This window comes from Sinorhizobium numidicum (assembly GCF_029892045.1).
GTDB lineage: Bacteria > Pseudomonadota > Alphaproteobacteria > Rhizobiales > Rhizobiaceae > Sinorhizobium > Sinorhizobium numidicum.
Genome location: NZ_CP120367.1, coordinates 1,942,090 through 2,168,525, shown reverse-complemented (window position 1 = coordinate 2,168,525; position 226,436 = coordinate 1,942,090). Strand labels below are relative to the sequence as shown.

General features: G+C 60.9%; 213 protein-coding genes and 9 pseudogenes (2 of these 222 only partly in view). 108 read left to right on the top strand and 114 right to left on the bottom strand.

All coding sequences use genetic code 11. From position 1 onward, the window contains the following. On the bottom strand, nt 1-629 hold the 5' portion of the coding sequence (locus PYH37_RS10280) for a LysR family transcriptional regulator (protein ID WP_280731320.1). 247 nt of this gene lie to the left of the window's left edge; 629 of the gene's 876 nt are visible here — the first part of the coding sequence; its start codon is at nt 627-629; the stop codon falls past the left edge of the window. A gap of 246 nt (nt 630-875) precedes the next feature. Between PYH37_RS10280 and PYH37_RS10275 the strand changes: the two genes are divergently transcribed. The 12 genes from PYH37_RS10275 to PYH37_RS10220 all read left to right on the top strand — a co-directional run bounded on the left by PYH37_RS10275 (nt 876) and on the right by PYH37_RS10220 (nt 15,233). After that, nucleotides 876-2,228 carry a C4-dicarboxylate transporter DctA gene (locus PYH37_RS10275; protein WP_280731318.1) on the top strand — a complete coding sequence of 451 codons (1,353 nt, stop codon included), beginning with the start codon at nt 876-878 and terminating at the stop codon, nt 2,226-2,228. Between the two features lie 46 nt (nt 2,229-2,274). Beyond that, a complete protein-coding gene (locus PYH37_RS10270; protein ID WP_280731317.1) occupies nt 2,275-3,111 on the top strand; it encodes a bifunctional allantoicase/(S)-ureidoglycine aminohydrolase in 837 nt (278 codons plus the stop codon). Nucleotides 3,112-3,208: 97 nt separating this feature from the next. Beyond that, the gene (ligD, locus tag PYH37_RS10265; protein WP_280731316.1) at nt 3,209-5,668 is read left to right on the top strand and encodes a DNA ligase D; all 2,460 of its coding nucleotides are present in this window, start codon (nt 3,209-3,211) and stop codon (nt 5,666-5,668) included. A 138-nt stretch (nt 5,669-5,806) separates the two neighbouring features. Next, nucleotides 5,807-6,688, top strand: a complete 882-nt coding sequence (gene ku / locus PYH37_RS10260; protein WP_280731315.1) for a non-homologous end joining protein Ku — start codon at nt 5,807-5,809, stop codon at nt 6,686-6,688. After that, complete coding sequence (locus PYH37_RS10255; protein ID WP_280731314.1) at nt 6,688-7,773, top strand: tetratricopeptide repeat protein; 1,086 nt, start codon at nt 6,688-6,690, stop codon at nt 7,771-7,773. The genes ku and PYH37_RS10255 overlap by 1 nt, the downstream gene beginning before the upstream one ends. 1 nt (nt 7,774) lies before the next feature. Next, nucleotides 7,775-8,416, top strand: a complete 642-nt coding sequence (locus PYH37_RS10250; protein ID WP_280731312.1) for an alpha/beta hydrolase family protein — start codon at nt 7,775-7,777, stop codon at nt 8,414-8,416. 13 nt (nt 8,417-8,429) lie between these two features. Further along, on the top strand, nt 8,430-9,203 hold the full coding sequence (xth, locus tag PYH37_RS10245) for an exodeoxyribonuclease III (protein ID WP_280731311.1): 774 nt from the start codon (nt 8,430-8,432) through the stop codon (nt 9,201-9,203). A 107-nt stretch (nt 9,204-9,310) separates the two neighbouring features. Then, nucleotides 9,311-10,231, top strand: coding sequence for an NAD(P)-dependent oxidoreductase (locus PYH37_RS10240; RefSeq protein ID WP_280731310.1), 921 nt, complete (start codon nt 9,311-9,313; stop codon nt 10,229-10,231). A gap of 280 nt (nt 10,232-10,511) precedes the next feature. Next, nucleotides 10,512-11,321, top strand: coding sequence for a TIM barrel protein (locus tag PYH37_RS10235; protein WP_280731309.1), 810 nt, complete (start codon nt 10,512-10,514; stop codon nt 11,319-11,321). A gap of 237 nt (nt 11,322-11,558) precedes the next feature. Then, a complete protein-coding gene (locus tag PYH37_RS10230) occupies nt 11,559-12,488 on the top strand; it encodes a sugar ABC transporter substrate-binding protein (RefSeq protein ID WP_280731307.1) in 930 nt (309 codons plus the stop codon). A gap of 145 nt (nt 12,489-12,633) precedes the next feature. Next, complete coding sequence (locus PYH37_RS10225) at nt 12,634-14,175, top strand: sugar ABC transporter ATP-binding protein (protein ID WP_280731306.1); 1,542 nt, start codon at nt 12,634-12,636, stop codon at nt 14,173-14,175. A gap of 32 nt (nt 14,176-14,207) precedes the next feature. Next, a complete protein-coding gene (locus PYH37_RS10220) occupies nt 14,208-15,233 on the top strand; it encodes an ABC transporter permease (protein ID WP_280731305.1) in 1,026 nt (341 codons plus the stop codon). A 135-nt stretch (nt 15,234-15,368) separates the two neighbouring features. Here the strand turns inward: PYH37_RS10220 and PYH37_RS10215 are convergent, their stop codons facing one another. Both PYH37_RS10215 and PYH37_RS10210 read right to left on the bottom strand, forming a co-directional pair. Beyond that, nucleotides 15,369-16,748: a sensor histidine kinase gene (locus tag PYH37_RS10215; RefSeq protein WP_280731304.1), complete on the bottom strand. Its 1,380-nt coding sequence runs from the start codon at nt 16,746-16,748 to the stop codon at nt 15,369-15,371. After that, a complete protein-coding gene (locus PYH37_RS10210; RefSeq protein WP_280731303.1) occupies nt 16,745-17,422 on the bottom strand; it encodes a response regulator in 678 nt (225 codons plus the stop codon). The genes PYH37_RS10215 and PYH37_RS10210 overlap by 4 nt, the downstream gene beginning before the upstream one ends. A gap of 77 nt (nt 17,423-17,499) precedes the next feature. Here PYH37_RS10210 and PYH37_RS10205 point away from each other — a divergent pair, with 77 nt between their 5' ends. Next, on the top strand, nt 17,500-18,567 hold the full coding sequence (locus PYH37_RS10205; RefSeq protein WP_280731302.1) for an ABC transporter substrate-binding protein: 1,068 nt from the start codon (nt 17,500-17,502) through the stop codon (nt 18,565-18,567). Between the two features lie 45 nt (nt 18,568-18,612). Here the strand turns inward: PYH37_RS10205 and PYH37_RS10200 are convergent, their stop codons facing one another. Beyond that, nucleotides 18,613-19,125 (bottom strand): hypothetical protein, encoded by a 513-nt coding sequence (locus PYH37_RS10200; protein ID WP_280731301.1) that lies wholly within the window; start codon nt 19,123-19,125, stop codon nt 18,613-18,615. A 339-nt stretch (nt 19,126-19,464) separates the two neighbouring features. Between PYH37_RS10200 and crcB the strand changes: the two genes are divergently transcribed. From crcB to PYH37_RS10175, 5 genes are all read left to right on the top strand, one after another. Next, complete coding sequence (gene crcB, locus PYH37_RS10195; protein ID WP_280731300.1) at nt 19,465-19,854, top strand: fluoride efflux transporter CrcB; 390 nt, start codon at nt 19,465-19,467, stop codon at nt 19,852-19,854. 286 nt (nt 19,855-20,140) lie between these two features. Continuing rightward, nucleotides 20,141-21,085, top strand: a complete 945-nt coding sequence (locus PYH37_RS10190; RefSeq protein ID WP_280731299.1) for a Bug family tripartite tricarboxylate transporter substrate binding protein — start codon at nt 20,141-20,143, stop codon at nt 21,083-21,085. Then, a complete protein-coding gene (locus tag PYH37_RS10185; RefSeq protein ID WP_280731298.1) occupies nt 21,082-21,573 on the top strand; it encodes a tripartite tricarboxylate transporter TctB family protein in 492 nt (163 codons plus the stop codon). The genes PYH37_RS10190 and PYH37_RS10185 overlap by 4 nt, the downstream gene beginning before the upstream one ends. Nucleotides 21,574-21,588: 15 nt before the next feature. Then, nucleotides 21,589-23,106: a tripartite tricarboxylate transporter permease gene (locus PYH37_RS10180; protein ID WP_280731297.1), complete on the top strand. Its 1,518-nt coding sequence runs from the start codon at nt 21,589-21,591 to the stop codon at nt 23,104-23,106. A 148-nt stretch (nt 23,107-23,254) separates the two neighbouring features. Beyond that, the gene (locus tag PYH37_RS10175; RefSeq protein ID WP_280731296.1) at nt 23,255-23,419 is read left to right on the top strand and encodes a hypothetical protein; all 165 of its coding nucleotides are present in this window, start codon (nt 23,255-23,257) and stop codon (nt 23,417-23,419) included. Between the two features lie 82 nt (nt 23,420-23,501). On the opposite strand, the gene PYH37_RS10170 is transcribed toward PYH37_RS10175, so the two are convergent. Both PYH37_RS10170 and PYH37_RS10165 read right to left on the bottom strand, forming a co-directional pair. Then, on the bottom strand, nt 23,502-27,086 hold the full coding sequence (locus tag PYH37_RS10170; protein ID WP_280731295.1) for a FecR domain-containing protein: 3,585 nt from the start codon (nt 27,084-27,086) through the stop codon (nt 23,502-23,504). Between the two features lie 670 nt (nt 27,087-27,756). Beyond that, on the bottom strand, nt 27,757-28,077 hold the full coding sequence (locus PYH37_RS10165) for a DUF1476 domain-containing protein (RefSeq protein WP_280731294.1): 321 nt from the start codon (nt 28,075-28,077) through the stop codon (nt 27,757-27,759). 641 nt (nt 28,078-28,718) lie between these two features. Here PYH37_RS10165 and PYH37_RS10160 point away from each other — a divergent pair. Next, entirely contained in the window at nt 28,719-29,003 is a 285-nt protein-coding gene (locus tag PYH37_RS10160) for a hypothetical protein (RefSeq protein ID WP_280731293.1), read from the top strand. A 1,078-nt stretch (nt 29,004-30,081) separates the two neighbouring features. Here the strand turns inward: PYH37_RS10160 and PYH37_RS10155 are convergent. From PYH37_RS10155 to PYH37_RS10145, 3 genes are read right to left on the bottom strand one after another with little or no spacing between them, the layout of a single operon-like run. Further along, on the bottom strand, nt 30,082-30,342 hold the full coding sequence (locus PYH37_RS10155; protein WP_280731292.1) for a hypothetical protein: 261 nt from the start codon (nt 30,340-30,342) through the stop codon (nt 30,082-30,084). A 48-nt stretch (nt 30,343-30,390) separates the two neighbouring features. Continuing rightward, a complete protein-coding gene (locus PYH37_RS10150; protein ID WP_280731291.1) occupies nt 30,391-30,609 on the bottom strand; it encodes a hypothetical protein in 219 nt (72 codons plus the stop codon). A gap of 18 nt (nt 30,610-30,627) precedes the next feature. After that, nucleotides 30,628-30,909, bottom strand: a complete 282-nt coding sequence (locus tag PYH37_RS10145; protein WP_280731290.1) for a hypothetical protein — start codon at nt 30,907-30,909, stop codon at nt 30,628-30,630. A 518-nt stretch (nt 30,910-31,427) separates the two neighbouring features. On the opposite strand from PYH37_RS10145, the gene PYH37_RS10140 reads away from it, so the two are divergent. The 3 genes from PYH37_RS10140 to PYH37_RS10130 all read left to right on the top strand — a co-directional run bounded on the left by PYH37_RS10140 (nt 31,428) and on the right by PYH37_RS10130 (nt 33,892). Then, nucleotides 31,428-31,769, top strand: a complete 342-nt coding sequence (locus tag PYH37_RS10140; protein ID WP_280731289.1) for a hypothetical protein — start codon at nt 31,428-31,430, stop codon at nt 31,767-31,769. 57 nt (nt 31,770-31,826) lie between these two features. Next, nucleotides 31,827-31,949, top strand: coding sequence for a hypothetical protein (locus tag PYH37_RS10135; RefSeq protein WP_280731288.1), 123 nt, complete (start codon nt 31,827-31,829; stop codon nt 31,947-31,949). A gap of 164 nt (nt 31,950-32,113) precedes the next feature. Further along, a complete protein-coding gene (locus PYH37_RS10130; protein WP_280731287.1) occupies nt 32,114-33,892 on the top strand; it encodes an SLC13 family permease in 1,779 nt (592 codons plus the stop codon). A gap of 170 nt (nt 33,893-34,062) precedes the next feature. Here PYH37_RS10130 and nhaA read toward each other — a convergent pair whose 3' ends face one another. The 3 genes and pseudogenes from nhaA to PYH37_RS10115 form a co-directional block, all read right to left on the bottom strand. After that, complete coding sequence (nhaA, locus tag PYH37_RS10125) at nt 34,063-35,379, bottom strand: Na+/H+ antiporter NhaA (protein ID WP_280731286.1); 1,317 nt, start codon at nt 35,377-35,379, stop codon at nt 34,063-34,065. Nucleotides 35,380-35,425: 46 nt separating this feature from the next. After that, nucleotides 35,426-36,210: pseudogene (locus PYH37_RS10120) on the bottom strand (transglutaminase-like domain-containing protein). Between the two features lie 11 nt (nt 36,211-36,221). Further along, nucleotides 36,222-36,493, bottom strand: a pseudogene (locus tag PYH37_RS10115) (DUF1488 family protein). A 319-nt stretch (nt 36,494-36,812) separates the two neighbouring features. On the opposite strand from PYH37_RS10115, the gene PYH37_RS32220 reads away from it, so the two are divergent. Beyond that, nucleotides 36,813-36,983: a hypothetical protein gene (locus PYH37_RS32220; protein WP_342394625.1), complete on the top strand. Its 171-nt coding sequence runs from the start codon at nt 36,813-36,815 to the stop codon at nt 36,981-36,983. 54 nt (nt 36,984-37,037) lie between these two features. Here PYH37_RS32220 and PYH37_RS10105 read toward each other — a convergent pair whose 3' ends face one another. The 4 genes and pseudogenes from PYH37_RS10105 to PYH37_RS32405 all read right to left on the bottom strand — a co-directional run. Continuing rightward, complete coding sequence (locus PYH37_RS10105; RefSeq protein WP_280731285.1) at nt 37,038-37,388, bottom strand: hypothetical protein; 351 nt, start codon at nt 37,386-37,388, stop codon at nt 37,038-37,040. A gap of 432 nt (nt 37,389-37,820) precedes the next feature. Next, on the bottom strand, nt 37,821-39,455 hold the full coding sequence (groL, locus tag PYH37_RS10100) for a chaperonin GroEL (protein ID WP_280731284.1): 1,635 nt from the start codon (nt 39,453-39,455) through the stop codon (nt 37,821-37,823). 48 nt (nt 39,456-39,503) lie between these two features. After that, nucleotides 39,504-39,815, bottom strand: a pseudogene (locus tag PYH37_RS10095) (co-chaperone GroES). Between the two features lie 1,570 nt (nt 39,816-41,385). Continuing rightward, a pseudogene (locus tag PYH37_RS32405) lies at nt 41,386-41,496 on the bottom strand (phage holin family protein); the annotation flags it as partial. A 448-nt stretch (nt 41,497-41,944) separates the two neighbouring features. Here PYH37_RS32405 and PYH37_RS10090 point away from each other — a divergent pair. From PYH37_RS10090 to PYH37_RS10080, 3 genes and pseudogenes are all read left to right on the top strand, one after another. After that, nucleotides 41,945-42,944 (top strand): annotated as a pseudogene (locus PYH37_RS10090) (sensor histidine kinase). A 16-nt stretch (nt 42,945-42,960) separates the two neighbouring features. Continuing rightward, nucleotides 42,961-43,317, top strand: coding sequence for a response regulator (locus PYH37_RS10085; RefSeq protein WP_280731283.1), 357 nt, complete (start codon nt 42,961-42,963; stop codon nt 43,315-43,317). 642 nt (nt 43,318-43,959) lie between these two features. Continuing rightward, entirely contained in the window at nt 43,960-45,801 is a 1,842-nt protein-coding gene (locus PYH37_RS10080; RefSeq protein WP_280731282.1) for a patatin-like phospholipase family protein, read from the top strand. Between the two features lie 144 nt (nt 45,802-45,945). Here PYH37_RS10080 and PYH37_RS10075 read toward each other — a convergent pair whose 3' ends face one another. The 3 genes from PYH37_RS10075 to PYH37_RS10065 are packed head-to-tail and all read right to left on the bottom strand — an operon-like array spanning nt 45,946 to nt 50,504. Beyond that, a complete protein-coding gene (locus PYH37_RS10075; protein ID WP_280731281.1) occupies nt 45,946-47,097 on the bottom strand; it encodes an efflux RND transporter periplasmic adaptor subunit in 1,152 nt (383 codons plus the stop codon). 15 nt (nt 47,098-47,112) lie between these two features. Beyond that, the gene (locus tag PYH37_RS10070; RefSeq protein WP_280731280.1) at nt 47,113-50,256 is read right to left on the bottom strand and encodes an efflux RND transporter permease subunit; all 3,144 of its coding nucleotides are present in this window, start codon (nt 50,254-50,256) and stop codon (nt 47,113-47,115) included. Next, on the bottom strand, nt 50,253-50,504 hold the full coding sequence (locus PYH37_RS10065; protein ID WP_280731279.1) for a hypothetical protein: 252 nt from the start codon (nt 50,502-50,504) through the stop codon (nt 50,253-50,255). Before PYH37_RS10065 ends, PYH37_RS10070 begins: the two co-directional genes overlap by 4 nt. A gap of 247 nt (nt 50,505-50,751) precedes the next feature. Here PYH37_RS10065 and PYH37_RS10060 point away from each other — a divergent pair, with 247 nt between their 5' ends. The 3 genes from PYH37_RS10060 to PYH37_RS10050 all read left to right on the top strand — a co-directional run bounded on the left by PYH37_RS10060 (nt 50,752) and on the right by PYH37_RS10050 (nt 53,923). After that, the gene (locus PYH37_RS10060; RefSeq protein ID WP_280731278.1) at nt 50,752-51,354 is read left to right on the top strand and encodes a TetR/AcrR family transcriptional regulator; all 603 of its coding nucleotides are present in this window, start codon (nt 50,752-50,754) and stop codon (nt 51,352-51,354) included. A gap of 393 nt (nt 51,355-51,747) precedes the next feature. Beyond that, a complete protein-coding gene (locus tag PYH37_RS10055; RefSeq protein WP_280731277.1) occupies nt 51,748-52,962 on the top strand; it encodes an ATP-grasp domain-containing protein in 1,215 nt (404 codons plus the stop codon). A 259-nt stretch (nt 52,963-53,221) separates the two neighbouring features. Beyond that, a complete protein-coding gene (locus PYH37_RS10050; RefSeq protein WP_280731276.1) occupies nt 53,222-53,923 on the top strand; it encodes a class I SAM-dependent methyltransferase in 702 nt (233 codons plus the stop codon). Here the strand turns inward: PYH37_RS10050 and PYH37_RS10045 are convergent. The 8 genes from PYH37_RS10045 to PYH37_RS10010 form a co-directional block, all read right to left on the bottom strand. Beyond that, on the bottom strand, nt 53,895-54,692 hold the full coding sequence (locus PYH37_RS10045) for an ABC transporter ATP-binding protein (protein WP_280731275.1): 798 nt from the start codon (nt 54,690-54,692) through the stop codon (nt 53,895-53,897). The genes PYH37_RS10050 and PYH37_RS10045 overlap by 29 nt on opposite strands. An 8-nt stretch (nt 54,693-54,700) precedes the next feature. After that, entirely contained in the window at nt 54,701-55,735 is a 1,035-nt protein-coding gene (locus tag PYH37_RS10040; RefSeq protein WP_153408708.1) for a FecCD family ABC transporter permease, read from the bottom strand. After that, nucleotides 55,732-56,736 (bottom strand): FecCD family ABC transporter permease, encoded by a 1,005-nt coding sequence (locus PYH37_RS10035; protein WP_280732468.1) that lies wholly within the window; start codon nt 56,734-56,736, stop codon nt 55,732-55,734. Before PYH37_RS10035 ends, PYH37_RS10040 begins: the two co-directional genes overlap by 4 nt. 22 nt (nt 56,737-56,758) lie before the next feature. Further along, on the bottom strand, nt 56,759-57,766 hold the full coding sequence (locus PYH37_RS10030; protein ID WP_280731274.1) for an ABC transporter substrate-binding protein: 1,008 nt from the start codon (nt 57,764-57,766) through the stop codon (nt 56,759-56,761). 275 nt (nt 57,767-58,041) lie between these two features. Next, on the bottom strand, nt 58,042-58,725 hold the full coding sequence (locus PYH37_RS10025; protein ID WP_280731273.1) for a peroxiredoxin-like family protein: 684 nt from the start codon (nt 58,723-58,725) through the stop codon (nt 58,042-58,044). 549 nt (nt 58,726-59,274) lie between these two features. After that, a complete protein-coding gene (locus PYH37_RS10020) occupies nt 59,275-60,537 on the bottom strand; it encodes an ATP-binding protein (RefSeq protein WP_280732467.1) in 1,263 nt (420 codons plus the stop codon). Between the two features lie 4 nt (nt 60,538-60,541). Further along, entirely contained in the window at nt 60,542-61,240 is a 699-nt protein-coding gene (locus tag PYH37_RS10015) for a response regulator (RefSeq protein WP_280731272.1), read from the bottom strand. Nucleotides 61,241-61,382: 142 nt separating this feature from the next. Beyond that, nucleotides 61,383-61,931, bottom strand: a complete 549-nt coding sequence (locus PYH37_RS10010; RefSeq protein WP_280731271.1) for a Spy/CpxP family protein refolding chaperone — start codon at nt 61,929-61,931, stop codon at nt 61,383-61,385. 359 nt (nt 61,932-62,290) lie between these two features. Between PYH37_RS10010 and PYH37_RS10005 the strand changes: the two genes are divergently transcribed. Beyond that, nucleotides 62,291-63,244, top strand: a complete 954-nt coding sequence (locus PYH37_RS10005) for an IS481 family transposase (protein ID WP_280731270.1) — start codon at nt 62,291-62,293, stop codon at nt 63,242-63,244. 85 nt (nt 63,245-63,329) lie between these two features. Here PYH37_RS10005 and PYH37_RS10000 read toward each other — a convergent pair whose 3' ends face one another. From PYH37_RS10000 to PYH37_RS09965, 8 genes are all read right to left on the bottom strand, one after another. Beyond that, nucleotides 63,330-65,063 carry an adenylate/guanylate cyclase domain-containing protein gene (locus tag PYH37_RS10000; protein ID WP_280731269.1) on the bottom strand — a complete coding sequence of 578 codons (1,734 nt, stop codon included), beginning with the start codon at nt 65,061-65,063 and terminating at the stop codon, nt 63,330-63,332. Between the two features lie 99 nt (nt 65,064-65,162). Further along, nucleotides 65,163-65,900 (bottom strand): NUDIX hydrolase, encoded by a 738-nt coding sequence (locus PYH37_RS09995; protein ID WP_280731268.1) that lies wholly within the window; start codon nt 65,898-65,900, stop codon nt 65,163-65,165. A gap of 2 nt (nt 65,901-65,902) precedes the next feature. After that, on the bottom strand, nt 65,903-67,009 hold the full coding sequence (locus PYH37_RS09990) for an endonuclease/exonuclease/phosphatase family protein (protein ID WP_280731267.1): 1,107 nt from the start codon (nt 67,007-67,009) through the stop codon (nt 65,903-65,905). A 369-nt stretch (nt 67,010-67,378) separates the two neighbouring features. Then, nucleotides 67,379-67,897 (bottom strand): hypothetical protein, encoded by a 519-nt coding sequence (locus tag PYH37_RS09985; RefSeq protein WP_280731266.1) that lies wholly within the window; start codon nt 67,895-67,897, stop codon nt 67,379-67,381. Between the two features lie 287 nt (nt 67,898-68,184). Next, a complete protein-coding gene (locus tag PYH37_RS09980) occupies nt 68,185-68,628 on the bottom strand; it encodes an NlpC/P60 family protein (RefSeq protein ID WP_280731265.1) in 444 nt (147 codons plus the stop codon). A gap of 967 nt (nt 68,629-69,595) precedes the next feature. Then, on the bottom strand, nt 69,596-70,171 hold the full coding sequence (gene gfa / locus PYH37_RS09975; protein ID WP_280731264.1) for an S-(hydroxymethyl)glutathione synthase: 576 nt from the start codon (nt 70,169-70,171) through the stop codon (nt 69,596-69,598). A 121-nt stretch (nt 70,172-70,292) separates the two neighbouring features. After that, nucleotides 70,293-71,630, bottom strand: a complete 1,338-nt coding sequence (locus tag PYH37_RS09970) for a pilus assembly protein TadG-related protein (protein WP_280731263.1) — start codon at nt 71,628-71,630, stop codon at nt 70,293-70,295. Nucleotides 71,631-71,890: 260 nt separating this feature from the next. Continuing rightward, nucleotides 71,891-72,346, bottom strand: coding sequence for a carboxymuconolactone decarboxylase family protein (locus PYH37_RS09965; RefSeq protein WP_280731262.1), 456 nt, complete (start codon nt 72,344-72,346; stop codon nt 71,891-71,893). A 131-nt stretch (nt 72,347-72,477) separates the two neighbouring features. On the opposite strand from PYH37_RS09965, the gene PYH37_RS09960 reads away from it, so the two are divergent. Continuing rightward, nucleotides 72,478-73,365, top strand: coding sequence for a sigma-70 family RNA polymerase sigma factor (locus PYH37_RS09960; protein WP_280731261.1), 888 nt, complete (start codon nt 72,478-72,480; stop codon nt 73,363-73,365). 51 nt (nt 73,366-73,416) lie between these two features. Here PYH37_RS09960 and PYH37_RS09955 read toward each other — a convergent pair whose 3' ends face one another. Further along, nucleotides 73,417-73,626 (bottom strand): hypothetical protein, encoded by a 210-nt coding sequence (locus PYH37_RS09955; RefSeq protein WP_280731260.1) that lies wholly within the window; start codon nt 73,624-73,626, stop codon nt 73,417-73,419. A 505-nt stretch (nt 73,627-74,131) separates the two neighbouring features. Here PYH37_RS09955 and PYH37_RS09950 point away from each other — a divergent pair. Further along, the gene (locus tag PYH37_RS09950; protein WP_280731259.1) at nt 74,132-76,342 is read left to right on the top strand and encodes an adenylate/guanylate cyclase domain-containing protein; all 2,211 of its coding nucleotides are present in this window, start codon (nt 74,132-74,134) and stop codon (nt 76,340-76,342) included. Between the two features lie 81 nt (nt 76,343-76,423). Here PYH37_RS09950 and PYH37_RS09945 read toward each other — a convergent pair whose 3' ends face one another. The 5 genes from PYH37_RS09945 to PYH37_RS09925 form a co-directional block, all read right to left on the bottom strand. Further along, nucleotides 76,424-76,951: a YHS domain-containing (seleno)protein gene (locus PYH37_RS09945; protein ID WP_280732466.1), complete on the bottom strand. Its 528-nt coding sequence runs from the start codon at nt 76,949-76,951 to the stop codon at nt 76,424-76,426. Between the two features lie 32 nt (nt 76,952-76,983). Next, complete coding sequence (locus tag PYH37_RS09940) at nt 76,984-77,577, bottom strand: ankyrin repeat domain-containing protein (protein WP_280731258.1); 594 nt, start codon at nt 77,575-77,577, stop codon at nt 76,984-76,986. A gap of 154 nt (nt 77,578-77,731) precedes the next feature. Next, a complete protein-coding gene (locus PYH37_RS09935; protein WP_280731257.1) occupies nt 77,732-79,474 on the bottom strand; it encodes a TRAP transporter large permease in 1,743 nt (580 codons plus the stop codon). After that, nucleotides 79,471-80,172: a TRAP transporter small permease subunit gene (locus PYH37_RS09930; RefSeq protein ID WP_280731256.1), complete on the bottom strand. Its 702-nt coding sequence runs from the start codon at nt 80,170-80,172 to the stop codon at nt 79,471-79,473. Before PYH37_RS09930 ends, PYH37_RS09935 begins: the two co-directional genes overlap by 4 nt. Nucleotides 80,173-80,316: 144 nt before the next feature. Further along, nucleotides 80,317-81,459 carry a TRAP transporter substrate-binding protein gene (locus PYH37_RS09925; protein ID WP_280731255.1) on the bottom strand — a complete coding sequence of 381 codons (1,143 nt, stop codon included), beginning with the start codon at nt 81,457-81,459 and terminating at the stop codon, nt 80,317-80,319. A gap of 303 nt (nt 81,460-81,762) precedes the next feature. Here PYH37_RS09925 and PYH37_RS09920 point away from each other — a divergent pair, with 303 nt between their 5' ends. Then, complete coding sequence (locus PYH37_RS09920; protein ID WP_280731254.1) at nt 81,763-83,106, top strand: PQQ-dependent sugar dehydrogenase; 1,344 nt, start codon at nt 81,763-81,765, stop codon at nt 83,104-83,106. 75 nt (nt 83,107-83,181) lie between these two features. Here PYH37_RS09920 and PYH37_RS09915 read toward each other — a convergent pair whose 3' ends face one another. Then, complete coding sequence (locus PYH37_RS09915) at nt 83,182-83,883, bottom strand: SDR family NAD(P)-dependent oxidoreductase (RefSeq protein ID WP_280731253.1); 702 nt, start codon at nt 83,881-83,883, stop codon at nt 83,182-83,184. 419 nt (nt 83,884-84,302) lie between these two features. Between PYH37_RS09915 and PYH37_RS09910 the strand changes: the two genes are divergently transcribed. Continuing rightward, the gene (locus PYH37_RS09910) at nt 84,303-84,695 is read left to right on the top strand and encodes a VOC family protein (protein ID WP_280731252.1); all 393 of its coding nucleotides are present in this window, start codon (nt 84,303-84,305) and stop codon (nt 84,693-84,695) included. 366 nt (nt 84,696-85,061) lie between these two features. On the opposite strand, the gene PYH37_RS09905 is transcribed toward PYH37_RS09910, so the two are convergent. Both PYH37_RS09905 and PYH37_RS09900 read right to left on the bottom strand, forming a co-directional pair. Beyond that, nucleotides 85,062-85,214 carry a hypothetical protein gene (locus tag PYH37_RS09905; RefSeq protein WP_280736679.1) on the bottom strand — a complete coding sequence of 51 codons (153 nt, stop codon included), beginning with the start codon at nt 85,212-85,214 and terminating at the stop codon, nt 85,062-85,064. A 99-nt stretch (nt 85,215-85,313) separates the two neighbouring features. Continuing rightward, nucleotides 85,314-86,381 (bottom strand): alkene reductase, encoded by a 1,068-nt coding sequence (locus PYH37_RS09900; RefSeq protein ID WP_280731250.1) that lies wholly within the window; start codon nt 86,379-86,381, stop codon nt 85,314-85,316. A gap of 105 nt (nt 86,382-86,486) precedes the next feature. Here PYH37_RS09900 and PYH37_RS09895 point away from each other — a divergent pair, with 105 nt between their 5' ends. After that, nucleotides 86,487-87,362 (top strand): LysR family transcriptional regulator, encoded by an 876-nt coding sequence (locus PYH37_RS09895; protein WP_280731249.1) that lies wholly within the window; start codon nt 86,487-86,489, stop codon nt 87,360-87,362. Nucleotides 87,363-87,680: 318 nt separating this feature from the next. Here the strand turns inward: PYH37_RS09895 and PYH37_RS09890 are convergent, their stop codons facing one another. Together PYH37_RS09890 and PYH37_RS09885 are read right to left on the bottom strand one after the other, a co-directional pair. Beyond that, entirely contained in the window at nt 87,681-88,694 is a 1,014-nt protein-coding gene (locus tag PYH37_RS09890) for a PQQ-dependent sugar dehydrogenase (protein WP_280731247.1), read from the bottom strand. Nucleotides 88,695-89,305: 611 nt separating this feature from the next. Next, nucleotides 89,306-90,247, bottom strand: a complete 942-nt coding sequence (locus PYH37_RS09885; protein WP_280731246.1) for a Kelch repeat-containing protein — start codon at nt 90,245-90,247, stop codon at nt 89,306-89,308. Between the two features lie 581 nt (nt 90,248-90,828). Between PYH37_RS09885 and PYH37_RS09880 the strand changes: the two genes are divergently transcribed. The 6 genes from PYH37_RS09880 (at nt 90,829) to PYH37_RS09855 (ending at nt 95,178) form a co-directional block, all read left to right on the top strand. Further along, nucleotides 90,829-91,266 carry a VOC family protein gene (locus PYH37_RS09880; protein ID WP_280731245.1) on the top strand — a complete coding sequence of 146 codons (438 nt, stop codon included), beginning with the start codon at nt 90,829-90,831 and terminating at the stop codon, nt 91,264-91,266. A gap of 233 nt (nt 91,267-91,499) precedes the next feature. Further along, nucleotides 91,500-92,108, top strand: coding sequence for a DUF1801 domain-containing protein (locus PYH37_RS09875; protein WP_280731244.1), 609 nt, complete (start codon nt 91,500-91,502; stop codon nt 92,106-92,108). A gap of 491 nt (nt 92,109-92,599) precedes the next feature. Continuing rightward, nucleotides 92,600-93,067 (top strand): DUF1801 domain-containing protein, encoded by a 468-nt coding sequence (locus tag PYH37_RS09870; RefSeq protein WP_280731243.1) that lies wholly within the window; start codon nt 92,600-92,602, stop codon nt 93,065-93,067. Nucleotides 93,068-93,370: 303 nt separating this feature from the next. Beyond that, entirely contained in the window at nt 93,371-93,853 is a 483-nt protein-coding gene (locus PYH37_RS09865; protein WP_280731242.1) for a methyltransferase family protein, read from the top strand. A 278-nt stretch (nt 93,854-94,131) separates the two neighbouring features. Next, the gene (locus PYH37_RS09860) at nt 94,132-94,548 is read left to right on the top strand and encodes a hypothetical protein (protein ID WP_280731241.1); all 417 of its coding nucleotides are present in this window, start codon (nt 94,132-94,134) and stop codon (nt 94,546-94,548) included. A gap of 78 nt (nt 94,549-94,626) precedes the next feature. Then, a complete protein-coding gene (locus PYH37_RS09855) occupies nt 94,627-95,178 on the top strand; it encodes a hypothetical protein (protein ID WP_280731240.1) in 552 nt (183 codons plus the stop codon). Between the two features lie 101 nt (nt 95,179-95,279). Here PYH37_RS09855 and PYH37_RS09850 read toward each other — a convergent pair whose 3' ends face one another. After that, a complete protein-coding gene (locus PYH37_RS09850; protein ID WP_280731239.1) occupies nt 95,280-96,224 on the bottom strand; it encodes a threonine/serine dehydratase in 945 nt (314 codons plus the stop codon). 51 nt (nt 96,225-96,275) lie between these two features. Here PYH37_RS09850 and PYH37_RS09845 point away from each other — a divergent pair, with 51 nt between their 5' ends. Beyond that, on the top strand, nt 96,276-96,578 hold the full coding sequence (locus PYH37_RS09845; RefSeq protein ID WP_280731238.1) for an ArsR/SmtB family transcription factor: 303 nt from the start codon (nt 96,276-96,278) through the stop codon (nt 96,576-96,578). Between the two features lie 850 nt (nt 96,579-97,428). Here the strand turns inward: PYH37_RS09845 and PYH37_RS09840 are convergent. Both PYH37_RS09840 and PYH37_RS09835 read right to left on the bottom strand, forming a co-directional pair. Further along, the gene (locus tag PYH37_RS09840; RefSeq protein ID WP_280731237.1) at nt 97,429-97,743 is read right to left on the bottom strand and encodes a zinc-binding metallopeptidase family protein; all 315 of its coding nucleotides are present in this window, start codon (nt 97,741-97,743) and stop codon (nt 97,429-97,431) included. A 188-nt stretch (nt 97,744-97,931) separates the two neighbouring features. Then, nucleotides 97,932-99,269, bottom strand: a complete 1,338-nt coding sequence (locus tag PYH37_RS09835; protein WP_280731236.1) for a tetratricopeptide repeat protein — start codon at nt 99,267-99,269, stop codon at nt 97,932-97,934. Between the two features lie 199 nt (nt 99,270-99,468). On the opposite strand from PYH37_RS09835, the gene PYH37_RS09830 reads away from it, so the two are divergent. Next, nucleotides 99,469-100,455: an AraC family transcriptional regulator gene (locus PYH37_RS09830; RefSeq protein ID WP_425336211.1), complete on the top strand. Its 987-nt coding sequence runs from the start codon at nt 99,469-99,471 to the stop codon at nt 100,453-100,455. 209 nt (nt 100,456-100,664) lie between these two features. On the opposite strand, the gene PYH37_RS09825 is transcribed toward PYH37_RS09830, so the two are convergent. Together PYH37_RS09825 and PYH37_RS09820 are read right to left on the bottom strand one after the other, a co-directional pair. Continuing rightward, complete coding sequence (locus PYH37_RS09825; protein WP_280731234.1) at nt 100,665-101,093, bottom strand: GFA family protein; 429 nt, start codon at nt 101,091-101,093, stop codon at nt 100,665-100,667. Nucleotides 101,094-101,168: 75 nt separating this feature from the next. Further along, on the bottom strand, nt 101,169-102,032 hold the full coding sequence (locus tag PYH37_RS09820) for a GNAT family N-acetyltransferase (RefSeq protein ID WP_280731233.1): 864 nt from the start codon (nt 102,030-102,032) through the stop codon (nt 101,169-101,171). A 230-nt stretch (nt 102,033-102,262) separates the two neighbouring features. On the opposite strand from PYH37_RS09820, the gene PYH37_RS09815 reads away from it, so the two are divergent. Then, nucleotides 102,263-103,177: a LysR family transcriptional regulator gene (locus tag PYH37_RS09815; RefSeq protein WP_280731232.1), complete on the top strand. Its 915-nt coding sequence runs from the start codon at nt 102,263-102,265 to the stop codon at nt 103,175-103,177. 96 nt (nt 103,178-103,273) lie between these two features. Here PYH37_RS09815 and PYH37_RS09810 read toward each other — a convergent pair whose 3' ends face one another. From PYH37_RS09810 to PYH37_RS09800, 3 genes are all read right to left on the bottom strand, one after another. Beyond that, entirely contained in the window at nt 103,274-103,663 is a 390-nt protein-coding gene (locus tag PYH37_RS09810) for a cupin domain-containing protein (protein ID WP_280731231.1), read from the bottom strand. A gap of 417 nt (nt 103,664-104,080) precedes the next feature. Beyond that, complete coding sequence (locus tag PYH37_RS09805; protein WP_425336054.1) at nt 104,081-105,043, bottom strand: DUF2950 domain-containing protein; 963 nt, start codon at nt 105,041-105,043, stop codon at nt 104,081-104,083. A 20-nt stretch (nt 105,044-105,063) separates the two neighbouring features. Beyond that, a complete protein-coding gene (locus PYH37_RS09800; RefSeq protein WP_280731230.1) occupies nt 105,064-106,437 on the bottom strand; it encodes a DUF3300 domain-containing protein in 1,374 nt (457 codons plus the stop codon). A 345-nt stretch (nt 106,438-106,782) separates the two neighbouring features. On the opposite strand from PYH37_RS09800, the gene PYH37_RS09795 reads away from it, so the two are divergent. The 5 genes from PYH37_RS09795 (at nt 106,783) to PYH37_RS09775 (ending at nt 112,402) form a co-directional block, all read left to right on the top strand. Next, a complete protein-coding gene (locus PYH37_RS09795; protein WP_280731229.1) occupies nt 106,783-107,658 on the top strand; it encodes a peptidyl-prolyl cis-trans isomerase in 876 nt (291 codons plus the stop codon). Next, nucleotides 107,655-108,701: a HupE/UreJ family protein gene (locus tag PYH37_RS09790; RefSeq protein WP_280731228.1), complete on the top strand. Its 1,047-nt coding sequence runs from the start codon at nt 107,655-107,657 to the stop codon at nt 108,699-108,701. Before PYH37_RS09795 ends, PYH37_RS09790 begins: the two co-directional genes overlap by 4 nt. 13 nt (nt 108,702-108,714) lie before the next feature. Then, nucleotides 108,715-109,443, top strand: a complete 729-nt coding sequence (locus tag PYH37_RS09785; RefSeq protein ID WP_280731227.1) for a hypothetical protein — start codon at nt 108,715-108,717, stop codon at nt 109,441-109,443. A gap of 31 nt (nt 109,444-109,474) precedes the next feature. Continuing rightward, nucleotides 109,475-111,406 carry a DUF3604 domain-containing protein gene (locus tag PYH37_RS09780; RefSeq protein ID WP_425336082.1) on the top strand — a complete coding sequence of 644 codons (1,932 nt, stop codon included), beginning with the start codon at nt 109,475-109,477 and terminating at the stop codon, nt 111,404-111,406. Nucleotides 111,407-111,610: 204 nt separating this feature from the next. Continuing rightward, nucleotides 111,611-112,402, top strand: a complete 792-nt coding sequence (locus PYH37_RS09775; protein WP_280732464.1) for a hypothetical protein — start codon at nt 111,611-111,613, stop codon at nt 112,400-112,402. 267 nt (nt 112,403-112,669) lie between these two features. Here PYH37_RS09775 and PYH37_RS09770 read toward each other — a convergent pair whose 3' ends face one another. Beyond that, complete coding sequence (locus PYH37_RS09770; protein ID WP_280731225.1) at nt 112,670-112,930, bottom strand: hypothetical protein; 261 nt, start codon at nt 112,928-112,930, stop codon at nt 112,670-112,672. Nucleotides 112,931-113,165: 235 nt separating this feature from the next. Here PYH37_RS09770 and PYH37_RS09765 point away from each other — a divergent pair, with 235 nt between their 5' ends. From PYH37_RS09765 to PYH37_RS09725, 9 genes are all read left to right on the top strand, one after another. Continuing rightward, on the top strand, nt 113,166-113,297 hold the full coding sequence (locus PYH37_RS09765) for a hypothetical protein (RefSeq protein ID WP_280731224.1): 132 nt from the start codon (nt 113,166-113,168) through the stop codon (nt 113,295-113,297). 30 nt (nt 113,298-113,327) lie between these two features. Next, nucleotides 113,328-113,930: an Hsp20/alpha crystallin family protein gene (locus PYH37_RS09760; RefSeq protein ID WP_280731223.1), complete on the top strand. Its 603-nt coding sequence runs from the start codon at nt 113,328-113,330 to the stop codon at nt 113,928-113,930. Nucleotides 113,931-114,255: 325 nt separating this feature from the next. After that, nucleotides 114,256-114,645, top strand: a complete 390-nt coding sequence (locus PYH37_RS32215; RefSeq protein WP_342394624.1) for an NADH dehydrogenase ubiquinone Fe-S protein 4 — start codon at nt 114,256-114,258, stop codon at nt 114,643-114,645. Nucleotides 114,646-114,783: 138 nt separating this feature from the next. After that, entirely contained in the window at nt 114,784-114,999 is a 216-nt protein-coding gene (locus PYH37_RS09750) for a hypothetical protein (RefSeq protein WP_280731221.1), read from the top strand. Between the two features lie 42 nt (nt 115,000-115,041). Beyond that, nucleotides 115,042-115,326, top strand: a complete 285-nt coding sequence (locus PYH37_RS09745) for a DNA-directed RNA polymerase subunit omega (protein WP_280731220.1) — start codon at nt 115,042-115,044, stop codon at nt 115,324-115,326. A gap of 148 nt (nt 115,327-115,474) precedes the next feature. Continuing rightward, nucleotides 115,475-117,337 carry an ATP-dependent zinc metalloprotease FtsH gene (ftsH, locus tag PYH37_RS09740; protein WP_280731219.1) on the top strand — a complete coding sequence of 621 codons (1,863 nt, stop codon included), beginning with the start codon at nt 115,475-115,477 and terminating at the stop codon, nt 117,335-117,337. A gap of 182 nt (nt 117,338-117,519) precedes the next feature. After that, nucleotides 117,520-117,735 (top strand): hypothetical protein, encoded by a 216-nt coding sequence (locus PYH37_RS09735; protein WP_280731218.1) that lies wholly within the window; start codon nt 117,520-117,522, stop codon nt 117,733-117,735. 214 nt (nt 117,736-117,949) lie between these two features. After that, nucleotides 117,950-118,984, top strand: coding sequence for a glycoside hydrolase family 25 protein (locus PYH37_RS09730; protein ID WP_280731217.1), 1,035 nt, complete (start codon nt 117,950-117,952; stop codon nt 118,982-118,984). Nucleotides 118,985-119,448: 464 nt separating this feature from the next. Beyond that, nucleotides 119,449-120,339 (top strand): PhnA-like protein, encoded by an 891-nt coding sequence (locus tag PYH37_RS09725; RefSeq protein ID WP_280731216.1) that lies wholly within the window; start codon nt 119,449-119,451, stop codon nt 120,337-120,339. A 33-nt stretch (nt 120,340-120,372) separates the two neighbouring features. Here the strand turns inward: PYH37_RS09725 and PYH37_RS09720 are convergent, their stop codons facing one another. Both PYH37_RS09720 and PYH37_RS09715 read right to left on the bottom strand, forming a co-directional pair. Further along, nucleotides 120,373-120,852: a YbhB/YbcL family Raf kinase inhibitor-like protein gene (locus PYH37_RS09720; RefSeq protein WP_280731215.1), complete on the bottom strand. Its 480-nt coding sequence runs from the start codon at nt 120,850-120,852 to the stop codon at nt 120,373-120,375. 124 nt (nt 120,853-120,976) lie between these two features. After that, nucleotides 120,977-121,417, bottom strand: coding sequence for a DUF2267 domain-containing protein (locus PYH37_RS09715; protein ID WP_280731214.1), 441 nt, complete (start codon nt 121,415-121,417; stop codon nt 120,977-120,979). Nucleotides 121,418-121,875: 458 nt separating this feature from the next. Here PYH37_RS09715 and PYH37_RS09710 point away from each other — a divergent pair, with 458 nt between their 5' ends. From PYH37_RS09710 to PYH37_RS09695, 4 genes are all read left to right on the top strand, one after another. Next, a complete protein-coding gene (locus PYH37_RS09710) occupies nt 121,876-122,085 on the top strand; it encodes a cold-shock protein (protein WP_280731213.1) in 210 nt (69 codons plus the stop codon). A gap of 132 nt (nt 122,086-122,217) precedes the next feature. Then, on the top strand, nt 122,218-122,499 hold the full coding sequence (locus PYH37_RS09705) for a cold-shock protein (RefSeq protein ID WP_280731212.1): 282 nt from the start codon (nt 122,218-122,220) through the stop codon (nt 122,497-122,499). A gap of 58 nt (nt 122,500-122,557) precedes the next feature. Further along, nucleotides 122,558-122,794 (top strand): 30S ribosomal protein S21, encoded by a 237-nt coding sequence (rpsU, locus tag PYH37_RS09700; protein WP_280731211.1) that lies wholly within the window; start codon nt 122,558-122,560, stop codon nt 122,792-122,794. Nucleotides 122,795-122,945: 151 nt separating this feature from the next. Continuing rightward, complete coding sequence (locus PYH37_RS09695; protein WP_280731210.1) at nt 122,946-123,152, top strand: hypothetical protein; 207 nt, start codon at nt 122,946-122,948, stop codon at nt 123,150-123,152. A 119-nt stretch (nt 123,153-123,271) separates the two neighbouring features. Here the strand turns inward: PYH37_RS09695 and PYH37_RS09690 are convergent, their stop codons facing one another. Beyond that, a complete protein-coding gene (locus PYH37_RS09690; RefSeq protein ID WP_280731209.1) occupies nt 123,272-123,520 on the bottom strand; it encodes a hypothetical protein in 249 nt (82 codons plus the stop codon). A gap of 179 nt (nt 123,521-123,699) precedes the next feature. Here PYH37_RS09690 and PYH37_RS09685 point away from each other — a divergent pair, with 179 nt between their 5' ends. Further along, nucleotides 123,700-123,906, top strand: a complete 207-nt coding sequence (locus PYH37_RS09685) for a hypothetical protein (RefSeq protein ID WP_280731208.1) — start codon at nt 123,700-123,702, stop codon at nt 123,904-123,906. A gap of 77 nt (nt 123,907-123,983) precedes the next feature. On the opposite strand, the gene PYH37_RS09680 is transcribed toward PYH37_RS09685, so the two are convergent. Beyond that, complete coding sequence (locus PYH37_RS09680; RefSeq protein WP_280731207.1) at nt 123,984-124,190, bottom strand: CsbD family protein; 207 nt, start codon at nt 124,188-124,190, stop codon at nt 123,984-123,986. 97 nt (nt 124,191-124,287) lie between these two features. Beyond that, complete coding sequence (locus tag PYH37_RS09675) at nt 124,288-124,512, bottom strand: hypothetical protein (RefSeq protein WP_280731206.1); 225 nt, start codon at nt 124,510-124,512, stop codon at nt 124,288-124,290. Nucleotides 124,513-124,816: 304 nt separating this feature from the next. On the opposite strand from PYH37_RS09675, the gene PYH37_RS09670 reads away from it, so the two are divergent. Continuing rightward, complete coding sequence (locus tag PYH37_RS09670) at nt 124,817-125,512, top strand: GntR family transcriptional regulator (RefSeq protein WP_280731204.1); 696 nt, start codon at nt 124,817-124,819, stop codon at nt 125,510-125,512. Between the two features lie 95 nt (nt 125,513-125,607). Here PYH37_RS09670 and PYH37_RS09665 read toward each other — a convergent pair whose 3' ends face one another. The 17 genes and pseudogenes from PYH37_RS09665 to PYH37_RS09585 all read right to left on the bottom strand — a co-directional run bounded on the left by PYH37_RS09665 (nt 125,608) and on the right by PYH37_RS09585 (nt 142,182). Further along, nucleotides 125,608-126,690, bottom strand: a complete 1,083-nt coding sequence (locus PYH37_RS09665) for an ABC transporter ATP-binding protein (protein ID WP_280731203.1) — start codon at nt 126,688-126,690, stop codon at nt 125,608-125,610. Continuing rightward, complete coding sequence (locus PYH37_RS09660) at nt 126,687-127,487, bottom strand: ABC transporter permease (protein WP_280731201.1); 801 nt, start codon at nt 127,485-127,487, stop codon at nt 126,687-126,689. Before PYH37_RS09660 ends, PYH37_RS09665 begins: the two co-directional genes overlap by 4 nt. Nucleotide 127,488: 1 nt before the next feature. Continuing rightward, the gene (locus PYH37_RS09655) at nt 127,489-128,364 is read right to left on the bottom strand and encodes an ABC transporter permease (protein WP_280731200.1); all 876 of its coding nucleotides are present in this window, start codon (nt 128,362-128,364) and stop codon (nt 127,489-127,491) included. A 125-nt stretch (nt 128,365-128,489) separates the two neighbouring features. After that, nucleotides 128,490-129,500, bottom strand: a complete 1,011-nt coding sequence (locus PYH37_RS09650) for an ABC transporter substrate-binding protein (protein ID WP_280731198.1) — start codon at nt 129,498-129,500, stop codon at nt 128,490-128,492. A gap of 33 nt (nt 129,501-129,533) precedes the next feature. Further along, nucleotides 129,534-129,874 (bottom strand): annotated as a pseudogene (locus PYH37_RS09645) (NIPSNAP family protein). A gap of 4 nt (nt 129,875-129,878) precedes the next feature. After that, entirely contained in the window at nt 129,879-131,342 is a 1,464-nt protein-coding gene (locus PYH37_RS09640) for an aldehyde dehydrogenase (RefSeq protein WP_280731197.1), read from the bottom strand. A gap of 4 nt (nt 131,343-131,346) precedes the next feature. Next, the gene (locus tag PYH37_RS09635; protein WP_280731196.1) at nt 131,347-132,387 is read right to left on the bottom strand and encodes an LLM class flavin-dependent oxidoreductase; all 1,041 of its coding nucleotides are present in this window, start codon (nt 132,385-132,387) and stop codon (nt 131,347-131,349) included. Nucleotides 132,388-132,390: 3 nt separating this feature from the next. Further along, nucleotides 132,391-133,323 carry a flavin reductase gene (locus PYH37_RS09630; RefSeq protein ID WP_280731195.1) on the bottom strand — a complete coding sequence of 311 codons (933 nt, stop codon included), beginning with the start codon at nt 133,321-133,323 and terminating at the stop codon, nt 132,391-132,393. Further along, the gene (locus tag PYH37_RS09625) at nt 133,320-134,147 is read right to left on the bottom strand and encodes an alpha/beta fold hydrolase (protein WP_280731194.1); all 828 of its coding nucleotides are present in this window, start codon (nt 134,145-134,147) and stop codon (nt 133,320-133,322) included. Before PYH37_RS09625 ends, PYH37_RS09630 begins: the two co-directional genes overlap by 4 nt. 26 nt (nt 134,148-134,173) lie before the next feature. Next, a complete protein-coding gene (locus PYH37_RS09620; protein ID WP_280731193.1) occupies nt 134,174-134,776 on the bottom strand; it encodes an amino acid synthesis family protein in 603 nt (200 codons plus the stop codon). A 249-nt stretch (nt 134,777-135,025) separates the two neighbouring features. After that, a complete protein-coding gene (gene purU / locus PYH37_RS09615; protein ID WP_280731192.1) occupies nt 135,026-135,910 on the bottom strand; it encodes a formyltetrahydrofolate deformylase in 885 nt (294 codons plus the stop codon). A gap of 98 nt (nt 135,911-136,008) precedes the next feature. Further along, nucleotides 136,009-137,316 carry a type III glutamate--ammonia ligase gene (gene glnT / locus PYH37_RS09610; RefSeq protein WP_280731191.1) on the bottom strand — a complete coding sequence of 436 codons (1,308 nt, stop codon included), beginning with the start codon at nt 137,314-137,316 and terminating at the stop codon, nt 136,009-136,011. An 85-nt stretch (nt 137,317-137,401) separates the two neighbouring features. Beyond that, nucleotides 137,402-138,730 carry an FMN-binding glutamate synthase family protein gene (locus PYH37_RS09605; RefSeq protein ID WP_280731190.1) on the bottom strand — a complete coding sequence of 443 codons (1,329 nt, stop codon included), beginning with the start codon at nt 138,728-138,730 and terminating at the stop codon, nt 137,402-137,404. Nucleotides 138,731-138,749: 19 nt separating this feature from the next. Continuing rightward, entirely contained in the window at nt 138,750-139,436 is a 687-nt protein-coding gene (locus tag PYH37_RS09600; RefSeq protein WP_280731189.1) for a GltB/FmdC/FwdC-like GXGXG domain-containing protein, read from the bottom strand. 34 nt (nt 139,437-139,470) lie between these two features. Next, nucleotides 139,471-140,376, bottom strand: a complete 906-nt coding sequence (locus tag PYH37_RS09595; RefSeq protein WP_280731188.1) for a class II glutamine amidotransferase — start codon at nt 140,374-140,376, stop codon at nt 139,471-139,473. 99 nt (nt 140,377-140,475) lie between these two features. Then, nucleotides 140,476-141,144 carry a helix-turn-helix domain-containing protein gene (locus PYH37_RS09590; protein ID WP_280731186.1) on the bottom strand — a complete coding sequence of 223 codons (669 nt, stop codon included), beginning with the start codon at nt 141,142-141,144 and terminating at the stop codon, nt 140,476-140,478. Nucleotides 141,145-141,195: 51 nt separating this feature from the next. Continuing rightward, nucleotides 141,196-142,182: a GlxA family transcriptional regulator gene (locus PYH37_RS09585; RefSeq protein ID WP_280731185.1), complete on the bottom strand. Its 987-nt coding sequence runs from the start codon at nt 142,180-142,182 to the stop codon at nt 141,196-141,198. An 80-nt stretch (nt 142,183-142,262) separates the two neighbouring features. Between PYH37_RS09585 and PYH37_RS09580 the strand changes: the two genes are divergently transcribed. The 6 genes from PYH37_RS09580 (at nt 142,263) to PYH37_RS09555 (ending at nt 149,918) form a co-directional block, all read left to right on the top strand. Further along, nucleotides 142,263-143,513 (top strand): sarcosine oxidase subunit beta family protein, encoded by a 1,251-nt coding sequence (locus tag PYH37_RS09580; RefSeq protein ID WP_280731184.1) that lies wholly within the window; start codon nt 142,263-142,265, stop codon nt 143,511-143,513. Nucleotides 143,514-143,539: 26 nt separating this feature from the next. After that, on the top strand, nt 143,540-143,818 hold the full coding sequence (locus PYH37_RS09575) for a sarcosine oxidase subunit delta (RefSeq protein ID WP_280731183.1): 279 nt from the start codon (nt 143,540-143,542) through the stop codon (nt 143,816-143,818). Beyond that, complete coding sequence (locus PYH37_RS09570) at nt 143,815-146,778, top strand: sarcosine oxidase subunit alpha (protein WP_280731182.1); 2,964 nt, start codon at nt 143,815-143,817, stop codon at nt 146,776-146,778. Before PYH37_RS09575 ends, PYH37_RS09570 begins: the two co-directional genes overlap by 4 nt. Continuing rightward, nucleotides 146,771-147,307, top strand: a complete 537-nt coding sequence (locus PYH37_RS09565) for a sarcosine oxidase subunit gamma family protein (RefSeq protein WP_280731181.1) — start codon at nt 146,771-146,773, stop codon at nt 147,305-147,307. Before PYH37_RS09570 ends, PYH37_RS09565 begins: the two co-directional genes overlap by 8 nt. A gap of 471 nt (nt 147,308-147,778) precedes the next feature. Further along, nucleotides 147,779-148,789, top strand: a complete 1,011-nt coding sequence (locus tag PYH37_RS09560) for an MBL fold metallo-hydrolase (RefSeq protein WP_280731180.1) — start codon at nt 147,779-147,781, stop codon at nt 148,787-148,789. A gap of 190 nt (nt 148,790-148,979) precedes the next feature. Then, entirely contained in the window at nt 148,980-149,918 is a 939-nt protein-coding gene (locus PYH37_RS09555) for a ribokinase (RefSeq protein ID WP_280731179.1), read from the top strand. Nucleotides 149,919-150,072: 154 nt separating this feature from the next. On the opposite strand, the gene PYH37_RS09550 is transcribed toward PYH37_RS09555, so the two are convergent. Next, nucleotides 150,073-150,765 carry a BON domain-containing protein gene (locus PYH37_RS09550; protein WP_280731178.1) on the bottom strand — a complete coding sequence of 231 codons (693 nt, stop codon included), beginning with the start codon at nt 150,763-150,765 and terminating at the stop codon, nt 150,073-150,075. A gap of 233 nt (nt 150,766-150,998) precedes the next feature. Here PYH37_RS09550 and PYH37_RS09545 point away from each other — a divergent pair, with 233 nt between their 5' ends. Then, nucleotides 150,999-151,199 (top strand): DUF2905 domain-containing protein, encoded by a 201-nt coding sequence (locus tag PYH37_RS09545; protein WP_280731177.1) that lies wholly within the window; start codon nt 150,999-151,001, stop codon nt 151,197-151,199. 76 nt (nt 151,200-151,275) lie between these two features. Here the strand turns inward: PYH37_RS09545 and PYH37_RS32210 are convergent, their stop codons facing one another. Continuing rightward, nucleotides 151,276-151,500, bottom strand: a complete 225-nt coding sequence (locus tag PYH37_RS32210) for a TOBE domain-containing protein (RefSeq protein ID WP_342394623.1) — start codon at nt 151,498-151,500, stop codon at nt 151,276-151,278. Between PYH37_RS32210 and PYH37_RS09540 the strand changes: the two are divergent. The 4 genes and pseudogenes from PYH37_RS09540 to PYH37_RS09525 form a co-directional block, all read left to right on the top strand. Next, a pseudogene (locus PYH37_RS09540) lies at nt 151,489-152,061 on the top strand (SDR family oxidoreductase); the annotation flags it as partial. The gene PYH37_RS32210 and the pseudogene PYH37_RS09540 sit on opposite strands and share 12 nt — an antisense overlap. A 134-nt stretch (nt 152,062-152,195) precedes the next feature. Continuing rightward, the gene (locus tag PYH37_RS09535; protein ID WP_280731176.1) at nt 152,196-153,587 is read left to right on the top strand and encodes a cytochrome c; all 1,392 of its coding nucleotides are present in this window, start codon (nt 152,196-152,198) and stop codon (nt 153,585-153,587) included. After that, nucleotides 153,584-154,084, top strand: coding sequence for a (2Fe-2S)-binding protein (locus tag PYH37_RS09530; RefSeq protein ID WP_280731175.1), 501 nt, complete (start codon nt 153,584-153,586; stop codon nt 154,082-154,084). Before PYH37_RS09535 ends, PYH37_RS09530 begins: the two co-directional genes overlap by 4 nt. Further along, nucleotides 154,084-156,327 carry a xanthine dehydrogenase family protein molybdopterin-binding subunit gene (locus PYH37_RS09525; protein ID WP_280731174.1) on the top strand — a complete coding sequence of 748 codons (2,244 nt, stop codon included), beginning with the start codon at nt 154,084-154,086 and terminating at the stop codon, nt 156,325-156,327. The genes PYH37_RS09530 and PYH37_RS09525 overlap by 1 nt, the downstream gene beginning before the upstream one ends. Nucleotides 156,328-156,572: 245 nt before the next feature. Here the strand turns inward: PYH37_RS09525 and minE are convergent, their stop codons facing one another. From minE to PYH37_RS09490, 6 genes and pseudogenes are all read right to left on the bottom strand, one after another. Further along, nucleotides 156,573-156,836, bottom strand: a complete 264-nt coding sequence (gene minE, locus PYH37_RS09520) for a cell division topological specificity factor MinE (RefSeq protein WP_280731173.1) — start codon at nt 156,834-156,836, stop codon at nt 156,573-156,575. Then, nucleotides 156,833-157,648: a septum site-determining protein MinD gene (gene minD, locus PYH37_RS09515; protein ID WP_280731172.1), complete on the bottom strand. Its 816-nt coding sequence runs from the start codon at nt 157,646-157,648 to the stop codon at nt 156,833-156,835. The genes minE and minD overlap by 4 nt, the downstream gene beginning before the upstream one ends. 32 nt (nt 157,649-157,680) lie before the next feature. Continuing rightward, nucleotides 157,681-158,433 carry a septum site-determining protein MinC gene (gene minC / locus PYH37_RS09510; RefSeq protein ID WP_280731171.1) on the bottom strand — a complete coding sequence of 251 codons (753 nt, stop codon included), beginning with the start codon at nt 158,431-158,433 and terminating at the stop codon, nt 157,681-157,683. Between the two features lie 517 nt (nt 158,434-158,950). Beyond that, complete coding sequence (locus PYH37_RS09505; RefSeq protein ID WP_280731170.1) at nt 158,951-159,991, bottom strand: fatty acid desaturase; 1,041 nt, start codon at nt 159,989-159,991, stop codon at nt 158,951-158,953. A gap of 26 nt (nt 159,992-160,017) precedes the next feature. After that, a pseudogene (locus PYH37_RS09500) lies at nt 160,018-160,125 on the bottom strand (DUF4167 domain-containing protein); the annotation flags it as partial. A 968-nt stretch (nt 160,126-161,093) separates the two neighbouring features. Beyond that, nucleotides 161,094-161,366 carry a hypothetical protein gene (locus tag PYH37_RS09490; protein WP_280731169.1) on the bottom strand — a complete coding sequence of 91 codons (273 nt, stop codon included), beginning with the start codon at nt 161,364-161,366 and terminating at the stop codon, nt 161,094-161,096. A 374-nt stretch (nt 161,367-161,740) separates the two neighbouring features. Between PYH37_RS09490 and PYH37_RS09485 the strand changes: the two genes are divergently transcribed. From PYH37_RS09485 to PYH37_RS09475, 3 genes are all read left to right on the top strand, one after another. After that, entirely contained in the window at nt 161,741-162,460 is a 720-nt protein-coding gene (locus tag PYH37_RS09485) for a response regulator (protein ID WP_280731168.1), read from the top strand. Next, the gene (locus PYH37_RS09480) at nt 162,460-163,896 is read left to right on the top strand and encodes a sensor histidine kinase (protein WP_280731167.1); all 1,437 of its coding nucleotides are present in this window, start codon (nt 162,460-162,462) and stop codon (nt 163,894-163,896) included. Before PYH37_RS09485 ends, PYH37_RS09480 begins: the two co-directional genes overlap by 1 nt. Before the next feature lie 72 nt (nt 163,897-163,968). Then, nucleotides 163,969-164,553 carry a dioxygenase family protein gene (locus PYH37_RS09475; protein WP_280731166.1) on the top strand — a complete coding sequence of 195 codons (585 nt, stop codon included), beginning with the start codon at nt 163,969-163,971 and terminating at the stop codon, nt 164,551-164,553. A 123-nt stretch (nt 164,554-164,676) separates the two neighbouring features. Here the strand turns inward: PYH37_RS09475 and PYH37_RS09470 are convergent, their stop codons facing one another. Further along, entirely contained in the window at nt 164,677-164,955 is a 279-nt protein-coding gene (locus PYH37_RS09470) for a hypothetical protein (RefSeq protein WP_280731165.1), read from the bottom strand. A 548-nt stretch (nt 164,956-165,503) separates the two neighbouring features. On the opposite strand from PYH37_RS09470, the gene PYH37_RS09465 reads away from it, so the two are divergent. The 6 genes from PYH37_RS09465 (at nt 165,504) to PYH37_RS09440 (ending at nt 172,795) form a co-directional block, all read left to right on the top strand. Next, nucleotides 165,504-165,902, top strand: a complete 399-nt coding sequence (locus PYH37_RS09465; RefSeq protein WP_280731164.1) for a c-type cytochrome — start codon at nt 165,504-165,506, stop codon at nt 165,900-165,902. 39 nt (nt 165,903-165,941) lie between these two features. Then, a complete protein-coding gene (locus PYH37_RS09460) occupies nt 165,942-166,412 on the top strand; it encodes a (2Fe-2S)-binding protein (RefSeq protein ID WP_280731163.1) in 471 nt (156 codons plus the stop codon). Nucleotides 166,413-166,422: 10 nt separating this feature from the next. Further along, nucleotides 166,423-168,594, top strand: coding sequence for a xanthine dehydrogenase family protein molybdopterin-binding subunit (locus PYH37_RS09455; RefSeq protein ID WP_280731162.1), 2,172 nt, complete (start codon nt 166,423-166,425; stop codon nt 168,592-168,594). 292 nt (nt 168,595-168,886) lie between these two features. Further along, nucleotides 168,887-170,197: a sensor histidine kinase gene (locus PYH37_RS09450; protein WP_280732462.1), complete on the top strand. Its 1,311-nt coding sequence runs from the start codon at nt 168,887-168,889 to the stop codon at nt 170,195-170,197. Then, nucleotides 170,194-170,844 carry a response regulator gene (locus tag PYH37_RS09445; protein ID WP_280732461.1) on the top strand — a complete coding sequence of 217 codons (651 nt, stop codon included), beginning with the start codon at nt 170,194-170,196 and terminating at the stop codon, nt 170,842-170,844. Before PYH37_RS09450 ends, PYH37_RS09445 begins: the two co-directional genes overlap by 4 nt. A gap of 1,603 nt (nt 170,845-172,447) precedes the next feature. After that, nucleotides 172,448-172,795 (top strand): DUF3088 domain-containing protein, encoded by a 348-nt coding sequence (locus PYH37_RS09440; protein WP_280731160.1) that lies wholly within the window; start codon nt 172,448-172,450, stop codon nt 172,793-172,795. Between the two features lie 108 nt (nt 172,796-172,903). Here the strand turns inward: PYH37_RS09440 and PYH37_RS09435 are convergent, their stop codons facing one another. The 5 genes from PYH37_RS09435 to PYH37_RS09415 all read right to left on the bottom strand — a co-directional run bounded on the left by PYH37_RS09435 (nt 172,904) and on the right by PYH37_RS09415 (nt 177,868). Further along, nucleotides 172,904-173,947, bottom strand: a complete 1,044-nt coding sequence (locus PYH37_RS09435; protein ID WP_280731159.1) for an L-idonate 5-dehydrogenase — start codon at nt 173,945-173,947, stop codon at nt 172,904-172,906. 14 nt (nt 173,948-173,961) lie between these two features. Beyond that, nucleotides 173,962-175,368, bottom strand: a complete 1,407-nt coding sequence (locus tag PYH37_RS09430; RefSeq protein WP_280731158.1) for a TRAP transporter large permease — start codon at nt 175,366-175,368, stop codon at nt 173,962-173,964. A gap of 3 nt (nt 175,369-175,371) precedes the next feature. After that, on the bottom strand, nt 175,372-175,944 hold the full coding sequence (locus PYH37_RS09425) for a TRAP transporter small permease (protein WP_280731157.1): 573 nt from the start codon (nt 175,942-175,944) through the stop codon (nt 175,372-175,374). Nucleotides 175,945-176,009: 65 nt separating this feature from the next. After that, nucleotides 176,010-176,984 (bottom strand): sialic acid TRAP transporter substrate-binding protein SiaP, encoded by a 975-nt coding sequence (locus tag PYH37_RS09420; RefSeq protein WP_280731156.1) that lies wholly within the window; start codon nt 176,982-176,984, stop codon nt 176,010-176,012. Between the two features lie 140 nt (nt 176,985-177,124). Then, entirely contained in the window at nt 177,125-177,868 is a 744-nt protein-coding gene (locus PYH37_RS09415; RefSeq protein ID WP_280732460.1) for a FadR/GntR family transcriptional regulator, read from the bottom strand. 394 nt (nt 177,869-178,262) lie between these two features. Between PYH37_RS09415 and PYH37_RS09410 the strand changes: the two genes are divergently transcribed. The 8 genes from PYH37_RS09410 (at nt 178,263) to PYH37_RS09375 (ending at nt 187,309) form a co-directional block, all read left to right on the top strand. Next, nucleotides 178,263-179,015 (top strand): FadR/GntR family transcriptional regulator, encoded by a 753-nt coding sequence (locus PYH37_RS09410; protein ID WP_280731155.1) that lies wholly within the window; start codon nt 178,263-178,265, stop codon nt 179,013-179,015. A gap of 64 nt (nt 179,016-179,079) precedes the next feature. Next, nucleotides 179,080-179,985 carry a 5-dehydro-4-deoxyglucarate dehydratase gene (gene kdgD / locus PYH37_RS09405; protein WP_280731154.1) on the top strand — a complete coding sequence of 302 codons (906 nt, stop codon included), beginning with the start codon at nt 179,080-179,082 and terminating at the stop codon, nt 179,983-179,985. Between the two features lie 125 nt (nt 179,986-180,110). Next, nucleotides 180,111-181,577 (top strand): ABC transporter substrate-binding protein, encoded by a 1,467-nt coding sequence (locus PYH37_RS09400; protein ID WP_342394642.1) that lies wholly within the window; start codon nt 180,111-180,113, stop codon nt 181,575-181,577. A gap of 82 nt (nt 181,578-181,659) precedes the next feature. After that, nucleotides 181,660-182,574 (top strand): ABC transporter permease, encoded by a 915-nt coding sequence (locus tag PYH37_RS09395; RefSeq protein ID WP_280731151.1) that lies wholly within the window; start codon nt 181,660-181,662, stop codon nt 182,572-182,574. 3 nt (nt 182,575-182,577) lie between these two features. Next, entirely contained in the window at nt 182,578-183,501 is a 924-nt protein-coding gene (locus PYH37_RS09390) for an ABC transporter permease (RefSeq protein WP_280731149.1), read from the top strand. Continuing rightward, on the top strand, nt 183,498-185,219 hold the full coding sequence (locus PYH37_RS09385) for an ABC transporter ATP-binding protein (protein WP_280731148.1): 1,722 nt from the start codon (nt 183,498-183,500) through the stop codon (nt 185,217-185,219). The genes PYH37_RS09390 and PYH37_RS09385 overlap by 4 nt, the downstream gene beginning before the upstream one ends. Continuing rightward, the gene (locus tag PYH37_RS09380) at nt 185,216-186,649 is read left to right on the top strand and encodes an aldehyde dehydrogenase family protein (RefSeq protein ID WP_280731147.1); all 1,434 of its coding nucleotides are present in this window, start codon (nt 185,216-185,218) and stop codon (nt 186,647-186,649) included. Before PYH37_RS09385 ends, PYH37_RS09380 begins: the two co-directional genes overlap by 4 nt. A gap of 390 nt (nt 186,650-187,039) precedes the next feature. Beyond that, nucleotides 187,040-187,309: a hypothetical protein gene (locus tag PYH37_RS09375; RefSeq protein ID WP_280731146.1), complete on the top strand. Its 270-nt coding sequence runs from the start codon at nt 187,040-187,042 to the stop codon at nt 187,307-187,309. Between the two features lie 43 nt (nt 187,310-187,352). Here PYH37_RS09375 and PYH37_RS09370 read toward each other — a convergent pair. The 6 genes and pseudogenes from PYH37_RS09370 to pcaD all read right to left on the bottom strand — a co-directional run. Further along, nucleotides 187,353-187,751: pseudogene (locus PYH37_RS09370) on the bottom strand (sodium/glutamate symporter); the annotation flags it as partial. Nucleotides 187,752-187,769: 18 nt separating this feature from the next. Then, nucleotides 187,770-188,825, bottom strand: a complete 1,056-nt coding sequence (locus PYH37_RS09365) for a 3-carboxy-cis,cis-muconate cycloisomerase (protein WP_280731145.1) — start codon at nt 188,823-188,825, stop codon at nt 187,770-187,772. A 299-nt stretch (nt 188,826-189,124) separates the two neighbouring features. Then, on the bottom strand, nt 189,125-189,739 hold the full coding sequence (gene pcaG / locus PYH37_RS09360) for a protocatechuate 3,4-dioxygenase subunit alpha (protein WP_280731144.1): 615 nt from the start codon (nt 189,737-189,739) through the stop codon (nt 189,125-189,127). 13 nt (nt 189,740-189,752) lie between these two features. Then, nucleotides 189,753-190,502 carry a protocatechuate 3,4-dioxygenase subunit beta gene (gene pcaH / locus PYH37_RS09355; RefSeq protein ID WP_280731143.1) on the bottom strand — a complete coding sequence of 250 codons (750 nt, stop codon included), beginning with the start codon at nt 190,500-190,502 and terminating at the stop codon, nt 189,753-189,755. A gap of 13 nt (nt 190,503-190,515) precedes the next feature. Further along, nucleotides 190,516-190,920 (bottom strand): 4-carboxymuconolactone decarboxylase, encoded by a 405-nt coding sequence (pcaC, locus tag PYH37_RS09350; protein ID WP_280731142.1) that lies wholly within the window; start codon nt 190,918-190,920, stop codon nt 190,516-190,518. Further along, on the bottom strand, nt 190,913-191,725 hold the full coding sequence (gene pcaD, locus PYH37_RS09345) for a 3-oxoadipate enol-lactonase (protein WP_280731141.1): 813 nt from the start codon (nt 191,723-191,725) through the stop codon (nt 190,913-190,915). The genes pcaC and pcaD overlap by 8 nt, the downstream gene beginning before the upstream one ends. A gap of 93 nt (nt 191,726-191,818) precedes the next feature. Between pcaD and pcaQ the strand changes: the two genes are divergently transcribed. Then, entirely contained in the window at nt 191,819-192,745 is a 927-nt protein-coding gene (pcaQ, locus tag PYH37_RS09340; protein WP_280731140.1) for a pca operon transcription factor PcaQ, read from the top strand. Between the two features lie 233 nt (nt 192,746-192,978). Here pcaQ and ggt read toward each other — a convergent pair whose 3' ends face one another. Together ggt and PYH37_RS09325 are read right to left on the bottom strand one after the other, a co-directional pair. Continuing rightward, on the bottom strand, nt 192,979-194,721 hold the full coding sequence (gene ggt / locus PYH37_RS09330; RefSeq protein WP_280731139.1) for a gamma-glutamyltransferase: 1,743 nt from the start codon (nt 194,719-194,721) through the stop codon (nt 192,979-192,981). Between the two features lie 190 nt (nt 194,722-194,911). Then, the gene (locus tag PYH37_RS09325) at nt 194,912-195,574 is read right to left on the bottom strand and encodes a sulfite oxidase-like oxidoreductase (RefSeq protein ID WP_280731138.1); all 663 of its coding nucleotides are present in this window, start codon (nt 195,572-195,574) and stop codon (nt 194,912-194,914) included. A gap of 430 nt (nt 195,575-196,004) precedes the next feature. Between PYH37_RS09325 and PYH37_RS09320 the strand changes: the two genes are divergently transcribed. From PYH37_RS09320 to PYH37_RS09310, 3 genes are read left to right on the top strand one after another with little or no spacing between them, the layout of a single operon-like run. Further along, complete coding sequence (locus PYH37_RS09320; protein ID WP_280731137.1) at nt 196,005-197,090, top strand: glycosyltransferase; 1,086 nt, start codon at nt 196,005-196,007, stop codon at nt 197,088-197,090. A gap of 12 nt (nt 197,091-197,102) precedes the next feature. Beyond that, the gene (locus tag PYH37_RS09315) at nt 197,103-198,284 is read left to right on the top strand and encodes a glycosyltransferase (protein WP_280731136.1); all 1,182 of its coding nucleotides are present in this window, start codon (nt 197,103-197,105) and stop codon (nt 198,282-198,284) included. Further along, nucleotides 198,281-199,744, top strand: a complete 1,464-nt coding sequence (locus PYH37_RS09310; RefSeq protein ID WP_280731134.1) for a lipopolysaccharide biosynthesis protein — start codon at nt 198,281-198,283, stop codon at nt 199,742-199,744. The genes PYH37_RS09315 and PYH37_RS09310 overlap by 4 nt, the downstream gene beginning before the upstream one ends. Here the strand turns inward: PYH37_RS09310 and PYH37_RS09305 are convergent. Both PYH37_RS09305 and PYH37_RS09300 read right to left on the bottom strand, forming a co-directional pair. Then, nucleotides 199,679-201,022 carry a polysaccharide pyruvyl transferase family protein gene (locus PYH37_RS09305; RefSeq protein ID WP_280731133.1) on the bottom strand — a complete coding sequence of 448 codons (1,344 nt, stop codon included), beginning with the start codon at nt 201,020-201,022 and terminating at the stop codon, nt 199,679-199,681. The two genes, PYH37_RS09310 and PYH37_RS09305, sit on opposite strands and share 66 nt — an antisense overlap. Nucleotides 201,023-201,304: 282 nt before the next feature. Continuing rightward, nucleotides 201,305-202,060 carry an IclR family transcriptional regulator gene (locus PYH37_RS09300; RefSeq protein WP_280731132.1) on the bottom strand — a complete coding sequence of 252 codons (756 nt, stop codon included), beginning with the start codon at nt 202,058-202,060 and terminating at the stop codon, nt 201,305-201,307. A gap of 168 nt (nt 202,061-202,228) precedes the next feature. Here PYH37_RS09300 and PYH37_RS09295 point away from each other — a divergent pair, with 168 nt between their 5' ends. The 3 genes from PYH37_RS09295 to pcaF are packed head-to-tail and all read left to right on the top strand — an operon-like array spanning nt 202,229 to nt 205,093. Beyond that, complete coding sequence (locus PYH37_RS09295; RefSeq protein ID WP_280731131.1) at nt 202,229-203,089, top strand: CoA transferase subunit A; 861 nt, start codon at nt 202,229-202,231, stop codon at nt 203,087-203,089. Nucleotides 203,090-203,099: 10 nt separating this feature from the next. Continuing rightward, on the top strand, nt 203,100-203,891 hold the full coding sequence (locus tag PYH37_RS09290; protein WP_280731130.1) for a CoA-transferase subunit beta: 792 nt from the start codon (nt 203,100-203,102) through the stop codon (nt 203,889-203,891). Continuing rightward, the gene (gene pcaF, locus PYH37_RS09285; protein ID WP_280731129.1) at nt 203,891-205,093 is read left to right on the top strand and encodes a 3-oxoadipyl-CoA thiolase; all 1,203 of its coding nucleotides are present in this window, start codon (nt 203,891-203,893) and stop codon (nt 205,091-205,093) included. The genes PYH37_RS09290 and pcaF overlap by 1 nt, the downstream gene beginning before the upstream one ends. A 45-nt stretch (nt 205,094-205,138) precedes the next feature. On the opposite strand, the gene PYH37_RS09280 is transcribed toward pcaF, so the two are convergent. Together PYH37_RS09280 and PYH37_RS09275 are read right to left on the bottom strand one after the other, a co-directional pair. Then, nucleotides 205,139-205,423 (bottom strand): acylphosphatase, encoded by a 285-nt coding sequence (locus PYH37_RS09280; protein WP_280731128.1) that lies wholly within the window; start codon nt 205,421-205,423, stop codon nt 205,139-205,141. A 64-nt stretch (nt 205,424-205,487) separates the two neighbouring features. After that, nucleotides 205,488-206,069, bottom strand: a complete 582-nt coding sequence (locus PYH37_RS09275; protein ID WP_280731127.1) for a TetR/AcrR family transcriptional regulator — start codon at nt 206,067-206,069, stop codon at nt 205,488-205,490. Between the two features lie 73 nt (nt 206,070-206,142). Between PYH37_RS09275 and bdcA the strand changes: the two genes are divergently transcribed. The 4 genes from bdcA to PYH37_RS09255 all read left to right on the top strand — a co-directional run bounded on the left by bdcA (nt 206,143) and on the right by PYH37_RS09255 (nt 208,625). Beyond that, entirely contained in the window at nt 206,143-206,856 is a 714-nt protein-coding gene (gene bdcA / locus PYH37_RS09270) for an SDR family oxidoreductase (protein WP_280731126.1), read from the top strand. Between the two features lie 130 nt (nt 206,857-206,986). Next, on the top strand, nt 206,987-207,694 hold the full coding sequence (locus PYH37_RS09265) for an RNA polymerase sigma factor (RefSeq protein ID WP_280736688.1): 708 nt from the start codon (nt 206,987-206,989) through the stop codon (nt 207,692-207,694). Nucleotides 207,695-207,774: 80 nt separating this feature from the next. Beyond that, nucleotides 207,775-208,299, top strand: a complete 525-nt coding sequence (locus PYH37_RS09260) for a DUF4142 domain-containing protein (protein ID WP_280731124.1) — start codon at nt 207,775-207,777, stop codon at nt 208,297-208,299. Nucleotides 208,300-208,307: 8 nt separating this feature from the next. Continuing rightward, a complete protein-coding gene (locus PYH37_RS09255; RefSeq protein ID WP_280731122.1) occupies nt 208,308-208,625 on the top strand; it encodes a cupredoxin domain-containing protein in 318 nt (105 codons plus the stop codon). Nucleotides 208,626-208,691: 66 nt separating this feature from the next. Here the strand turns inward: PYH37_RS09255 and PYH37_RS09250 are convergent, their stop codons facing one another. The 9 genes from PYH37_RS09250 to PYH37_RS09210 form a co-directional block, all read right to left on the bottom strand. Then, the gene (locus PYH37_RS09250; protein WP_280731121.1) at nt 208,692-209,417 is read right to left on the bottom strand and encodes an amino acid ABC transporter ATP-binding protein; all 726 of its coding nucleotides are present in this window, start codon (nt 209,415-209,417) and stop codon (nt 208,692-208,694) included. After that, nucleotides 209,395-210,054 carry an amino acid ABC transporter permease gene (locus PYH37_RS09245; protein WP_280731120.1) on the bottom strand — a complete coding sequence of 220 codons (660 nt, stop codon included), beginning with the start codon at nt 210,052-210,054 and terminating at the stop codon, nt 209,395-209,397. The genes PYH37_RS09250 and PYH37_RS09245 overlap by 23 nt, the downstream gene beginning before the upstream one ends. Beyond that, entirely contained in the window at nt 210,051-210,722 is a 672-nt protein-coding gene (locus PYH37_RS09240) for an amino acid ABC transporter permease (RefSeq protein WP_280731119.1), read from the bottom strand. Before PYH37_RS09240 ends, PYH37_RS09245 begins: the two co-directional genes overlap by 4 nt. Before the next feature lie 69 nt (nt 210,723-210,791). Beyond that, the gene (locus PYH37_RS09235; protein ID WP_280731117.1) at nt 210,792-211,577 is read right to left on the bottom strand and encodes a transporter substrate-binding domain-containing protein; all 786 of its coding nucleotides are present in this window, start codon (nt 211,575-211,577) and stop codon (nt 210,792-210,794) included. A 4-nt stretch (nt 211,578-211,581) separates the two neighbouring features. After that, complete coding sequence (locus tag PYH37_RS09230; RefSeq protein ID WP_280731115.1) at nt 211,582-212,334, bottom strand: GntR family transcriptional regulator; 753 nt, start codon at nt 212,332-212,334, stop codon at nt 211,582-211,584. 226 nt (nt 212,335-212,560) lie between these two features. Then, nucleotides 212,561-215,386 (bottom strand): DNA translocase FtsK, encoded by a 2,826-nt coding sequence (locus PYH37_RS09225; protein WP_280731114.1) that lies wholly within the window; start codon nt 215,384-215,386, stop codon nt 212,561-212,563. 382 nt (nt 215,387-215,768) lie between these two features. Continuing rightward, on the bottom strand, nt 215,769-216,839 hold the full coding sequence (gene repB / locus PYH37_RS09220; protein WP_280731113.1) for a plasmid partitioning protein RepB: 1,071 nt from the start codon (nt 216,837-216,839) through the stop codon (nt 215,769-215,771). A 3-nt stretch (nt 216,840-216,842) separates the two neighbouring features. After that, nucleotides 216,843-218,117 carry a plasmid partitioning protein RepA gene (repA, locus tag PYH37_RS09215; protein ID WP_280731112.1) on the bottom strand — a complete coding sequence of 425 codons (1,275 nt, stop codon included), beginning with the start codon at nt 218,115-218,117 and terminating at the stop codon, nt 216,843-216,845. Between the two features lie 268 nt (nt 218,118-218,385). Next, nucleotides 218,386-219,663, bottom strand: a complete 1,278-nt coding sequence (locus PYH37_RS09210; protein WP_280731110.1) for an L-fuconate dehydratase — start codon at nt 219,661-219,663, stop codon at nt 218,386-218,388. 245 nt (nt 219,664-219,908) lie between these two features. On the opposite strand from PYH37_RS09210, the gene PYH37_RS09205 reads away from it, so the two are divergent. The 5 genes from PYH37_RS09205 to PYH37_RS09185 are packed head-to-tail and all read left to right on the top strand — an operon-like array spanning nt 219,909 to nt 224,927. Then, on the top strand, nt 219,909-220,745 hold the full coding sequence (locus PYH37_RS09205) for a metallophosphoesterase family protein (protein ID WP_280731109.1): 837 nt from the start codon (nt 219,909-219,911) through the stop codon (nt 220,743-220,745). After that, complete coding sequence (locus PYH37_RS09200; RefSeq protein ID WP_280731108.1) at nt 220,742-221,908, top strand: ABC transporter ATP-binding protein; 1,167 nt, start codon at nt 220,742-220,744, stop codon at nt 221,906-221,908. Before PYH37_RS09205 ends, PYH37_RS09200 begins: the two co-directional genes overlap by 4 nt. Continuing rightward, nucleotides 221,901-222,812 carry a carbohydrate ABC transporter permease gene (locus tag PYH37_RS09195; protein ID WP_280731107.1) on the top strand — a complete coding sequence of 304 codons (912 nt, stop codon included), beginning with the start codon at nt 221,901-221,903 and terminating at the stop codon, nt 222,810-222,812. The genes PYH37_RS09200 and PYH37_RS09195 overlap by 8 nt, the downstream gene beginning before the upstream one ends. After that, complete coding sequence (locus PYH37_RS09190) at nt 222,809-223,639, top strand: carbohydrate ABC transporter permease (protein WP_280731106.1); 831 nt, start codon at nt 222,809-222,811, stop codon at nt 223,637-223,639. Before PYH37_RS09195 ends, PYH37_RS09190 begins: the two co-directional genes overlap by 4 nt. A gap of 22 nt (nt 223,640-223,661) precedes the next feature. After that, nucleotides 223,662-224,927 (top strand): ABC transporter substrate-binding protein, encoded by a 1,266-nt coding sequence (locus tag PYH37_RS09185; protein ID WP_280731105.1) that lies wholly within the window; start codon nt 223,662-223,664, stop codon nt 224,925-224,927. Nucleotides 224,928-225,127: 200 nt separating this feature from the next. Here the strand turns inward: PYH37_RS09185 and PYH37_RS09180 are convergent, their stop codons facing one another. After that, complete coding sequence (locus PYH37_RS09180) at nt 225,128-226,114, bottom strand: substrate-binding domain-containing protein (protein ID WP_280731104.1); 987 nt, start codon at nt 226,112-226,114, stop codon at nt 225,128-225,130. 100 nt (nt 226,115-226,214) lie between these two features. Beyond that, nucleotides 226,215-226,436, bottom strand: partial view of an ABC transporter permease gene (locus tag PYH37_RS09175; RefSeq protein ID WP_280731103.1) — the end only. Its footprint extends 771 nt past the window's final position; only the last 222 of its 993 coding nucleotides appear in the window; the start codon falls outside the window, past its right edge — the gene reads right to left on this strand; its stop codon occupies nt 226,215-226,217.

The window sequence follows — 226,436 nt, the reverse complement described above, 5'->3', positions numbered from 1 at the left end:
ACGCAGCAATCGTGCAGATAGCGCGCAAACCGGGAGTCGGCCAATCTGAGAAAGACGAAGCTTTCTTGTCGCAGAGCACCGAGCTCAACTGTTTCCAAGCGTGCCATTGGATGATGCTCGGGCAAAGCGACGCCGACTTTTTCATGCCAGGCAATCCTGCCGACAAGCTCGGCATTGTGGCGGGGCTTGCGCACGAAGCTTAGGTCGGTGCGGTGCGTGAGCAGCGCCATCTCCTGTGCCTGCGGGTCCATTTCGTGGATGCGGACGAAAACCGCCGGCCAACGATCTCTGAACCGCGCGATCAGCGTCGACAATTGCCCGAGGAGAACCGATCCGGTCGTCCCGATGTTGAGCATGCCGACCTGGCCGGACCCGATGGCGCGGGCCTGATTGGTGGCGTGATCCACCTGCCCGAGGATCATCCGGGCCTGGTCGAGAAAATTGGCGCCGGCCTCGGTGAGCTCGACATGCCGGCTCGAGCGCTCAAACAGACGCGTGCCAACCTCTTCCTCCAGATCCTTGATCTGCTGGCTCAAAGGCGGTTGCGAAATGTTCAAGCTTCTTGCCGCAGCCGTAAAACTCGCCGCCTCAGCGACAGCGATAAAATATCGCAGATGCCGTAGCTCCATTGCGACCTCTCCAGGAACAAGGATCGATATGACATACGTCTTGATCAAGTCAAACAATATATTGGACATATGGCGCGCCTTTTGTTCCCATCGCGTATGGCTGGGCCAGGCGGCGCACGAGGAGGTGCACCGGGTTGGACGGCCCAATCCATGAGCGGGAGGCGGCGCAAGCCGCACACGAGCTTCAGCGCTAGCCGTTGCTAAGTCGCGGCGCCGGGGGCTAACAGCGTTTCTGGGAGGAAGCACATGTCGAAGTTTAGCAGATCCTTGTTCGGACAAGTCATCATCGCGCTCGTCCTCGGTATCCTCGTCGGAGTTTTCTGGCCCCAGTTTGCAGCACAGTTGAAACCGCTCGGCGACGGCTTCATCAAATTGATCAAAATGGTGATTGCGCCTCTCGTCTTCGGCGTGGTCGTCCACGGCATAGTCGGCGCCGGAGACTTGAAAAAGGTCGGGCGGGTCGGCCTGAAATCGCTCATCTACTTCGAGGCCGTAACGACCCTGGCGCTCCTGCTCGGGCTCGTTGCCGCCTACATGTTCGGCCCCGGACACGGGATGAACGTCGATCCGGCGACGCTCGATGCAAACGCGTTGAGTTCCTACACGGAAAAGGTTCCCCAGGTTACGAGCACGGTCGACTTCCTGATGCGCATCATTCCGACGACGATCGTAGATGCTTTCGCCAAGGGCGATGTTTTGCAAGTGCTGCTGTTCGCGGTCCTGTTCGGATCGGGCCTTGCCCTCATCGGTGAGCGCGGCAGGCAGGTCGCCGGTGTGATCGATGAGACGACGCAGGTGCTGTTCAAGGTGATCGGCTTCATCGTCCGGCTGGCACCGATCGGCGTCTTCGGCGCGATTGCCTACACCGTCGGAAAATACGGCATCGGCTCGCTGCAGCAGCTCGGCTATCTGGTCGTTCTGCTCTACGCGACGATCATCGTTTTCGTGTTCGGCGTCCTTGGCCTTATCATGAGGATCGCCGGGTTCAGCATCTTCAAGTTTCTTGGCTACTTGCGCGAAGAATTGATGATCGTGCTCGCGACGGCCTCCTCGGACAGCGTCCTTCCGCAAGTCATGCGCAAGCTCGAACGCCTCGGCATCAAGGATTCGACGGTCGGCCTCGTCATCCCCACCGGCTATTCGTTCAATCTCGACGCCTTCTCCATCTACCTGACCCTCGCTGCCGTATTTATTGCCCAGGCAACCAATACGCCGCTCGCATCGGGCGACCTGTTGTTGATCCTCGGTGTGGCATTGCTCACCTCGAAAGGCGCGCATGGTATTCCGGGTTCGGCGATCGTCGTGCTTGCGGCAACGCTCTCGGCCATTCCGGTCATTCCGGCAATCGGACTTGTGCTGGTGCTGTCGGTCGACTGGTTCATCGGCATTGCCCGCGCACTCGGGAACCTGATAGGCAATTGTGTGGCCGCAGTGGTCATCGCAGTGTGGGAGGACGATATCGATCGAGAGCAGGCGCACCGTGTGCTTAACGGCGACGCACGCGGCGAGCCCTCGCCGGTGTTCCACGCACCTGCAACGGACATCGGCGATGTCGCCGTGCCGGCTTCCGCCGTCGCGCATCCCATCAGCACGCCGTAAGAACGGAAAACCGGCTTCGAACAGACACTTCACTAGGTAACGAGAGATGCAGAGCAACTACTATTTTCCGAAAGGCGGCCATCCGCCACAATCGAACCTCTTGACGGACCGGGCGATCTTCACCGAGGCCTATGCGATCCTTCCCAAAGGCGTGATGCGCGATATCGTCACGAGTTACCTGCCGCATTGGACGAACACGCGGCTCTGGGTCCTGTCGCGGCCGCTGTCGGGCTTCGCCGAAACATTCTCGCAGTACATCATGGAGGTGGGACCTTCAGGAGGAAGCGAGCGGCCAGAGACCGATCCGGGCGCCGAGGCCGTGCTGTTCGTGGTCGACGGCGAGTTTCACCTGACGATCGGCGGGAAATCGCATCTGATGCAGCCCGGAGGATACGCCTTCATTCCGCCCGGCGCCGAATGGAGCCTCCGCAACGATGCATCGATGCCGACGCGGTTTCACTGGTTCCGCAAGGCCTATGAGAAGGTCGACGGGATTCCCGTCCCCGAGCCGATCATCACGAACGAACGAGAGATAGCGCCTACGCCAATGCCGGAAACGGATGGGCGGTGGCTGACGACCCGTTTCGTCGACCCTCTCGATATGCGCCACGACATGCATGTAACGATCGTCACATTCGAACCGGGCGCCGTTATTCCTTTCATGGAAACCCACGTGATGGAGCATGGCCTTTACGTCCTCGAAGGTAAGGCGGTGTATCGCCTCAACGCGGATTGGGTTGAGGTCGAAGCCGGCGACTATATGTGGCTGCGCGCCTTCTGTCCGCAGGCCTGCTATGCCGGCGGTCCGGGCAAGTTCCGCTATCTTCTCTACAAGGACGTCAACCGCCACATGGCCCTCGGCGGATCGGGCCGGTTCGCGTGAGGCGGCTCGCGCGATATCCTTTCCAGCCGGGCAGTATCAGCCCGGCTTGCACAACGCCGTATTGCGGGTTGCGTGGATAGGCCATAGCTTTGAATGCATGGCGACATCGAAGCTGCAGGACTATCGCAAGAAACGCGACTTTTCGAAGACGCCCGAGCCGGCCGGAAACCTTGCCGGTGACGGCAATCGCTTTGTCGTGCACAAGCATCATGCGACGGCGGACCATTATGATCTGAGATTGCAGGTCGGCGGCGTCTTGAAAAGCTGGGCCGTGCCAAGAGGGCCGTCTCTCAACCCCGCTGACAAACGACTGGCGGTGCAGACCGAGGACCATCCGCTCGAATATATCGACTTCGAAGGCGTCATTCCCGAGGGCGAATATGGCGGCGGGCCGATGATCGTCTGGGACACCGGCGTCTGGGCGCCGATGGACGATGTCGAAGAGAGCCTCAGGAAAGGCGCCTTCAAGTTTCGCCTGGCCGGCGAGAAGCTCAACGGCGGTTGGATGCTGGCACGGCTGAAGGCCAGGCCCGGCGAGGAGGATCAGCGCAACTGGCTGCTGTTCAAGGAACGCGATCTTGCCGCCGACGCGACCATCGACATCCTCGCCGAGCGTCCGGAAAGTGTCAAATCCGGTCGACGGATCGAGGAGCTTGTCGAAAAGCCGAAACCGCCTGCCAAGCCGGTCAAGCTCAATCCCGGTGCGCTGCCGGGCGCCGTGAGAGCGCCGGCGCCGGCCCGCATCGAGCCGCAGCTCGCATCCCAGACGGATATTCCGCCCGGCGGCACCGCAACAGGCGAGGTCTGGCTGCACGAAATCAAGTTCGACGGCTACCGCACCATGGCGCATATATCTGGCGATGAGGTGCGCCTCATCACCCGCGGCGGCTTGGACTGGACGAAGCGTTACGGCGACCTGCCTGCGGCCTTCCGGCGGCTGACGAGCCGCGATGCCATCATCGATGGCGAGATCGTCGTTCCAGACGACAGGGGAATCAGCCGGTTTTCCCTGCTGCAGGACGCGCTTGCCGAGGGTGCTGGCAACAAGCTGGTGTTCTATGCCTTCGATCTCCTGCATCTCGACGGCTGGAGCCTTATGGACGTCCCGCTCGAAAAGCGTAAGTCGCTGCTCGCGCAACTGCTGGCAGGATACACATCCGCGCGCTCCGCCATCCAGTTCAGTGATCATGTCCCTGGCGACGGACGCGGACTCTACGAACGCGCTTCGGAAATGGGGCTTGAGGGGATCGTCTCGAAGCGCGCTTCGGCCCCGTACCGCAGCGGCCGTTCGAAGACCTGGACCAAGACCAAGGCGTTGCTGCCGGGTGATTTCGTGATCGCCGGTTATACCACGTCCGAGGCAGCGGGAGGACTTGCGGCACTTGCGCTCGGCGAATGGGTTGACGGCGAACTGCATTATCGCGGCAAAGTCGGAACGGGCTTCGATGCCGCAATGCTCAAGGAATTGCTCGCCCGGCTGGAGCCTCTGCGCGCCGGGGCAGCCAAGCTCGAAGGTGCTCCGAAGGAGATCATCTGGGTCCGGCCGGTGCTGACGGCGCATATTCACTACGCCAACCGCACCGCCGACAATATGTTGCGCCACGCCGTATTCAAGGGGCTTCGCGATGTCGAACTCTCCACGCCGGTCTCAAGCCAGCGGAAGCGATTGATCTCGGACGCGGACCTTGCCGGAATCTCGATCACCAATCCGACGCGCCGGCTATTCGGCAAGTCCGGACCGACCAAGCTCGACATCGCAGTCTACTATGCCCTCGTCGGCGACTTCATGCTGCCGCATATTCTCGGCCGCCCGGTCTCGCTGGTGCGTTGCCCGACGGGAAGGCCTCAGGATTGCTTCTTCCAGCGTCACCCCTTTACTGGCATGCCCTCTTCGGTGGAAACCTTCCAATCTACCAACTCAGAAGGAGAGACGAAGTCCTATCTCTCCGTAGAAGGCGCAAAGGGATATCTGGCACTGGCACAGTTCGGAGTTGTCGAATTTCATACCTGGGGGACGACGCGAAAGCAGCTTGAAAAACCCGATCGCATCGTCTTCGATCTCGATCCCGGCGAGCGGGTCGGCTGGCGGGAGGTGGTCGAGGCAGCGGTTCACATCAGGGCCGAGCTCGAAGCGCTGGGCCTCGTTCCCTTCGTCAAGACGTCGGGCGGCAAGGGCATTCATGTCGTCGTGCCGATCAAGCCGAAGCTCGACTGGAAGAAGCTGCATCGGGCGACAAGCGATATTGCCACCCGCCTGGCGGCGAGCGCCCCTGACAGCTTCACGACGACGATGGGCAAGGAGAACCGCATAGGCCGGATTTTCATCGATTTCCACCGCAACGCCCGCGGACACACGTCGGCGGCACCCTATTCGCTTCGTGCGCGCACCAATCTACCGGCCTCCACCCCTGTGAGCTGGGCCGATCTCGAAACTATCGACGCTCCGGAGGATTTGAACTATTCTTCGCTGCCAGGCCTCCTGGCCACGTCCGGCGATCCCTGGTCCGATATGGGCGAATTCGCCAGGGATTTGCCGCTGTTGTCTAGAGCGGGATGAGAAAAAGTGTACGGTTTTCTGCCCGCATGCCGCTCTAACTTGTTGGAATCGATCACGTTTATGATTTTGGGTCGACTAACCTGAAATCATCGTGATCTAGGGCGGGAAAGTAATCGTGTTGCCGCGTAGGAGACGATCATGGCACCCAGGGCAAGTTGGAAGGGTTATCTGAGACTCAGCCTCGTGAGCTGTCCGGTAAGGCTCTACCCCGCCACCAGTTCAAGCGAGCGGATCACCTTCAATCAGCTCCACAAGGATACCCATAACCGGATCAACATGAAGCCGGTCGATCCGGAGCTCGGCCTTGTCGAGCGCTCTGATCTCGTGAAGGGCTATGAATACGAAGACAAGAAGTACATCATCATCGAAGATGCCGATCTTGAGAGCGTCAAGATCGAATCCAACCACACGATGAACATCGAAGCTTTCGTCGACGAGGGATCGGTGGACGTCATCTACCAGGATGCCCCCTATTATCTTGCGCCCGACGGGGCGATGGCCGAGGAAACCTTCGTCGTACTGCGCGAAGCTTTGCGCAGAACCGGCAAGCTGGCGATCGCACGATTGGTGCTGTCCAGTCGGGAACGGGTGGTGACAATAGGACCGCGCGAGACCGGCATGTTCGTCTGCACCTTGAGGAACCCCAACGAAGTGCGCGGCACGGCGGAGTATTTCGGCAACATTCCGGTTGGAAATCTCGACCCCGAGATGCTCCAGCTCGCCGAAGCGCTCATCGAGCAGAAGCTTACGACCTTCGATCCCAGGAACTACGAGGACCGTTACGAGATCGCGTTGATGCAGATGATCCGCGAGAAGCTCAAGGGTCACAAGCCAATCATCGCAGCGGCTCCCGAACGCGGCAACGTCATCAACCTTATGGACGCGCTGAAAGCAAGCCTCTCCCAGTCGAAGCCACCGGCCAAGAGCAAGAGCAAGTCGGAGCCGGCTGCAACACCGGCTGCAAAAGCTGCGACAGCCAAGCAGACTACCGCCAAATCCGCCACCAAGAAAAAAGTCTGATGGCGGTAGCGGGCGAGATATTTGGCATCATCGGCGCGCTCGCCGCGTTTCCGTTGCGTCTTGCGGCACGCGAGGTCGAACGCCAACACGGGCATTTAAGGCGCGGCGTCACGCGTCAGAGCTCGTACGTGGTGTTCGGCCGCGGGCTGCTTGCAAAGGCCAGCGAGGCAGAGATCGAAGCGCGATATGACGCGGAGACCGACCGAAATAGGCGCGCCCTCAGCGAAAACGGTTTTCTTAGACTGCTGGGTTTAGCGGCATCGCCCGCGACATCGGCGCTCACACGCCAGTCGGTGATCGACCAATCTCAGCTTCCTCCCCGCGTCTTCGACCTTCTTTCGCTGTTCGACGCCTTCGAGCACGCGAGCGAACCCTATTCCTTTCGCGACCTGATCCTTGCCCGCAAATATGCCGGGCTGATCGCCAGCGGCGCCAGTTGGAGCGCCATTGCGCGTTCCGTTCATCGCTCCGGACACGTGGCCTCGCTGACGGCGCTGTCGCTCCATCACGGCGGCACCGATACGATCTATGCGCGCCGCCCCGAGGGCTTGAGTGAGCTCGACGGGCAGCTGTTGTTCGATCTCGGCACTACCGATGATGCCGAGCTTGACGATCTTTTCGCACAGGCCGAGGCAGCCGAGGAGGCGGGCGATTACGACGAGGCGGCGGCATTTTATCAGCGTTACCTCGGCATTGACCGCACCGACTCAGTCGCCGCGTTCAACCGTGCCAATTGCCTCAGGGCCGCAGGCCGCGACATGGAAGCGGCGCATGACTACGCACGCGCAATCAAGCTTGACCCGTCCTTCCTCGAGGCCTGGTTCAATCTCGCCGGACTGATGAGCGAATGCGGACGGGTCGACGCCGCCCGCAGACACCTCAAGAAGGCAATCGAACTCGACGGTGATTACGCGGACGCCATCTTCAATCTGGCGAAGCTCGAATTCGATATCGGCAATCTCGGCGAGGCGCGCCGTTGGTGGATCCGCTATCTCGAGCTTGACAAAAATTCCGAATGGGCGCGGGCGGCCGAGCGCGGTGTGCAGTTCGCCGATATTCACCTCCTCCCGAGAACAGCGGACTAAGATGGGCGAAAAATTCTTGTTCGACGGACCGGAAGATGCGTCCGTCACCATTCTTCTTGCGCATGGCGCCGGGGCGCCGATGGATTCGGCCTCGATGGCGGCGACCGCCAAGGCTCTCGCTGCTGGAAAATTCCGTGTCGCCCGTTTCGAGTTCGCTTACATGGCGGCCCGGCGCGGCACAGACGGCCGCAAGCCGCCTCCCCGCGCCGAAACCCTCAATCCGGAATACGAGGAGGCCGTCACCGCGCTCGCCGCAAGAGGCCCACTTGTCATCGGCGGAAAATCCATGGGCGGCCGCGTCGCGAGCATGATTGCCGACGACCTCTATACGGCCGGCAAAATCATCGGGCTTCTTTGTCTCGGCTATCCGTTTCATCCGCCGGGCAAACCGGAACAGCTTCGCACCAAACATTTAGCCGGCCTGAAGACGCCGACTCTCATCTGCCAGGGCACTCGCGACGAATTTGGCACCCGCGAGGAAGTTTCGAGCTATGCGCTGTCGGACAAGATCGAAATTCTCTGGCTCGAGGACGGCGACCATGACCTTAAACCCCGCAAGAGCATATCCGGCTTTTCGACCGCCGATCACCTGAAGACGGTGGCCGAGAAGGTGACGAGATGGGCGGACGGCCTGATACGGTGATCGGGCGGTCCTTATGAAGATCGCCACCTTCAACATCAACGGCGTGAATCGGCGGCTCGGCAACCTGATTGCCTGGCTCACGATGTCCAAACCGGATGTCGTCTGCCTTCAGGAACTCAAGGCAACCGACGGGCAATTTCCAAAGGCGGCAATCGAGACGGCAGGCTACGGCGCCGTCTGGCGCGGACAGGCGGCCTGGAACGGAGTGGCCATCCTGGCCCGCGACAGCGAACCGGTCGTCACTCGCACCGAACTGCCCGGCGATCCGTCCGACACGCAGAGCCGATACATCGAGGCCGCGGTAAACGGCATCCTGGTCAGCTCGCTTTATGCCCCCAACGGGAATCCTCAGCCCGGCCCGAAATTCGCCTATAAGCTTGCCTGGCACGCGCGTCTCAGCCTCCATGCCGCGGCGCTATTTGAGACTGGCCTGCCCGTGGTGCTTGCCGGCGATTACAACGTGGTTCCGGAACCGCGGGACATCTATCCGACCCGCTCCTATGACGATAACGCCCTAGTCCAGCCCGAAAGCCGAGCCGCTTTCCGGCAACTCCTCGATCAGGGCTGGATCGACGCCCTGCGGAAGGTCTATCCGAAAGAAGAGCTCTTTACGTTCTGGGACTACCGCCGCAACCGGTGGCAGCGAAATGCCGGCCTGCGCCTCGATCATATTCTCATGAGCCGGAAGCTGGCGCGCCGGCTGAAAGACGCGGGTATTGACAGGGACGTTCGCGGCCGGGAGGGGGCGAGCGACCATGCGCCGGTGTGGATCGTGCTCCGGGATTAGACGAGGCCCAGATCGCTTGCAGCCTAGCGACGCTTGGAATTCTGGTGGTGATCCACCATCATTCGTGCAGGATACGAGAGACACCGGTCAACTTCAGGGAGGCATTCATGACAAAATCGAATGTAGGTTTCATCGGGCTTGGGCTGATGGGCCAGGGCATGGCGGCGAACATCCTGAAGAAGGGCTGGCCACTTTCGGTCATGGCACACCGCAACCGCGCGCCGGTCGAGGCTCTTGTCGCCGACGGCGCGACGGAAGCGAAAACGCCGCGTGCGATGGCAGAGCAATGCGACATCATTGTCCTTTGCGTGACCGGCTCGCCGGAAGTCCTCTCGGTCATCGAGGGCGCAGACGGCATCGCGTCCGCCGGCAAGCCGGTCACGATCGTCGATTGTTCGACCTCTGATCCGTCCGTCACAACGAAACTTGCCGAGAGCCTCGCCAAAAAGGGCATCACGCTCATCGATGCGCCGCTCAGCCGCACGCCGGCCGATGCAGCCGCCGGCACACTCGATGTCATGGTCGGCGGTTCCGAAACCGATGTCCGCCGCGTCTGGCCGGTGCTCGAATGTTTCGCAGGCCGTATCGTCCATACCGGGCCAACCGGGGCCGGGCACACGATGAAGCTGCTCAATAACTTCCTGTCGATGGGCTACGCCGCGCTCTATTCAGAGGCGCTCATGCTCGGGCGCAAGGCAGGGCTCACGCCGGAAGTCTTCGACAGTGTCATTCGCGGCGGACGAATGGATTGCCCGTTCTACCAGACCTTCTTCCGCTGGGTGCTGGAGCGCGATCCGAACGCGCACAAATTTGCCATCCGCAATGGCTTCAAGGACATGAGCTATCTGGCAGGCTTCGCCAACGCCTCGGGCGCCGCCAATCCAATCGGGGCGGCGGTCCGAAATTCCTTCGCTCAAGCGGTCGGCGCTGGACGCGGCGAGGACTATGTGCCGATGTTGTCGGATTTCATTGCCGAGGCGAACGGGATCCCGCCATTACCGCGCCGTGCGTCTTTTCAGACGCACTAAGGTCGCGGTAACTCTTTGAATTGCTGCATGGTTTTATCCTTAAATCGGTTCCGATTTAAGGAACCATGCAGTAGGCTGACGGAACACTTCCGGTACGAAGATCCCGGCGTTCATGACAGAATTCCCTCATTGCCGGCACGCAATCTTGCAGGAATGCAAGGCCGCCCGGCGCCTACGGTTTTGACTGAACCTTCATGACCGGTGAATATGTCTGTGGAATGGAACAAACGTTCCGATGCCACGACAGACATTCCAAACGTTCCTGGAGGACACATCCGTCATGACCGCCCTTCCTTTCGCGCTCAACCACATGGCCACGCCCGGCCTATCGCTTGAGGCGTTCTTCGCGCTCGCCAAATCGCTCGGCATTTCCGCCGTGGAAATTCGCAACGACCTTTCCGGCAACGCGATCATTGACGGGACGAGGCCGGAGGATGTTAAGGCGCTGGCTCAAAGGCACGCTGTGACGATCATTTCCATCAACGCCTTACAGCGTTTCAACGAATGGAATGCGGCACGTGAAGCGGAAGCACGCGAACTTATTTCTTATGCGCGTGATTGCGGCGCGAAAGCTCTGGTTTTAGTGCCGGTCAACGACGGCAGCGGCCAGAAGGAAGGCGAGCGCCAGGCGAATCTCAGGACGGCGCTAAAGGCGCTGAAGCCGATGCTCGAGTCAGCGGGTATCCTCGGCCTCGTAGAGCCACTCGGCTTTGAAATCTGCTCTCTGCGTTCGAAAACGGAAGCCGCCGAGGCGATCCGCGAGATCGGCGGAACGACCTTCCGTCTGGTGCACGATACGTTCCACCACCACCTCGCCGGCGAGGATGCGATCTTCCCCGACCTCACCGGTCTCGTGCACATTTCCGGCGTCAGCGACAAGGCCGTGACCGTTGCCGACATGCGCGATCCGCACCGCGTCCTGGTCGATGCCGAAGACAGGCTGGACAATGCTGGTCAGATCCGTCGCCTTCGCGCAGAAGGCTACAAAGGCCCCTTTTCCTTCGAACCGTTCGCGCCTTCCGTGCATGGTCTCGGCGATCCAGCGAAGGCACTCCGCGAGAGCATGGAATATCTTCAGTCCCGCACTTGATCGTTTCCGCGCACGAAAGAGCGGAAATCCGCCTGGGCGCCGCAAGACAACACTTGACGGCACAGGGATAAAATGGAATACATATTCCGTAATAACAAACTGCTGGTTTGTTTATTCCGTTTTGACCGAAGGTGTAGCGGGAGTGTCGCCTTCGGTCTGGAACGACGCGGCCCCCGAAAGGCCGCGTCCCCGGCTGGAGAAGGTGTCGCCGGGCACCAATTGTGGAGGAGAAGCAATATGAAGAAATTTATGCTGGGCACAGCGATGGCTGTCATGATGTCCACGGCCGCGCATGCCGAGACCATCGGCGTTTCGATGGCGCTCTTCGATGACAACTTCCTGACCGTCCTGCGCAACGGCATGTCCGATTACGCCAAGACGCTTGACGGCGTGGAATTGCAGATTGAAGACGCGCAGAACGACGTTTCCAAGCAGCAGAGCCAGATCCAGAACTTCATCGCAGCCGGTGTCGACGCGATTATCGTCAATCCGGTCGACACGGACGCGACAGCCGCCATGTCGAAGATTGCCGCGGATGCCGGCATTCCGCTCGTCTATGTCAACCGCGAGCCGGTGAACGTCGACACACTTCCGGAAAAGCAGGCTTTCGTGGCTTCGAACGAAGTGGAATCCGGCACGCTGGAAACCAAGGAAATCTGCAAGATGCTCGGCGGCAAAGGCAAAGCCGTCGTGATGATGGGCGAACTCTCCAACCAGGCTGCGCGTATGCGCACGAAAGACATTCACGACGTGCTTGCGACCGACGAGTGCAAGGGCATCGAGATCGTCGAAGAGCAGACCGCGAACTGGTCGCGCACCCAGGGCGCCGATCTCTTGACAAACTGGCTTTCCGCCGGCCTCGAGTTCGACGCCGTCATTTCGAACAACGACGAAATGGCGATCGGCGCCATCCAGGCGCTGAAGGCAGCGGGACGCTCGATGGACTCCGTCGTCATCGGCGGCATCGATGCCACCCAGGATGCGCTCGCAGCGATGGCAGCCGGTGACCTCGACGTGACGGTCTTCCAGAACGCCGCCGGTCAGGGCAAGGGTTCGGTCGATGCCGCCCTCAAGCTCGCCAAAGGCGAACCGGTCGAAAAGAAGGTCTACATTCCCTTCGAACTCGTAACGAAGGAAAACCTGGCCAACTATCAGGCGAAGAACTGACCGCCTGCTCCCGGGAGCGCGGTCAGGTCCGCGCTCCCCATCCGGAAAACACGTCCCGCCTGGGCCTTTCGGTCTCACTAGAAGGCATGTTCCGCCCGCCGCGTGGACGTTCCGGCCGATGCCGGAAAATGGGGAGGCAATGAGAATGACGCTCAGTCCCACAACGATGGCAGCCGTGCGCGCCAGCGGCGCCGTACCCAAGGCCGAATATCTTCTCTCTGCGGAAGGCGTGCGCAAGGAGTTCCCGGGCGTCGTGGCGCTGGACGACGTTGAGTTCAAGCTGAAGCGCGGCACCGTGCATGCGCTGATGGGCGAGAACGGCGCCGGCAAATCGACCCTGATGAAGATTCTCGCCGGCATCTACCACCCGGACCAGGGCGAGGTGAAGCTCAGGGGCGTAGACATCCGGCTGAAGTCGCCGCTCGACGCACTCGAAAACGGTATCGCCATGATCCATCAGGAACTGAACCTGATGCCTTTCATGACGGTTGCCGAAAACATCTGGATCCGCCGCGAACCCAAGAACCGGTTCGGCTTCGTCGACCATGGCGAAATGCGGCGCATGACGGCGAAGCTCTTCGAGCGGCTGAAGATCGACCTCGACCCGGAAATCGAGGTGCGCCACCTCTCCGTCGCCAACCGTCAGATGGTCGAAATCGCCAAGGCGGTTTCCTACGAATCCGACGTCCTGATCATGGACGAACCGACCTCGGCACTGACAGAGCGTGAGGTGGCACACCTCTTCGAGATCATCCGGGACCTGCGCTCCCAAGGCATCGGCATCGTCTACATCACACACAAGATGAATGAGCTGTTCGAGATCGCCGATGAGTTCTCGGTTTTCCGCGACGGCAAATTCATCGGCACGCATGCTTCGAGCGACGTCACCCGCGACGACATCATCCGCATGATGGTCGGCCGCGAGATCACTCAGATGTTCCCGAAGGAAGAGGTGCCGATCGGCGAGGTCGTGCTATCGGTCAAGAATCTGACGCTCGACGGCGTCTTTCACGACGTCTCCTTCGACGTGCGCGCCGGCGAAATCCTCGGCGTTGCGGGGCTTGTCGGTTCCGGCCGCTCGAACGTCGCCGAAACGCTGTTCGGCGTGACGCCCGCAAGCTCGGGCACGATCGCGATCAACGGTAAGGAGGTCGCGATCGACAACCCCAACACGGCGATCCGCAACCGGATGGCGTTCCTGACCGAAGACCGCAAGGATACCGGCTGTCTGCTTATCCTCGACGTGCTCGAGAACATGCAGATCGCCGTGCTGCAGGACAAGTTCGTCAAGGGCGGTTTCGTCAGCGAAAAGGATGTTACCGCCGCCTGCGAGGAGATGAGCCGCAAGCTGCGCGTCAAGACGCCCAACCTGCAGGAGCGCATCGAGAACTTGTCGGGCGGCAATCAGCAGAAGGTGCTGATCGGCCGCTGGCTCCTCACCAATCCGCGCATTCTCATTCTCGACGAGCCGACGCGCGGCATCGATGTTGGCGCCAAGGCGGAAATCCACCGCCTGGTCACAGAACTCGCCCGCAACGGGGTCGCGGTGATCATGATCTCGTCGGAAATGCCCGAGGTGCTCGGCATGAGCGACCGGATCATGGTGATGCATGAAGGCCGGGTCACTGGCTTTCTCGACAGGGCGGAAGCCACCCAAATCAAGGTCATGGAACTTGCCGCGCGTTAGGCGCGCCGCGCCGACCGCAGGGAGGAAAGAAAATGGATACCAATGTCGCTGCACATGGCACGAGTTCGCCCCTCATGAGGTCGAGACGGCGTTTGCCGCCCGAGTTCAACATTTTTCTGGTGCTGATCGGTATAGCCCTCGTCTATGAAGTTCTCGGCTGGCTCTTCGTCGGCCAGAGCTTCCTGATGAATTCCCAGCGCCTGACGATCATGATCCTGCAGGTCTCAGTCATCGGCATTATCGCCGTCGGCGTGACCCAGGTCATCATCACCGGCGGCATCGATCTTTCGTCGGGCTCGGTGGTCGGCATGACGGCCATGATCTCGGCGAGCGTGGCGCAGGCGTCCACCTGGCCGCGCGCTCTCTATCCGTCCTTGACCGACCTCCCGGCGATCGTACCGATCGGTCTTGGCGTCGGCATAGGCATGCTCGCTGGCTTCATCAACGGACAATTGATCGCCCGCACGAAGATTCCGCCCTTCATAGCCACTCTCGGCATGATGGTCTCGGCGCGTGGGATCTCCAAGTGGTACACGAAGGGCCAACCGGTCTCCGGCCTCACCGAGCAGTTCAATTTCATCGGTACGGGCATCTGGCCGGTGATCGTCTTCCTGGTCGTCGCGCTGATCTTCCACATTGCGCTCCGTTACACACGCTATGGCAAGTTTACCTATGCGATCGGCGCCAACGTCCAGGCGGCACGCGTCTCGGGCATCAATGTCGAAGCGCATCTGATCAAGGTCTATGCGATTGCCGGCATGCTGGCGGGGCTTGCGGGCGTTGTCACCGCGGCGCGTGCGCAGACGGCGCAGGCCGGCATGGGCGTGATGTATGAACTCGATGCGATCGCGGCGACCGTCATCGGCGGCACCTCGCTGACAGGCGGTGTCGGCCGCATCACGGGCACGGTGATCGGTACGATCATCCTCGGCGTGATGACCTCCGGCTTCACCTTCCTGAGGGTGGACGCCTATTACCAGGAGATCGTCAAGGGCCTGATCATTGTCGCTGCCGTCGTCGTCGACGTCTATCGCCAGAAAGGCCGGAAGAAGGCGTGACCATCAAAGCAAAAGAACTGTTCTCCCAGTGACTGACCGGCCGGGATGAGAAATTCATCCCGGCTTCTTTTTTATATGCGCTTGGGCGCCTTTTTGCCGTCCTCGAATGGTCACTGCCTTACTACAGCGCCGCTTCTATGCCGGCGGAAAGGCCACCACCACCTTCAGCCCCCGACCTCCGTCGCCTTCCTCCAGGCGCATAGTTCCGCCGTAGAGCGTGGCGATTTCCTCGACAATCGGCAGGCCGAGCCCGGTGCCCGGCGCTTCGTCGCCGCCGCGCCGGAAACGCTGGAGCACCGACCGGTGCTGCTCCGGCTTGATACCTGGACCGTTGTCTTCGACTTCCAGCGCGACCGCTTCATCGCGCCGCTCGACACGCACCGTCACTTCGGAGCCGCGTCCAGCATAAAGAAGCGCATTGCCGATGAGGTTCTTCAAAAGCTCGCCGACAAGGAGGGGTTCCGCCCGGATAAAATCCTCGCCCTCGCCGGCAAAACCGAGATCTATGCCGGCTTCGCCCGCTGCCGGCACGTGATCGGCGGTAATGGCGCGCGCGAGCCCCACGAGTTCGATCCGCTCGGAGCCCCGCGCCTCCTCCTTGCCTGCCACATCGATCTTTGCCATCAGCAGCAATTGGGCGAGAATGCGCTCGGCATTGGCGACGGCCTCATCCGCTTTCAGGGCGGCCGCCCGCGTTTCCTCGATCGTCGCCGCCCTTTGGGCAAGGGCGAGCTGCGTGCGGATGATGGCGAGCGGCGTCCTCAGTTGGTGGCTGGCATTGCCGGTAAAGTGGCGAAGGGCATCGAGCGCCGATTGCAGCCGCACCATGAAGGAGTTGACCGTATCGACGAGACCCTGAACCTCGGTCGGAACACGCTCGCGGATCGGATGCAGATCGTCGGGACTGCGTTCGGCGATGGCATCGCCAAGCCGATAGAGCGGCCGCAGGGAGAAACTGACCGCCACCCAGACGATCATCGCCGCGCCCACAATCATCAGGCTGAGACGCAGGGCCGAACGGAGCAGAATCGTCTGCGCCAATTGCCGCCTTGCGATCGTCGTCTCGGCGACAGTGACGACGAACGGAACCGAATTCACTCCAGTGGAAGCGGAGCGCCGGAGTGCCGCCACCCGGATCGGTTCTCCGCGAAAGACCTCATCGGCAAAAGCGGTCGCTTGACCAACGCCGCCCGCAAGCGAAGGCAAGGTCTTGTAGCCGGTGATGAATTGGCCGGGCGGGCCGTCCACGCGGTAGAAGACGCGATCCTGCGCGGCTGACGTCAACATCTCCAGCGCAACATAGGGAATGTCGACCTGGAGCGAGCCGTCTTCGGCGACGACCACCCGTTCAGCGATTGCCAGCGCCGAGCCGGCGAGCACACGGTCGGAGACGACGTTCGCAGTCTTGACTGCCTCCCGATAGGTATCCATGAGCGCGATGACGCCGATCACGGCGGTCGAGATCAGCAACCAGCCGAGCAGCCTGCGCCTGAGCGAATAGACCGCCGTCTTCATTCGGCACCGGCCGTCTTGTCGAGATAGTAGCCGATGCCGCGCGCGGTGCGGACGGTCAGTCCGTAAGGGGCGAGCCGTTTCCTCAAGCGGCTTACATATTGCTCGATGGCGTTGGCGCTCAAATCGTCGTCAAAACCGGTGAGCGACTGGACGATAGCGTCCTTGGCGACCACTTTGCCGGCCCGCATGAACAAAAGTTCCAGCAGGCCGAGTTCGCGGGCGGGAATTTCGATCGGCACGCCGCCGGAGGAAAAGCTACGGGAAGTCAGATCCAGCGAGACGTTGCCATAACTGACAACCGAGGTCCGCAATCCGGCCTGGCGACGCAAGAGCACGCGCACGCGCGCCTCGAACTCGCCGATATCGAAAGGCTTGATCAGGTAGTCGTCGGCCCCAAGATCGAGACCCTTGATCCGCTCCTCCGGCGTGCCGCGCGCCGTCAGGATCAAAACGGCGGCACGGTTCTGCCGGGCCCGCATGGAACGCAGGACATCGAGCCCGTCCATTTCCGGCAGGTTGAGATCGAGGATCACCAGATCGAAGCTCTCGGCCGCGGCGACGGCATGGGCCGACGCGCCATCGCTCACCACGTCGACGGCATAGCCGCTGCCGCGCAACAGCGCTGAAAGACCCTCCGCCAGGGCCCGATTGTCTTCAACGAGCAAGATTCGCAAATGTCGCTTCTCCCCGGTTCACCTTATCGGCCGCAAGCTTGCTTGTGAACGGCAGGCGGCTCGGGCATTGTGGATTTATGCGCTTCCTGATTTCTTTGCTTTTTCTGCTGCTTTGTCCCGGGCTGACGCGCGCGGCGCCGGTATTCTTTCCTGCTCTTTCCGGCGACGCGGCAGCGCCGGTTCTCACCGTCTATTCCTCACTCGACGAGCCCTTGGCGCGACCGATGATCGTCGGCTTTCAGCACGCCAATCCGGACGTCGCCGTGCGCTACGAAGACATGCTGACCGGCGAGATCTACGACCGGATCGTCAGGGAAACCGACGCCGGTGAGAAGACGGCCGATTTCGCCTTTTCCTCGGCAATGGATCTTCAGGTCAAGCTCAGCAATGACGGCTATGCCCAGCGGAGCGACCTGCCGATGAGCGGCCGCTGGCCGGCCTGGGCGAATTGGCGCAACACCGCCTATGCGCTCACTTTCGAACCGGCAGTTTTCGTCTATCACAAGCCGAGCTTTAGGAACGAGCGGCCGCCGGCGACGCGCGCGGAATTCGTCGATTACCTGAAGCGGCGGGCAAGCGCCGTCTTCGGCCGCATCGGCACCTATGACATCGAACGCTCCGGCGTCGGCTTCCTCTTCATGTCGCGCGACCAGGAGCAGTTCGGCGATATCTGGACGGTGATCCAGGCGATGGGCGCGGCGGGCGTGAAACTCTATTCGACCAGCCAGGCCATTCTGGAGCGAGTGGCGGACGGCCGATTCGTCCTCGGCTACAACATACTCGGCTCCTACGCTGCCGACTGGGCCTCGCGGCATCCCGACGTCGGCATCGTGCTGCCGAAAGATTATACCGTGGTTATGTCGCGCATCGGGCTGGTCCCGCAGGCTGCCGCCTCCCCCGATCTCGGCCGCCGGTACCTCGAATTCTTCATGTCGAGGGAAGGCCAGACGATCCTCGCGCGCGAACTGCAAATCCCGGCGGTCAGTCCGGATGTCGCGGGCGAGAACACCGCCAACACCATGCAGGAAATGCTCGGTGGGCAGCTCCGGCCCGTGCCGGTCAGTCCTGGACTGATGGTCTATCTCGACCAGGTGAAGCGCGCGCGCCTGATTGCCCGCTGGAACGAGGTGTTGAGACTCCACTGATTTTGGAATGTTATGAAAAGTGTATGCTGCCGCCCGCATCCCTCTCTAATGCTTCATTATCAAGGGAACCGTGCAATGCGACAACAGATGATAGGTGACGCGGCCGAGGAGCAGTTCCAGGAGATATCCGTGTTTGAAAGCGCCGATCAGCAGGCGCGGCGCGACGACGAGAGCGGCGTCGTGACATTCGGATCTCACGCAACGGGGCAGATCGCCGCGGCAATCGTCCAAAAAAAGGGTCTCACGGCTCGGCTTGCGCTGTTTCCAAATCTCGACGGCACGCGTGACCCGCTCGAACCGTTGCAGCGGCGAACCTTCTTCAACATCCCTGAGCATCTGCAGATCGATTTCTTCAGCCGAAGCAATCATCCCTTCCGGATCGGCGCCAACATGCGCGGCCGCCATCGTACCCTGGACTGCGTTCGCAGCATCTTCGGCGACATCAAGGCAAAGCTGGACGCTCGCAGGATCGGGAAGCAAGGCGAAAACATCGGCTCGAGCGGTGAGACCGCGCGCCTGTTCGCCGAGAATGGCACCGGACTCGATGCCCGAAGGCAAACTTGCGCCAATGCCGTACGCACTGTTAATATCGGACCTCCTTCCGCGATGTTTCTCACATCGCCATTGGCCCGCTCCTGCATGCCGCTCCTATGGCAAGACCGCACAAAATATCCCGCTTCATGGGCTTGCGGCAGATTTGAGAATTGATTTTAAGCTCCCACCGCGTCGCTCGCAATGACGTCAGCGCTCGCAACCATCGTGGCAAGGTCGTTATTTACAAGCATGTCGAGCATTGGGATATAGTCGAGCGCGGATGAACATCCCTGAAACCGGAGCCTGTCGCGCAATGCCTGAAAGGGGCGGCATGAGCGGGCGCGATAGTGAAAGGCACGGCTAATGGCCTACTTGATTGTGTTCCTTGGCGCGGGAATTGGTGGCGCCGCGCGCCACGGCGTCAACCAGCTGGCCGCGCATCTGTTCGGTGTGGCGTTCCCCTTCGGAACATTATCGGTGAACGTTGCAGGGTCCTTCGTCATGGGTGTTCTGGCCGAGTATTTCGCACTCCGTAGCGGGTTCTCACAGGAGATGCGGTTGTTCCTGACGACGGGCATTCTCGGCGGCTTTACCACCTTTTCGACCTTTTCACTCGACGCAATCAGCCTGTGGGAGCGCGGCGAATGGGGAAACGCCGCGGCGTATGTGGTGATTTCGCTCGTACTCTCCTTAGCCGGACTGCTCGCAGGTCTGGCGATCATTCGCTTTCTTGCTCAGGGGCAAGCGGCATGAAGAACCTGTTCGATGAAGCGCTCGGCCTTCCACTCCGCCCCGAAGGCACGCTCTGCGTCGACAAAACGCATGTTTTTCGCAATGGGGACTTGATGTCAGGTTAATGTCAGCTTCCTATGGTGGCTTAAGGTCGCTGGTGACCCGTGGAGGCGGATTGCCAGCTGCGTATCGGGAGGAAATCACCAATCCGGTCGGAGTCGCCTCTTCCAGGTCGACCACCCGCTTCTCCCGTTCGCGACGAAAATCAACGTGCGCGTGACGAAACGCGCCCCACGGAGGACCGACCTTGAAGCACTTTTTTCTGGCATCCATTCTCGCCGGCGCATTGGCACTGCCGGCATACGCGGCCGACTACACGATAATCGCGCCGGCAAATCCCGGCGGCGGATGGGACCAGACGGCCCGTTCGCTGCAGACCGTCATGCAGCAGGAAGGCATTTCCGGCAACGTACAGGTGCAGAACGTCCCGGGCGCCGGCGGCACGATCGGCCTTGCCCAGTTCGCCAGCCAGCACAAGGGTAATCCGAATGCGCTCCTCGTCGGCGGCTACGTGATGGTCGGCGCCATTCTCACCAACAAGTCGCCGGTGACCCTTAACGACGTGACCCCGATCGCACGGCTCACCGGCGAATACGAGGCAATCGTCGTTCCGGCCGCTTCCGAGATCAAGACGATGGGTGACCTCGTCGAAGCGCTGAAGAAGGATCCTGGTGCGGTCTCCTGGGCTGGCGGTTCGGCCGGCGGCACCGACCACATCGCGGTTGGCCTCATTGCCAAGGCTGCAGGCGTCGATCCGACGAAGATCAACTACATCGCCTATTCCGGCGGTGGCGAGGCACTGGCCGCCATTCTCGGCAGCCAGGTGACGGCAGGCATCTCCGGCTATGGCGAATTCGAATCGCAGGTCAAGGCCGGCACGCTCCGCCTTCTTGCGGTATCGAGCGCCGAGCGCCTCCCCGGTATCGATGCGCCGACGCTGAAGGAGTCCGGTCTCGACGTCGTCGTTGAAAACTGGCGGATGGTCGCGGCCGCGCCCGGCCTCACCGAAGAGCAGAAGGCGGCGGTGACGGCCGACGTCGAGAAACTCGCCAAGTCCGCCGGCTGGCAGGAAGTGCTGAAGACCAAAGGTTGGCAGGATACCTATCTCGCCGGCGATGCCTTCAACGAACAACTCGCCAAGGACATTTCCGCGACGGAAGCCGTCCTTAAGGACATCGGGCTGGTACAATGACCAAGGGGACCAACCCTTCCGCCGAAACGCGCCGCCCCGATCGGGCGGCGCTCATCATCGCCGCCGTGCTGGCTGCAATCGCGGGGCTCATCTTTTGGGACGTTTCGCGCTTGAGCGGACTTGCTGGCTACTCGCAGATCGGGCCGATGACGGTGCCTTATGCGATTGCCTGCTGTCTCGTCGTTCTTGCGATTTGGACCGCCATCGAAGGGGTGAGGGGCGATTTTTCCGAGCGCGAGGAGCAGCAATTCGGCCCGGTCGTCTGGATCGTCGCCGGACTTGCCGCGCAGATGCTGCTGCTCAATACGCTCGGCTTCTCGATCGCCACCGGCATTCTCTTTGCCCTGACGGCACGTGGCTTCGGCAAGCGCAAGCTCTGGCTCTCCCTGCCGGTCGGCATCGTGATCTGTTTCTTCGTCTGGCTGATCTTCGCCAAGCTCCTGCAATTGTCGCTGCCCGCAGGGCCGCTTGAACGCCTGTTCTTCTAAAAGAGGCCGACGACCATGGCTACTTTCGATTTCCTGTTGCAGGGACTGCTGGTCGCTGCCCAGCCGATGAACCTCCTCTACGCCCTGATCGGCGTGACGCTCGGCACCGCAGTCGGCGTCCTGCCCGGCATCGGCCCGGCTCTGACGGTCGCGCTCCTCTTACCCGTGACCTACAAGCTCGATCCGGGCGGTTCGCTCATCATGTTCGCCGGCATCTATTATGGCGGCATGTATGGCGGCTCGACGACGTCGATCCTGCTCAACACTCCGGGTGAAAGCTCCTCGATCGTCACCGCGCTCGAAGGCAACAAGATGGCGCGCGCCGGACGTGGCGGCCCGGCCTTGGCGACAGCCGCGATCGGCTCCTTCGTCGCCGGCCTCATCGCAACCTTGGCGCTCGCCTTCATTGCCCCCTACATCGTCAGACTCGCGCTCGTCTTCGGGCCACGCGAATATTTCGCACTGATGGTGCTTGCCTTCGTCACGGTCTCCTCAGCCTTCGGGGATTCGACACTTCGCGGCCTCACCTCGCTTTTTATCGGTCTTACGCTGGCCGTCATCGGCATCGATCAACTGACCGGCCAGGCGCGTTTGTCTTTCGGCGTCCCTGATCTGCTCGACGGCATCGAAGTGACGACGCTCGCGGTTGCGATGTTTGCCATCGGCGAAACGCTCTTCATCGCCGCCCAGGGCGACAAGGGGCCGGACAAGGTGGAGGCCGTCCGCGGTTCGGTCTGGATGAGCGGCATCGACTGGGCGCGCTCCTGGAAGCCCTGGCTGCGCGGCACATTCATCGGTTTTCCGATCGGCGCGATGCCCGCCGGCGGCGCCGAGATCGGCACCTTCCTCTCCTATGCTACCGAGAAGCGTCTGACGAAGCATCCGGAGGAATTCGGCAATGGCGCCATCGAAGGCGTCGCCGGTCCGGAAGCCGCGAACAACGCGTCCGCCGCCGGTACGCTGGTGCCGCTGCTGACGCTCGGCCTGCCGACGACGGCGACGGCTGCGATCATGCTGGCTGGCTTCCAGCAATATGGTCTGCAGCCGGGCCCGCTGCTTTTTGCCACGAACCCGCAGCTCGTCTGGGGGCTGATCGCCAGCCTGCTGATTGCCAACTTCATGCTGCTCGTCCTGAACCTGCCGCTGATCGGGCTCTGGGTGAAGCTTCTGACGATCCCGAAGCCATGGCTCTATGCCGGCATTCTCCTGTTTGCGACGCTCGGCACCATCGGCGCCAACCCGTCGGTATTCGAGCTCGGCATGTTGCTTGCTTTCGGATTTCTCGGCTATGTCATGCGTGTCTTCGGCTACCCGATCGCGCCGGTCGTTGTCGGCCTGATCCTTGGGCCGCTTGCCGAACAGCAGCTGCGCCGTGCGCTTTCGATCAGCCAGGGTGATATCACCGTGCTCTTCACCTCGCCGATCGCCGCCGTGCTTCTGGTGATTGCCGCCCTGGCTTTGGTCGTGCCGCTGATCCTCAGGGCGCGCGGGCGCGGCCAGGTGCTTGCGCAACTCGCCGCCAGCGAAGACTGAGCGATCTTCAAGTCTCTATCTCAGGCCCGGTTGGTTATCCCGCCGGGCCTGCTTTCATTGCATGGCTGGGCTGAGGTTTTGTGCGTTGCAAAACGACCTCGGCAGGACCATCTTTTGCTCATCGAATAGAAACGAAAGTGAGCAAGAGATGACCAGCAAGAACCGCATGGGCTTCATTGGCCGCGCCTTCGCAGTCCTGGGCGCCGCGACCGCCGCAGCCGCCGCAGTCGAAGGCCACCGCCGCCCGAACGCACGCGACCTCCACACCCTCGGCATCGACCCGGCAAACTTCCCGGACGCTCGCCGCGGCTGACGGCCTCGGTTATTCGTAAGATTTTGAGCCGGGACCGCCGGCCTCAAATGCGCGAACTCCGATAACAGCCAATTTGAGGTTGTTAAAACTTCGCCCTGACCGTGCCCAAGACGGCGCGGCCCGGACCTGGGATGCCAAAGGCCAGTTCGAAATCATTGTCGAACGCGTTCAGCAATTGCAGGCTGAGCTCCAAATGGCCACTTGGCGACTCCCAACTGATGGCGGCATCGGTGGTCGTGTATGACGACAACTCGATGCCGAACTGTGCGCCGACGCGTTCTCCGATGAATGTCTGCGCTACGGTTGCCTTCACCCGCGAGGGATGCACGAACGTCAGCCCGACCTGGGCAAGATAGTCCGGCACCAGCGGGACACCGAAATCTCCGTTGCTGCCGAAGCTGAGATCCTCGCTGTGGTTCCATGTGAATGAGCCGAAGGCACCAAGACCCTCGCCGATCCAGTAATTGCCGCTGACGTTGACCCGATCGATCTCGCCGGTGGTCGTATCGAAGCTTCCAAGCAGGTCTGGGATATCGAGCGAAAGACCGTCAAACCGCTGATGCTGGTACTCTACGGAAGTGAAAAACCGCTCCGACCATTCGGCCTCCCATCGAAACGCAGCAGTTTTTGAGTTCCCGCCGATGAACAACGGCAGCTCGAGCGGCGTCAAGCCGACGGTGGATACTGGCGCCAGCGTGTAGTTCGAGGAAAACTGTGTGTCCTCACGGTAGAGGGCGCGCAGCCAATGATTGTCCACCGGCGACCAGGCAATGCCGATGCGCGGGTCGACGCATGGACAATCGTCGGTGTCCAGCCAGTTCACAAAAACGCCACCCTGGAGCTGGAGATCCTCCGAAATGTCCCAGGTGGCGTCGGCATAGGCGCGCGTTGCATTGCCTTTGGCGGAAAATCGATCAACGCGAAAGACGCCTCCCGTCAACAGATCCGTATAAATCGCGGAGTCGCGCGTATGGAAGCGGCCGGTTTCGGCACCGTACCGCAGCGTGACGGGCCCGACTCCGTATAGATGGCTGACGCCGATCGTTGCGGTTTCCTCTTCCGTTTCTTGCTCGACCCGGTATGGGCCGAATTCGTCGAACAAATCGATACTCTGGTCCACGTCGGAGTCGCCGATGACGCCGAACGCCTGCAGAAGATTGCGGTCGCCAAACGTATGGCTCCAGCCGACCCCAAGGTTGGCGAATCGAGTTTCTCTCGTGTCGAACGGGTGCGGGGACCACGTCTGGCCGGGAAACCCTGCGTCGAGCTCGACCATGTCGCCAAACAGGTAGACATTGTCCTCGATGGTCGGATGTATGCCGACAGCAAAATTTGCGCCGGTGATGTCATCGCGATCGTTCGTGCGCGGGCTCTCGGGTCGCAGCGCTTCCGCCTGCAGATAGTAGCTTATAGGCAGCGGCGCGTAGCTCGTGCCCTGCACGAGGATATCGCTCTTCCACCCGAGCTCGCCATCCTGCCAGATGGGGCCGCCACCAATAGCCGCTTCGAAAAACTTGGTCCGCTCGAGCGGGTTTCGAATTGTCGGAGACGCGACGGCGAGCGGGTCAAGCAGAAGGGCCTGCAAGTTTGAAGAAGCCGTCGAACTGCCCGCCTGCGTGCGTTCGCTAGGTGAAACCAAGGGCGAGAAACCCACAAACGGACTGACTCGCCCGCCGGCAGCTTCATCCAGATAGGTGGTCGATCTGAAGGGATCATAGGAACGGTCCGAGTAATACTGGCTCCATTCGTTCAGTCCGATATTGTCGAGGGCGATGCCGACAAAGGAGGACACCTGCCGATTTGCGTCATATCCGGAATAGTAGCCACCACGGGCCTGCCGGCGGCGCAGCGCTTCGCGAGCCTCAATGATCGCCTCGTCAGCGCGATATTGGTCGACGGCAATACCGGAGCGGATTAACGGAATGGATGGATTATCCGGATCCAACCTGTCGGCGTTGTCGAGCGCCTGGGCCGCCTCCTCCTCGGCCCCAAGTTGATAACTGCCGATCGCGAGGCCGATAAGACTGTCGCCATAGGTCGGGTTGGCGGCAGAGGCCTCGAGAAGGGTCTTCTCGCCTTCCTCGGTTTTGCCGATTCTCAGAAGATAGCGGCCTTTGGCCGCGAGAACCGCATAAGAATGAGGATCCAGCGCCTCGGCCTTATCGATTTCTGATTTGGCCGCAGCCATCTGATCGTTGTCCATCAGGAAGCGCGCATAATTTGCGTGCAAGACGGCATTTTCCGGGTTCAACTCAGTGGCTCGGCGATGGGCGGCATCAGCCTCGACGATCGCATTGCGGTCGCTCTGAACGATGCCGAGCTCGTTCCACACCGCATCGTCGCCGGGGGCGATCTTCGCCGCACGTTTCAGGTCGCCGAGCGCGCCGTCGAGATCGCTGGAAACAGTCGCGCGGAAGCGCGCACTGACGAGGAGATAAGCCGGCTCTTCCGGATCGATCGCGCTGGCGCGGGCAAGCGCTTCTTTCACCTCGTCGCGACGGTCGAGCTGATAGGCGAGATCGGCACGCATCGCCGGCAGGCGTGCATCGTCGGGAAAGCGGCGTTCGGCCGCCCTCAATATCTCGATCGCTTCGGCAGGCCCGAGCACGTGGGAGGCGGTTGCAGCCTTCATCATCGCTGCGGTCGGATCGTCGGCATAGGCGCCCTCTGCCGGTCGCGGGATCTCCTGATCAGGATTGGCCAAGGAATCGGCGAACCAGCGGCCATAGAGCGCTGAAGCCTTTCGATTTTGCGGCAGTGCCGGCAGAGCGGCGGCAAAGAGGCGGCTCGCGTCGGCATAGCGCAACTCCAAACCCGCAATCATCGCTTCAACGAGCTTCGCCCGCGCCTCCAGGCCGGCGGCTAAGGGGCGGTGAAGATGTGCAAGCGCGTCCTTGGCAGCCGCGCGCCCATCACTTGAAAGCGCGGCTTCGGCAAGCGCCAGCCAGTCCTGGCTGCTTCGCCGAGCCGGTGGTATCGCCAGAATGCGACCCCGCTCATCACGTGTCTCGCGCCCGCCCATGCCGCTTGTCGGTAAGCTCACGAAGACATTGCGCAACTCGGAATAAAGCAGGACCTGTTCGCGCTCCTTGAGGTCAACGAGGATGTATTTGCGCGGCGCCTGTCCAATTGCCGCAAAGGCGCCCTCCCCCTGATTGACCGTCACCGCCCCTTGCGCATTCTTGAGCTCCACGCTGCCTTCAAGCACCGAGAGCGTCGTGTCTCCGTTTCCGCTCACGCGCAGCGTCCAGTCGGTACCGCGAATAGCAGCGGTCGCCGACGGTGTATCGACGGTCAGACCACTGCCGCCGCGCTTCGCCCGGGCCCAAATGACACCGGATTGCAGCTCGAGCTCGCTGTCGGAACCCTGGCCGATCTTCTTGACGAGGAGGGTTGTGTTGCGCCCCATACGCATCTGCGTGTCGTCGGAAAAGAGCAGCGCAAGGCTGCCGGAGGCGTTCGTACGCAGAGTATCGCCGGCGAGCAGATCCTGTCTGACCTCGACGCTGCGCCAATCTTCTATTTCGATGAAGCGAATTTCCTCGCCGAATTTGCGAGAAATCACCGAGCCTTCGGGTTGTGCCGCGCGCGGCAAAACCTCGGCTGCAGATGGCAACACGTTCCCCAGTGCCGCTAACGCGGCAACGCCCCACTTTAGCTTGCGCATATGACTTTTCTGCTAAATCCCCGCCACTATATGCGGGCGAAAGACATTCAAAGTCAACTTCCGCTAAGGATGCACAGCGGCGGCAATATACGCCGCGGAACCCAGCGGCTTTCTTTAATCCGAGCTGGCTTAAATATTACGCGATTTAACTATATTTCCGGCACCGACGGACGGTGGCGTTCGATCACCATGGACTAAAATCAGGCCCATAAATATGAAAACAATACTTCACCGTTACGCGGCCCCTTTTTTAACCGGCCTCTTTGTCGTTTCGCTTGTCTCCGGCATTGCGCTCTTCTTTCATGTGGCGTGCGAAGCAACCGATCTAGTGGTGAAGATCTGACGCTTAGTACACGCCACAGACTCCCGCTTTGGGTGGAACTTTGCCGTACGAGCCCGGTAACTGAATGGGTAACCAGCGTCAAATTCCGGACATTCCTGGCGCCGCTTCAAAGCTGACATCCACTGTACAGAGGAGTCGACCCCCTCGACGATCTTTATGGCGATCCCACCGAAGGTCCGGAATTGCCGGGATTGGTGATACGCTTGCAACGCCCGCTCGCGAGCGTCCTCTCCACGGCCCACGGTTATTAGAAGCACCAAGCCGGCGGATTGGACGTCCCAGTCCGAGATCGCAGTCGGTGGTTTTTCTGTCAGAACTCAGTGGTAGTCAGGTGTCCCTGATCTGGTCGACAGCGGTCGCCAGCAATTCATCCATGACGACGCGAATCTGTTGATCGGACTGGGCGACACCAGCCGCGTCGAAATCGGCGCGCACCTTGCGGAAAACATCGATGTCCCCTGCTTCTTCGAAGTCCGCGCGGACCACCTCCTTCGCATAGGCGTCGGCGTCCGCGCCGGTTTTACCGAGCTTTTCAGCGGCCCACAGGCCAAGCAGCTTGTTGCGCCGTGCCATCGCCTTGAACTTCAACTCCTCGTCCATCGCGAACTTCTTTTCGAAGCCTTCCTGACGGTCCCTTATGCTGTTCATCGCTTAGCCTTCGTTCAGGTTGTGAGTTTCGACCTTCATCCGACATCCAGAAGATGACCGGCTAATCGCGGCCGAGAGTGGCGCGAATGGACGCCGTTGGCAAGATCAGACCATTCACGCAGATGATCGGCAAGGACTACAGACTCAAGCTGGAACGGTGCGGTTCTTGTTCTGAGCCGGAAAGGTGGGCGATGGCGGGCAATCCGGACCTTACGACGGGCCGTCGGAACGCCCACTTCGGGGTCGAGCCCAACTATGAAGGGGTCAGTTCCTCAATTCGGCGAAAGGGTCAATTCTTCGATACGCTTGACAGGTCTCAAGCGAACAGGAGGAAGAGGATGCGTTTTTGGGGCGTGGAGCGCCCCAAAATCCTTTGTTAGTTGTACTACAAGCAGATCCTTAAGGCTTTGCGGCGGACCGCCGTTTCGGCCCTGCACTCACCTTCCAGAACTGGCTTGTGACCGCTAGGCCGCGTTTTCCGCCGTCTATTGCGGGGAACTTAGCGCTCTGAGACGGACTGAATGAAACCCCAGGGGTTGCTAGTCTCGTAATAAAGGCGCAGTGTCCAACCTTCAGCAGCAAATGTCACGGGCGCTACTGCTTGAGGGCTGGATACCCTGGCCCCAATCAAGGAGGGCGCCATGTCATCCGCCCTACACAATATATCGCCTTCCGATAGGGAATTGCTCCGGTCAGTCTTAGACGAAGCTGGCTTCGGGGATGTCGATGATCCGATATTCTTTGAGACGGCCACATTGCTGGTAACTAAGCTGTTCCTTGCAGGTGTTGACTCCCGGCCGGAACTAGTGGCGAAGCTCGAATACCAATTGGGCAAGGCCGGCAAGCACAGGCAACCTCCCGGATCGCGGTTGGGGCGCTACGCTATCCAAGGGCTTCCACTCGAGCTGCAACGCTTCACGAGGTGAGCGACGCTCCTCGCGCTCTTGTCATCCTGGCCTCTTTCCAGAAGACGCTTATGCCTGACCCGAAAATGGCGGAGATCTGGAAAATCGGCAAGCCGAAATTTCTCGCTCCCGTTGGTCAACAACCTTTCGCGTCACCCCGGCATCGACCAGCACCTTCAATCACGGGACTATGCCTCAAGATAACGGCCCAAGGGCTCGTTCGGAGATAAAGACATGCCCCAACCGTATTGCCCGCTATTGGCTCTGCAGACGAGCGTCCTTCTATCCGCGAGTCTGTTATTCAGCCCGAGCGCATTTGGGCAAGCGACACCGCCGGTGCCCGCTAATGCCGAAGCAAGCCGCTACGGATCAGGCTGGGAGTGCAATCGTGGGTTCCGAAGGCAGGGCGCTTCCTGCCTCGCGGTGGTGGCTCCCGACCACGCGTTCCTGACGAATGAATCCTATGGCAAGGGCTGGGAATGCCACTACGGATTCGCTGAAAAGGCCAACCGGTGCCTTGCCGTTCAGGTCCCTGCCTATGCCTATCTTGATCCTTACTATGGCGATCGCTGGCAATGCATGCGCGGGCATCGCCGAAACGACACTGGATGTGAGCATATCAGGTGCCCGACAATGCGTTTTTGACGGATTCGACTTTTAATGAGGGATGGGAATGTGAGCGCGGTTACCAGAATGTTGAACGCAAATGCGTCGCGTTGACCGTTCCTGAGCACGCTTTTCTGACGACCAGCGGGAACGAATGGAAGTGCGATCGCGGTTTTGAAAAGACGGACCAGGCCTGTGTTGCCGTACGGGTTCCGAAAAACGCAATCTTCGAGGATTCATCCTACGGTCAGAAATGGAAATGTGATCGTGGTTTTCAAACGAACGGAACGACGTGTTCAGAGATCAGGCTTCCTTTGAATGCGCATCTCGACCGTTCCGGTAACGCCTGGGAGTGCAACCGGCCGTATCGGCTCCGCAGCGGGCTCTGCAGCATGGAGTACCGATTTCCCGACATAATTGGGCTTCAGTCGACGGTAGGTTAGGGAGGCGCCGTCCGCGGCGCCTCCCGTCAAAAAGCACTACGGGCGCTTCTTCACAGGTGGAGGCGATCGCCGGCCAGCTTGGGAGTATTGAGAATGCGCAGTGCCCGCACTGCATTTTTGGGGCTGAGCCCTTCCATCTTCCAAGGGCCTATCTCTGCAGTCTCTCCCGTGATGAGCTGATAGATCGTATAGGTTCCGTCTCCGTCGAAACGGCGGCCATACTGATCGCGCTGTCCGGATCTGTTCGGCGCGCCCCCTTCGGATTCCCATGCGCTGATCGCGAATGCGTGCTCTTCGTGTTTGCTTTTCATCTGCAGCCCTCCTTGCGGCGGTCGCCTGCGCCACGACTAGTACGGTTCTCAGTTATTGGGCGTCAGGCCCCGTTCAATCGGCTCCAGATTATCTTCGTTGCTCACGCGCTCCTGGCCGAGTTCATCATTGCGCATGCGATACTGGGGCGAGTCGTCCCTTAAAGGGAGCTTGGCTGTGATCTGATAGGTTTCGGCCGCGCGCGGTGAAATATTTGCGCGATCTTTAAGGCGCACTGATAGACCGATCGGGAATCGATGAAGGCGCATTGAATGTTGCCTTTACGGTTAGGGTGACGGGGAGATTGTGTCTTCGTGGCGATCGACTGCAATGAGGCGTTCAAGTTCCTCGGGATCGATCACTACAAGACGCATTCGGTAATTGTTCTCGGCCGTGGCAGGTAGCTTGATAAAGGTCGCCACACGGCGATAGGCGAGCCAGGAGATGCCCTCGATCAATTCCTCGTCTTCATCGACCTGGTAGTCGCCAGGAGCCACCATCTCACCGAGGTCAGGCATCCAGAATGGTAGATCGAAATGGACTGTTCGATGTGTCGTCCGGGCAAACATGCTGCCCTCCTTTTCTGTGGCGCGTTGGGCGCAAGATTCAGCCAGGATGGGGCCGCTTGGCGCCAATTGCAGCGCGGACGGCTATTGTCGCTACAGCCCCATTGGACCAGGCCCGCAACGGCGGCCCCGCACTTGGATGTGCGGAATCGAGATTGGTGAGTTTGGTCTACTGCTTCTGATGAAGCAAAAAGCCAAGCGGGCCTCAAAAACGATCATAACTCTGTGCGCCTTGAATGCGACTTTACTGTGATTTATTGAGTAAAAATCTGGCTTCTCAGAAAACAAAGTGCGGGCTCTATAAATATAGGAGCGCCACTAAATTGAGATTTTTTCATTGAAGCCCAAGATTCTATGCGCTCAGCAGTTGAAAAAGGTTTTTTTGATTAAGAATTTGAAATAGTTATTTACATTAATTCTTTTGGAGCGCACTGTAAAAAATCTGGATTGCCATTGGCTCCTGGTCCGAGCGCGGGCCCGCAACGATCCCGATAATCTACCTGATTAGAGGGAATGAAATCATGACACTCGATCAAATTCTTGAACGGACAAAGCCCTACGCGATTGGTTTAGTCGTTGGGTTTATCGCCGCGCCGACCATCGGTTTCAATGCTGGATGGATTACCACCACCACTGCCAGCACCCTGGCGGCAGAGACGGCCAGAGTGGATGCGCTTGCGGGCATCTGTTCAAGTGCGGCAGGGCGAATGGCAACTGCCAGCAGCACCGACCTCGCAGCACTTAAGGGCTACGACAATCGTGCGAAGCGCGACGAACTGGTAGCAACCATCATGACCGATATCCAGGTTCCAGCGGATGTCCTCGGGCAGGTCAGCACGAGCTGCAGTCGCTCACTATCCTGAAGCGCAGCGTGCGCCGCGCAGTGGGCATCTCGACCAAACGAAACTTAGGAATTCGCTATGAAAAATCTCATTCCCGCCCGCCTCTATACCTACGATTTCACGCGCCTGTTCGTATCGCTTGCCTTCACTCTGGCGATTGCCGTGATTGTCTATTCGGTCCTGTTCGGAAGCATCCTGTAGTCGTCTGACCATGCGCGCATCCGCTCTACGAAGCTGGAAAGCATCCTGGACGGACGTTCGGGGTGCCGCGCCGTTGAATGAACCTGGTAAGTTATCCCGACATTAGCTCTTACAGGCGAGTAAAATGGACCTGGCATCGGGAAGAGTTGGTCGGGACTTTATCCATGACACAAGCTCAGGTTTTCGCCTTCGCCATTCTGATCGGCCTGATGGTCGCTTTCATATGGGGACGGCTCCGCTACGACCTCATTGCAGTTCTCGCGTTGCTTGCCGCAGTTTTCACCGGCATCGTGCCGCACCAGGCAGCGTTCTCCGGCTTCGGAGACGACATTGTCATCATTGTAGCCAGCGCGCTTGTCGTAAGCGCCGCGATTGAGCGCAGTGGTGTCATAGAGGTATTCCTCCATCGCGTGGCGCCCAGCGTGACCTCCGTGCAGGGTCAGGTTGTTATTCTCGTGACGACCGTCTCGGTTCTCTCCGTCTTCATCAAGAACATCGGCGCGCTGGCGATGATGATCCCAGTCGCGTTCCAGATGGCACGCCGGTCGAAAGCTTCCCCTTCGGCCTTTCTCATGCCGATGGCTTTCGGTTCCTTGCTTGGCGGGCTCACTACCCTCGTTGGGACATCACCGAATATTGTCGTGTCCCGAATGCGCGAGGAACTGACGGGCCGCCCTTTCAACATGTTCGATTTCACCCCTGTCGGCATAGGTCTCGCCGCAGCGGGAGTAGTCTTTCTGGCGTTTGGCTATCGGCTGCTTCCGGGGGAACGTGAGGCAGTCCCGACAATGGAGAAGGCGCTGAACATCAAGGACTACATGACAGAGGCTCGCATCACTGCGAAGTCGACGGTTCTCGGCAAGTCGATCAGTCATTTGTCGACCTTGTTGGACGAGGAGGTCCTTGTCACCGGCCTTGTTCGCAACCGGGTCGAGCGCCTGATTCCACTGCCGGACGTCGTCCTTCGTCAGGGCGATATCGTTCTGTTGGAAGGAGACCCTCAAGCGCTGGAGCGAGGCATCAGGCGCGCGCGTCTGGAACTGGAGGGGCACGACCGCCCCACGGAAGCAAAGGGAGTAGACGAGGAGATTGCCGGAATTGAGGTGGTGATCGGCCCGAAATCAGTCTTGATCGGGCAAACCGCCAAGCGCTTGGCGCTGCATGAACGCTTCAATATCAATCTGCTCGCAGTAAGCCGGAGCAGCAAGCGCTTCACCGAGCGTTTGCGCGACATCGCGTTAAGACCAGGCGACGTTCTCGTTTTGAAGGGCGATCTGGTTCTTCTTCCGACCAGGCTGATGGAACTCGGTCTTCTTCCCTTGGCCGGGCGTGAGATCCGCTTGGGGAATCCGCGAAAGGGCCTGGTTCCGGTGGTGGTCCTGGCTGGTGCCATGGTGCTAACGGCATTAGACCTGCTGCCCGTTGCCACGGCTTTCTTTACGGCTTCTGTCCTGACGGTACTGCTCGGTTCACTTTCGCTTCGGGAAGCTTACGAGGCTGTCGATTGGCCCATCCTGATCATGCTCGGCGCTCTCATTCCCGTCAGCGACTCGATCCGTACGACCGGTGGCGCCGACCTTATCGCCGGCGGCCTCGCTCAGTTTTCCAACACCTTGCCCCCCTACGGCGCCCTTGCAATGATCATGGTGGCAGCAATGGCGGCGACGCCGTTTCTGAACAATGCAGCCACCGTTCTCGTAGTTGCCCCGATCGCGGTAACCCTTGCTCAGCGCCTTGGCTACAATCCGGACGCCTTTCTGATGGCAGTCGCGGTGGGGGCGGCTTGCGATTTTCTCACCCCTGTTGGACACCAGTGCAACACTTTGGTGCTGGGTCCCGGCGGTTATCGCTTCGGCGACTATTGGAAGTTGGGGCTACCGCTCTCGTTCATTGTAGTCTTGCTGGGCGTGCCTCTGATCCTGTTGTTTTGGCCGCCCGTCTAGCGCGTAAGATGAGGGCAGGGCGTCGCCGATCCAGACCATAAAGCGCGGATCGGCATCCTGCTGGCGGTGTGCTGGTCCTCTCCTAACGGCGGTGCGAGGGGTCGGAGCGTAAGACGTGTCGCGCAAGGCGGCCCACTACGCTATGAACCGGCCGATGGAGCGAGCCGCGCTTATTGTCGTCTGCCAGGAGACGTCAGCCAGGTCAGCGCCAGGAAACCGAGGGTTGCTGAGATAACGGAAGCGCCGAGAACGCCGAGCTTGACGGAGTTCAGAAGCTCGGGCTCGAAAGCAAGCTCGGCAATGAACAGAGCCATGGTGAAGCCGATCCCGGTCAGCAGGCTTCCGGCCACCAGCAGGCTCCACGGTAGCTCGCTGGGACGAGTCCCGAAGCGCAGGTTCACGGCGAGGAAACTGAAGAGCACAATGCCAACGGGCTTGCCGACCACGAAGGCCGCGACAATTGCGATCGTGAGGGGAATGTCGAAGTTTGCGTCCGCTATCGGGACGCCCGCGTTAGAGAGGGCAAAAAGCGGCATGATCACGAATGCGACCCAGGGATGGAGAGTGATCTCGAGACGCTCGATCGGCGACAGTGCTTCGCGGGTCGCGACGCCTGCCCGATGGAGGTCGCTGCGTGCCGCCGTGTCGCGGCTCCCATGGTCGCCGCGCGGATGGGCGCTCACGCGGTCGAGGATCGCATGGAGGCGAGTGTCGCTTACCCAGCTGCGCGCCGGCGTCATTAATCCAAGAATCACTCCGGTGAGCGTCGCGTGAACGCCCGATGCGTCGAACGCCAGCCAAATGCCGCCACCTATCGCGAAATAGACGGGAATGCTGCGGATGCCCAGACGCGCGATTCCAGCTACGACGACAAGGCCGAGACCGGCGGTTCCGAGTGCAAGCCAATTCAAGGTTTCGCCATAGCCGATCGCCACGACCAGGATAGCGCCGACGTCGTCGAAGATCGCAAGAGAGAGCAGGAACAGCCGCAAGCTCCCTGGTATGCGCGAACCGAGCACGGCAAGGCACCCGATGACGAAGGCCGTATCGGTGGACATCACGGTGGTCCAGCCGCTCGCACCCGGCCCGCCGCCGACAAGCAGCGAAAACAGACCGGCCGGCACCGCCATCCCGCCGAAAGCAGCGGCGACAGGTAAAGCGGCCATACGCGGGTTGCGTAACTCCCCCAGCACCAGCTCGCGCTTCAGCTCAAGGGCGATGACGAAGAAAAAGAGCGTCATCAGACCGTCGTTTATCCAGTGCTTCAGCGAACGGGAGATCTCAATGTCGCCAACTCTGGCGCCCGCAGGCATCTCCCACAAGGCGAGAAACGACGACGACCACGCTGTGTTTGCGAGGCCCAGCGCCAAGAGTGTGCTGAGCAACAGGACAATGCCCGCCGTAGCCTCGATGCGGAGAAACCGCATGAACGGCTTGGTGAGCCGATCTGCGGGTTCCCTGGGCAACCGTGAGAGGCCGTCATTCATGCCGTGAACCCGCTCCTGCGTTTTGATCGGCAAATGTTCCCAGCGGCTATTGCAAGGCCGGCACCTCATAAGTCCACACCCGCAAGGACTTCAGGACGTGCGGCCCGAACGAGTTGATGAGGGGGACATCGGCCGCATCACGGCCGCGCGCAACCACGATCCTGCCGACACGCGGCGTATTGTTGCGCGGATCGAACGTGTGCCATCCATCATCCAGGAAGACCTCGATCCAGGCACTGAAATCCATCGGGTCGACTCGCCGATGTCGCCGAGATGACCGTTGATATAGCGTGCGGGAATGTTGAGACAGCGGCAAAGCGTGACCGCAAGATGCGCGAAGTCACGGCAGACACCAACGCGCTCATGAAAGACCTCGTAGGCCGTCCGTGTCGACCGGGCGTGCATGTAGTCGAAGCGGATATTCTCGTGGACGAAATCGCAGATCGCTTGCACACGACCCCAACCGGGCGTGACCGCGCCGAACATGTCCCAAGCGCTCTGGCTGAGACGGTCGGTCTCGCAATAGCGGCTGCCCATGAGGTAGGCGAGGCAATCGTCCGGCAACCCGGCACTGGGAGTTCCTGGGCGGCTGGCAGCACTTTGTCCGGTTTGCCGTCGTCCTCGATTGTGGCATCGCCCCATATCGTCAGGTCACCCGGCGGTGCGACAAGCCGCCGGCATCGGTTGCCGAAGAGATCGCGATAGGTCGGTGAATGTCGTTTCAGGAACCCGGATATCGGCCGCGCGATCCTCGTGGACCGACAGCAGGCATACCAACGCGGCCGGCTGCTGGAAGTTCAGCGTGATCTCATAGCCGTAGCGGATCAGCATCTGAATCCATCCTAGCGGAAATCGGCGGCGGTCAGTGTGTAGAAATCGCGGCGGCCACCGGAGCCTTGCGTGCGACATCGTAGATGGACAGGCGCAACGCGTCGAAAGCAGAAAGGAGCTTCGATTCCGAGATTTCCGACCTGTCCAATTCGGCATCCGCTATCACCAGCGCCTCGGCCTCGACGAAGAACCGCACCTCGAACATACCGTCATGGCCGATGAAACGGACGGCGTTTCGCTTTTCATCAAGGCTGCGGCTCGCATTCGGAAATAACAGCGTCATCCTCAGCGAGCCTCTGTTTCGCGGGACGCGGGCCGCGCTGGTACCGACAAGCTGATCCGCTTTATCCGCCGCTCTATATTGCGATGGTTGTCGTCGGCACGCGCCGGTTCGCCTACGGACACGTGGTAGATCCTCCAGGGGCGATCCGTTTCAATGTGGCGGCCGTATTGATGATCCATTAGCTCGGGTGCTGACGTCCCACCTTCATTTTCCCAGATGCTGATCGCAAGTGCATGTCTCCCGGCTTCAATTTCATTGCGGTGGGCGTTCATGGTGGTGGCCTTTCATCAAGATTTTCGATGGTGTCGAGCCTGCTTGAATGGATCGTGCTCCCATCACCGTCGGTGATGGTCATGGCGTCCGGACGCTGCGGCATTTCGAGCGTCCTCAAAAGCTCCAGCGCAATCTCTATGGCCTCGTCGAGATCGGCAGCTTCCGCGGTTTCGCGGCCGGCGATCGCATGTGCGTCGTCCGCATCCCGGATAGGTAGAACGCAATCACGATCTTCATCGCCATCCCTCCCTTGGACAGAAGGTCGTAACCGTCAGCTCTTGCCCTTGTCGAGCGAGGCGCTGCCGTTCGCAGCCGGCTTGATCTGGTTGCCGAACGTCTTTTCGATGAGAGTGGCGCCTTCATCGGCGGACGACATGCGCACCGGTTCGAGCCCGTCCTGCGTCGTCACCCGCTCATGATGTGCGTCGTCGTTTCGAATGCGGTATTGCGGCGAACCGCCGCTCGGCGGGAGCGTGCCGGTGATGTGATAGATGTCCGCCGGCAACGCCGATCCACGATATCCGCGCTTCAGCCGAACAGCTTGACCGACGGTAAAGAGATGTGGGGCGGCGTCGCGGCGGACCGGACGGCCATTGCGTTGCAGAATGTTTGTAGTGGTCATATTTGCTTGTAGTTCCTTTTTGGAGTGCGGCTTCGAGATCAGCCGGATTGGTCGGCATCATGTATTGCGTCGACCCTTGGATGCCCCGCGGGCATATGGATGAAGGCACCGAGACGTTGCCCGGCACATGGGAGGCGTCTGCGTAGTGCGACTGGTCGTGACGGCGCTCCGCGCAGAAGCACACGAGGCGGCCTCGCATCCTCTGCCCAACCGAACGATCCGTGATCAGCGCTCGAGTGTCCGTGCGAGGTTCGAACGAAGCGACACTGCGCGTCCGATCGGCTGCATCAAAGTTCGTGGTGAATGGCGGGTCCTCTGACGCCCCGAAGCCAAATTGGCTAGTGCAGCCAAATCAACGAGTTTCTTATATGTGGGCCTCAAATCGCTTTCAAACAAGGTCATCCGTGCAACAACGCCGTTCAGGCACTGTTCTCAGTATCCCATGCCGCCCATGCCGCCGTTACCGGCCGGCCGGGTGGGTTCTCTTGAGGGAATGTCGGCGATCATCGCTTCGGCAGTGATCAGAAGTGCCGCGATTGAGCCGGCGTCCTGCAATGCGGTCCGCACGACCTTCGCCGGGTCGACGATGCCGGTTTCGATCATATCGACATAGGTCTCCGTCTGCGCGTCAAAGCCCTGGTTGTAATCCCTGCTGTCGGTGAGTTTTCCCACGACGATCGAGCCTTCGACACCGGCGTTCTCGGCGATCTGCCGGATCGGGGTTTCAAGTGCCCTGAGCACGATCGAGATGCCCGCCGTGACGTCCGCATTCGCTCCGGTCAGTCCGACCAGGACCGACCGGGCGCGCAACAGGGCGACGCCACCGCCAGGAACAATGCCTTCCTCCGCCGCGGCGCGCGTGGCGTTCAGCGCATCGTCGATGCGGTCCTTCTTTTCCTTGACCTCGATTTCGGTGGCGCCGCCGACGCGGATTACCGCGACCCCGCCCGCGAGTTTCGCCAGCCGTTCCTGCAGTTTTTCCTTGTCATAGTCGGAGGTCGTTTCCTCGATCTGTGCCTTGATCTGCTGGATGCGCGCCTGGATGGTCGCTTTATCGCCGGAGCCGTCGATAATCGTGGTGGTGTCCTTCTCGATCAGCACGCGCTTGGCGTGGCCGAGCATGTCGAGCGTGACGTTCTCGAGCTTGATGCCGAGGTCCTCGGAGATCATCTGGCCGGCCGTGAGCACGGCAATGTCTTCCAGTATGGCCCTGCGGCGGTCGCCGAAGCCCGGCGCCTTGACGGCCGCGACCTTCAGGCCACCGCGCAACTTGTTTACGACCAGCGTCGCCAGAACCTCGCCCTCGACATCCTCGGAGAGGATCAGCAACGATTTGCCGCTCTGCACGACCGCCTCGAGTATCGGCAGCATCGCTTGCAAACTGCCAAGCTTCTTTTCGTGGATGAGGAGGTAGGGGTCCTCCAGCTCCACGCGCATCTTCTCGGCATTGGTGACGAAATAGGGCGAGAGATAGCCGCGGTCGAATTGCATGCCCTCGACAACGTCGAGTTCGGTCTCGGCAGTCTTGGCTTCCTCGACGGTGATGGCGCCTTCATTGCCGACCTTGTCCACCGCCTTGGCGATCATCTCGCCGACTGTCGCGTCGCCATTGGCGGCGATGGTGCCGACTTGGGCAATCTCGCCCGAGGACTTGACCTCCTTGGCGCGCGCCTGGATTTCCTTGACGACAGCAGCGACACCAAGGTCGATGCCACGCTTTAGATCCATGGGGTTCATGCCGGCGGCGACGAGCTTGGCGCCTTCGCGCAGGATGGAGGCAGCGAGCACCGTCGCCGTCGTGGTGCCGTCACCGGCGAGGTCGTTGGTCTTAGAGGCCACCTCGCGCACCATCTGCGCGCCCATGTTTTCGAACTTGTCGGCCAGCTCGATTTCCTTGGCAACGGCGACGCCGTCCTTGGTGATGCGCGGCGCGCCATAGGCCTTGTCGATGACGACATTGCGGCCCTTGGGACCCAGCGTCACCTTGACGGCGTTGTTGAGCAACTCGACACCGCGCAGCATGCGATCGCGCGCATCAGTGGAGAATTTGATTTCCTTGGCAGACATTATGTTCGTCCAGTTCGGTCTTGAGATTGCGGGGTCGGGAGTCGACCGTCAGACAGCTTTCTTGACCGCGACGGTCTTTTCGAGGATGCCCATGAGTTCGGCCTCCTTCATGATCAGAGATCCTCGCCGTCGACCTTGACATCGGTGCCGGACCATTGCCGAACAGGATCGTATCACCGGCCTCAACGTCGAACGGAATCAGCTTGCCGCCTTCATTACCCGTGCCCGGACAACGGCGATCACGTCGCCTTCCTGCGGCCTTTCCTTGGCAATGTCGGAATTGATGATCCCGTCCTTGGATTTGCGATCGCCTTCAGCGCGCCGGATGACTACGCGGTCATGAAGTGGACTGAATTTCATAGAGATTCTTTCTGCGGCCGGCGCATAGGGCGACTGCAATCCTTACATAGCACCTTTGGCACTCGATTGGTAGGAGTGCCAAGAAATATTATTTCTACATGTGCAAATGTTTTGAAAATATAAGTCAATAATTCTGACCAAGACCGTCATGAGTTCTAAGAGATATACGGATATTATATTGCACTCCATAATATGACTTCGTGGAAAAACCTTGACTGCGCCTTGATTAAACCCCAATCGAGGCGGAAGAAGTATAGTGCTATAGGCCTCCATAGCCGCGTACGAACGCTATTTTTAATGCGCGGGCGTGTCAGCCCTCTAAAAAGCTTAGTAAAACCTTAATCACCTGATACAGATTGAACATCGTTCTTAAGCTAGCTTGGCATTTCGCTTCGGCAGAAGCTCCACCCGCTAAACCCATTGATCATCGATCCCCTTCAGATCCCTCAAATGCGGAGCAATGCTTCTCGCCTGCAAGGAGAAAACGAAGGAACCGGGTAGCTGTTCGCGCTGCATTGGCGCCAATCGGTTGCCGGCCAGTTTTGGAATCCTACTAGCTACATTCGCCCAGGAAGGAGGCAGTATGTTTGCCCCGCGCGACGCACTTGCCCGCACATGAACGGATCAAGCCCTTTCGCCTTCATTCTTGGGGAGCGCGCAGCAGGATCGACGTCCCACTAATTCGTCGTAATAAAAAATAGGACTGGGAGTAATTATGAAATCATATGTCGGAAGCTTCGGATATCAGTTCAGGTTTATTGACTTCATGATCCGATCATCGCTTGCAATAGCGCTCGGACTGATAGTGTCCGCCACATTCTACGGCGTTTTCTGGTAAACAATTTGTCACAAAGAGAGCCCGCTGTTCATTGGCGGGCCCCGCTCTAAATCGATATTAAAATTTGAGACATTGGTAATATTAGCGAGTAACAATTGCCGAATATTCCGCGTCTGTCCAGTACTATTTGAGGGGTGTCTGAAACAATCCGTGTCTTTTCCTCATCCTACTGCATGTTTCCCTAATCGGGATCCGATTCAAGGACAAAAACATGCAGCACTTCAAGATGTTACAGCGACCTTTGTGCGTCTGAAAAGACGCACGGCGCTGTAGATAGCATCAGCAACCGCTTCACTGTGTCCGTTCCCACCCAGGGTCGCCGCCGACGATTGATCGCCCCGACGGCATTACCGCGAATAGCAGGGCCTCATCTAATGACTCGCGCCTCCCGCAGGCGTAAACTAGGTTCATCATCGGCTAGTGATACGGGCGCCGATGGCCGGAAGACAGTCGCGCTTTCGCCCCTGTGAGGGAGAGCGCGATGCTTGATCTGCAATTCCCAAACACTCGACCCCCCATTTATCCTGCTCAACTGGTGCAACTGCGGAGGGTCTTTGACGACGAACTTATGCGTAGGGGTTGGCCACGGCGAGGCGACCGCGCGGAGAACCTCGCAAGCCGGATCTTTTATCTTTACCAATCCGGGACTCGTTCCTCGCACGAGCTTCATGAGAGGCTTAGAGAGGACCAGTCGTGACATACGATGGGCGGCGCATCATGCCTCGTCCCGCATCAGCCTTCCCTCTCAACCTTCGCTCCGAACCACCGCATGAACAGCACCTCCGAGCCGCTCGGCCCGAGATAGGCAAACGCTGCGATCAAGCCGGTCGACAGAGGCTCATCCCCACCGTTGCCGAAATCCGCACCCTCATTGCTCGGCGTCGGCGAGACCCTGTCCCCACGGCACTACGCGCGATGGGATATCGGCGAAACCATGCTGCTCGAATGGGGGCCACGCGATGAATCCGACTCCACGGTCTACGCCGCGGTGGCCCGCTCCCGCGCGATCTTCTATACGCCCACGGTCGGGGTCACTCCGAGAGCTGCGCCAGCATCTACCACGCCTGACTTCCCGTACGGGCATTGAAGTGCATGTGCGGCCGGAAGGCGGCTCGGCGGGTAATGCCTTGACGGTCTCGGCGCCAGCCGCTGAGCGGCTGGTCGCTTAGATCGACTTCTGATGTATCCCCCGGCGGGCAGGCGAGACGCCATTCTGTCGCCTTTCATCGGGATACATGCCCATTGGGGCATGTAGTAATATTTTGAGAAAGTCGAACGTGCGGGAATGGTGATGAATCTGGAAGATCTCTACAGACTCTTGCGGAATGGCCATGTCGAAGCGCAAGGCATAATCGACACAGTCCCCGAGCCTTTGCTGGTGCTTGACCAGAACCTGTGCGTTCGGACCGCGAGCCGGGCCTTCTTTACAACCTTTGAAGTCGGTCGCGACGAGACAATCGGGCAGCACCTCTACGAGCTGGGCAACCGGCAGTGGGACATCCCCGAGCTTCGCCGCCTGCTCGAAGAGGTGATCCCGAAGAGCACGGCGGTGGTGGACTACGAGGTGGAGCACGACTTTCCAAGCATCGGTCGGCGAACGATGCTCGTCAGTGCGCACCGGCTGTTCCATCCCGACAACAATAGCCGGACCTTGCTGCTCTCGATCATGGATGCCACAAAGCGACGCCAGCGTGAGGCCGAGAAGGATGTGCTCTTGGGCGAACTCCGGCATCGAATGAAGAATCTGCTCGGCTTGGTTCAGGCAATGGCGCGTCAGACCGCGGCCGCGGGCCGCTCTGGCGAGGAATACCGCGACGCTTTCCTCGGTCGGTTCAATGCGCTCGTGCAGGCCCATGATGCGGCTTACGCACAAGAGGGCGAGGCTGACCTTCAGAAGGTGCTTGAGCGCACGCTTTGAGCCCTATTCAGAACATCCAACCGGGGTTCTCGTCGAACCGGGGCCGGCCGTACCGCTCGCGTCGAAGCAAATGATGTCGCTGAGCCTGATCCTGCACGAACTCGCGACCAATGCGATTAAATATGGCGCGCTGTCGATACCCGAGGGACAGGTTCGCGTCCGCTGGGATGTCGAGGAAGCGAGCGCTCCACATCTACCGCTGATCCGGCAAGAAGGCGGCGGCCCTCCGGTTGCTCCGCCGGCCTCTTCCGGGTTCGGGACGCAGCTCATCGAGTTCGCTGTCAGCCGCGAATTGGGCGGACGGGTGGAACTGAACTATGCACCGGCGGGTTTGGTGGTCGAGATCGTCGCCCCGTTAGGATCGGTCTCATGACATCGAGACTGGTCGCATGCGCAAGACCGTGCTTATCGTGGAGGACGAGTTCCTGATCGCGATTGATCTGAAGCTGCTGCTCGAGCGCCGCGGCTGGTGCGTGCTCGGACCCGCCGCAACGGTAGAGGAAGCCCTCGAACTGTTGGACGACGAATTGCCAGCCGTGGCAATTCTCGACGTAACCCTCAGGGACGGCTCGGTAACACGGCTGGCGAAGGCGCTGTGCGAGCGGAACGTACCCTTTGTCGTGGCAAGCGCTTATAGCAGACCGGAGCTTATCGGCGGAGAGATTCTGGCGGGCGCACCCCGTGTCGGCAAGCCGACCGAGGAGCGCCGCCTCCTCGCAGTTCTGAAGCAAACCGTGGGTCCGTGATTAGCACCTCGATCGAAACTTCTCCAGAGCACGCGGCTTTGCGGCATGGCAATAACGAGCTGTTGTGTTGAGGTCGTTGCAATGCGTCGGTCCGCAAGCGTCTAAGACCGAAGCACACTTCACTGACACCTGAGACCGAAGATCGGTAGTGTTCTGGTCGATCGGGTCAAAGCCTAAGGTCGTCTTGGTAGCAAAGTGGCGCCTCTCCTGCAAAGCGCGTGCCGACGAATCAAGGCAGGCGCTGCATCGCCTGCCTCGCTTCGTCGATGCGGCCTGCTAGGCGTGGCTCGCCACTACCAGGATCGCAACCCCGGAAGCTGGGCAGGTTCCCAAACTCGAAGCGCCCGGCGACAGAATGCGCCAGCGCCCTCCCGGCCGAAGGCCGTAATTTTCCGCTTTTGGGGCCTAGAGCAGACCTCGCACATCAGGGCGTTAACGTCCGAATTGGGTCGAGAGCAGCCGTACCTTTACGAGCCCTCGGCGCAGCGTACTGGGGATGTTCCCGTTCTGTGCCTCGAAAATCGCATAATGTATCGACAGGAACGATGGGCGGTGCCACTTTTTTAGCGGCTGTGCGATTATCCGGGTATAGGCAGGACGCAGCATTATAGTAGCCGGCGAACGCGTCCCGAGGGTGGTTAAATGTCCTCCGTCGATTTCCTTGCGGCGCGATTGCTGTCGGCAACATTGATGTTCGATCGAGCGTCTTTGGCGGGACTTGAGGCTCTTGCTGCCGAATCCGACCGTCGGGTCCTGCGACGCGGTGAGGTTCTGGTTCGCGAAGGTGAGCCATCGGACCGGTTCTTCATCGTGCTATCGGGCCGCTTTACGGTGCACAAAGAAGATTCGGCCGGCCCGTTCGCCGAGATCGGCCAGGGTGAACTCGTCGGTGAGGTTGGTTTCTTTGCCGGGCTGCCGCGCATGGCTACCGTTCTTGCGGCACGCGATTCGATCGTCCTTGAAATCCGCGGCAACCACTTCGAGAAAGCGGCCGTGACCTTGCCAAGCCTGCGGCAGGCGGTCACGACGTTTCTGGCGCGCCGGTTCGCCATGCAGTCTCCGAGTTCATCGCTGCCCAAGAAGCCTGCCAGGATACGAACGCTTGCCATCATTCCCGCCGGCGGGAGTCGAATTCCACCCGTTTTCGTCCGTCACCTGCGGAAAGCATTCGGCACGGGCACGCGCACTCAGTTCCTTGCCCGGCCCGACATTGAAGCGCGGTTCGCCGGTTTTCCGATCGACGATCAGCCGGTCCTCAACTGGTTGAACGAACTTGAGGCCAAAACCGAAATCATCGTTTATGTCGCCGATGAAGAGCCCAATGAATGGACACGGGTCTGCATTCGCCAGGCGGATAGCGTCCTGTTACTCGCCAGCGCGTCTTGCTCGCCCCGCCTGAACGTGTCCGAGGAACTGGCGCTGTCGGTTCATCCGGCATGGACGGCGCGGCTCGTCCTCGTTCACGATAGTCGCTCCGCAGCGGTCTCCGGTACAGCTAAATGGCTGAACGAGCGTCCTCATGTCGGCCACCATCATCATGTTGCACTGGAGGACGAGTCTGACATCCAACGCCTGGTTCGTTTCATTTGCGGCAAGGCAACCGGCTTCGTGGCGGCGGGGGGCGGGTCCCTCGGCTGTGCTCATCTCGGCGTCTACAGGGCTTTCATCGAGGCGGGTGCTTGCTTCGACTATCTCGGCGGGACGAGTTCCGGAGCGGCGATGATGGCCGGCTTCGCCAGAGGATTGGGCGCAGATGAGATCGACCGAGGCACGCACAACATATTCATCAAGAACCGCGCGTTTCGCCGCCCGACCTTTCCGCATTTCGCGCTTCTGGATCATAAAGTATTCGATCGGGCTCTTCAGGCGGAATATAGCGACGTTCTGATCGAGGATCTTTGGCTTCCGTTCTTTGCGCTATCGACCAATCTAAGCAGCCGTCAGCCGCATGTTCATCGCCGTGGAAAGCTGTGGCAGGCCGTTCGGGCGTCCGGCTCGATCCCCGGTGTTCTGCCGCCCTTCTTCACGGCTGAAGGTGACATGCTGGTGGATGGCGGCATTATGAACAATCTGCCGCTGGAGCAGATGAACGAACTGAAGACCGGACCCAACGTCGTCGTGAGCTTGCGGTCGGATGCACCACGTAAATACCACATTGACTACGAGCGCATTCCTGGAGCTTCGGAGTTGGCGGTACGCCTGCTGATGCCCTTCGGTCGCGCCAGCCTGCCGAAGGTTCCCAGCATGATTCAGGTCATTGCCGCGAGCATGTTGGTACACCGACCGCATGAAGTTGCGCTTGGCGAAGAGGATGTCTTAGTCTGTCCGCAGGTTTCGAATACGATCAGCTTCATGGATTGGAGCCGGCATGCCGAATTGTTTTCAGAGTCCTATGAATGGACGATCCGCTGGATCGAGGAACGTCTCCGCCAGCACGACCCGGCCCTCCAAGCGGTACTTGGCACCACTGGTCCGCAGGCCTGATCCAAGTTCCTGGCGACGACACGGACCGGTCGCCCATGTAGCGCCATCCCACTTCGTCGTTTCACCTTAGAGCCGACCGCTCTCGCATAGCGCCGCGAACCAATCGCCGTATTGCCTTCACAAGCATCTGCCGCGCTCCCTCTGCTATTTCTGCACCTCGTTCATCGGCATCGGTTTGACCGGCGCGCCGGGGAAGATCTTCTGCAGGTTTCCGGCGATCACCTGATCGCCTTCCGAGACACCGGATGACAGCGCCACGAGGTCGCCACTGCTCGGGCCAAGGGAGACCAGCCGCTGCTCGACAACGTCGCCCTTGCCGACGACGTAGACATATTTGCCGAGCTGACTCGATCCGAGCGCCGTCTCCGGCACCATAAGCACATTCGGTTCGTCCCTGACGCGCAGGCGCACGCGGACGTATTGGCCGGGCAGTAAGATCAGATCGGTATTGTCGATCGTCGCGCGTGCCACCACCGTGCCGGTACTGCGCTCGACGGCGTTGTTGATGAAGGTGAGATCGCCAAGGTAGCGCGGCTCGGTATCACCCGGCAGAAGCACTTCGGCCTGAACCGGCCCAGCTGCCCGCGCCTTCTGGAGATCCGCGAGCTCAGCCTCACTCGGATTAAAGGCGACGTAGATCGGCGAAAGTTGCACGAGATTGTTGAGTGGTGTGCCGGCGGTGTCGTTGACCAGCGTTCCCTCCGGAGCCAGGTTTCGCCCGAGCCGCCCTGCAAAGGGTGCGCGGATTTCGGTGTAGTCGAGGTTGATCTCGGCGGTGCGCACCGCCGCCCGCGACATGGCGAGAGCTGCCTCCGCCTGGCGCACGGCGCTTTCGCGCTGGTCGAAAGTGTCTTTTGCCAGGTAGCCGGTTGTGGCGAGTTCGTTGCCTCGATCGAGGTTGGAGCGAAGATAGGCGAGCGAAGCTTCGTCGCGTTGGACCTGGGCTTTGGCCTGATCGAGCTCGGCCTCATAGTCGCGCGCGTCGATCCGATAGAGGAGGTCGCCCTGCCTGACATCGGAGCCGTCCGGAACTTCCTGCGACTGGATATAGCCAGAGACCTTGGCCCGGAGCGTGACGTTGCGGATCGACTCCGTCCGTGCGGAATATTCGAGGTAGATGGGGATCGTCTTCTTGACCACTGTAGCCACGGGAACGGGCATGGCAGGAGGTGCCGAAGCGACCGCAGCCCCGGCGTCGCCGCCTTTGAGGTCGAACCTGCCACCGGTGTATGAATAGGCCGCGGCCAGAGCGACGATCGCGACTGCTGCGGCAAAGCCAAGTTTCAAACCGCGCATTTCCTGCTCCAGTCTTTATTCCGCCGCCTCGGTTTTTCGTCGTTCCTCGACAGAGTTCGCCGAAAGCCCCTCCCGCCATTGTTCTATGACAGCATAGAAAACCGGCACGAATATAAGCGTCAGGATGGTTGCCATGAGCATACCGCCAAACACCGTCGTGCCGATTGACTGGCGGCTGGCGGCGCCGGCGCCCGTCGCATACATCAGCGGGACGACCCCAAGAATGAAGGCGAATGCAGTCATCAAAATCGGCCGGAGCCGCAGGCGGGCCGCCTCCGCGGCAGCGGCGATGATGTCCAAGCCTTCCTGTCGTCGCCGCTTGGCGAACTCGACGATCAGAATAGCGTTTTTTGCTGCAAGCCCAACCAACATCACAAAGCCGATCTGCGAGTAGACGTCGATCTGCATGGCACGCAGCCACAGGGCAAGCAGCGCGCCCAGGAGGGCGAGCGGCACCGAAAGCAGCACCATGAAGGGCATCGACCAGCTTTCATACTGCGCCGCCAGGATCAGGAAACAAAAGACGATTGCCAGCGCGAAGACGAGCGCGGCGATCGATCCCGCCCTGATCTCCTGATAGGTGATGCCTGTCCATTCGAAGCTGAAGTCCCGCGGCAGGGTGGCCGCGGCGGTGCGCTCCATCGCCGCCACCGCCTGGCTCGAACTGTAGCCCGGCGCGGCCGCGCCGTTTATGAGCGCTGAGGGATAGTTGTTGTAGTGGGTGATGGTCTCGGGGCCGACGGTCGGTTTCAGCGAGCCGAGCGTGCTGAGCGGCACCATGTCGCCTGCCGAATTGCGCACGTAAAGCCGGGAAATGTCGGTAGGGCTGGCGCGCGCGCTTTGATCGGCCTGCAGCGTGACGCGGAAAGTGCGGCCGAACAGGTTGAAGTCGTTGACATAGAGCGAGCCGAAATAGATCTGCAAGGTGTTGAATATATCCGGCAGGTTGAGGCCCAACTGCTTTGCCTTGTCCCGGTCGAGATCATAGTCGAATTGCGGGCTCGACGTGCTGAACGTCGTGAAGAGTTGGTGCGGATTGATTTCCGGCTGCTTTCGCGCCTCGCCTATCAAGGCTTGCGTGGCGTCATTCAGCGCCACGCTGCCGCGGCCGCCCAGGTCCTCGAGCTGGAATTCGAAGCCGCCTGTCGCCCCGAGCCCCTGTATCGACGGCGGATCGAAGGCGAGCACGAGAGCGTCGGGAATCTGCAACAGGAGCGGCTGCACCGCTTCGCGCAGCGCCGACGCGCCCTGCTCAGGGGGCCGCTCGTCCCACGGCTTCAGGACCGCGAACTGAACTGCGGAATTCGACTGACTAGCGAAACTCAGGAAGTTGAAGCCGACCACGGAGCCGACGAAATCCACGCCGGCCGTGCCGCGGAGTATTTCCTCCGACTGCCTCGCGACGGCTTCGGTCCGTTCCACCGATGCGCCGTCCGGGAGCTGGATGACGACGAAGAAATATCCCTGGTCTTCGACGGGCAGGAAGGTCGAGGGAGTGCGCTGCCACAATGCGTAGGTGGAGCCGATGGCGATCAGGAAGAGCCCGAAGAGAGCCCAACGCCACCGAACGAGCCCGCCAATGCTGCGCGCATAACTGTGCGCGAGCCAGTGAAAGCCGGTGTTGAACCAGCGAAAGAGCACGAATTTCGCCGTGCCGCGATGACGCAGGAAAGCGGCGCTGAGCGCGGGGCTGAGCGTCAGCGAATTGAAGGCGGAGAACGCCACCGAAATCGCGACCGTCAGCGCGAACTGGTTGTAAAGGCTGCCGGCCACGCCCGGAATGAAGGCAACCGGTACGAAGACGGCCAGAAGCACGGCGGTCGTCGCGATGATCGGTCCCGTCACCTCCTGCATCGCCTTGCGCGTCGCCGCGAGCGGCGACAGGCCTGACTCGAGCTGCCGTTCGACGTTCTCGACGACGACGATCGCATCGTCGACCACAAGACCGATGGCGAGCACCATTCCGAGCAGGCTCAGCATGTTCAGTGAAAAGCCGAGCAGGTACATGACGACGAGCGTCGCGATCAGCGACACCGGAATAGCGATCGTCGGGATAATCGTGGTGCGGACGTTCTGCAGGAAGATGAAGACGACGGCAATGACGAGAGCTAGCGCCTCGACCAGCGTGATCACGACATCGTTCATCGCCGCGGACACGAAGCGGGTCGTGTCGTAGAACATGTGATAGGCGATGCCCTTGGGGAAGCGCTGCGATAGTTCGTCCATCTTCGTCTTGACCCGGCTCTGGAGATCGAGCGCATTCGAACCGGGCGCCTGGAACACCGCCAGGACGACGCTCTGCTTGCCGTTGAAGCTGACGGAGGATGAATAGAGCAGGGCGCCGAGTTCGACGCGCGCCACGTCGCGCAGCCTGATCGCCGCGCCGGTCGCCGGGTCGGCGCGCAGCACGATATCCGCAAATTGCTGAGGGTCGCTCAAGCGACCGACCGCATTGATCTGCATTTCGAAGGGTGTACCCGGCGGCGCCGGAGATTGTCCGATCTTTCCGCCAGCAACCTGGACGTTCTGCTCGGCGATGACGTTCTGCACGTCGACGGCGGTGATGCCCAGATTGGCCATGCGGTCTGGATCGAGCCAGACGCGCATCGAATAACGCCGTTCACCGAAGAGCTGGACATCGCCGACACCCGGCAGGCGCTTGAGCGGATCGAGGATCTGCAGATAGGCATAGTTGCTGACGGAAGCGAAATCGACGGAATCATCAGGCGAATCAAGACTAACCAGGACGGTGAAGTTCGGTATCTGCTTGGCGATCGTTACACCGTTCTGATTGACAAGGGCGGGAAGCGAGGACGCCGCTTGCGAAACGCGGTTCTGCACGTCAAGCGCCGCGACGTCGATCGGATAGCCGACGTCGAAGGAGATAATAATCCTCGACGAGCCGTCATTGGAGCTCGTCGAGGACATATAGAGCATGCCCGGCACGCCATTGATCTGCTGTTCGAGCGGTGTTGTCACCGTATCGGCGACCACTTGGGCGCTGGCGCCCGGATAGTTAGCGGCGACGACGATCTGCGGCGGCGTAATGTCCGGAAATTGCGAGACCGGAAGCAGGAAATAGCAAATGCCGCCCGCGAGCGTCATGACGATGGCGATTGCCGAGGCGAAAATCGGCCGGTGAATAAAGAACTCGATCATGGCCGGATCGATCCTTCTGCGACGCGGGTGCCACCTCGAGCCTCGCGGGTCGGCAACGGCTGATGGACATCATTCAATGCCTTGCGATCCGAACCGTCATCGACCGGGACAATCACAGCAGAGACATTCGCAAGAGAAGAGGCGGGCGGCCCCAACGCGCCGAAATCGACCCTTTCCGCGGTCATCGACACGCGGACCATCCGGTCAGTAAGAAGCTTTCCCGCCGTCGGCCCATGCAGCTTGTGCATCGTAAGGCTCCAGCAGCAATTCGCGATGTATATCGCCGGCTATAAGACGCGTGACGATCGTGCCAATCGACATTGTGCTAGAAATATTTTTTTGCGGTTACCGTCGCGCTCGGAAGCGTTCGAGAAAATCGGCCGCTCCTTGATCTCCCGCTGCCGCGGTGTTACAGATCGGTAACATTGGCGCATGTTACAGAACGGTAACAAAGCGTCAAGGGGCAACCGTCTATCGATTGGCCGGCCGAACCTAATGACAACTGACCTTTGCAGCCAATCACGTCGCTCCCCACGTGATCGCATCGTCGATGCTGCCCGCGATTTGTTCCGCAAGCATGGCGTCCGTGGCGTTGGCGTCGACGCCATCGTCGACGCCGCCAACAGCAACAAGATGACGCTTTATCGCCATTTCAGCTCCAAGGACGATCTTATCGTCGAATGCCTCCGGCGGGCGGGAATGGAGATGGATAATTACTGGCGGGAACTCGAGGAGGCGCATCCCGGTGATGGCTTGGCGCAGCTCAGGGATTGGGTCCGCCGGATTGGCGATCATCTCGGTGCTAACGACTGCAATTGCGAACTGATGAGCGCCGCCGTCCAGCTGACAGACGAGGATCATCCTGCCCGATCCATAATCAAGACGTTCAAGGATGCGCAGCGTGGTCGCGTCGCTGAGCTTTGCCGCAGAGCAGGCGTGGCGAATGCGGAGCTGCTTTGCGACACGTTGCTGCTCCTGATCGAAGGAGCGCGTCTGAACCAGCAAAGCAGCGGCTCGGAAGGTCCAAGCGCCCGTTTTGCCGAGATCGCCGACGCGGCAATCCTGTCCTTTGCCGGGAGCTGCTCCGTTCCGGAATAACGGCAAAGCGGCGGTCGAGATGTCTTTTCCTGAAGTTGTGAAAACGCTCGTATAGGGGAGCGTTGGTTCGAATCGTTTCAAGGCGAAGCGTCTGAAAGTTCGACTCTTCGGCCCAAAGCCTTCCGGATGATCCTGAAGGACCGCAGTGGGTGGTGAGCGGAAGTTTGGGGGGGCCGGCCGAGCCAAATATCAATGATGGGCAGTGGTATTGAATCATGCCCTGCGCGCGACGATCGGCATGCTATACTCTGCGGCACAGGACTTGCCGGGCTCAACCATGTCGGATGTCAATTTTGAGCGGCTTCTAAACGAACCGATCTATGCGATGGCTGGTCTACGGAGTCCAGAGGTTCTCAAAGCCATTCTATTTCGCCATCAGGTTGAGAGGAAGAGTTGAAGCTCAAGCCGAGGGATCCCGAGAACTTTTACGTCGCGCTCCAGGCGGCCGGGATGCCGGAGGTGCCGAGAGAATTCTCTGTGCTGCCGCAACATCAGGTCATCCCCGGCGCCATCCTCGCCGAAATATCCAATTTCATTCTTTCCTTCGACCGCGTTACTGCCCGCGAAGCGTGGCAGGCGGCGGCCTTGCGCGATGCGCCAGTAATTGTGCAGCGTAAACGACCGGAGGTTTGTTTCTTCAGCGCCTGGGATTTTCATCTTCCCCCAGGGGGCGCCTGGCAGCTGATCGAGTTCAACGACAACGGGTCGGGTTTCATGTTTGCCGCGATCATCAATGCTGTGTACTACGAGGCAGCCGGTCTGGCGCAGGAGCAACGGATAGTGGCGCCTGCCCGTTTGGCGGCATTCAGCCAGCACATTGGCGACTTGGTGGCGCGAGAGGCCAGAGCATTCTTTGGAGATTGCCCAGCGGGTTTGTTTCTCATCCTCGATGATGCCGAACCTTTGCAACAAGGCAGATTTCGCAAAGAACTCCAGCTGCTGTGCGATCTCTTGCACCGGCGCGGCTGGCAGTCCGAGCTCGGCTGTCCCGCGGAGCTTCGCTGGGATGGCCAGCAGCTACTGCTCAAGGGAAAGGCGGTGAGCTTTATCGTCAACCGCTCGACCGATTTCTTCTGGCAGTCCGAGGACTTTTCCGCCCTCCGGACGGCCTATCACGCGGGTCGCGTTTACGTCGCACCAAATCCCTTCACCTATGCCACACGAAGCGACAAACGGCTGTTGGCATGGCTATCGCTGTCGCATTGGGACAAGGAGCTGGGAATAGAGCCCCGGGAGCGTCAAATCCTGAACGACCATGTACCGGAGACGCATCTGATCCGCACCGAAAACGTCGAAGCGCTGGCGCAAAGAAAGCAGGAATTTGTATTCAAGCCTCTGCACGGCTTCGCCGGGCGCGGGCTACTGCACAGCGCCGCGGTGGGGCGGTCGCGGCTGCGCCGCCTCGTGACACACAGCGAAGGCTACGTAGCGCAGAAAAGGGTTCCGAAGCCCTCCATGGAAACCGATGGGGTACCCTTATGGACGGACCTTCGCGTCTGGGCCTATCGCGGGGAGATCTTTCATCTTTCCGGTCGCGCCTCGCTGCGGTCGGACCGCCTGGACTTGAAACCGCCCGGCGGATGGCTGCCGACCTACGCCTCTCTTTAAGTCGAACTGCTTGCCTCAACTTGCGCCTCAGGGCGTGCAGTTTGCCTGTGAAAGCAAAGGGTCGATTTTACCCACTCCCGGAGGTCGCGAGAGGGTGGGACTGCGACATTCGCAGCCAGAGAGCGGAAGGACGGCATTGCGGCCATTTGCGGCATTCATCGGAGTCGCGAGCTTCGAATTCACTCGATTTGATCTATCCGCCTCGAGCTCACCATCCTATGAGATTGGCTTCGGATGAATCGCATCGGAGAGACCGCAGATGAACCATGACGCCCAGAAAACCATCACCACCTGGTACGTCGACCCTGACGCGGACGACAGAATGTCAGACGGACATGCACCGATCTGGCGGCATCTCATCGACCTGATCGTCGAGCACGATCTTTCGGAAAAGAATGTCCTCGACTTCGGCTGCAACCAGGGCGGTCTGCTACGGCATCTCTATGCGATCAGGCCGTTCCGCAAGGCGCTCGGCATCGATATTGCGGCGCAATCGATCGCAAAAGCTGAGACCTTCAAGGGCAACATTCCCGTCCAGCATGCTGTTGGTGGAACTCTCGAAGGGTGGGTCGAGGAGTTCGATCTCGCAATCAGCCACGAGGTCATTTACCTCCTCGAGGATATCGACGCCCATGCCACGGACATCTTCAAGGCTCTGAAGCCCGGTGGCGCCTATTATGCTGTCACTGGCTGCCACACCGACAATCCGCTCTGGCCGAAATGGCGCGAGCTCGTGGCGAAGCGCACGAACACCGTCGTCCAGGATCGCTCCATTTCGGATTACGGGCGCGCATTTGCGAAGGCCGGTTTTGAGGTCTCCGGCCGGAAACTGGAATACGACGGCTTCATACCGTTCGTTGAGGATGGCTGGACGCCGGATTTCGCCGACGCCCTGAACTATTACACCGAGACCAAGATCATGTTCCGCCTGGTCAAGCGCCCGAACGGAGGAAGCGCGTAAGCTCGATATCGAAATGCGGCGGTTTGTCCGCGGCGACCTCGACGAACCGCCCTTTCACCCGAAATGTCTTCTCGATCAGGCCGCTTTCGGCGAGCGCCCGTGGCTCGCCGTCGAAGCGCAACTCGCCTTGCTCCAGCAGCGAGATACGGTCACTGACGGCAATCGCTTGGTTGATGTCATGGATCGCCATGACGATCGTCACGCCTTTCTCCCGGCTGAGACGATGGACGAGGTCCAGAACCTCCACCTGATATCCGATGTCCAGGAACGACGTCGGTTCGTCGAGCAGGAGGATGCCCGCCTCCTGCGCCAGCGCCGCCGATATCCACGCCCGCTGCCGTTCGCCGCCCGAGAGTTCCTGAAGCGTTCGATCTGCCAAACTCGTGAGGCCGGTGCTCTCAAGTGCCCATTCGATGGCCGCCTCGTCCTTGCGGTCATAGGAGCGGAAGAGCCCGACATGAGGAAAGCGCCCCTGCCGTACGAGTTGGGCGATCGTCATCTCGTCCGGGGCGGACGGCTGCTGCGGCAGGAAAGCCAGCTTTTTGGCGATTGTGCGTCGCGACATCAAAGCCACCGGAACATCCCCGATCTCCGCTTGCCCCTCCGCGGGCTGAATTAAGCCTGCCATTGCCTGTAGTGCCGTGCTTTTTCCGGAGCCGTTCGGTCCTATAAGGGCGCGGATTTCGCCCTTCTGCACCGATAGCCGAAAGCCGTTCAGCGCCTTCCGGCGACCGTAGTTTACCGACAATTGCGAACATCTCAGAGGCATGGGCGATCTCAGGGAGCTTTGCGTAGAAGAGCGAGCAATACCGGCACGCCGACGATGGCCGTGACCACTCCGATCGGCACTTCCTCGGCGTGTCCGACCAGACGACCGATCAGGTCCGCGAGGGTGACGATGACCGCTCCAAGGACGACCGTCAGAGGCAGCACCAGCGGGAAATGCCGCCCAGCGAGAGACCGCGCCAGGTGCGGAACCATGAGCCCGACGAAAACGATCGGGCCAACTGCCCCGACGGCGCTTGCGGAGAGGGCACAGGATAGAAGCAGGGCGAGCGAGAACTGCTTGCGGTAGGACAGACCGAAGGAACGGGCGACAGCCGAGTCGAACTGCAAGAGGACCAGCGGACGGTAGATCATAGGGAGGACGGCTAGGCCGGCGGTCGTGAACGGCAGCAGAAAGATCGCGTGATCCCATGTGCGCGCGTAAAGGCTTCCGGAGAGCCATTCGAGAATGATCTCGATGCGTGCCGAACCCCAGCCGGCGATCAGGCCTATGGCAAGCGCGTGCAGCACCGCCCCAATCGCGATCCCGCAGAGGGTGATCCTGAGCGGACTGAGGTCGAGCCGAAAAGCCATCAGGTAGATGATGCCTCCCGCCGCCATGCCACCCACCATTCCGGCCGACGGCAGCCATCCGATCGGCAGCTCGGCGACCGTGTTGGAACCGGGATTGAAGATGTAGACGGTGAACAGCAAGAACACCGTTACCGTCAAAGTCGCTCCCTGCGACACCCCCATGAGTGAGGGATCAGCGAGAGGGTTTCGGGTTATCGTCTGGAGCAACAGTCCTGCAACGGCGAACTGAATGCCGGCAAGCATGCCCGTCACGATGCGCGGCAGGCGAATGTCGAGAATGATCGACCGGGCTTCCGGCGAACCGCTCCCGGTCAGAACCGAGGCGACGTCCGCCGCGGGAATGTCGACCACGCCAAGGAACACAGCGGCGACGAACGAGAGCAGGACAAGAACAGTTACCGCAAGCAGGAGCCACGGTTTCGGTCGAGTGAGGGCCGGCGCGTCCGAGGTCATCCGGCCTTCCCCTTGAAACCGACGCGCCCTCGCTGGATGAGATAGATGAAAATCGGCCCGCCGAGAAGCGCGGTTATTATGCCGACGGGAAGTTCCTTGGGTATGGCAATGGCGCGCGCGATGAGGTCGGCGCAGGTCACCATTAGCGCTCCGATGGCCGCCGTGAGCGCGATCTCCCAGGCCGTTCCTGAGGGCCGTAGAAGCCGGGCGATATGCGGGGCTGCGAGACCGACGAAGGCGACGGGTCCCGCGACCGGGGCGATGCCCGCCACTGGACAGATGCCGAGAAGCAGCAGGACGGGTTTCCAGAAATTGAGCTGCACGCCCATTCCGGCGGCGGCGTGGTCACTCAGGGCGAACATGGCAATCACCCGGTGCAGCAACAGCGCTCCCACCATCCCAACTCCGACCCAGGGAAGCATGTGGACGAGGTGCGACCACGTGCGCCCGGCGAATCCGCCGGAGAGCCAGAACAGCAGCGCGGTCGATTGCGGCCCGGCCAGAAGCAGCACATAGATCGTGATCGCCCCGAGAAACAGCGACACGCTGACGCCGCCGAGGGCGAGATGAAGCGGACGTCCGTTTCCGCCGCGCGCCACCCAGAACGTCACCGATGCGGCGGCGAGACCTCCGGCGAGCCCGACGAAAGGGTAGTAGACGGATGAAAACCACGGCAGCAGAACGAAGCAGGCGACGATGGGCGCGACCGCCCCGGCGGTTACGCCCGTGATCCCCGGATCGGCGAGCGGGTTGCGGGTCAATGCCTGCAGCAGATAGCCCGAAACAGCAAGACCCGCGCCCGCGACCGCGGCCGCCAGGCTTCGCGGCAGCCGCAGGGTCCAGACCAGGATCGACTCGATCTTGCCGTCGGAGGCAAAGAGCACACGAAGCACCGCCTCGATGGGAAGCGTCTTCGCCCCGGGCAACAGCCCGACGAGGACGATCAGCAGAGTCGCGGCGATGAAGAGCCCAATGGCTATCGATGATTTCCTTGTGTCCATCGCCGTCACGATCAGTCGTCTGTTATTTCTGAGCCTCGGCCGGCACGATTTTGGCGGCTTCCGCCCTCACATCCACGACGGGGAAGACGTCGGGATAGAGGTAGTGAGCGGCCTCGCGAAGAACGATTTCGCGGGAGATCGGACCATTGGTCTCGACCCACTGGTCGCCGACGTAGAACACCCGCTTGTTCTTGACTGCCGTCAGTTCCTGCCAAATCGGGTTGTCCTCATGCGGCCGGTCAGGACCCGAGTCGTAGATAAAGAGGACTTCGGGGTCTTTCTCGAGCATGGTCTCCAGGCTGAGATCGACGCCGAATTCGCCGCCGGGGGTCATGTTTCCAGCGATGTTTTCGCCACCAATCGCCGCAACGATGGATGCTGCCGTGTTTTCGGTATGGAATGCGAACGGCGTCTCGCCACCCCACATGATCGCGAAGCGCGGATGCACGTCCTTTGGAGCCTTTGCGGCAAATTCCGCCAGATGCTCGCGAAACTCCTTGTTCAGTTGAAGGCCGCGCTCGGGATTTCCGAGGATTCTCGAAAGCTCGGCGATTTCACGGTCACTCCCGTCCAAGAGCTCCATATTGTAAGCGACGTAGGGGGCAATCTGCTCAAGCTGCGGCGCGTTCCCGACGGTATAGCGCCGGATGGCGACGATCAGGTCGGGCTTGGCTTCCGAAAGGAGTTCCAGGTTCGGTTTGGCGCGCTGGCCGATCTGCTTCATGCCTGCCGTCAGGCCGAGGAGGAAGTCTGGCTCGCGTCCGGCCGTCATGTAGGTGCTCGCCACGGGCTTAATGCCAAGAGCAAGAGCTACGTCATCCGCGAAGTAGGAAATCGAGGCGATGCGCTTCGGCTGAAGCGGGACCTCCACCTTCACGCCACGATCGTCGGTGATCGTGAGGGTTTTGCCGTCCTGTGCTCGGACGGGGCCTGCTGCTATCACAGCCAGAAGACCGAAGAGAATTGCGATTTTACCTGCGTTCGCCACGGCGATGTCCTCCACATGAATGTCGACATCGCTTTTAGCCATCAAAGAGGAGCGCGGCAATCCACTTTAACCGCACTCGCTGCCCAGATCCGTGAGTCACTTCCGCTTTTGGAGCCAGCACCGGAAACTCCGTGCGCTATCGGCGGATGACGCTTTTGGTCGATTTTTCCCGTTCACTACCGTCGCAGAAGGGTGGAAATTCGCCGTGAAGGTCGCTTGTTGGAACGACGTCATCGCGGCAAGCAGCGGACGTCGTCCCGCGGGACAACCCACGGAGTCAGATACGCTAATCGTAGCGCAAGTTTTGCAGAATGCTATCAATGTACGACTTGGGAGGCTGCCGACATCAATTCTTCGGGATTCGGACCCCGGCACACATTTCGACCTCCCTCTTCAGCTTCCGTGAAGCTCCAGCGCACAACTCCTTCTCGATCGAGCAGGAACTCACCGATCAGCGGCATGTGACCGGCGATCATAATCTGCTGGTCAGCCTTCGTAATTTCGTATCCGTCCTTTTTCTCGAGAAGGTCGCCCGCCGCAGCCGGGTTCATCGGCTCGGGCAACTCTCCCGGCAGGTCGATCCGCATTGTCATGATCAAGTCCATACCGATCTTGTGCGGCCATTCGGTTTCATTCTCCGTGAACTCGAGGATGGGTAAGCCGAAGGCGCGGTGCGAAGCCCCCTCCGGGTCGGATGCGGCGAGAAGATCGGGTACCGGATGGTAACGGAAATAGAGCCGCGCCCGTTCGACCGGCGTCTTTACCACTGCGAGACATTCGATGCCTCTCTCCTTCAGGGCCGGGTTGAGTTGCGCCATCGCCGCGACGTGGCGCCGACAGAACGGACAATGCAGGCCTCGAAACAGGCCGACCAGTAACGGGCTACGGCCGCGAAAATCATCGAGGGCAATCTTGCCTTCTCGTGAGATCGCATCGAGCACAATATTCGGTGCCCGGTCGCCAGGCTGTAGCGGATGGTCGACAGAACGCGAAGAAGACATGGACAAACCTCCTTGCCTCTGATCAGTCGAGAAAAGGCAACACGACTAGCGCTTCGGGTCGAGCCGTGCTGGGCGCAAACTTCCTACGCCGGGGCAAAGCAGCATTCGGCCCCTGCCATAGTGACGAGACCGGAATTAAGCCCTGCAAACCCATCATAGCACGGCAAAAGCATCTGCGGGTTGCCCGTTTTCGCGAGCCGTCTTGGGCGCCTCGTTATAATAACGGACAGCGAGTTTCGGCTTCCGGTGGCATTGGCGGATTGGTGCCAGACGACCAACGGCATCACGAGGTCCTCACCGAGCGCGCGACAATGTCGATCGCCTTTTCCGCGGCGGGCAAGCCCTCGGAGCCGAATTTGTCCGTGAAGGCAGTGACGAGACGCAAGTGTCGCCAATGACTGCACGCGAGAGCGCTGCCGAATGCTCTCGCGCTGAAGGTCAGGTTCCCGACCTCGTTTTGGACGCTGAAATTTGCGACGATCAAGGTCGTCAACGGGTCGAATTCGGAAATTCGCAGCCAGAGCGCCGAAGGGCGGCACTGCGGACACCTCAGTTCATCGTTCGGGCGGCCCGATGCACTGGAAGCATCACGACGAAGCAGGCGCCGCCGCCTGACGGAGCTTCGTAGCGGACCGCGCCGCCGTGGCGCTCGGCGATCTGGCGCACCAGAGCCAGCCCCAAGCCCCAGCCGCCTGTGGTCTCGCTGCGCCCCGGGGGCCGGTAGAACGGCTCGAAAACGCGGGTGCTCTCGCTATCCGGTATGCCCGGACCGTGGTCGCGGACCGTGAGTTCCACCGTACTGTCTGCCTGCGCGACCGTGGCGGTGACAGGCGGGCCGCCGTGGCGCAGCGCGTTCTGCATGAGATTGCGCACCAGCCTGCCGAGCAGGCGCGCATCGCCTGTGACAGTCGCGGGCGTGCCGGAGACCTCGACGCCGTTGCGCGCCCCTTCTTCCGAGACCAGGGCCAGGAGATCGACGGACTCGGGCGCATCGAGACTCTCGACATGGTCGAGCCTGCTCGCCAGCAGGATCTCCTCGACCAGCGTGTCCAGCTCGGCGAGGTTGCGGACGATCTCCTCCTTGCGGTTCTCGTCCGGCGCCTGTTCATAGAGGTCGATCGCCATGCGCAGGCGCGCAAGCGGCGAGCGCAATTCGTGGCTGGCATTGGCGAGCAGAGCGCGGTGTGACCTGATCAGTCGCTCGACATGATCGGCGGCCTTGTTGAAGCTCTTCGCCACCGCCGCGACCTCATCGCTGCCGTCCGCCGGCACGCGGGCCACGAAATCACCCCTGCCCCAGGCATCTACGCCCGCGCGTAACCGCTCCAGCCGGCGGGTCAGGTGACGCACCACCGGATAGGCGGCGAGCCCGATGACGCCGGCGATCAACGCCAGATAGGCGAGCGGATTGCGGCCGGACGGCCGGAAAGGCTGCGCCATGCGCGCGGCCACTGCGCGACCATCGGGCAACTCCGTCACCATCGTGTGAAAGTTGCCTCTGCCGTGGCGCCAGGGGCCCTCGAGAATGTCGCGCGGGAGCGGCCGGCCGGCGCTGGCGATCAGTCTGCCGCGCGGATCGTATACCGCTATGTCGGCGTCGAAAGCCCGTGAAAACCGCTCCAGCGTCGCCTCGACCGACCGCTGGTCCATGTCGGGCGGAACCAGCGCGGCGACGAACCGCGCGCGTTGGTTCTGCCAACTGGACTCCTCCTCGCCCTGTCCCAGCCACACGAAGGCCGCACTGGCGACGGCGACCGCGGCAAGGCTCGCCAGCAGCGTCAGGTAGATTTTTAGGAACAGCCGGCTGCGCATCGCTCTATCTCTCGTCGTCCTGGAAGCGGGCGAAGACATAGCCGGCGCCGCGCACGGTGATGATGCGCCTCGGATGCTTGGGGTCGCTCTCGATGGCCGCCCTGATGCGCGAGATATGCACGTCGATGGAGCGGTCGAACGCATCCAACTCCTCGCCCTTGACCGTGTCCATCAACTGCTCGCGCGAAAGAGTGCGGCCGGCATTTTCGGCAAGCGCCACAAGCAGGTCGAACTGATAGCTGGTCAGCGCACATTCCCGGCCGTCGATCCTGACTGAGCGGGATCCCGGATCGATCTCCAGCCGTCCGAAGCGCAGGACGCGCGAAACCGCCGCGCTGCCGTTGCGGCGGCGCAGGATCGCCTTCAGCCGCGCCAGCAGTTCGCGCGGATTGAAGGGCTTGGGCAGATAGTCGTCGGCTCCGAGCTCCAGCCCGACGATGCGGTCTGTCTCTTCGCCTTTGGCTGTGAGCATCAGGATCGGCACGTCTGAGACCGCGCGCATGCGCCGGCAGGTCTCGAAGCCGTCAAGGTCCGGCAGCATGACGTCGAGGATCACAACGTCCGGCGCACGGCGGCCGAGGTCGGTGAGGCCCGCCGTGGCCGTCGCCGCGGTGTGGACGGTGTAGCCATTTCCGGAGAGATAGTCGGAGAGCATGGCGGACAGGCGCGTGTCGTCGTCAACAATCAAGACCCGTTCCGCCATCTGTTGCGCTCCGTTCGGTCGCCTACAGCGCAGCGCGTCTTTTCAGACGCGCAAAGGTCGCTGTAGCACTTTGAATTGCTGCATGTTTTTATCCTTAAATCGGATCCGATTTAAGGAACATGCAGTGGCCGATTCAGTCTTACTACCGGCCGCGGCCCCTGCGCTCCTTCAAATGCTCGACGAGCTTGGCGCGCTGCTCCGGCGTCAGCACTTCGGCGGCGTCGAGGAGCGCAGTCGTCATCTTGCGCGAGGCCTCGTCGATCGCCGCGATGCGCTCACTGCGCAGTTTCTCGGCGGCGGCGCGGTCGACGGTCGGCGCGCCGAGGAGTTCGATAACCTCCTCACGCGTCTCGCGGAAGTCCCGGAAGGTCGGCCTCATCTCAGCGCGCGCGTTGTCGATGATCTCCCAAAGCTTGTCTTCCTGCTCGGACGTCGCATCGATTTCGTCGAGCACTGAGCCGATCCGGTGTTCCATAAAGCCGCCACCTCCCATATGCGCGTGCATTACATGGCCGCCCATGCCGAAACGGCCCATGCCGAAGCCGAAATCGTCGCTGCGCGCGGCTGCAAGACCGACCGCGCCGACAACAGCGACGGCTGCGAGGCCGCCGATCGCGGCGCGCCGCCCCCATCCTTTCGAAGCGGGTTTGCCGGCGCTCCGGCTCGCCAGGTTCTTGTCCTCATTTTCCATAGTTGGTCTCCTTTCACTCCGCAGCACCTGCTGCAATGGAGGAAAGCTAAACGGGCAACGTTTCGAGCGTTCCGGGCGAATGTAAAGAAATGTAAAGCCGGAGCGGCGCCGTCGCAAAGCGGCCGCTACTGCATGTTTTTATCCTTAAATTGGAACCGATTTAAGGATAAAACATGCAGCAATTCAAAGTGCTACAGCGACTCTTTTGCGTCTGAAAAGACGCGCGGTGCTGTAGGCATCCATAACCTTGCAACGTGGCTCGCCGCCTTTGCTAGCTGTGAGCTTTCAGTAGGTTGTCCATCCGGCCCAGACCGGGAAAGCTGAGGTTGTCGAAGCTTCAGTGATTCTCGGAGGACCGGATGAACATCCACCAGAATGCGCGGCTGACGCCGCGCGGTCGAGAGCGAATTGTAAGGCAGGTCGAGAGCGGGCAGACGCCGGAGGCCGTGGCCAAAGCCGCAGGCGTCTGCCTGCGGACCATTCGGAAGTGGATAGACCGATATCGCCGCGAAGGATTGACAGGATTGCATGATCGCTCCTCCCGGCCCCATCGACTGCGCCGGCCGACGCCTGCGGCGATAATCGAAACGATCGAACGGCTGCGCCGCCAGCGCTGGACGGGCAAACAGATCGCCGCTGAGGCCGGCGTCTCGCCAGCGACGGTGAGCCGTATTCTGCGCCGGTTGGGCTTGAATAAGCTGAGCGCGTTGGAGCCGGAGCCCGTGCGCCGCTATGAACGGGAGCATCCCGGCGAACTCATCCATCTTGATATCAAGAAGCTCGGCCGGATCGGTTCTGTCGGACACCGCATCACCGGACGACAAACTGGCATGGTCAACCGTCACACCGGCATCGGCTGGGAGTGCGTCCATGTCTGCATCGACGATGCCTCGCGCGTCGCTTTCGTCCAAGTTATGCCCGACCAGCGCAAGAACAGCGCTGTCGCCTTCCTTGAGGCCGCCGTTGCTTATTACGCCAGTCTCGGCGTCAAAGTGCAGCGCGTGATGACCGACAACGGTTCCTGCTACCGGTCAAAGACTTTCCGGGCAGCCTGCAAGCGTCTCGGCCTGCGCCAGATCTTCACCAAGCCCTATACTCCCAGGACCAACGGGAAAGCCGAGCGCTTCATTCAGACAAGCTTGCGCGAATGGGCCTATGCTCGCGCCTACAACACCTCAGACGAACGCACCGCCGAACTGCCGCGATGGCTTCACCGCTACAATTGGCATAGACCGCATGGCAGTATCGGCTCAAAACCACCCATCAGCCGACTCGGTCTGACCGGGAACAACCTGTTGAGGCTCCACAGCTAGCTAGTAGTGCAGGAATGCGGACCAGGGAAAAAGTGCGAAGCGGTTTTCCGCCCGCGTCCCGTCGTTCCTTAGGGGCGGCCGCTTTTCACTCCGGCAATCCCGCCTTCAGCAGTCCCTGGCGGAACAGATCCAGTTGCTCCGGACGTTCCAGCAGCAGACCCCGCCTGATGAAATCTTCCGTCGAAAAATCCGGACACACTTTCAGAAGTTGCGCCCTCGCCTCCTCGGTCGCTCTCGCATTGCCGGCCTGCGCGTAGCAGGCGACCAGGCGGGCGCAAGTGAACGGCCCGGGATTGGGCAATTCCTTGAGCGCCGCCGCGGCTTCCTCGTATCGGCCGAGGATATAGAGCGCGTTGCCAAGCGCGGCGCTGTACCATGGCGGCGGGAACGGATTGAGCCTGAATCCTTCATTGATCCATTGCATCGCCTCATCGAGCTTGCCGCGCCGCGCGAGCAGGCCGCCCATCTGCACCAGTGCGTTCGCGTCGTTTGAGTTGAGCTGGTAGGCGCGGCGATAATGTCGTTCGGCCAGTTCAAACTCGCGCCGATTGACGTGGATGAGCGCCAGCATGCGTTGGCAGCCACTCTCGCCTTCATCGAGAGAAACCGCCTTTCGCGCAAGTGCCAGCGCCTCATCGAGAATATCCGGCGGTGCATTGCCGTAGCCATGCAGCGCGATCCTTGTCAGGGCGAGATGGGCGTGCGCCAGCGCGAATTGCGGATCGCGTTGGAGTGCCGCCTCGAACATGGCACAGGCTTGCCGGTTATCGTCGGGGCCATAGCTCCGAAGATGGACGAGACCGCGCAGGTAGAGCTCGTAGGCGGCAAGGCTCGTTGTCGGCTTGCAGAGTGCCTGGCGAAGGTCGGCACTCTCGATCTGCCCAACCAGGGTGGAAACGATCATCCGCGTCACTTCGTCCTGAACGGCGAAGATATCGGTCAGGTTGCGGTCGTAGTGTTCCGACCATAGATGCGTTCCGGTGGCGGCCTCGATAAGCTGCGCCGCTATACGGATGCGCTCGCCCGACCGTCGAATACTTCCTTCGACCAGATAAGTGACGCCGAGCCTCCTGCCGATCTCCTTCAGGCCCGCGTTCTTGTCGCGAAAGCTGAAGGACGAGCTGGCAGCAATGACGGAAAGCGAGCGAAATCGGGCAAGTCCGCCGATGATGTCTTCGGTAATGCCGTCGCTGAAGAAGGTCTGGTCCGGCGAGCCACTCAGGTTCTCGAAAGGCAAAACGGCGATCGACGTTCGCGCAAGTGCGGACAATGCCGAAGGTCGGACGATCGGCGCATCCTTCCAATGCCAGACATGGACAGGCCGGGCGATATTCTTGAGCGATATCGCGCCACCGTCCAGAAAGGCCGAACGGCTCTTTCCGCCAAGTTGCCGATGAACGACATCGGCGATGCATATGCCGCCCGGCTCGGCCGATGCTTCCAGGCGGGCGGCGATGTTCACGCCGTCTCCCAGCAAATCGTCTCCGTCGATCACGACGTCGGCGAGATTGATCCCGATCCTGAGAACGATGCGATCGTCCGGCGCCAGGTCTTTCTGATAGGAAGCCAGTTTCTTCTGAAGCGATATCGCACAGTCCACCGCGTCGACTGCGGAGTTGAAGACGACCAGGGAACCGTCTCCCATGAGCTTGACGATACGGCCGCCGCGAGCGGAAATATTGGGCGCGACTATGCAAGCTTGCAGTCGCTTTATTGCTCCAAGGGTGCGGGTTTCGTCGGCCTCCATCAGCCGCGAATAGCCGACAATGTCCGTGGCCATAATGACGGCAAGCCGCCGTTCGACCCGCTCCTTCGCCATCCTGCTCTCCACGTGCAACGTGCGAGATATTAGCTTTTTCTCAAGGAGCTCGAAAGCCGTTCCGCAGCGCGCCGCCGCATCAGGACGGCTTGATCCGCTCTACCGACTGCTCCGCGCGAAAAGCCACTCGAGGATCGGCGGGATGAAATCCGGGTAATTATGCGCCGCCGGCTCCGGTGAGCGTATCGCCACTGCCTCGTCGATTTCCGGATGCGGGTCGGAGGCGACATGCGCTGCCACCCGGGCGACGAGTTGGTCCGCCGTCGCCGCCAGCCGGAAGATGCGGAAAACGGTGACGGTGCCGTTCATGTGGATGGCGTGGTAGCCCGGCTCGGCGATTGCCTCGGAAAGGGCGATGCCCGTCTCTTCCTTGACTTCGCGCGCGATATTGCCGGCGATATCGCAGCGCCCGTCGACGATGTCTTCCGGTTCCAGCGAGCCGCCGGGACTATAGACGCGGCCGGCATTGGCCGTGTGTCCGCCCATGCGGATCGCGATCATCGCGCCGTCGGCGGAAAGCAGCATCGGCATGCCGAAGATATGGCAGGCGCTCTGCGTCCTCGTCTTCCGCCACCAGAGAAAGGTCGAATAGGGAACGATATGACCGGTGGCGGCGATACGCCCGTCGGTAATGCGGATCGCCCGCTGCAGGACCATCCTTCCGTCGAAGAGATGCGGGTTGGCCGCGATCTCTTGGCGCCAGTTTTCCCGTGCCCTCTCCGCCTGCGCGAGATGAAACGGATGCGGCTCTCCGGCGACCTCGATGTCGATCTCCGAGATGGGGAAGATCGTGCCTTCGGCCGGCCAGTGCTGCCGGTTGCTTTCGAGAAGGGCCATGGTCAGATATCCAGAGTGATCGCGACGGGGCAGTGGTCGGAGGCCTTGGGCCGGTCCCAGCCGGTGCGCGGATAGCGCTCGACCTCCTGGCCCGCCGGAAATATCGTGCGGTAGGGCTGGCCGGCGCGAATGATCTCCGGGACTTCCGCAGCATTGCGGCGCGCAAGCGCCGGCGAGAGCCAGATATAGTCGAGCTGGCAGAGGTGCCGCTCCTGCGGCCCGCGGCTGTGAAACAGCGTCCAGCGGTCGAGCACCGGCCGTCGCAGCATCGGGTTTTCGGCGAAACCGTCCGTCGTGAAGACGTCGAGAGCGCTCGCCGCTTCCTCCCGCGGCACGAATTCGTAGCCGTTGCGCCGGTCGCCGAGGACGTCGACCTTCTCCTGGTAATCGTTCATGTCGCCACAGATGGCGAAGATCTTGTCAGCGGTGTGGCCGCGGCCGAAGCGGTTCTCGACGATGTGACGCACGGCCTTTGCCTCGGCGATCCGCAAGGCCATCGTCGCCTGACGACCGTCGAGCCCGTCCCGCGCCGGGCCCATCGACTTGAAGTGCACCACATAGAGCGTCAGCGGCCGGCCGCCGATGCGCAGATCCAATTCCAGGCAGTCGCGCTTGAAGATGCGGTCGCGCGGCCGATTGGTCGCCGCCAGCTCGTCGTTGAAAAGATCGAGGTCGTCATAGGTAAGCCCCGCATGGCTCTTCACCTCCAGGCACTCGATCTTCTGTCCGTCGCGAGTCTCCTCCCGCATCAGCACGGCCACGTCGATCCCGCGCGTGTCATTGCCCTCGACCAGGTATTTCTGCCGATAACCGTTGCTGACCATGCGAAAGAGATAGCCGTATTCGAAGGCCTGCAAGGCAGCCATGTTGTCGGCCTCCTGTAGGCAGAGGATGTCGGCATCGCAATCGGCAATGGCGAGCGCCGACATCTGCCGCGTGTCGTCCGTATGTGCGATGGTGCGCGCCTCTTCGAGCCGCTGATACTCGGCCTCGCTCCGGACATCGAACAGCCTCAGCACCCGATCCTGCTTGAGCTGGTTGCGGAAGCCGGAAAAATCGAAGCGGCTCATCAGATTTTCGACGTTGAAGGTGGCAAGGCGAAGCGACATCAGGCAATTCCGCGAGTGAGGTGCCGCGGAGATTACTGCATGATTCCGTAAATCGGAATCGATTTAAGGACAAAATCATGCAGCCGTGTCAAAGTGCTGCAGCGACCTTTGCGCGTCTAATTAGACGCGCGGCGCTGTAGAGCGGGATCGGGAAAAGTGCAAAGCGGTTTTCCGCTGCCATCCCGCTAACTCATTGGAATGGACCAAGTTTTCATATCTCGTGCGCCGAACGGAAAAACGTCCTTGTCTGGATCCCCGAATCGCGGGCTTGCCGCAGAGCCTTACTCAAGCCAGCCGAATGTCCGCAGCCACGTATTGTTCCAGTCCAACATCGCCTTCTGGGTCTCTTTATAGAAGCCCGAGGCGATTTCATGATCCCCTGGCCGCCCAGTAAAGCTGATCGCCCTCCGCCTCCGCAAGTCCGCGAGCGGCTTGCCGGAAGGCGCCCTCCGCCTCCTCCAGGTCGTCCTCGATGTAGCGGGATGAACTGTAGCCGGTGATATCGGCGACGTTGTACAGGATGATACCGGTCGGAACCTTGTAGCCGACAAGGATCTCGCCGTCCGCAAACCGGTCGCGATTGCTCCTGATCGTGATGGTGATCGCGTTGGCAATCGCCTCCTCCATCGACATTTCCGGAGAGTTCGATTGCTGATCCGTGATTCTCGCGGCGAAGGCCTCGCGGTTTGCCGCGATCACCTTCTTGAGTGTCTCTTTGATGGTCGGATCGCTCGACTTGAACTTGTCGGAGTCGATGAACTTCAGTGCGATCGAAACGACGGCATTTTGCTTTTCGGCAATGTCCAGCAAGGCGCTGTTGATGGAGGCGGCCGCCTGCGTCTGAGCGCCGCTCGCCTCGCTCGAAACCTTGTTACTCGCTTCCAGCAACGCATCGGTCGTGCTCGTTGGCTAGTCCTCTCCCACCCTGCTTTGTTGCAGGATCATGAGCGCGGCGGTGCTGCCGGCGACGGACGGTATGGAGGTCATTGCCTGTTCCTCAGGGCGGCTCCGCAATCACGCGGACGATCCCTCATACGGAAACCGGCATTCATGCCAGGCATGGCTGATAGGTCAGGGCAACCCTAGATTGATTTGGTTAACGCAGACTGAAGAGCGCCGCCGCGGCAACTGTCGCGGCGGTTACTTCATCCAAGCCCCCTGAGCATTTTTGGCAGCTATCTCCTGACGGCGACGACCTGTCCGCGGCTGAATTGCGACAGCTGGACGCGCCCGGACTGATTGCCGCCGATGACGCGCGCGGTCGATTTCGACAACTCCGAAAGAATGCCGACATGATAGCTTCGGCCCGCCCTGACGACGACGACGTCGCCCGGGCGCGCGTAGGAGAGCCGCACCGGCGCGCCGAACCGCAGCCAGGACCGCGCGATGGCATAGCTTTCCGGCGGCCTGCGACCGGCCTTTCGCGCGACCATCCCCATGAAATGGCCACACCATGGCGTGCGCGCCGGGTTGATGCCGAGCGCCGCACGAAGCCGTTTGTTATTCTTGACCTCGTGCAGCCCCGCAAATTGCTGGGCTTGCGACAGCATGCCGGCGGCCGCTGTCTCCGGTGACGTAAGCGCGACAAATGCCGCAGTCAGAAACGCTACAACCTTCATAGTTGGGTCTCCTTGATGCGCAGCCTGGCCTCATGCCGGCATGCGCCCGCCTCTTCGCCTCCGTCCATTGTGAAAATTCGCCCTTCCGCAGTGCGCGCGGCATTTTTTGCACGCACAGAGCCCACCGCGCCCAGGAGAACATCCTGAACGCGGATAAAATGCTTCGGAATCAAAGGGCTAGAGCGTCCTTGAATCTAGGCGGGAGGTGCTACAGTATTTTGCACCACGCCTTCGTTAAAACGCACGAAAGACTCTCTAGCGCTTTGAGGCTGCCCATCGCCTCCTGCATAATTCCTCAATCGGAACCGATTTAAGGATAGAATTATGCAGCAGTTCAAAGTGTTACAGCTCCTCTGCGCGTCCAAAAAAGACGCGCAGAGTTGTAACACCGAAAATCGATCTCTCGATTTTCGGTTCGATGTTGCAGCCGACCTGCGAACCGCAATGGCCGTGCCCCAACCCGGTGGCGTTCGCTATGCGAGATCTGGAATTCCCCTGCCAGCCGTTGGATAGCGGGCGAACTTTGCCGGTCAGGTGAAGCGAAATTGTGGCAAAGGCCGCGCCTCATGCAGAAATGCGCGCGTTTACGTGCCGCCTAGCCTGTTTTCCGCGCAAAAAAGACGCGTTTCCGGAGGCCTTCAAGGATAAGAATCGCGTGGTCGCAGTGCTGCCGCCGGCAACGCCACGCTGAAGAAGCGCGCGTGCGGCCTCGGTCCGCGTTCCCACGTCAACACATTGACAACATTCATGATTTTTGCCGATGCAAAAAATCATCGCAGTTCGGCGCCGCACTGGGAACGAGCCGGTCGGCGCCTACTGCACGTTTCCTTGAATCGGAGCCGATTTAAGCTCTACAGCGCCGTGCGTCTTTTCAGACGCACAAAGGTCGCTGTAGCACTTTCAATTGCTGCATGTTTTTATCCCTAAATCGGCTCCGATTTAAGGAAACATGCAGTACGACGCCGCTCTACTGCGCCAGCACGCCGCTCTTCTTCGCCGTCCAGGTGGCGATATAATCCATGAGTTCCGGCGACAGGCAGTCATAGGGCTCAAGCCCGATCTGCCTCAGATGATTGCGCACCGAATTCATCTTGGAAGGATCGACGCCAGCCTCGATGATCGAGGAAACGAAGGCCGCGAAGGTGGGTTCCGGCCATCCGGTCTCCTCAAACCTCTCCGGATGAATGAAATCGAGCCCTTGAAACGCATGCTCGCGCTCGACCGGCCCATACATGTGTACGCCGCATTCCTGGCAGGCGTGGCGACGGATCAGCGCCGTCGGATCGACGATATGAAGCTTGTCGCCGTTTTCGAGAACGGTGACGTTTTCATGCGGCGTAACGGCGACGATGGAAAAGGTCGCGCCCGCCGGTTTCCAGCATTTGGTGCAGCCGCAGGCGTGATTGTGCGCGATGCCGCTGTTCACACGGACTTTGACCGGACGGTCCTTGCAGTCGCAGACCAGCGTGCCCCCGCTGAAGGATGTGCTTCCCTTGGGAAGGCCACTATCGAGATATGGGTGCAGTGAAACCGGGGTTTCCATTGGTTCCTCCCTGAGAGCATGTCCAGGCGTTTCGCCATTGATCTCTCGACCTGCAGCATAGCACAGCGGGGACAAAATCCCGCGCGGCAGCAGAGATCGGTGGGGAGTAGAACGCTCCTCCTCAGTGCACCAGCCGAATGGCGCCCGGATAGTTGAACTGCGTGTTCGCCAGCTCCGCGCTGCAATCCATCTTGAACGTGCTGTTGCCGATCAGGGTGATCTGCTGGGCGATAAGCCTGATGCATTCGCCGCTCGTCGTGCCGTTGCCGGCATATTGCAGTTCGGCGACATCAGGCAAATAGATGATCCCGGTCAGCGAAGATTGGCTGTTGCCGTTGATGATCGCCGCCTCTTGATTTCCGTGTTCGGCGACAATCGAGAATCCGGCCCATACGCCATCGAGTGCGGGCGAGATATTGAAGGTGGCACCGCCATGGATCGTGAGTTCGGCGTCGTTCATCAGAAAGAAGGTCACACCCTGGCCGTTCACGACAGTCTGGCTGCCGAGTTCGAGACGTCCGCCGTCGATGATGTAATTGCCCGGCTGAAGGTTGATGGCGCCTTTGAACTCCAGACTTCCATAGGTGCCGGGCTTCAGGGTCACGACATAGCCGGCGGTGTCTTTCGGCGTCTTGCCGGTGCCGTTGCAATCGCCGTTGCCGCCGCCGCCCGCAACGAAGCCTTGCCCGCAACCGGAAAGATCTACCCAGGCGGACGTTTTCGGCGTCACCTTGCTCGCGAACGGATCAGGCACGCGCGGCGAGCCTTCGACGGCGCTCTCGCAAGCGAGCGACACGGCTTGGGGCGAGCCGTAGATGCCGCCCGCCGCATAAAGACATTCCGCCTTGAGCTTGCCGGTTCCCCCGACATAGATCGATTGATCGTCGCTCGAATTGGAGACGATCGAACATCCGGTCAGATCGGCCACCGCACTGCCACTGACATTGAACGCTCGGTCGGCGGTCTCATTGAGCGCCAAGATGCAGGCCTCCGCCCCGGCTGCCCGCGCAGCAACGGCCTGGCGCCGGATCTGCAGCGGCAGGCGCTCCAGAAAGAGCGGCTTATAATCGAAGCCGAACTCGGCCGTAGCGGTGTCTTCGTTGACGCTCCGCGTGAGCTTCACGGTCAATGCGTTTTGCGTCGAAGGCTCCGTGGGCGCTGCTAACAGCTCGACGACGTTATCCTGCGGCAGGGCGTAGTTGGCCCAGAAGAACTTCTTTGCCGCCTCGTACGCCTCGTCCTCGCTCGCCCCTTCCCCGTAAGCCCGCACCGAGCCGATCGCCGCGGCGTCCAGTGCGCCCTGCATCTTCTCGGCTTCCAGGTAGGCGCCGGCAAAATCGATCGCCAGCGCGGCAGCCCCGATGATGGGAATGATGGCAATCGCCCCGAGCACGGCGAAGTTCCCATCCCGGTCGCGCGCCAGCCTTTTAAGTTGCACACGGAACTTCGCGTTTATCATTGTCGTCCCCCGACACAGACAATATCTCCTTAATTAAGCATCAACTAATTCACAAAAGATTAGGAAAACCTCTGGCATTTAATGAAACTTTTACGATTCAGCGCCGCGTCCGCGGCGCGGGAGACTTCTCCCCCTCTTCAGCCTCGTCAAAGTGTCATTCACTTGCCAACGCACCGTGGCCCTCATCCCTGTGACGAGCACAAGGATGAGGGAGTGTAGGGCGACCGCTCGCCAGATTGGTGCAGCGGGAAAAACTCCGGTCACCCCCACTCTCCCGCCACCTGCCGGGTGGCGACGTTGAAGCGGTTCCAGGTGTTGATGAGTGCGATCTGGATAATGAGCGCTGCCAATCCCTGTTCGTCATAATGCTTCGCCGCCTCGTTCCAGATTTCATCCGGCACAGGATCGGGCCGGTCGCTAAGCCGCGTCACCGCCTCGGTCAGCGCCAGCGCCGCCCGCTCGGCATCGGCGAAATAGGGTGCGTCCCGCCAGGCGGCGACTGCCATGATGCGCTTGTCCGTCTCGCCTGCCTTTTTCATCTGCCGCGGATGCATGTCGACGCAGACGCTGCAGCCGTTGATCTGGCTGGCGCGCAGGTGGACGAGGCCGAGCGTCAGTTCCGGAAGACCGCCCTTCTCGGTCGAAGCGCCGAGCGCCTGCAGTGCCTGCATGGCTTCCGGAACGATCATCGCGATGTTGTTCATTCTGGCTTGCATAATCCATCTCCTTCGGGTGTCTTTGCCGGATGCTCGCCATCCGGTTTTCGATCTGACGACGCCACCCGTGTCACATCGGCCGGCTTTCGTTCGTCATGCCCATGACGGAACCGAGCGGAGGAATGTGACCGATGGACGAGAAAAAATTTCTGGCGGAGCAGTTCGAGGGAAGCCGGGCGCATCTGAAGGCGGTCGCCTATCGCATGCTCGGCTCACGCACCGAGGCGGAAGATGCCGTGCAGGAGTCCTGGCTGCGCCTCAGCCGGGCCGATACGAGTGATGTGGAGAATCTTCGCGGCTGGCTGACGACCGTGGTGGCGCGGGTCTGCCTCGACATGCTGCGCACGCGCAAGTCGAGGCGGGAGGAGCCACTCGAAACTCCGCCTTCCTCTCCCGCGCCCTCACCCGACGGCGCCCATGCCGAGGCTATGAATCCGGAGCAGGAGGCGCTGTTTGCCGACGCCGTCGGCTTGGCGCTGCTCGTTGTTCTCAACCGGCTGACGCCGTCCGAGCGCATCGCATTCGTGCTGCACGATATGTTCGATCTTTCCTTCGAAGAGATCGCCCCGATCGTCGAGCGCACGCCGGCAGCAGCACGCCAGCTTGCAAGCCGTGCCCGGCGCCGGGTGCGCGGCGCCCCGGCACTTCCTGTTGCCGATCTTAACCGCCAGCGAAAGGTGGTCGATGCCTTCCTTGCCGCCTCCCGCGGCGGCGATTTCGACGCGCTGCTTGCAGTGCTCGCTCCGGACGTGGTTTTCCACGCCGATGCGGTCGCGGCCAGGATGGGGGCGCGGGCGGAGATCCGCGGCGCGGCCGCCGTCGCCGAGACCTTCAAGGGCCGCGCCCAAGGCGCGCTCCCCGCTCTGGTCGACGGCACGATCGGCCTCCTGGTCGCGCCGCAGGGACGCTTGCGCGTCGTCCTTGCCCTCACGCTCCAGGGCGGCAGGATCACCGCGATCGAGGCGCTCGCCGATCCCGACCGGCTCGGGCGCCTCGATCTGGCTGTGCTTGATGCATGAAAGCCGGAGATTTTGGGATCACTATCGAGGGACTATTCAGAGCTTGTGGCGTTACGACTTCCAGGCCGCCTCGCTCTTCTGCTCGTAATGGGTGAAGGCTTTCACCAGCCCGCCGAGCACCTCCGCGGAGGTCTCGAACAACGCCTTGAACTGCGGATCGTCGACTTTGGTTATGTCTTCGCGCAGATGATCGATAAGGGTGCTCAGCTCGCCCTTCATTTTCTGCGTATGGTGCATCGGGTTCGCATCGGAATACGCCATTTTGCTCTCCTTTCGGAATCGAACAATCGGTTGCCTTGACAGAACGCTTCGCGATCTGGCCGGTTCCGATTGCAGCGGGACCGGCGCGTGTCGCGCAAGAATCGATCGTGCTTCGTTACAGATCGCCCTGAAAAGTTACTGGACCGGAGCGGTCGATCTGGCAAATATTACTGGGCAAACCACCGATTGATTTCAGTATCAATTTAGATCGGAGCTCGCTCGAAACGAGCTCCGATTGAGAGTCCGAACTCGGCGGATTAGCGGCGAGTCCCCGAGGGGATACTGATCGATATAGCCCGAATGGATTACTGGACGGGCGCGACGTTTCCGGCAAAATGATTGCGCCAATATGTTGGTACCATTTCACCGCAATCTTTCAGAGCCCGTTCCCTGATGGCGGGCTCTTTTTTGTCCGTGGCGGCTCATGAGCCTACTGCAATGGCATCGGCCCCGCACCTGCTGTAATCTGCGAGGGGAATGAACCCGCATTCCGGGAATGCCGGGCATGGAACGCCGTCTTGCAGCAATCCTGATTGCCGATGTCGTCGGTTACAGCCGGCTAAGCCGGATCGACGAGGAGGATACCCGCATCCGCTTCCAGGCGGACCTCCACGAAATTTTCGAGCCGCACATCGCCGAACACCATGGCCGCCTGGTCAAGACCATGGGCGACGGCCTGCTTGTGGAATTTCACAGTGTGGTCGACGCGTTGCGCTGCGCGGTCGAGGTTCAGCGGCAGATGAACCGACGCAACGCCGATGAGCCGCCCGATCGTCGGATCGACTTCCGCATCGGCATCAATCTCGGCGATGTCATCGTCGAAGGCGACGACATTCACGGCGACGGCGTCAATATCGCCGACCGGCTGCAGGGTCTGGCCGAACCCGGCGGGATCGCAATCTCGGGCATGGCCTACGACCATGTAAAGACGAAGCTCGCCTTCGGCTATGTTTCGCTGGGCGAGCAGGCGATCAAGAATATTCCGGAGCCCGTTCGCGTCTACCGCGTCGTTCTCGATCCCGCAGCGGCCGGCAAAACGACCCCCGCTCGTCGAAGGCGTCGCACTTGGCTGGTACCACTCGCTGCCGCCGGCGCGCTCCTGCTGATGGGTGCGGCTCTGTGGTGGCAGCCCTGGACGCTGATCTGGCCGCAATCGCCGATCGAACGATTCGCCTATCCGCTGCCCGACAAGCCGTCGGTTGCCGTGCTGCCGTTCATCAATGTCACCGGCGATGAGCAACAGGACCACATCGCACAAGGCCTGACGGATGATCTCATCACGGAGCTGTCGAAGGTCTCCGGTCTCTTCGTGATTGCCCGTCACTCGGTTTTCGCACTGCGCAACACGCCGGCAAAGGCTGAGGACGTTGCCTCCGATCTCGGCGTGCACTACGTCCTCGAAGGCTCCTTGCAGCAGGCGAACTCGCGGCTGAGGATCAATGTCAAGCTGATCGATGCCTTTACCGGCCTGTCTCTCTGGGCCGAGCGCTACGATCGCCAGTACCAGGATCTCTTCGCTGTCCAGGACGATGTCATCGGCAAGATCACCTCGGCGCTCTCGGTCAAGCTCAGCGAAGGCGAGCGCAACCAGCTCGCACGTATCCCGACCAATAATCTCGAGGCCTATGACAATTATCTGAGGGCGGAACAGGAGGGCCTCATCTACAGCGATGTCGATACCTACCGCCGCACCCTCTCCTATTATCAGAAAGCAATCGATCTCGACCCGCGCTTCGCCGATGCGCATGCCGGTATCGCCCGGATAGCCGTCGATGTCTGGCGCAATGACTACAACTTTCTCTGGTCGGCCGCCGTGGCGCGCAAGATCGCCTATGACGCGGCCGGCGAAGCTTTGAAGCTCGACCCGAACAATGCCCGCGCCCACACCGTGCTCGCGCTGCTGCAACTTGTCGACGGCCGCGTCACGGAGGCGCTGGATTCCGCCAACCGTGCCGTTTCCGCCCAGCCGGGAAACGCCGAAGCCTATGGCAACCTGGCGCTCATTCTCGCTCACACCGGCAACCGCGAACAGGCGGTCGCCGAAGTGGAGAAGGCTTTGCGGATCGATCCCTCTCCTCCTCCGAGCTTTCGCCTGCTCGCCGGCATCGTCTTCTATACGGCGCGCGAACTCGACCGCGCCATACCGCTGATCGAGGCGGCGCGCGATGCCCTGCCGAACGCCGAGCCGGCGCGCGAATACCTCGCCTCCGCCTATGCTCATGATGGTGATCGGGAACGCGCGGCCCGCGAGACCGAGAGGCTCAAGGAGGTGTTTCCTGATACCAATCTCACCTATTACAGTTACCTCTACGACTACTGGAACGAGGACGACCTGCGCTACCACCTGACCGGCCTTAAGCAGGCTGGCGTTCCGGAATGGCCCTTCGGCTTCGCCGGGGCCGAGGCCGATCGCATCCGCGGCGCGGATCTCAAGCACCTCGTCGACGACAAGACCTGGATCGGCAAGCACAAGAACGGCACCGACTTCTTCCAGGCCTTCGACAAAGCCGGAAACACCGCCTATCGCACCCCGAATACCAGTATTACCGGCACAATCGAGATTCGCGACGGCCGCCTTTGCGAGCGGTTCGGCGGCTATTTTATCGATCGGATGGTCTGCGGCTATGTCTATCGCAACACGACGGGCGAGCACCGGAACATGAATTATGTTCACGTCACGCCGCAGGCGCTGAAGTTCTTCTCGCTCGAACGCTGAGCGGAATTCAGCGTCTCACCCTTTGCACGTCTAAAACGACGCACAAAGGTCGCTGTAACACTTGAACCATGCAGTAGCTCTTCACTCGGCGCTAGCCTGCCGCCAGTCCTTGTGGAACTTTTCCGTGACCAGCGCCTGCTGCACGTCCGACCAGCGCTTCTGCGAGTCGACTACCTTTGTCGGGTTCTTTTGAAAGCCGTCGGCAGCGCCCGGATCGTAGCTGATGTAGAGCTTCCCATCGATGATCCGCCACGCCTTCGGGTCGATATTGGTGGTCACCGTTCCGAAGGAAACGCCATCGGCGCAGTAGCCGCCATATTGCGGTGCATATTTCCCCGGCTCGCGCATGAAGAGATCGCGGTGTTCGGCACTGGCGAAATGCCAGGTGGCGCCCAGCCAGCGGTGCGAATATTTCGGCGATCCCTGCACCGCCTTGTCTTCGGTAAAATAGGCGACCGGGTCGTAGCCCTTGATGGCGACGTCGCCGAAATATCCGGTGTTGACCGGCTGCTCTTCGGCCGCGGCGCTCTGAACGAACGACAGGAGTAGCGCCGCAGCGCCAGCCGCAACGGCGATGCGCATCACGCTTTTCCGTTGATGATGGTCCATCATTTACCCTCCGCTTTTAAGGCTCCGCAGGCTCACTTGCGCTTGTTGCACTCTTTGTAGAGCCATTCGCCGACAAGATCGGCGCCCTGACAAACGGCGCCCGCTTTCAACAGCAGGCCTGCGGCATCCCAGTGCTCACGCCATCCCGCCTGGGTCAAAGGCGTGTAGCCGTTTCTTTCCTTCGCTTCGACGACCGCCTTGTTGGCGAGCAGAAAACCGACCACGTCCGCGTGGCCTTCCTCGGCTGCCGCGTGCAGTGGTGTCATTCTGTAGAAATTCTTGTCGTCGTTCACCGCCGCACCCTTTGCGACAAGCAACTTTGCGACGTCGAGGTTTCCGCCATAGGCGGCCGCGTGCAGTGCGGTCAGCCCTCCCTTGTTGCGGATCGTTATATCCGCGCCTCGCTCCAAGAGAAGCGTGACGACATCCGTATGCCCGGCAAGGGAGGCGATGAGCAGCGCCGGCTCGCCGGCAGCATCGGGCTCGGCGATATTGGCGCCCTCATCCAGGAGCTGCTTCGTGCGCTCGATATTTCCCTCTCGCGCCGCATCATGCAGCGGGCCTGCCGCCACGGCGGTAGCGGAAAGCATGAGATAAAGAACGGAGACACAGGAAAAGTTCAACATGCCCCGCTCCATCCTCTTCTCCCATGGGCGGAAAAACGCAAATTATCACAGCCGCGTCATACCAAGCAAGAAATCCGCGCAAGGCGAGGCTCGAACTCGATGGGAAGGATTCGAGACGATTGGTGCAGCGGTCAGCCCAATATTTGTCGCCCCCTCAGCCGTAGAGATATTCCGGAAGCCAGAGGGCCATGCCCGGCCAGAGATACATGAGGACCATGCAGAGGATGACGATCAGCATATAGGGCATCATCCCCTTGAAGATCTGCGCGAGGGTGACGTGCGGCGGCGATACGCCCTTGAGGTAATAGGCCGACATCGCCACCGGCGGGGAAAGGAAGGCCGCCTGCAGGTTCACGAAGACGAGCACGCCCCAGAGGATCGGGTCGATGTCGAAATGCCGGAGCATCGGCAGGAAGATCGGTACGAAGATGATGATGATCTCCGTCCATTCGAGCGGCCAGCCGAGAATGAAGATGATCGCCTGCGACAGGATCATGAACTGCACCGGCGTGAGGTCGAGGGCGAGCACCCATTGCTCTATCAGCGCCTGACCGCCGAGGATCGCAAAGACGGCGGAGAAAAGCGCCGAGCCGACGAAGAGCCAGCACACCATGGCCGTGGTCTTCGCCGTCAGGAACACCGCTTCCTTGGTGCGCTTCCAGTTCAGCGTTCGCGCCTGAAAGGCGAGCAGGAAGGCGCCGGCGGCACCGACCGCGGCGGACTCGGTCGCGGTCGTGATCCCGAACAGGATGACGCCAAGCACGACCACGGTGAGAATGCCGAGCGGCATCACCGAGGAAACCAGAAATTTGACGACCTGCAGCCGCTCCGCGCTCATGTTGCGGTAGTAGCGGACGAGAACAGCGGCGGCGATCGCGGCGATGATCCCGAACGTAACGTAGAAGCTCGTCGACGGCCCGTCTATCGCCGCCGGGCCCGCGTCCGTCGCCGGCGCGCCGAGCTGCTCCAGTCCCTCCGGCGCCTCCGTATCCGCCGAGGCCTGCGGATGGATGACGACATACCACCAGACGAGGGCCAGCGTGAACGCGGTTAGCGAAAAAGGCACCAGCGCAGCGGAGAAGTTCCTGAAGAGCTGCCAATAGGAAAGCCGTCCCTCCCCCGATTCGAGCGCCATCGCCCGCGACGGCGAGAGGAGCGCCGAAAAAAGGCCGGTGAGCATATTGGGCGAATAGGCGGCCTGGAGGTCCCGCATCCAGCTGGGCACCGGAACGCGCGTCTGCTCTTCGGGCAGTGCCGGCGCGATCTTCGGATTGATCGCCGCCCAACAGAGGATATAGGCGAGATAGAGCAGCGCGAGAAAAAAACCGGGAAACATCGTTGCCGCGTAGAGCTTGACCACCGATTGTCCAGCGACCGCCGCATAGACGATGATCATCACCGACGGCGGGATCAGGATGCCGAGCGTGCCGCCCGCCGTGATGACGCCGGAAGCGAGCTTCACGTCGTAGCCGGCCCGCAGCATAGGGTTCATCGCGATCACCCCCATCAGCACAACCACGGCGCCGACGAGGCCGCTGGCGATGCCCCAGAAGGTGCAGACGATGAGCGTCGCGACCGCGAGCGACGCCGGCACCCGACGGAACGAAAGCTGGATGCTGTAGAACATCTTGTCGACCAGCGCGCCCCGCTCCATCACGTAGCCCATCAGCACGAAGAGCGGAATCGAGATCAGAACGTCGTTGGTCATGGCACCGTAAGTGCGCTGGACCATCAGGTCGAAGACGCGGTTGTCGATCCAGTGTTCGGCAGGATTGTAGAAGGCGTAGAAGCCGAAGAGCATGCCGAGCCCCATCAGTGTGAAGGCCGTCGGAAAGCCCATGATGATGACGACGATGATGAGCACGAGCATCGTCATGCCGAGGACCGGATCGCTCACGTCTGCAAGTCTCCCCCCATTCCCCGTTGACGCGCCGCCTTGTCAATATCCTGCGCCCGCTCGATCGCCGCCTCGCGGGCTTCCGCATCGACATGTTCGCTATGCGCGAGTTGCTCGGCGACGACGTCGAGCTCCGCGACATCTGCGAGCCGGCTCGGCCATTCTCCGGTCCGCAGGCACACGACACAGCGCACGATTTCGCCGAGCCCCTGCAGCATGACGAGCGCGCCGGCCACCGGAATGACCGTCTTGAAATAATAGATCGGCGGCCCTTCGGCCGTCACGGTCGAATGCTCTCCGATCCGCCAAGAAAGTGCGGCGTAGTCGTAGCCCGCATAGATGAGAGCGGCGACGCCCGGCAGGAAAAAGAAGATGTAGAGGAGGAGATCGAGCGCGGCCTGCGTGCGGGGCCTGAGCGAACTATAGAGAAAGTCGCCGCGCACATGCGCATTCTGCGCCAGCGCATAGGCGCCCGCCAGCATGAAAAGCGAGCCGTAGAGCATGTTGCTGGCATCGAAGATCCACGCCGTCGGCATGTTCAGGATGTAGCGCTTGAAGACCTCGACGCAGACGAGCGTCATCAGCCCGATGATGAGCCACGCCGCAGCCTTCCCGACCCACACGCTGATCGCATCGACCGAATTCAGAAAACGCTGAACGTCCACGCCTTCCCCCGGATGCTCGAGAGCGCCGCGCATTCGCTCCGAAGGCGCTAAAGTCGCTCTCGCGTTCTCGTTGCAGGAGCATCTCTCCACCCGGCAGCGCCGCCTTCCGGCGGGATGCTCCCGGAGAAAGCGGCCTTCTCCGCTCCGCCGTGACTCAAGGCCAATTACTCTTCTATGTCAGAGCTCCTTCGCCACGCCGTCCTTTCCGAAGTAATGGTCGAATGCCATGCGCCGGTTGACGACGGTGTCCTGCTCCCACCGTGTTGCGCGCTCGGCAAAGGCGATCTGCGACTGGAGGACTTCCTTGAACAGCGGGTTCTCCCCGGCTTTCTTCTTGACGACCTCGTCATAGACCTCCAACTGCCGTTTGAGGATCGCATCCGGCGTCTTGTAGAATTTGACCTGGTCGGTCGTCTGCATCGCGATGTAATCCCTCGAGTAACGGTCGATCGCCTTCCAGGCCATGTCCTGCGAAGCCGCCTCGACCGCATTGGTGATGATCGCTCTCATCTGCTCCGGCAGACCATCGAACTTTGCCTTGTTGAACAGGATCTCGAACGTCTCGGCATTCTGATGATAGCCCTGCAGCATGCAGATCTTGGCGACGTCAGGGAAACCGAGCATCCGGTCGGAGGAGGCGTTGTTGAACTCCGCCGCGTCGATCAGCCCGCGGTCGAGCGCCGCGACGATCTCGCCGCCTGGCAGCGCGTTGACCGCGGCGCCAAGGGCGGTGAAGACATCGATCGAGATGCCGACCGTGCGGAACTTGAGTCCGTTGATATCCTCGACCTTGGCAACCGGCTTCTTGAACCAGCCGAGCGGCTGCGTCGGCATCGGCCCATAGGGGAAGGAGACGACATTGGCGCCGATAGATTCGTAGAGTTTCGCCAGAAGCTCCTTGCCGCCGCCGTATTTGTGCCAGGCGAGCAGCATGTTGGCGTCCATGGCGAAGCCGGGACCAGAGCCCCAGAGTGCCAGCGCCGTCTGTTTGCCGTAGTGATAGACGAGCACGCCATGGCCGCCGTCGAGCGTCCCTTCCGAGACGGCATCGAGCAGACCGAAAGCCGGCACGACGGCGCCCGCCGGTAGCACCTCGATTCTGAGGTCACCGCCGGTCATGTCGTTGACCTTCTTTGCAAAGTCGAGCGCGTATTCGTGAAAGATATCCTTCGATGGCCAGGTGCTTTGCCAGCGCATGCTCACTGGCCCTTGCGCCTTGACAACGCCCGGTGCCGCGATCATCGCCGCACCGGCAATGGCCGCGCCGCCCAGGAATTTGCGACGCGACGTCTTCCCAACCATTTGGGTTCTGCGTTTCATCTTTTCCTCCCGAAGCTTACAGCGCACTTCATATTTGTCAGACGCGCAAAGGTCGCCGTAGCACCTTGAATTGCTGCATGGTTTGATCCTTGAACGGGGGCCGATTCAAGGAACCGGGCACTGGGCTCTTTTCGGCCCTATTAGACAATACTCCTCAATGCTGACCACGCAAAGATTGCAGGGAACAAGTCGCGAACGCCGCTGTTTGAAGCGCGACAAGGAATAATGCGAGGCGGTGTTGCGTCCTATGTCGAAGCGGCGGAGTGCAATTCCGCCTGGAGGACATCCCCCGGAGGGCATCCAATGAATACCGGCCTGCCGCGAATCTCAGTCATCGTCACGGTCGTGGGAGCCCTCATGACGGGCTGCGCCGGCGTTTCGGCGCGACAAACGGCAGCGACCGCCGGCAGCGGCGGCTACGGCCCGAACCCGACCTTGCCGAAACCCCAACCCACGGTGATCCCTACCATCAACATCGCCGAGGCGAAAGGCTGGGCGGGAGGTACCAAGCCGACGCCCGCGAAGGGTTTGAAAGTGAACGCCTTTGCGGCGAACCTCGACCATCCGCGCTGGCTGCACGTGCTGCCGAACGGTGACGTGCTGGTTGCCGAAAGCAATGCGCCTGCGAAGAAGGGCCAAGGTTTCAGCCTGCGGAAGCTCTTCATGGACCAGGCCATGAAGCGGGCCGGTGCCGCGACCAAAAGCGCCAATCGCATCACCCTCTTGCGCGACACCAACGGTGACGGCGTCGCCGATGTGCGCACTGTCTTCGCCGAAGGGCTCAACTCGCCGTTTGGCATGACTCTCTCGAAGGGCAAGCTCTATGTCGCCAACACCGACGCACTGGTCGCCTTCCCCTATTCCACCGGTCGGACGCGAGTAACCGCACGACCGGAAAAGATCGTCAACCTGCCGGCCGGCGACCTCAATCACCACTGGACCAAGGATGTGATCGCCAGTCCCGACGGCCGCAAGCTCTACGTCACCGTCGGCTCCAACAGCAATGTCGGCGAAAACGGCATCGAGGCGGAGAGGAACCGCGCCGCGGTGCTCGAGGTCGACCCTGCAAGTCGCCGCGCACGGGTATTTGCCTCAGGTCTGCGTAATCCCAACGGGCTTTCGTGGAACCCGGACAATGGAGAGCTCTGGGTCGCTGTCAACGAGCGCGACGAGATCGGCGATGATCTCGTGCCGGATTACATGACCTCCGTGCGCGACGGCGGCTTCTATGGCTGGCCCTACAGCTATTTCGGCCAGAATGTCGACCCGCGCGTCAAGCCGCAGCGCCCTGATCTTGTCGCGAAGGCCATCAAGCCGGACTACGCGCTCGGCTCGCACACCGCTTCGCTGGGGCTGACATTCGCCGAAGGCGCGTCGCTCGGCTCAGCCTATCGCAACGGTGCCTTCGTCGGCCAGCACGGCTCCTGGAACCGGAGCGTGCGCAGCGGCTACAAGGTGATCTTCGTGCCCTTCCGCAACGGCAAGCCCAGCGGCCCGCCGAAGGACGTCCTCACCGGCTTCATCGGCCGCGACGACAAGGCCATGGGGCGCCCAGTCGGAGTCGCGTTCGACAAGACCGGCGCCCTGCTCGTCGCCGATGACGTCGGCAACGTCATCTGGCGCGTGAGTCGGGCCAACCGCAAATAAAACCGTGCAGCTCAAAGCGACCTTTGTGCGTCTGAAAAGACGCACGGCGCTGTAGCGAGGCATGTTCGACGCCTGTTAGAAGGATTCCGACCACGGTCTTAACTCTACCTCCTGCGACCAAGCGCTTCGATGCTGCAAGAGGACATCGATGTAACTCTGCGCGATCGCATCCGGATGAAGTAGTGCATCAGGCTTGTCCGGATTTTCCGGCCGCATCTTGGAGCGTATGGCACCGTCAATGACGAAGTGAGCGACGTGGATTCCCTTCGGACCGAGTTCACGGGCCGCGCTCTGGGCAAGGCCGCGAAGCGCGAATTTGCCCATGGCAAACGCGGCCGACTGGGCAAATCCCTTGATGCTCGCCGTGGCGCCGGTAAACAGGATTGCGCCGGCACCACGCGGTATCATGCGCCTGGCCGCCTGCTGGCTCACCAGAAAGCCGCCATAGGCGCTGACGGCAATCGCCTTTTCGACATCGCTTGGATCGAGTTCGGCCAAAGGACCTCGCACCCGTCCGCTGGCGTTGTAGACCACGACTTCGGGATCGCCGATTGCCGCCGCGACATCATCGAAGAGCGCGCTGACGGAAGCCGGTTGCGTAGCATCTGCGGCAAAGGTGTTCGCACCGGTTTCGTCGGCCAGTGCCTCCAGCTTTTCGATGTTGCGGGCAGCCAAGGCGACCTTGACGCCGCGTGCTGCCAACTGACGGGCAAGTGATGCGCTGAGGCCGGAACCCGCACCCACGATGAGTGCAGTGCTGTAGGGAAAGTCGGTCATGAACGTCGTCCTCCGGATCGCCCCTGAAATCGGATCGTCTTGCACATCATTCATTCGGCAAATGTTCTCGCACGACCCTCATGGAATACCCGTGATCAGTAATCGTCTATAAGCCGCGGGGAGGGCAAGTAACTTATGACGATCATCAATCTTCAGCGGGCCAGTCAGCCAGCAGGGTGATGCCAAAATTTGGGGAAACCGTCCCAAGCCCCCCGCAGCAGAACAAAAGCTGCATGGAAGAATGTTGCGGTAAATGCTGCTGTAAACGAGCCCGTAAATGTCCGCGCCGGCCAGGCGGCTTCTATGGGTCTAAGCGGACGCTTTCTGCCACTGGAACAGCGGCACTGGCTCAAAGTTAGGACTGCTTCACGAGGCGAACTCTGAGCGATGTGCGAGGAGAGATTTCAAGGAGTGAAGGCATGGCTATCGACTTCAACCACACAATCTTGTCGGCCCGCAACAGTGAGGCGTCTGCAAAATTCTTGGCGGAAATGCTTGGCCTTCCAGCCCCGAGGCACTGGGGGCCCTTTCAGATGGTCACGACCGAAAACGGTGCCAACCTCGACTACATGGACACCGATGGCAAAATCACGCCGCAGCACTATGCGTTCCTGGTCAGCGAAGCCGAGTTCGACCAGATCTTCGGTAGGATTCGTGAACGCAATCTCCCGTACTGGGCCGATCCTAGCCGGACGAAACGGGGTGAGATCAATCATCATGACGGCGGCCGCGGCGTTTATTTTGAGGACTCGAACGGTCATCTTCTCGAGATCATTACCCGTCAATACGGCAGCGGCGGATGGAACCCGTAATTGCTCGGTGACGCAGCCAGGCAGTGGACGCTATCCCGCAAGAGGCCGTCTCGGTCCCAAGGGGTGGAAACCAGACCTCAGCCGAAGGGCGTCCGAACTTCGGCTCCCCACCGGGAACCGGCCGCTGAACTACTGCATGTTTCCTTAAATCGGAGCCGATTTAAGGATAAAAACATGCAGCAATTCAAAGTGCTACAGCGACCTTTGTGCGTCTGAAAAGGCGCACGGCGCTGTAGGGCTAGCCGCCGACGCGTGTGTGCACAGAAGCCGACATTCGGAGCGCTTCTCGGGAGCAGACGTTCACGTTCCAGTCAGCGTCAAATGCACTTGGTGCCGTTCTACCGTCCTCCGCCAGCTTTGTTGTTCTCAAGCTTGCAGCGCTTCCATCACCACCTCCTGCACGATCTGGCTGCCTTCCGGCGTGGTCCAGTTGCCGGCAAGCTCCGCGATGATCTGGTTGGTACCAGTCAGCGTGACCCCATTTTGCTCCATCCACCGCAGGGCCATCTCGTCACCCATCTTTGTGCGGGTTGCAGCGCCCCCGAACTCGCCACGCTGGTAGGCCGCAGTCCGTAGGAGCGGAATGGCTGCCGCGGTTGGCAGCCATGGCGGTGCTCCTTACGCGACGGCGTCGAGGGTCGGGTAGTCGATGTAGCCCTGTGCGCTGCCGCCGAAGAAGGTGTTGCGATCCGCCTCGTTCATTGGCGCACCGGCCTTGAGTCGCGCGGCAAAATCCGGGTTGGCCAGAACCATCTGGCCATAGGATTCCAGGTCGGCCAGCGCCGACGTCACATCGGCCCCGATCTGGTCGCGCGGGCGGCCCGGCCGGTTCAGGATCAGCGGCTGTCTCCAGAGTTTGCGGATGTCGGCCAGAAGCGGCTCGTTGCCATTGTGCATGATGTGGAGGTATGCAAGGCCCAGCTTGTCGAGTTCGGCGACCAGATAGCGGTAGAGATCAGGCCCTTCGGCGCCTTCGTCGATGCCCCACATGGTCGTGCCGGGAGACAGGCGGATCGCCGTCCTGTCCGCGCCGATCTCTTCGGCAATGGCGATGGCCACTTCCACGGCGAAGCGCGCGCGGTTCTCGATCGAACCACCATATTCATCGGTCCGGGTGTTGGCGCTTGGGGCGCAGAACTGATGCACGAGATAGCCGTTCGCGCCGTGGATTTCGACGCCATCGGCGCCGGCTTCGATGGCGCGCCGCGCCGCATAGCGGAAGTCCTGAACGGTCTGGCGCACTTCGTCAGTGGTCAAGGCACGCGGCGTGGCGATGCCCTGCATCCCTTTCAGGGTAAACATTTGCGTCCCCGGCGCAATCGCTGAGGGTGCGACTCCCTGACGATGATGCGGCGTGTTGTCGGGGTGTGACATGCGCCCGACATGCATGAGCTGGATGAAGATGTGCCCGCCCGTGTCATGCACGGCCGAGGTGACGTTCCTCCAGCCGGCGACATGCGCGTCGGTATAGATGCCCGGGGTGGTGAGATAGCCCTGTCCGTCATCCGAAGGCTGGGTGCCTTCCGTGACGATCAGGCCAACACTGCCGCGCTGGGCGTAGTACTCAGCGGCCACTTCTCCCGGCGTGCCGTCGAACTCGGCGCGGGAGCGGGTCATCGGTGCCATGGCGAGGCGATTCGGCAGCGCATAACGACCGACGTTAACGGGCGTGAACAATTGGCTCATAGAGTGAACTCCTTCTTGGTGATGCCGAGAACGAAAATAGGTAATGAAGTTATCGGGATAAATCCGCTAATACTGAAATGATTGATCCACATATGGAGCAATGTGATGGAACTGCTGAATGACATGGCTCTCTTCGTCGAGGTGGTAAAAGCCCGAAGCTTCCGGCGGGCGGCCGAGGCGGTCGGCATGCCGAACTCGACGCTGTCGCGACGGATCAGTGGTCTGGAAAAGGCAATTGGACTGCGCCTTCTGCATCGCACGACGCGCAGGATCGAACTGACGGAAGCGGGCCAGATCTATTTCGAGCGCTGCAGGCGCATCGTCGATGAGGCGCGGCTCGCCCACGAGCAACTCGGCGAGATGCTGGCGCAGCCGAGCGGCGTATTGCGTGTCTCCCTGCCCGTGGATTTCGCCATTGCCTTTCTGGCACCTCGCATGGCCGAATTCTGCCGCCGCTATCCTGGAATTACCTTCGATTTCGACCTCACGCCGCGGCGGGTCGATCTGGTGGCCGAGCCCTTCGATGTTGCGATCCGCATGGGAGAATTGCCGGATTCGACCCTGATTACGCGCAAGCTTTCTCAGCGGTCGCGTTACCTCTACGCTTCGCCCCGCTATCTTGAACTCTCCGGCGAACCGAAAGAGCCGGCAGATCTGGCTCAGCATGAGTGTCTGTGCATGCCGAGGGCCGCCACGTGGACGTTGCGCGATGCAGCGAACAGTGTCGAAATCACCGTTGGCGGCCGCTTCACGCTCAATAGCATCGGCATGATGCGTCGGCTGGCCACGCTCGACCTGGGCATCGCCCTTCTGGCGGAGGAAATCGTCGCCGACGATCTGGCCGATGGCCGGCTGCGTCGCGTGCTGCCGGATTGGCAAGCCACCCCAATCTCTGTCTACGCCGTCACCGAAACGCGCCTGCTACCGGCGAAGACGCAACGTTTCATCGCGTTCCTGAGTGAATGCTTGAAGCAGGCTTAGAAGCATCATTGTCCGCCTTAAGCATACCTTTTCGCCATTCGGTACTTAAACCCGATGGCCGCAACGGGAGCCGAAAGCGGAAGTTGGCCGATCGAGCTTGACCCTAATCGGCCGGGCTCTTCCTCAGCGGCAACGCGTGCGTTATCGTCGCGAGATCGCAAAAGGTCGCATAAGGCGCAGCCGGGGTCGGGAGCCTTAGGCAGCCCTTCGAAGTCCGCGGCAAGCTCGCCAATGTTGAACCCGACTACCTCGAAGCGCTCATCCGACCAACCAAGCCGTTAACCTGAAGCGAGTCCCCCTGAAAGCAACCCTTGCGCGTTATCGCCTGAAGACGTAAATCGCGCCTCCGGCGTCGTCGGATACGAGGACGGAACCGTCGGGCGCTTCCTTGACGTCCACGGGCCGGCCGACGTTTCTGAGGAAAGGCGTCGCCGAGACCGGGCGGCCGCCCTGGAAGCGCACCCGCACGACCTGACGCCCGACCGGAACCGACCTGTCCCAACTGCCGTGCTCGGCGACCAGAGCGTCGCCGCCGAGGCTGCGGAAGAAATGGATTCCGAGGGTCGCGACATGCGCCTGGAAGTTGAAGACGGGCGGAATCTGCCGCGCGGGCGGCGGCGCGTCCTCGAACCCTTTGAGCCGGATTTGGCCTCCGAAATAGGGAAAACCGTAAAAGCCGCCCGGCTGAAGCGCGTTCAGCTCGTCGGGTGGGATATCATCGCCCATTCGGTCCGCGCCGTTGTCGGTGAAAAACATTGTGCCGCCGCGCCAGTCGAAGCCGACCGAATTGCGCACACCCCAGGCGACTCGTCGAAGGTCGGACCCGTCCTGGTTCATGCTAACGATCGTACCTTGCCGCCCGCGCGGCAAGCAAATGTTGCAAGGCGATCCCAACGAGACATAGAGCCGGGAATCGGGGCCGACGGCGATATAGCGAAAACTATGCGCTCCCGAATTCGGCAACCCTCGGCGAATATCGCGCCTGCCGCTCAGAGCGCCCCCACGCCCGATGTCGAACGCGGTTATGCTGTTGCTCGACGCGACGAACAAACGACCGCGGGAGCATGCGACTCCGTTCGCAGCGGAAAATCCGGAGGCGGCCCGCCGGGCGCGGCCGCCGGACAACGGCACGGCATAGACCGAGGAACCTTTGGTTCCGACGAACAACATGTTGCCGCAGACCGCCATTTCGCGCGCGGCGGGAACGCGGGCGAGCAGCTCGGCCCGCGCCGGGCCGAGGGCAATGCCGGAGGCGACCGTCGCGACCGAGGCGAGCGCGAGAAATCCGATTCTGGCGAAGAGAAATCCGGCTTTAGGGGAAAAGACGTCCATTGGCGCCCTCCGAATACAAGCTGAATTTGTTCGAGAGAATTGGAGCGGCTTATTCTCATTTCAAGGTGGTCTCCTGGACTGGGGCTCGGCCGCGGTCGTGGCGTAGCGTCCAGAGCTGCTCTCGCGCCGACGAGAACGTCAAAGGGCCGGCATGGGTGGTGTCCCGTCGTTCGCCTCGCATGGACAGCGTTTTCGCCAATGCGGACGTTCCAAGCGCTTCAACAATGCGCCGCAGTGGCCGCGCGCGGGACCTTGCCATCTGAAAGCTGATCAATTGCCGGAGCTGACTGCTGCATGTTTCCTTAAATCGGAGCCGATTTAAGGAAAAAACATGCAGCAATTCAAAGCGCTACAGCGGCCTTTGTGCGTCTGAAACGACGCACGGCGCTGTAGATCGTTGGCGGTGGGCTCTCGATTGACGAGCATACCCCGCGCTCGCACAGCATGTCCTCAGGTCGCTGTGGCTCACAGCGCATGCCATACCACCGCACCGTCCGCAAAATGATGCCGCGGAAATGCCGCCACGTGAAATGCAACCCAGCCGCAAACACAGGAGGCTCAAATCCCGCAATCGCGCAACAGTACCCCGGGCTCTCCCCTCTGGGCGGCGTCTAGGGGGTAAAGACCTCGTTGGCGGGGGAAGCCGAGCCGCCCGGCGTCGGCCCGCCGCCGATGACGAACATCCGGCCGTCGACCACGGCCGCCCCCAGGCCGTGCCGCGCCGTCGGCATTGCTGCAAGGCGCTGCCAGTCGTCGCTCGCCGGATCGTAAGCCTCGACCGTGTCGAAGGTGCCCTCCGGCGCTTCGCCGCCGACCACAACGATGCGCTCGTCGATGACGCCCGCAGCGATCCCGCTGCGCGGTGTCGGCAAGTCGGAGCGGCGTTGCCAGCGGTCGCTCGCCGGATCATAGACCTCGTTGGCGGCCAGGTTGCTGGCATAGCTGCCGTCGATGCGGCCACCGATGGCATAAAGCCGCCCGCCAATCACGGCGACCGCGAGGTGGTCGCGCGGGGTTGGTAGAGCCGCACGGTTCGACCAAGTGTCGCTGGCGGGATCATAGACCTCATGCGCAGGCGTATTGCGTCGCTCGTCTCCAGCCCCGCCGACGACATGGATCTTGCCGTCGAGCACCGCTGCGGCAAGTGCACCTCGTGCGGTTGGCATAGGTGCCAGGCGGCGCCAGCGATTGCGCGCCGAATCATATTCGTAGAGCGAGGCGACCGGCGTCCAGCCGTCAGAATAGCCGCCAACAACATAGAGCTTGCCGTTTAGGCCGACCGCCCCCGCATGATGCAGCGGCTGCGGGGGTGGGACGCCGCGGCTCCAGCGGTCAGCGCGCGGATCATAGATCTCCAGGTTACTGGCGTTGGAGAAACCGCCGACCACATAGATCTTGCCGTCCAGCTCGGCGACGGCGATCTCGGAGCGCTCGGAGGGCATCGGCGCGGCGCTCTGCCACTGGCCAGCGCCCGGCTGCGCCGCCGTCGCGCTGCTCAGCAGCAGCCAAACAAACACGAGTGTGAGGAACGGGTATATTTGCGGTAATGGCATATTGAGCCTCCTCGCCGGTGCCCGAAAAAGGACGAGCCAAAGGCGGCCTATCGAGAACCATCCGCCGAAGAATACCTGAAAAGGTCACGGCGACCACGAATCCTAAGAATCCGCCGATGCCCAATGTCGCGCCGCCGGCCCTCAACAAAACAGGTTTCTCCTAATCTCTCCAAGGTAAGACCTATCTCCACCTCTGTCGATGAGGTGGGCTTGTCACATCAATCATGCCGAAGAGCCTCAGTCGCTGCTGTTGGTAGAGTTCGACCCAGTCTGACGAAGCCACCGATACCGGCCCACATCCGCGCTCCAGCTCAGGCACGCGCGCCTGCGATGGCATTGGGAGCGTCGCAACCGGGTGGAACTTTGCCGTTGGCGACGGCTGCCGGAAAAGCGTGCCGCGCGTCTTATCAGACGCGCAAAAGATGCTGTAGCGCCTTGAATTGCTGCATGTTTTTATCCTCAAATCGGCTACGATTTAAGGCAACATGCAGTAGCTGGTCTTTCATGATCACGGCTCTGGTCCCTTCGACCCTGAAAGCCGCAGGCGTCGCTCGATCTAAAGCCGGAATAAGGAGGAATCCATGCCCCGCATGATCTTCGTCAACCTGCCGGTCGTCGACCTTGCTAAGTCTAAGGCCTTTTACGAGGCAATCGGCGCGGCGAACCAGCCCAAGTTCACGGACGAGACCGCCGCCTGCATGGTGTTCTCCGATGCAACCTTCATAATGCTGCTAACGCACGACAAGTTCAGTCAGTTCACGTCCAAGCGGATCGCGGATGCACATTCGACGAGCGAAATGCTGCTGGTCATTTCGCAGGAGAGCCGCGAGGCGGTGGATGCGATCACCGACAAGGCGGTCGCGGCCGGTGGACGCGAAGCGCGCGAAAAGTCGCAGGATACGGCTTTCATGTACAGCCGCTGCTTCGAGGACCTCGACGGCCATATTTGGGAGCCGCTGTGGATGCACCCCGAAGCGGCCGTGCAAGTGCCCGAGGCGTTCGCCAACACGGCCGCTTAACCGCACGCTTCGGCGTCGAAGCGGGCGTTGGGGCGCTGCCTTATCTGACCAGGAGCTTGGTTGCCGTAAGGTGAGACGCTATCATCTCGGGCACGTGCGCTGGTGGAGCACCTGTCCCTTGGCGCAGAATATCCTGAGCTGCATACCAGCCGACTGGCATGCCGAGTAGGTCGACATCACTAAAAATCAAACTATCCTTGATTATTTCTCCGTCTATCAGTGGAGCGAACGCAATGGCCGACGAGACGTCCATCAAGTCAACGAAGGTCGCAAAGAAGACCGCCACCGAGCAGGCCGCTGCGAAGGCGGCCAAGCCGCGCACATCGGTCGCCAAGTCATCAGCCCGCAAGTCCGCGAATGCCGCGGCGAAGGAACCGCCGGCGCACTATGCAGTGCCCAAAGCCACCGCAACCAAGGGCAAGGGCCCGGCGGTGGCCGCGAAGCCGACCCTCCTCGCAGGCGGCAACCCTCAGATCGCGAAGGGCTATGGCAACGCGCCCGTGCAGGCCTACATCGCGGCCATGCCGGGCTGGAAAAGCGACGTCGGGCGCCGCCTCGACGAGATCGTCGTGCGCACCGTCCCCGGCGTGCACAAGGCAGTCAAATGGAACTCGCCCTTCTATGGCATCGAGGGCCAGGGCTGGTTCCTCAACTTTCATTGCTTCACGAAGTACGTCAAAGTGGCTTTCTTCCGCGGCACGTCGCTGCGTCCTCTGCCCCCCGGCGAATCCAAGCACAAGGACGTGCGCTACCTCGACATCCATGAGGACGACCAATTCGACGAAGCTCAGTTCGCCGACTGGGTGAAGCAAGCCAGCCAATTGCCCGGCGAACGAATGTGAGCGGCAAGTGCGAGGTGCAGGCGCGGCGTGAGCGGACGCCAAGTCATCGACCCGCAAGCCCACGAAGGCCGCGGCGAAGGAACTGCCGGCGCACTATGCAATGCCCAAGCCCGAGGGCGCCGCGCCGTGCAAGCCTGGAGTGACCTCCTGCCGGATTGGCAAACTGCCTACTGTTTTTATCCTTAAACCGTAGCCGATTTAAGGATAAAAACATGCAGCAATTCAAGGCGCTACAGCGTCCTTTGCGCGTCTGATAAGACGCGCGGCGCTGTAGGCTCGCCGCCTCGATGTCGTCGTGACACGCGAGGGCACGAACGTCGACAAGGCGTCAAGTGGCAGAGCGTCTGGTACCGCGTGCCCCGGGTCGATGCACCCGAAATCGAGATCCAACGTGATAAGCTGGTTCGACATCGAAGACGCTGATGGAAACGATATGCGGGGGTACCAAGTGCTGACAGGCGATACTCAGTGACGGCCGAGCGACAACAGCCATGAAGAAAGGAGCAACAACCATGCAGAAGAGCGGCTCTAAGGAAGGCGAAGGAGAAGACTCTCCCTCTCATCTGATCGATGCGAGAATCAACGAGCTGAGTGATTGGCGGGGCGAGACGCTCGCTCGGGTCCGAAGTCTCATCAAGCAAGCCGACCCCGAAGTGGTCGAGGAGTGGAAGTGGAGAGGGGTTCCGGTGTGGTCGCACGCGGGAATCATCTGCACCGGCGAGACGTACAAGAATGTCGTGAAGATGACCTTCGCCAAGGGCGCCTCGTTGGAGGACCCTTCAGGCCTCTTCAACTCCAGCCTCGAAGGCAACACCAGGCGTGCCATCGATATCCATGAGGGCGACAAGATTGATGAAGAGGCGTTGAAGGCGCTCATTCGCGCCGCCGTGGCACTGAACACCTCGGTGCGCGCTACCGCTCGCCCCGTCCGCTCTCAGAAGAGACCAAAGAGCGAATGAGGAGCGTCGTGAAATCGGCCAAATGACCTGCTTTCCGAGGCCCCTGAGGGGGTCTCAAGTGGTTCCATCAGCCCGACCATCCCTGGCGCCATAGGTGGCAAAAGGAAGTTCTCACTGGCCCGCTTCTCTGAAGCTGACGTTCGCATGGCGAGGAGTGTCGGTCGAAATTCGATCCTTTAGCTGTCCCCGCCTCTCTGCCTTCAAAACTCTTTTGAAGCGAGGTAAACTCCCACCGGTGGAAAACACGCTCTCCGTGCGCTGGAATTCCGGGGCCGCGGGGGAGCGGATCGGACAGGCGGCGGCATGAACGAGGCGACGGGGAATTTGCGCGACAATCCAGGCGCAGCGGTACGGCCGCCGATCGCCTGGGCGCTCGCGGCGATTGCCGGGCTCGCGCTCGACTGGCTCTATCCGCTGCCGTTCCTGCCGACGGACGTGCCGGCTGGCTGGCTCGGCGGCATCGTGTTCCTCGCCGGTGTGGCGCTGCTGATCTGGGCGGCGACGACCTTCCGCCGCGCGGGAACGCAGATCCAGACCACCCAGCCGACGACGAAGATCGTCGACGAAGGCCCCTACCGCTTCACGCGCAACCCGATCTATATCGGTATGTTCCTCGGCCTCATCGGCCTCGCCGTCGCCTTCGACAGCCTGTGGCTCATCGTCCTGTTGGCGCCGTTCTATCTCGTCATCCGCTACGGCGTGGTCGCCCGCGAGGAGGCCTATCTCGAGCGGAAGTTCGGTGACGTCTATCTCGCCTACAAGGCCCGCATCCGGCGGTGGCTGTAGCGACGGAGGGGCAATCCGCTGGAACCCGAACGACTGGAACGGGTGCAGGCTGTGCGAAACTCGGCTTCGTCCGAACTCGGCCGCTGATCGCCGTGGCATCCTGGATTACGTGTTCCGAGCCTGAGCGCCGTCTGTTGACACGGCCGTTAACGGCGCATTAATTCATTGCAACCTATAGTCGCAGACACGAATCTCTCCAATGCCCGCGCATGATGCCGCAGGACCTTTTCGAGTTTCGATGCCGATGTTGGCGTTTGAGACCGTCAGGACGCTGTTTCATGACGACGAATATTAACAACACCTACTTCCAGCAGAGCGCCGCGCTTCAGACCGTAAGGCTGCTGTTCGCTGCTCCGGCCTCAAGCACCTTGACGCCTTCGGCAGGCCAAGACGCTTCGGCTCGGATCACCGAGATCATCACAGCCAGCAAGGTATCCGTCTCCCCTGCGTTCCACGATGTCCTTCTTTCGTTTGCGGTTGAAGCGGGCCAGGCAGTGGCTCGGAGTAAAGTCGAAGGGTCCTTCGAACCCGATCCCGGACTGGAGCTATATAAAGAGTGGGGGAGTCGGACTACCGATCAGAAAGCAGCGGCGTTTCACGATGTCCTTCTCTCGTTTGCCGTTGAAGCGGGCAAGGCAGTGGCTCGGAGCAAGGTTGAGGGTTCCTTCAACTATGATCCGGGAGTGGAACTCTAAGTAGGGGGGAGTTGGACTACCGATCAGAAAAGAGAGTTCAGCGACTGGGCATCTCAGCAAGGGCGCGAATATATCTCGATGTACGGCGCCGACAGCGAAGAATATCTCCAGTTTCGACAGTCGCTGCAGAAATCGTGGAACGAGAATGACTTAGCGAGAGCGCAGCATGAGTACGAAATCGCAAAGCATCAGATCAACATCTATAGCGACCTACTTTCAAAAGGTTATATCGAAAAGAACGTCTTCGTCGAGCGGGAGGACGGCACTCTTGTGCGCCAGCGCGGCGAGGATGGGAAATTCCTCGTGGAGAGAATAGCCATCACCGATGAGCATCGAGCAATTTACCAGGAACGGATGGCGCCATATGAAAAGATAGTCGCCGAGTATCCCGCGAAGATGGACGATCTGATTTCAAAGTTCAAATATACCTTTAGCGCCAAGGGCGCCTACTCCGGGCTGCGGATGTCCGGTGAGCCGATGGTCAAGAACGCCAATGGCGAATACGAGTGGGGACAATACAAAATCAACAATGCCGTGACCGGCCACCTTTCCCAGGAGCTCCGCGCTGACGGAGTTCTCGTCGACTACGACCACGACGACAAGCCCAGGTTCGAGCGGCAGCTCAGATAGCGATCAACATCTTCTCAGGCTCCGGCGGCGCGGCCCGCAGAGTCCGCAATGGGGGTGGAGAGCAGCCATCCGGGCGACAGCCGCGATCCGGGCGCTGACCCTCAGCCGAACTGTACCGCCGTCGTATTGGCACCGCAGACGAGTACCGCAACACGCTCGCCCGGCGCAGGCACATATCTTCCGCCGAGCAATGCAGCCAACGCCGCCGCCCCGCCAGGCTCCACGGCAATCCGCGCCGCTTCCCACAATGACGCCTGCGCTAGCTTTATTTCGTCATCGGTCACCAGGAGCGAGTGCTCGATAAAGGCCTGCGCGACAGGAAACATCAGTCCGCCGACTTGTCTCGGAGCGAGCGAGTCGGCCGCGATCCCTTCGGTGGGCGCATCGACCGGGTGCCCCGCATCGAGCGCCATATGAAGCGTCGGCGAGCCTTCGGGCTCGACGGCGACAATTCTTTTACGACCGGCAAACCAGCCGGCGACGCCGCCGATCAAACCACCGCCGCCGACTGCAACCAGCACGGTATCGATACTGGGTAGGTCTTGCTCCATTTCGAGTCCGAGCGTGCCCTGACCGATCAGTGTCTCGACCTGATCATAGGCATGGATTGCCAACGCGCCCGTTTCGGTGGAGAACGCCTCGCTTGCCGCCAGCGCATCAGCATAGCAGTTTCCCGCAATCATCAGCTTTGCTCCGTAACTGCGGATACGCTCAGCCTTGGCCGGCGAGGTGACAGTCGGCACGAAAATCGTGACAGGAATTCCCAGGCGCCTTGCGGCATAGGCGACCGCGGCACCGTGATTGCCACCTGAAGCGGCCACCACACCGGCCTCCGGCACAGCTCTGCCAAGAAGATTGGCGAAGGCACCGCGCACCTTGAACGATCCGGTATACTGCAAACATTCGAGCTTAAGCGCGACCGGGAGAGGTGGGCGGCCAAAGTCCGTCATGTCAACGTGAAGGACGGGTGTATGCCGGATATGAGGGCGGATCAGCGCTTCCGTCTCACGAATGCGCTCAGCGGTGACCGGCGTGTCTACCTTCATAAGTCGCTCCCACGGTGTTGACATTAATTAGTTACTTGGCAAACTGACGAAATGCAAGAGATCGATATCATCAAGGCAATTGCGAACGAGAGGCGGCTCCAGATTCTCGACTGGCTCAGGAACCCGCAGGCGCATTTTCCACCGCAGACCGACGGCGATCTTGTCGAGGATGGCGTCTGCGCGGTTCTGATCGCTGAGAAGCTCGGCCTTTCCCCGCCCACTCTCAGCGAACATATGCGCGTACTGTCTCAGGCCGGGCTGGTGCGCCCAAAACGGATCAAGCAATGGATATTTTACAAGCGCGATGAAGAACGGATCAGCGCGCTGAAGAAGCTGCTGCAAGAACGGCTATGACCGCGGCAGGGCACCCTGATCCGTGCCGCACTGGCGCCGCGCTGAAACGTCCGCTAATGGGATGGACCGGCTGCTTCCCCGGCGGGTTAGTCTGCAAAGACTGTTGCCCGCGAAGAGAAGGAGAAGCAGCCATGGAAATCCATACTGAGAACACGCGCAAGCCCTGGCGACGATCGGGATCGACATTGGCAAGGAGGTCTTTCACGTCGTCGGTTTCGATCCCAACGGGAAGATCGCCTTCCGCCGGAAAATCAAACGGCTGGCGCTTGCCGAGACGATCCCGACGCGGCGCCGCCGCTGTCTCGTGGAAGGAGCACACGCGGCGGATGAGCAACGGGCTGGCTGAGGAAGTCCTGTCTCGGCTTCAACAGCGAGTTTCAGTCCACCCGAGATATACGTCACGAAACGGGTAAGCGCCGGTTCATCGTCCGCTACGAAATACGCCGTCTGTCGTCATCATGGATCTTCAATAGGCATCCGCTTTCAGAAAGGGAAAAGTGGCTCCTGAAGGCCTGAAGGTCCCGAATGGGTCAGGTCGGGACTTTACCTCTGCCTCTCACCGGCGACCACATTGGGTCGATCTTTCCAGTTCCGATCCGTCACGGAAGGGTGGAAAATTCTCGTTGCCGCCGTCGATCTGAACGCGAAGAAAGCGCCAGTCACCGAACATCGCGCTTCAGCAGCCCGACGACCGCTTCGCGCAAGCGGGGGTTGTCCCCGATTGGTTCCGGCCGCTGATCCATCCCGACCACAAGAGTGACGCTCATCCGGTTCGGGAGGCGTTGCGGGTTTCGCCGTGGTATTCTTGTCGAACCCCCAGCGGCGGACCGGCCAATTCCGCCACGAATGGTCAGAAATACTGGCAGTGGTCCGCCTTGACGGCCTTCTCGGTCAGGAACCATCCCGGATCGACTATGCCCTCCGCTTCGGCAATGAGATCGGCCTGCTCGACATCAAAGGTCTGGGCCGCATAACGGCAGCCGTACAAGCTGACATTCCCGGTAGCGACTAGAAGTTTCAGGAAGTCTTCGATTTCGGTTGGCTCGCCATCCGCGGTCATCCGGGCGCGCAACCATTCCGCGTCGTCCTTGTGCCGGCCGTCCACCGAAAGGGAGGGAGCTCCCTTGCTGGTCAGCACTCTCACTGCCCAGAGCAGAAAGAGCATGTCGACCTTTATACCCTTTCGGGCTTGGGTGTAGGCGAAGTCAGAGGCGTTAGAATCTTATCGTAGGCGTCGTCACGCACGACAATTGCGAGATGCTTCATGTGAAATCTCCAGTAGTCGCGGGCGTTTGTCTCGCCCTGGTCGTGTCCCGCCGCCGAATGCAGGAGGCGGCGGGACACAGAACAGGGTCAGGCGGCCTTCCGGCCCGGCGATGCGCTTGCTCCGGCTCGGGCCAGAAAGTTCTTGTTCACCGGGCTATGGGGCTTCAGCGCCAGGCGCTCATTGGCAAGGGCTTCCGCCAGACCGGCCAGCCCGCCACGGAAGGCAGCCTCGGTGAGCGTCCAGTCGATGATGTCACGCTGTGCGTGGCTGCCGCCGAAGCTGTTGGCGATGAAACGTGCGCCATGGAGGCGGTCGGCCGCGGTCTGGTAGTCGCCGCGCCAGAACGCCGCGAACCCTTCAACCAGAGGCACGGCGGTCCGCCGCCCCCATTCGGCGACATCGGACGTATCAATGTTCCTTCGATAGGCGTCGGCAATCCGATCGACCTCGCTGTCCCGGCCGGCGCCGAGATAGGCCATTACCGCATGCCAGTCGTTGAACGGATAGGTACGGCCGTCGGCATGGCTGTCCCAGGTTGTCGCCAGTTCGTTCCAACGATCGCCGACATCGTGGCCGGAGACATGCAGGCGCCAGAGAAGCGCCGAGGCATCGACCATGTCGAGGGCCACCGTGCTGCGGTCCTGCCGGATCGGTCCGTCATAGAGCGCGAAGACCTCGTCGACCTGTCCGAGATCGAGGTGGCAAAGCGAGCGGTGCCACCAGTTGTGGACCTTGAAGAAATTATCGTCGCCGGACCAATGCGGCTCGCGCGCGATCATCCAGCCGATGCCATCCTCGGCCCGGCCTTGCATCTCCATGACATGGGCGACGGCATGGTGCGCCCAGCAGTCGAGCGGCTGCAGGTCGACCGCGCGGCGGCCGGCGTCTTCGGCCCGGACATAGTCGCCGGTCTCCTCGAGGCCGAACGACTGCAGGCCGAGCAGGATCGAATAGCCCGGCATGTCGGCCGACCATTTCGGCAGGACGCGAGCGATCCTGTCGCGTAGGTTCCGAGCGCTGGCCCGGTAGAAATCCATCAGGTGGCCCGACTGCAGCGCGACAATGTCATGCGGATAATGCGCATTGTGACGGTCGAGAGCCTCGGCGGCCGCCGTCCACTGTCCTGTCAGGAGCAGGTCGAGCGCAGCGACGTGCGAAGCCTCGCGATTCGAGAGTTCCAGTGTCTTCGCCTTGTCGACGATCGCTTTTGCTTCGTTGGTCGCGTCGGGTTCGGTCGCCAGGCCGAACAGATGCGCTTTCAGGATATGCGCCATCGCGAATTCGGGCGCGGTCTCGATGGCACGGTCCAGCATGCCGACAGGGTCGCCGCGATAGATGTTGAATGCTTCGACGGCCCCGCCATAGATTTCTGCGGCCGCGATTGTCGCGCCCGAAAGTACATTTCCCTGTTTGTCGGTAATCACGATAAATTTCCCTTCGAGTATGGATGCCTTTATCACGTCGACCATCAGTGCCACGGCCTCGACAATCAGCTGCCGGTTCCGTGGATTTAATGCTAAGCTAGACCAGTACAGCGAGACCGATAATTGCCGATGCGCCGGAACACTTGGCCGATCCGCCGCCCGTTAAGGGGAGCGTTGTCAGCTGGACGATTTGCTGGACATGCTGCGTGCGATGCGCCTCACAGGAGGCATCTTTCTCGACGCGGAATTCACCGCCCCCTGGTGTATTTCCTCGCAAGTCGCCCCCGAAGATTGCGCCCCGTTCACTCCCGTGCCACGACACATCATCGGCTACCACTACATCATTGCCGGCAAATGCCTGGTGAAGGTCGGCAACCAGCCGCCGCTATCGGTCGAGAGCGGGCAACTCGTTGTTCTGCCGCGCAATGACGGCCACCTCATCGCGAGCGCACTGAATCTGCGGCCGGTCAATGCCCACCAGCTGATCGAACCGGCGCCGGTCGGAGGACTGGCGAAGATCGTTCACGGTGGAGGTGGAGAGCTGACGCAGATTCTGTGCGGTTTTCTTGGTAATGATTTGCCCTACAACGCCTTTATCGCGCTGCTGCCGAGCATCCTGAAGCTTGATGTCGCAGACGCGGCTTCCGGGAATTGGATAGAGAGCAATCTCCGCTTTGCGGCAAGGGAGCTGGCGGAGGGCCGCGCCAACTCGCCCGCGATGCTCGCAAAACTCGCCGAACTCCTGTTCATGGAGGCCGTCCGCCGCTACCTGGCCTCTCAGCCGCCCGCCCTCAGCGCCTGGTCGGCGGGAATGCGTGACCCGATCGTGGGACGCGCGCTTGGGCTCCTTCATGGCCAAATCGCACGGCGTTGGACTACGGAAGACCTTGCGCGGGAGATAGCCGTCTCCCGCTCGGCCTTTGCGGAGCGTTTCACCCGCGTCATCGGCGAGCCGCCGATGCGCTATCTGGCCCGACAGAGGTTCGAACAGGCCTCCGCACGATTGAGGGATTCCGCCGATCCGATCGCTCGGATCGCCTTCGAAGTGGGCTACGAGTCCGAAGCAGCGTTCAGCAGGGCGTTCAGACGCGAGTATGGCGTTCCACCGGCGAGCTGGCGTCGGGATCACATAACTGACAATCCTGAATCTCTACCGATCACTCGCGAAGCCGCTCAAGGCAGATAGTCGAACGACAGGAATAGTCTACTTGCGTCATCCTGCACTGGGTATCGAGTGACCGCTTTGGGGTCAAGTCGCGTCGTAGCGCGTCTCATTCTGGACGGCAGGAACGGATGTGGATAGCCGAAGTTCGGACGCCCCACAGCTGAGGTCTGGTTCGCGCCGAATGCCGCCATTTCGCTCGCTCCGCCACGGTGCCGATTGCAGGCGGCAGCCTATTCGGGCATAGCCTCGCCGGATCCGCCGGCCTGGGCGGGGAAATCCCTCAATTTCGGAAGTCCGTCCTTCATCGGCAGCACTGCTTCGGCATAGTTCAAGTGGACTGCCGGCTTGAAGGTCATGGTCGGGATCGCTGCGGCATAAACATCCGTCAAGCCGAAGGTCGGGTGGACCGTCATAAGATGACCCCCGCACTTGATGCAGAAGTGCCGCTCACTAAATCCGATCTTGTTGAACCGGCCGAGGAACTCCGCTCCCCTGACGATTTTTACGCTTTCTGCCTTCCATAGGGTGAAGGCAGTCACCGGCGCCCCCGAATAGGATCGGCAGGAGCTGCAATGGCAGTACCCCATTTCTTCCGGCGCGCCAGAGACCTGGATCTCGAGTGCCCCACAAAAGCAGGTACCCTTATGTGTGTCGGCCATGTCGCGCTCCCCTCCCTGGCAGTGCGGAACCCTCGTGAGCAGTGGCGATCCAGCTTGTCTTTTGAGGTGCCGAGCTTAGTAGAAAACGGATGGCATGTAGGCACCCTCTGGCACGTGATATTCCCCCATCGTCATGAGGGTCATCGGCTTCACCGCCTGCATGCCGTGCCCTAGGCACCATCGGAAAAGAGTGGTCTGACGCGTCGGCAGCAGGAACGAGACAGGTGCGCCAGTGACGGCCGCCGCGCCGACGATCAGGGCCTGCATCTCGTCCGCGGATTCCGCGACTCCATGGTTGGCGATCCAGAAATTCGGCGCCGACGTGTAGGCGGTTATGCGGCCCTCGCGCTCGGTGACCAGCGGAGCGAATAAGCGCAGCGCGTCCGTAAGATCTCTGCGGCGGGAAATGCCGTGCACCTTTATGCAAAGCGCATCGCAAGCTTCGAGATCCTGTTCGCCCATGGGGCGTACCGCGATGCCGGCAGGCGAGTTCTCGGTGGGCTGTCCCGCCATCACAAGTGCCGGCTCGCGGACCTCGAAGCCGAGCGAAGCATAGAGCGCGATCGTACGCACGTTGAAGGCGTCCTGAAGCAGGCGGACGCCTGCGGCGCCGTTCGATCGCACGAGCACCGCCTCCATTAGCCGCCGACCGATCCCGCTGCCCTGCAGCCGCGGATGTACGGTAATCGGACCAACTCCCCGAATGGCGTCGCCTTCGTTGAGGAAGTTCGAGCCCACGACCCGCCCGTCCTCTTCGGCGACGACGCCGAAGACCGACGGGTTGCCGGCCAAGCTTTGGACCAGCGCAATCGCGGCCTCGGTTCCTGGAAAATCGGGTGGGAAGCCATGGCGGCGCGCGATTTCCTCGAACGCCTCATAGATGATGCGGCCGCAAGCCTCGGCGTCCGCTGTCGTCGTCGGGCGTATGTGTACGGTCATGCTGTCCTCTCCTCCTCAGATATGTCGCGTCCGTTAAGCGCGCACGAAGCCAGTCACTCACGTGCGCCTTCCGCGAGCGGGATGGATACTCGGGAAAAACGAGCGGGCATTCCGCGAAATGATCAAGTTGGGGGCTTGCCTAAGCGCTGCACAGTGAAATTACGCGCGCTCACCGATCTGGCCAATCATTGTTATTGCGCAGCCGTTCTGCGGAAATGCAGAATGTGCGCATGTACGACTGGAACGATTTGCGCTACTTCCTTGCCGTCGCGCGCACCGGCAGCACCTTGGCTGCGTCGCGCACGCTCGGCGTGAACCAGAGCACCGTCGCCCGAAGGATCGCCGTGCTGGAGCGGGCGGTCGGGATCAAGCTATTCGACAGAAGCCAGGCCGGTTACGCCCTGACGAATTGCGGATTGGAGCTAATGGCCGCCGCCGAACGTGTTGAGGTCGAGGCGCGCGCATTCGCGGATCAGGCCAGGGCCATAGGACGGCGCGTGTCTGGCGTTATCCGCGTCACCACCAACGAGGGGCTCGCCAATGGGGTCATGGCCCCGGCGCTCACTGCCTTCCGTAGGCTCCATCCCGAGGTGCGGGTAGATCTAGTTGTCGATGAGCGACGGCTCGACCTCGCCCGCGGCGCGGCAGATGTGGCGCTGCGGACGGGAGCCCGCCCAACGGAGGCAGGTCTGGTCGGGAGGCGGCTAAAGCCGGTGGCCTGGGCCGCATATTGCAGCCGGAAATACGTCGAACGGCATGGTCGCCCCACGTCGGTCGAGGCACTCGGCCAACATGCGGTTGTCGGGGCCGACGGACCCATTGCGGTCCTGCCCGGCTGGACCTGGCTGCGGCGGGTGGCTCCCGACGCAGAGGTGGTGGCGACCTCCAGTTCGGTTACCAATCTGATCTCGGCTGTCAAGTCTGGGCTGGGAATAGCGGTCCTACCGTGCTTTCTGGCCGATTCCGACCCTTCGCTGGTCCGCTGCTTCGGTCCAATCGAAGGAGCGCAATCCGATCTGTGGCTCCTGACCCGCGAGAACCTGCGAGACGTTCCACACGTGCGTGCCTTCATCGATTTCCTGGCCAGTCACGTCGCTTCAATGCGGCACGTTCTCTCGGGCAAGGCGGCTTCGCGTCAAGCGTGAAGTCGACCCTGCCGCGGCGCTAAGGGTCGCCAATGACCACAATGGATCCAGAAGCGGTCGTTCTCAATCGCGGCGCTGACAGCGTGCCCAGACGGACTATGCTGGCGGTAATTCGAGGCCGTTCGGGAGTGAAATCCAGATGACAGTCTGCGCCTCTGGGGAATGGCGTGACAGATGGCCCTTACCGTGAGTGTCCTCCACTAACACGAAGCTACCCGCCTCAACGTGGCGCACCTCTCCGTCGCTCGTCTCGTATTCTACCGAACCATCCAGCCTGACCGTAAGCACCGGCTCTGGGACCTTATGCCAAGCAACCTCGCGCATGCCAGCAGGGATGTGGGTGATGCGGACGCGGGACGCCGGATAGCTGCCCGTAACGTCGAACGGCACGGCATCGGGGTGCACCGACCTCTTCGTCGTCGGCAATTCGATCTCGTCGAAATGTGACTCGCCATCCGGGGTGGCATAGATGCGAAGGCACTTCACGCGGCTAACTCCTCTAGTTCGCCATACTGAAACGAAGCGTGCCTACCATGAAGAAGCCAGGTAACACCACGGTCTGGTGTGAGAGTCCGCTTTGGGCCGATAGCGTTGAAAAAGTCCGATTTCTACAACGTCTGTTTTTTGGAGGGTCGTAGAGACAGCCCCAGAAAATTTGACGTGGGGGACCTGCCAATTTTGCGATCAAGCAGCGTGTGAGTCGTGTAGCGGAATTGAGACTGCATCGAGCGGCGACATTCGCTCAAATCGCGAACTGGCCGACTTTTCGGTAAACCCCAATTTTGGACTTTTTCAACACTATCCGCAAGAAGCGGACATCGGGCAGCCAACATCGGAGCGTCGCGTTTCGAACCGAAGCGGAAGTCATCTGATCCGGTCAAACTCTCATTTTAGGTGTGACAATCAATCCTGGACGATCTGCCAGTCGTCGTTCGGATTGAACTGCCGGATGTCGGCGGCGATGCTCTCTGTCTGGTCGCCGAGGTCCGCTTCGTAGACGATACCGTTGCGGTTGACGACGAAGGTGTGAACACCGGTCGCGCCATAACTGACCGGCCAAGCAACGAGGGCGAAACCGGCGATCATATTGCCATTGATCACATAGTCGTACTTGCCGCCGGCAATGTTCTCGCCCTGGCCGGTGAGAATGCGGTAGTGATAGCCGAAATAGCCCTCCCCGGCCTTCGCCTTGGCGAGAACGGCACCATCTGCGAGTGCAGGTCCGGCCGGGCTTTCCGGCAGGCCCGGCGTGGAAGGCCAATAGAGGCCGTCCGTCTGGCCGTCGCTGCTGATCAGTCTCTGGGCGTATTCCAAGACCCCGTCGCCGTCGTGATCCTGCAGGGCATACTCCTGCTGCGCGTCGACATAGGCGCGCATTGTGGCGATCGCCTGAAGCTCGTTTTCGCCGACGCGGCGATTGGCGATTTCCTCGAGACCGGTATAGGTGTCGAAGGCCCATTTTCCGTCGTCGCCCTTGGCGATCGGGAAAGGCAGCGGCCAGAGTTCGTCGCCGATCTCGAGGATCTTCCGGTCCTCGACGTCCTCGACGATGACCTTCTCCTTTACGCCCTCTTGGATTTCCGCGTAGGCTTCCATCACGCCCTCGCTGGCCCTTGTCTTCGCGGCGTCGAGGCCAAGCAGATTGGCGAGCTTGTCAAAGTCTCCAGTAGAGACGGTCGACTTGAAAGCATCCACTGCCTGTTCCGCCGTGGCGAATGCCGCGGGTTCAGCGGCGGCCGCATAGTCGGAGAGCGGAGTTTCCGCGGACGTGCCGGACTCCTGGGCGAAGCCGACTGTCATGGACGCGCACATCAGGACCGATCCAGCGAGGGAAGTGAGAAGCATGTCACGAACGCTCTTGGCCATGTCCGTTCTCTCCCTCTGGCCTATCTACGGGGGCGAGGGCGTTTGATCTCGCGATGCGGTTTCGCGCCGCCGCGCTGGCCGCCACCCAACGCCTCACGCCCGCGGTCCGACTGAAGCTTGGTGACCTTGCCGCTCTGCGCTTGCCCGAGTGGCAATGGCTTGCCGCCGCCACTTCTCTCGATCTTTCCGCCCGGCTTCGGCCGACTGATCTGACGGTCGCGGTTTGCACTGGGTCTGACGGTGCTGACCTGGTTCGCGACGGCCGGTCTCGACTTCATCGCCTCCGAGGGTCTCCGGTCGCCTGCGACGGTATTCACCCGACTTGCGTCGATCCTTTGACGGGCGTCTAACTTACTCTTGCGAACGTCGTCGACTGAAATCGTGCCGGTGCGGTTCCTGGCGGCACCGAGCTGCTCATTGCGCACGGTCCTCGCTCTGCTGGCGACGTTGTTGTCCTTTATGGACTTGAAATTGTTTTCGAACGAAGTCCTATCAATCTTGGCGAGCTGGCTCTTGTCGAAGCTGATCTTGCTGCGATCGACGTTCTTCCAATCGACGTCGTTGAAATTCACCTTGCCTCTGATGTTCACATTGTTGAAGCAGTTGTTGCAGTCGATCTTGATGTCGCTGCCGCCCCAGCGCCCGCCCCAAACGCCCCAGTCATCCCAGTCGACGACGGCGGCGAACACCGCACCGGTCACGAAACCCGCAAAGAACGTTGCAGTCGGATAATAGTAGTTCGGATAGGGCTCGGGATAATAGGCAAGCGGAGCGGGCTGATAGTTTGGAGCGTAAAGCATTTCCGGCGGATACTGCGGCACGTAGATCTTTTCCGGATTGGCCGCCTGGATCACGACGTTGTCCCTCTCCAGCACCACCGTGATCTTGTCGTCCGATTTGATGATGCCGTCGGCGACGGCCTTGTCGCGCAATTGCTGAATGGCGACAAGCACGTCCTTCTGCTGATAGGCGAGCGCATCGCCGAGCGACTGCGTCCAATCGAGATCGTCGCTCATCATCTTGACGATCTCGGGATAGTTCAAGAGGGAGATGATGCTGCCGTCCCAGCTCTCCTTCGGCTTCAGGTCCTTGTTCGTCTTGACCTGTTCGAGGAAGCGCGCTGCCTCGACGATCTGCAGCGGGTAGAGCGATGCCGAAGTCACCAATGCGACAAGCTCATCCGGATAAAGGGCGATGCGGGCGACAAGGATTTCTAGTTCTTCTTCCGTTAGCGGCTGGGACTGCATATCTGCCGTGTCTGCCCCACCCGTGGCTGCTGCGGTTTGCTCCTGAGCAGCGGCTGCCACGACGAAAGGCGCCGGCGGATACGATGCGAGAGCAAAGGCGGCTGCCATACTCACTTTGATAGACGGCGCAAGCGTGTTGGATCTCATGGCCTGAACGCTCCCGGTGTTCGGAGATGCGTAAGCGTGTCTCGCGCCACCATGCCAGCTCTTCGGTATGCGTCCAACGGAGAGCATTTGATTAGGCAAATGCTTCCGGGCCGGCGAGCGCAGCATGTGGTCAGATAATGAAAGTGCCCAAACTACATCACCTAATACAATACATCCTGAAATATATGTTGCAACCTTTTGACAGCCGGTGCATGAATCTAGATAGGCTGCACTGTGGCGCCATGGACGTGTCGCAGGTTGTGCCGAATAGGGGTACCGGGCTGATTTTGCGAATGGGATCGTGCTCCTCCGTCACTCGACCGAGGAACGTACGGAGCTGGCCGCATGACTTTGTTCAGAGAGCCTCTGCTGCATTTCGCCGTCATCGGCGCGGTCCTGTTTGGCGGCTACTCGTGGCTTCACGATGAGCAGCCCGAGGCTGCTGCTGTCGAGCCTGTCCGCATCGGCGAGGGCGACGTCCGCTGGCTGAAGCAAACCTGGTCGAGCCAGTGGCTGCGCGATCCGACCGCCGACGAGTTGAAGGGATTGGTCGACGATCTCTTGAACGAAAGGCTGCTCGCGCGCGAGGCCAAGGAGATGGGCCTCGATCAGGACGACACCATCATCCGCCGCAGGCTGGCGCAAAAACTGAAATTCGTCATCGAGGACACCGCCCAGCTGGTGGAACCAACGGAGGCGGAGTTACGGCAATTCTATGTTGCCAATCCGGCACACTTCGCGACGCAAGGCAGACTCTCATTCAGGCAGCTCTATTTCAATCCGGAACGGCGCCCGGACGCAGCGGCGGACGCCCAGATAGCCCTCGCCGAATTGAATGCGAAGCGCGAAGCCGAAGGGACCACAGGCGACCGACTGCTGCTCGGCGAACGCTTCGACGACGCCAGCGAGTTGGCCGTATCAGGCATGTTCGGCGCCGATTTCGCGCGTGAAGTCTTCGCACTTGAACCGGGCCATTGGCGCGGCCCGGTGAAGTCCGGCTACGGCTTGCATCTGGTGTTCGTCACACAGCGCACACCGACAGCCCCGAAGCCTTTCGAAACGGTGAAGGACGACGTTCTTGCAGAGTGGCGCCGCGCCAGGCAGGCCGAGTTCGGCCGCGATTACCTAGGCGAGCTTCGCAAGAAGTATGGGGTGGAGCTGGACGAAGGCGCGAAGGCCGTCCTGGGCTCCGCGCCCACACCCAAGGTAGCCGAGAAATGAGCCGGCGGGCCACACGGTCCGTGCTCGCGCGAACTGGCTTCGCCGCGACGGGATATGTCTGGCTGCTCCTGCTGACGGTCGTGGCCGTTATGCTGTCATCGAAGGCTGCCTCTGCGCATGAAGTACGCCCGGCCTACCTCAGCATTCAGGAAGTAGCGCCGAACGAGTTCAGCGTGCTCTTCAAGACGCCCATGCAGGGCAATGCACGGCTGGCGTTGACGGCTTTGTTTTCGGGCGGGATAGAGACGGTAACGCCGATTGTCTCGCGACCGACCGGCGACGCGATGGTGCAGACCTGGCGCACGCGAACTCGGGAGCCGATGGCCGGTCAGCGCGTGCTTGTCGACGGGTTGCAGAACACCATGACCGACGCGCTCGTCCGGGTGATGTTCGCCAACGGCAACACTTGGACGGCGCGGCTAACGCCCAGCGAGCCCTCGGCGGTCATCCCGGCCTCGCAAAGCGCCTGGGCTGTGTTCGTCACCTATGTGCGTCAAGGCATCGAGCACATCATATTCGGCTTCGATCACCTGCTCTTCGTCACTGGGTTGATGCTGATCGTGCGCGGCTGGAGCAAGCTGGTGAAAGCGGTCACGGCCTTCACTGTGGCCCACTCGATCACATTGACCTGCGCAACGCTCGGCTGGATGACGCTGCCGTCGCGGCCGGTGGAGGCGTTAATCGCCATCAGCATCGTCATGGTTGCCGCGGAAGTTGTCAGGATGGAGCGCGGGCAGCTCAGCCTTGCAATTGTACGGCCATGGACGGTCGCCTTCGCGTTCGGCCTGCTGCATGGCTTCGGTTTTGCCGGCGCTCTTAGCGAGCTTGGCCTGCCGCAAGGCGACATACCGCTGGCGCTGCTGGCCTTCAATATCGGCGTCGAAGTCGGCCAACTTGCTTTCATCGCGGTGACACTGATTGCCGTCTATTCAATAAGACAGCTCGTCAACATTCAGCGGCAAGCGATCGTCGCCTCCGCCTACGCGATCGGCATCGTCGCGGCGTTCTGGAGCGTCGAGCGTCTGGACGCGATGTTGCAATGAGGGGAGAACTGGGATGAAGGTTCTCAATTACCGGAAGCGCGCAGGCACGCTTGGCATGGCAGCGGTCGCGGTCTTGATCGCCATAGTGCCTGGCTCAGAAGGATTTGCCTGCGGCTATGACAATCCGCGGTCCATATCGCGCGGCTCCCTGAATTGGAGCTATCCCTTTTCGCTCCACGTCATGGGCGCGATATCGCGGGAGGTCGCGGCTCGCAGGCTCCCGATTGCGAATTTTGATCGCGGCGGCATGGATCTGTTCGGCCGCAAGTACCTTCGCGCTAAGAAGGCGCTGGAGCAATTCGGGGAGATGCTCCGTCCGACGTCGCGCGAACCATTGCCCACGCCGGTCGCTGTCGTCCTGGTCGAGCCGATGTTGTGGGCGCGCTTCGAGATGACCGCCGTCGGCCTGCGGACTGCCGTCCACGTCCCGGGCGCCGAGCGCGGCGATCTTGTCATAATCACCGGCGAAGCCGTGATCGCCGAGATCGCCGCACGGCGTCTCATGTTCGGCGATGCCTATGCCCGCGGGATTGTGCGCCTTTACGGCGAGGATCGCCAGATCGCGGCGTTTGTTCAGAAGTATCAGCAGGTCGGCGCGAACCGGAGCACGCGCGACACGAGGCAGAGATCGACGCCTGCTCCGCACAGCGTCGCGGCCGACCCGAGCATGCGGTCGTCCCGTGCCTTCGAACCCAACCAGGCGGCTAGTTCATCTGAAACGCTCGAAAAACTTGTTCAATGAGGAGGCAAGCATGAACAGAAGTTCCTTCGCGATGGCTAGCTTTGCCTTGCTGACGGCGTGCTTTGGCACGGACTCAAGCGCACAGGAGCCGGCGACGACCACCGATGCAGGTACCATGACCCGCGAGGGCACGGACAAGGCTTTCCAGGCGCGGCCATACGCGCCCTACGCCGGCCGCAACTTCCCGACGCATCCGCTGTTCGGCGACACCCATCTGCATACGGCCCTTTCCATGGATGCCGGCGCTGCAGGTGCTCGCCTGGATCCGCGGGAGGCCTACAGGTTCGCCAGCGGCGAAGAGGTCGTTTCCTCCACCGGGCAGCCGGTCAGATTGTCGCGCCCGCTGGACTTCCTGGTCGTTACCGATCACTCGGACAATATGGGCTTCTTTACCGATTTCCTCGCCGGAAAACCTGAAATCCTGAAGAATCCAGAAGCCCGCGGTTGGTACGACCTGATGCAGTCGGGCAAGGGGGGCGAAGCTGCCTTCGCGCTTGTCTCGACCTTCGCACAAGGCAGATTTCCGCAGGAGATCCTGTACCAGCCGGGCAACGCCGCATACCGCTCCACGTGGCAGAGTATCATCGACGCGGCCGAAGAAGCCAATGAGCCGGGTCGTTTCACTGCCATGATCGGCTATGAATGGACATCGCTGTCCGAGGGCAACAACTTGCACCGCAACGTTATTTTCCGCGACAATGGCGACAAGGCAGCTATGGTCGAGCCGTATACGACACAGCCGCCTATAGGCAGCAACAATCCGCGCGACCTCTGGAAATGGCTGCAGAGTTACGAGGACAAGACCGGCGGCCAGGTTCTCGCTATCGCCCACAACGGAAACTTGAGCAACGGAACGATGTTTCCGATTATCGAGTCATTCAGCGGCAAAGAAATCGACCGCGAATATGCCGAGCAGCGCGCCCGTTGGGAGGTGCTGTACGAAGCGACGCAAATAAAGGGTGACGGTGAAACCCATCCCGTGCTTTCGCCGAACGACGAGTTCGCCAATTTCGAGCGCTGGGACAAAGGCAATCTCGATCTGAGCGAGGCCAAGAAGCCCGAAATGCTGGAGTTCGAGTACGCGCGCTCGGCGCTCAAGAACGGCCTGAAGCTGGAGGCAAAGCTCGGCGTGAACCCTTACAAGTTCGGGCTGATCGGCGGCACGGACGCGCATACCGGCCTTGCAACAGCGGACGACGATAATTTCTGGGGCAAAATCACAACGTCGGAGCCAAGCCCCGGCCGCGCAACGCATCCGTTCATGAGCAATCCAAATACTGGCGCTCAGATCATGGGTTGGGAAGAGACCGCCTCGGGCTATGCCGCGGTGTGGGCTGAGGAGAACACCCGCACGTCGATCTTCGACGCCATGAAACGCCGCGAGACCTATGCGACGACCGGGCCGCGCATGGTAGTGCGCTTCTTCGGCGGTTTCGATTTCGTCGACGCCGACGCCAATACGCGCAGCCCGGCAATCACCGGCTATACGAAGGGCGTGCCGATGGGCGGCGACCTTGGCCACGCGCCGGCAGGCAAGGCGCCGACCTTCCTGGTCGCCGCGCTGAAAGACCCGATCGGCGCCAATCTTGACCGCTACCAGATCGTCAAGGGCTGGATGGACTCGGCGGGCGAGGTGCACGAGAAGGTTTACGACGTCGCCTGGAGCGGCGACCGCAAGCCTGGCACCGACGGCAAGCTGCCGCCGGTCGGCAACACGGTGGACGTTCCGAACGCCACCTGGACGAACACGATCGGCGCGCCCGAGTTGGTTTCTGTGTGGAAGGATCCGGATTTCGATCCGGAGCAGCGCGCCTTCTATTACGGACGCATCATCGAAATTCCGACGCCCCGCTGGACCGCATACGACGCCAAATATTACGGGCTGACCTTGCCCTCGGAACTGCCGATGACGACGCAGGAGCGGGCCTACACGTCGCCGATCTGGTACAATCCGGTACAGTAGCGCTGCAACTATATGTAGGAATGCGTGGCAATGATTCTTGTCTGGCACAGCGAACGGAGGTCCCGCGGCAAAGCGCTGTCCGCGCGCCGACCTGGCGAGGATGCAGGGAACAAGCAGTTGGCGGAAACAATGTGTTCGGCCATGATCAAACCTGGGACGTGGTTGGGGACCGACTGTCTAAGCAAGATCCATTGGAGGGGAACGATGAAACTTGGCTTTACTTCTGCTTTCACCTGTCTTGGCAGTGTCCTGCTCGCCGGGAGCGCCATGGCTGCCGACATTTACTCGCCGGTTGCGCCGGATGCCAAGCAGATCGAGACCGAGCAGGGATGGACCTTTACCATAGCTCCTTATTTCTGGATGGCGGGAATATCGGGAGATGTCGGGCTGTTCGGGTTGCCGCCAACCGAGGTGGATGCGAGTTTCAGCGACATCTTCGACCATCTCGATTTTGGCGCCATGGTGATCGGCGAAGCCCGCTACGACCGCTACAGCATCTTTGCCGATGTCATGTACACAAAGATTTCGGGGGAGAGAGGCACGCCGCTAGGCATTCTGGCTTCGAATGTCGAGATATCAACGGAAACGTTCGCCGGATTGCTCGGCGTCGGCTACTCGCTGATTGATAACAGTTCGGGCCGTCTCGATGTCGTCGGCGGTGCCAGGGTATGGTCCGTCGACACCGAAATCTCGCTCAGCGGGGGTATACTAGGCGGAGCTTCGCGAAGCGATGGCGCGACGTGGGTGGATGCCGTGGGCGGCCTGCGCGCAACCTATTTGATCACGCCTGAGATCTATTTGACCGGTTGGGGGATTATTGGTGCAGGCGGAGCCGACATCGACTGGGACCTTGCCGCGACAATTGGATACCGTTTCAACGATCGAGTTTCCGCGGTGGCAGGTTATCGGGCCTTGGGCGTCGACTACAGCAACGACGGGTTCGTCTTCGATGCCGTGCAGCAGGGTCCGATTCTCGGGCTTGTGCTGCGCTTCTAGTGCTACACGGCGGCCGCCGGCGATTGGACCAAAGATCGGGCGGGCGCGCGTTTTGCGAACACCCGTCCGCTTTTGGGGTCGAAGCCGGCATTTCGGTTCCGGCACCAAACGTCAGATTTTCACCATTACAGCGCCGCGCGTCTTATCAGACCCGCAAAGGACGCTGTAGCACCTTGAATTGCTGCATGTTTTTATCCTTAAATCGGCTACGATTTAAGGATACATGCAGTAGTTGTTCGAACATCATGACCTTCGGCCGAGCGCTCCTCAAGAGGATACGTTTCGTGGTGCGGCCGAGGAGTTACGTATCCGTCTGTTATCATCACCCGCAGGCGTCCGTCGAATTCTGATCGCATATTCGAGAGCCTGCTTTACCCGGACTGCACGGAAAAACCCGGGCGATCGATAGCGCTGAATTGCTTCGATGCTTTGCTCCAAGCGAGAAATGGCGAAATTGATCTCCGCATCGCTCACCGATTGATCGAGGGCGATCGCTTCCGCGATGGCCTCCAGCTGATTTGACATCATGTCACTCCAGTCACTTGCCCGTCATTGGGCGAGAAGCGGGTAATTAGCGGCGGTCGGCGCGGTGCCCAAGGCTGAGGCGGCGGCTCTTTCCAACTATGCTTAATACTTGACGGCGTGCATTTTCCGGTCCAGCGCGTTCTCGCGGCAAACAAAAGAAGTGCCTCCTCGCGGGAACGGTTTCCTTTGGAGGCGGTTTGAGCCGTCAGCAGACGCGCTTCGGCTTGAGAGGCGGACCATGGCCAGCGGTATCTGCGACATCAGCGCTCGCTTTGCCTGGTCGACGAAGGCGGCAGCGCACGAGCACGCTGGGGACGAGGCCGGCGCTCAGGCAGAAATTTCCGAAGAGCGCTCCGCCGCCGTCGAATAGCAACTCTCGGCAACAAAAGGAGGAGAACCAATGGCACGTAGTTCCATAACGCCGTTCCGCCCCGGTAGCTTGGGCGGAGACCCTTTTCTTTCGCTTTATCGCGACGTGAACCGGCTCTTTGACGAGGCGTTTCGGGGCGGCCTGACCGGACCGTCGGGCGAAGGTCCGGCGGCGCAAGCCGGCGGATTCGTGAACGCTCGTATGAATGTTTCCGAAACGGAGAGGGAGTTCCGGGTAACCGCGGAATTGCCAGGGGTCACCGAAAAGGACATCGATGTCAGCTTGGACGACGATCTCTTGACGATCCGAGGCGAGAAACGGATGGAAAAGAAGGAGGAGCAGGAGAACTTCCACTTCGTGGAGCGCTCCTTTGGTTCATTCCAGCGCACGCTGCGCCTGCCTTATGCCGTCGACCCTGACCAGGTTCAGGCGCGGTTCGACAACGGCGTCTTGACCGTCACCATGCCGAAGACCGCTCAACAGGAGCGCGCTCGCCGCATCCAGATCCAGGGCGGCGCCCGCCAGCCGGAGCAGATCGAGGCAACAAGCACGCCTGCCGGCCAGAGCACGGAGCCATCGCAGAGCACGGATCAATCCCAGAAAGCAGGCCAGCCCGGTACTTCTCAGACGTAATGAGCCCAGCACGCCCGCAGCGACGATTTGCTGCGGGCGTGCACTACCGTTCCCAGGCCATCACTCTTGAACGTGTAACACTTTGAACTAAATCATTTATCGCGACGCTCGCTCCTGCACTTCGGCCGGGCAAGATGCCTCGGAACCGATTGTGGTCTTGTATCCATGTTGCTCAACGGAGGATGTGGCTATGAGAAACATGTTCGACTTTCCCTAGGCTAGTAGTCGGCTTCGACCGACCTGATCAACGTTCAATTTGCGGAAGTTCGCTGCGGCTTCAACGATGCCGCGGAGGATATCGTTTGCCACAACGGAGGGATGAACGATGGAGATGTTCAGGAAAGAGCAATTCACTCCGTCGAGGCTCGCTGACGATCGCCGGCCGTCGGACGGCAAACCAAGACCTGTCCACTCTTTTGGTCCAGCCGCGTTTGAGGCCGGCTTGATTGCCCGCATCTTTCGGCCGAGCCGATCGGTCATGACGTCCGGCAAAGTGGGCACGAGCGCTTGGCGGCTCATCTTCGAGCGGCGTAGGACAGCCACTATCGATCCGTTGATGGGCTGGACAGGGTGCGACGATCCGATGGCCCCAGGTGGAGCTCAAATTTCCGACACTCGAGGCCGCGGTCGGCTACTGCGAACGGCAGGGGCTAAACTACGCGGTCCAGTGGCCGCACGACTCCAAAACAGAAGTCCCGGAGCGACGCAGTGTTGAGGCGCACACCCGCTCGGATATTGTGCTCGATGGTGCCGGGCTGAGCATGACAGTGGCGAACGAAAATCGTGCCAGCCGCAGCCCGGCAAACCAGAACGATCCGCCACGTCCAGGAGGTGGGATGCGCCCTTCGACGTCGTGACTGATGAAAACCTGTCGTTTGAGGAAAAACGAGCGGTTCTTGAGGATTGGGCCTGGAGCGAATATCTGATCGACCGGGCAACGAATGAGGGCATGCCCGAAAACGAGCGCCCGTCTCGGCTCGACGAGGTCGAACTGGCATTGCTTGCGCTCGAATCGGGATATGGCGCCGACAGCACGGGCTCCGATCGGAGCCGGCCAGCTTGTGCATGAGGTGGCGCAATGGACCCGTTCATCCTCCACGATTGCTAAAAGGTGTTCCCGAACCGTTTCGCGCTGACGCTAGCAGCCGCGGCACGCGGCAGGGCGCTCAACAGAGGTGCCGATCCGCGCATCGAAAAGCCCGCCGCCGCTTCGACTGAACTGGCATTGCGCGAAATCGGCGCGGGGGCTTTCTCAGCGGAAGAGCTCTCACTGTTCCTTGCTCCGAACAGCGAGCCCGAATACCTGGCCGCCTCCACTGCTCGCGAGCAGCTCGGCCGCAGCGACATGCCAGCGCCTGAACTGGCGCCTGCGCCCCTCCGGCAACTAGCTTCATGAACTGCCCGCTGGTAGTTTGAGCAAAAGAGATTTGAGGGAACTGCCGTAATTGAGCGGCGTTTGGGTTCAAGCCAGTCGATTCCGTCTGGCGAAGCCCCGAGATCAAGGTGCTGAGGGGCGCAGCCGCTAGCCAAACATGGCCACCGACATGAACAAGCAGACCCAGTTTAATATCTGGTATTGGATCATCGCCTTTTTTGGCCTGATGCTGTTCCAATATCTTTACGCGACCGCAACCCAGGTCGCTCAGATCCCCTACAGCCAGTTCGAAACCTACCTTGCCGAAGGCAAGATCGCCGAGGCTGCGGTCTCGGATCGCTTTATACAGGGCACCTTCAAGGCGCCGCAGGACGGCAAGCCGATGTTTATCACCACTCGCGTCGAGCCGGGTCTTGCGGAGCACTTGCGAGAGCGCGGCGTTGTCGTCACCGGCCAGATCGAGAGCACGTTCCTGCGTGACCTTCTGTCGTGGGTAATCCCCGCTGTTATCTTCATCGGCATCTGGATATTCATGCTCAGGCGCTTCGGGGGTGGCGTCGGCGGCGGCTTGATGCAGATCGGCAAGTCGAAGGCGAGGATCTATGTGCAGACCGATACCGGAGTGGCTTTCAAGGATGTCGCCGGTGTCGACGAGGCAAAGGACGAGCTGAAGGAGATCGTCGATTTCCTCAAGGACCCTAAAGGCTATGGCCGCCTCGGGGGCCGGATGCCAAAGGGCATTCTGCTTGTCGGTCCACCGGGTTCCGGCAAGACGCTGCTCGCCAGAGCTGTCGCCGGCGAGGCAGGTGTGCCGTTCTTTTCCATTTCCGGTTCCGAATTCGTCGAAATGTTTGTCGGCGTGGGGGCCGCCCGCGTGCGCGATCTCTTCGAACAGGCTCGATCGAAGGCGCCGGCGATCATTTTCATCGACGAACTCGATGCGCTTGGCCGAGCCCGCGGCATCGGGCCTATGGCTGGCGGTCATGATGAAAAAGAGCAGACCTTGAACCAGCTCCTGGTCGAACTCGATGGTTTTGATTCCTCAACGGGGCTCATCCTGCTCGCCGCCACCAACCGCCCAGAGATTCTCGACCCGGCGCTGTTGCGGGCAGGACGCTTCGACCGCCAGGTCCTCGTCGATCGTCCCGACAAAAACGGCCGCGTGCAGATCCTTGACGTTCATCTGAAGCGGGCCAAGCTGGCGCCCGATGTTCGTACGGAACAAATCGCGGCACTCACACCCGGCTTCACCGGCGCAGACCTTGCCAATCTGGTCAATGAAGCAACCCTGCTTGCCACGCGACGCAAGGCCGAAGCGGTTACGATGGACGACTTCAACAACGCCATCGAACGCATCGTCGCCGGCCTGGAGAAGCGCAACAGACTGCTCAATCCCAAGGAGCGTGAAATCGTCGCCTATCACGAAACGGGTCATGCGCTTGTGGCCATGGCACTGCCGGGGATGGATCCGGTGCACAAGGTCTCGATCATCCCGCGCGGTATAGGCTCGCTCGGCTACACGATCCAGCGTCCGACGGAAGATCGCTTCCTGATGACGAAGGAAGAGCTGGAAAACAAGATGGCCGTGCTGCTTGGCGGGCGCGCCGCTGAATGGATCGTCTTTGGCCATTTGTCCACCGGAGCTTCCGACGACCTCGTGAAGGTGACGGACATCGCGCGCGCGATCGCTGCACGCTACGGCATGACCGAGAAGCTCGGCCATGTTGCGTTGGAACGCGATCGCCGGTCGCTGCTTACGACTGACCAGCCCTATTACGGCCCGAGCGAGCGTGATTATTCCGAAAAAACTGCGGCGATTCTGGACGAAGAGGTGCGCAGGATCGTCGAGAACGCGTTCGATCGTACCGTCACGCTGCTCAAGGAGCGGCGACCCGCTTTGGAACGGGCTGCAAAACTCCTTCTGGAGCGGGAGACAATCACCGAGGATGAACTGCGCGCCATAGTTCTTGATCGCCATCATCCTGATCAAAAGGAAATGGCCGACCAGGCTGGGCGACGACTGGGCCTATGACAGGCCCCTCGATGTTCAAAAAACCCCTGGTGCGAATGATCTTCTGCTGGCCGTCGGCACAAGTACCGTCCGTCGCACGACCCTATCCTGTTACCGTTGGAACGATAACGAATGCCGTCAGCGGCTAGATAGATTCTGCCAGTTCGGCATCAATAGTTGTTTTTTCGCGAAGATTGTAGCCAATGACGCCTGCACGTTTTGCTGACTGCCTCGCCAGCCTTAGATGGACGAGGATCGACCTGACCTGCGCACTTCAATGTCAGCTATCCTGGGTGGAAGCCATGGAAAGCGGTCAGATAGAGATACCCGAGGAACTCGCAGCCTGGCTCGAGCGGCTCGCCAATTGCCATGAGGTCGCGGGAATACCGACGCAATATCGCGACTTTGCCGGAACATAAGCAGTGCGATTACATCATCTGCCCCCGTATCAAGCCGCATCGGGCCGATAAATCATATCCGTCGGCGCACCACGCCGCCGCCATTGGGCATTCAGGCCGCTTCGCCAAAGATCGGATTCAGTCTTTTTTGGTAATTTTCCATTAGCAATTCAGTCAGTGGGTTCGATGGCGCTGATGCCGCCCTCGACTGTTTGTGTTTTGCGTACGGGGCCTTATGCGTTTTTCAGCGGTATCAGCAATCGTTCTGGCCTGCCTGACCGTGTCGGGCTGCGGATCCAGTTCCAGTCGGAATAACGTCACGGCCGAGCAGCCGTCGCGAGAGACGACGAGTTCCGTCGCGCGCGCTGCCAGCCCAGTGCCTTCGGCAAATGTGGGGGCGATTGCGTCGCAAGCGCCGCCGCAGCAGGAGATGCTGGCATGGGCGAGACCCGCTCCGGAGGCACAGGCATTCGCGCCTGTGTCCAGGACGATCGGCATGCCCGTTCCGTCGGAAAGACCGATCGCGATGATCACGCCGGACAATCCGGCGATCGAGGCTACTCCAGGGACGCGTGGGCAAATCTACGGTCATCGTTTCCGCGACGCCAAACCCATCAACTTCGGTTCCAGATCGCCTAGGAAGCTTGCCGTCCATGGCGTCGACGTCTCGCGCTGGCAAGGGGAGATCAACTGGGAAAAGCTCAGGACGCAGGGCGCCAACTTCGCCTATATCAAGGCGACCGACGGCGGCGATCACCTTGATCCAATGTTTAAAAAGAACTGGCGTAAGGCCAAGCAGGCCGGCCTAAAGCGCGGCGCCTATCATTTCTTCTATTGGTGCCGCACAGCCGGCGAGCAGGCTGACTGGTTCATCCGCAACGTTCCAAGAGAAGCGGATGCTCTTCCGCCGGTCATAGATGTCGAGTGGAACGGGGAATCCAGTTGCAAGAGACGCCCCTCGCGCGAGCGGGTTCTGGAAAAGATGCGGGTCTTCATGGACAAGCTCGAGCGGCATTACGGACAACGCCCGATCATCTACACCGCCCCGGACTTCTATCGTGACAACTTGAGAGGCGAATTGCTGGATTATCCCTTCTGGTTGCGCTCGGTGGCCGCTCATCCATCCAAGGTCTATCCGGGACGCAAATGGATCTTCTGGCAATATTCCGGCTCTGGCCTGTCGCACGGCGTCGACGGCCGGATCGACCTCAACGTCTTTCACGGCAGCGAGGAGGACTGGCACGACTGGGTGGCGGCGCGGTCCACTTGAGGCTGCGACCGGGTGGCCGGTACGCTTTCCCTGGCGATCGCGATAGACCAAGGCCTGTCGCCATCGTGCCTGTCGACTTTCCATGCCAGTGCAGCCGACTCTGCTTGTTCTTCAGCCCGTCATGACTGTGACGCAAGTCGAGAGTCGGTTTGGGCTGCGCTTTGACAAAGCTCGAGTCTTCCGGCCATCGGTGCCTCCATGGATTTAGCTTTGATGGAAAGACCACCGAACCTGACGGCTTCGGAAAAGTTCCGACATCAAAGGCCAGCGCAGGGGAACGGTCGCGGGTACCTGGGATGTTAATGCCGTCGCCGGACGCGATCGGCTCCTTCTGTTGCCACACTTCAAAACCAATGACGAGACGATACGCCGGCGTTTCTTGCCTTGCGGGAACGAATTTGTCGCCGCGCAGTTAGTGCCGGGACGCGAGAAACAAAGAACAAAAACGAGAAAAGGAGCCGCCAATGACCGATCCAGTCCTTACAAGTCGCGGAGCCACTTCTTCCGAGCCTTTGACGACGGCAGCATTCAACAAGGTCTCGTGGGGAGGGATATTCGCAGGCGTGGCGGTAGCGCTAGCGGTTCAGTTTCTGCTCAATCTGCTTGGCGTCGGTATCGGCGCCGCGGTCATTGACCCGGGCGGCGGCGACAATCCGGAGGCGCGCACGTTTTCCATCGCCGGCGGCTTGTGGTTTGTGCTTTCGGGTATAATCGCTGCCTTTGTCGGCGGCTACCTGGCGAGCCGTTTATCTGGACGCCCGAGCACATCAACCGGCGGATATCACGGCCTGACTACATGGGCGGTAACGACGCTGGTTGTTCTCTACCTGTTGACCACATCCGTCGGGACCTTGGTCGGCGGTGCCTTCAGTGGGCTGACTGGCGTCATCGGTGGCGCGGGCCGGACCGTTGCAACGGCTGCCATCACAGCTGCTCCGGCGTTAGCGACAGCTACTGATCCGTTTGCCGAGGTCGAGCGACAAATTCGCGCGGCCGCGGGCGGCACCGATCCTGCGGCGATGCGCGATGCAGCGGTTGTGGCTGTTCGAGCGCTTGTCACCGGCGATGAAGCGCAGGCGGAGGAAGCCCGCAACCGCGCCGCGGATGCACTCGCACGGGCGCAGAACATTCCACCCGAGGAGGCGCGTGCGCGCGTTGAACAATATGAGCAGAGCTATCGCAGTGCCGTCGACAATGCGCGGCGGGAGGCCACCGAAGCAGCGGACGCTGCGGCCACGGTGATTTCCAGCGGCGCCTTCCTGGGCTTCATCGCACTGGTGCTCGGTGCCATTGCCGCGTGGTTCGGTGGTTTGTACGGGACGAGGCACGCAGAGCGGCTCTCAGAGCTGTCTTGATGCAGCGACCTCGCTGCCAATGAAGAATGAGCGTTAAGCGGCCGCACCGTCACGGCCGCCGAATGTGCCCCGCAACTCGGCTTCGCCAAGCATGAGGTGGCGAGCGAACTCCCAAACCGTCGCGGCGTCGGCCCCCGGGGCAATGTTGATCGTTGGCACGTTGAGTGCTGCAAGCCGGAACCGATAGGTATGTAAGGGACTGCCCTCCGGAAGATCCGGCCCGTCATAATGCAGGTTGCCAAAATCGTTGTAGGCATGCGGCAGATCCTCGGTCCTGGCCTTCGAGCTCCTGCCTTCGGCGAGTTGGCGGCGGTCCTTGGGGATGTCGTAAACGGCCCAATGCCGGAATATTGTCGTCGCGTCGGCATCCTCCATGACGAGCACGTAACTTTGGGTCCCTGCAGGTGGGTCCTGCCATTGCAGGAAAGGCGAGATATTCTCGCCGCGCCGTGTATGTCGCTCAGGTATTTCTCCGCCGCTTTCAAAAACCGGGCTCGTAAGCTCGAATGCCATCTTTTCTCTCCTCTAGGTCACGATGATTTCGGGCCGAGTCGACCCGACATCGTGAACATGATCGATCCCAATGAGTTAGAGCGGGATGCGGGCGGAAACCGCGCGCGCTTTTCCTCACCCCGCCCTAATGGCGAATGCTTGGATCTGGCCAGAGCGCACGCACATCCTCGGGCAGGGCTTCGCGAACCTTGCGCACTTCGCCGGGGTCGAGGTGATGCGACAGAACGTGAAAGACCGTCTGCGCCGCTTCCTTCACGTCGACCGGCCGGGTGAAAGCGAGTTCGTCCTCGACCTGCGACAGAAACTCATCTGCCGTGCGCGAGCGGGTTGGCTGCTTGGAGGGCTCGTACTGGTCATAGTACGCGCCGCGTACAAGCAGTGGAAGCTGGGCGGAAAGATGGGCCGCGAGATCGGCCGTTAGCCGGTCTCGAATCGTATGAAGAACGGCGCTCAGAATATGCCAGGCGCGCTGCCGGTCTGGCCCTTGGTGTTCCATGATCTCATCCAGCCAGATATTGGTGATCTGAAGCGTCTTGTCGAATGCGGCAACACCGGAGACACTCATGGCACCCTCCTTATCGTTGGCGATAGACGACGCTCCAACCAAGACAGCGGACTAATGTTCCTATAGTTGCCGCCGCCGGCACGGCGGTGGCCGTCCAGGGCGCACGCGCGATCATACGCATGACCGAAACGGAGCCCGGCACCGGAAGCTTTTTTAGCAGTTAGCACTTTATCAATGCTCCGGCGGCGCCGGCGTCAGTGCGAATTCCAACTGCGTTATCGATCGCATAGCGGTCCAATCGACAGTCGTTTTGTCGAGCCAACCGTGACAAGATTTTCGGAAGAGGAAATTAAACCTTGTAAAAAGCCCTGTCGTACTTTATATAGCAGCCATCGATATTGATCGACGATATTAGTTTCTGCGCCCGGCGCATCGTCACGAAAGTCCTCACAAAATCGGTTTCATTACATCGCTCTGAGCGATGTTTATTTTCCATGAGCGATTGAAAGGATATGATCGTGACTACTGGAACAGTAAAGTGGTTCAACGCCACAAAAGGCTTCGGCTTCATTCAGCCGGACGACGGCGCGACTGACGTCTTCGTGCATATTTCCGCAGTTGAGCGGGCTGGCATGGGTTCTCTGCAAGAGGGCCAGAAGGTGAGCTTCGAGCTCTCTCAGGACCGCCGCACCGGCAAGACGTCTGCAGACAATCTGCGGCCTCTCTGAGTGATGCGGATGGTATTTTCATCTCCTCGCTTTTGACCACGGATGTACTGGCATTGGCGAGTTGAGATGATGAGGAAGGTCGGGTTCTCCCGGCCTTTTTTATTTTGAACGCAACTGGCGGGAGGGCTGAACATGAGCTCACATCGTTACCGGATCGGCGACCAAATCGTCCTCAAGGATGCGCCCTCTCGTTTCCTGAAGCATGATGGGCCGTGCCGCATCGTCGGTGTTCTGCCGGCCCATAACGAACCTCAGTATCGCGTACGCTTCGACGGCGAGAGTTTCGAGCGATGCATTTCCGAGTCGGATATCGAAAACCAGAAATCACCACCCTCCCCTCCCGAGGCCGATGAGCTTCGTGGAGCGAGCGGGCGATCCTGGGTGGCATCCCTCGCCACCAAGGCCAAGAGGTAGTTCCCCTACCCCTCAAACAAAGCCAGCGCTTCGATGCCGCTGCAACACGGAGGTTTTTTTGCAAGTACTAGTTCGAGACAACAACATCGACCAGGCCCTTCGCGTGCTTAAAAAGAAAATGCAGCGAGAAGGGGTGTTCCGCGAGATGCGTGCCCGAAGCGCTTACGAGAAGCCTTCGGAAAAGCGGGTGCGCGAAAAGGCAGACGCTATTCGACGCCAACGAAAGCTCAACCGCAAGAAATTGCAGCGCGAGGGTCTCTTGCCAGCTCCGAAAAAAGCAACGCGCGTCCGCTAGGGTCGCCTCTCGCTCACGCTCTCGAATGCGGGGCGGAGCGATATCATTTGCTATTGCCCTTGCACGGGAGCATGGTGTCGCCTTCGCCAGCCAACGGCCGGGGCGCTGCCGCTTCTCGTCACCGCGCGCTCGCCCATCGGAGGAGACGATTTTGTCTTCCGGCATCAAACGGCCGTTGACCCGCCGGAACTTGCAGATGCTCGACGATGTGCTTCGGCGCGCTGGTTTCCGCAAGACAGTCATGAGTCAACACCAGGAAAGCCTTAACGACGCGGCCGTTTTCCTGATCGGCAGGTTTACGCAGGGAATAAGCGACCCCGATATCCTGCTTGCCGAGTTGGAGGACCGATTGGGCTGATTGATCCTGCGAACAACAAAGCGTGCGACAAAAAGCAGGAAGACAAGATCTTCGGGAACTCGTGACGATCGGGTCTTCGCCGATCGGAGGAGAGCCTCAACAGCGCGCGCAAGGCAGCTTCATCTCCAAACGTCGTCTACGACGCGAAATTGGCGCTGCCACAGAAGGAAAAAAGAAAGGGAGGAGTTATGAAATCGCATATCGACAGCTTCGGATATCGCTTCCGTCCCGTTGACTTTATGGTCCGGTCCTCGCTTGTCATCGCCCTTGGCGCCGTCGCGTATTTTACGTTCTACGGCGTCTTCTGGTAACAACTCCGTCATCGGCACACCGCCCGCGAAGTCGCCCTTGTGGAGCAAAAGCGTCAATCCGCCCACCTCTTCACAGGTCCGCACACAAGATACTTAGACTCGCTTTGTTGCTTAGTAAGAGTACAATGCGCGCCCACCCACACGCGCCAAGGTCGCTGTAATCCAAGACCACTGCATAGGCTTGTCCTTGGCTGTCCCGATTCAAGGATGATGCAGTAGCAAGAGGAGATTGCGCCATGTATTCGTCCCCTGATTATCAATCGTCTCAAGTGCAGCCCGACGAATTCAACGCCTTGCGCGACATCTTTGAGCATATGTTGGAGGAAAGCCAGATAGTCACTGGCAGTCTTCGAGCGGAAATGCTCGCTGAACGTCTGATTTCGATCTACAACTCAGGAATAAGAGACATTGCCATGCTAAAGGAAATGGTCAAGCCTTACTGAAGCCCCGGACTGAACCACCGCGCCGGGGCTCCAACACGAGAAAAACCCCCGCTTGAGACGAGGCCGATTCTTGAGCATCAGCTCCAGGTCTGGCGATTGTACCAGTCGTCGATATCCCGTCTGATGAGATCCCGTTCGATTCCATAGCGTTCCTGGATCTTACCTTCGAGTTGGTCGAGGTTACCGTTGATCTGGTCAAGATCGTCGTCGGTGAGCCGACCCCACTGTTCCTTGATCTTGCCTTTTACCTGCTTCCAGTTGCCTTCGACGCGATTCCAATCCATGCCATTTCCTCCTGGCCTTTGTGATTGTCATAGCGACGTAACTCGCCACGACCGTATTTGGTTCGATCGCCGTAAGCGCGCGTTCGGTGCGCAGGGATTATTTCTGTCCTGTCGTCGAGGATTCTCTCGTCGTCAGCATTTGCATGAGAGCGAGTTCGCCCCGCACACCCTGCTGGTATAGGTAGAAAAGCATCTTGCCGATTTCGGCGCCCTCCTCACTTTCCGGCTCCAATTTCTTTGTGGAACACGCATAGGTATGTACACGCCGGAGCATCGAGATCTCATCACCATCAATGGCCAGATCCGAAAAGCGCAGAACCATTTACCTTGACCCTCCAATCAAAGCAGCTTTGTTGATGATGATCTGATATTGGAATTGCCGGGTCGCGATTCCAGAGTCTTCGATGAATCCTGGCGGGCTGGTCCCCGCTGTTGCAGTTTTCTAGCATGTCACCCCGCTGACAGCCGCCGCGGATCATGGTATTATGGCATTCCATAATACTTCGGCTGCCGGATTGGATTGGAGAGCGCCAGGCGAAGAGTGCGTGACATACCAAGGTCGTCGCCAACGCGTGCGGCGGTGGAGACGAACGAACGGGTACATCAGTCGGAGAGGACGACGGTTTATGAGCATGTCTGAATTGCCTATGAGGGTTCTCCGCCCGGAAAAAACCCTTCGCGAACTTGCATTGGAGAAAATGCGCGACGCGATCGTCAACATGCACTTCAAGGCGGGTGAGCGGCTTGTCGAACGCGACCTCTGCGACCAACTCGGGGTCAGCCGAACGGTCGTTCGTGAAGTATTGCGCCATTTGGAATCGGAAGGGCTCGTCACGATCCTGCCGAATCGCGGCCCGATCGTCGCGGAAACGACGCCAGAAGACGCCAAGCAGATTTACGAGATCCGCGGCGCTCTTGAGGGTATTGCCGCCAAAGCCTGCGCCGAGGCAAAGGATCCGACGCTGGTGGCGCAGCTTGAAACGATCCTGGAGCGCATCCGTGCAAGCTACGCCAAGAGAGAGCTCGCCGATGTGCTGACCGCCACCACAGAATTTTACCGTACGCTTTTCGAGAAATCCGGCCGCCACGTCGCCTGGAGCATCGTCAACTCCATCACCGTGAGGATCAATCATCTGCGATCGATGACGATCAAGACGGTCGGCCGCGACAAGGAAGGTCCGGCGCAGATGCAGCGGATTATCGACGCGATCAAAGCGGGCGATGGAGAGGCGGCCTATCGTGCAGCGAACGCTCATGTAGGAAGCGCGGCTGCAATCGCCCAGTCGCTTCTCGCCGATTCTCAGGCGGGCAAAACCGCATAACATAGCGCTGCTCCGAGCCTCGGCGCACGCCCGAGGGTGGCGGACTATGTTCCAGATCTCGCGGGTGGAATGTGAGAGTGTGCGCCACGAACAGTTCAGCAGAACACATGCGCCGAGGCGGGATCGAATCCGAGCCAAACGGTGTCGCCGCGGCTCAGGCTGGAAATCGCCTCGTGCCCGAAGGGAAGCCTGATCGCTAGCCCGTCGCCCTTTGCCGTCTCAGTCGCGACATGAATATTGTTGCCGAGGAAGGTGATGTCGCTGACGGTGACGGCGAGCGCCGATGCCGCCGGGGGCGCCGATCTCATCAACTTCAGGCGCTCCGGGCGCAGCATCAGCGCGGCCCTGCCCCCAACGGCAGGCTGGCCGTGGAACGGCACATTTGCAACGACGGCCGTACCGCCAAGCGAAATATCCGCCCTGCCATTGCCCGCCCTGAGCAGATCACAGGGTAGAAAGTCGCTATCGCCGATGAATTCGGCGACGAAACGCGTTGCCGGATTTGCATAAAGCTCCGGTCCCGTGCCGATCTGATCGATCACGCCCTTCGAGAATACGGCGATCCGGTCGGAAAGCCGCAGCGCCTCCTCCTGATCATGCGTCACATAGAGGATCGTCACTTCAGTCTGTTGGTGAATGCGCCGGATCTCATGTTGGATTTCCTCGCGCAGCTTCTTGTCGAGCGCCGACAGCGGCTCATCCATCAGCAACACGGGCGGGTCATAGGCAAGAGCGCGCGCAAGCGCGACACGCTGCTGCTGTCCCCCGGACATCTGCGCGGGCTTCCGGTCCTCGAAACCTTCAAGCCGCACGAGCTTGAGCATCTCGCGAACCTTGGCGTCTACCTCGGCCTTCGGCCGCCGGCGCACCTTAAGCGGAAAGGCGATGTTCTCGCCAACGGAAAGGTTAGGGAACAACGTGTAGCGCTGGAACACCATGCCGATATTGCGCTTGTGCGACGGCGTCGACAGCAAGGAGTGGCCGTTCAGCAGGATGTCGCCACGGCTCGGGTTTTCGAAGCCGGCGAGAATATAGAGGGTCGTACTCTTGCCCGATCCGGAGGGACCGAGAAAGGTCAGGAATTCGCCTTGCGCCACGTCGAGAGTGACATCGTGGACCGCCGTCACGGGACCATATTCCTTGCGGATTCCGCGGATTTGCAGGAAGGGTTTCGTCATGATTTCAGTCCTTTGCGAACGAGCGCCGCGAGCACCATCAAGAGCACGGTCAGCAATATGAGAAGCGTTGAGGCGGCGGCGACAACCGGAGTCAGGTCCTGGCGCAATGTCGACCAGACCTTGACGGGAAGCGTCTGAAGCGTCGGGCTGGACATGAAGATCGCAACCACGACTTCATCCCAGGATGTGAGGAACGAGAAGACCGCGGCAGAGAAAACGCCGTGACTGATCGCCGGCAAGGTCACCCTGATCTTGGCCTCGAGCGGGGAAGCGCCGCAAAGCACTGCGGCGTCCTCGATCGACTTGTCGAAGCCTTCGAGCGCGCTGGTTATCGACAGGATCGAAAAGGGCAATGCGAGCACAAGATGGGAGATGACGAAACCGGTCAACGTTCCGTTCAGGCCGATTTGCAGGAAAAAAGCGTAGAGCGCTACCGCGAGGACGACGACGGGCAATATCATCGGCGTCAGGAACAGCGCCTTCAGCGCCTCGCGGAAGATGAAACGGCCGCGCGTCAAGCCGAACGAGGTGACGAGGCCGAGCAGAACCGAGAGAACCGTAACGATGACGGCTATACGGAAACTCGTCCAGGCGGACTCGAGCCAGCGCGGATCGGCAAAGAGCTCCTGATACCACTTCAGCGTCCAGCCCGGCGGCGGAAAGATGAGCCATTGCGAGGAGCCGAAGGAGAGCGCCGCAATGAAGAGAATGGGCAGAAGCAGGAACGCCGACGTCAGCAGGGTGATGCCGACGAGAACAAGCTTCCACCAGCCGAGCCGGTCGAAATTCAACAGCATTTCAGCCCCCTCCCATCCGATCAGTGCCGAAGAAGCGGAGTTGAACGGCATAGAGCGCCAGCGTCACCACCAGCAGCACCAGCGCCGCCGCACCACCCATGCCCCAGTTGACCAGCGACTGAACGAACTGCGCGATGAGTTCGGCGAGCATCATGTTCGCCGTGCCGCCGAGCAGAGCCGGGGTGACGAAATAGCCAAGCGACATCACGAAGACCATGAGTGCGCCGGCCGCCATGCCCGGGAGGGTCAGCGGCAGTAGAATCCGGGTAAGTGCCTGCCAGCGGTTGGCACCGCAAAGCGCGGCCGCCTGCAGGATCGCGGGGTCGAGCTTCCGGATCACGCCATAGAGCGGCAGGATGATGAAGGGCAGCATGATATAGGTCATGCCGATCGTAACCCCGGTCAGGTTGTTGACGAGCGGCAGAGGCTGATCGATCAGCCCAATGCCCATGAGCATTTTGTTGATGACGCCGGTCCGTTGCAGAAGCACCATCCATGCATAGGTCCGCGCAAGCAGGTTGGTCCACATGGAGAGAAGCAGGATCGCGAAAACGATCGAAGCAGCCCGGCTGGGCATGATCGCCAGCGCCCAGGCGACAGGGAATCCGATCACCAGAGAGACCAACGTTACCAGTCCCGAGACGATGAACGTGTTCGCGAATATCCGAAGATAGGTGGACGAGCCAAGCAGTTCGGCATAGTTGCCGAGCCCTGGCGCGGGCTCCGTTACGCTGCGCGCCAGCAGGATGACGACCGGCACGACGAAGAACAGGACCAGAAGACCGAGCGCCGGCAAGGTCAAATCGAAATCGGTCGACCTTCGGATGCGCGCAGCCGTCTGCGGTCTTGTAGTCTGAGCATCGATCCGCGACAACATGGCTGTCTCTCCCATGAAAGAGGCCGCGCCGGTCCGACAAGGGCGCCTGATACGCCGTTAGACCGGGCGTCTGTGCGGGATGGCGGAAGAAGGCCTCGGCGGCCTTCTTCCGCCATCTCCCTTAATTACTTCGCTTGCCAGGCATACCAGCGCTCGCCGATCGCATCGCGATTTTCCGCCCAGTAGTTCATGTCGGCATTGACCTGGTTTGCCGTTTGCCGATCCGGCAGCGTCTTGGCCAGCGCCTCATCCATCAGCTTCGGGGAATCGAGGTTGATTGGCGCATAGCCGGTCGCCTTGGCGAGTTCCGCCTGCGCTTCCGCCGATGTTGCGAGCGCGATGAACTGCATCGCCGCTTCCTTGTTCTTCGCTCCCTTGGGCACAACGAGCGAATCCGCCGCCGTGATGTTCTGCTCCCAGGAGGTTTCGACATTGACGCCGGTTTGGGCGAGCGCTGTCATGCGCCCGTTCCATAGGCTGCCGAAGGGCGCCTCGGCGGAGGCGAGAAGCTGCTGTGATTGTGCGCCACCGGACCACCAGATGATGTCGGCCTTGACGGTATCGAGTTTCTTAAAGGCGCGGTCGAGATCGAGCGGGTAGAGCTTGTCGGCCGGCACGCCGTCGGCCAGCAGCGCCGCTTCGATCACGCCCGGAGCGGACCACTTGTAGAAGGTGCGCTTACCTGGGAATTTTTCCGTGTCGAACAGATCCGCCCAGGTCTTCGGACACTCACTGACCGCATCCTTGTTGCAGCCGATGACGAAGGAATAATAGAAACTGCCGACCGAATAATCGGTGACGAAGCGCGGATCGAGCCTGGATTTGTCGATCACGGAGAAATCGAGCTTTTCTAGCAGGCCGTTCTTGCCTGCCTGCGCTGCATAGTCGCCTTCCACGTCGACCACATCCCAGGTCACACCCGCCGCTTCGACCATGGCCTTCAGCTTGCCGTAGTCGGTCGGCCCGTCCTGAAGAACGTTGATGCCGGTCTTTTCAGTGAATTTGTCGGCCCAGGCAGCCTTCTGGGCATCCTGCGTCGTGCCACCCCAGCTCGAAAAAACGATCTCGGCAGCCGCTGCCGGGAGTGCTGTTGATAGGAAGGCGGCAAGCGCCGCCGAAGCGAATTTCTTTTTCATGTTCCCTTACTCCGTGGTTCCGAGAGTTTTTGCTTATTGATCGTCGTATGGCGCCTTGCCGCCCGCGGGCGAAAACGGCGCCGGCTTCATGATTTTGTTTTCCGCGATTCTATAAGGTCGCGTATCTTGGGCAGGAACGCCTGCCACGCAGGGTCTGCCATCAGTGCGGCCCGGCGCCTGTCTCGATCGTCAAGACTGCCGAAGGCCCAGATATGGACGATCTCGTTGACGGGGCCGATTTCGGAGAAGAAGTAACCGACGAGCTCGCCCAGGTGCTTTTTTTGGACGCCGATCCCCTCCTCTTCCACCACCACCTTGAGGTAAGCGGGGATCGCTCCGTTCTTCAGCCGATAAGTCCTGATCTCGTAGAACATCCCGTCACCGCATGACGAAAGGATCGGGAATCGGGTCGTCCGATGTCCTGAGCCAGATGGTTTTCGTTCTGGTGTAGTCGAGGGCGGCCGCGATCCCGCCCTCGCGCCCATGGCCGGAAAGGCCAAAGCCGCCGAAGGGCGCAATCGGCGAAACGGCGCGGTAGGTGTTGACCCAGACGATTCCAGCGCGGATTCCCTTCATCAGACGATGCGCGCGGGTGAGATTCTGTGTGAAAACGCCGGAAGCGAGTCCGTAGTGCGTGTCATTGGCAAGGTGGAGCGCCTCTTTCTCCGTCTCGAAGGACAGAACTGAGAGTACCGGTCCGAAAAATTCGTTATCGAGCGACGGCGAGGCGCTGCCGTCGCAATCGAGAATAGTCGGCTGATAGTAGAAGCCGTCGCCCTGCACCACCTTGCCGCCCGTGACCAGCCGGGCACCGGCGGCAATCGAGCGGGCGACCAGCGCTTCGACATGGTCCCGCTGACGCTGCGTCGCGAGCGGTCCTACTTCGGTCGCCATGTCGAGCGGGCTGCCGATCCGGATCGCTTCCGCCTTCGCCTTCAATATTGCAAGGAAGCGGTCCTTGACGCTGCGCTCGATGATCAGCCGCGAACCCGCCACGCAGCTCTGGCCGGTCGCGGCAAAGATGCCCGCGACCTGCGCATTTGCAGCGCTTTCGAGATCGGCATCGGCAAAGACGATAAAGGGGGATTTGCCGCCGAGTTCCAATGAGGTCGAAGCGAGATTCTCCGCCGAATTGCGAACCACGTGGCGCGCCGTCTCCGGCCCGCCGGTAAACGCGATGTGGTCGATCTTAGGGTGGCGGCTGAGCGCCGCACCGCAGGAGGGGCCAAAGCCGGTGAGGATATTGACCACGCCGGCGGGAAAGCCCGCCTCATGTACGAGCCGGGCAAATTCGAGAAGCGGCGCAGGCCCGTCCTCCGAGGCCTTCACCACCATGGTGCAGCCAGCCGCCAGCGCCGGGCCGATTTTCACGGCCGACAGGAAAAGCTGACTGTTCCAGGGCACGACCATGGCCACAACGCCGATCGGCTCGCGGCGCAGCCAGACATCCATGTCCGGCTTGTCTATCGGCAGATAAGAGCCTTCGATCTTGTCGGCGATGCCGGCATAGTAGCGATAGTATTCGGCGACGTAGGCGATCTGTGCCGAGGTCTCGCGGATGATCTTGCCGGTATCCCGCGTCTCGAGTTCGGCAAGCCTTCCGGCATTCTCGGCAACAAGATCGGCCAGCCGATAGAGCAGCTTGCCACGCTGGGTGGCAGTCGTCTTCGCCCACGGCCCCTCGTAAAGGGCGTTGTGCGCAGCTTCGACCGCACGATCGACGTCTGCTTCCCGCGCCTCCGGCATCTCTGCCCAGGCGCGGCCGGAGGCCGGATCGACACTCTCGAACCGGGTTTCTCCATCCGTGAACTTGCCGTCGATGTAGGACTGAAAGCTTTGCATGTTCCTACTCCGCAAATGCCGGCATGACTTCGGCGATGAAGCGCTGCAGCGAGGCCTTCTTGCGCTCGAAGCTCATGCCCGTATCGATCCAGAAGGAATATTCGTCATAGCCCATCGCCTCGTAGGTCTTCAGTCTGGCGATCACTTCTTCTGTCGTTCCAACCGCCAGATTCCTGCGCATTACCTCCGGCGCCACCAGCGCGTTCTCAGCCATCTCTTCTTCGGTAATGGTTTCGATCAGGCCCTGCCGGATCGGCTTTTCGTTTTTGAACCAGGCGAAGAAATAGTTGTAATAGACGCTCATTTCCTTCGCCGCCTGCTCCAGATCGGCCTCGTCGGTGCCGACATAGGCATGCTGCAGCAGCATGATTTTCGGCCGCGTCACCGAAGAGTTCTTGGCGCAGACGGCTTCGAACCGGTCCATCAGGCTGGCGATCTCGTCATCGCCGTTCCAGAGCGGGGTGACCTGAACGTTGCAGCCGTTGGCGACGGCGAATTCGTGGCTATTGGGGTCGCGCGCCGCCACCCAGATCGGCGGGTGCGGGTTCTGCAAAGGCTTCGGGGCAGAAGTGGTGGGCGGGAATTTCCAGAACTCGCTGTCATGTGCATAGTCGCCCTCCCACAGGCCCTTGATCGCCGGGATGAGCTCGCGCATGCGCTGGCCCGCGCCCCAGGCATCGAGCCCGGGCAAAAGCCGCTCATATTCGAAACTATAGGCGCCGCGGGCGATGCCGATGTCCAACCGGCCGCCGCTGATGATGTCGGTCATCGCCGCTTCGCCCGCGAGCTTGATCGGGTGCCAGAACGGCGCAATCACCGTACCTGTGCCGAGACGGACGTTCCGTGTGCGACGGGCGAGATCGGCGAGCGTGAGGAAGGGGTTGGGCGCGATCGTGAAGCTCATCCCATGATGCTCGCCGGTCCAGATGGCGGAGAAGCCTCCACGGTCGGCGATCTCGCAGAGCTGCACGAATTCCTCATAGAGGCTCTCGTCGGTCTGACCGGGGTTCAGCCGCTCGAGATGCACGAAAAGCGAGAATTTCATCGATCAGGCCCTCTTATTGAATGGGTGGACTTTGCCCTGCTTCTCGTCGCCAACATAAATCCCGAAATTGCCGAGCACGCTTTCGGCCGCAAAGCGTTTCAGCACGTCGGCGGTGGCGGGGCTGTCCATCTCGTCGAGCGGCAGATCGGCGATGGCAAAGAACTGCCCGGCGCCGCTTTCTCCGGCTTCGGCGGAAGCGCGATAGACGATGTGCTGATGCCCCGACGTCTTGTTCTCGTAGACCGAGTAAAGGAAACCGACCTCCACGCCCAACCCGGTTGCGCTACGCAAGTAATCCTGCAGCCCTCGAAGGGTCCCCCCGCTCTGCAGCGGCATCTGCGGCAGGCACCAGCGGCCATCCTCGGTCGGAATCAACAGCACTTCGCCGTTGCGCTCGACAACGGCCGCGATCAACGGCGCTCCCTCGGCAGCGGCCGAAACTGCCCTGCCGGAAAGAGCCGGCGTGACATAGCTGCCGCGCGCGAAACCGAGCCCAGCCATGACGCCGTTTTCAAAAGCCTCGACGCGACCAATCAAAATGGCGTGGTCACCCGCATCGACGATCTTGTGCATCGAACAGTCAAACCATGCCGCCACACCGCCAAGGATCGGAGCACCATAGGGGCCGACCATCCACTCGACGGTTGCAAAACGATCTTCCACCGGCTTGGCGAAGGTGTTTGAGACGGCGATCTGCTTCTCCGACAGGACGTTGACGGCGAAACCCTTCGCGGAGGTCATTGTCGCAAAATTGCGTGATGTCTTGGCAAGACAAACAAGCAGCAGCGGCGGATCGATGGAAACGGAGGCGAAGGAATTGGCGGTGAAGCCGATCGGCGATCCCGTGACATCCTTTGCGGTGACCACGGTTACGCCGGTCAGAAACGCACCAAAGGTATCGCGCAGTGCGCGCGGATCGAAAGAGGCTGTCGTCATGACGTTTCTCCTCCTCGTGAAAGCCAGTCTGCAAGGAGCTCGTTCACCAGCTCCGGCGCGGTCAGGTTGACCATATGGCGATGCCCTTCGACGATGTGAGCCCAGCCGCGCGGCGCAGCATCGGCCATGGCATGGGCCATTTCAGGCGTCGAATTCGGGTCCTGCGAGCCGGTCAAAAACAGCGCCGGGCAATTTACCTTGGACCAGCATTCCGCATAAACGTCGTCACCGTGGGCGAAAGCATTGTACGCCGTCGCGTAAGCATCGGGATCGACTGCTTGCAACCAACTGCGCGTCGAACGGTAGGCGGACGACCTCTCGCTGCCTTCGCCGAACCAGCGCCTCAAGGGGCCATCGACATCGACGGTGCCGCTGCTGATCGTACGCGCCCGGGCAATGACAGCAGCCTTGGCGGCAGGATCGCGCAGGTAGACGCCATTCAGAAGCGCCACCCGACGAATGCGATCGGCGAAGGTCGCGGCGGCTCCGCCGGAAATCAGCGCACCCATCGAGTGACCGGCGAGGCTGACGCCATCAAGTCGCAGGTCATCGAGAAAGACGCCAAGCCAGGCGACGAAATCCTCAAGGCGTGCGCCGGTCTCAAGCTTGCCGCTTTCGCCATGGCCAGGCATGTCGACGGCGATCACCCGGTTCTTCGCCGAAAGGGCGGTGAGCTGCGGTGCCCAGGCCTCGAGCCGCATGCCGACACCATGAACGAGGACGAGCGGTTCGCCAGTGCCGACCTCGACATAGGCGGCGCCATTCGCCGTTACCAAGCGCTCGGCACGAAAGCTTCCCCGTTGCGTCAGATCTTCGTGAAACATCTTTTTTATTCCCGAAGTCGAAGGCGTCAGACGCCGGCCGGATTGGCGACGTCCTGTCCAAGTTCCTTCAGATCCTGGTAGCGATCGCCGATCCGGTGATGCGGGCGACCCCCGACCGAGGCACCAAGCGCCACGACGATCTCGTTGGCGGCCGGAGCATCCGGGATCGACGTCTGGATGGTCAGATAATGGGAGCGCCGGCCCTCATCGTTCTTGTCCATCAACGGGATCATCACGGGAGCATTCGCGGGGCCGCGTATGTTGCAGAAGGCGAGATAGGATTTGGCGCCGACCGCGTGGCGGTAGTGATTGCCGAAGCGGAGTGTATGGATCAGGGCCGAAGCGTGCTCTAGCTCGCCATCAAGGCCGACGATCGCCGACTTGCCATAAGCCTCGACGGCTTCGCCCGAGCCCACCGCCTCGATGATCATCTTCGTCAGCAGTTCTCCGAGTACCGGGGCGCAGGCGTGAATCTCTGGCTTCAGGTTGTCAACGTAACCGCTGCCTGCCCAAGGATTTTTTATAACGGCAATCGCCGAATAGAGCTTCAGAGGCACTGGCGCAGCCTTGCCGCCCTCAATCAGCGTCGTCTCGACTTGCAAGAGCGTTTTGCGGATTTCGATCGGCATGGCAGTCTCCATATCTATATTACGTACTATGGTATGCCATAATATCGTGATGTCAAGCATGGTTCTTGCGGCCGGCGAAAGGCGGCCGACCCGTAGACTGGGAGCATTCGATGATCGGGCAAAAATGGACTCCCGGTTTGCATCCTCGCCTTCCGCAACACGCGAGGCCGTTCCTTCAGGCGTGGCAAAAGACAAACCCGTCCGCATCTGCGAACGGGCTGTTTGGCTTCAACACCGGCCGGACTGTAGTCAGCCCATGCGCTCGGAGGCATAGCTGCCGGGGCTCGGCGGGAAGACGACGACGCGGTTGCCGTTGATGAAGCAGCGCCGATGGATATGGGCGTGCACGGCGCGCGCCAGCACCTGGCTTTCGACGTCGCGGCCGATCGACACATAGTCCTCGGCGCTCTGCGCATGGGTGATGCGGGCGATGTCCTGCTCGATGATCGGGCCCTCATCGAGATCGGCGGTGACGTAGTGCGCCGTCGCGCCGATCAGCTTGACGCCGCGCTCATAGGCCTGCTTGTACGGATTGGCGCCCTTGAAGCTCGGCAGGAAGGAATGGTGGATGTTGATGATTTTCCCCGACATCTTCTTGCAGAGCGGGTCGGACAGCACCTGCATGTAGCGGGCGAGCACGATCAGCTCGGCCTCGCTCTGCTCGACGATCTCCATCAGCCGCGCCTCGGCCTGCGGCTTGTTCTCCTTCCTCACCTTGATGTGGTGGAAGGGGATGTCGTGGTTGACGACCACCTTCTGGTAGTCGAAATGGTTGGAGACGACGCCGACGATATCGATCGGCAGCGCGCCGATCTTCCAGCGGTAGAGCAGGTCGTTCAAGCAGTGGCCGAACCGCGACACCATCAACAGCACCTTCATGCGCTCATTCGCATCACGCATCTCGGCTTCCATGGCGAATTTCTCGGCGATCGGCGCGAAGCCCTTTTCGAGCGTCTCGCGGCCGGCTCCCTCCTCGGAGATGAAGCTGATGCGCATGAAAAAGCGGCCTGTGCCGAGATCGTCGAACTGCGAGCTGTCGATGATGTTGCAGCCCTGTTCGGCGAGATAGCCGGAAATGGCCGCCACGATCCCGCGCGTCGATTTGCAGGATACGGTTAAGATGAACTTGTTCATGTCCGTCGTTCCATCTTTCAAGCACGCGACACGGGGTGGCCCGTCACGCGTCAATTGACGCAAATTCCGGACCGGCCTCGGGCGCCGTCGCCATCAGCTCAAATGTCGAGCGTCGTCTCGTGCTCCCACCTGCTGAATTGAGAGCAGTAGCTGTTCCATTCACTGTACTTCAGTTTGAGATAGGCGGCCGAAAACTCCCGTCCAAGCGCCTCCTGCAGCACTTCATCCTTCTGGTATTCGCGAAGCGCATCGAGCAGGTTGAGCGGCAGCCTCGGCGCATCGGTCACCGTGTGACCGTCCTTGTACATGTCGATATCATGGTGCGGACCGGGATCGGCCTTGGAGCGTATGCCGGAAAGGCCAGCCGCGACGATGATGGCCTGCAGCAGATACGGGTTGACGGCGCCGTCAGGCAGGCGCAGTTCGAAACGGCCGGGGCCTGGTACGCGCACCATATGGGTGCGGTTGTTGCCGGTCCAGGTGACCGTGTTCGGCGCCCAGGTTGCGCCAGAAATCGTGCGCGGCGCATTGATGCGCTTGTAGGAATTCACCGTCGGATTGGTGACCGCGGCGAGCGCGCTGGCGTGGTTCATGATGCCGCCCAGGAAGGTCCGGCCCTGCGCCGAAAGCCCGAACTCGGCGGCCTTATCCGCAAAGGCATTCACCTCCCCCTCGGTGTCCCAGACGGAAATATGGCAATGGCAGCCATTGCCGGTCAGCCCCTTGAACGGCTTCGGCATGAAGGTGGCGCGCAGCCCATGCTTTTCCGCCACCGATTTCACCATGAACTTGAAGAAGGAATGCTTGTCCGCGGTCTTCAGCGCATCGTCATATTCCCAGTTCATCTCGAACTGGCCATTCGCGTCCTCATGGTCGTTCTGGTAGGGCTTCCAGCCGAGTTCGAGCATGTAATCGCAGATCTCTGCAATCACATCGTAGCGGCGCATGACCGCCTGCTGATCGTAGCAGGGCTTTTCTGCCGTATCGTATTCATCGGAGATCTTCGATCCGTCCGGAGATATCAAAAAGAATTCGGCTTCGACGCCGGTCTTGACGCGCAAGCCTTCCCGGGTGGCTTCGGCAAGAAGTCTTTTCAGCACGACGCGGGGTGCCTGTTCAACGGGCGCGCCATCCATGACGCAATCGGCGGCAACCCAGGCAACCTCCTTCTTCCAGGGAAGCTGGATGACCGAGGAGGCATCGGGAACCGCGAACAGATCGGGATGTGCGGGCGTCAGATCGAGCCAGGTCGCGAAACCGGCGAACCCCGCGCCATCCCTCTGCATATCGGCGATCGCTTCTGCCGGAACCAGTTTGGCGCGCTGTCCGCCGAAAAGGTCCGTATAGCTGATCATGAAGTATTTGACGCCGTGCTCTTCGGCGTAGCTTGAGAGATCTAGTGTCACGTGGTTCCCCTTTGGATTATCAGACACTTTGCTTTCGTAAGGATCGCCCGCCATCCTCCCAAATGATCGGGCACAGCAGACGGGCTCAGAACCCTCCCTTGCCCGGGATCCAGCTCGTGCCGGCGAGCGGCACCTGGGCCATCGCCGATGCTTCGATTGTCAGCGCACAGAGATCCTCCGGCTCCAGATTGTGCAGATGGTTCTTGCCGCAGGCACGCGCAATCGTCTGCGCCTCCAGCGTCATCACCTTCAGGAAATTGGCAAGCCGGCGGCCGGCGGCGATCGGGTCAAGCCGCTTCATGAGTTCCGGATCCTGCGTGGTGATGCCGGCTGGGTCCTTGCCCTCGTGCCAGTCGTCATAGGCCCCGGCTGTGGTACCGAGCTTTTGATATTCCTCCTCCCAGCGCGGGTCGTTGTCACCGAGTGCCACCAGGGCCGCGGTACCGATCGCGACCGCATCCGCGCCGAGCGCCAGCGCCTTAGCGACATCCGCGCCGGAGCGAACGCCACCCGAGATGATGAGCTGGACTTTGCGGTGCATGCCGAGGTCCTGGAGCGCCTGGACCGCCGGCCGGATGCAGGCGAGCGTCGGCATGCCGACATGCTCGATGAAGACATCTTGCGTCGCTGCCGTGCCCCCTTGCATGCCGTCGAGCACGACCACGTCTGCTCCAGCTTTTACCGCCAGGGCCGTGTCGTAGTAGGGGCGCGCGCCGCCGACTTTGACATAGATCGGCTTCTCCCAATCGGTGATCTCGCGCAGTTCGAGGATCTTGATCTCCAGATCGTCCGGGCCCGTCCAATCCGGGTGGCGGCAGGCGGAACGCTGGTCGATGCCCTTCGGCAGGGTGCGCATCTCGGCGACACGGTCGGAAATCTTCTGCCCGAGCAGCATGCCACCGCCACCGGGCTTGGCTCCCTGGCCGACAACCACTTCGATGGCATCGGCGCGGCGCAGGTCCTTCGGGTTCATCCCGTAGCGGGACGGCAGATATTGGTAGACCAGCGTTTCGCTGTGGCCGCGCTCCTCGTCCGTCATGCCCCCGTCGCCGGTGGTGGTCGAGGTGCCGGCAATTGTCGCGCCGCGCCCAAGCGCTTCCTTAGCTGGACCGGAAAGTGCGCCAAAACTCATACCGGCAATCGTGATCGGCGTTTTCAGTCGGATCGGCTTCTTGGCGAAGCGCGTACCAAGAACGACGGACGTGTCGCATCTTTCACGGTAACCCTCGAGCGGGTACCGGGAAATCGATGCGCCGAGGAAGAGGAGATCGTCGAAATGCGGAACCTTGCGTTTGGTGCCGGCGCCCCGGATGTCGTAAATTCCGGTGGCGGCCGCGCGGCGGATTTCAGCAAGCGTGTAGTCGTCGAAGGTCGCGGATTTGCGCGGCGGCGTATAGGGATTGTGGTAAGACATGATCTAAACCCTTTCGCGCTCAATAGGCGTCGGCATTGTCGATGTTGAAGTTGTAAAGTTTGCGCGCCGACCCATAGCGCTTGAACTCCTCCGGTCTCACTCCCGTGATGCCCGCCATTTCGAAGAGCTCCGCGAGTTTCGTGAGGTGTTCCGGCCGCATCTCCTTCTCCATGCAGTCCGATCCGAGGCTCTTGACCGTTCCGCGGACGAAGAGCTTGGCTTCGTAGAGGGAATCGCCCAGCGCCTCGCCGGCATCGCCAAGGACGACGAGGTGCCCGGACTGGCCCATGAAGGCTGACATGTGGCCGATACTACCGTGCACGACGATGTCGATGCCCTTCATCGAAATGCCGCAGCGCGACGCCGCATTGCCTTTGATAACGAGCAGGCCGCCCCGCCCCGTGGCCCCGGCGTACTGGCTGGCATCGCCCTCGATCACCACCTTTCCCGACATCATGTTCTCGGCGACGCCCGGACCTGCCGAACCGTGAACCGTCACCGAGCCGCCATCGTTCATGCCGGCACAATAGTAGCCGACGGATCCCTTCACATCGACGGTGACGGGCGCGTCGATCCCGACGGCGACGGCATGACTGCCGCGCGGATTGACGACTTCGAACGCAATGTCGTTCGAGCCTTGGGGGATGGCATGGAGGGCACTGTTGAGGTCACGCAGGGGCGTGATGGCAAGATCGATAACAGGCATGGGTGGTAGTCCTTGTGATGGGTCAATTGCCTGTTCAGGCGGCTTTCTCATGGTCCCAGAAGTAGACCGTGGCAGGCTCCGGCTCCCAGACGCGGGCCTTCTCGATACCAGGCAGATTGACGAGCGCACGGTATTCCGAACCAAAGGCGACATATTGATCCGTCTCGGCCATTACGGCGGGCTTGCAGGCGATCGGGTCGCGCACGACGCCGAACCCCGATTTCGTGCCGACGACGAAGGTAAAGAAGCCATCGAGATCGTCCAGCGCACTCTCCAGCGCCTGACCGAGATCCTTGCCCTTTGCCATTTCCGCAGTCAGATAGGCAGCCGCGACCTCAGAGTCGTTTTGCGTTTCGAAGATCATGCCTTCGCGCACGAGTTCGCGGCGCAGATTGTTATGGTTCGAGAGCGAGCCATTATGGACGAGGCACTGGTCGGCGCCGGTGGAAAATGGGTGGGCACCGAGCGTCGTTACGGCAGACTCGGTTGCCATGCGCGTATGGCCGATGCCGTGGGTACCGCCCATCGATCGCACGTCAAAGCGTGAGACCACGTCTTTCGGGAGGCCCGTCTCCTTATAGATCTCGACGCTGTCGCCCGATCCCATGACACGGATGCCAGGCCGCAGGCGAGCAAGCGCCGCACGGGTCTCCTCCCCTTGGCCGGCGTCGACTTCGAGGACGGCATGGGTGTTCTTGACTGTGACCGAGGCGCGAAGGCCGACTTCCGCGAGCGCGCCTTCGAGCTTGGTGAAGTCAGGGCCTGGAGTGGCGGATTGGAGCGTGATCTTGGTCTTGCCCGGTGCCGGCGCACCGTAAATCGCGATGCCCGCGGAATCCGGACCACGGTCCGTCATGGTGATGAGCATATCCGAAAGCAGCGCGCCGAGCTGAGGTTCGAGGCTCCGGTCCTTCAAGAACAATCCAACAATGCCGCACATGGCCCCATCTCCGTTGTCGATGCTGCAAGTGCTAACAGAGCGGATCGATACAATCAACCCACAGGAATATAATTTTCTTCTAAGGCAATTTCTGCTGCCTTAACCTTCACCGCTCCGCCGTTGCGGGTAGGAGATGATCGACAGGTACAGGGCAGGCAGCCTAACGAGCTCTTCGGGCCCGTGCGGTGCATCGGCATCGAAGAACAGGGTGTCGCCCGGCTGCATGGTGTAAAGTTTCTCGGCATGCCGGTACACGACCTCGCCCTCCAGCATGTAGAGGAACTCCATGCCTTCGTGTTGAAAGGTTGGGAAGACATCGGACTCGGCCGTCAGCTTGATGAGGTAGGGCTCGACGATCACGCCGCTGGTGTTGTTGTCGATGTGCCCGAGGAGGCTGTACTGGTGGCCGGCGCGGGTGCCTCGGCGCTCAATGTTCATACCCTCTCCCGCCTTGACGAAGGTTGCCCGGCGAGGCTCTTCGAAACGGCGGAAGAAGGCGGTCATCGGCACACCGAGCGCGCGCGAAAGCGCCTGCAGCGTCGTCAGCGACGGCGAGATATTGCCGTTTTCGATCTTCGACAGCATGCCCACCGACATTCCTGTTGCGGCGGAAAGGTCGGTCACGGTCAGGCCGAGTTTCTTTCGATAGGCGCGGACTTCATGGCCGATCGCCAGTTCGAGATTGTTTTCCCTCGGCTCCCTCACCGCGTGGGGATCCTGCGATAGCACCTGGTTAGGGTTTAGGTCCGGCTTGTTGTTTTCGGTCATTTCACTCTCATCGCCTGAAAAGCCGATAATTATCCTCAAAGGAAAATTTCATCAACTGAGAAGAAAGTCTGAGCGACGGCACCGCGCTGGCGTCTGGGCAAAGAACGCCTTGAACGCGCGCGAAAAATGCCCTGGACTTGAGAAGCCGGTTGCAAACGCGATCTCTGCGATCGATAGCGGGCTTTGCTCAAGTAGCCGTCTTGCATGGCGTAGCCGCGTCTGCCTGTAGGTTTCCAGAAAACCCGACTGGAGGTGTTCGGCAAAAAGCCTGTCGAGATGACGCGGGCTGATGCCGGCAAAGCGTGCCATGGCGCCGCGGCCAAGCGGCTGTTCGATCGTCGCTTCCATCTTTTCGAGAATGGCCAATAGCGCCGGGTGCGTCGTGCCGAAGCGTTCGGCCGCCGAGGCGCGCTGCGGATCGGCCGGCTCCGCAACGGCGGTATGAAGATACCAGTCGCTGACGCGGCGGGCGAAATGCGAGCCCATCCGCTCTGAAATCAGAGCATGCATCATGTCGAGCGGCGCAACACCACCGCCGCAGGTGATGCGATCGCCGTCGAGCACGTAGCGCGCCTGACGCGGACTGAGATCAGGAAATGCCTCCCTCAACACCGGCGCATGTTCCCAGTGGATGGTGAAATCACGATTGTTGAGGAGACCGGCCGCCGCGAGGATGAAGGCGCCGCTGGAGATGCCACCGATCCGTACGCCTTCGCGGGCGAGCCTGCGCAGAACCGGATGGAGAGCGGCCGAATCGCTCCAGTCCGCAGGTCCGCCGCCGGCGCAGACGAACACCGTGTGAAAATGCGCCGCCTTAACGTTCACATCGTCGCAGTCGACGACAATGCCGGAAGAACTGACGACGGGTTTGCCTCCGACGGACAAGGGTCTCACCGCATAGAGATTGCGGCCGGCAATGAGGTTCGCGGCGCGCAGCGGCTCGCTCGCCGATGCATAGGACATCAGCGCGAAATTCGGGACCAGGACAAAGCCCATGTGCTGGATATTTTTCGCGTCGATCACCCGCGGCCCATTCATGTAGAAATTCGTCTCTCAGGTGCAATTCAATCAATTCACAGTGCTTTATCAAGGGCGAAGACTTTCAAGGGACGCTTTCGATGCGCTATTCGGCTCTCTCCATCCTGTTGAACGGCCTCACCGGCAATCGCGCCTGGCGCCCGGCATGGAGAAACCCGCAGCCGAAATCTCATTACGATGTGGTGATCGTCGGCGCTGGCGGCCACGGCCTCGCAACAGCCTACTATCTTGCCAAGGAATTCGGGCTCAAAAACATTGCCGTGCTCGAGAAAAATTATGTCGGCTCGGGCAATGTCGGGCGCAACACGACGATCATCCGATCGAATTATCTGCTGCCGGGCAACAATCCGTTTTACGAGCTTTCCATGAAACTCTGGGAGGGGCTGGAACGTGATTTCAACTTCAACGCCATGGTGTCGCAACGCTGCGTGCTCAATCTTTACCACACCGATGCCCAACGTGACGCCTACACGCGCCGCGGCAACGCGATGCTTTTACATGGCGTAGACGCCGAACTGCTCGACCGCGCCGCTGTGCGAGAGATCCTGCCTTTTCTGGATTTCGACAATGCCCGTTTTCCGATCCAAGGTGGCCTGATCCAGCGGCGCGGCGGCACGGTCCGCCACGACGCCGTTGCCTGGGGTTATGCGCGTGGCGCCGATCGAACGGGCGTCGACATCATCCAGAACTGCGAAGTGAGAGGAATTCGGCAGGAAAACGGCCTCGTCATCGGCGTCGAAACGAGCAAAGGCTTCATCGGCTGCGGCAAGCTCGCGCTTGCGGCCGCAGGCAATTCCTCGCAGGTCGCGGCGATGGCGGGCCTGCGTCTGCCGATCGAGAGCCACGTGCTGCAGGCTTTTGTTTCGGAAGGGCTGAAGCCGTTCATCGACTGCGTCGTGACCTTCGGCGCCGGTCATTTCTACGTTTCGCAATCGGACAAGGGCGGGCTCGTCTTCGGCGGCGACATCGACGGTTACAACTCCTACGCGCAGCGCGGCAATCTGGCGACGGTGGAACACGTGGCCGAAGCCGGCAAAGCGATGATCCCGTCATTGTCGCGCGTACGGGTACTGCGTTCGTGGGGCGGCATCATGGACATGAGCATGGACGGCTCACCGATCATCGACCGGACGTCTTTCGATAATCTCTATCTAAATGCCGGCTGGTGCTATGGCGGCTTCAAGGCGACCCCCGCCTCCGGCTACTGTTTTGCCCATTTGATTGCCCGCGATCAGCCGCACCGGACCGCCGAGGCCTTTCGCCTCGACCGCTTCGAAAGAGGCTTTCTCATCGATGAAAAGGGCGTAGGCGCCCAGCCCAACCTTCACTAGCAGACCCCACCAGAGGATATTAAAGCGTGGCAAGCATCATTTCATGCCCTCACTGCGGCGCTCGGCCCAGGGAAGAGTTCACGATCCAGGGTGCGGTTCTGCCTCGCCCGGCCAGCGATGCCGGCACGAAGGCATGGATGGACTATGTCTATCTCCGCGACAATCCGAGGGGATGCCATCGGGAATATTGGCACCACACATCCGGCTGCCGTCGCTGGTTGGTGATAACGCGCGACACGGTCAGCCACGAAGTCGAGACGTGCCACGATGCGGCGCTTGCAAAAGAAACGGAAGCTCGGCCATGACGCCCTATCGCCTCGCCAAAGGCGGCCTCGTCAATCGCCGCGCACCACTCTCCTTCACCTTCGACGGGAAGCCGATGCAGGGTTTTGAAGGCGATACGCTCGCCTCCGCACTGCTTGCGAATGGCCGGTTGCTCGTCGGCCGCAGCTTCAAATATCATCGCCCGCGCGGCATTCTGACCGCGGGTGCTGCCGAACCGAACGCGCTTGTCACCATTGGCAGCGGCGGTCGCACCGAACCGAACACGCGCGCCACCGTACAGGAGCTTTACGACGGCCTCGAAGCCAGGAGCCAGAACCGGTGGCCATCGCTCGACTTCGACGTCGGCGCGCTGAACGGCCTCCTGTCGCCGTTTCTCAGCGCCGGCTTCTACTACAAGACATTCATGTGGCCGGCACCGCTTTGGGAAAAGCTTTACGAGCCTCTCATCCGCAAGGCGGCCGGTCTCGGCAAGGCGACGTATGAGCCGGACCCGGATAGCTATGAGAAAAGCTGGGCGCATTGTGACCTGCTCGTCATAGGCGCCGGCCCGACAGGTCTTGCCGCAGCGCTGACTGCAGGACGCGCCGGCGCCAGGGTCATCCTCCTCGACGAGGGCTCGATGCCCGGCGGCTCTCTGCTCTTCGACACGGCGACAATCGATGGCAAGCCTGCGAGCGAATTCGCTGGTGAAATAATCGCCGAGCTGCAATCCATGCCGAACGTCCGGCTCATGACGAGGACGACGGCCTTTGGTTGGTATGACGGCAATATTTTCGGTGCGGTCGAGCGCGTCCAAAAGCATATCCGCGAACCAGAAGACAATCTGCCGACCGAACGGCTTTGGCGGATCGTCGCCCGGCAGGCGCTGCTGGCGACGGGAGCGGAAGAACGCCCGCTCATCTTCGGCGGCAATGATCGCCCGGCCGTGATGATGGCGGGGGCCATGCGCGCCTACCTCAATCGGTACGGCGTTGCCCCCGGAAAGGCGACGGCCGTCTTCACCTCAAACGACAGCGGATATGTTCTCGCGCGTGATCTTGAAGCAGCCGGCGTTGACGTCGTTGCCATTGTTGATACCCGCACCTCGGCGAGTATCGGCTACCAAGGCAAAGCACGCCTGATCGCGGGCGCGGTCGTTTGCCGAACGAGAGGCGGCAAGTCGGTTTCGGGGATCGACGTGCGGAGCGACGGCCGCACGCAAACCATAGCGGTCGATGCGCTCGCTATGTCGGGCGGTTTCAGCCCGATCATACACCTCGCCTGCCACCGGGGCGCCAAGCCGATCTGGTCTGAGGAAGATGCCTGCTTCCTCGCCCCGGATGGCCTCAAAGGGCTCGGCGTCGCCGGTGCCGCGGCCGCGACGAGCGGACTTGCCGCTTGCCTCGACCAGGGTGCTGCGCAAGCGGCAGCATATCTCGGCGATCTCGGATTTCCCTGCCGGCCAGCCACTTTCGCAAATATCGAGGCGGACAAGGACAGCCGTCCGGCAAAGCCGCTATGGGCGATACCCGGCATCAACGGTAAGGCTTTCGTCGATTTTCAGAACGACGTGCATCTGAAAGACCTCGGCCTTGCGGCTCGCGAAGGCTATGGTCATGTCGAACTGGCCAAGCGGTACACGACGAACGGCATGGCGACCGACCAGGGCAAGCTGTCGAATGTGAACGCGATCGGTCTTCTCGCCGAAGCCCGCGGCGTTTCGCCTGCTGAAGTTGGGACCACAACGTTCCGCCCCTTCTACACGCCCGTGTCGTTCGGGGCGCTCACCGGTACGCATTCCGGCCATGACTTTCAGCCGGTCCGCAAGTCGCCGCTTCATGACTGGGCGAAGAACAAGGGGGCGATCTTCACCGAAGCCGGGCTCTGGTATCGCTCTGCCTGGTTCGCCCGCGCCAGCGAGAAGGTCTGGCGCGAAAGTGTGGATCGCGAAGTTCTCAACGTTCGGCAGAATGTCGGGCTCTGCGATGTGTCGACGCTCGGCAAGATCGAGATTTTCGGCAAGGACGCGGGGGAGTTTCTGGATCGGGTCTATTGCAATGCTTTTTCGAAGCTACCGGTCGGAAGGGCCCGTTACGGTATCATGCTTCGCGAAGATGGCTTCATCTATGATGATGGCACGACGAGTCGTCTCGGGGAGGAACACTTCTTCATGACGACGACCACCGCCTATGCGGCGGGGGTGATGAGCCATCTCGAATTCTGCACGCAGGCGCTCTGGCCCGACCTCGATGTGCGGCTTGCGTCCGTTACCGATCAGTGGGCGCAGATGGCGATCGCCGGACCGAAATCCAGGCTCGTGATGGAAAAGATCATCGACGCGGACATCTCCAATGCAGCGTTTCCGTTCCTTGCGGCAAAGAATGTCCCGCTCTGCGGCGGCAGGCTGCACGGACGCCTCTTCCGCATCTCCTTCTCGGGCGAACTCGCTTACGAGCTCGCGGTCCCCGCCGGCGCTGCGGAGAGCATCGCCGACGTCCTGCTCGATGCGGGCGCTCGATACGGTATTCAGCCCTATGGCACCGAAGCGCTCGGTGTGCTTCGCATAGAGAAGGGCCATGTGACCCATTCCGAAATCAACGGCACAGTCGTCCCGAGTGATCTTGGCTTTGGCCGGATGGTCTCCGCCACGAAGGTCGACTTCATAGGCAAGGCAATGTTGGAGCGCGAGGGTCTCAAGGCCGCCGATCGGCTGCGTCTCGTCGGCGTGCGGCCTCTCGATCCATCCACGTCCTTCAAGACCGGCTCGCACATTCTGGAAAAGGGCGCGCAGTCGACGCTCGAAAACGATCAGGGCTATGTCACATCGAGCGCTTTCTCCCCGCATGTCGGCTCGACCATCGGCTTGGCGCTCGTCAAGCGTGGCCCGGAACGAATCGGCGAGGAAGTCATCGTCTGGAACGGCCTGAAAGGCGAATATACGCCCGCCGCCCTCTGTCACCCGACCTTCATCGATCCCGCCAACGAGAGGCTCCATGTCTGAATTCCGCATTGCACTTCGCCCGGCGCTCGGCTCGGCAGTCAAACCGGCACCGCGAGGCGTCGCAATGACGGCCATGCCGGAGGGACACGTCGTTCAAGTTCTCGGGAGCCCGCAGGGGCCGGACCTGTCGAAGATGCTGCTTGGAAAAAACGCGGGCGCTTCCCCCCATGCCGTGCGTTCTGCGGGTCCCGGACAATGGTTCATCGTTGGGGATACGCCGCTTTCTCACAGCGAATTCACGACGATCGCGACCGGACTCAAGCCGCATGCGGCGGCCGTCGACCAGAGCCATGGACGCGTACGCATTCGGCTGGAGGGCGCCATGGTCGAGCGAACGCTCGCCAAGGGCACGGCGGTCGATCTCGACCTTCGCATGTTCCCGGTCGGCAATTCGACCACGACCTTGCTTGGGCATATCTCCGTGCATCTCACCCGCGTCGACGTCGCGGCTTTCGAGATCATGGTCTTGCGCGGTTTTGCCGAGAGCCTTTGGGAAAACCTCGTGCGCATGAACGTGGAATTCGCGTGACTTGAGGATTGATCGAGAAGTCGCCGAATGGCGCATGTCTTCATCCGATTGGACCTGACCGCTGGCCTTACGCCCTTGCTAAACCAGATGTTCAATCCTGATCGGGAGATCTCGGATTCGCTTGCCTGTGGCATGGTAGACGGCGCTTGCAATCGCCGCCGCGGTGCCGACATTTCCGAGTTCGCCGTCCTGCCGTCCGGTGAAACAATCTTGCCGTGCTTGAGCTCAAGGGCCGAGCCGTCGGCTCCGTTGAGCGGACCGTCATCCGCAACGACAGCGTGATAGAGCTTTGGGGGGAGGATTTTGCATGGCGGCCTCTTGAACTACGAGGCTCCAAACAAGTGAGGGAGCAAACTTTTTCCCGAAGAGCGCACTCCTGCTCTTCTTCTCTTTGGACGGCAAACCGGAACAATTTGTCCCAGGCGCAATTGTGTCGCCAGGCGTAGAGACACTGAGACACCGGAGCGAATTGTGGTTTTGTTCGTTCAGCCCAAACTGGCGAATGATGCATTCGGCGACGCTGGGCTGCTTCTCGACTTCAGCTTTGGTGGCCGTGCAATCCTGTTTGATCTCGGCGACCTGTCCCGACTTCCGGGCCGAACACTTTTCAGAGTTCGCCACGTTTTCGTGTCGCACATGCACATGGATCACTTCGTCGGGTTCGATAAGCTTCTCCGGCTTTTCCTTCGTCGCATCGCAAGAGTTCACATCTTCGGCCCGCCCGGCCTGACTGATGCCGTCGAGGCCAAGCTCCGAGCCTATACATGGAACCTCCTGGACGAGACATCCGAGGATTTCTCGATTGTCGCAGCAGATTGGAACCTCAACGACAATACCGTTCGCAGCCAATTCCGAGCACGCAACCGCTTTCTCCGCGAGCCGCTCGGTATCGAGGTGATGCCCCGCGGGCTCCTGCTGGTCGAGCCGGATTTTCAGATCGAAGCGGTAGAACTCGACCACGGCATTCCATGTCTCGCATTTGCATTTCAGGAGAGCTTGCGGGTAAATGTTCACAAGGCGAGGCTGGACCAGCTTGGTCTTCCTGTTGGCCCCTGGCTGACTGAGGCCAAGCGCCTGGTCAGGGCGGAAGCGGACCCGAGCGTGATGGTCACAGTTAAGGAGAACCATGCGGTCCAACTGAAAGACCTTCTGTCCGCTGAAGTGCTTGTCACAGGTCCGGGCGAGCGTGTGGTATACGCAACGGATCTCGCCTTCTCGAAGGTGAACGTCGACAAATTGCTGGTACTGGCGCGCGGCGCGGACTACCTCTTCATCGAAGGCGGCTTTCTCGAAGAGGATAAGGCAATCGCCGCATCAAAACGCCATCTGACCGCCTTTCAGGCAGGAACGATTGCCGCAGCGGCGCGCGTTTCAAGAGCCGTTCCAATGCATTTTTCGCCGCGCTATCTCGGTCGTGAGCAGTCGGTGATTGAGGAATTTCAAACAGCTCTTACCACCGGGTCCCTGCCCTCGTGGCCTTGAAAGCCGCGTCGAAGCGAGTTCGTGTGGGACATTATTTCGCTCTGGTGCCTTCCCGTTAGCACAAGATGAAACATATCGCCGCTTGCGTGGTTTGGCCGTGACAGCCCCGGGTCCCGCATCGCCCGCCCGGGTCCCGCATCGCCCGAAAGATTAAAGCAGCCAACAAGCCTTTAGGCTCACGTCAGGTTTCATGGGAGCACCGGTTATTCTATCCATCGGCAGTATCAATGCCGATCTCGAGTTCAGGAATTTTCGTTCCCTCAGGGATCAGGGAACGATCCGAACAGGCGGTTTCGCCGAGCGCCCGGGCGGAAAGGGCGCAAATGCCGCCTTCTTCACGCATCGAATGGGCGCGCCGACCATTCTGCTCGGTCGAGTGGGCTCTGACCACTACGCCGACATAGCTCTTCAACCACTTCGCAGTGCCGGCATGGAGCTCTCCGGTGTCACCATCACGAACGAAGCTCCCACCGGCATAGCGATCGTCGCAGTTCCGAAAGATGGCAACAAAACCATGCTTTGCGCATCCAACGCGAATATGCTTTGGGACGCATCAGCGATCGAACTCGTGCACAAGACCATTTTGACCGCGGCGGACAATTCTATCCTGATCGCCGACTTCGAAACTTCGAGAAACGTTCTGGAGGTGGCGTTCACGAGCGCTGAACAACGTGGATTCCGGATCCTGGTAGATCCGACATTTCCGGAAGAAATCGACCTCTCGCTGCTTCGGCGCTTCTACGCGATCACCCCCAATCAGACGGAGGCGGAGGGTCTTCTCGAGAGGAAGATCGTTACGGAGGAGGATGCGGCGGACGCGGCGAAAGAACTGCACGAACGCGGCGTGGACATTGTCTGCGTGAAGCTGTCGCGGGGCGGCTGTGTTTTTTGCCACCAAGGCGAGATGTCCATGCTTGCGGCCCCCAAAGTGGAGGTCGTCGACAAGACGGGTGCGGGCGATGCCTTCGTCGGTGCTTTGGCAGCCGCCCTTTATGAGGGCCGCCGTCCTGTGGAAGCTGCGCGGTGGGGCGTAGCGGCGTCCTCCATTTCCGTTACAAGAATGGGTGCTCAGGCCTCCTATCCCGATCGACAGGAGTTTTTGGACTTCTTATCGAAGCTGCCGAAATAGCAGGCTCAGGCGCCGTCCCGCAGGTGTCCAACGCACATGTTTCGCTCCTGCATGGTTCCTCAAATCGGAACCGACTTGAGGATAAAACCATGCAGCAGTTCAACGTGCTACAGCGACGTTGTGCGTCTGAAAAGACGCACGACGCTGTAGAGGGTCAGGTCATCGACGAAGAAACCGGCGAAGCGGTGCTTTCAGCTTGCGATCTGATGCGAAGGTTGTTTTGAACATACGAGACACCCGAGACGGCCTCTGCGCAGTCCTCGGCTCTGCGCTTGTCCTGCCGGTTCGATACATGTCCTGTCAACGTAACTTCGCCACCCGAAACTGCAACTTCGATGTCGGAAGCATCAAGCCAGGGATCGTCCGTCAGGCGATCGTTGACATCTTCCTTGATGCGGTCGTCGGAACGGGTGTAGCCGCGCGGTCCTTTGCCACTGAATTGCCCCATCTCGCGACGGCCCCGCTGACCGCCGGGCCAGCCTTCCTGACCGGACCGGTTTTGGAAACCGGGGCGGTTCTCATAGGGATCGAAGGTCGCTAGCGCCTCTGCCCAACCGGCAAAGTCAGGGTTTCCCCGCTCGCCATAGTAGCCAGTGCGATAGCCGCCTGCATTATAGCCGCGGTCGGAATAGCCGAGTTCGTCGGTGGACCATGTCTGGCGACCGCCGGCGTCGTAACCGGACCGCTGCCGCCTGTCATCATAGCCGAGCCTGTCGCCGCGGTAGGGTTCGCGCAATGAGCCGTACATGCCTCTTTCTTCACGTTCTTCACGGTCACGTTCCCGGGTCCGCCAGCCTTCACGATCTCGACGGTCGCGCCTCTCTCGTCCATACCAGTCATCTGCCATGGTTATTCCTCCTTATGTTTCTTTTGTTTGCGGGCCCGAACCACCGCGTGCCCGGTTTGTTCCTAAATGGAGGAGCGCGACGATCTCACCGGACATCCGCGTCCGAGAGGGCTGCCTCGACCTCTGAGCCAACTCGATCGCCAGGATGTTAGGGCGCTTCCTGGCACGTTGGACTTCGGGTCGGTACTGTCGTAGATCTATCGTTCCGATTGTGACATGCAGATGGGTGCACCATGTCCCGAATCCTCATCATCATCGGTCTTGTTATCGTTGCGCTCGGTGTTCTCTGGCCATGGCTCTCGCGTTTTGGTATTGGGAGGCTTCCGGGCGACATCCTGATCCAACGCGGGAATTTCACCATTTACCTCCCGATCACTACCGGGCTGCTTTTCAGCATTGCGCTTTCGGTGATCCTCTGGCTGATCAATCGTTAGACGACGACGCGCCGCACGAGTGGCGGGTACGACCCTGTTTCTTAAGTCGGCCATAAACCGGCGCAGAGGCTAGCTCTCATAGACGCCCGACTGTGGCATCGAAGCAGTGCAAACTTTCCGGTGGGGCGACGACCTCGACCTCATCATCCATGGCGATGCGCGAGCGACCGGGGACATGGAAGATCGGGGGCTCACCCTTTAGCAGCGTGCCATGCACGTAGCTTTCGGCGCCGACGAGTTCGACGGCACCGACGCGTATGTTTGCCCTGAAGTGATCCCCGTAGGACCCGGCTCGGTGCATGCGAAGACGTTGGACGTAACGAGCCGCCTGGACGTCGGGGCCTTCGCTCAGGAGGCCCGGTCGCAATTCGGCCGGCTCGACGTGATCGTCAACAATGCGGGCGTCATGCCCCTTTCGCCGCTTGGGGCACTCAAGGTGGAAGAATGGGACCTTATGGTGGACGTGAACATCAAGGGTGTTCTCTACGGCATTGCCGCCGCCTTGCCGATCATGGATCGGCAAGGCTCAGGCCACATCATCAATCTTTCGTCGGTCGGTGGTCATCGTGTCTCACCGACCGCCGCCGTGTATTGCGCCACCAAGTTCGCCGTACGGGCCATCTCGGATGGTCTACGACAGGAAACCGACCGCATCCGCGTGACGATCATCTCCCCGGGCACGACGACATCGGAGCTTGCCGATACGATCAGCGATGCGACGGCTCGTGAGGCAATGAAGGCGTGGCGCGCTATCACAATTTGCCCGGAGGCGGTGGCTAATTCGATCCTCTATGCGGTGAGCCAGCCGGCAGACGTCGACGTCAGCGAGATCGTCGTTCGGCCGACCGCCAGCCCCCATTGAGTAACGCAGCCCGGCCCAAGCGACGAATGCCGGCAAATCGGCTGGTGTTGGGGAAGTGATCTCCCCGACGTCAGCCGCATCCTGGAACAGATCGGCGGGCTGTGGCGTTTTGTGCGATTCGGCGGAGATCTGCGGTGTGGGCATTGAGGGCGGCGATCGTTTCCGTAGCGGCTGTATTCTTGGCTGTGATCGTTTTCCTGCTTTTCGCGTGGCGTTCTGAAATCCCAAGGGATGCCTCGGCGGCGGAGGCGGATTTCGCTCCCGAGCTCATCGCAAAGGGGGCGCAACTGGCTGCGCTCGGCAATTGCATTGCCTGCCACACCGTTCCCGGCAAACCGGCGTTTTCCGGCGGCCTTGCCGTGCCGACGCCCTTCGGCACGATTCACTCCACCAATATTACCCCCGATCGGGAGACGGGCATTGGCGGCTGGAGTGAAGCCGCCTTCGAGCGCGCCATGCGCGAGGGCGTCAATCGGCAAGGCAAGCACCTCTACCCGGCCTTTCCCTACGACCACTTCACGCATGTGACGGCAGAGGACAATCGGGCCCTCTACGCCTTTCTCATGACCCGTGCGGCAGTGAAGGCCGAAGCCCCGAAGAACGACCTCCCATTCGCTCTTCAGTTCCGCCCGATTCTTGCCGCCTGGAAACTGCTATCCCTTGAAAGCGGCGAGTTCGAACCGGATACCGGCCAAAGCGAGGCATGGAACCGCGGGCGCTATCTTACCGAGGGTCTCGGCCACTGCGGCGCTTGCCATACACCGCGCAACGCGTTCGGCGCCGAGGATCGCGATCGGCATTTTGGCGGCGGCGAGGCGGAAGGCTGGCAAGCTTACGCGATCAACGGCAATTCCAAGGCACCCATTCCATGGAACGAAGAAAGCATCGCCTTCTACCTCCGCAACGGCTGGCATGAATTCCACGGCGTCTCGCGCGGACCAATGGCAGAGGTGACGGGCAATCTCTCGCGGATTCCGGACAGCGATGTCGTGGCGATCTCCACTTACGTCGCTTCCATCATGGGGGATCCCACGCCCGAACGCGCCGAAAGAGCGAAAGGATTGATTGAACAGTTCGAAGGGGATCGCCTTGAGCAGGCGGCCGACAGTCAGAGTTCTCTCATTAGCGCGTCCGGTGGTCATCCCGGCGAGGCGATTTACCTTGCTGCCTGCGCAAGTTGCCATGAAGGCCGGCGGCGGCAGCCCTTCGGCGGCCTGAATTTCGCCCTCAGCACGGCCGTCAATGCACCCAACCCGCAAAACATCGTCAACGTCGTCTTGTTCGGCCTGCCGCCGGCAGACGGCGAGGCAAGCGCGGTCATGCCGGCCTTCCAGCATTTATTGAATGATCAGCAGATGGCCGATCTGCTCGCCTATATGCGCGAACGGTTTTCCGAGGAGGCGCCATGGAGTGGGCTCGCGGAACTCACCGCAGATACCCGCTCCGGTGAGTACAAGGTCACAATCCGACCATCGGACGGCATAGAAAGGGCGCCGCACAATGTCGGCGCCGAGGAGGAGTTATGACGACATCGCTGACGGTCAACGGCAGCCCGCATCAGATCGACGCCGACCCGGCGACACCGCTGCTCTACGTCCTGCGCGATGACTTGGCCTTGAACGGCGCCAAATACGGCTGCGGGCTCGGGCAGTGCGGCTCCTGCACCGTGGTGGTGGACGGCGAGGCGGTGCTTTCCTGCATGGTGCCGATCATGCTCATGGAAGCGCGCGAAATCACGACGGTCGAAGGATTGGGCACGCTTGAGGAGCCCGGGCCATTGCAGCAGGCATTCATCGAATTGCAGGCAGCGCAGTGCGGCTACTGCATCCCTGGCATGATGATGAGTGCTCATGCCCTCTTACGCCGGAACGCGCAGCCTAGCGACGAGGAAATCCGCGACGCGCTAGCGACCAATCTCTGTCGTTGCGGAACCCACATGCGGATCCTGGCAGCGACCCGCCGGGCAGGCGAATTGATGCAGGCCGCCTCCTTGCCCGGTTCCGATAAAGGGAGGACAGGCTGATGAGCATCCTTCAAGGAGAGATCAGCCGTCGCAGCGTCATCGCCGGCACCGGCGCGCTCGTTGTCAGTTTTTCGCTCGCCCGCGCATTTGCCCAGGAGCCCCCGCCGGCGACACCGCCGACGCCGCCCGGGTCCTTGCCAGGCAGCCTTGATGACGACCGTTTCCTCGATTCCTGGATTCGGATCGATGCTGATAATTCGGTTACCGTCTTCACCGGCAAGGCGGAGCTTGGCCAGGGCGTCCGCACTGCGCTCCTGCAAGTTGCCGCCGAGGAGCTGGAGCTAGCCCCCGCGGACATCCAGCTTGTGACAGCAGATACCGGACGCTCGCCTGACGAGGGATTCACGGCCGGCAGCCAGTCGATGCAAAACAGCGGCACGGCCATCAGGAACGCCGCAGCACAGGTGCGCGCGCTACTCCTGGCAGAAGCCGCGAAGCGCTTCGGCGTGGCCGCAACGGAGCTTAAAGCCGAGAATAGATCTGTGCTAGCGAGCGACGGGAGAAGCCTGACCTACGGAGAGCTAGTTTCCGGACAGATGCTGCACGTGGAGGCGCAGCCGCAGTCGGCCTTGAAGCAGCCCGGCACATTCCGGGTCATGGGCAAGTCGCTGCCTCGCATCGATATTCCAGCGAAGGTGACCGGCGCTGCCGCCTATGTGCACGATCTGCGCTTGGATGGCATGCTGCATGCGCGTGTCGTTCTTCCCCCGAGCCCAGCGGCGGAACTGACAGAACTCGAAACAGGCCCGACTGAAGCAATGCCGGGGATCGTGTCGGTCGTCCGCGACGGCAATTTTCTCGCTGTCGTCGCCGAGAAGGAGTTCCAGGCGGTCAACGCCATGCGGGCGCTCGCTGCGGCCGCGAGATGGCAGGAAAAGGAGACGCTTCCCGACCAAACCGATCTGCCGGCGGAACTGCAAAGACTGGAGCGCAAGGTGGGTACAGTTGCCGAGGCGGGCGTCCTCTCGTCCAATGGCCAGATCTTCGAGGCAACCTATACGCGGCCCTATCAGATTCATGGCTCGATCGGCCCGTCCTGCGCCGTCGCCCAGATGAAACCGAATGGGATATTGGACGTGTGGTCCCATACGCAGGGCGTCTTTCCCGACCGCGCCGCGATCGCCGAGATGCTGGCCATGCCAGAAGACAGGGTTCGCGTCGTCCACATGGAAGGGTCCGGATGTTACGGACATAACGGCGCCGACGACGCCGCGGCAGATGCCGCGCTCATTGCTACCAAGCTTCCCGGCAGACCGGTCCGGGTCCAGTGGATGCGGGAGCAGGAACACAGTTGGGAACCTTACGGGCCTGCGATGCTCATGAAAGTGCGCGCAACACTCGACGATCAAGGCAAGATCGCTAGCTGGGCCTACGACCTGTGGAGCAACACCCACTCAACCCGACCCGGCGGGGCCGGCGCGCTGCTAGCAGCGCGGCACAAAGCGCAGCCGTTTCAGCCGAAGCCGGCCAAGCTCAACATCAGCCCATCCGGCAATGGTGACCGGAATGCCAATCCGCTCTACACGATCCCGAACAGGCGCGTGCTTTGGCATTTCCTGCCGGACATGCCGGTACGCGTATCCGCGCTGCGGGCGCTGGGCGCCTATGCCAATGTCTTTGCAATCGAAAGCACGATCGATGAATTGGCTTTAATGGCCAAAGTCGATCCCGTCGAATTCCGGCTGCGCCACATGGAGGATCCGCGTGCGCGTGCCGTTATAGAGCTGACTGCCGAGCGCTTCGGCTGGAACAACTCCCAAATGCCCAGGAACAGTGGGCGTGGGTTCGGCTTTGCTCGCTATAAGAACCTCGCCGCCTATCTTGCCGTTGCGGTGGAGGCGGCAGTCGAACCGGAAACCGGGCGCGTTCGCGTGGTGCGCGCCGTGTCTGCAATCGACAGCGGCGAGATCATCAATCCGGACGGCATCCGCAACCAGACGGAAGGAGGCATCCTGCAATCGATCAGCTGGACGCTCTACGAGGCCGTGGCATTCGACAGGACGAGGATCACCAGCACCGACTGGTCGAGTTACCCGATCCTACGTTTCGCCAGCGTCCCCGACCGTGTCGACGTGCATATCGTCGAGCGCCCCGGCGAACCGTTCCTCGGCACCGGCGAGGCGGCCCAGGGACCGGCGGCCGCAGCGGTCGCTAATGCGATCAGAAATGCCATCGGCACACGCCTCTATGATTTACCGTTTACGAGAGAGCGAATACGGGCCGCCGTCACAAGCTCCTATTGACGGAGCGAACCCGCAGGAACGGGACGTAGGTTCCCCACTGCCCACATAAGGCAGCCCTTGGGGGCTCCGGGATAAGTGTGACGCCAAGCCCGAGCAGCGCTTTCTTGGACGGAGCGTGTGGCAACGCCTCGCACAACCTCTACGGTTGACCACTCTCTCATCGCTTCCGTGGCTCCGCTTCCCATCAGGAAGTATGGAGCCACTTGAGGGAGCGCTTTCCGATGAACAGCGACGGGCGGCTGTGGTTAAGCCGCCCGCACGCCAGCGGTTAGCGGGATCTCGATGTCGATTTCCAGTGTCGAGACCTGTTCGCCGCGGTCCATCTTGACGCTGACTCTGTCGCCCTCGACCTGCACGTGCTTGGCAAGAACGGCGAGGATCTCCTCTCTCAGAAGCGCCACTAGGTCCGAATGACCGACCGAGGATCGCTCATGAGCGAGCAGCACCTGCAGGCGCTCGCGTGCCGTCGGTGCCGAAGTCTGCTTGTTGAAGAAACGGAATATGCTCATGCTGCCCTCCGTCCGAATATCTTGCCGAATAGGCCGCGCTTTTCGCCCGGGATAACGATCGGCACAGTTTCGCCGGCGAGCCGGCGTGCGGCGTCGAGATAGGCGAGCGCCGGTGCACTGCGGCTGTCGGCGAGGGTGACCGGCGCGCCGATATTGGAAGCACGCAAGACGTCCATGCTCTCGGGAATGATGCCGAGCAGCGGGATCGACAGAATTTCGAGGACGTCGTCGACCTTCAGCATGTCGCCCCGCTCAGCGCGGTTTGCATCGTAGCGGGTCAGAAGCAGATGCTTCTCCACCCTTTCTCCGCGCTCCGCCCGTTCCGTCTTGGAGTCCAGGAGCCCGATGATGCGATCCGAATCACGAACCGACGAGACTTCGGGATTGGTCACGATCACTGCCATGTCGGCGTGGCGCATCGCGAGCGTCGCACCCCGCTCGATTCCGGCCGGGCTGTCGCAGATGATCCAGTCGAAGTGCCTCTTCAGGTCGGCCATCACCCGCTCGACGCCCTCCGCCGTCAGGCTGTCCTTGTCCCGGGTCTGCGATGCCGGCAGCAGATAGAGCGTTTCCAGCCGCTTGTCGCGGATCAGCGCCTGCGGCAGCTTGGCGTCGCCCTGAATGACGTTTACGAGGTCATAGACGACCCTGCGCTCGGCACCCATGACAAGGTCGAGATTGCGCAGGCCGACGTCGAAATCCACGACGACCGTCTTCTCGTTTCGCTGCGCCAACGCCGCACCGAGCGCGGCGGTCGACGTAGTCTTGCCGACGCCGCCCTTACCCGATGTGACCACGATTACTTTCGCCATCTTGCCCTCCTGTCTGCTGGCCGACAGCCGGCTCAGTTAAGTTTCTCTGCCATGATCGCATCGCCTTCGAGCCAGAGCTGGACAGCTTGTCCGCGAAGGTTGGGTGCCATATCGTCAGCCGTCTTGTAGACGCCGTCGATTGCCAGAAGCTCCGCTTCCAGCTTGCGGCAAAAGATGCGCGCCGAGGCGTTGCCGACGGAGCCCGCCAGCGCCCGTCCGCGCAGCGTCCCGTAGATATGGACTGAACCGCCCGCGATGACTTCCGCGCCCGATGCGACCGATCCGATGACCGTGACGTCGCCTTCCGGAAAGATCACTGACTGTCCAGACCGTACCGGCTCCTTGATGACGATCGACGACGTTGCCCTCACCGGCTGCGGTTCCGGATGCGCGACGGGTGCGGCGGATCCGTCATTGTCGGCCTTCGGCGCGTCGGCAGCCGGCTCGGCCGACGGCACTTCGAAATCGGGAGCGGGCCGCCCGCCCTTCATGGCCGGCGGCATGCCCGCTTCAAGCAGCGATGGACGCGCTCCCTCTATGCCCATGATCCGCACGTTCCGATTACCAAGCTCGGCAATCAGGTCTTTCAACTGCGGCCGGTTGATCTCGAGATCCGCGACGTCGAGGACCACGGGGCGTCCCAAGAAAAAGCCTGCCGAACGCGCGGCCAGGTCGTCGAGCCGGCCGAGCCAGCCATCAAGAGGCAGCTCCGGCGAAAGCACGAGCGCCAGGAACGAGCGGCCCTTTATGCGGATTGAACGAGTGTCAGTTAGCACTTTGGTCATCTACGTTAATTTTTCGTTGCTAAGATTTACGTGAACGATGGTTAACAAATGGTTAACCTCCGTACCCTGCATCAGGCTGAAGGATCCGAGATCGCCGATTTTCGGTGGTGAAGGTCACGGCGAGCGTAGTGGCGAGCTGGAGCATTGCCATAGCGAGAGTCGCTGTTTACGGGCGACGGGTGAGTCGGGATTGTGCCGACGTCCATGGGACGACAGATCTTGAATCCGCCGTAGCTCTTGATTATATTTATTTTACTCCGCCGCGGTGACCTTCGCGGAGCTGCAAAGTTCGCTCCGTGCTTAAGTGACGCGGATGAGTCTAAACAATCCCAAGAGCCTCTCGCCGAGGCTCTTTTGCTTTGTGCCCTGATACTTCTCTACAGCGCCGTCCGTCTTTCAGACGCAGAAAGCTCGCTGGCCGATGCTACTGCATGATTCCTTAAATCGGAATCGATTTAAGGAATCAAAGTGCTACAGCGACTTTGCGCGTCTAATTGGACGCGCGGCGCTGTAGAAATCACGATAGCGCCCCTGCCCGTTTCGCCGCACGGAAGGAAACGAGCCGCCGGTTTTCCTCGTCCCAAAGCACAAGCTTCACGCAGCGGAGGCTGTCCATCAGCGAAATGCGGCCGAAATCGCTCAGTTCCGGATGATCCTTGAGGACTTCCGTTAGGCGGTAATAGGGTATCCTGCTCGATAGATGGTGCACGTGATGAATTCCGATGTTGCCGGTTATCCATCTCAAAACGGGCGGCAGATCGTAATGGGATGCGCCGTGGAGCGCAGCCTGCGGAAACCGCCATTCCGGCGGTCTCGACCAGTGCGTCTCCTCGAATTGGTGCTGAATGTAAAAGAGCCAAACGCCGGCTGCAGCGGCCATCAGAACGATCGGCAGGTGAACGAGTAGAAAGGGGACCACGCCGACTGCCCACATCAAGAGCGCCGCCGTGACTGCAACTGCGGCATTGGTCGCCATGGTCGAAACCCACGGCAGGGCTCCGGAGCGCATCATACCGAAGGGCAATCGATGCTTGAAGAGGAACAGCCACGCCGGCCCGAGCCCGAACATGACGAGAGGGTGCCGGTAAAGGCGATAGCAGAGCCGTCCCCAACCGGACAGCGCCCGGTATTCGCCGATCGTCAGCGTGGTGATGTCGCCAACACCCCTCTCGTCCAGATTGCCAGCCGAGGCGTGATGCTCCGCATGCCCTCGCTTCCAGCAATCGTAAGGGGTCAAAGTCAGAACGCCGATCAGCCGGCCGGTCCAGTCGTCCATACGCCGATGCGCAAAGAAGGAGCCGTGACCGCAATCGTGCTGAATCATGAACAACCGAAGCAGAAACGCGGCCGCGGCAATGTTCAGGATGAGGCCGAACCAGAAGCCATAATGAGCCGCGACCAATGAGCAGGTCCAGAGAATGGCGAACGGAATGGCCGTCACGGCAAGTTCGAACGCACTGCGCCGGAGGTGAGGCTTGCGGTATTTCGCGGTGATCTTGAGCCAGTGTTTTTCGTCGGAGACGGAGGATGCTTGTTCGAAAGTCGTCGCAGCGGTCATCGGTGGGGCGTTTCCTGCAGGCGGGCGGCGGCCGCGGCTGTGCGGAAATAATGCTCCGCATGCTGGTAGTAGTTTTCAGCTTCGACCCGATCGCCGGATAGCGCCTTTTCGTCGGCGAGCGCCATATAACGTTCGTAGCATTGCTTCAGGTCGCGGGGTGTGGCTGTTTGACGAGAGTGGCGTTTGGCACTTCTCTTCGACCGTATGGTGGACTGTTGTTTGTTAATGATCTTCTTCAAGCCGTCTATGCAGCCTGCTCCTTCGGGTGATGGGGAACGATGAACCGTCGCTCCAGTCGATCTCGTCGGCGCGATCCTGCACGACTCCTCGCGGAAAACCCCACGGTCGCGGGGGCTATCGAGAGATTCGCTGATCTCGGTTCGGTGATTGGTGGAGCGTCCGCGCCAAATGGTTTCAGTTCAAATTGGTCTTGCATCTGGTCCTGTCGCCGCCAGGCAGAGCTTGGACGCGATTGCTTGAGGAGATCGTTCGAAGGATGTGCCGCTATGGAACTCGCGACCCTTGATTGCGCAACCAACGACTTGCTTTAGGGGCGACCACGCAGGTTATCCTCCTGTAGAATACCAATGTGGCGGCTTCAAGTCTTAAGTATTGGCAGAACGTGTGTACCTGTTCGGCGCCGCTAAATTTCCGTCAGCCGCGCGGTTCGCCTCCCGTCGCGTAAACAGTCTTTCGCTTGAAGGGAAAGACACTGCCGCAACGGCAACGGATCATGTGCTTCGTCGGATCGGCCGAGGGGCGATCTGTCGAGAAGCCTTGCGGCATCCGGTCAACTTTGAACCCTGCATTCTTGCGCTGAGGGTCGTCATCCTCTGATGCGTCGGCGAAGGCGGAAGCTCCGCACTTCGAGCATTCGAGCTTCCTAGAATAGCGATCACGCGCGCCCATTTTCATTCGACTTCCGTTCCAGGATACCCGCCCCGACCTACAGGATGCAAAGAACCTCTTCAAGGCGTCAAAGACATCGGAAGCGTGTTATCGTCCGTGCCCGCGGCGGCTGTGGCTTGCGGCTCGCAGATGCCAGCCAGTCAAATCGGACCTCAAAGGCACGCGGGCGCCGAAGCGCCCGCGACCGTTTGCATCAGCGACGGCTGATACCCTTGTAGTATTCGCCTTCACCGCCCTTGGCGACCACGGGGGCCGGTTCGGCACTATGCGGAAAGCCGTAGGTGGCGGCATTCGCGCGAATGGCCCCGGTCACCCCACGATCAGTCTTCTGCGTGGGTGAAGAAGGCTCCCGCTTGGCGCTGATGTCGACGCCTTCGTAGTAGTCGCCGCCAGCGAAAGCGGTACCGACACTCGCAAGTGTGACGAACGAAACAACGGCGGGAACGATGTAGTGTTTGGTGGTCATGGAATTCTCCTTTGTCCGTTTTCCCGTTGCGCCCCGATCTGGGAGAGATCGGGCGCGACGGCGACGAAGTCCAACTGGTGCGGGGAACCGCACGACTTAGGACAGGGGAGAACCTAAGCGTGACTTGTCGCACGGTTATGCGACCCGATGGGCCGTTCGTGCCAAAGTGTATCAGCGCGAGAGTAACGTCTTTTAAGAATGGCACACTGCGGGCCGCAGTTTTCATGGTGTTGCGACGCAATATCGACGTGCCTAGGATGCTGTCGCCCACTCCGGAGTTTCGCAATTGACACTCTTTGATACATTTTTTCGAGTGCGGACGCCGGCCGACGGCGATATGTGTTTCTAAGGACAACTTCCGCCCGGACGATAAGATGCAATCTACACCTCATATCGCTGTTGTGGACGATCATCGCGACATTCGCGACCTGGTCGGGAAGTATCTCACGCAACAGGGCTATCGCGTTTCCGTCGCCGAAAGCGGCGAAGCGCTTCGGCGTCTCTTGGAAAAGGGCGCACCTGACCTTGTCGTGCTCGACATCATGATGCCCGGCGAGGATGGCCTCACCGTCTGTCGGCAGTTGCGCACGACGACGGACCTGCCGGTCATTTTTCTGACGGCGATGGCGGACGGAACGGATCGGATAGTCGGATTGGAACTCGGCGCCGATGATTATGTGACAAAGCCGTTCAATCCGCGCGAACTCCTGGCGAGGATCAGGGCAGTGCTCAGGCGCGTCAACAGCCTTCCGCCGCAGCGCGGCGGCATAAGGGCCAAGATGATCCGCTTCGACACATGGGAACTCGACACCGGCCGGCGAGAACTGCTTGGACACGACGGCGTCAGCGTGGCGCTGAGCACGGCTGAGTTCCGTCTCCTCAAGGCATTCCTCGATCACCCCGGCCTGGTGCTCAGCCGCGACCAGCTTCTTGACCTGACCGCCGGGCGAGCCGCCGAGAGCTTCGATCGTAGCATCGACAATCAGGTCAGCCGCTTGCGCAAGAAGATCGAGAGCGACCCGAAGAACCCATCTTTGATCAAGACGCATTGGGGCGGAGGGTACAGCTTCGTGGCAGAGGTAGAAGCTTACTGATGCGATGGTGGAGAAAGAGCCTTGCGGCTCAATTCATCTGTTTTCTGCTGGCGGCGCTCATCGTGTCGCAGGTGATCGGATTTCTGATCTCCTGGGACGAGCGAGACAAGGCCTTGCGGGCTGCATCGAAAGGCGAATTTTTCAGCCGAACGGCCTCGCTTGCGACATTGCTTGAGTCGATCCCGGCAGGCTTTCACACCGATGTTTTGCGCGCGAGCGGAACGACTTACACGCGGTTCTGGATGTCAGAGGAAGACCCCGTCGATGCGATCGCCTGGCGCAGGCGGGCAATCGCACAAATGGACGAACCCCTACCCAATCTGCTGCCTGCCTATCGCCAGCCCGAACTGACCTCCGCAGTGCCGCACAAGACGCCGTCGGCCACGAATTTTCATCTATTCGACAAGGCGATCGCGTCCGAAGGCTGGACGCGGCTTTCCTCCGATGTGTGGACGATTCCCCGTTTCGCCAAGTATCTGCCGCTTGGCGATTCCCACGGAATGGGCCTTGCGGTTCAGCTTAGCGACGGACGATGGCTAAACTCCGTCTATCGCAAGAACATGCCCAATGCGCTCTGGAACACGCAGTCGCTCGTTTCGCTCGGCATCACCGCGGCAACGCTCGCATTGATCGGCGTGATCGTCGCCACGCGCATCGCCCGACCGATGCGCCGCCTGGCGGGCGCTGCGGAAGCTCTCGGCAGGGGCCAATCGATCGCGCCGCTGCCGGAGACCGGCCCGGACGATATCCGCCGGACGGCCGAAGCGTTCAACCGGATGCAGGCCCGTCTTACCCGCTTCGTCGAGGACAGGACGCGCATGCTTGCCGCAATCAGCCATGACCTTCGCACACCGCTTACCTCACTGCGTCTGCGTGCCGAATTCGTCTCCGACACGGACGCCCAGCAGCGGATGCTGGCGACGATCGATGAAATACAGACTATGACCGAGGCGGCGCTCGCCTTCGCTCGCGAGGAAGCGATAACCGAGGCGACGAGAACGGTCGACCTGACCGCCCTGATCGAAAGCCTCTGCGACGATCTCGCCGAACTCGGGCAGAAAGTTACCTTTCTCGATAGCCCCAAGATCACCTATCGCTGCCGTCCGGATGGGCTGCGGCGCGCCGCCCGCAACCTGATCGAAAACGCCGTCCGTTACGGTACCGAGGCGCGGGTGAAGGTCGCCGAAACGCCCTCCTCCGTCCAGATTGTCGTGGAGGATAGAGGCCCGGGCATCGCCGAGAAGGATTTCGAGCGCGTTTTCGCGCCCTTCTTCCGGTTGGAATCGTCGCGCAATCGGGAAACGGGCGGTGTCGGTTTGGGTCTGTCGATCGCACGGGCGACCGTGCGTCATCACGGCGGCGATATCACCCTGTCGCGGCTGGAAAGAGGTCTGCGCGCAACGATTACGCTGCCCACGTCCGACCGAGGCGCCTGAGCGTTTTGTGGGTCTTGATCATTGTGCAAACGGAGCCGACAGTAAGCCAGATAATCCTTGAAGGAGGCCGCCATGCTGCCAACCCGGCGAACCCTGCTTACCGCGTTCCTCGCGATACCGGCACTGCCAATTTCCACGCTCCAGCCGGCTTTGGCACAGGCGCCGGCACTGCCACGGACACCTGCCTGCGGTGATGACGACGACCTGACACTCGCGCGGACCGCCGGCCCTTTCTACAAACCGAGTGCGCCCTTGCGACATGAACTCTTTGCCGATTCTCCGGGAGGCGAGCGCATTACCCTCGCCGGTTTCGTGCTCAGCGAAGATTGCCAGCCGATCAGCAAAAGCCTCGTAGAGATATGGCATGCGGACGAGAACGGCGACTATGATTTAGAAGGCTTCAGGTTACGCGCCCACCAGTTCACCGATGATGCTGGCCGCTGGTGGTTCAGCACCATCGTTCCCGCGCTTTATCCCGGGCGGACCCGTCACTATCACCTTAGGGTGCGACGCCCGGGAGGCCCGGTGCTGACGACGCAGCTCTTCTTTCCGAACGAGCCGCGCAACGACGGGGACTATCTTTATTCCGAGAGCCTGCTGCTCGACATCAGCAACACCGCCGACGGCAAGTTCGGCCGCTTCGATTTCGTCGTCTGAAGCACACGGGATGGTGCCGCGGAGATGATACGCGGGCCTGGCTAACGCCGCAGCGAGGGCATGGCCTTTGTGCGGCACCCGACAGGGACTGCCAAGGAATCTCAGGCGCCGATCGGCGCGCCTTCAGCCGGAGCCCTCGATCGGCAATTGCGCGCTGTCGACCGTGGACGAATCCAGTTTCACGCAGAGCATCGGCTTTCGCACGTCTGTCGATCCGACCGGCGTAACCCGGGCGGCATAAGCCCTTTCGCTGAGACCGGACTCCGGCACAACCAGCGCGACGCCGAACGCCGAGGCTGTGCTCAGAACTATTCCTGCAATCAAGTTCGCGCCCGGGCGCGCAACGGCTTCCCGGCGGTCCCGAAGATAGGCAGGTTCCCCATCGGTAAATCTATGTTTCATGTCCGTCGATCCTATGTCCATCGAGCAACAGTCGTTGCGTTAGTGATCGATCTCCCGCTCTGAGGAGACCAATGTGCTTTGGGGCGGCATGGCGGGCCGCATAGCTATAGGGATGCGCGCTGTCGCCGGTTCGGCGTTTCTCCACCGCATCGGCACCGGCCCTTGCTTCCTATCTGCGGAGCTTAAATTTGATCTGTCGCAATATTATCCCAGGGGGAAGGCTAGTTTGTATCTAGATGTATCAACCTCTTCCCGGGAGAAACTCGTCCAAACATCCAGAACCATGTAACGATCCGGCCTTGCGTCGAATTCGATTGGTCGGTGTACTTTACTACCAAGGTTTTATTGAAGCTGTTTCGAAGGGGACTCACGCCAGTCTGGACCAAAGCCAAGGACTTGGCGGCTCGCGGCTGAGATATTTGGTTACAACTCGGCAATTCGGCCGGCACATCTCTGCGACAAACGGCATCTATCCTTCAGATCTCGAAGCATCTGCAGCGGATGGCGCTAGCGCATCCTTGCGGGCGCCAGAGAAACGAGGATTGCCTATGAAAAACACGCACCTAACTTCCGCCTTCGTCCTTTCCGTCCTGCTCTGTCCCGGCGTGAGCCGGGCACAGGAGCCTGCAGCTCCCGAAGGAGAGAGGCTTTTCCGCACCCGCTGCGCCTCCTGTCATAGCTTGAACATGGGCGAAAACCGCATGGGTCCGCATCTTTCCGGCCTCGTTGGGCGCACGGCAGGCAGTGTCGAAGGCGCTCGCTATTCAAAGGCGCTCGGCGCATCGGGCTTCGTCTGGGACGAAGAACGGCTTGCGGCCTACCTGAACAATCCCCGCCAGGTGGTGCCGGGCACGACGATGAGCGTCAGTATTCGCGACGAGACGCAGCGCTCGGCGATCATTTCGTATCTGCGAAGCTTTTCGACCGACGGCGAGGCGGTCCGATAGGCGGGTTTACCCACTCCCTTAACCGATAAGGAACATGTCATGGCTCGATTGACCATCAATGGTGAGACACGGGATATCGACGTGGATCCCGAAACACCACTCCTCTGGGTGCTGCGTGAGCAGGCGGGCCTCACCGGCACGAAGTTCGGGTGCGGAATAGCCCAATGCGGCGCCTGTACCGTACATATCGACGGCGTGGCGACGCGCTCCTGCGCAATGCCGGTAAGCGCGATAGAGGCCAACCAACAGATCGTCACGATCGAGGGACTATCCGAAGATGGCTCCCACCCGGTCCAGCAAGCATGGCTGGCGCTCGATGTCCCGCAATGCGGATACTGCCAGGCCGGCATGATCATGGCAGCGGCAGCCCTCCTCAACGGCACACCGCAACCAACCGACGAGGATATCAACGCCGAGATCACCAATATCTGTCGCTGCGGCACTTACAATCGCGTTCGCGCCGCCATCAAGCTTGCCGCCGAAAATGTCGGCGCATCTCAGAAAGGATGAGGATCAGACCATGACCGTCGCAACCTTGTCACGCCGCAAATTCCTGATTGGCACCGCCGCAGCGGCCGGCGGATTCTCGCTCGGTTTTCATGTCCCCTTGGCGGCACGAGCCGAGAAGGCGCAGGAAATCTTGCCTGAGGTGAACGCCTGGGTCCTCATTCATCCGGACGACACGGTCGTCATTCGGATTGCTCGTTCGGAGATGGGACAGGGAACGCTCACCGGACTGGCTCAGCTCGTCGCCGAAGAGCTCGAATGCGACTGGTCGAAGGTTACCACCGAATACCCGACACCTGGAGAAAGCCTGAGGCGAAGCCGCATCTGGGGCAATTTCTCCACCGGCGGCAGCCGCGGCATCCGGGAGTCGCACGAATATGTGCGCCAAGGCGGCGCGGCCGCGCGGGAAATGCTGATTGCCGCGGCGGCGAGCTTGTGGAAGGTTCCCGCGTCGGAGTGTTCGGTTGCAAAGAGCGTCATTACCCACCCTGCCTCGGGACGCAGCGTCACCTATGGCGCGGTAGCCTCGCTTGCCGCGCAAATGCCGCCACCGACCAACGTGAGGCTGAAGGATCCGAAAGACTGGACGATCGCCGGGAAGCCGCTCCCGAGACTCGACACGCGTGACAAGCTCACCGGAAAGCAGATCTATGGCGTCGATCTGAAGCTACCGGGCATGCTGAACGCCTCGATCAAGGCGTGCCCGATCTTTGGCGGCAAAGTAGCCAGCTTCGATGCAGCCGCCGTTTCGGGCATGCCGGGCGTGCGCAAAGTCATCCAGGTAGACGAAACGGCAGTTGCGGTGGTTGCCGACACCTGGTGGCAGGCCCACTCGGCCCTCAATTCGCTGCCGATCGTCTGGGACGAGGGCCCGAATAAAGAAGTCACGAGCGCCTCGATTGCCGCAATGCTGGTCGAAGGCCTCGACGCCGAGGAGGCCGTCGTCGGTAACGCCATTGGCGACGCACGCGCGGCAGTTGCCGGAGCTGCCAAGGTCGTCTCGGCCACCTATTCCTTCCCCTACCAGGCCCATGCCACGATGGAGCCGATGAACGCGACGGCGCGATATACGCCGGACAAGTGCGAGGTGTGGGTGCCGACGCAAAACGGCGAAGGCAGTCTCAGCATCGCGGCGGAGGCTTCAGGACTGCCGATCGAACAATGCGAGGTCTACAAGCTGCATCTCGGCGGCGGCTTCGGCAGGCGCGGCTGGCATCAGGAATATGTCCGCCAAGCGGTAACGCTCGCCAAGCAATTTCCGGGTTCGCCGGTGAAGCTTATCTGGTCGCGCGAAGAGGACATGCTCCATGGCGCCTACCACCCGACAACGCAATGTCGGTTCAGGGCGGCGCTTGATGCGGATGGTAACGTGACGGCCTTCCATATGCGCATCAGCGGCCAATCCATTCTTTGGCCGCTGCGCGCCGAGGTACGCGAAAGCGGACGCGACCCCGCCGTTTTCCAGGGCTTGAACGATGGCGGAGCGGAAGGCGCCTTCGGCTACACCATCCCGAACCTCCTCATCGATCATGCTATGCGAAATCCCCCGGTTCCTCCCGGTTTCTGGCGTGGGGTCAATCTCAATCAGAACGCCCTTTACGTCGAGTGCTTCATCGACGAGCTGGCACATGAAGCCGGGATCGACCCGCTTCATTTTCGGCGGAAACTGCTCGCCGACCACCCCAAGCATCTTGCGGTTCTCGATGCCGTCGCCGAGCGGATCGGCTGGGAAAGGCCGCCTCGCCATGGCGTCCATCGTGGTCTGGCGCAGATCATGGGGTTCGGCAGCTACGTCGCCGCTGCCGCGGAAGTCTCCGTCACGGATGGGCAGTTGAAGATCCACCGCATCGTCGCGGCGACCGATTCCGGCCACATCGTCAATCCCGCCCAAGCCGAGCGCCAGGTCGAGGGGTCCTTCGTTTACGGCCTTTCAGCCTGTCTCTATGGAGAGTGCACGATCAACGGCGGCCGTGTCGAGCAGGAGAATTTCGACACCTATGAGGTCATGCGCATGGATCAGATGCCGGCGGTCGAGACGGTCCTCGTTCCGTCCGGCGGTTTCTGGGGCGGGGTCGGCGAGCCGACGATCGCCGTCGCCGGGCCGGCGGTCCTGAATGCCGTCTTTGCCGCGACCGGCAAGCGCATCCGGCAATTACCGCTCAAAAACAATAGCCTGGGTGTCTGATAAAGGGCCTGGATCGCCCAGCCGGCAACCACGGCAAGCATTGCCAGAGCGGATCGCGGTGAAATGCTGCATCGCGGTCCGCGGAGATGGCGAGCGAAGCCCTGGACGCCAATAAGTTGACGTATTCAAGAGGCGCCATATCTATCAGTTTCAATGAAAAATTGAGCCGGCAGAGCTGAGGCTGATCGAGAACGTGCCCGTGTCGCGGTTTCAAAAGCTTCTTGACCGATGGAATTCCTCCTCGCTCGCAACGCAGTTCCTGCTTGCCGGCAGCGTTGTCTCGATGATCGCTATGCTTCTCGTGGGTGCGGTCGTCACGAGCCTGATCGAGGCTGCATTCACGCGCAATTCGGCCACGACCTCGGCACTATACGTCGACAGCGTGATTGCCCCGATCCTCCCGGACATGAGAACCAATGAAGTGCTGGACGGCGCTGTTATGCGTGCACTGGATGAAACTCTTGGGCAGGGAGCACTCGGCAGCCGCCTGGCATCCTTTCGACTGTGGCGCCGAGACGGTACCATCCTTTATTCCGAGCAAAAGGATCTGATCGGCAAGCAATTCGAACCCAGTGAAGATCTGCGGGCCGCTTTTCAAGGGCAACTCGTAGCTGAATACGGTCCCGTGGATGACGTCGAGAGCGAAGCCGAGCGCGCGAGCGGATTGCCCCTGCTGGAAATATATAACCCCATACGTCAGCCATGGTCTGGCGAAGTTGTTGCCGTTTCGGAATTCTACGAAATTGCGCCCGATTTCCAACGCAGCCTCAGCAGCGCACGCCTGCTGAGCTGGTTGGCCGTGGCTTGCGTCACGCTCGGCTTCTTTCTCGTGCTATCGCTCGTTGTCTTTCGCGGCAGCCGCATTATCGACGAGCAGCGCCACACCTTGAAGGAGCGGGTCGGCGAACTCTCGGAATTGCTCGCGCAGAATAAATCACTGAATGCGCGCGTTCAAAGAGCCTCTCAGCGCGTTGCGGCGCTCAACGAAGGTTATCTGCGGCGTATCGGGGCTGATCTGCATGATGGACCGGCGCAGTTGGTGGCACTTGCCGCCCTGAGGCTCGACAGTCGGGCTCTCTCCGAGTCTTCGGCCCCCGCACAGGAGCGCGCGTCAGAAATAACAGCCATCAAGGTGACGCTCGAGGAGGCACTTCGCGAGCTTCGGAGCATATGCAGCGGTCTCGTACTGCCTTATATCGAAGCGGCCGCACTCGGCGATATTTTGCGATTGGCCGTCAAAGCGCATGAACAACGCACGAATTGCGAGGTGGGGCTGTCCGTTTTGAACCCTGCGTTGCCGCTCTCCCCCTCGGCCAAGATCTGTATTTACCGGTTTATTCAGGAGGCATTGAACAATGGCTATCGTCATGCAGGCGGGTTCGGGCAACGGGTCAGTCAGGCCGTCGAGGAGCGCCATGTGATTGTCGAAGTAAGCGACGAAGGCCAGGGCTTCGATCTCAACGCAGTCGGGCCGGAGAGGCTGGGTCTGGCGGGGTTGCGCGAGCGGGTGGAAAGCCTCGGCGGTAGTTTCATGATACGGTCTTCTGCAACTGGAACGCTCGTGAGAATGTCGTTGAGCATCGACGAATTGGAGCAGACCTGATGGGAACTATTCGAGTCGCCGTGATCGATGACCATCCGCTGTTTAGAGAGGGAGTGACGCGAAGTCTCGCGGAGACCGACGGTTTTGCGATCGTCGGACAAGGCAGCACCAAAGACGACGCCCTCAGGATAGCTGAAGACCAGCTACCCGATATCGTTCTTCTTGATCTATCGATGCCGGGTGGAGGCTTGAACGCGATTACCCCGATTCTTGAGCGGTTCCCTTCTCAAAAGATCGTCGTGTTGACCGTATCGGAAGCAAGCGAGGACGTTGCGAAAGCCTTGAACAGCGGGGCGAAAGGCTATGTTCTGAAAGGTGTCGGGTCCAGGGCCCTGTCGGAAATCCTGACACTCGTCGCATCCGGAGAAAGCTACGTTTCGCCCACCTTGTCGGCCCGACTGCTGTCGGGTCTCTCCGTAGTCTCCGGCCGCCCGAAAGATCAAAATCCAATTGCTTCTCTGACGAGCCGGGAACAGGAGGTGCTGAGGCTGGTAGCATCGGGGCTGAGTAACAAGCGGGTCGCCCTGGTGCTCGACCTGCACGAAAAGACGATCAAGCATCATCTCACCCGCATTTTCGCAAAGCTCAAGGTCAGCAACCGTACGGAAGCTGCCATGGTGTTGCGAGATGCGGGCGAGGTTCGATGAAAGCGGAGGTGGCTGAGTTCGAAGCACGCCGTGCGTCTTTTCAGACGCACAAAGATCGCGGCAGCACCTTCAATTGCTGCATGGTTTTAACGTCAAATCGGTCCCGATTTGAGGAACGATGCAGGTAGCTGCCCCGCGTCACCGACCGAGCATGCCACGGAGCCGCGCGCTATCCGATGACGTTGCCCCGCGACTGATGATGATGCGCCCACGGGCATCCGTCATCTCATATCGGCCGTTAATGAGCTTTTCCGTCATCCCATTGGAATGCCGCACGACGATTGACCCGCCGCTGCTCGTCGCCTGTCCCGTGACTTGATTCGCGTTTGCGCCAGTATTGCCGCGAGCACCGCTATTGCCCGCGCCGCCCGCCTTGCCGCTACTCCCCTTGCCGCTACTCCCCTTGCCACTCCCCCCCTTGCCACTGCCCCCTTTGCTGCCTCCGCCCTTTCCTCCACTGCGTCCCTGCGCGAGCGCATGAACAGGGAACGTGGTCGATATTAGGCTAGACGACGCTGCAATAAGTCCGACAACGAACGTTCTTCGCAAAAGCATAGACTTTCTCATCTGGCGACACCCAAGGCCCGCTGAGGGTGGGTCGAATGAAGCCTATTTACACCCATTCGTGCGGCACCACGACGACTCTCCGCTAGGTTTCCGCGGAAGCGTCGAAACGATCCACGGCCGGCTCATGAGCCAAGAGTGCCCGCCGGAGCGACCGCCGGCGGGCTCGACCCCGCGCAGGAAGGGACAGCGGCTGCGCGAAAGTCTGGGAAAAAACAACGCGATGCACAATGATGTTCCGGAGCTCATCCCTCGCTGGGACCTTTGCTCTCGTCGATAAGACCAACGACTGGCTTACCTCAAGACGTTGAACCTATGCTTGGTCGGACCAAAGTCCAAGACCGGAAACCTGCGCCCGGAAGGACACCTTGCACAGATGCTGGGCGAAGCGAGTGCCGCCTCTGGTCGGGGGCACTAGTAAAGTCGCCAAGCTATGGCGCGTTCTTCTCGCCAGCTGCGACCGTGATGCTATCGGGGGGAAAGACACGCGTTTGCTGGCTGGAGCCGCTGAGCATGTTTCCGACCAGAAGATAAAGGCACAGTCCTGCCATCAAAGTCAGAATGATCGTCACCGGTAAACCACTGCGAGCCTCGCGCTCCGGGTAGCGATTTTTCCTGTATCGCATGCGCGCCTCCATCCAAGATCCGTCGGGAGAAGCATACGAGGCAAATTCCCCACAGCATGCTTGAGCCGCCGAGGTCCGGTATTCTCCGTTGCTGCCGTGTCCGCGCGTAACTGCTTGGACGCGCGGAAGTCGGCTCTGTCATGATAAGGAAGAATGCAATGCAGTGTTCGTTCCCCAGGAAGCGCGGCGATCGGACCTTTGCCCTGGCCTATTGGGACGAATGGCCGAGGAGAGCTGGACGAAAGTCCGGGTTTTGGACCGATGCGGATCCGGATCATGTGCGGGGTGACGACCCCGCCGCCTTCCTGCCCACAGAAGCCGAACGCGTGCGCAAATTAGCAAATGTGGAGGCCTGACTCTCGCTGCTGAATCAGCTACTGCCATTCAGTAACCACGATCGTAGATGTGACCATATGAACCGCGACAAGCTCTTTCTCCTGCGCCCGGATTTCCAAGATCCCGCTTTCCCTGGCCGGCGCTTTTACTGCTGGCACTGTGCCCTGATGGAGGGAGTGCTGGTCTCCTTCCCCGAGCTGGCGCGGAGGCTTGATGTAGAGCGTATCGAGTGGCCCCGCCCAAGGCAGGCAGTTATCGCGCTCGTCGGAGAGCAAAACCAATCTCTGCCACTCCTGGTGCTCTCGGATGGTCAGACATCGGCGCACCAGTCAGGTGTTTTTAGGGGCCGCGCCTACGTTTCGGACAAGGACAAGATCCTTGCGGCGCTCTCCGAGCGCCACGGCTTTCCTGAAGCCCACCCCTGATCATCAAGCCGCGCGAACTGTGCTTGGGATAGCTGTGCCTGCTCTTTGATCTGGGCACGCGCGCAAACACCCGGTTCGATCTGCCATCTACACGGGATGCAAGCTCCTTCAGGGCAGAAATGTCAGCTGTACCTTGCAGGCTGCCGAACGGTCGCCGGCCTGCTCAAAGGCCATAACTGCCTGATCGACCGGAAACTCATGGGAAATGATCGGCCGAACGTCGATCCGGCGACGAGTTATGAGCTCAACGGCAACAGCGAATTCGCCGTCGAAGCGCTGCGATCCGATCAGCCGCAATTCCTTGCCGACCAGGGCGTTCAGCGGAAGCCTGATGTCGCCCGTCACTCCAACCTGCACGATCAGACCGCGCGGCCTTACGGTGGCGATCGCGGTGCGTAGCGCTGGTTCGGCGGCGGAGCATTCGAAGGCGACGTCGAACTGACCCTTGTCGATTTCGTAAGCGGCAAGCCCCGCCGGATCGCGGCCGACATTGACGGCCTGCGTGGCGCCCAAAGCCAATGCCCGTTCAAGCGCCGCGTCGGCAAGGTCTGTCACCACGATCGCTGCCGCTCCGGCATGACGCGCGGCTGCGACGACGAGCGCGCCGATCGGCCCTGCTCCGGTAACAAGCACATTTTTGCCGGTGAGATCGCCGGACTGCGCGACCGCATGAAGGCAGACGGCCAGCGGTTCGGCGCAGGCGGCCTCGCCGGCGCTGACGAGCGTGCCCGCCGGGAAACACTGGATGGCGGGAACCACCAGCCAGTCGCGGAACATGCCCTGCGCGTGGGGAAGGCGCATGGCGCTGCCCATGAACTGCATGTTCAGGCAATGAATGGCCAGGCCTTCGCGGCAAAAGCGGCAGCTGCCACAGGGTTGGCTTGGATTGACTGCCACCAGGTCACCGACCGCAAGTCCGGAAACATTGGCACCGAGGGCCGCGACGTGCCCGGAAGCCTCATGCCCCGGAATGATGGGCTCGCGTACCCGGACGGGACCGAAGCCGCCGTCCTGGTAATAGTGAAGATCGGAACCGCAGATGCCTCCGGCAGCCATCTTCAGCAGGACCTCGCCGTCGCCGGGCTCACCGACGTCCGCGACTTCTAATTTGAGGTCGCGTTGGCCGTAGAGCCGCGCGAGACGCGTTTGCATGGCTGGTCTCCCTATCAGCGGATCAATCCGACCGCGGTCGGGAGCCACAGCGTAATGGCCGGAACGAAGGTAATCAGGATGAGTGCGACGAACAACGGCACGAGCCAGGGCAGGATCGCCATGGTGGTGCGCTCGACAGAGAGCTTGGCCACGCGCGACAGCACGAAGAGCACCATGCCGAGCGGTGGGTGAAGCAGGCCGATCATCAGGTTGAGCGTCATGATCAAGCCGAAATGCACCGGGTCGATGTCGAATTGAGCCACCAGCGGCAGAAGGATCGGAACCAGGATCGTGATAGCGGCGATCGTATCGAGAAAGCATCCTACGAACAGCATCAGCAGATTGACCAGGATCAGGAAGACCCATTTGTTTTCGGTGATCGTCAGAATCGCGCCGGAGAGCATCTGGGCTGCCTGACTGACCGTCAGCAGCCAGGCGAAGATGGACGCGGCCGTGACGATGAACAGCACCGAGGCCGTCGTCTCGATCGTGTCAAAGGTCGCTCGGGCGAGCGTCGACAACGTCATCGTCCGGTAGCGCACCAAACCGAGAAATAGCGACCAGAGCACGGCGGCCACCGCCGCCTCGGTCGGCGTGAACCATCCCATCGTCATGCCCCCGATCAGGATGATCGGGGTCATCAGCGCCATGACGGCGGAAAAGTCGAAATACCAGTCAAGAGCAAGAAGCGCGACGAGAGCGATGCCCACGGCGACGTTCAGCGACAGGCCCGCCGACATCAGGAGAAAGATGAGAAGCGGCACGGAGAAGACGACAACGATCTCGACCGAGGCCGACAGCAGACGCTTCATCTCGAAAGGCGTATCCGAACCCCAGCCTCGCCGATAGGCAAAGATGGCGACCGTCAGCATCATCAAAACGGTCATTACGACGCCCGGCACGATGCCGGCCATGAACAGCGCACCGATCGAGACATTTGCCATCATGCCGTAGATTACGAAAGGCAGCGATGGCGGAAATATCGGACCGAGCGTCGCCGATGCGGCGGTCACGCCGACGGCGGCCTCCAGCGGATAGCCGTGATCCTTCATCGCTTTGATTTCGATAGTGCCGATGCCGGCGGCGTCGGCAAGCGCCGTGCCCGACATGCCGGAAAAAATCACCGAACCGATGATGTTGACCTGTGCCAGCCCGCCCTTCATCCAGCCGACAAGCGCGACAGCGAAAGAATAGATGCGCCCGGTCACGCCGGCGGAGTTCATCAGGTTGCCGGCAAGAATGAAGAAGGGCACCGCAAGCAAGGGGAAGCTCTCGACGCCGGCGATCATCCGCTGCGCCGCGATGATGTCGGGCGCGACATTGTAGAAGACCAGATAAAGCACCGATGCCACAGCCATGGAGATGGCAACGGGCACCCCGACCAGCATCAAGAGAAGAAACGAACCGACGAGCAGGAGCATGGATCAGCCCTCAACCTTCTGAAATTCCTCGGGTCTTTCGAGAACCGAATAGCCGCGGCGTTGGTTGGCGATGAAGACCTGGATGGAGCGGACGAGCATCAGCACGAAGCCGGCCATCACGCTGTAGAAGACGATGTTGCGCGGCAGGTTGACCGTAACCATGCGCTCGTCGGCGACGATCGCCACATAGCGCCACATCAGCCAGCAGGCATAGGCGAAGAAGCCGATGCGCACGAGATCGACAAAGATCGCCAGGGCGCGGGCGACGGGCTGCGGCAGGTAATGGTAGAGCACATCGACCTGGATGTGCCGCGAAACGCGAACACACATGACCGAGCCGAGGAACACCACGCCGATCAGGCAATTGATGGCGATTTCCTCCGTCCAGGCATAGGAATCGTTGAGCACGTAGCGGGTGAAGAACTGGAGAAACACGCATCCGGTCATCAGCCAGAAGATGGCAAGCGTGACCCAATCTTCGATCGTATAGTTCGAGACGTCCGCGGCTGGCGCGGCCTCGTCGAAGGAATGGGCGATTTCCTCCGGCGTCGTCTGTAAATGGACTTCCTCTGACATGGTGATCATCCAGCGAATGTTGGGCGGAATGCCGGCCGCTCTGGCGAGCGGCCGGCATTAGCGGTTCACTTGATGGCGCGGATGGCTTCCCAGTCTTCCTTCTTGTAGCCGAAGTCGTCGAGCGCAACCTTATCCATCACGTTCGCTTCGAAATCGGACTTGTCGACTTCGGTCACGTCGAGGCCGCGCTCCTTGAAGGTCGCGACGAGGGCTTTCTCACGCTCTTCGATGATCTTGGTGCTCCGTTCCGCTGCCTCCTGCATCACTTCGGTGAAGATCTGCTTGTCGGCATCAGACAGTTGCGACCAGAGATTCTTCGACACCAAAGTGTTCAGATGGTCGACAATATGGCCGGTCAGCACGATGTGCTTCTGCACCTCGTAGAACTTCTTCGCCTCGATCGTCGTCAGCGGATTTTCCTGAGCCTCGACCGTGCCGTTCTGGAGCGCGAGATACACCTCCGCGAAGGCAATCGGCGTGGTGTTGGCGCCGCAAGCACGCGGCATGGCAAGATAGGCTGGAACGTCCGGCACGCGCATCTTCAGCCCCTGCATGTCGGCGCATTTGCTGATCGGCTTGTTCGACGTGGTGTGGCGCGTGCCATAATAGGTGACGGCTGTGATGTGGTTGCCCGAGGCTTCCTCATATCCCTCGGCCAATCGCTTGAAGACATCGCTCTTCGTGTAGGCGATCAGATGGGCGGGGTCGCGGAAGGTGTAGGGAAAATATGTGACGCCGATCGGCGGATGTTCGCGCGCGGCGAAGCTCGAACCGGAAATGATGATGTCGACGGTGCCGAGCTTCAGGCCCTGGTTGAGATCGGCTTCCTTGCCGAGCTGCGAAGCCGGGAAGACATCGATCTTATAACGCCCCTCGGTGCGTTTGCCGATCTCTTCAGCTGCCCAGACGGATTCGGTATGGAATGGCTCCGATGTTTCGTAGACATGCGCCCATTTGAGCGCCGTCTGAGCCTCAGCAGTCAGAGCCGAAGCCAGGATGGTCGCGGTTGCACCCAGTAGCGTTAACAGTCTGATCTTCATGTTCTTTCTCCTCCCAAAGTGAAGTCATTGCCACTACAGCGCCGTACGTTTTTCAGACGCACAAAGGTCGCTGTAGCATTTTGAATTGCTGCATGTTTTCGTCCTTAAATCGGCTCCGATCTAAGGACACATGCAGTGTACTAATTACCCCCGGCACGCCTCCATGCAGCCGGTATCGTGCTGTCGGTCGGTTCCTCCCCGAAACTTGCCGACAGGCGAAGCTGAGATTGATCGAGATGCGCGCGCATGGCGGCCCGTGCGGCAGTCGGATCGCCGGCGGCGATGGCGTCGCGGATCGTCCGGTGCTCCTCCATCGCCGCCCGCCAAGTCTCGGTGTTTTCGAAATAGCTGGCGAGCTTCTCGAAATAGGGCGTCATGCGCAGGTCGTGGATGCTTCCTACAAAGCGGTTCAGCGTCGCATTGGCGATGATGCTCGACACGATGACGTGGAAGTCACGATCAAGCGCGAGGGCGAGGCGCCGGTCCTCTAGCACCGCCCCCATTCGCATCAGATTGTCGTCGAGCATGACGATATGCTCTGGCCGCGCCAGCCGCGCCGCCTCCTCGGCGATCGCACACTCCACCACCGCCCGGGCCCTCAGCAATTCGAACGGACCTTCGAAGTCCTCCGGCGGCAGATCGGACGAGGGCACCTTGGGCGCCGTGACATAGATACCGGACCCCATACGAATATCGATGAAGCCTTCAACCTCCAGCACGATCAGCGCTTCCCGGACGGTCGGACGAGACACGCCGAACATCTGCGCCAGCTCGCGCTCGGCCGGAAGCCTGGAGCCGGCCTCCAATTCGCCCCGCTCGATTAGCCCTCGCATCTGATCCGCCACCTGTCGGTACAGACGGCGCGATTCAACGGCAGAAAACATCATCTTCCTTGTCTGCGGTTCCGCTGGCGCGGTAAGCTGGCCAGGTGGTCATACCAATCTCTACAAGATACTCGCTGCTGGAGATGAGTCAACACAACAATGGTTGCACCAGAATATCCGGCTTACCTCGCTGGAGCCCGTGCCGATTAGATTTGGAAACGGAACTGACGCAGCTCAGAGCAGGATGCGGAGGTGAGCATTCCAGCCGTCGTCCGGTTGACCTCGCCGCCGTTCACAAGCTGGCGTTCGCGCCAAGCACAGTCTGTTTGATCGATTGGAAGCATATGATGAATATGGCCAAATGCAAGACATTCATCCGATTTCATATGATGGGCTCGCATTTCTCGCTGGCTGAGAGTATGGATGTCATAACCTTAGGAAATGTGGAGGACCTATGCAGCAGGTCGAACATCGAACGTCCCGCAAGTCGTTTGCCTCTCACGTCGCAGACGCGCTACGTGGACAGATCGAGGCTGGGTTCTACGCGCCAGGTGACAAGTTGCCGACCGAGCCTGCACTCATAGAAAGATTCGGATATAGCCGTACGGTGATCCGGGAAGCTATCGCAGCGCTCCGGGCCGACGGATTGGTGGAGTCGCGGCAGGGTGCCGGCGTTTTTGTCATTGGCCCGAAACCGGCCGACGAGGGGCTCAAACTATTTACAGACGAGACCAGCAAGATCTCCGACATCATTGAAGAACTTGAGCTTCGCATCGGCATAGAGGTCGAGGCGGCCGGGCTTGCGGCAGCGCGCAGCTCTCCGGCGCAGGAGGCCGAGATCCTGGCCCAAGTGGACAAATTCGCCGAGCTGGCGGCGCAAGGCAAACCCACGGACGAGGCGGATTTCCAGTTTCACATGGCAATTGCCGCAGCAACGAACAACGCCAGGTTCAAAGCCTTCCTTGAACATGTCGGCCGGCGCATGATCCCACGCGTGAAGTTCAAGACGGTGATGGGCGGGGTCGATCCGCTGCCCAGTCGCGACCAACCGATTCTCGAGGAGCACAGAGAAATCGCCGATGCCATTCTCGCCCGTGATCCGGACAAGGCGCGCGAGGCGATGCGTCGTCACCTGGTAACCGGGATCAAGCGCTATCGTGCACTGACCGTCCGCCGAACGACGGGAGAAGATAACAGCGGCCGTTGACTCTCGCGAAAAGTCATCATATGACTTTCCCATGAACATCATATTACTTCATGGGAGGAATCCATTGTCACCAGCTGAGCTTAAGTCGCGGATCGCTTCGGGACTGCTGTCCTTTCCTGTTACGCACTTCAACGAGGACTTCAGCCTCAATCTCGAAAGCTACCGCGCTCACGTCGAGTGGCTCTCCGGCTTTGGGGCGGCTGCCCTCTTTGCCGCTGGTGGCACCGGTGAATTCTTCTCCCTCTCGCCTGCAGAGGTTGCCGACGTCACGCGTGCGGCGAAGGACGTTTCCGGCGACGTGCCGATCATTGCCGGCTGCGGCTACGGCACCTCGCTTGCCAAGGAGACGGCCCGACGCGCCGAGGCGGCCGGGGCCGACGGGCTCCTGCTTCTGCCGCACTATCTGATGGAGGCGCCGCAAGAGGGCATCTACCGGCATGTGAAGGCCGTGTGCGAATCCACCGGCCTCGGCGTCATTATCTATAACCGCGCGAATTCGGTCGCCAATGCCGATACGGTTGCTCGTCTGGCTGAGGTCTGCCCGAACCTCATCGGCTTCAAGGACGGCACAGGCAAGGTCGACCTCGTCCGCCACGTCACGGCGAAGCTTGGTGATCGGCTCTGCTACATCGGCGGCATGCCTACGCACGAGCTCTTTGCCGAGGGTTTCAACGGCGTCGGAGTGACGACCTATTCCTCTGCCGTCTTCAACTTCGTGCCGGAACTGGCACAGCGCTTCTACGGGGCCATGCGTGCAAACGATCGCGCGACAATGGAAGAGATCCTGCACAGCTTCTTCTTCCCCTTCGCGGCGCTGCGCGATCGCGAGCAAGGCTATCCCGTATCGATCATCAAGGCGGGCGTGGAACTCATCGGCCGGACACCCGGCCCGCTGCGTCCGCCGCTGACGGATCTGCAGCCGCAGGAGAAAGATATGCTGCGCGGCCTGATCGAGAAGATCGCCGCGTAAAGCCGATCACCGAAAATTCGGCGGAGAACGGGAGGACGTTCTTCCGCCCACAATCTGAAGCAAGGTCACCGGGAGGAGAATACATGAACAAGACAAGCATTCTTACGATCGCGTCCGTCGTCACGATGGCGGCGACACCATCGGCAATGGCGCAAGGTGCCGCGCAGGAAATCCGCATCGTTTTGCCGGAGCAGCCGGCGAACCTGGAGCCCTGCGGTACAATCATCACCAATGTCGGCCAGATATTGAGCCAGAATGTCGTGGAGCCGCTGACGGTCATCGATCCGAACACCGGGCAACCTCTGCCGAAATTGGCAACCGAGTGGACCCAGACGGACCCCACGACCTGGCGCATCAAGCTGCGCGAAGGCGTCAAGTTCCAGGACGGTTCCGGGCTCAACGCTGACGCGGTCGCATTTTCCATCAACCGCATGGTCGGCGGCAAGATCACTTGCAGCAACATTGCAAAATTCGGCGATGCGAAACTGACAGTAACTGCGCTCGACGATCTCACAGTCGAAATCAAATCCGACCGGCCGGAGCCGATCATGCCGACGCTCTTAAGCGTTGTGATGGTCGTCTCCCCGAAGACTCCGGCCGACAAGGCTGTCAACGACCCGGTCGGCACAGGGCCCTTCAAGCTGTCGACCTTCTCCCCGCAGACGGTCGTGCTCGATGCCTTCGACGGCTACTGGGGCAAAAAGCCGGAGATCACCAAGGCGACCTATGTTTGGAGACCGGAATCCTCGATCCGAGCGGCCATGGTCGAAACCGGCGAGGCCGACCTGACGCCGTCGATCGCCATTCAGGACGCAAGCAATCCGGAGACGGATTTCGCCTATCTGAACTCTGAAACCACCGCGATCCGCATCGACACGGCCCTGCCGCCGCTTGACGATCTGCGCGTCCGCAAGGCGCTGAACCTCGCCATAGATTGGGAAGGCCTTGCACAGCTCTTCGGCGACGACGTCAAGCGCGCGTCGCAGATGGTCGTCTCCGGCATCAACGGGCACGACGATGCGCTTGAGCCCTGGCCTTTTGATCCGGAAGAGGCAAAGAAGCTGATCGAGGAGGCAGCGGCCGAGGGCGTTCCCGTCGACACTGAGATCAAGCTCATCGGCCGCAACGGCATCTATCCGAATGGTGCCGAAGCGATGGAAGCCATGATGACGATGTGGCAGGCCGTCGGCCTCAACGTCAAGCTCACCATGCTCGATGTCGCCGATTGGCTGCGTTACCTGCAGAAGCCTTTCCCGGCCGAGCGTGGCGCCAATCTGCTGCAGATGATGCACGACAACAATAAGGGCGATGCGGCTTTCACCATTCCAATCTTCTATCGCTCGAGCGGCAGCTACTCGACCTTGGCCGATCCTGCTCTCGACAAGGAGATCGACACGGCCCTGGCTGCGACGGGCGAGGCCCGCACGAAGAGCTTCAAAACGATCTTCGACAAGGCACGCAAAGACGTCGTCGCGGATATCCCGATGTTCCACATGATCGGCTATACGCGCGTCGGCACACGACTGGAGTGGAAGCCGGATATCACCACCAACAGCGAAATACCCTTGGCCAACATCGCCATCAAAGACTAACTGGCACCGGGGGCGCAGGCGCCTGAACATGGCCCTGCGTCCCTGATCCACTGCATTCGATATTCATCGAAGGGCATCTGAAATGTTCACTTATCTAGGACGCCGCGCGTCTCATAGCGTCCTCTCGGTCATCGGCCTGCTGACGCTGGTCTTTTTCCTGACACGGCTCACCGGGGATCCGTCCGCCTTATATCTGCCGCTGGATTCGACCGCGGAAGCGAGGGCCGCATTCGCGCAGCTGAACGGTCTCGATCAGCCGCTGCACTGGCAATTCCTGGAATATCTCAAGGATTTGTTGCAGCTCGATTTCGGCCAATCGCTGCGCCAGAACCGCTCAGCCATGGACGTGGCGCTCGAGGCCTTTCCGGAAACCCTGAAGCTTGCATTCGTTGCGATTACGCTGTCGACGGCGCTCGCGATCCTCGTCGGCTCACTCGCCGCAGCGCGGCCCGGCAGCCTGTTTGACCGTATTGCAAGCGTCGCGTCTCTTGCCGGTGCGAGTGCTCCGGATTTCTGGGTCGCAATCGTCGGCATTCTAGTCTTCGCCGTCGGGCTCGAAATTCTGCCAACCTCCGGCACCGGAAGCTGGGCGCATTGGATCATGCCGATTTTCGTGCTGATGCTCCGCCCATTCGGGCTGCTTGTGCAGGTCGTCAGGGGCACAATGCTCTCAGCCCTCGCCTCGCCCTACATCAAGACAGCGCGCGCGAAGGGACTTCGCCGACAGAAGATCATCTTCGGACATGCGCTTCGCAATTCGCTGCTGCCCGTGGTGACGGTTGCCGGCGACCTCGCCACGAGCCTCGTCAACGGGGCAGTCGTGGTGGAGTCGATATTCGGCTGGCCAGGCATCGGCAAGCTGATGATCGACTCGATCATCCAGCGCGATTTCGCCGTCGTCCAATCGACGATCCTGGTGACCGCGACCGCCATCTTCATCCTGAACATCGCAATCGATCTGCTCTACGCAGTGCTCGATCCGCGCATCCGGTATTGACCCATGACGATCATCACTCCCGATAGCAAACCGTCGACGGGTCCGGGCACCGCGCGCGTCCTCATCGCCTATCTGAAGCGCGACAGGCTCGCGCTGGCCGCCGCCATTTTCCTGGCGATCTTCGTGGCCGCGGCCATCGTCGGGCCTTGGCTCGTTGGAGACGCGGCGTCCCGGCTCGGCCTGCGCCAGCGCAACCTCGCTCCTTTCGCCTTCGAGCAGGGCTGGATCTACGTCCTCGGGGCCGATACGCTCGGCCGGCCAATCCTCGCCAGGCTGATCGTCGGTGCGCAGAATACACTCGGCATTGCGGCCGCCGCGGTGTTCTCCTCCATGCTCGTCGGAGGAACGCTCGGCCTGATCGCCGGCTATTCCGAACGCTGGTACAGCCACCTCATTCTGCGTCTCGCCGACGTCGTCATGAGCTTTCCGTCGCTGCTCTTGGCCTTGATCGTGCTCTATACGCTCGGGCCCAGCATCACCAATCTTGTGATCGTTCTCGCCATCACCCGCATGCCGATTTATCTGAGAACTGCGCGCGCCGAAGTGCTGGAACTGCGCGAGCGCATGTTCGTCAGCGCAGCGCGTTCCATGGGCGCAAAGCCGGCCAGGATCATTCTCCGGCATATCGCACCGCTCGTCCTGCCGACATTGGTGACGATCTCGGCCATCGACTTCGCAACGGTCATCCTATCCGAATCGGCACTGAGCTTCCTCGGCCTCGGCATTCAGCCGCCAGATTTCACCTGGGGTGCGATGGTGGCAAACGGCCGCGGTTATCTTTCGACGGCCTGGTGGATCGCCTTTTGGCCTGGCCTTGCCATCATGTTGACGACGCTCTCGCTCAACATCCTTTCGAACTGGGCGCGCACCGTCGCCGATCCGCAACAACGCTGGCGTCTGCAGACATTGCGAAAGGCCGCTCGATGAAGAACGCAGCCAATCCCATTCTCAAGGTCGAGGGCCTGACGGTCGATTTCCTCTCGGATAAAGAGCCAGTACGGGCGGTCGACAACGTCTCCTTCCACGTTAATCGCAGCGAGACCCTCGTCATTCTCGGTGAAAGCGGCTCGGGAAAGAGCGTCAGCACGAGCACGGTGATGGACCTCCTCGACTGCCCACCGGCCGATATCGTCGCAGGCGCCTGCCACTTCGATGGCATCGAACTCTCGCGTCTGGATGCGGAAGCCCGCAGAAGCATCAACGGCCGCCGGATTGCGATGATCTTCCAGGATCCGCTCGCCTATCTCAATCCCGTCTACACGGTCGGACGCCAAATCGAGGAGGTCTATGAGAGCCACGGCGCCGGGAAGGGCAGGCAAGCGCGTGCCAACGCGATTGAGCTCCTCCGCCGCGTCGGCATTCCGGAACCGGAAAGCCGGGTTGACTTCTATCCGCACCAATTTTCCGGCGGTCAGCGCCAGCGTGTGATGATTGCCATGGCGATTGCGCTGAAGCCCGACATTCTGATCGCGGACGAGCCTACGACCGCCCTGGACGTCAGTGTTCAGGCCCAGATCCTCGAACTGTTGCGCGACCTCCAGCGCGAGACCGGAATGGCGCTGATCATGATCACCCACGATCTCGAGGTCGCCTCTGCCATGGCGGATCGCGTCATCGTCATGAACGCCGCGCGAGTTGTGGAGGCCGGCTCGGCCAGAGAGGTCTTCAGCAATCCGCAGCATGCCTATACCCGCCGCTTAATTTCCGCGCTGCCGCACGGCGACGCTGCGGAGACTTCGAACAAGCGTTCGACGGGGGGTGCGGGCGACGTACTGCTCAAGGTGGAACATCTCACGAAGGACTATCTGCTTTCCTCAGGGAGCTTTGCCGGCAAGCGCACGTTCAAGGCGGTGGACGACGTCAGCTTCGAGGTCAGGCGAGGCGAAACCCTCGGCATTGTCGGCGAATCCGGCTCGGGCAAATCGAGCGTCGCTCGCATGCTCTTGCGGCTGAACGATCCGAGCTCCGGCAGGGCCCTCTTCGCCGGCGAGGACATTTTCGGGATGAACGGAAAGCGCCTGATGACGTTTCGGCGCAAGGTCCAGATGGTGTTCCAGGATCCTTACGGCTCCATGAACCCGCGCATGAATGTTCATGCGATCATTTCCGAACCCTGGGTGATCCACCGGGATATCCTCTCCAAAGAGAAATGGAAGGGGAGAGTGTCGGAACTTTTGGAACTCGTTGGTCTGCGGCCGGAACACGCCGATCGCTATCCGCACCAGTTCTCCGGTGGCCAGCGGCAGCGCATCGCCATTGCCCGCGCACTTGCAAGCGAGCCGGAGCTCATCATCTGCGACGAAGCGGTTTCGGCGCTGGACGTCTCTATCCAGGCCCAGGTGATCGACCTCCTCGCCGATCTTCGCACCAGACTCGGGCTCTCTTACATCTTCATTACCCATGACCTGCCGATCGTCCGCCATTTCGCCGATAGGATCATGGTGATGAAACAGGGAAAGATCGTCGAGGAGGGAGACACATCGACGGTGTTCAGCGCACCACGCCACGAATATACGCAGAGCCTGCTGCGCGCTGTGCCGAGACCAAAATGGCTCATGCAAACCGAAGAACCGTCAGCCGAACCAACAATCGGCGCTGACGGCCTTTGGTCAGAGCGGCCTAGAAACGGGAGCTTGGCAAGATGACACTTCACCAGAACCTGATTGCCGGCGAATGGGTCGGCAGCGACGGCGTCGCCAATGTCAATCCGTCGAACACCAATGACGTCATCGGCGAATATGCCCGCGCCACCGCCGACGACGCTTCGGCGGCGATCGCGGCGGCCAAGGCCGCCTTTCCCGCCTGGTCGCGCTCCGGCATCCTCGAGCGCCATGCAATTCTGAAGAAGACCGCCGACGAGATCCTCGCGCGCAAGGACGAACTCGGCCGGCTGTTGTCGCGCGAGGAAGGCAAGACCCTGGCCGAGGGCATCGGCGAGACGGTGCGGGCCGGCCAGATCTTCGAGTTCTTCGCCGGCGAATGCTTGCGGCTGGCCGGCGAAATGCTGCCGTCGGTGCGCCCCGGCATCGGCGTCGAGATCAGCCGCGAGCCGGTCGGCGTCGTCGGCATCATCACCCCGTGGAACTTCCCGATCGCCATTCCCGCCTGGAAGATCGCCCCGGCGCTGTGTTACGGCAACACCGTCGTCTTCAAGCCGGCCGAACTGGTGCCCGGCTGCTCCTGGGCGATCGTCGACATTCTGCACCGCGCCGGCCTGCCGAAGGGGGTCATGAACCTCGTCATGGGCAAGGGCTCGGTCGTCGGCCAGGCGATGCTCGACAGCCCCGATATCCAGGCGATCACCTTCACCGGCTCGGTCGGCACCGGCAAACGCGTCGCCGCCGCCTCGGTCGAACACAATCGCAAGTTCCAGCTGGAAATGGGCGGCAAGAATCCGTTCGTCGTGCTCGACGACGCCGATCTCACCGTCGCCGTCGAGGCGACGGTCAATTCCGCCTTCTTCTCGACCGGCCAGCGCTGCACCGCCTCGTCGCGGGTGATCGTCACCGCGGGCATTCACGACCGCTTCGTCGCCGCGGTGGCCGAGCGGATGAACGGGCTGATCGTCGACGACGCGCTGAAGGCCGGCACCCATATCGGCCCGGTGGTCGACCAGAGCCAGCTGAACCAGGACACCGACTATATCGCCATCGGCCAGCAGGAAGGCGCCAGGCTCGCCTTCGGCGGCGAACTGTTGCAGCGCGACGCGCCCGGCTTCTACCTGCAGCCGGCGCTGTTTACCGAAGCGACGAACCAGATGCGGATCAGCCAAGAGGAGATCTTCGGCCCGGTCGCCGCCGTCATCCGGGTGAAGGACTACGACGAGGCGCTCGCCGTTGCCAACGACACGCCGTTCGGGCTGTCCTCCGGCATCGCCACCACCAGCCTCAAGCATGCGACGCATTTCAAGCGCAACGCCGAGGCCGGCATGGTGATGGTCAACCTGCCGACGGCCGGCGTCGATTTCCACGTGCCGTTCGGCGGCCGCAAGGGCTCCTCCTACGGCTCGCGCGAACAGGGCAAATACGCCGCCGAATTCTACACAACCGTCAAGACAGCCTACACGCTGGCCTAGATCATGATGATTTTAGGTCGGATCGACCTAAAATCATGAACGTGATCGATTCTAATAAGTTAGCGCGGGATGCGGGCGGAAAACCGCGCACACTTTTCCTCATCCCGCGCTAAGGCCGGCGTCTCCCCGCCGCCCGTTTGCGACCTCCTTGTCCGAATAGACGGACGGCGGTGTAGGACGAATATTCCTCACCAATTTGTGGGTCCGTCGAACCGCTCGAGCCATATCTTGGAGGCCGGAAGGCCTTCCAGAGATTTCGTGGCTGCATGGGCAAATGATGCTTGCCGCGGGCTCGCACCGTTGCACGTTCGATTGCAACGTTGTATAAAAAGCACTTATAAATTGTTTTTATTTGCATATTTTCATAGTTCTATTTTAGGAGATTGACCGATGCCGGAACGTGCTCGCCAGCTTATTCGGGATATTCGTTTCATCGCTCGCGATTTCAGATTGACGAACGCCGATATCCAGGACGTGTTCGGGATCGATATCCGCGCCATCGAGTCCTTGCCGGACGAGCAGATCGTTGGCGCGATCGAGCTGCTGACAGGCTGCCGCGAGACCTTGGAAAAGGTCGTTCGTCGGCGGGAGCAGACTTATTTCGACAGGCCCGACGCACTCGCAACGGTCAGGAAAGTTCGCCGAAGCTACGATCGTTGAGGCTTGCCTTCGGACAATGGTCCGTTTGCACTGCCTCGGTGATTCACCGCGCGAGGAAACCGATCACCGCAGCATTGGCGAGGTCGATAAAGAACGCTGAGACCAGTGGGAGGATGATAAAGGCGGTGGCCGCGGCACCGTAGACCTTGGTCACTGCTGTCATGTTGGCAATTGCTGTCGGCGTCGCGCCAAGAGCAATCCCGCCGAAGCCCGCGGGTAGAACTGCAGCCTCATAGTTTCGGCCCATTGCGGGAAACACCGCAAGCAAGACGTAGGCCAAGGTAGCGACCGTCTGAAGCGCGAGCACGATCACGAGAGACGCCCCCAAGCCACCCAATGCCCACAACTGCATGCTCATCAAGGACATGGCTAGGAACACGTTCAATGATAGATCGGACACGAGCGAAAGCGCGCGACTACACGTCGGCCAACGGAGCCACGGCAACAAGTATGGAAGCGCTTACGCCGCGCCCAGCCGGCGGATATTGCCGGCAAGTTCCGCCGCCAGTCTCAGTGCCGCCGCCGTCGCGCCGGCCATTTGTGGCAGGATCAGCCATTCGAGCGTCCAGGCCGAGCCCGAACGCTCCTGCTCATGCACGAGCGCCTGGTGGATGCCGGAAAGCTGCGTGGCATTGAAGCGCGCCAGGGTGACCAGTATCTCCGCCGCCACCGGATTCTGCTTGTGCGGCATGGCGGACGAGCTTCCGCCGCCAGCGAGCACGATCTCCTCTCCCGACTGGGCCATCAAGGCCACGTCCTGGCCAAACTTGCCTAGGCTACCGGTGATCAGCGACAGCAGATTGGCGAAGTCCGCGACCGCCGAACGCTGGCTGTGCCATTGCGGACAACCGACGAGCGCCAGTTCCTCCGCAAGCGTCTCGCGTACTGCCTCAGCCTTGTCCTTGAGTTTTTCGAGCGTGCCAGCGGCCCCCCCGAATTGGACGGCGAACAGATTGCCATCGATCGCGTCGAGCCTGTCTTGATGATCGAGCAATGGTTCGATCCAGGTGCGCAGACGGTCAGAAACCGTGATGGGAATGGCCGGCTGCATGCGCGTGCGGCCAGTGAGCGGTCGCTCGCCCCATTGCTTCTCACACTCCTCCAACATCGACGCGACATTGCCGAGCCGACCGGAGAAGAGTTCGGCGATCGCCTTCAGCCGCAGCATCAGGCTGGTGTCGATGACGTCCTGGCTGGTGGCCCCGAAATGGACATGCTCCGCCGCCTCTCCGCCGACTGCCACGCGCAATTGCCGGACGAGTTCCGGCACGACGACGCCGTCGGCCGCCGTCGCACGGCGCAATGCGGCAACGTCCGGAGAAAAGGCGCGACAGGCCCCGTTAATGCGGTCGGCCGCCTGATCTGGGATCACGCCATTGCGCGCCTCGGCCCTGGCAAGCGCCGCCTCGAAGGCGAGCATCGCTCGAATGTCGGCAGCAACGGAGAATTCCGCCGCTACGGCCTCGTCGCCGAGAAGACCGGAGAGATAGGGATGATCGAAGGCCGAATAGGTCATTCCGCGTCTCCAGGGGTCTCGTCGTCCCGTTCTCGCCACGCGAAGGGAACGTCAGATTAGAGCAGGACGAGGAAAAAATGAGCGCTTCCCCGCCCGTTTTCCGATCCCAATGCATTATAGCGCCGTGCGTCTTTTCAGACGCACAAAGGCCGCTGTAACGCTTCGAATCGCTGCATGGTTTGTCCTTGAATCGGTTACGATTTCAAGGAACCGTGCAGTGGAATCACTCACGGTGATCGGGCTTCGATTGCCCCGAAATCATCATGAGCGAGCCGCAACGCGGACAGGCCGCGGAACGATCATATGTCCAGGAAGACGGTTTCCTTCTCGCCCTGGAGGTGGATGTCGAAGACATAACTAGGCGCCGCGCCGGAGGCGACAAGTGTCTCGAGCCGGTGGCGATGTTCGATACGGGCAAGCAGCGGGTCCTCACTGTTCGCCCCCGTCTCGTCGGGGAAGTACATTCGGGTATGAAGCCCGATATTGATACCGCGCGCGACAACCCAGAAAGTGATGTGCGGCGCCATCAAGCGACCGTCCTTGAACGGCACACGGCCCGGCTTTACGGTCTCGAAGACGAAGCCCCCATCCTCGGCGCTGGTGGGACACCTGCCCCATCCGGTAAAGTTCGGGTCCGCTGCACCGCGTATTTCCGAGGGAGAATTGTAGAGGCCGGCGGCGTCCGCCTGCCAGATTTCCACCAATGCGTCCTTGAGCGGCGCTCCCGCGCCATCGATCACCCGGCCCTTGACGGTGATCCGCTGCCCGAGCGTCTTGTCGTTGACCATCGAGGATCCGAGATCCTTCTCGTAGACGCCGCTTATGCCGCAGAAATTCGGCGTCAGGCCAATGTGGACATAGGGTCCGGCGGTCTGGGAAGCGGTTTCCTTAAGATAACCCAGATCCTGAACCATCAGTGCTCCCTCCTCAATTGCCTTCTGGCCGGTTTTCAAAGAGCGTCGAGCGGCGGCCGCGCAGGACGATGTCGAACTTGTAGGCGCGCGCATCCATCGGAATCGTGTTTCCCCAATCGAGCGGTGCGATCAGTTGCTCGATCGCCCGGCGGTCGGAGATCGTATTGACGATCGGACATTTCCAGATCATCGGATCGCCTTCGAAGTACATCTGGGTGATCAGCCGCTGCGCGAAGCCGTGCCCGAAGATCGAGAAATGGATATGCGCCGGGCGCCAGTCGTTGACGCCGTTCGGCCAGGGATAGGGACCGGGCTTGATCGTACGGAAGTGGTATAAGCCGTTCTCGTCGGTAATCGTCCGGCCGCAGCCGCCGAAATTCGGGTCGAGCGGGGCGAGATAGCTTTCCTTCTTGTGCCGGTAGCGCCCGCCGGCATTGGCCTGCCAGAACTCCAGCAGCGCGCCCGGAACGGGACGGCCGCGCTCGTCCAGGAGGCGGCCGTGAACGATGATGCGTTCGCCGATCGCGCTTTCGCCTGGCCGGGCGAAATTATGGATCAGGTCGTTGTCAAGCTCGCCAAGCATCGAATGGCCGAAGACGGGCCCGGTTATCTCGGAAATCGTGCCGTCGAGCGAAAGCAATGGCTTTTGCGGCGACCGCAACACGGAGGTCTTGTAGCCGGGGGTGAAGGCCGGTGCATGCCAGCTCCGGTCGCGCTGGAAGAAGGCGCCAGTTTCAGGCCCGCGATTCTGTATGTCGGACATCATTCTTCTCCCGTCAGACCGCCCTGCCCGCGTCCATTTCGCCGAACACCTGCTTGACGATCTTGATCGCATGATTGGCTGCGGGAACGCCCGCATAGATCGCCACATGCAACAGCGCCTCGCAAATATCCTCACGGCTCGCGCCGGTATTGGCGGTGGCGCGGACATGCATTGCAACTTCCTCGTCCTGTCCAAGGGCGGCCAACAGTGCAATGGTGACGATCGACCGCTCCCGCTTCGTCCAGTTCGGGCGCGACCACACATGCCCCCAGGCCGCTTCGGTGATCAGTTCCTGAAACGGCCTGTCGAAATCGGTCGATGCCGATTGCGCCCTATCGACGTGATTGTCGCCGAGAACGGCCCGGCGGGTCGCCATGCCTTGGCGATAACGCTCGGAGGGCGCGAAAGCATCATTCATCGGTTCGATCTCCATGCGTCACAAGTTCGAAAAAGGCGCGCAGAGTCGCGGTCAGGATCTCCGGCTGCTCGACACAGGGAATATGCCCGGCATTGTGGATGATCTCGTAGCGGGCACCGGGAATGAGCTGCGCCGTCGATCGCACCAGATCCGGTGGCGTCGACCCGTCCTGATCGCCGACGATGCAGAGTACCGGCACGGCGATCTTCTTGGCTGCTTCCGTGTAATCGGCGTCGCGGATCGCGGCACAAGTACCGACATAGCCCGGAACGGGCTGCCGGATCAGCATGTTGCGATAGCCGGTGAAGGCGACATTCTCCGGCCGGCGGAAGGCCGGCGTAAACCAACGCTCGAGCACGCCATCGGCAATCGCTTCGATGCCGTCCGCTTCGATCGCGGCGATCCGCGCGTCCCACATCTCCGCGGTGCCGATCTTGTGCGCGGTATCCAAGAGCACGAGCGCCCGCACGAGATCGGGGCGACGCTGGTAGAGCGATTGCGCGATCAGACCGCCGACGGAAAGGCCGCAGACGATCGCCTGCTTGACCGCGAGCAGATCGAGAAGCGCAGCCAGATCGGTCGCGTGATCCTCGATCGAATAGGGCACCTGGCCGATATCGGAAAGACCATGCCCACGTTTGTCATAGAGAACGATCGCAAAATCGCCGGCGAGACGGACGATCACGTCACGCCAGATTCGGAAATCGGTGCCAAGCGCGTTGGCGAAAACGAGCACCGGCTTTTCCGCCGTCGCGCCAATCACCTGATAGTGAATCGTGATGTCGTTGATACGGGCGAATTGCACGGCAGGTCTCCTCCGTCGCCAAATTGGATGTTTAATCTGGTTAGGTAAAATGATATTTCATGGCGTTCCGTTAACCCGGGGGTTATGCATTGCATGCTCGACGCTCGCGTTAAGTTTCGCCATCTGCAGACATTTGTCGAGGTCGCACGTCAGAAGAGCGTAGCGAAAGCGGCGGAGCTCCTGCATGTCACTCAGCCGGCGGTGACCAAGACGATCCGGGAGCTCGAGGAGGTTCTGGGCGTTGCCGTGTTCGAGCGCGAGGGGCGCGGTATAAAGATCACCCGCTACGGCGAGGTCTTCCTGCGCCACGCGGGTGCGGCCCTGACAGCGCTCCGGCAAGGGCTCGATTCCGTCTCTCAGGAACGTTCCGGCGACGGTCCGCCGATCCGCATCGGCGCACTTCCCACCGTCTCGACGCGCATCATGCCCGGCGCCATGGGCCTTTTTCTCAAGGAGGAAACCGGCGCCCGCATCAAGATCGTCACCGGAGAAAACGCCGTACTCCTGGAGCAATTGCGCGTCGGCGACCTCGACCTGGTGGTCGGGAGGCTTGCCGCGCCCGACAAGATGACCGGCTTTTCTTTCGAACACCTCTATTCGGAACAGGTCGTCTTTGCCGTGCGCGTCGGCCATCCGCTGCTTTGCGGCAAACGGTCGGTCTTTGCGCATCTCAGCGACTATCCCGTGCTGATGCCCACCCGTGCCTCGATCATTCGCCCGTTCGTCGAGCGCTTCCTGATCACCAACGGCATTGCCAGCCTGCCGAACCAGATTGAGACCGTCTCCGACTCCTTCGGCCGCGCTTTCGTGCGATCAAGCGATGCCATCTGGATCATCTCGACCGGAGTCGTCGCCACGGACATCACGGATGGCCTCCTGACGACGCTGCCGATCGACACCAGCGAAACCAAGGGGCCGGTCGGGCTCACCATGCGCACCGACGCGATCCCATCCTTGCCGCTCTTCATCCTAATACAGACGATCCGGGAGGCGGCAGGTGCTGCTATGGCCAAGGTCTAATCGGCGACGAGCGAGCGCAGCGCCGTGATCGATTTTTCGAACGAGGCGCCCGTAACCATCCGCTCCGCATGATGTGCCGGCAAGGCGACGGCGCAACTCACATACGGTCCGCACTGCCCGGTACCAAGGTCTATCCTCGAGCGCCTTGGTCTAAAGGCCGTCCGGATCGGTGGGACATTCGCCAACCTGCCGCCTGCCGCTGTCTACCGGATTTCCTCAGAGCCTGCTCCCTGCTAATAGCCCCTTGCCGCGCCGGCTCCGATACGGCTGTCGACCGCACCGTTGTAGCGCGCACCAGCCCCGGCCTCGATCTCGCTCAGACTTTCGCCGCCGACGAGAATGCCGGTGGCCTGCCCCCAAATAGGCCAGCTTTCGTCAATCTCGACGTCGTGGCCCATCCCCGACAGAAGCTTGCGGGTGTCGGGCGAGAGCGCATAAGGCTCCATGAACACCTTATCCGGCAACCATTGATGGTGAATGCGCGGCGCGTCCACGGCTTCTTGAATGTTCATGCCGTGATCGATGACATTGATGATCGCTTCGAGTGTGATGGTGATGATCCGTGCGCCACCGGGGCTGCCGATCACCATGAACGGCTTGCCGTCCTTGGAGATGATGGTCGGGCTCATCGACGAAAGCGGCGTCTTGCCGGGCGCAATCGCGTTCGCCTCGCCCTGGACAAGACCGTAGAGATTGGGTGTCCCCGGCTTGGCGGTGAAATCATCCATCTCGTTGTTAAGCAGGATTCCGGTGCCGGGCGCCACCACCCCTGCGCCGAAGGAACCGTTCAGGGTATAGGTGACGGCCACGGCATTTCCCTCGTCGTCGATGATGGAATAGTGGGTCGTTTCCTTGCTCTCGGCAAAGCCCGCCGGCATCAGCACCTGCGAAACGCCTGCCTTGAAGGGGTCGATCTTGTCGCGGATCTCCTTGGCATAGGCCTTGTCGACGAGCTTGCCGACGGGGTTCTCGACAAAGGCCGGATCGCCGAGCGCCGTGTTGCGGTCGACATAGGCGTGGCGCATCGCCTCGATCATCGCATGCACGGTCTCGGCCGAACCGTAGCCGAGATAGGAGAGCGGATAGTCCTCGAGGATGTTGAGGATTTCGCAGATGATGACGCCGCCCGACGAAGGCGGCGGCGAGGACACGATATCGTAGCCGCGATAATTGCACTTGACCGGCTCCAGCTCGCGCACGGCATATTGCTCGAAATCCTTCTTGGCGAGGATGCCGCCCTTCTCCGCGCTTGCTTTTACGATCGCATCGGCAATCGCGCCCTTGTAAAAGGCATCCGGTCCTTTTTCGGCAATGCTCGAAAGCGAGGCGGCGAGATCGGTCTGGACCAGCTTGTCACCGACCGTGAAGGGTTTTCCGTCCGGCTTCAGGAAGATCGCGGCGGCGGCGGGGTCCTTCGCCAGCCTTTCGGTTTCGCCCTCGAAGGAATCGATATCGCCCTGCTCCAGCACGAAGCCTTCCCTGGCGAGTTTGATCGCCGGATCAATCAATTCTTTAAGCGGCCGCGTGCCGTAGCGGCTGCGCGCAAATTCGAAACCCATCACCGGCCCAGGCACCCCGATGGCGAGATAGCCTTCCGTGCTCAAGCCTTTAACGAGGTTGCCCTTGTCGTCGAGATACATGGATTTGGTCGCTGCAAGCGGCGCGCGTTCGCGAAAGTCGAGAAAGGTCGTCTTGCCATCGTTGAAGCGGATAGTCATGAAGCCGCCGCCGCCGATATTGCCGGCGGTCGGATAGACGACCGCAAGCGCATAGCCGACCGCGACCGCCGCATCGACCGCATTGCCGCCCTTCTTCAACACCGCGACACCGATGTCGGAAGCGAGATGCTGAGCCGCGACGACCATGCCATGCTCGGCCTTGACCGGCTCCGGCGAGGCCGCCTGACCCTTCCAAGGTGCGAGCACGAGCGCGAAGGTTACGATAAAGGACAGGGTTCTCAAGCTGGGAATGCGCATGCTTTTCTCCCGGGCTTGCGCGGAACGAGCAAAAGTGTGAGCGGTTTTCCGCCGGCATTCCGCGCTTCAATAGATAGAATCGATCACGATCATTTTCGGTTGATTCGACCCATATCATCGTGATCCGAGTTCTCAACCGTGGACTGTAGCATTGAAGATCAAGAGTTGCAGTCAAAGACGAAGCGCGCGTTCAATCGCCGGAATAGCGTTCCTCGCGCCAGGGGTCGCCGCGCATGTGGTAACCGTTTCGCTCCCAGAAGCCGGCCACGTCGCGGCCGCGAAAATCGATGCGGGTCAGCCATTTCGCGCTCTTCCAGAAATAGAGATGCGGCACCACGAGGCGCATCGGCCCACCATGCGAGCGCGTGATCGGCGCGCCTTCCCAAGCGGTTGCGAGAATTGCATCTTCACCGGCGAAGTCGGCAAGCGGAAGGTTGGTGCTATAGCCGTCATAGCTCGTCAGCATGACGTATTCCGCTTCCGGCCTGGGCATGACCCGGTCGATGAGATCGCGTGTCAGCACACCTTCCCAGCGGTTGTCGTAACGCGACCAGGTCGTCACACAATGAATGTCGGAAAGATTGTCGCTCTGCGGCAGCGACTGGAACGCCGTCCAATCAAGCGATAGCGGGTCTTCGACCAAACCGGTCACGTCGAGCCGCCAGTTTTCCAGCGTAATATGCGGCTGCTGCCCGAGGTCCAGGACGGGCCAGTCTTTGACGAGATGCTGACCAGGCGGCAGGCGCTCGGTTTCGGGCCGAGCGATGCGGCCGGTCAGGAATTTGCCGTCGGCCGCCCATCGCCGCTTGGTGGTCGTCAGTTTCGTCTCCGATACCGGTTCGTCATCGACCATGGGGCACCCGCCGTCGTTCGCTTTTATTTAGATCCTGATTTGAAGCTCGCAAGAGCGCCGCGTCAAGCGAACGCTTCGTGCGCGTTCCGCTATACGCCATTCGTGCTAGCTCATTCGGGCGAGTTCGATTGACTATCCGTACCTGCCATGACACTCTGCTGCAGTGCAGCAATGTTTGCGCGTCTGTCTTCGACGGCCACCCTGCTTAGTGAAGGTATTCGTCTCTTGCGGCTGGATGTACACGTGTCCGAATGCTCTCGCGCTTTTGTTGAAAGCATGTCCGTCGCGGCTCACCCTCGGCTCGATTTTAAAGGTTGCACCGACCTACCCAACAAATGCCGTCATTCTGGAGTTGGTGCTTTCCGCGTCGCCCCCTTTGGGTGAAGGCGCGGAATTCGATGGAACGTCTCTCTGAAGAAGGAACAGCGGTATGAAAGTCCTGTTTGCCGGCGGAAACGGATATTATCCTGAATTCAGCGGCGGCGTTCAGTCAAGCACGCACCACCTCGTCCAGCAATTGCGTGACCGCGGTCACGAGGCAGGTGTCCTTGCCGCCTTGTTCGGCGACGGCGCCTTTGGGTTCAAAACGCGCCTCAAGTTAAAGTTGTCCGGTCAGCGCGGCGTCATGGACAACTTTCCCGGATATCCCGTCGTTCGCGCCTGGTTTCCCTGGGAAGCGGCGGCCTTCGCCGTCAAGAAGCTCCAGCCCGATGTGGCGGTTGTGCAGTGCCACAAATCCGTGCCGATCGGAAAGGCGCTGCAGGTACACAATGTGCCGCTGGTCATCTATCTCAGAAATGTCGAGTTTCACGAACTCGCCGGCGATCTACGGGAATTGACGTCCGCCTACTATATCGCGAATTCGGAATTCACCGCCCGGAGCTATAAGCAGAAGTACGGCATCGACTCGGTGATCATCCCGCCGACGATCAATCCCGAAACCTACAAGACCCCGACGGCGCGCCAATATGTAACTTTCATCAATCCCTACAAGGAGAAGGGATTCGAATTGGCGGTTCGCATCGCCGAGCAGTGCCCGGACATTCCATTCCTGTTCGTCGAAAGCTGGAAGCTCTCGGACGACCACCGGGCAGAAATCGAGAAGATCATCGCGCCCTTGAAGAACGTGCGGCTGGAGAGCCGGACCAGCGATATGAAGACCGTTTACGGGCGGACCAAGATCCTGCTGGCCCCCAGCAAATGGGAAGAGGCCTGGGGACGGGTAGCCTCCGAGGCTCATTGCAGCGGCATTCCGGTCGTAGGCTCAAGGCGCGGAGGATTGCCGGAGGCGATCGGCGAAGGCGGCATCGTTCTCGACTACGACGCGCCGCTCGAAGAATGGACCGGAGCGATCCGACGCCTTTGGAGCGACGACGCCGAATATGAGCGGTTATCGGCAGCCGCATCGAACTTCGCCGAGCGTCCGCTGATGCAGCCAACGCGACAATTTGCGGCCTTCCTCGAGGTTCTGGAGCGTGCCGCCGCCGACCGTCCCTCTGCCCTCAAGGCCTCCTGAGAGAGACCGGGCATGCGCATAGGTTTCGTAGTCGGGCAGTTTCCTCTGCTCTCGGAGACGTTCGTCATTGGGCAGATGGCCGGCCTTTTGCGGCACGGCTTTAACGTCAATGTCGTCTGCAATGGGATTTCTGACTATAATTTCGCCGATCGGGAGCAGGAGCCGCTCGCGACTCTGTTGAAAGAGACCCGCGACTGGTGGGGAGCAGCGGCGCAGCTTCGTCCGGCAATAGGGCGGCTACCGGCAAGGTTTCGCGATAAGGCCTCTACGGCTCTCGATATGTCGTCGGTTGGGCGCCTGAACGAATGCGACGTTATCGTCGCCCATTTCGGGCACAACGGCGCCCGCGCGGCGCGGCTGAAGAAGTGGAAACGGCTCAGGCCGCCGATCGTCACGATCTTTCACGGCTATGACGTCGGTGTGCCGCTGCGTGAGCGAGACCTCAGGCGATACAATGATCTCTTCGAGTACGGCGCCCTCAACCTGACGGTGAACGACTTTTTCCGCCAAGCCCTGGTGGAGGCCGGAGCGCCGGAGGCAAAGGTCGCCGTCCACCATATGGGGATAGATCTGCGAAAAATTCCCTATGAGTGGAAATCGTGGCAGGGCTCGCCGCTGCAACTCATTTCGGTGTGCCGACTGGCCGAAAAGAAGGGGGTGGAATTCGCATTGCGCGCGCTCGCCAAACTTCGTGCCGGCGCACCGGGGCTTGCCTGGCACTACACGATCATCGGCGATGGCCCCTTGCGGCAGGAACTCGAAGTACTGGCGTCCGAGCTCGGTATCAACGAGCAGGTTTCATTCCTTGGCAGCCTCGCCCACGAGGACGTCAAGCAATGGCTGCGGCGATCGCACGTCTTCGTCCTGCCGAGCGTCACCGCCAGTAACGGCGATGTCGAAGGCATACCGGTAGCTCTGATGGAGGCCATGGCCGCCGGACTGACGGTCGTCAGTTCCTATCATTCCGGTATCCCCGAATTGATCGAGGACCAGAAAACGGGCTTCCTCGCGGCCGAAAGGGATGTCGACACGCTCGCGAACCGCCTGCACTTCGTCGCCGAGCATCCCGAGCAATGCGAACGCATAGCGTTGCAAGCAAGAAGGAAAGTAGAGGCCGAATTCGACATGGAGAGCCTCGACAACGATTTCGCCGAAATTCTCGGCCGTTTCGCCAAATCGAGGCTAGTCGCTTGAACGCACAAAACCTTCAACTCGGTCGTGTCGCCCTTCGCGGCGGGCTGGTGACCGGCGGTGCGCAGGCCGTGCGGATGGTCATTCAGTTCCTCTCCGTCGTCGTGCTCGCACGGCTGCTGGTGCCGGAGGACTTTGGTCTTGTCGCGTCGGTCAGCCCAATCGTCGCATTTGTCGGGCTCTTCCAGAATCTGGGGCTGCAACAGGCGGTCATCCAGCGCAAGGAGATCGAGCAGAAAGAGCTCAATCAAGTCTTCTGGATCAGCACTCTCGTCGGTCTCATCTGCACGCTGGTCGTCGTCGCCTTATCACCCGCCGTGGCCGCTTTCTACGGCGATCAGCGCATGACCGCGATCACGATTGCTGCGGCACTGCCGCTGTTGCTCGGCAGCCTCGCAGCCCTGCCGCTCGCTCTGATGAACCGCCATCTCAAGTTCGGCCAATTGGCGCTGAACGACGTCTACGCGGCCGTCATCGGACTGCTCGTTACCGCCGGCGCCGCCTATTCCGGCATGGGCTATTGGTCGCTGGTCATCGGGCCTGCAGCATCCGCCGCCGTCGCCCTGTTGGCGGCCTGGTGGGCGACGCGCTGGATGCCCGACCGGCCGGCGTTCAGAATAGACCGCGAGATCATTTCTTTCGGCGCCAATCTTACCGGTTTCAATCTCGTCAATTTCTTCTCGCGCAATCTCGACAACGTCCTGATCGGCAAGGTCTCCGGCCCGGTCGATCTCGGCTATTATGATCGCGCCTACAAGCTTCTGCTGTTCCCGCTGCAGAACATAACGCAGCCGCTCTCGCGCGTGATGATCCCGCTGATGAGCCGCATCCAGGAGGACAAGACCCGGTTTCGCGATATCTACATGCGGACCAATTGGCTGCTCGCGGCCGTCACCATGCCCGGAATCGCGGCCTTGACCTGCGCCGCTCAGCCGACCGTCAGCCTCCTGTTCGGCCAGCAATGGCTACCCGTTGCGCCGATCTTCGCCTGGCTCGGGATTGCAAGCCTCATGCAGCCGGTGTCGAGCACGACCGGCTGGATTTTCATCTGCCAGGGCGAGACGAAGACGATGTTCCGCTGGGGCATCTATTCGTCGCTGACGACGGTGCTCTCCTTCGTCGTCGGCCTCCAATGGGGCGCAATCGGCGTCGCAGCCGCCTATGCAATCAGCGGCTACGTCTTGCGGCTTCCGGTGCTTGCCTGGCTCCTGCAACGGGTCGGGCCGGTTTCCGCCGGCGACTTCCTACTCGTCCAGGGCCTCTTTCTTGTGTCGGCCCTGGTCGCCTGGATCTGCTATGGCTTGCTCTCGACAGCCCTGACCGGAAGCTCGGACCTTCTCGCTCTCGCTCTAGCGGTTTGCCTCAATTATGGGCTGGCCCTGGTGTTCGCCCTCGCCCTACGCCAGCCGCGCCAGGTTCTGTTCGACATCCTGTCGAAGGGCGCGAGCGCCATTCGCCGATAGGCTTTCAAGAAGCGGACGGAGAAGATCAGCCGCCGACATTGCCGAGGCATGCTCTTCGAGCACTGCCTTGAGGCTCGCCTCGCGATAGCGATCGAGATTGCTGATGAAGCTGTCGAGTTTGCCGCGCGCCTCCTCCACCGTTACCGTATCGATGTCGAGGAGCACATCAGCGACGCCGACGCGCTTGGCGACTTCCTTCGTCTTGAACTCGTAGGCGATCGGCAGCACCGGGGTGCCGACGCAAAGCGACATGATCATCATGTGCATCCGCGTCGCCACGACGAAATCGAACTCCCGTGCGACCGCCATCAACTGCTCCGGTGTGTGGAACGACGCGTCGACCGTCACATGGCTTGCGATCTCGGGCGCGAGCCCCGACACGATCAGATTCGCGGTCTTCGAATCGTCATGCGCGTATTCCGGCACGCCCTGGCAGGTCGAAATGAAAGTGACCTTCTTGCCATGGTCGCGCACGAGTTTCGTCGCCATCTCACGGACGGAATCGATATACCGGCCCATGCCGCCGTCGCCGCCCTTGACGTAGTGCCAGTGCCGTACGGAAATGCCAACGCGGCCGCTCGGCTGCGGGCGTCCGACATCAAGAATGCCTTTGATCCGGTCCACCTCCGCAAGCGCAAAGACGGCGTCGGCGACGACATGGCACTTCGACGGGTCGTCGACGAGATCGAGGATATGGTCGCGCGAACGAACGTCGCGCAGCAGGATCAGCGGACTGCGCGCGAAAATAGGCGGCAGCTTCCTGCGGTTGTAGGGCTTCTCGAACGGGCCAAGAGACTGGGTGAAGAAGATCGTCTTCTTGCCGAGCATCTCGCCGAGCTTGAACTGATTGATGCGCCGCTCAAGCGAATAGTTTTCGACGAGATAAGTGCCGCCGGTGGTGATCACGAGATCTGCGTCCTTGTACAGCGCAAGGCTCTTCCGGTCGTCGTCGCTGAAAAAGCGCCTGTCGAGATAGTTGCCGCTGCCGAGATGGCGTAGCGCCTGGAAGGCGGCCTGATTGTAGACCTGCTTCAGCGCATTCTTCACTGTATTGTCGTCGTATTTATACTTGAAGATCGATTCCGAAGGCAGTTTCCGAAGCTCTATGTCGGGATATTGCTCCTTCGGATACAGTCGCGCGGCGACGTCCGGCTGACTGTCGAAGACCAGAAATTCTATGTTCTCGTCCGCTATGGATTTCAATATATGCCTGATGGCGAGCAGAATTGCCGCATCGCCCGTGTTCAAGCAGACGGTATTTTCGACTACAACTTTCATGTTCCGTCGTCCCCGTGTGAAAGTCTCGCAGACATGGGAGGTATGTCGGTCGACTTGCCGCTGTGCTCTACAGCACCGTCCGCCTCGCGGGCGCACGCGCTCTAACGTCTTGAACTGCCGCACTTTCCCTCGATCAGTTCCGGTTTCGGGAGCCGTGCCACCGGTATCTTCCTTGCCTGTCCGACAACCCGCAATAGTCTTCTGTCGTGAAGTTTTGTTGAATTCATGGCTGCAGCAACCGTAATCCCGAAGCCTGCGCGGCAGGCGCCCGCTACAACAACATCAGTGGACGAGCGGCCGCAACGCCGCCTGCGTCTCCTCGAGCAGCGGCAGATAACGCTCCGCCAGTTCCGAGGCGGCGACATGGGCGGCGGGGGCGCCGATATTGAGCGCGGCGACCACATGACCACGGGCATTCATCAATGGGACGGCAATTGAACAAAGACCGAGTTCGAGCTCCTGATCGATGATCGCATAACCCTGGTCTCGAATCCGGCGCAGCTCCTCCATCAGCTCCTCCGGGTCGGTTATCGTGCGTGGTGTATTCGCCTTTAGCTGCGAGCGGCTGAGGATGTCTCGCGCCTCCGCTTCCGGAAGCGCCGCGAGCAGCACGCGGCCCATGGAGGCGCAATAGGCCGGAAGGCGGGAGCCCGGCATCAGGTTGATCGACATCACCCGGCGCTGCGAGGCGCGCGCCACATAGACGATCTCCGTGCCGTCGAGAACCGACGCCGAGGCGCTTTGGCCCGACTTTTCCGAAAGCTGGTCGAGATAGGGCTGGACAATCGTCGGCAAAGGTGTCGCCGAAAGATAGGCGTGGCCGAGCCGCAGGATTTTCGGCGTGAGCGCGAAGAACTTGCCATCATAGTCGGCGTAACCGAGTTCGGACAGAGTAAGCAGCGATCGTCGCACGGTCGCCCGTTCGAGGCCGGTGATCTTCGCAGCCTCGGCGATCGACAGGCGCGGCCGCGCCTCGCCGAAGGCTTCGATCACTTTCAGCCCGCGCGCAAAGCCACTGACAAAGTCCGTTTCCCGCATGATTTCCCTCGCATCGATTTCACCACCGATTGTGTGCGATATATGAACAAATGTCAAATAACGCACAAAATATTTGACCGCTGATCGAAACAGGCTTATTTCCGGCAAACGGTCACTGACGAACCGTAAGCAAGACGTCGGCCGGGAAACAATGGAGGGAGGAGCTGCATGGCTCGCATCTTATCGCTCGCCGAGGCGGTTGCGGAAAACGTCAGGGACGGCGACACCGTCGCGATGGAGGGGTTCACGCATCTGATCCCCTATGCCGCAGGCCACGAGGTGATCCGTCAAGGCAGGAAGGATCTGTTTCTTGTCCGCATGACGCCGGACATTCTCTACGATCAGCTGATCGGGGTCGGGGCTGCGCGCGGCATGAAATTCTCCTGGGGCGGCAATCCCGGCGTCGGCTCGCTGCACCGCTTCCGCGACGCGGTCGAAAACCATTGGCCGCGGCCGCTCGAAATAGAGGAACACTCGCATGCAGCCATGGCGAATGCATACGAGGCAGGCGCCGCAAACCTGCCCTTCGCCATGCTGCGCGGCTATATTGGCGCCGATCTGCCGAAGGTGAATCCGAAGATCAGACACATTGCCTGCCCCTTCACCGGTGAAGTTCTTGCCGCCGTGCCGGCGATCCGCCCGGACGTGACGATTATCCATGCGCAGCGCGCCGACAGAAAGGGCAATGTCCTGATCGAGGGGATTGTCGGCGTGCAGAAGGAAGCCGTACTTGCCGCCAAACGCTCGATCGTCACGGTCGAGGAAATCGTCGACGAACTCGCTCCGCCTTCCCCCAATTCCGTCGTGCTGCCGACTTGGGCGGCAACCGCAGTCGTCCACGTGCCGGGCGGCGCCTTTCCCTCCTACGCACACGGCTACTATCCGCGCTCGAACGCCTTCTACATCGCCTGGGACGAGATCGCCCGCGACCGGGACTCTTTCATCGCCTGGATCAAGGAAAACGTACTCGATGCGAAGCCCGAAGACTTCGCCAGGCATGCCGTGAAGACTTCGGCAAGAGCGGCCTAAGGAGATGTCGATGACGGATTTCACTCCCAATGAAATGATGACGATCGCCGCATCGCGCGAGCTCTCCAACGAGGACGTCTGTTTCGTCGGCATCGGCGCGCCGTCTGCGGCCTGCAATGTCGCGCGGCTGACCCATGCGCCGGAGATTACGCTCATCTATGAAAGCGGCACTGTCGGTACCAGGCCGGATGTCTTGCCGCTCTCGATCGGCGATGGAGAGCTTTGCGATACCGCCCTCTTCACCGTGTCGGTGCCGGAAATGTTCCGCTATTGGCTGCAGGGCGGACGCATTACCACCGGCTTTCTGGGCGGTGCCCAGATCGACAAATTCGCCAATCTCAACACGACGGTGGTTGGCCCCTACGATCACCCCAAGGTCCGCCTGCCGGGCGGCGGCGGCGCGCCGGAGATCGCCTCCAATTGCGGCCGCATCTTCGTCACCATGGCGCTGACAAAGCGCGGCTTCGTCGAGAAGCTGCCCTTCGTCACTTCCATGGGTCACGGCGAAGGTGGCAACCATCGCGAACGACTTGGTCTGAAGACGAAGGGACCGACGCGCGTGATTGCCGATCTCTGCATTCTCGAGCCGGACCCGGAGACGAAGGAATTGGCCGTCGTTTCGATCCACGCCGGTGTCAGCAGAGGGCAGATCATTGAGAATTGCGGCTGGCCGATCAAATTCGCCGAGAACGTTATCGAGACGCCGGCGCCGACGGAGATCGAGCTTTCAGTTCTTCGCGACATCAACGCCCGCACCAAAATGGCGCATCAGGGCGCCGGAACGGGTAAGGAGGCTGCCTGATGCGCGAGGCTTACATCTGCGACTACATCCGCACGCCGATCGGCCGCTTCGCAGGAGCCCTTTCCGCCGTGCGTGCCGACGACCTTGGCGCCATCCCGCTGAAGACGCTTATGGAGCGCAATACCTCGGTCGACTGGGAGGCGGTCGATGACGTGATCCTCGGCTGCGCCAACCAGGCGGGCGAAGACAACCGCAACGTCGCGCGCATGTCGCTTCTGCTTGCGGGGTTACCTGTCTCCGTCCCCGGGACAACGATCAACCGGCTTTGCGGCTCCGGCATGGATGCGGTGATAACTGCTGCCCGCGCGATCAAATCCGGCGAGGCGGACCTGATGATCGCCGGAGGGGTCGAATCGATGTCGCGCGCGCCTTTTGTTCTGCCCAAGGCCGACAGCGCATTTTCACGCCATGCAGAGATCCACGACACGACGATCGGCTGGCGCTTCGTCAACCCGCTGATGAAGAAGCAATACGGCGTCGACTCGATGCCGGAAACGGGCGAGAACGTCGCCGAGGAATACAAGATCTCGCGCGAGGACCAGGACGCTTTTGCGTTGCGCAGTCAGGCGAAGGCCGCAGCCGCGCAGGAGAACGGCCGGCTTGCCAGCGAAATCACCGCAGTCACCGTCCCGCAGCGCAAGGGCGAACCCGTCACTGTCGACAAGGATGAGCACCCGCGTGCGACGACGATCGAGGCGCTTGCCAAGCTGAAGGCGCCGTTCCGCGAAGGCGGTACGGTAACGGCCGGCAATGCGTCGGGTGTCAATGACGGGGCGGCTGCCCTCGTCATCGCCTCGGAAGCAGCGGCCAGGCGATACGGCCTGAGGCCGATCGCCCGCGTTCTCGGCGGGGCGTCGGCCGGCGTGCCGCCGCGCGTCATGGGTATCGGCCCGGTCCCGGCTTCGCAAAAGCTCCTGGCGCGGCTCGGGCTAACCCTGGACCGGTTGGATGTGATCGAACTCAACGAGGCTTTTGCAAGCCAGGGCCTGGCCGTGCTGCGCGAGCTTGGGATTGCCGACGACGATCCGAGGGTCAACCGCAACGGCGGTGCGATTGCGCTCGGCCATCCGCTTGGCATGTCGGGCGCCCGCATCACCGGAACGGCGGCACTGGAACTCGTTGAAACTCGCGGACGATATTCGCTGTCCACCATGTGCATCGGCGTCGGCCAGGGCATTGCGGTGGCGCTGGAGCGGGTGTGATCTCCCCCGCCACGCTGAATTTGAAGCGGGTGTAGCCCGCGCGATTTAACCGGTGATGTGGAATCCCTCAGGCGCACGCAGGGAAGAGGCGTGCTCGCTCTCGACGTTCGAGACCGACGCGCCGGGAGGACCCTTCCAAAATCGGCTGAGCATCGTCGCAATCGCTGAGTCCGGCCCGGCGATCAGAGCCGTGACCGATCCGTCGCGTTCATTGCGGACCCAACCGCTCAGGCCGAGCCGTTCGGCCTCGGCGCGCGTCCAGACGCGAAAGCTGACGCCCTGCACCTGGCCGGTGATACGGACCAACGCCGCCTTGCGATTATCCGTCATGGCTGCCTCCATCAACCCTGTTTCTGAATCTGGGGCGCACGCCGGCGAATGCAAGCGTTCCTTGCTATGCGAACGGAAGCGAGGCCAGTCGGGCAATACCCAGCAATCGCTCCTTGCTGAGGCCGTCGCGCGCGCTCGCAGAGATGCCGGTCAGCACGGCCATGATATAGTCGGTGATCGTATCGGCCCGTTCAGGTTCGGACCGCGCGATAGCGTCGCGCACGGCGGCGCGGCCTCGTTGCCACAGGGTCGTCGCCTTCTGGCATGCCACGGCATCGACGGTGCCATGCGCGCCCTCTATCACCAGGCAGCCGGGCGCTTCGGGGTGCGCGGTGTAGCTCTCGGCCGCCGCTTCGAACAGAGCTGCCAAACTATCGCCAAGCGGCCTGTCCGGCGCCAGCAGCCGCTTGAAGTCCAGCCCTTCCGTCTTCGCATAGCGCTCAAGCGCGCGAGCGTAGAGGTCCGCCTTGCTCCCGAAGGCGGAATAGAAACTGGGCGGATTGATGCCGAGCGCATCCGTCAGATCCGCTAGGCTGACAGCGTCATAGCCGTGCTTATGGAACAGAGCTTGCGCCTTGGCGATCGCTTCCTCTACGTCGAAACCCCGGGGGCGGCCGCGCGTTTTCGCTTTTTTTGTATCATTCACTACAAAATTCCTTGCGCCGATCTCATTCTCCTATTATGTATCGCTTACTACATTTTTTCTCAAGGAGATTGTCATGTCGGACTTCAATGCAAAGAAAGTTCTCGTCCTCGGTGGCAGCCGCGGCATTGGCGCGGCGATCGTTCGCCGTTTCGCTAACGAAGGCGCCGCCGTCACCTTCACCTACGCCGGGTCGAAAGATGCCGCGGACGCCCTTGCGACGGAAGCGAGCGCCACCGCGATCCGTTCCGATGCGGCGGATCGCGATTCAGTGATCGCCGTCGTTCGCGATCAGGGCGCTCTCGATGTTCTCGTCGTCAATGCCGGCACGTTGATCATCGGCGATCCGCTCGAGCTCGATGCAGACGCCGTCGACCGGATGATCGATGTTAACGTCCGCGCACCCTATCACGCGGCCGTCGAGGCGGCGCGGCACATGCCGGAGGGCGGCCGCATCATCGTCATCGGCTCGGTTAACGGCGATCGCATGCCCTTCGCTGGAGGTGCCGCCTACGCCTTGACCAAATCGGCGCTGCAGGGAATGTCGCGCGGCTTGGCTCGTGACTTCGGCGCAAAGGGCATCACCGTCAACGTCATTCAACCCGGTCCGACGGCAACGGACATGAACCCGGAAGATGGCCCGATGAGCGACTTCATGCACAGTTTCATGGCGATCAAGCGCCACGGCCGTCCGGAAGAGATTGCGGGCCTTGCCGCTTATCTCGCCGGTCCGGAAGCGGGCTATACGACAGGCGCGCTACACACGATCGACGGCGGCTTCGGCGCCTGACCCGCGCATCGCCCGCATCCGCCAAAAACGGGTGCGGGCGCCACCGCCTGGCAGGGTCGAAGCTTGTGGTCAGGCGCGCTAGAATGAGCGGGGGGCGCAGCTGTTTTGGGAACGTTCCAGGAGATGCGGCATCCAACTTGAGACAAGGAGCTCAACCATGCCCATCGCCGAAACCGACCGTTCCCTGAAGCGCCGGCTGCTTTCCGACGAAATGGAAACGTTCCGCTCGATCATGCAGACGCATAACCGCAAGCTCTATCGGATCGCCAGAAGCATCGTCAGGAACAACAGCGACGCGGAGGATGTGCTGCAGGAGGCCTATGTCCGCGCCTTCACGCATTTTGCGGATTTCCGCGGCGACGCCGCAATCTCGACCTGGCTCGCCCGCATCGTCATTAACGAGGCCTTAGGCCGCCTGCGCAAAAGGCGGCGCCGAATGAAGATGGCCGCCGATATGCGGCAGCATCAGGCGGAGATCATCGCCTTCCCGCTCAACGCAACGACCGATGATCCGGAAAAGACAATGGCACAGCGACAGATCCTCGACCTTGTCGAAAAGGCAACCGATCATCTCCCGGACACCTACCGGAGCGTTTTCATCCTGCGGGCCATCGAAGGGTTAAGCAACGAGGAGACCGCGACTCTGCTTGCCCTTCGCCCGGAGACGGTCAGGACAAGGCTGCATCGGGCACGCCACCTCATCAAAGAGGAACTGGAACAGCAGATCGGACCGCTTCTCCTCAATGCCTTTCCCTTCGCGGGCAAGCGCTGCGAGCGTCTGACCAAGGCCGTGCTTTCCCGCATCTCGCGCCAATTACCGGGAAGCGACGGCAAGTAATCTGGAACGTTTCGCCCGCCGAAGCATCCAAAGCGCGTCAATTGAAATCCCGCTTTGATCTTCGAGAAAGGGAACGTCCGATGACTCTCCGACTGACGACTGCAATGACCGCAATCGCCCTCTTGCTCGGCGCCAACTGGGCGCTTGCCGCCGACAAGCCTACGGATCCGCAGATCGCACACATCGCCTACACCGCCGGCGTTCTCGACATCGAGGCGGCCAAACAGGCCATTGCGATGTCAAAGAACAAGAGCGTCGTCGAATTTGCCGAGAGCATGGCGCGCGACCACGAGACCGTGAACAAACAGGCCCTCGATCTCGTCAAGAAGCTGAACGTCACGCCCGAAGACAACGATACGAGCAAGGCGCTGTCGCAGGCGGCCGAGGCCAAGCGCGAGGAGCTTGCCAAGCTCACAGGCGCTGACTTCGACAAGGCCTACATCGCCCACGAAGTCGCCTATCACAAGCAGGTCAACGGCGCGCTCGAAACACTGCTCATCCCCTCGGCGCAAAATGCCGAGCTCAAGAGCTTGCTGGAGACGGGGCTGAAGCTGTTTCAGGGGCATCAGCAGCATGCCGAGCATGTAGCGACCGAGCTGAAATGAGCGCGGCGATGACACCTATGCGAGCATGTTTGTACGGGTCTTTCATCGGGGCGACGACCTTCGTCACCCCGATGAAAGCAGAGACCATCCAAGTCACGATCGAGCGGATGACCTTCTCGCCGGCCACCGTCGAGGCGAAGATCGGTGACACGATCGAGTGGATCAACAAGGAGGGGCTCGTCCATACCGCGACCGTGAAAGGAGTCTGGGAGGTCCTCATCTCGGCGCACAAGTCAGGCAGTTTCGTGGTGCAAAGTCCGGGCAGTATGGACTATTTCTGCCGATATCATCCCAACATGAAAGGCCATCTCACCGTCAGGCCGTAATCGTCTCGATCCGAAAGCGGCCGGCTGGACTATCCCGCCGACCCGCAAAGTCAGGAGTTAGTCTTTTCAATGCATGCCGAGGAACTGTTTCAGTTCCGGGGTCTGCGGATTGGCGAAGACCTCGTCGGGCGCGCCGATCTCGTGAACGCGGCCCTGATGCATGAAGACGACGCGCGAGCAGACGTCGCGAGCGAACTTCATCTCGTGGGTCACCATCAAGAGCGTCATCCCTTCGGCAGCAAGCTCACGGACGACCGCCAACACTTCCGAGACCAGCTCCGGATCGAGTGCCGAGGTGATCTCGTCACACAGAAGAGCGATCGGCTGCATCGCCAGCGCCCGAGCAATCGCGACGCGCTGCTTCTGGCCGCCGGAGAGTTCGTCCGGATAGGCATCAAATTTTTGCTCCAGACCGACACGCTCCAACATCTTGCGGGCCATCTCTTCGGCCGCCGGTTTTGGCGTCTTCTTGACCACCATCTGAGACAGCATGACATTGCCGCCGACCGTCAGGTGCGGAAAGAGGTTGAACTGCTGGAAGATCATGCCGACCTTCAAGCGCAGCGCCTTCAAGTGCACCTCGTCATCGAGCAGTTGGGCGCCCGCCACCGAAATCGACCCCTTGCTGATCGTCTCGAGCCCGTTGATGCAGCGCAGCAGCGTCGATTTACCCGAACCGCTCTTGCCGATGATGGCGATCACCTCGCCGGGCTCGACGTCTAGATCGATGCCCTTCAGGACCTCGTTCATCCCATAGCTCTTGCGGACTTCAGTGATTTCGATGAGCGACATTGAGCTTCCTTTCAAGAACCTGACTGCTCTTGGACAGGGGCCAGCAGAGGGCAAAGTAGATGAGGGCGACGAGGCCGTAGACGGTGAACGGCTGGAAGGTGGCGTTGGTGACGACCGTGCCCGCCTTCGACAATTCGACGAAGCCGATGATCGAGGTCAGCGCCGTGCCCTTGACCACCTGCACGGAAAAGCCGACGGTCGGCGCAACGGCGATCCTCATCGCCTGAGGCAGGATGACGTAGCGCATTTGCTGGAGCCGGCCCATGCCGAGACTGGCAGAGGCTTCCCATTGACCCTTGGCGACCGCCTCGACGCAGCCGCGCCAGATTTCGCCGAGAAAGGCGGCGGCCCAAAGGATCAAGGCTAGGCCAGCGGCAAGCCATGCCGGCACATCGATGCCGAAAAGGCCGAGACCGAAGAAGGCGATGAAGAGCTGCATCAGGAGCGGCGTCCCTTGGAACAGTTCGATGTAATATTTTGCGAGCGACCGCAGCGACTTGCGCTTGCTGATGCGCAGGAAGAGCAGTGCGAGCCCAACGACGCCGCCGCCGACAAACGAGACAAGCGACAGGAGGATCGTCCAACGGGTCGCGAGAAGTAGATTTCGCAGAATGTCCCAGGTCGTGAACTCGATCATCGCGCCGCCCTCCGCGGGAAGATGAGCCCGCCGACCGCTGCCAACGCCTGACGAAGCAGGATCGCGAGCGCCAGGTAGACGATGGTCGAGACCATATACGCCTCAAAGGCGCGGAACGTCCGCGACTGGATGAAGTTGGCGGCAAAGGTCAGGTCCTCGGCGGCGATCTGCGACACGACGGCCGAACCGAGCATGACGATGACGACCTGCGAAGAGAGCGCCGGCCAGATCCGCTGAAGCGATGGCACGAGGACCACGTGCCGAAAGGTCTCGAAACGAGTCATGGCGAGGCTGGCGCCCGCCTCGAACTGGCCCCTCGGGGTCGCCTGGATGCCGGCCCTTATGATTTCGCAGCTATAAGCACCGAGATTGACGATCATGGCGATATTTGCCGCCTGGAGTTCATCGAGCTGCAGGCCGAGCGACGGAAGGCCAAAAAAGATGAAGAAGAGCTGGATTAGAAACGGCGTGTTACGGATCAGCTCTACGTAGGCCGCGACGATCGGCTTCAGCCAGGAAGGGCCGAGTGCCCTCACCCAGGCGCAGAAAATGCCAAGCGAAATGCCGGCGACGGCGCCGACGGCAATCAGTTCGACCGTGATCGCTATCCCCTTGACGATCTGCGGATAGTACTCGAAGAGCCAGCCGAATTCGAATTGGTAATTCAAGGCGCACCCCTGTTTAAAAACGCTCGGTGGCGCCATACCGCCGGAGCGGAATGGCGCAAGGCCGATACATCAGAGATCGGTGGGCAAATCGGTGCCGAGCCATTTCTGCGAAATGGCGTTCAGCGAGCCATCGGCCTTGGCGGCGGCAATGATGCCGTTCACCTTTTCCAAGAGAGCCGGCTGTTCCTTGCTAAGGCCGATGTAGCAGGGTGAGTTCTTGATGAGGAACTTCAATTCCGGACGCTTCGGCGGGTTCTTGGCGAGAATGGCCGCGGCAACGACATTACCCGTCGCAACCGCTTCGACCTGGCCCGAAAGGAAAGCCGATATCGTGCCGTTATTGTCTTCATAACGCTTGATAACCGTATCGGCCGGCGCAACCTTCGTCAGCTCCAGATCTTCGACAGCGCCGCGCGTGACACCAACCATTTTGCCGGAGAGTTCCTCCGGTTTCGTGGCGGCCAGTTCGGCGGGCGCGAAGACGCCGTTGTAGAAGGGCGCGTAAGCCGCGGAGAAATCGATCACCTTTTCGCGGTCGGGATTCTTTCCGAGGCTCGAAATGACGAGGTCGACCTTGTTCGTCTGCAGATAGGGAATGCGGTTGGCGCTGGTGACCGGCACGAGTTCGACCTTCACACCTAACTTGTCAGCGATCAGATTGGCCATGTCGATATCGTAGCCCATGGGCGCCATATCGACGCCGACGCTGCCGAAAGGCGGGAAGTCCTGCGGCACAGCCACGCGAAGCGTGCCGCGCGCTGTGATATCGCCGAGCGCATCGGCGTGGACTACGGAGCCGAAACCGATAGCGGTGGCCAGCGCCGCCATGACAACGAAAAGTCTTCTCGAAAGCATTGAGTCATTCTCCTGTTTTGGTTTGCGGTTTGGTTTTTGGTGGCGCCGTTGAAGACGAGGCCGCACTCTGGGGCGGAAGCGAAAGGGAGCGCCTGAGGTCGGCCAGCGGATCGGGACGCTGGGTGAGATCCAGCCCCGTCTCCACCTCGTCCAAATGCTCGACGGAAAGCGCCGCCGCCTTCAGGAAGTCCCCCTCCTCCATCGCCGCGACGATGCGGCAATGGCCGAGATGAGACTGCATGGCGTGGAAGTCGGACTGGTAGAGTAAAGAGATCAGGATCGTGCGGGCGGTCAGATCGCGCAGTATCTCAACGAGAATGGCATTACCGGAGAGTTCCGCGATCCGGATGTGAAAATCGCCCATAAGGCACGTGAGGCGCTGGCGATCGGCCGCGGCGATCGCCGCCTTTTCTTCGGCAAGATGGGCAGTGAGGGCGTCGCGGCCACTCGCCGTAAGGCGATCCATGCTGCGCACGAGCCCCGCCTCGATAACACGCCGTGCGGCATAGACGGTCGTCGCCTCCTCGGCCGAGGGTTCGACCACGAACCAGCCGCGCCTCGGGCTAACCTTGACGATACCGCGCGCCTCTAGCCGCATCATCGCCTCGCGGACCCGCGTGCGCGAAACGTTGAAGAGGCTGGCGAGCTCGTTCTCGCTCAGCCGCGTGCCGGGGCGGATGCGGGCGGAGAGGATGCCTGAGACGACGGCATCGTCGATGCCGTTCTGACCATTCTGCTGTGGCGACAAATCTTGCATACAAGACAGGCAAGCAAGCCTTGTGCCAGTATCATGCTCTTATGTTTTTAATCGCTCGCGTTGCGAACGCTGCCTGTTTTGAGCGCCCTATGGGCACCTCTATCAGCATTTGCGCATCTTTTAATCAGATGGAGGTCCGCGAAAGGCCGCCGGCGATCCCGTACGAGCGGCGCAGCTAAGCTCGTCGCCGGTGCGGGAAATCGACCGGAAGACCTGGCGGCTTCGCTCAATCCATATCGTCGTTGTCGGGCGTACCTGCGCTGTCGCGATTGCCGTAGATGATCTCGCGCTTGCCAACGTGGTTGGCCGGACCGACTAGGCCCTCCTTCTCCATGCGTTCGACGAGGGAGGCCGCACGGTTGTAGCCAATACCGAGCCGGCGCTGGATATAGGAGGTGGAGCACTTCTTGTCGCGCAGCACCACCTTGACCGCCTGGTCGTAAAGCTCGTTGCCGTCTTCGGACGCGATCGCGCTTTTGTCGAATATGGCGCCCTGATCTTCCTCGGCCTCCTCTTCCTCCTCGTCCGCGGTAACGGTCTCGAGATATTCAGGGCGACCTTGCGCCTTCAGATGCGCGACGACATGCTCGACTTCCTGGTCGGAGACGAAGGGACCGTGGACGCGGGCGATGCGGCCGCCGCCGGCCATGTGCAGCATATCGCCCTGGCCGAGGAGTTGTTCTGCGCCTTGTTCCCCCAAAATCGTGCGACTGTCGATCTTTGACGTTACCTGGAACGAGATGCGCGTCGGAAAATTCGCCTTGATCGTGCCGGTGATGACGTCGACCGAGGGGCGCTGGGTTGCCATGATCAGATGGATACCGGCGGCACGTGCCATCTGCGCCAACCGCTGGATCGCCCCCTCGATCTCCTTGCCGGCGACCATCATCAGGTCGGCCATCTCGTCGACGATGACGACGATATAGGGCATCGGCGCCAGGTCCATTTCCTGCTGCTCAAAAAGCGGCTCGCCGGTACCCTTCTCGAAGCCGGTCTGCACCGTCGCAAGGATCGGCTCGCCCTTTTCGCGGGCGGCGGCCGCGCGCTGATTGTAGCCGTCGATGTTACGGACGCCGAGCCGCGACATCTTGCGATAGCGGTCCTCCATCTCGCGCACCGCCCATTTAAGCGCCATCACGGCCTTCTTGGGATCTGTGACGACGGGCGTCAGCAGATGCGGAATGCCATCATAGACGGAGAGCTCCAGCATCTTCGGATCGACCATGATCAACCGGCACTCTTCCGGCTTCAGCCGGTAGAGCAGCGACAGGATCATCGTGTTGATCGCAACCGATTTGCCCGATCCGGTCGTTCCGGCGACGAGCAGATGCGGCATCTTGGCAAGCTCGGCGATCACCGGTTCGCCGCCGATCGTCTTGCCGAGGCAAAGCGCCAGCTTGCAGCCGGTCTTGCGGAAGTCGTTCGATTCGATCAGCTCGCGGAAATAGACGGTTTCTCGCGTGGCGTTCGGCAGTTCGATGCCGATGACGTTGCGGCCGGGGACGACCGCGACACGCGCCGAGAGCGCCGACATGGAGCGGGCGATATCGTCGGCAAGGCCGATAACGCGGGAGGACTTGACACCGGGCGCCGGCTCGAACTCGTAGAGCGTGACGACCGGACCGGGCCGCACATGGATGATCTCGCCCTTGACGCCGAAATCCTCGAGCACGCTTTCGAGGAGGCCGGCATTCTGCTCGAGCTGCTCCTGCGCCATGAAAAAGCCCTGGCCTTCCGGCGCTTCCTGCAGCAGCTCCTCGGAGGGAAACTCGTAGGCGTCAGTGGTGTGGAGCCGGTCGATTCCGCCAATCGGCGGGAGCGTCGAGGAAGAGCGTTGCACCACCGCAGGCATGGTGATCGCCGCCTTCGTAACGGCAGGCTGCGGAACGGCCTCGTTGATCGGCGCAACCGGTTCTGCACTCGTCGAGGCGGTCGTTTCCCGCGTCACAGCGGTTTCGTTCAGGCTGACTTCCGGCGCGATTACCGGGCTAGACGTGCTTGGAGACGCGGGGGCAGGCGAGAGCGAGCTCAGCTCAGGGCGCCGGCATTCAACGACGCGGAACAACGACGTGATCGCCGTCGGCGGCAGTTTGCGGATTTCCACCGGCCGGGGGGCGGCCGGCCTCGGCACCGCCACGATCTGCGACGTCGTCTCTGGCGCCTTCGGAGCTGAAATCGTCGCGCCTGCAGACGGACTATTGCCGATTTCCAGCGGCATGAACTCGAAGAACGCGTGGTCCGATAAGTATGGCAGGTGCCTGCCGGGGACACCGGCTGCTGCAGGGCCGACGTCGGCAAGCATCGCCACGGCCGGCGAGTTCGGCTCTTCGGTAGGTGCGAGTGCGGGAGGCGCGATCTCACGCAGATCTACGCCAGACGGCACTTCGTTCCCCGGAACCTCGATTGAGGCTTCGGTCGGCTCGATGTTGCTTTCGTCGCGCGCCCGCGACTGAACGGATGTCCAATGGGGAAGCTGCCGCGTCAGCACGCGCAGCAACTCGGAGGGGCTGTAGGAAGCCGCCTCGGGCTCGACCGTGGGCGCGGCGTCTGGCAGCGACGTTTCCGCCACCGAATGCGGCGCGGCGTGCTCGTTCGCCGTGGTCGCGGTCTCCTCGGCCTTGTTTTCCTCAACCAACGATTCGCTCTCATCAATCGGCGCGCGCCGCTTCATGAATTCGCGCTCCGGCGTGCGGGTGAACCGAACGTTGGGCGAGAGGAAGAAATGGCTTTCCCAAGTCTCGTCGCCAAAATGGCCGACGATTTCGGCGAGGGTCGGCAGCGGCTGGTTCGACGACGCCGTGACCTGCGCCGGAGCATAGGCGGAACCTGGGCCGTAGAGGCGCGCGGCACGCCCGGCATAGCTCTCGACAACCGCGTCGGCCGCCGCTCGCCGTGGCGCTACCGGCGCCTCGAACAGGTGATCATGCGCGGGAGAATCGGCCGGCTGGGAGTAGGCGCTTCCCGATGCTCCCGGATGCGGATCGTCGAAATCATCCGCCTGGTTTGCATCATGCAAAGCTGCCGTCGAGAAATTTGTCCGGGGAATACGCATGGGCCTGAAAACTCGAAATTCATCATCGAAGGGGCTGTCTCAAGCGAATAGGAAATGAAGGTTAACAACTCCCTTCCAAGCAGACGGCGGAGAGGACCGGTCTCCCTTCTTGCTGACGTTTTCCGCCGCCCCCGAAAGCATTGTTTTCAAGTGCTTCGGCGATTCGCGGGGGTCTTGAGGGCACGTGAATGCCGCTGGTAAATTTCTATTTCAGAAGTTAGGAAAAATTCTCAGACCTGAAACGGGGGGTATTCTCGGCCCGCGAGTAGAAGGGCGGTGCCGGCACGAATCCGCGGCCGGAACGTTGGCGTGATTCGGCTGCTTCAGATCGTATTTCCGCCCGCGAGCATCTGATTGCTTTCGGGCGCGCTTCACGCCAGGGTCAGGACTTCCGCCTGGCAGCGTATTCCGCATGATAGCGTGCCAGCATCTCGACCGCCTGCTCAAGGAAAGTCGGGTCGGTGCCGGCGACGAACTCGATGCGCGGTTTCCTGCCATCGAGCCTCAGCCGCGCGAAGACCTGGCCCGCCGCATCCTGCAGATCCCGCGGCTCCCTCTGGTCCTGTTTGTTGCCGCCGGACAGCCGGTTGAAGACAAACTGGAAGCGCTGGTCGGTGTCCGCCTCGCGGAACCGTGACAAGCCGATTTCCTGTTCCGCCTGCTCGCGGGCCTCGTCGCGTTCAAGCAGGACGCCGATCGCCATCCAGCGCTCGCGACCGGCTTTCGGCGCCGGACCGATGGCGCGCGCGAGATGGTGCGGCACGCTATCGGCCACCTGCAGCAGGCGGGACAGTTCGCTCTTCTGCACCGCGAGTGCATCGCCGATTACCTTGCGGTCGAACCCGCGCGCGGCAAGGGTCGCGGCAAAAAGCGCGCGCTCAATGAAGGAGAGATTGCGTCGCTCCGCGTTTTCCTTGCCCTGAGCAAGCACCAGTTCGTCATCGGAAAGCGTCCGGACGACTGCCTTCACCTGTAGCTCGAGCCGTCGCACGGCCTTCAGACGGCGGTGCCCATAGGCGGTCTGATAGTGGCCTTGCTTTTCCGGATGCGGGCGAACGAGGATCGGCGACTGCTGACCGTTCTCGCGAATGCTCTCGACGAGCGCCAGAAAATCCGGATCGTCCACTTCCCCATCGGTCAGGCGATCTTCGACAAAGGAGGCCTCGACCAGTGAAGTATCAAGCGAAACAACGCGCTCGCTCTGCGTGAGCACTTCTCGCAGTGCGCGAGCCTCTTCCGCCTCGCGGGTGATGTTGCCGAGCGAAAGCCCCATCGCCTTGACCGCCCCCGATGCCGCGCGGGGCGCATCCAGCGGGGCTGCGGGCCTGCCGTTGACAGATGTCAACTCGCCCGGAACCGACGGCTTCTGTTCAGGAGCAGCCTGGGGGGGTGTAGCGGCGGGACTGCCCGAAAACAGCGCCCGCAATTCACTCTTGCGATTGTTGTGGGCCATGTCTTAGCGCCCCCATGCCGCGTGAATAAGAGCCTCGACCTCGCCGTTGACGGCATTCAGCGATTCGATCGCCCGATCATAGGTGGCGCGGGTGAAATTCTCCCGGCCGACTTCGTAGAGCGTTTGCTTCGTCAAGCCGGCATCGGAGATCGCCGTTGATTTCACCATGGCCGAGGTCAGCACGCGGTCGCCGAATAGCGAGCGCATGAAACCGACGATCTGCGCCTGCGGGCCGTCATTGGGTTCGAAACGGGTGACGAGATAGCGCAGGAAATCGAAATTGAGTTCGCCGCCCGCCTCGCGCACCACACTTAGAAGGTCCGACGTCATGTAGAGGAACTGATTCATCGAGGCGACGTCGAGCATCTGCGGATGCACCGTCACGATGACGGACGTGGAGGCACAGAGCGCCGAGAGCGTGAGGTAGCCGAGTTGCGGCGGGCAATCGATGACGATCACGTCATAATCGCCGGCGACGCTTGCCAAGGCCGTTTGAACGCGGGCGAAGAACAATGGCCCCGCATCCGCGCCGTTCTGACGCGCACTCAAAGCCTGTGGCGTCGTATGCTCGAATTCCTGCAGCTCGAGATTGCCCGGTATCAGGTCGAGCCCGTCGAAATAGGTCTTTCGAATGATGTCCCTCAGCGGCCGTGCCTCAGCGTCATAGCGGATCGCGCCATAAAGCGTATCGTTGCCGGTGAGGTCGAGTTCCGGCTGATAGCCGAAAAGCGCCGAGAGCGAGGCCTGCGGGTCGAGATCGACCGCGAGAACCCGATGACCGGTCATCGCTAGATACTGCGCGAGATGAACCGATGAAGTGGTTTTTCCGGAGCCGCCCTTGAAATTGGTGACCGAAATGACCTGCAGGTGCTCGCCCCTCACCGTGGCGCGCCATTTCAGATAGCCGCGCGCCTTGACGGCGTTGCCCTTGGCCTGCGCCTGCTCGGCGAGGTGACGGCGAAGTGCGTTGATGTCGGCAAGCGAATAGGAACGCCGCCCGCCTGCACCGGTGTCGGGCTGCGGTCCCTCACCCGCCAATGAGAGCTGTCGCAGATAGCCGTCCGAAACGCCGATCAGCTTGGCGGCCTCGCCGGAGGTGAAGCTTCTCAGTGTCTTCATCGCCGTCGGGGGGAACAGGCGTTCGCGCATTGCCTTCAGTTGCTCGGACAGCGCACGCGCGTCCGCGGCGATCGCTTCGTCCGCGGGCCGTCGGTATTCCCCGCTCAAAGCCGCTCCGGTTGCGCTTGCGACCTCCGCCGTCGAACCCGTCATGTCCATTGTCAAAATCCCCTCGCGCGTTCCCCACCCGCATTTCTGTCGGCCACCGCTGAACAACAACGGCGCGCTTTTCGGCCGCGCCAAACGCGCCCGACACAGTTCCTGACAGATCAATCGCTGAGCTACGCTGAAATACGAAATATGCGATCTATTCCGTTAGAGGTGATTTATCCTCTGATTCGCGTCAAGCCATTTCTCGCATGATAGGACATGTCCCCATGTCCGGTACCTGGACGCGGGATGCCGGAAGGGCTCGGCGAGCCCTGCGCTATCCGTGATAGGTGTGAGCCGCAATCGATTGCGCCTTCATTTCGATCGAAAAGCCCGGTTGCTGCGGCGGCATGTAGGCGGCATTTCTGATGATGCAGGGATCGACGAAATGTTTGTGTAGATGGTCGACATACTCGATCACGCGGCCGTCCTTCGTTCCGGAGACAGCGACGTAATCGATCATCGACAGATGCTGCACATATTCGCACAAGCCGACGCCGCCGGCATGCGGCCAAACCGGAAGCCCGTATTTGGCGGCCAGCAGCAGGACGGCCAGGACTTCATTCAGTCCGCCCAAGCGGCAGGCATCGATCTGCACGATGTCGATCGCGCCTTCGGCAATGAACTGCTTGAAAAGGATGCGGTTCTGGCACATCTCGCCGGTCGCGACCTTGATCGGAGCGATCGCCTCGCGGATCTTGCGGTGACCGGCGACGTCGTCAGGGCTCGTCGGCTCCTCGATGAAGAAGGGCTGGGCGAAGGCGAGGGCCTTCACCCAGTCGATTGCCTCCTGCACCTCCCATACCTGATTGGCGTCGATCATCAGATGGCGCTCAGGACCGATCACCTCGCGGGCGATCGTCAGACGGCGGATATCGTCGGGCAGATCGCGACCGACCTTCATCTTGACGTGATTGAAGCCTTGGTCGACCGCCTCCTGCGCAAGCCGGCGCAGCTTCGCGTCGTCGTATCCGAGCCAACCAGCGGACGTCGTGTAGCAGGGATAACCTTCCTTCTCGAGCGTAGCAATACGGTCGGCCTTTCCCGGTTCGGCACGCCTGAGCATGTCGACCGCTTCCGCGCGCGTCAGCGCGTCGGTCATGTAGCGATAGTCGACAATATCGGCGATCTCTTCCGGCGACATGTCGGCCACGAGCCGCCAAACCGGTTTGCCGGCCTGCTTAGCGATAAGATCCCACACGGCATTGACGATTGCGCCGGTCGCAAGGTGAATCGCCCCCTTTTCCGGACCGATCCAGCGCAACTGGCTGTCGCCGGTCAGATGTCTCCAGAAATGGCCAGGATGCCGCCGAATGTCGTCAGTGCCCTGGCCGACGACCAGGTGCCGCATGGCTTCGATCGCCATGCAGCAGACATCGTTGCCGCGTCCGATCGTGAAGGTGAGACCATGTCCCGCCAATTCCGGCCGGTCCGTCTCGAGAATGACGTAGGCGGCCGAATAATCGGGGTCCGGATTCATGGCATCGGAACCGTCGAGGTTTCGGGACGTGGGGAAACGCAAGTCGAAGACTTTGAGATCGGTGATGCGGGTCATGGGATGCTCCAAAACGGCCGTGCGCGCCAGATGATACCACTTGGCGGCAGTGACATGAATCCCCAGGCGAGACGGGGCTGCGGTCGGAGCAAGATTGAAGCTTTCATGGAGAAACTGAAAAACGGCTGAGAAGCCCTGTTACCAAACTGACATGGGACCCCCCTAAAGAGTGCCTCAAAGCGGCGTCGGCCAGGCAAACGACTTTCTGCACCGCGCGCTCATGACCATGCCGGAGGCGACGTCCCATGAAAATCGTTCAGATCAGCGACACCCATCTCAGCCCGTCCAAATGCCATTTCAACGACAATTGGGAACCCGTTGCCCGCTGGATCGACACGCTGGGCGCTGACCTCGTCGTCCATACCGGCGATCTCACGATCGACGGTGCGGACCAGGAGGAAGACATCCTCTTTGCCATGGAACTCCTCCGGAAACTGTCGGTGCCGGTGCTGATCGTGCCCGGCAACCACGATGTCGGCCACCTGCCCGGCTCGGATCAGCCGGTCGATCCCGTGCGGCTCGCCCGCTGGCGGCAGCTGGTCGGACCGGACTACTGGGTTTCCGACCACGGCAACTGGCGGCTGATCGGCCTGAACAGCCTGCTTCTCGGGTTCGAGAACGCGGAAGAAGAAGCGCAATTCGAGTGGCTTGAACGGCAGCTTGCAGGCCGCGACAACCGTCGGGTGGCGATCTTCGCTCATAAGCCGCTCTTCGTCGACGACCCCGCGGAAGGCGACACGGGCTACTGGAGCGTCAAGCCGAAGCAGCGTCAGCGTTTCTACGAGCTCATGGCCGACCATGACGTTGCGCTCCATGCCAGCGGCCACCTGCACTGGGCTTGGCAGGGCCAGCATGCGGGCACCGAACTCGTCTGGGCGCCACCCACCTCCTTCATCATCGATACGCTGGAGCGCGGGATGCCGGGAGAACGGCTCGTCGGAGCGGTCCTCCATCACGCTGGCGAACGAGAGATCGAGAGCAAAATCGTCAGCGTGCCCGGATTGAGAGCTCACGTGCTCGATCACGTCGTCGAGGAAGTTTACCCGCGCGCAGCGAAAAAGCTCGTGGAGGCGGCGCAATGAGCATCCTTTCGCTCCGCAACATCACCAAGTCCTTTTCCGGCAACGCGATCCTAAAGGGCGTCAGCCTGGAGGCGGAACGAGGCGAATTCATCGCGCTCGTCGGCCCGTCCGGCTGCGGCAAGAGCACGCTTTTGCGCATCGTCGCGGGATTGGATCATGCGGATGGCGGCGAGATCGCCATCAGCGGCCGCGAGGTATCAACGGTCGTCGCCGCCGATCGCAACGTCGCGATGGTATTCCAGTCCTACGCCCTCTACCCGCATCTGACGGCCGGCCAGAACATTGCCGTGCCGCTCGCGATGCGCCGCCTGACGGCTACCCAGCGCCTACCGTTCATCGGCAGCCTTGTTCCCGGTCAGCGGCAGATCCGTGCCGAGATTCAGCGGCAGGTCCGCGACATGGCCTCGTCCCTCAAGATCGACCATCTGCTTGACCGAAAACCGGGGCAGATGTCGGGCGGACAGCGCCAGCGCGTGGCACTCGCCCGCGCGATGGTTCGGCGTCCGAGCGTCTTCCTGATGGACGAGCCGCTCTCCAACCTCGATGCGAACCTGCGCGTTCACGCCCGTGGCGAGATCGTCGAGCTTCACCGGCGTGCCGGCGTGCCGACGCTCTACGTCACCCACGACCAGTCCGAGGCGCTGTCGATGGCCGATCGTGTTGCCGTGATGATCGGCGGTACCCTCCTGCAATTGGCTCCGCCGCAGGAAATCTATGACAACCCCGCCCATGTCGAGGTCGCCCGCTTCCTCGGCCAGCCGCGCATCAACATTCTCGAAACGCGGATGGATGCGTCCGGCACGGTGCGCTTCGGGGCCCTGACCCTTGCCGCCGTAAATGCAGCGCCGGGCGAGACGGCGGTCATGATAGGCGTCCGGCCCGAATTCGTCCGCCTCAGTGCAAGGGCTGACGGCATCCTGAAGGCCCGTGTCGAGCGGACCGAGTTCCTGGGCTCTGAGGTCATCGTGCACGCAAGACTCGACGCGATCGGCGAAACGATCGTCTCAAAGGCCGCACCGGCCGAGGCGGCAACGCTCTCAGCAGACATGCCGGTTTCGGTCGACATCGAACCAGACCGGGCGATGCTCTTCGCTATGACCGGCAGACGCTTGCGGGCGAAAACGGTCGCCATCGCGTCGACTCTGGAGAAGGCCCATGGCTAGCGTCGCGATAGACATGCCGCTCGCGCTCGCTGATCGGCGCGAAGCACGGATCTCCTGGTTGCTGGCCGCTCCCGCAATCCTGCTCATGTTCCTCTTCATCCTGCTGCCAACGCTTGCCGTCGTGATCCTCGGCTTCACCGATTACGAGCTCGGCTATGGGGGCTTCCGCTTCGTCGGCTTCGAGAACTACGCAGAGCTAATCAGTGACCGCACCTTCCGCCGCTCCCTCTGGAACACCGCCGTCTACACGGCGATCGTTACGCCGGTGTCAATCGTGCTGGCGCTCGCCATCGCCCTGTTGATCGAGGCAGAGACGCGGGCCAAGGCCTTCTTCCGCACGGTCTATTTTCTTCCCGTCGCCTCGTTGCTCGTCGCCATGGCGACGGTCTGGCAGTTCCTCTTCCATCCGAGCATCGGACCGATCAACGCCTTCCTTGCCTATTTCGGCATTGCCGGGCCGAACTGGCTCGGCGCCTCCGGCACCGTGCTCTACAGCCTGGCGATCATCGGCATCTGGCAATCTGTCGGCTTCAACATGGTCTTATTCCTTGCCGGGCTCACCGCCATCCCGCGCGAGCTCTTTGCCGCCGCGGAAGTGGACGGCGCCAAGTCCTGGCTCGACCGGTTCCGGCTCGTGACCTGGCCGATGCTCGGGCCGACGACGCTCTTCGTCACGACGATCAGCACCATCAACTCGGTGAAGGTCTTCGAAACGGTGAAAACGCTGACCGAAGGCGGGCCGAACAAGGCCTCCGAAGTGCTGCTTTTCACCATCTACCAGGAGGGCTTCGTCTATCTCCGGGTCGGTTATGCCTCGGCGATAACGGTCGTCTTCCTCGCCATCCTCGTCGTCCTGATGTTCCTCCAATACCGCATTCTCGATCGGAAGGTGCATTACGCATGACCAGCCTTTCCCTCGGCCGGATCGTTCGGCTCACACTCCTGTCGCTCGGCGCGCTCGTTTTCCTTGCGCCCTACACTTTCATGCTTTCGACCGCCGGCAAGGCGCAGAGCGAGATCTTTTCCTCCTCATTGTCGCTCATTCCTGAGCACTGGTCTTATGTGGAGAACTTCAGCAAGGCGCTTTCACGCGTTTCGATGACGACTCTTTTAATGAACGGCGTCATCGTCTGCGCGCTGATCTTCATCGTGCAAGTCGTCGTCGCCATACCCTGCGCCTACGCCATGGCGAAACTCAAATTTCCCGCGGCGCGTCTCATGATGGCGCTCGTGATGCTCGGGCTACTGGTGCCCATTCACGCCACCGCGCTGCCGCTCTATGTCGCCTTCGATCGATTGGCCGTGCTCAACAGCTACACGGCACTGGTTGCGCCCTTCTCCATTTCGGTCTTCGCGATCTTCCTGTTCTTGCAGTTCTTCCGCGCCATCCCGGACGATCTGATCCATGCCGCGCGCCTCGACGGCATGTCCGAGAGCGACATCGTTACCCGCGTGGTCGTGCCGAACGCATGGCCCGCCATCACCGCCTTCGCCATCTTCTCCGTGGTTGCGCATTGGAACGATCTGTTCTGGCCGCTGGTGGTCGTCACCAACCAGGACTACGCGACTCCCCCGCTCGGTCTTCTCTATTTCCGCGCCGCCGAAGCCGGCGACGACTACGGCGCGCTGATGGCCGCCACACTGATGATCACCCTTCCCCTCGTCGCCGCCTTCCTGCTCGCGCAGAAGCGCTTCGTCGAGGGCATTACAATGACCGGGCTCAAAGGCTGACCGGTCGAACCAGGAGAGCGTCATGAAACTATTCAGGCAATTTCTCGCCGCCGCGTCGGTGTCGATCACCCTCGCAGCCCCGGCTCAGGCCGAAACGGTGCTGACGGTGCACTATCCGATGCCCGGCTTCTTCAAGGACGTGATGGACACGATCTCGAAGAAGTTCATGGAAGAAAACCCGGATATCAAGATCACCTTTGCCAATCCCTCCGCCACCTACGAGGAAGGTATCCAGACGATCATGCGCCAAGCCGGCACGGCTGAGATGCCCGACATCACCTTCATCGGCCTCAACCGCCTGCGCATGGTCAACGAGCGCGACATTCCCGTTGATCTCGCACCGTTCATCGCCAAGGACGGCAACATGGCCGAGCAGGGTTTCTCGGACAACATCCTGAAGCTCGCCCAGGTCGGCGGCAAGCAGGTGGGCCTCGCTTTCGCGACCTCCAATCCGATCATGTACTACAACGCCGATCTCGTCCGCAAAGCCGGCGGAGATCCGGACAAGCCGCCGAAGACCTGGGACGAAGTGATCGCACTCGGCGGCAAGATCAAGGCGCTCGGCGGCGGCGTCGAAGGCATCGACTTCCGCTGGCAGGGTGACGATTGGATGTTCTCCGCCCTCCTCTTCGGCGCCGGCGGTCGCATGCTGAACGAGGACGAGACGAAGGTCGCCTTCAACGGTCCGGAAGGTCAGAAGGCAATCGAAGTGCTCGACCGCATGGTCAAGGAAGGCGGACTGCCGGTTCTCACGAAACAGGCCGGCGAACAGGCTTTCGTCGCCGGCAAGATCGGCTTCGCCTTCCAGACGACCGGCGCGCTGCGCAACACGATCAAGAATGTCGGTGGTAAGTTCGACCTGCGCACGGCGCATATCCCGCTGATCGATCCCGTGAACGGCAAGCTGCCGACCGGCGGCAATGCCGTCGTGATCCTGACGCGCGACGCCGAAAAGCAGGATGCGGCCTGGAAATTCGCCAAGTTCGCGGCGGGCCCCTATGGCGCCTCGGTCGTTGTCCCCGGGACCGGTTACGTCCCGAACAACGAACTCGCCGCGAAGTCGCCGGAATACCTTGGGAACTTCTACAGGGAAAATCCATTGTTCCGCGCCGCCCTTGAGCAGATGCCGCGGATGATCCCGTGGTATGCCTTCCCGGGCACGAACGGGGTCAAGGTCACCCAGTCGATCGTAGAGAACCTGTCGCGGGTGGTCGAACAATCAGCAACACCGCAGGAGGCGCTCGACGACGCGGCCGCCGAAGTGGAAAGCCTGCTGCCGCGCAGTTGAGCCTTGCGGCCAGCAGCCGAGCCTGCCACCCCGCCGAGGAGTCGAAGGGGTGGCCACCCACATCGGCATTCGACGACAGCGCCGTGCGTCTTTTCAGACGCACAAAGGTCGCCGTAGCGCTTTGAATTGCCGCATGTTTTTATCCTTAGATCGGCTCCGATTTAAGGAAACAGTAGTGGCGGAGAGCCGGCAGTCCCCGCCTACACTGCGCTGCGCACCGTCCCACCGGCATAGAGCCGATGATCGAGGCGAAGATGGCGGCATTGCAGGGCATTTGTGGCGATGTCGAGCAGCATCGCCGCGGCTGCAACGCCCATGTCGCCGTCCGGCATCGCCACGGTGGTGAGCGAGGGGTTCATTAGCCGGCCGATCGGAATGCCGTCAAAACCGGCAACCGAGACGTCGCCAGGTACCGACAGGCCAACCCGTCTGAGCGCGCCGATAACGCCCAGAGCCAGCAGGTCATTGGAAGCGATGATCGCCGTCGGGGCGTAGTCTTCCATCACGGGGGCGAGTTCCAGATGCTCGTAGCCGTCAACGAACGGAATTTCCATTGGTTGGAGCGGGCGGTACCCGGCGTCGCCCATCGCAGCGCGGTATCCTTCGTAACGCAGGCGTGCCCGGTCGGAGGAGGAGAAATGGCCAGAAACGAACAGGATGCGGTGGTGCCGATGCGCCAGCACATGACGTGTGATCTCATAACCGGCGCGGTAATTGTCGACTGTCACGGCAGCAGGGAAGCGAGCAACCGGCAGATTGTTCAGCAGGATCGTCGGGGGCAGTGATGCAGAAAGCGCCTTGCTGGTTTCAGCATTGCAGAGCGTCAGGATCAAGCCGGTCGGGCGCTGCTCCAAGAGCGCGCTGACCGCCCGGCATTCCAGTGCCGGATCATAGTTTGATTGGGCAATCAGAACACCATGTGAAGCCGCCTGCATACGGTGCTGAATGCCGGCGAGCGAGGCGGCGAAGACAGGATTCGTCACACTCGGCACCAGCACGCCGACAACGGGACGGTTCCGCGTCCCGGCTACACCGGCCGAAGTGCGAGATCTGTAGCCGAGTTCAGCGGCGGCGCGACGCACGCGGCGTACCATTTCATCACTGACCGGCCCTTCGCCCTTCAAAGCGCGCGACACCGTCGCCAGCGAGCAACCGGCGTGAAAAGCTATCTGCTGCAGCGTCGCCATTCGTTCATCCCTATCGTGCTTTTGTGACAGCGGATTGAACGGCGCGCCACGCAAGCCCAGGCGAACACGCCGCGTGCGCTTCGCGGTTTGCAGTCAAATGTTACCGGTCCGGCGGCGCGCGGCCATAGAGCAGAAGCATGACGATAATGACCGCGCCGTAGACGATCTGCCGGCCCGCTTCCGGCATCTGCATGACCGAGAGTATCGATTGCAACAGAGTAATCAGGACGACGCCAGCGACAGTCCCGAGATAGGAACCGCGGCCGCCGAGAATAGACGTGCCGCCGAGCACGACGGCGGCAATCGCCGGCAGAAGATAAGC

Bases quoted from the DNA above. Each gene is read 5' to 3' on its own strand.
- PYH37_RS10275 (WP_280731318.1), top strand. From the start codon at position 876: ATGTCGAAGTTTAGCAGATCCTTGTTCGGACAAGTCATCATCGCGCTC.
- PYH37_RS10270 (WP_280731317.1), top strand. From the start codon at position 2,275: ATGCAGAGCAACTACTATTTTCCGAAAGGCGGCCATCCGCCACAATCG.
- ligD (WP_280731316.1), top strand. From the start codon at position 3,209: ATGGCGACATCGAAGCTGCAGGACTATCGCAAGAAACGCGACTTTTCG.
- ku (WP_280731315.1), top strand. From the start codon at position 5,807: ATGGCACCCAGGGCAAGTTGGAAGGGTTATCTGAGACTCAGCCTCGTG.
- PYH37_RS10255 (WP_280731314.1), top strand. From the start codon at position 6,688: ATGGCGGTAGCGGGCGAGATATTTGGCATCATCGGCGCGCTCGCCGCG.
- PYH37_RS10250 (WP_280731312.1), top strand. From the start codon at position 7,775: ATGGGCGAAAAATTCTTGTTCGACGGACCGGAAGATGCGTCCGTCACC.
- xth (WP_280731311.1), top strand. From the start codon at position 8,430: ATGAAGATCGCCACCTTCAACATCAACGGCGTGAATCGGCGGCTCGGC.
- PYH37_RS10240 (WP_280731310.1), top strand. From the start codon at position 9,311: ATGACAAAATCGAATGTAGGTTTCATCGGGCTTGGGCTGATGGGCCAG.
- PYH37_RS10235 (WP_280731309.1), top strand. From the start codon at position 10,512: ATGACCGCCCTTCCTTTCGCGCTCAACCACATGGCCACGCCCGGCCTA.
- PYH37_RS10230 (WP_280731307.1), top strand. From the start codon at position 11,559: ATGAAGAAATTTATGCTGGGCACAGCGATGGCTGTCATGATGTCCACG.
- PYH37_RS10225 (WP_280731306.1), top strand. From the start codon at position 12,634: ATGACGCTCAGTCCCACAACGATGGCAGCCGTGCGCGCCAGCGGCGCC.
- PYH37_RS10220 (WP_280731305.1), top strand. From the start codon at position 14,208: ATGGATACCAATGTCGCTGCACATGGCACGAGTTCGCCCCTCATGAGG.
- PYH37_RS10215 (WP_280731304.1), bottom strand. From the start codon at position 16,748: ATGAAGACGGCGGTCTATTCGCTCAGGCGCAGGCTGCTCGGCTGGTTG.
- PYH37_RS10205 (WP_280731302.1), top strand. From the start codon at position 17,500: ATGCGCTTCCTGATTTCTTTGCTTTTTCTGCTGCTTTGTCCCGGGCTG.
- crcB (WP_280731300.1), top strand. From the start codon at position 19,465: ATGGCCTACTTGATTGTGTTCCTTGGCGCGGGAATTGGTGGCGCCGCG.
- PYH37_RS10185 (WP_280731298.1), top strand. From the start codon at position 21,082: ATGACCAAGGGGACCAACCCTTCCGCCGAAACGCGCCGCCCCGATCGG.
- PYH37_RS10180 (WP_280731297.1), top strand. From the start codon at position 21,589: ATGGCTACTTTCGATTTCCTGTTGCAGGGACTGCTGGTCGCTGCCCAG.
- PYH37_RS10175 (WP_280731296.1), top strand. From the start codon at position 23,255: ATGACCAGCAAGAACCGCATGGGCTTCATTGGCCGCGCCTTCGCAGTC.
- PYH37_RS10170 (WP_280731295.1), bottom strand. From the start codon at position 27,086: ATGCGCAAGCTAAAGTGGGGCGTTGCCGCGTTAGCGGCACTGGGGAAC.
- PYH37_RS10165 (WP_280731294.1), bottom strand. From the start codon at position 28,077: ATGAACAGCATAAGGGACCGTCAGGAAGGCTTCGAAAAGAAGTTCGCG.
- PYH37_RS10160 (WP_280731293.1), top strand. From the start codon at position 28,719: ATGTCATCCGCCCTACACAATATATCGCCTTCCGATAGGGAATTGCTC.
- PYH37_RS10155 (WP_280731292.1), bottom strand. From the start codon at position 30,342: ATGAAAAGCAAACACGAAGAGCACGCATTCGCGATCAGCGCATGGGAA.
- PYH37_RS10150 (WP_280731291.1), bottom strand. From the start codon at position 30,609: ATGCGCCTTCATCGATTCCCGATCGGTCTATCAGTGCGCCTTAAAGAT.
- PYH37_RS10145 (WP_280731290.1), bottom strand. From the start codon at position 30,909: ATGTTTGCCCGGACGACACATCGAACAGTCCATTTCGATCTACCATTC.
- PYH37_RS10140 (WP_280731289.1), top strand. From the start codon at position 31,428: ATGACACTCGATCAAATTCTTGAACGGACAAAGCCCTACGCGATTGGT.
- PYH37_RS10135 (WP_280731288.1), top strand. From the start codon at position 31,827: ATGAAAAATCTCATTCCCGCCCGCCTCTATACCTACGATTTCACGCGC.
- PYH37_RS10130 (WP_280731287.1), top strand. From the start codon at position 32,114: ATGACACAAGCTCAGGTTTTCGCCTTCGCCATTCTGATCGGCCTGATG.
- nhaA (WP_280731286.1), bottom strand. From the start codon at position 35,379: ATGAATGACGGCCTCTCACGGTTGCCCAGGGAACCCGCAGATCGGCTC.
- PYH37_RS32220 (WP_342394625.1), top strand. From the start codon at position 36,813: ATGGATCGTGCTCCCATCACCGTCGGTGATGGTCATGGCGTCCGGACG.
- PYH37_RS10105 (WP_280731285.1), bottom strand. From the start codon at position 37,388: ATGACCACTACAAACATTCTGCAACGCAATGGCCGTCCGGTCCGCCGC.
- groL (WP_280731284.1), bottom strand. From the start codon at position 39,455: ATGTCTGCCAAGGAAATCAAATTCTCCACTGATGCGCGCGATCGCATG.
- PYH37_RS10085 (WP_280731283.1), top strand. From the start codon at position 42,961: ATGCGCAAGACCGTGCTTATCGTGGAGGACGAGTTCCTGATCGCGATT.
- PYH37_RS10080 (WP_280731282.1), top strand. From the start codon at position 43,960: ATGTCCTCCGTCGATTTCCTTGCGGCGCGATTGCTGTCGGCAACATTG.
- PYH37_RS10075 (WP_280731281.1), bottom strand. From the start codon at position 47,097: ATGCGCGGTTTGAAACTTGGCTTTGCCGCAGCAGTCGCGATCGTCGCT.
- PYH37_RS10070 (WP_280731280.1), bottom strand. From the start codon at position 50,256: ATGATCGAGTTCTTTATTCACCGGCCGATTTTCGCCTCGGCAATCGCC.
- PYH37_RS10065 (WP_280731279.1), bottom strand. From the start codon at position 50,504: ATGCACAAGCTGCATGGGCCGACGGCGGGAAAGCTTCTTACTGACCGG.
- PYH37_RS10060 (WP_280731278.1), top strand. From the start codon at position 50,752: ATGACAACTGACCTTTGCAGCCAATCACGTCGCTCCCCACGTGATCGC.
- PYH37_RS10050 (WP_280731276.1), top strand. From the start codon at position 53,222: ATGAACCATGACGCCCAGAAAACCATCACCACCTGGTACGTCGACCCT.
- PYH37_RS10045 (WP_280731275.1), bottom strand. From the start codon at position 54,692: ATGCCTCTGAGATGTTCGCAATTGTCGGTAAACTACGGTCGCCGGAAG.
- PYH37_RS10040 (WP_153408708.1), bottom strand. From the start codon at position 55,735: ATGACCTCGGACGCGCCGGCCCTCACTCGACCGAAACCGTGGCTCCTG.
- PYH37_RS10035 (WP_280732468.1), bottom strand. From the start codon at position 56,736: ATGGACACAAGGAAATCATCGATAGCCATTGGGCTCTTCATCGCCGCG.
- PYH37_RS10030 (WP_280731274.1), bottom strand. From the start codon at position 57,766: ATGGCTAAAAGCGATGTCGACATTCATGTGGAGGACATCGCCGTGGCG.
- PYH37_RS10025 (WP_280731273.1), bottom strand. From the start codon at position 58,725: ATGTCTTCTTCGCGTTCTGTCGACCATCCGCTACAGCCTGGCGACCGG.
- PYH37_RS10020 (WP_280732467.1), bottom strand. From the start codon at position 60,537: ATGCGCAGCCGGCTGTTCCTAAAAATCTACCTGACGCTGCTGGCGAGC.
- PYH37_RS10015 (WP_280731272.1), bottom strand. From the start codon at position 61,240: ATGGCGGAACGGGTCTTGATTGTTGACGACGACACGCGCCTGTCCGCC.
- PYH37_RS10010 (WP_280731271.1), bottom strand. From the start codon at position 61,931: ATGGAAAATGAGGACAAGAACCTGGCGAGCCGGAGCGCCGGCAAACCC.
- PYH37_RS10005 (WP_280731270.1), top strand. From the start codon at position 62,291: ATGAACATCCACCAGAATGCGCGGCTGACGCCGCGCGGTCGAGAGCGA.
- PYH37_RS10000 (WP_280731269.1), bottom strand. From the start codon at position 65,063: ATGGCGAAGGAGCGGGTCGAACGGCGGCTTGCCGTCATTATGGCCACG.
- PYH37_RS09995 (WP_280731268.1), bottom strand. From the start codon at position 65,900: ATGGCCCTTCTCGAAAGCAACCGGCAGCACTGGCCGGCCGAAGGCACG.
- PYH37_RS09990 (WP_280731267.1), bottom strand. From the start codon at position 67,009: ATGTCGCTTCGCCTTGCCACCTTCAACGTCGAAAATCTGATGAGCCGC.
- PYH37_RS09980 (WP_280731265.1), bottom strand. From the start codon at position 68,628: ATGAAGGTTGTAGCGTTTCTGACTGCGGCATTTGTCGCGCTTACGTCA.
- gfa (WP_280731264.1), bottom strand. From the start codon at position 70,171: ATGGAAACCCCGGTTTCACTGCACCCATATCTCGATAGTGGCCTTCCC.
- PYH37_RS09970 (WP_280731263.1), bottom strand. From the start codon at position 71,630: ATGATAAACGCGAAGTTCCGTGTGCAACTTAAAAGGCTGGCGCGCGAC.
- PYH37_RS09965 (WP_280731262.1), bottom strand. From the start codon at position 72,346: ATGCAAGCCAGAATGAACAACATCGCGATGATCGTTCCGGAAGCCATG.
- PYH37_RS09960 (WP_280731261.1), top strand. From the start codon at position 72,478: ATGGACGAGAAAAAATTTCTGGCGGAGCAGTTCGAGGGAAGCCGGGCG.
- PYH37_RS09955 (WP_280731260.1), bottom strand. From the start codon at position 73,626: ATGGCGTATTCCGATGCGAACCCGATGCACCATACGCAGAAAATGAAG.
- PYH37_RS09950 (WP_280731259.1), top strand. From the start codon at position 74,132: ATGGAACGCCGTCTTGCAGCAATCCTGATTGCCGATGTCGTCGGTTAC.
- PYH37_RS09945 (WP_280732466.1), bottom strand. From the start codon at position 76,951: ATGGACCATCATCAACGGAAAAGCGTGATGCGCATCGCCGTTGCGGCT.
- PYH37_RS09940 (WP_280731258.1), bottom strand. From the start codon at position 77,577: ATGTTGAACTTTTCCTGTGTCTCCGTTCTTTATCTCATGCTTTCCGCT.
- PYH37_RS09930 (WP_280731256.1), bottom strand. From the start codon at position 80,172: ATGCGCGGCGCTCTCGAGCATCCGGGGGAAGGCGTGGACGTTCAGCGT.
- PYH37_RS09925 (WP_280731255.1), bottom strand. From the start codon at position 81,459: ATGAAACGCAGAACCCAAATGGTTGGGAAGACGTCGCGTCGCAAATTC.
- PYH37_RS09920 (WP_280731254.1), top strand. From the start codon at position 81,763: ATGAATACCGGCCTGCCGCGAATCTCAGTCATCGTCACGGTCGTGGGA.
- PYH37_RS09915 (WP_280731253.1), bottom strand. From the start codon at position 83,883: ATGACCGACTTTCCCTACAGCACTGCACTCATCGTGGGTGCGGGTTCC.
- PYH37_RS09910 (WP_280731252.1), top strand. From the start codon at position 84,303: ATGGCTATCGACTTCAACCACACAATCTTGTCGGCCCGCAACAGTGAG.
- PYH37_RS09905 (WP_280736679.1), bottom strand. From the start codon at position 85,214: ATGGGTGACGAGATGGCCCTGCGGTGGATGGAGCAAAATGGGGTCACG.
- PYH37_RS09900 (WP_280731250.1), bottom strand. From the start codon at position 86,381: ATGAGCCAATTGTTCACGCCCGTTAACGTCGGTCGTTATGCGCTGCCG.
- PYH37_RS09895 (WP_280731249.1), top strand. From the start codon at position 86,487: ATGGAACTGCTGAATGACATGGCTCTCTTCGTCGAGGTGGTAAAAGCC.
- PYH37_RS09890 (WP_280731247.1), bottom strand. From the start codon at position 88,694: ATGGACGTCTTTTCCCCTAAAGCCGGATTTCTCTTCGCCAGAATCGGA.
- PYH37_RS09885 (WP_280731246.1), bottom strand. From the start codon at position 90,247: ATGCCATTACCGCAAATATACCCGTTCCTCACACTCGTGTTTGTTTGG.
- PYH37_RS09880 (WP_280731245.1), top strand. From the start codon at position 90,829: ATGCCCCGCATGATCTTCGTCAACCTGCCGGTCGTCGACCTTGCTAAG.
- PYH37_RS09875 (WP_280731244.1), top strand. From the start codon at position 91,500: ATGGCCGACGAGACGTCCATCAAGTCAACGAAGGTCGCAAAGAAGACC.
- PYH37_RS09870 (WP_280731243.1), top strand. From the start codon at position 92,600: ATGAAGAAAGGAGCAACAACCATGCAGAAGAGCGGCTCTAAGGAAGGC.
- PYH37_RS09865 (WP_280731242.1), top strand. From the start codon at position 93,371: ATGAACGAGGCGACGGGGAATTTGCGCGACAATCCAGGCGCAGCGGTA.
- PYH37_RS09860 (WP_280731241.1), top strand. From the start codon at position 94,132: ATGACGACGAATATTAACAACACCTACTTCCAGCAGAGCGCCGCGCTT.
- PYH37_RS09855 (WP_280731240.1), top strand. From the start codon at position 94,627: ATGTACGGCGCCGACAGCGAAGAATATCTCCAGTTTCGACAGTCGCTG.
- PYH37_RS09850 (WP_280731239.1), bottom strand. From the start codon at position 96,224: ATGAAGGTAGACACGCCGGTCACCGCTGAGCGCATTCGTGAGACGGAA.
- PYH37_RS09845 (WP_280731238.1), top strand. From the start codon at position 96,276: ATGCAAGAGATCGATATCATCAAGGCAATTGCGAACGAGAGGCGGCTC.
- PYH37_RS09840 (WP_280731237.1), bottom strand. From the start codon at position 97,743: ATGCTCTTTCTGCTCTGGGCAGTGAGAGTGCTGACCAGCAAGGGAGCT.
- PYH37_RS09830 (WP_425336211.1), top strand. From the start codon at position 99,469: ATGCTGCGTGCGATGCGCCTCACAGGAGGCATCTTTCTCGACGCGGAA.
- PYH37_RS09825 (WP_280731234.1), bottom strand. From the start codon at position 101,093: ATGGCCGACACACATAAGGGTACCTGCTTTTGTGGGGCACTCGAGATC.
- PYH37_RS09820 (WP_280731233.1), bottom strand. From the start codon at position 102,032: ATGACCGTACACATACGCCCGACGACGACAGCGGACGCCGAGGCTTGC.
- PYH37_RS09815 (WP_280731232.1), top strand. From the start codon at position 102,263: ATGTACGACTGGAACGATTTGCGCTACTTCCTTGCCGTCGCGCGCACC.
- PYH37_RS09805 (WP_425336054.1), bottom strand. From the start codon at position 105,043: ATGGCCAAGAGCGTTCGTGACATGCTTCTCACTTCCCTCGCTGGATCG.
- PYH37_RS09800 (WP_280731230.1), bottom strand. From the start codon at position 106,437: ATGAGATCCAACACGCTTGCGCCGTCTATCAAAGTGAGTATGGCAGCC.
- PYH37_RS09795 (WP_280731229.1), top strand. From the start codon at position 106,783: ATGACTTTGTTCAGAGAGCCTCTGCTGCATTTCGCCGTCATCGGCGCG.
- PYH37_RS09790 (WP_280731228.1), top strand. From the start codon at position 107,655: ATGAGCCGGCGGGCCACACGGTCCGTGCTCGCGCGAACTGGCTTCGCC.
- PYH37_RS09785 (WP_280731227.1), top strand. From the start codon at position 108,715: ATGAAGGTTCTCAATTACCGGAAGCGCGCAGGCACGCTTGGCATGGCA.
- PYH37_RS09780 (WP_425336082.1), top strand. From the start codon at position 109,475: ATGGCTAGCTTTGCCTTGCTGACGGCGTGCTTTGGCACGGACTCAAGC.
- PYH37_RS09775 (WP_280732464.1), top strand. From the start codon at position 111,611: ATGAAACTTGGCTTTACTTCTGCTTTCACCTGTCTTGGCAGTGTCCTG.
- PYH37_RS09770 (WP_280731225.1), bottom strand. From the start codon at position 112,930: ATGATGTCAAATCAGCTGGAGGCCATCGCGGAAGCGATCGCCCTCGAT.
- PYH37_RS09765 (WP_280731224.1), top strand. From the start codon at position 113,166: ATGGCCAGCGGTATCTGCGACATCAGCGCTCGCTTTGCCTGGTCGACG.
- PYH37_RS09760 (WP_280731223.1), top strand. From the start codon at position 113,328: ATGGCACGTAGTTCCATAACGCCGTTCCGCCCCGGTAGCTTGGGCGGA.
- PYH37_RS32215 (WP_342394624.1), top strand. From the start codon at position 114,256: ATGGAGATGTTCAGGAAAGAGCAATTCACTCCGTCGAGGCTCGCTGAC.
- ftsH (WP_280731219.1), top strand. From the start codon at position 115,475: ATGAACAAGCAGACCCAGTTTAATATCTGGTATTGGATCATCGCCTTT.
- PYH37_RS09735 (WP_280731218.1), top strand. From the start codon at position 117,520: ATGACGCCTGCACGTTTTGCTGACTGCCTCGCCAGCCTTAGATGGACG.
- PYH37_RS09730 (WP_280731217.1), top strand. From the start codon at position 117,950: ATGCGTTTTTCAGCGGTATCAGCAATCGTTCTGGCCTGCCTGACCGTG.
- PYH37_RS09725 (WP_280731216.1), top strand. From the start codon at position 119,449: ATGACCGATCCAGTCCTTACAAGTCGCGGAGCCACTTCTTCCGAGCCT.
- PYH37_RS09720 (WP_280731215.1), bottom strand. From the start codon at position 120,852: ATGGCATTCGAGCTTACGAGCCCGGTTTTTGAAAGCGGCGGAGAAATA.
- PYH37_RS09715 (WP_280731214.1), bottom strand. From the start codon at position 121,417: ATGAGTGTCTCCGGTGTTGCCGCATTCGACAAGACGCTTCAGATCACC.
- PYH37_RS09705 (WP_280731212.1), top strand. From the start codon at position 122,218: ATGAGCTCACATCGTTACCGGATCGGCGACCAAATCGTCCTCAAGGAT.
- PYH37_RS09685 (WP_280731208.1), top strand. From the start codon at position 123,700: ATGTATTCGTCCCCTGATTATCAATCGTCTCAAGTGCAGCCCGACGAA.
- PYH37_RS09680 (WP_280731207.1), bottom strand. From the start codon at position 124,190: ATGGATTGGAATCGCGTCGAAGGCAACTGGAAGCAGGTAAAAGGCAAG.
- PYH37_RS09675 (WP_280731206.1), bottom strand. From the start codon at position 124,512: ATGGTTCTGCGCTTTTCGGATCTGGCCATTGATGGTGATGAGATCTCG.
- PYH37_RS09670 (WP_280731204.1), top strand. From the start codon at position 124,817: ATGAGCATGTCTGAATTGCCTATGAGGGTTCTCCGCCCGGAAAAAACC.
- PYH37_RS09665 (WP_280731203.1), bottom strand. From the start codon at position 126,690: ATGACGAAACCCTTCCTGCAAATCCGCGGAATCCGCAAGGAATATGGT.
- PYH37_RS09660 (WP_280731201.1), bottom strand. From the start codon at position 127,487: ATGCTGTTGAATTTCGACCGGCTCGGCTGGTGGAAGCTTGTTCTCGTC.
- PYH37_RS09655 (WP_280731200.1), bottom strand. From the start codon at position 128,364: ATGTTGTCGCGGATCGATGCTCAGACTACAAGACCGCAGACGGCTGCG.
- PYH37_RS09650 (WP_280731198.1), bottom strand. From the start codon at position 129,500: ATGAAAAAGAAATTCGCTTCGGCGGCGCTTGCCGCCTTCCTATCAACA.
- PYH37_RS09640 (WP_280731197.1), bottom strand. From the start codon at position 131,342: ATGCAAAGCTTTCAGTCCTACATCGACGGCAAGTTCACGGATGGAGAA.
- PYH37_RS09635 (WP_280731196.1), bottom strand. From the start codon at position 132,387: ATGAAATTCTCGCTTTTCGTGCATCTCGAGCGGCTGAACCCCGGTCAG.
- PYH37_RS09630 (WP_280731195.1), bottom strand. From the start codon at position 133,323: ATGACGACAGCCTCTTTCGATCCGCGCGCACTGCGCGATACCTTTGGT.
- PYH37_RS09625 (WP_280731194.1), bottom strand. From the start codon at position 134,147: ATGTTTCACGAAGATCTGACGCAACGGGGAAGCTTTCGTGCCGAGCGC.
- PYH37_RS09620 (WP_280731193.1), bottom strand. From the start codon at position 134,776: ATGCCGATCGAAATCCGCAAAACGCTCTTGCAAGTCGAGACGACGCTG.
- purU (WP_280731192.1), bottom strand. From the start codon at position 135,910: ATGAACAAGTTCATCTTAACCGTATCCTGCAAATCGACGCGCGGGATC.
- PYH37_RS09605 (WP_280731190.1), bottom strand. From the start codon at position 138,730: ATGTCTTACCACAATCCCTATACGCCGCCGCGCAAATCCGCGACCTTC.
- PYH37_RS09600 (WP_280731189.1), bottom strand. From the start codon at position 139,436: ATGCCTGTTATCGATCTTGCCATCACGCCCCTGCGTGACCTCAACAGT.
- PYH37_RS09595 (WP_280731188.1), bottom strand. From the start codon at position 140,376: ATGTGCGGCATTGTTGGATTGTTCTTGAAGGACCGGAGCCTCGAACCT.
- PYH37_RS09590 (WP_280731186.1), bottom strand. From the start codon at position 141,144: ATGACCGAAAACAACAAGCCGGACCTAAACCCTAACCAGGTGCTATCG.
- PYH37_RS09585 (WP_280731185.1), bottom strand. From the start codon at position 142,182: ATGAATGGGCCGCGGGTGATCGACGCGAAAAATATCCAGCACATGGGC.
- PYH37_RS09580 (WP_280731184.1), top strand. From the start codon at position 142,263: ATGCGCTATTCGGCTCTCTCCATCCTGTTGAACGGCCTCACCGGCAAT.
- PYH37_RS09570 (WP_280731182.1), top strand. From the start codon at position 143,815: ATGACGCCCTATCGCCTCGCCAAAGGCGGCCTCGTCAATCGCCGCGCA.
- PYH37_RS09565 (WP_280731181.1), top strand. From the start codon at position 146,771: ATGTCTGAATTCCGCATTGCACTTCGCCCGGCGCTCGGCTCGGCAGTC.
- PYH37_RS09555 (WP_280731179.1), top strand. From the start codon at position 148,980: ATGGGAGCACCGGTTATTCTATCCATCGGCAGTATCAATGCCGATCTC.
- PYH37_RS09550 (WP_280731178.1), bottom strand. From the start codon at position 150,765: ATGGCAGATGACTGGTATGGACGAGAGAGGCGCGACCGTCGAGATCGT.
- PYH37_RS09545 (WP_280731177.1), top strand. From the start codon at position 150,999: ATGTCCCGAATCCTCATCATCATCGGTCTTGTTATCGTTGCGCTCGGT.
- PYH37_RS32210 (WP_342394623.1), bottom strand. From the start codon at position 151,500: ATGCACCGAGCCGGGTCCTACGGGGATCACTTCAGGGCAAACATACGC.
- PYH37_RS09530 (WP_280731175.1), top strand. From the start codon at position 153,584: ATGACGACATCGCTGACGGTCAACGGCAGCCCGCATCAGATCGACGCC.
- PYH37_RS09525 (WP_280731174.1), top strand. From the start codon at position 154,084: ATGAGCATCCTTCAAGGAGAGATCAGCCGTCGCAGCGTCATCGCCGGC.
- minE (WP_280731173.1), bottom strand. From the start codon at position 156,836: ATGAGCATATTCCGTTTCTTCAACAAGCAGACTTCGGCACCGACGGCA.
- minD (WP_280731172.1), bottom strand. From the start codon at position 157,648: ATGGCGAAAGTAATCGTGGTCACATCGGGTAAGGGCGGCGTCGGCAAG.
- minC (WP_280731171.1), bottom strand. From the start codon at position 158,433: ATGACCAAAGTGCTAACTGACACTCGTTCAATCCGCATAAAGGGCCGC.
- PYH37_RS09505 (WP_280731170.1), bottom strand. From the start codon at position 159,991: ATGACCGCTGCGACGACTTTCGAACAAGCATCCTCCGTCTCCGACGAA.
- PYH37_RS09490 (WP_280731169.1), bottom strand. From the start codon at position 161,366: ATGACCACCAAACACTACATCGTTCCCGCCGTTGTTTCGTTCGTCACA.
- PYH37_RS09485 (WP_280731168.1), top strand. From the start codon at position 161,741: ATGCAATCTACACCTCATATCGCTGTTGTGGACGATCATCGCGACATT.
- PYH37_RS09480 (WP_280731167.1), top strand. From the start codon at position 162,460: ATGCGATGGTGGAGAAAGAGCCTTGCGGCTCAATTCATCTGTTTTCTG.
- PYH37_RS09475 (WP_280731166.1), top strand. From the start codon at position 163,969: ATGCTGCCAACCCGGCGAACCCTGCTTACCGCGTTCCTCGCGATACCG.
- PYH37_RS09470 (WP_280731165.1), bottom strand. From the start codon at position 164,955: ATGAAACATAGATTTACCGATGGGGAACCTGCCTATCTTCGGGACCGC.
- PYH37_RS09465 (WP_280731164.1), top strand. From the start codon at position 165,504: ATGAAAAACACGCACCTAACTTCCGCCTTCGTCCTTTCCGTCCTGCTC.
- PYH37_RS09460 (WP_280731163.1), top strand. From the start codon at position 165,942: ATGGCTCGATTGACCATCAATGGTGAGACACGGGATATCGACGTGGAT.
- PYH37_RS09455 (WP_280731162.1), top strand. From the start codon at position 166,423: ATGACCGTCGCAACCTTGTCACGCCGCAAATTCCTGATTGGCACCGCC.
- PYH37_RS09450 (WP_280732462.1), top strand. From the start codon at position 168,887: ATGCTTCTCGTGGGTGCGGTCGTCACGAGCCTGATCGAGGCTGCATTC.
- PYH37_RS09440 (WP_280731160.1), top strand. From the start codon at position 172,448: ATGAACCGCGACAAGCTCTTTCTCCTGCGCCCGGATTTCCAAGATCCC.
- PYH37_RS09435 (WP_280731159.1), bottom strand. From the start codon at position 173,947: ATGCAAACGCGTCTCGCGCGGCTCTACGGCCAACGCGACCTCAAATTA.
- PYH37_RS09430 (WP_280731158.1), bottom strand. From the start codon at position 175,368: ATGCTCCTGCTCGTCGGTTCGTTTCTTCTCTTGATGCTGGTCGGGGTG.
- PYH37_RS09425 (WP_280731157.1), bottom strand. From the start codon at position 175,944: ATGTCAGAGGAAGTCCATTTACAGACGACGCCGGAGGAAATCGCCCAT.
- PYH37_RS09420 (WP_280731156.1), bottom strand. From the start codon at position 176,984: ATGAAGATCAGACTGTTAACGCTACTGGGTGCAACCGCGACCATCCTG.
- PYH37_RS09415 (WP_280732460.1), bottom strand. From the start codon at position 177,868: ATGTTTTCTGCCGTTGAATCGCGCCGTCTGTACCGACAGGTGGCGGAT.
- PYH37_RS09410 (WP_280731155.1), top strand. From the start codon at position 178,263: ATGCAGCAGGTCGAACATCGAACGTCCCGCAAGTCGTTTGCCTCTCAC.
- PYH37_RS09400 (WP_342394642.1), top strand. From the start codon at position 180,111: ATGGCGGCGACACCATCGGCAATGGCGCAAGGTGCCGCGCAGGAAATC.
- PYH37_RS09395 (WP_280731151.1), top strand. From the start codon at position 181,660: ATGTTCACTTATCTAGGACGCCGCGCGTCTCATAGCGTCCTCTCGGTC.
- PYH37_RS09390 (WP_280731149.1), top strand. From the start codon at position 182,578: ATGACGATCATCACTCCCGATAGCAAACCGTCGACGGGTCCGGGCACC.
- PYH37_RS09385 (WP_280731148.1), top strand. From the start codon at position 183,498: ATGAAGAACGCAGCCAATCCCATTCTCAAGGTCGAGGGCCTGACGGTC.
- PYH37_RS09380 (WP_280731147.1), top strand. From the start codon at position 185,216: ATGACACTTCACCAGAACCTGATTGCCGGCGAATGGGTCGGCAGCGAC.
- PYH37_RS09375 (WP_280731146.1), top strand. From the start codon at position 187,040: ATGCCGGAACGTGCTCGCCAGCTTATTCGGGATATTCGTTTCATCGCT.
- PYH37_RS09365 (WP_280731145.1), bottom strand. From the start codon at position 188,825: ATGACCTATTCGGCCTTCGATCATCCCTATCTCTCCGGTCTTCTCGGC.
- pcaG (WP_280731144.1), bottom strand. From the start codon at position 189,739: ATGGTTCAGGATCTGGGTTATCTTAAGGAAACCGCTTCCCAGACCGCC.
- pcaH (WP_280731143.1), bottom strand. From the start codon at position 190,502: ATGTCCGACATACAGAATCGCGGGCCTGAAACTGGCGCCTTCTTCCAG.
- pcaC (WP_280731142.1), bottom strand. From the start codon at position 190,920: ATGAATGATGCTTTCGCGCCCTCCGAGCGTTATCGCCAAGGCATGGCG.
- pcaQ (WP_280731140.1), top strand. From the start codon at position 191,819: ATGCTCGACGCTCGCGTTAAGTTTCGCCATCTGCAGACATTTGTCGAG.
- ggt (WP_280731139.1), bottom strand. From the start codon at position 194,721: ATGCGCATTCCCAGCTTGAGAACCCTGTCCTTTATCGTAACCTTCGCG.
- PYH37_RS09325 (WP_280731138.1), bottom strand. From the start codon at position 195,574: ATGGTCGATGACGAACCGGTATCGGAGACGAAACTGACGACCACCAAG.
- PYH37_RS09320 (WP_280731137.1), top strand. From the start codon at position 196,005: ATGAAAGTCCTGTTTGCCGGCGGAAACGGATATTATCCTGAATTCAGC.
- PYH37_RS09315 (WP_280731136.1), top strand. From the start codon at position 197,103: ATGCGCATAGGTTTCGTAGTCGGGCAGTTTCCTCTGCTCTCGGAGACG.
- PYH37_RS09305 (WP_280731133.1), bottom strand. From the start codon at position 201,022: ATGAAAGTTGTAGTCGAAAATACCGTCTGCTTGAACACGGGCGATGCG.
- PYH37_RS09300 (WP_280731132.1), bottom strand. From the start codon at position 202,060: ATGCGGGAAACGGACTTTGTCAGTGGCTTTGCGCGCGGGCTGAAAGTG.
- PYH37_RS09295 (WP_280731131.1), top strand. From the start codon at position 202,229: ATGGCTCGCATCTTATCGCTCGCCGAGGCGGTTGCGGAAAACGTCAGG.
- PYH37_RS09290 (WP_280731130.1), top strand. From the start codon at position 203,100: ATGACGGATTTCACTCCCAATGAAATGATGACGATCGCCGCATCGCGC.
- pcaF (WP_280731129.1), top strand. From the start codon at position 203,891: ATGCGCGAGGCTTACATCTGCGACTACATCCGCACGCCGATCGGCCGC.
- PYH37_RS09280 (WP_280731128.1), bottom strand. From the start codon at position 205,423: ATGACGGATAATCGCAAGGCGGCGTTGGTCCGTATCACCGGCCAGGTG.
- bdcA (WP_280731126.1), top strand. From the start codon at position 206,143: ATGTCGGACTTCAATGCAAAGAAAGTTCTCGTCCTCGGTGGCAGCCGC.
- PYH37_RS09260 (WP_280731124.1), top strand. From the start codon at position 207,775: ATGACTCTCCGACTGACGACTGCAATGACCGCAATCGCCCTCTTGCTC.
- PYH37_RS09255 (WP_280731122.1), top strand. From the start codon at position 208,308: ATGACACCTATGCGAGCATGTTTGTACGGGTCTTTCATCGGGGCGACG.
- PYH37_RS09250 (WP_280731121.1), bottom strand. From the start codon at position 209,417: ATGTCGCTCATCGAAATCACTGAAGTCCGCAAGAGCTATGGGATGAAC.
- PYH37_RS09245 (WP_280731120.1), bottom strand. From the start codon at position 210,054: ATGATCGAGTTCACGACCTGGGACATTCTGCGAAATCTACTTCTCGCG.
- PYH37_RS09235 (WP_280731117.1), bottom strand. From the start codon at position 211,577: ATGCTTTCGAGAAGACTTTTCGTTGTCATGGCGGCGCTGGCCACCGCT.
- PYH37_RS09230 (WP_280731115.1), bottom strand. From the start codon at position 212,334: ATGCAAGATTTGTCGCCACAGCAGAATGGTCAGAACGGCATCGACGAT.
- PYH37_RS09225 (WP_280731114.1), bottom strand. From the start codon at position 215,386: ATGCGTATTCCCCGGACAAATTTCTCGACGGCAGCTTTGCATGATGCA.
- repB (WP_280731113.1), bottom strand. From the start codon at position 216,839: ATGGCCCACAACAATCGCAAGAGTGAATTGCGGGCGCTGTTTTCGGGC.
- repA (WP_280731112.1), bottom strand. From the start codon at position 218,117: ATGGACATGACGGGTTCGACGGCGGAGGTCGCAAGCGCAACCGGAGCG.
- PYH37_RS09210 (WP_280731110.1), bottom strand. From the start codon at position 219,663: ATGACCCGCATCACCGATCTCAAAGTCTTCGACTTGCGTTTCCCCACG.
- PYH37_RS09205 (WP_280731109.1), top strand. From the start codon at position 219,909: ATGAAAATCGTTCAGATCAGCGACACCCATCTCAGCCCGTCCAAATGC.
- PYH37_RS09200 (WP_280731108.1), top strand. From the start codon at position 220,742: ATGAGCATCCTTTCGCTCCGCAACATCACCAAGTCCTTTTCCGGCAAC.
- PYH37_RS09195 (WP_280731107.1), top strand. From the start codon at position 221,901: ATGGCTAGCGTCGCGATAGACATGCCGCTCGCGCTCGCTGATCGGCGC.
- PYH37_RS09190 (WP_280731106.1), top strand. From the start codon at position 222,809: ATGACCAGCCTTTCCCTCGGCCGGATCGTTCGGCTCACACTCCTGTCG.
- PYH37_RS09185 (WP_280731105.1), top strand. From the start codon at position 223,662: ATGAAACTATTCAGGCAATTTCTCGCCGCCGCGTCGGTGTCGATCACC.
- PYH37_RS09180 (WP_280731104.1), bottom strand. From the start codon at position 226,114: ATGGCGACGCTGCAGCAGATAGCTTTTCACGCCGGTTGCTCGCTGGCG.